The sequence below is a fragment of the Ruminococcus sp. AF37-20 genome (genome assembly GCF_003460465.1).
GTDB classification, from domain to species: domain Bacteria; phylum Bacillota; class Clostridia; order Oscillospirales; family Ruminococcaceae; genus Hominimerdicola; species Hominimerdicola aceti.
Map to the genome: position 1 here is coordinate 1 of NZ_QTVE01000002.1, position 206,941 is coordinate 206,941.

Here is a 206,941-nt window from a genome sequence, read left to right on the forward strand (position 1 = left end):
GTATATTTCTATTATACCACATTGTCTAACAAAAGGGGAGCATTTCATTCGCTTTAATTGATATGATTAATTTACATCTCCGAGCTTGTGTCTGCACTGTCGACCGCACTCTCAGAAACCTCAGAACTATCCGCACTGCCTGCAAAAGCATTGCTGTTTTTATTTTCTCCGTAGGTAGACATATACACCTTTGTGAATTGTATGTCCTCCCTAGGCTTCAGCGTCTCAGAGTCAGCCACATCAGTACCGCATATCTCGTCATAAATATCCAAGCCATCATATACCTGACCGAAAACAGTATACTGCTGAGAGAAATTCAGCACACCGCCATATTTCTCAAAAGCATCGGTGATATCCTCAGGGATATTGTTGCTGTCTGCAAGCTTGCTGTCAAGCTCCGCCTGCTCCTCCTCGGTAAGGTCATAGTTATCAACAAAAAGAAGATAGCTGTTTGAAACCTTCTTCTTGCTGAACAAGTGACCTTGCTCCTGCGTGTATGCACAAAGCGCACCTTTCAAAGGCCACAGGTTTTTTGAATACTCCGCCTCGATGGTGGTGGTGTCAGTGTCAGAAGTTGTCTGACCGTCAGCCTGCTTCGTTCCGCCTATGAAATACACACCGTCCTGCACCATGCTCACATAAGTGCCGTCATAATAGCCATTTTCCACAAGTCCAGTGAAAAACTTGCAATAGTTAGGTGCTTCATCAGGGAAAAGCACAGCCTTGAAAGTTCCCTTGTTTGTTTCAAAAACCACCACAGGGCTGTCATCGGCAGGTTCGTCCATCTGTATCACCTTTGCATCAGTATAGTCTATATCGTTCTTGCTGCTGCCGGTGCAGGCATAAAAGAGAACAAAGATTATAACAAAGCAAATTGCTATAAGTGAAAACTGAAAATACGTCTGAAACTGTTTTCTGCGGTATGGACCCAGATCCTGTTTATTTTTGCTCATTTAAAGCTCCTTTACTTTTTCTTTATCTTTGTGCCCTGTCTTGTTTCCTCAACGATATAGCCAAGCTCGCCTATCTTATCTCTCAGCTCGTCAGCCTTAGCAAAGTCTTTTGCCTTTCTTGCAGCCTTACGCTCCTCAACAAGCACCTTGACCTCCTCAGGGATATCCTCTTCACCGTCAGCACTGAGCTTCTTTGCAGCTTCTGTCAGACCAAGTGAAAGCACCTTGTCAAAATCCTCGATAAGGGCAAGCTTTGTTTCATTGTTAGTGTCAGCTTTAAGAACGTCATACAGAACAGTGATAGCATTTGAAGTGTTTATATCGTCATCAAGCGCCGCCTTGAAGCTACCCTTGAACTTCTCAAAATCCTCAAGCTCCACCACCTCGTCAGGCTTCTTGTCAGCCATAAGCTGTGCTATCCTTGCAGTGAGCTTGTTGTATGCTGTCTTTGCATTGTCAAGGTTTTCGTATGTGAAAACAAGTGACTTTCTGTAGTGTGACTGCAAGCAGAAAAATCTGTATACCAGTGGGTCATAGCCCTTTGACTCCAGCAGCGAAACAGTAAGGAACTCGCCCTTAGACTTTGACATCTTTCCGCTGTTTGTGTTAAGGTGCAGGATATGGAACCAGTAGTTGCACCACTTGTGACCAAGATAAGCCTCAGACTGTGCTATCTCGTTTGTGTGGTGTGGGAAAGCGTTGTCGATACCACCGCAGTGAATGTCAAGTCTTTCACCAAGGTGCTTCATAGAGATACATGAACACTCGATATGCCAGCCGGGGTAGCCCACACCCCAAGGGGAATCCCACTTAAGCTCCTGATCGTCGAACTTAGACTTTGTGAACCACAGCACAAAGTCAGCCTTGTTGCGCTTGTTTGTGTCCTCCTCAACGCCCTCACGAACGCCGACTTCAAGATCTTCCTCATTAAAGTTGTGGAAAACATAATACTCTTTCAGCTTTGAAGTATCAAAATAGATGTTTCCGCCTGCCTCATAAGCATAGCCCTTGTCCATAAGAGCAGATATCACCTTGATAAAATCACCAATACAGCCCGTTGCAGGCTCAACAACGTCAGGTCTTTTGATATTTAGCTTCTTGCAGTCCTCAAAGAAAGCGTCAGTGTAGAATTTTGCGATCTCCATAACAGTCTTATGCTCACGCTTTGCGCCCTTGAGCATTTTATCATCGCCTGTATCGCCGTCAGAAGTAAGATGACCAACGTCAGTGATGTTCATTACTCTCTTTACGTCATAACCGTCATAACGGAGATACTTTTCCAAAACGTCCTCCATTATATAGCTTCTCAGATTGCCGATATGGGCATAGTGATAAACTGTAGGACCGCAGGTATACATTGACACCTTGCCCGGCTCGTTTGGTACAAATTTTTCGATCTTGTGAGTAAGCGTGTTATAAATGTTCATTTTTCTTTACCTCTTTCCTTATATTTTACTGCTCTTTCTTTCCGATCTTTTCAAGCTCAGCCACTCTCTTTTCCAGCTTAGCTATCTGTATTCTTGTCTGGCAAAGCTCCTGAGCCACAGGATCAGGGATATGCACCTGATCGAGGTCGCAGGTACGTTTGCCGTTCTGCTTAACTATCCTTGCAGGCACGCCCACAGCCGTTGAATTTGCAGGCACAGGCTCAAGAACTACCGCATTTGCGGCTATCTTTGCATTGTCCCCCACAGTGAATGGTCCAAGCACCTTTGCACCGCACCCTACCATAACATTGTTTCCAAGAGTCGGGTGTCTTTTACCGTGGTCTTTACCTGTTCCGCCAAGGGTACAACCCTGATACAGCAGGCAGTAATCGCCAATCTCAGCGGTCTCGCCTATAACAACACCCGAGCCGTGGTCGATAAGCAGACCCTTGCCTATCTTAGCGCCTGGGTGTATCTCGATACCTGTCAACATTCTTGCAAACTGCGAAATACATCTTGCGATGACCTTGTGCTTGTGAACATAGAACCAGTGCGACACCCTGTAAAAAGCCACAGCGTGAAGTCCCGAATATGTGAGGATCTCCAGCGTGCTGGTTGCCGCAGGATCTCTGTCCTTTATAGTCTGAATATCATGCTTTATATTTTCCAAAATCGTCATATCTATCTCTCCCTTTCTAAGAAAAAACCTCCGGAATGGCTTTTCACCACTCCGGAGGCAGATTATGATCTACGGTCCCACTCCGATTTTCTGTACAAAATTTTGTACAGCTCAATATCTTTAACGCAGACCCTACGGAGAGGAATACTAAGCTTTCGCCGTTGTTCGCTCCCTGCTGTCAGCCGCACTTCACTGAAAGTCCTTGAAGCCTTGCACCAAACGGCTCCTCTCTGAAAATTACCTCACAGCTACTCTTGCTGATACGCATTTATATATTAAGTTATCATATGCCGCAACACGTCGGCAGGCCACATTATTTGCCCGAATCTATATACTTCCAGTATCCCTTGAGATAAACCGCACCGGAAATAACGGTAAGCACAACCGCTATCCAAATGAGTATCTCGTTTACAAGGAATATCGGTGTACCCCAAGTGAAATCAGGGCTTCCCTTTGGTGCAGGAAAAATTATCTGAAGCACCATTATAGCGATAAGTGCCACCATAGTGAAAGCCGTTTTCAGCTTGCCCCATATTCCTGCAGCGACCACAACGCCCTCGCTTGCCACAACAAGTCTAAGACCTGTTACCATAAACTCTCTTGCAAGTATCAGTACAACTGCAACAGGGTCTATCCAACGTTCAAATGTGAAGCAGATAAGTGCTGTCATAACAAGAAGCTTGTCTGCAAGCGGGTCAAGAAACTTTCCGAATGTTGTAACAAGATTGTGCTTTCTTGCTATCTTACCGTCAAACCAGTCTGTGATAGACGCAGCCGCGAACACGATAAGCGCAAACACCATGTGATGCGGTATCTTGAAAAGCAGCACGAACAGCAGGAAAAACGGTATCAATATTACTCTAAGAACTGTAAGTTTATTTGGCAGGTTCATATCAAGTTCCTTTCATCTACATTTTTGAGCCGATAAGGTCATAATCCATAGTATCGTCAATTTTTACCTTGACATACTCGCCGACCCTAACTTTATCCTCGCTCAGGAAGAATATCTTTCCGTCTATCTCAGGTGCGTCCGCCTGACTTCTGCCGTAGTAACACTCGGCATATCTGTCAAAGCCCTCGCAAACCACCTCGACTTCGCTGTCGAGAGCAGCCTCATTAAGGCTGTCGGAAATGATCATCTGTTCTTCCATTATTATCTCCGCTCTGCGCTCTCTGTCCTTTAAAGGCACCTGATCTTCAAACTTCTCCGCAGGCGTACCCTCCTCAGGCGAGTAAGCAAAACAGCCGAGCCTTTCAAAGCGAATTTCCTTTACAAACTCGCAAAGCTCTTCAAACTGCTCTTCCGTTTCACCTGGGAAACCTGTAATAAGAGTTGTCCTCAGCGTAACGTTCGGTATCTTTTCTCTTATCTTCTTTATAAGCGCCGTAAGGGTCTCTCTGTCCCCATGGCGGTTCATTCTTTTAAGTATGGTCTTGTTGCAGTGCTGTATAGGCATATCAAGATACTTTACAAGCTTGTCCTCTTTAGCAATAACGTCCAGCAATTCGTCAGTTATCCTCTCAGGATAGCAATAAAGCGTTCTTATCCACTTGAAGCCGTCTATCTCACAAAGTGCCGTGAGCAATTCAGGGAGCATAGACTTGCCATATATATCCTCGCCATAGCGTGTTGTATCCTGCGCCACAACTACAAGCTCCGTCACGCCGTTCTCAGCCAGCCATCTGGCTTCCTTGACGATATCCTCCATGCGTCTGCTTCTGTATTTTCCTCTTATAGACGGGATAGCGCAGTAAGTGCAGTTGTTGCTGCAGCCCTCGGCTATCTTTATATAAGCATAGAAAGGCTCGGTAGAAATAATTCTTCCGCCCTCCATGGAAAGCTCAGTTTTTGCGCCATAAGAACAGACCGCCTGCTTATCCAGCAGTATCTCTCTTATGATATCGCAAATTTTTCCGTTAGAGCCTATTCCCACAACAGCGTCAAGCTCAGGAATCTCCTTTTTCATTTCGTCACGGTATCTTTCAGCAAGACAGCCCGTAGCTATTACCGCCTTTATCCTGCCCTCCTGCTTGAGAGTACAGAACTCAAGTATAGTGTCTATAGCCTCCTGTTTAGCCGACTCGATAAATCCACAGGTATTGATAATGACCACATCAGAAAGGGCTGCGTCAGAAACTATCTGAAAGCCCTCTTTGCGCAGATCATAGAGCATATGCTCAGCGTCCACCTGATTTTTAGGACATCCGAGAGAAACCATTCCCACTCTAGTTGCCATGAAAAAATCTCCAATCCCACACTGCAAAACAGCAGTGTAAAAGTATCACAATAATCTATCTTATTATCTCACTTTTACACAGTTTTGTCAAGCCCTTTTAGTCACTATTGTATGACAAAAATCAAAATATTTATGAAATTTCCACAAAGTCCGCAGCCTACAGTCAACCCGTCCTGATTTAGTAAAAATATGTTGAAGTCAGGCAGAATATGTGATATAATATGCTTGTCGGTCTTCTCCGTCAGGGAGGAGGTGGAAACTGTGATATACATAATCGATCTCGTGCTTTCTGTCGTGGGTAGTGTGGTTGGTAACCTAATTACCAAGTGGTTTGGCAGAAAGAAATAGTACCGACAAGCCCGAAGAGAAACCCCCGAAAGCTGCAACTTTCGGGGGTTTCATTTGTGTGTCACTGTGAACACAATCAATCTCGTGGTTACCTATATTATACACCACGCAATTTATTTTGTCAAGCACTTTTGCGCCGTCAGTTTTTCTTCTCAGGGTAAGTAACAGTTATCTCAGACCCTGCTTCCTGCGACCAAACAACATAATCAAGCTTTCCTTCATCAATAAAAACAGTGAAATATGTGTCTTTAAGCTCCTCAGGAAGCTGTTCTTTTATCTTTTCTATGAACTTATCCGTCTCTGTGGAAATGTAGTTCATGTACTCAAACTTGTAGCTCTTGTCTTTTGAAAGCTCCGTGACCGCCTTTTCTGCCGCCTCATATACCGCCTGAGCGTTAGCCTCTGCCTTTTCCGAGTTTTCGTCAGTTATAATTCCGTCTGCATACGCCTGCGCCTTTGAGCCTGCAAAGCAAACTTTCCAATCATTGTCATTGTCAAGCACCATAAGAATATACTGCGATGACGTGACCTCTCCCTCAGAGCTGTCATAAGCTATGGTCACATAAAGCTCCGCCGCTTTTGAATACTCCTCCGAGATGTTCACCTTGTCGATAAAGCCGCACTTATCCTTGTCAAAGCTATATCTTACTCCGCTTATCTGCTCGTCCTCACCGTATTCATTGTCGCCGCCCATGTTCTTTTTCATATATTCATAGTCAGCGGCATAATCGTCTGTCATAAGCTTTACCATTGATTGGTCAAACTCAGCGTTTGCGGCTTTAAGATACATTGCCGCAACGTCCTTTGCTTCTTCAAGCGGGTCAGCGGTTTCTTCACTTTCCGTATCAGTTCCCTGCGTCGTCACAGCGTTCTCACTGCCCTGAACATTTTCCGCAGGCTGAGAGCTGTCTGTGCCGTCAAAGCTCAGCGAACAGCCTGTCATGACCGCCGCACTCAGTATAGCCGCCGCAAAAATGATCTTTTTCATTCTTTGCTCCTTTATTCGTCGCCGTACTCCTGTTTTATGTCAGCAAGCACCTCTTTTATTATGTCGTATGAATACCCCAAACGCACAAGGGCGTTTTTTACCTTTATGTCACCCTTTTCTCCGTCAAGATATCTGAGATACTTTCGCTCCACAAGCTCATACAGCCGTTCATATGTGCCCTCGCTGTATTCCTCCAGAGCCTCCTCTATTATAGGCTTCGTAAGCCCTTTCTGTCTCATCTGCTGATAAGCACGGTAATATCCGTATTTACGCACTTCCACATAAGTCCTCGCAAGCCCCTGAGCATACCGCCTGTCATTGACCGTCCCAAGCTCCAGCATCTTATCCATTACAGCGTCGCATATCTCCTCGCTGTAATTCTTTTCAAGCTTCTTGTAAAGATCCACATAGGAATAGTCCCTGTAATCAAGAAGATACAAAGCCCTTTCCTTAGCCTTTCTGAACTCGTTGTCAAAAACTATCTTCTCCCAAGCAGACTCAGGCATATCAAGCCCTGCTCTCAGACCATAAGCAGACACTATCTCGCAGTTGAGAAAAGCCGTTTCGCCCTCCTCGAACTCTATCATGTATGTGCTGCCCTTGTATTTTGAAACGCCTGTTATTTTAAGCATTTATCAGTCACCAAGCTCGCTTATGTCAACAGGAGCGAACTCCTCGAAGTCCTCCTCAGGCTTTGCCACAACAGACTTGTCGCTTGCCGCCTTGCGTATCTTCTTCTCAGGCTTGTCAGCAGCCATATCCTCATTTGCACTCTGAGCCGCCGCACCTGCGTTAGCCTTTTCTTCAAGCTTCTTGGCCTTTTTATCTTTCTGCGCCGCAAGCACAAGCTCCGCCTGATGTTCCTTTATCTTGGCTTCTATCTCGCCCATGATGTCAGGATTGTTCAGCAGGAACTCCTTAGCGTTGTCACGTCCCTGACCAAGCTTCATATCGTTGTAGCTGAACCAAGCTCCGCCCTTCTTCACCACATCAAGATCGACCGCCATGTCAAGCACCTCGCCCACACGGGAGATACCCTTGCCGTACATTATATCGAACTCGCACTCCTTGAACGGCGGTGCTACCTTGTTCTTTACCACCTTGCACTTTGTTCTGTTACCAATGACCTCGGAGCCGTTCTTTATCTGCTCTCCACGTCTGACCTCTATTCTTACAGAAGCGTAGAACTTCAAAGCACGTCCGCCCGGAGTAGTTTCAGGGTTTCCGTACATAACGCCTATCTTCTCACGGACCTGATTGATAAATATAGCCGTTGTATTGGACTTTGCGATAACAGATGTGAGCTTTCTCATAGCCTGAGACATAAGTCTTGCAAGCTGACCAACGTGAGTGTCGCCCATTTCGCCGTCTATCTCAGATTTTGTTACCATAGCCGCAACCGAGTCGATAACGATACAGTCGATAGCACCTGAACGAGCCAGAGCCTCGGCTATCTCCAAAGCCTGCTCACCACTGTCAGGCTGTGATACCAGCATATTGTCGATATCAACGCCAAGCTGACCTGCATAAACAGGGTCAAGAGCATGCTCAACGTCGATAAAAGCTACCTCTCCGCCCATCTTCTGCGTTTCTGCGATAACATGAAGTGCGACCGTTGTCTTACCTGATGACTCAGGTCCGTATATCTCAATAATTCTTCCTCTCGGCACTCCTCCAATACCAAGCGCCATATCAAGGGTCATAGAGCCAGTCGGTATAGCCTCGATATCCATAGCCTTAGCCTCGCCAAGCTTCATGATCGCACCCTTGCCGAACTGCTTTTCAATATATGCTATCGCTGTGTCAAGAGCCTTTTTCTTTTCCTCTGCGTCTGTTATTTTTACTACCGTCTTAACGGCTTCTTTTTTCTTCTTGTCTATCGCCATTTTATATGACCTCCCTATCTTATCGGTGTTTTATCCGTATCTATATCATATCACACTAACTGTCCGTTTGTCTGTACAGTAACCGTAATTTATCTATCTGTACAAATTTTCGTACTATTTCTCATAAATGCCCGAAACACAGCGGTAAACACCGCACAAGTCTTTTCTGCATCTCACGTTCTTAAAGCCGTGCTGTATCATCAGCCGCATTACTTCGTCCTCCTGACCGATACCGATCTCAAAGAGCATAACGCCGCCGCTTTTAAGCTTTTTCTTCCACTTGCGAACTATCTCACGATAGAAGTCCAAGCCGTCCTCACCGCCGAAAAGAGCTTCCGCAGGCTCAAAAGTGACCTCACGCTGTAAAGCGTCCATGTCATCTGTTGTGAGATAAGGGGGATTGCACACTATAAGGTCAGCCTCAGGCATATCCTCCACAAGCTTTTCGTCTGTAACGTCACCCATGACTATCTCAGCCCCCGAGCCGTTCAGACTTATATTCTCACGGAGATACTCTGCCGCCTTTTCAGACTTCTCCACACACACTGCCCGACCGCAGTCAAGCTTCCTTTCAAGGGTGATACCAATGCACCCCGAGCCTGAGCAAAGGTCTATAACAGTGATATCCTTCTTGCCTGCAAACATCTTCAAGGCCGTGTCAACAATAGTTTCCGTGTCCTGACGTGGTATCAGCACGCCCTCGCCCACCTTGAAAGGCAGACCATAAAACTCCCACTGTCCAAGAAGATACTGCAAAGGATAGCCCTCACAGCGACGTGTGACAATGTCGCTTATACGCTTTTCCTGCTCAGGAGAGATATCCTCCCCCTCAGCCACATCTTCAAACACCCATGTGACCTCGCAAGCAGCGTTCTCACCAAGACCGCTTTCTTCAAGCAGTCCCACACATTTATCAAACAGTTCTTTCCTTACCATTTGTCATCTTCCTTATTTTCAGGTATGCAAGCCTTTAGTGCTGCGATCGCACACTCTATCTGACTTTCATCAGGCTCGCTTGTAGTTATCCTCTGTATCCACAGACCCGGTGCAGAGATTATCTTAGTGAAAATATTGTCATATCTTCCCGCTAGCCTTATAAGCTCGTAAGCAATACCCGTAACGATAGGCAGAAGCGCTATCTTTATAACAACTCTCAGCAAAATGCTTGCCCATGATACTCTGAATATTGTGTTTACAAAAATGCTTATGAACAGCACAAGGAAAATAAAGCTCGTTCCACAGCGAGGGTGAAAACGTGTGTATTTCTTCACATTCTCAACCGTCAGCTCTTCTTCATGCTCATAGCAAGCGATAGTCTTGTGTTCAGCGCCGTGATATTCATATGTCCGCCTTATATCCTTAGTAAGAGCAGTCAAAGCCGTGTAGCCTATGAATATAGCTATCTTCAAAATTCCCTCGATAAGATTCTTTCCAAATGCCGACAGGTCAATGAACTTGCTTATGAATTTAGACACCAGCGACGGCAGATACATAAACAGCAATATCGCCAGACCCACACCCAGCACCATAGATATCGCCGTGATGATAGGGCCGAGCTTGTCCCCCAGCTTATCGTCCAGCCACTGTTCAAACTTGGTCTGCTCCTCCTCATCGTCCTCCGTCATCTGCTTCTCAGCCGACCTTGTAAGGCACTTGTAGCCATCTATAAGAGAAGTAAGGAAGCTGAAAATGCCCCTCACAAAAGGCGTTTTCCTGTACCAAGGCGTATCTTTTCCGCCTTTTATCGCCCACTCCTCCAGGTCTATGGTGCCGTCAGGCAGGCGACAAGCCATAGCCGCCTTGTTGATGCCACGCATCATAACGCCCTCGATAACAGCCTGTCCACCGATCTTTGACTTGAATTTTTCCTTGCTTTGTGCTTTACTGCTCATTTTCTTTCCTTTCAAGGCGGTGTGTGCGTCTACTGCACGTTGTCGTTGTTTTCGATAGGCTCAGAAGAAATAAGCTCCACGTCTACAGTTGCCTGATTGTCAGGCTTTTTCTTCTGCTCGATACAAGGGAGCGTTATCATCACTGTTGTACCTACTCCCTGCTCACTGTTTATCTCCAGCGTACCGCCATGCCGCTGAATGATCTCGTCTGCCACCGCAAGACCTATTCCCGAACCACGTCTTGTGTGGTTTGCCTTAAAGAATTTCGTCTTGACCTTTGGCAGGTCATCCTTTGATATTCCCATACCCGTGTCGGAAATGGAAATACATACCTCATTGTCCTCCTCATAAGCCTCCACCGATACAGTGTCGCCCTTGTTGGAGTATTTGATAGCGTTGTCCACAATATTTATGAATACCTGACGAAGCCTGTTCTTGTCGCCGTAAACAAACGGCAGCATTTTCGGCTCGTAGTAATTGAGTGTTATACCAAGCGCCTTTGCCCTCTCCTGATAGATAAGCACAGTTTCCCCAAGCTCCGCAAGAATATCTATAGTATCCATAATAAGCGTGAGTCTGTTGTCCTGTATCCTCGAAAAGTCAAGAAGCTCCTCGACCATTTGCGAAAGCCTTTCCGTCTCACTTGTGATGACCCTCATACCCTTCTTGAAGGTTTCCTTGTCCTCATACATACTGGTAACAGTTTCCGTCCAGCCCCTTATAGCGGTGAGCGGAGTTCTAAGCTCATGAGATACAGAAGATATGAACTCATTCTTCATCTGTTCTGTATTAGAAAGCTCCTGCGCCATGTAGTTGATAGAGTCGCAAAGCTCGCCAAGCTCGTCATTTCGTTTCTTTTCAAGACGTTCGCTAAAATCTCCCGTAGCATACCGCCTTGTTATGCTGTTTATGCTTCTTATAGGCAAAACAATAGATTTGATAAAAAACATTCCCGAGAAAAACATGAGCATTATGACAGCCACAACGATAGCCGTGATTATCATAGACATAATAAAGATCTGATGGTCGATATTTTTCATGGAAGACAACATTCTCAGTGCTTCATATTCGCTTCCCTTTGGAGATATGACCGACGTTATCGCCATGACCTTTTCCCCTGTTGACAGCTCATATATCTGTGTGCCTATTCCCGTGTCGGACTTCTTTGCGTCCTCATAATCGGTCATGTTGTCATTCTCCGATGGAGAGAAGCCTGATGATGTAACATCGACCTCGCCGTCGGTCTTGATAGCCATAAGCTCTATCTTGTCTTTCTCGTCATAGCTTTCCACAAGGGAGCGTATCTGAGAATTATAGTTAGTCTGCTCGTCACCTGAAGCGTTCACTACCGCCGTGGTGACTATCTTCATTTTAGATGTAAGATACTGCCTTGTGGAGCTGTAGTAATAATTCCTCACCACCACGATAAGCAGTATTTCAAGCACCACAAGTATTCCCACGACCACCCCGAGATTGTTTCTCAGCCAGTGCTGTGTGATACTGAGTCTGCCGCTTTTTCTTTTTTTTCCGCTCAACTGATAAAAACTCCGTTCATCATGTTTTCACAGCTCAGTTAGAGCCGCCTGCCCACTTGTAGCCAAAGCCCCATATAGTAAGGATATACTTAGGATTAGAAGGCTCGTCCTCTATCTTCATTCTTATTCTTCTGATATTCACGTCCACTATCTTATCGTCGCCGTAATAGCTCTCGCCCCATATGTGGTTGAGTATACTTGAACGGTCAAGTGCAGTATTCTGATTTTTGAAGAAATACTCCATTATCTGATACTCCACCTGTGTAAGGTCTATCTGCTCACCGTTCTTGAAAACAGTTCTGCTCTTAAGATTAAGCGTAAATGGACCTGAAACTATCTGTGAAGCCTCCTCAGGCTTAGAGCCTGAGCGATTTACACGCCTGCAAACAGCGTCAACTCTTGCAATAAGCTCAGAAATAGAGAACGGCTTTGTGATATAATCGTCAGCACCGCTCATAAGGCATGATATCTTATCCATTTCCTGTGATTTCGCCGAAAGCATGATAATGCCGATAGTGTTGCTTTTCTCTCTTATCTTCTTGCACACCTGCATTCCGTCGATGCCGGGCATCATAATATCAAGCAGAGCAACGTCAAAACCGCCGTCCTTTTCGTCATAGGCTTTGAGAGCGTCCTCACCGCAGTTTACGTCAACTACCTCGTAACCGCTTCTTACAAGGTTTATGACCACAAATTCTCTAATTGAATCTTCGTCCTCGCAAACCAAAACTCTTTTCATTACATTTACTCCTCTCCAAGATTAGTTTATTATGTAAAAATTATTCTGAATTTCGTCAATAGTCGGTATGAGCTTTTCACGCCTGTCAAGAGGAAGCTTCACAAAATAATCAAGCTGACCCTTGCTGTCGATAAGCTCATATCCGTCAGAGATATAATCCTCCGAATCATTCTTTGAAGACACAGCGATACGCATTATCTCCTCGTTGCTCTCGTTTATATCTCCCGTGTATTTATAGAAAACAAGCTCGTTTGTGTCGCTGTCCTTTTTCACCGTAACAGAACTGTTCCAGCGTTTTGGGAACGTTACAAAATATCCGTCAGATATGGCATAATAGCCTGTGTATTTTGTTTTCAAATCATAAAAATCCTCGTAAACGCTCCATGTAGTCATATAGAGCATTTCGTCTGCCACAGCGTTTTCATAACCCACCATAGGCGAAGTTGACGGTATCTCCACATCACCGTCGCCGTCCATGTCCTCACTGTAGTAGCCCGCTGGTCTTGTGCATAAAGGCAGCAGCTTTTCGCTTCTAAGCTGCATAGGATTTTGAAGTCCCGAATATCTGTAGTATATTATCTCCGTCTGCAATTTTCCGTCAGCAGTCAGTCCGTCAATAAAAATAGCACGCCTGCCGCTGTCAAGCATTCCCGTCTTTGATGACACATAAGAAGTCACATTATCGCACATATCAACGCTCTCGCCACGGGTTATCTCATTGTTTTTCATGTTGAGCATAGAAGCCTTTGCCGTCACCGCACCTGTATCATTATTGGTGCTTCTCTGAATGGTGATAAGCTCTATATAACCATCATTGTTTATATCCAAAGGCTCCAGCACCGAATAAGTATCAAGCGCCACACGCTTGAAATCTCCGTCGGTATAGCTGTATATCTCCATAGTCTTTTCATCATTAGTAAGATTTTGATATCCCACAAAAACGTCCGTCTGGTTATTGCTTCCCATAGGCGAGATAATGACCTGATCTATGTCAGTGCCTGCGCCTGCAAGCTCTTTCACAGAATACCACTTGCCGTTATCGTCCTTGTCGAGAATGTTCACCCTCAAGCCGTCCTCCTCAGATCCGTTTGAAGTGTACTCATAGAAGACCATAGCCTCGTCCGTAGGCTCATCGTCGATATTTGCGATAACATAAGCCGAGCGGTATTCACCGTTTTTAGGATATTTCAGAGTTATATTACTGCCCACGCTCTCGATAAGCGCCTGATGTATCTCGCTTTGTTCAGAGGTAAGCTTCGGGGCGTTTATAAGTCCCTCAACAGAAAAATTCAGTGCCGAACAGCCTGTCATAGTAAGACAAGAAAGACAAACAGCAGCCAATTTAAGATTTTTCAAGCGATCCCTCCTGATACACCAAACAAAAAATAGAACCGGGCATATACCCGATTCTATTATATCATATACACAAAAATATTTCAAGCCTTTTTCCGCCCAATAGGGACAGGTAAAAATTATTTTGCTTATCTTTCGTCCAATGGGATATACTTCTTCTCACCTGAGATAGCCTTGTATGCAGGACGGATTATCCTCTTGCCTGTTACAAGCTCTTCAAATCTGTGTGCGCACCAGCCTGCCATTCTTGAAACGGCAAACATAGGCGTGTAAAGATCCTCAGGAATACCCAGCATACTGTAAACAAAGCCCGAGTACATATCAACGTTAGCACACATCGCCTTGTCACTGCCCTTGACCTTCTTGAACAGCTCAGGAGTAAGTCTTTCCACCGCTTCAAGAAGCTTGTATTCTCTCTCAAACTCAGTGTTCTCAGCCATTTTCTTGGCATTCTCTCTGAGTATTACAGCTCTAGGGTCAGACAATGTGTAAACAGCGTGACCCATGCCATAAACAAGACCAGTGTGGTCAAAAGCTTCCTTGTTGAGTATCTTTGTAAGGAAATCAGCGATCTCGCCCTCGTCCTCCCAGTTCTGAACGTTGTCCTTTATGCACTGGTGCATTGCCGCCACCTTAAGGTTAGCGCCACCATGACGTGGACCTTTCAGTGAACCGATAGCCGCAGAGTATGCAGAATAAGGATCCGTTCCGGAAGATGTAAGCACACGGCAGGCAAAAGTCGAGTTATTTCCTCCGCCATGCTCAGCGTGGAGCATAAGTAACAGATCAAGTATCTTAGCCTCTTCCTCCGTGAACTGTCTGTCAGGACGCAGTGCCGACAGTATCATCTCCGCAGTAGAATGTGTAGGTATCAGAGGGTGCATGAACAAGCTTTCACCGTCATAACAGCGTTTCTTTACCTGATAAGCCGAAACCATGATGTTAGGCAATTTAGAGATTATAGAGATAGCCGTAGCCATTTCATACTCAGGCGAGCGATTCTCAGGGTTATCGTCATAAGAGTACAGAGCCAGAATTGCTCTCGCCATTTTATTCATGATGTTCTTTGACGGAGCTTTAAGTATCATGTCCTCAAAGAAGTTGTCAGGGAGAGGTCTGTTTTCAGCCATCATTCCCTTGAACGCAGTAAGCTCCTCCCTGTTAGGCAGATCGCCCATGAGCAGCAGATACACTATCTCCTCATAGCCGAAACGTCCCTCTTTCTGAGCGTTAGTGACCAGATCATTGATGTTGTATCCACGGAAGATAAGCTGACCTTGAATAGGAGATTTTTCACCCTCGTTTACCACATATCCGTGTACGTTACAGATATTAGTAAGACCAGCCATAACGCCTGTACCGTCAGAGTTTCTCAAGCCTCTTTTTACCACATATCTGTCATAAAGCTTAGGGTCAATAGTATTGTTTGCTATAAACTGTTCGCATAAAAGCGACCTTGCTGCATTATTTATCATTGAATAGATCATCTCGCTTTCAAGTAGATTATAAATATAAGTTATATTATACACCTTTTTCAGATTTTTGTCAAGTATTAAGATAACTTATCAAATTAAAGCCGCATATCTCCGCCATTTAAAAATTTGCAGTACAAAAATTCGCCCTGTATGAATATTTGCTCCACTGCATGAATATAATATAGTACCCCAAAAAGAAAGGACAAACCATATGAAAGACCTGATACAGATAATGGCAGTATTTGCTGTTATCCTTACAATAATACCGACCATAGTATTTCTTCGCCCAAACGAGTCCGCATCGAAACCTGCATTTTCAGAAAAAGAAAAAATAGCCGTATATTTCACCGAAAGCGGTAAGACCGAAGACTTCACCCTTGAAGAATATATGATAGGTTCAGTGCTTGCACAAATGCCTGCGGACTTTGACGAAGAAGCCCTGAAAGCGCAAGCCGTCCTCGCCCATACCTACATATGCCGCCGACAGCTCTCCGAAGCCCAGTCGCCTACTCCCGCCTTAAAAGGCGCACTCATCAGCGATGACAGCACCCTCTACCAAAGCTATTTCACCGAAAAGGCAGCCAAAGAATATTACGGCAACGACTATGAAAAAGCATACAAAAAAGTGAAGTCTGCTGTCAACGCCGTCAAGGACGATATCCTCACCTATAATGGAGAGCCGATAATCGTCGCCTTTCACGCCGCCTCAAGCGGTCATACCCAATCCGCCAAAAACGCATGGGGAGAGGATATCCCATATCTTCTGTCAGTAGACAGCTCCGCTGACAAAGACCTTGCCGCCACAGAATGTACCCGGACACTCACCGCCAAGGAATTTCAAGACAAGCTTCTTGACCGCTTCCCCGATATTAGTTTTACTCCCCTCGCCAATGCTGATAGTTGGCTCAAAACAAAAACAGACGGCATAGGCTATGTAACGAACCTGACCGTCTGCGGCTATGAGATACAGCCAAACACCTTCTGCAATATCCTTGATATCTCCTCGCCATGTTTTGAGTTCACCTTTGCCAATACAAAATTCACTTTCACCTCTCACGGCTTCGGACATCTCGTAGGAATGAGCCAGTACGGTGCAAACGCCATGGCAGAAAAAGGCTCAGACTACAGAGCCATTTTGACCCACTATTTCACAGATACAAAACTGCAAAAATCTACTGAGCTGGCACAACTGCAATAAACACAAGGTCGCTGTCGCCGTCATTGATAAAGCTATGCTCATGACCGTCGGGGCAGTAATGGAAATCTCCTGCCGACAGTCTTTCCTCACCGCCGTCATAAAGCATTTTGCCACTGCCCTCAAGAACATATATCATCTCGCAGTTGCCCTCGTGTCTGTGCAGACCGATAGAAGCCCTCGGCACAAGCCTGCCTTTCATCATCTTGTTCTTTCCGTCAGAAAAAGCCCTGCTTGCAAAGCTTTTCTCGCCGCCTTTGAAATTCGGTGCAAGGCTCTCTTTAATATCATCAAAAACTATACGCATAAAAAACACCTCCGCAGTTTATAGATCAATTATACCACCACTTCGATAAAAAAGCAACAAAAAAAGACCCGTCCCGAAAGACAGGTCTTTAATTATTCTAAGTAAGAATTATCTGAATTACAGATTACTTTCTCTTCTTAGTAGCAACTACAGCAGCACCAGCAAGTGCAACACCTACAGCAGCAAGAGCAGCAGCACCTGTGCTTGGGTTTGTGTTAGATGCGTTGTTAGCAGCCTTAGAAGATGTAGCAGCAGAGTTAGTCTTAGAGTCTGAAGAATCTACGAGAACACCCTTTGACTCGTCAGAATCTGTTGAATCAGCTGTTGACTCAGAAGGATCTGTTGGCTCAGCATCACTCTTGTTGAGAACTACAACCTTCTTAACAGCCATCTTAACAGCAGGATCTTCGCCGTCTGTACCAGCGAGGTCTGTAGCAATGTCAAAGAACATATTATTTGCGTCCATTTCAAGAGCTGAAGGGAACTTAACGATAAATGTGTATGTGCCGTCAGCGTTTACTGTAACAGCAGGGTTGTTATCAGAAGCTTCCCAATAACCAATACCGTTCTCAATACCATTTGTGAAGCATGGATAAGCTGTGAAAGCGTCAGTTACATTTGAGATATCAACTGTAACAGCAATAGCGTCAGCACCTGCAAATACGCTCCAATCATCAACAAGGTTGAAAGCAGCCTTGTGAGCATCGTCACACCATGGGTGCTTGATGTTGATTCTTACCTTACCGTTGTCAGTTGTAGACTTACCCTCACCGTTAAGTGTAACCTCTGTCTGCTTCTTGTATTCGCTAAGGTCAACAGTGTTTCCGCCCTGTGCCTTGTCAGACTCTACAACAAGGATAGGATTGCCGTCCTTGTCAAGAAGTGTGAACGCATTGAATGTGAAGTCCTTTGTAGACCAGTTCTGGAGCCATACCTGAGCAAATGTATCTGTATCAGCAAATACAGGATCTGTTCCCTTCAGAACAAAATCATAAGAACCGTCAGCAGCCTTAACGCCTGTTACGTCCTTAACACCATCCTGGAATGACCACTCTTTTGAAGCCCAACCAGTTGACTCAGAGTTGTAACCAAGTCCACCGCCTATCCAGTCTCCAGCCTCGATCTTTGCAGCTGAGTCTGCACCAACTGTTACATTAACATCAATACCGCAAACATCTGAAAGCTTAACGTTTGTTCCTGTAAGAACACCTGTCTTTGTAACAACACCGTCATCGTCCTTCTCATCAATGAGAGAAACAGTACCTCCAGTGAGGTCTGCCTTAACAGTAGCTGTTTCATCAGCAAATGCTGCGAGTGACATCATTGATGCAGCAAGAGCAGCAGCTGACATACCAGCGAGAATCTTAGAGATTTTCATTTGTTTTTCCTCCATCTTTGTTAATAATTTTTAGATACATATTGAGCGATATCTCCTCAACATACATCTTGCCTTTATTGTAACACACATTTACAAGTATTTCAATAAACGTTTTTCACAAATTAACCACATATCTTTAGCCATTTTTCACAAATCTGTATATTATTTTTGCTATATATAGCCAAATATGTTATCGCAATATGTACAAGTATTCTATGCAATGTTAATATTTTTATATTTATTCAGATTTTGTTGTAATCGTATTCAGCCTTTCACGCTCTCTTTTTGAGAAGATACAGCCGCAGTAATCCTGCCTGTAAAGCCCGTATTCTGACGAAAGCTGAATGGAACGCTTGTAGCCCTCACGCTTCTTAAAGTCCGCTGGGAGCGCCTTTACATCATATATCTCCCCAAGCTCCTCCGATATCTCGTTGAGCTTCGGAGCATTCTTGTATGGTGAAATAGAAAGCGTTGTGGTAAAATAATCCGCACCAAGTTCCTTGGCAAGCTGAGCCGTCCGTTCAAGCCTGAGCCTGTAACATCGAAAGCATCTCTCCCCGCCCTCAGGTATATCCTCAAAGCCCTTAACAGCCTGAAAAAACTCACCCTCGTCATACCCACGCTCCACGAACGTAACAGGATTTTTCATAGGCATTTGTGCAATAAGCCTTTGAAGCTCCGCCACACGCTTATCGTACTCCTCACGGGGATAAATGTTCGGATTGTAGTAAAACACAGTTATCTTAAAATACTGTGACAGATATTCAAGCACATAAGAAGAACACGGCGCACAACAGCTATGCAAAAGCAAAGTCGGCACTTCGCCCTTTTCCTCATGTTTTTTTATAATGCCCTCCAGCATTTTCTGATAATTTACTTTCTGCATTCCTGCCGCTCCCTTTTCGCAAAAAAATCGTACCTGACACACTCCCGTAGGCTGGCGTCCTCGACAGCCCATTGTCATTGCACCCCTACAGTATCATACTATATTATATAGTATAGCACATTTCCGCAAATTCCGCAACAGGTCAGATCTTCACCTTGAACTTATTTGCACAGTTAGGGCATTTCACAGTATGTTCACCCTTTACCTTTGGAAGCCTTAACGTCTTTTTGCATACACCGCACTTTATATAAACATGGGTCTTTCTGTCAGCGAACTTTCTCTTCCAGAATGAAAATTTCCTGCCAATTCCCCCGAAAGCCCTCTCAAACTTCATGTTCTCCTCGTATCGCTTCTGGCAGTTTCTTGACATTGCCCTCACCACCGCCAGCACCAGCACAGCATATACCATAAGCTGTAAAACAAGCGACCTTACAAACAAGTTTGCCGCACTAAGCACCACAGCCACACCGCAAATGCCGTAAAAAAGCTTGTCTATACCATATCTGCCCTGAAAAAATCTCGCTACCTTATACATAAATCCGTTCATAAGCTTTTACCTCTTTTCTTTTTTATATTATAAATAGTACACCCGAAATTTAAACTGACTATTAACTTTTATCAAATTTCACCTACCTTTCACAAAACTTTCAGCGTTCACCCTCAAACAGTGAACGGCATATACTGAAGTGTATTCGTAAAATCGTATACGGACAAGTACAGCATAAAGGAGCAACAAAATGAAAAAGAGTCTTATAGCCATGACTTCCATAACCTATGCAATGAAAGCAAAAAACTTGCTGAACAGTTTAAAATACTACTGCGAAATACAGCGCACCCCGAAGGACCTTGGCACAGGCTGTGGCTACTCCATAGCCGTCACCGCACCCACAGAAGAAATAACAGCCATACTTGAAAAAGAGCGCATACCATTCAGAAACGTGATATTCGAGCAAAAGAGGTGAGAAAAATAAACACCCGAAGCATAATAAACTTTGACAATTCCGCCACCACCTACCCCAAGCCCCCTGCCGTGGCAAAAGCCGTCGCTCAGGCAGTGGAACGCTATGGCGGCAACCCGGGCAGAAGCGGTCACAAGCTTTCCATGCGAGCAGCTGAAAAAATATTCGCTGTCAGACAGCAGGCGGCAGAAATGTTTGGAGCACAGACCGAAAACGTGGCTTTCACCGCCAACTGTACCTATGCCCTTAACATGGCGATAAAAGGTGTCATGCAGTACGGTGGTCATATGATAATCTCAGACCACGAGCATAACGCAGTAGCGAGACCCGTCTATGCCCTTTCAAAAACAAGAGGCGTGAAATATTCTATTGCCCGAACAGGGGAAACAGACGGCGAAACAGTAGAAAACTTCCGCCGCCTTATAACCCCCGAAACTAAGTGTATCTGCTGTACAGTGGCTTCAAACGTCACAGGCAGGCTCATGCCATACCGTGAATTAGCCGCCCTCTGCAAAGCCCACGGCATATGCTTTATAGCCGACGGCGCACAAGCCTGCGGGCTTTTGGAGCTTTCTCTCTCAGACGGCTTCAACTTTCTCTGCACCGCAGGTCACAAAGCCCTCTACGGACCAACAGGCACAGGGCTTCTTATCTCAGACGGCGAGTATTCTCTGTCTACCATAATCGAGGGCGGAACAGGTGCGACCTCCGCCCTGCTTGAACAGACTCCTTTCCTACCCGAAAAGCTTGAAAGCGGCACAATCAACACAGTGGGCATTATCGGTCTTGGCGAGGGACTAACGTTCGTCCGCCAAAAGACCCCTGCCGTAATGAAAGCCCACGAAGAAAAACTCTGCAGACAGCTCTACGAACAAATTTCAGACATAGACAAAATAAAGTTCTATGAAGCAGACCAAAAGAAAGTCCCCATACTTTCATTTAACATCGGTGATATCCCTTCCGCTGAGATCGCCTCCTATCTCAGCGATAAAGGCTTTGCCCTCCGTGGAGGACTTCAGTGTGCCGCCGTCACCCATACCACCCTCGGCACAATAGAGCAAGGCACAGTACGTTTCTCACCCTCTGCATTCAGTACCCCTCAGCAGGTAACAGCACTTTCACGAACAATAAAAATATTTGCCGCAAATAACTAAGCATAAGTGGCAGGTCTGATGTAAAATATCACGCCCTGCCGCTCATTCTATTGCAAAAAGCACCTTTAGGTGCTATAATAAAGCATGAGCAAACAATTTTTTCACGAAAGAAAGTGGTATTATGTGGTTCGTGTTTGCGCTTCTCTCCGCTGTTTTCGCAGCGCTCACCTCTGTCCTTGCAAAGGTCGGCATTGAAGGAGTAAACTCAAATCTTGCCACCGCACTGCGTACCTGCGTTGTGCTTGCTATGGCATGGCTCATGGTGTTCATCACCCACGCACAAAGCGGTATAGGCTCTATAGGCAGAAAAAGCTGGGTATTCCTTATCCTTTCAGGACTTGCAACAGGTGCTTCGTGGCTATGCTATTATAAGGCTATCCAAATGGGCAGCGTTTCAAAGGTCGCCCCCATAGACAAGCTCAGCGTTGTCATCACCCTTATCCTTGCAGTGATATTTCTCCACGAGGACTTCACAGTAAAATCAGCCATAGGTGCGGTGCTTATCACTGCAGGCACAGTATTAATGGTACTATAAGGAGAACGCCATGATAATAAGACCAGTTACCGAGAAGGACGCTCACGAGCTTCTTGAAATATACCGTCCCTACGTTGAGGACACCGCCATAACATTCGAGTATGACGTCCCCTCTGTGGAGGAGTTTTCCGACCGGATCCGCCGCATATCCGCAAATTATCCCTACATAGCCGCAGTAGAAAACGGCAAAATAGCAGGCTACGCCTATGCAGGCGTTTTCAAAAACAGAGCCGCCTATGATTGGTCGGTTGAAGTCACAGTCTATGTAAAAAAAGGACTTCACCGCAAAGGCATAGGTGCAAAACTCTACGCCGCCCTTGAAAAGCTCCTTGCGGCACAGCATATAACGAACCTCTATGCCTGCGTCGCCTATCCCGAAAAAGAAGACGAGTATCTCACCTTTGACAGCGTAAAGTTCCATGAAAAAATGGGCTATGCCATAGTGGGCACTTTCCATAGATGTGCCTTTAAGTTCAACAAGTGCTATCATATGGTTTGGCTCGAAAAAATACTCACCCAGACCGATACCACCCCTCTGCCCGTTATCCCATTTTCCAAACTCGATAAAGCCTTAATTAACAAAATAGTTCTTGAATAAAGGCAGAAAATATGATAAAATAATACCATTCTGTCTGTTAGGGAGCGTAAAAATGGATCTTCAGGAATTAAGAAATGAAATAAACGATATAGACAGCCAGCTTCAGGAGCTTTTCAATAAGCGAATGCAGATAAGCTTCAAGGTGGCTGAGTATAAGATAGCAAACAATATGCCTGTTTTTCAGAGCAAGCGTGAAAACGAGATACTTGACCATGTAACAGAAAGCTCACCAAAGGGCTTGGAAAGTGCGTCAAGAGTGTTCTTCCAAAACATCATGGATATTTCAAAGTGCCGTCAGTACCAGGAGTTTTTTGCAGACTCAGATAAGATAGAGTACAAAAAGTTGGACTTGACAGGCCATAAAAAAGTCGCTGTACCGGGTACCACAGGCTCATATTCACATATAGCCTGCAAGCAGATATTCAGCGACTTTGAGCCAATGTTCTTTGAAGATTTTGAGGACGTTTTTTCATCAGTTGAAAACGGCTCAGCGGATTTCGGCATACTTCCCATAGCAAATTCCACCGCAGGCTCAGTTGGTCAGACCTACGAGCTTATGAAAAAGCATGACTTCAAGATATGCGCAGCAACTAAGGTAAAGATCTCCCACTGCCTTGCCGTAAAAAAAGGCACACGCTTTGAGGATATCAAAATAGTCTATTCCCATGAGCAGGCACTCAGTCAGTGTTCTGAGTTTCTTTCTCAGAACGGACTTAAAAGCCATAAATACGCAAATACTGCACTTGCGGCGTGCTACATAAAAGAAAGCAATGAACCATATGCCGCTATCTGCTCAGAAGCCTGCGCACAGCAGAACGACCTTGAGATACTCAGGCATAATATAGCCAACGCCGCCGAGAATTACACTAAATTCATTCTCATCTCGAAGGAAACTCTCTGCTCGGAAAATGCTGACATCGTGTCAGTGTCCTTGGCTCTGCCACATACCTCATCTGCACTTTACAGACTTCTCACCAAATTCTCCGTGGCAGGTCTTAACCTTTCCATGATAGAGAGCCGCCCTATCGCAAACACCGATTTTGACGTTGTTTTCTATCTCGATTTTGAGGGAGCAATAACCTCTCCGGACGTGGCAAAGCTTATGAGCGAGCTTAATTCAGAGCTTTCATATTTCAAATTTTTAGGCAACTACGAGGAAATTTAACAGTACGATTTTTAGGACAGGAGGAACAAAAATGCGTATAGGACACGGCTATGACGTCCACAGACTGACCGAGGGCAGAAAGCTCATTCTCGGCGGCGTGGATATACCATATGAAAAGGGACTTTTAGGACATTCCGATGCAGACGTCCTTGCCCACGCCATAATGGATTCCATACTTGGTGCATTGGCACTGGGCGATATCGGCAAGCTTTTCCCCGATAATGACCCCGACTATGAGGGTGCAGACAGTATGAAGCTCATGGAAAAAGTCATAAGCGTTATGACCGAAAAAGGCTGGAAAATAGGCAATATAGACTCCACCATCTGCGCACAGAAGCCGAAGCTTGCCCCCTATATCACCTCCATGCGAGAGCGTATAGCAGAAGCCTGCGGCTGCGATATTTCACAAATATCAGTTAAAGCCACCACAGAAGAAAAACTAGGCTTCACAGGCGAGGAACTAGGCATATCCGCCACAGCGGTCTGCCTGCTTGAAAAAATTTGATACAAAACCAAAAGGACTGCTGTCTTAAACCACAGCAGTCCTTTTTTATTGCTACTTTGCCTTATGCGCAACTCCGTCATTGTTAATGTTATATCCGTCAACAGTAGTGTTTATGAGCATCATGCCATAATCATTGAAATAATATCGCTTTCCGCCTATCTTCTTCCAACCTGTCACAACAGTGCCGTTCTTGTTGTTGTAGAACTTCTGCCCACGCCAGCTTACCCAGCCTGACTTCAGATAGCCGTCCTCACCGAAGTTGTAATACTTGTCGTCAATATACACAGGACCTCTCAACGCAACACCATTCTGCAGAAAATATTTCTTTCCGTCAATAGTCGTCCATTCATTCTGCAAAACATGATCGCTGTCAAAATAAAACTCCGTTCCGTCTATTTCTCTCCAGCCTGAAACTGCCTTGCCATCGCCGTCAAAATAATAGGTCTTGTCACCGGCTGTTACCCACTTGTCTTTCTGAGCGCCGTTCTTGTCAATGTAGTAAAGCCCTGAATCATCACTGAACAGCCCCTTTGAAAGCTTGCCGTCATTGTCAAAATGATACAGCTTGTCTTCAATAGTGTGCCAACCTGTAAGTGCAGCCTCGTCCTCACCAATGTAGTAAATTTTTCCCTTTGAAGTAACAAACTCCGACTTAGCCCAAGAGCCGTCCTCTTTCTTGAACTTCCATTCAGCGTCTATCTTAACGATCCCGTCTGCAAGCACGCCCTCGTTTGAGAAGGTGTATTTCTTGTCCTCGTCCTCCTCAAATTCGCCAACAGCCGCCGCACCTGTCAGACCAAAATAATATCTCTTTCCGTCAATGGTCTTCCAGCCCGTAGCCTTCTTGCCGGTTTCCTCATCAAAGTAGAAGTAATAGCCGTTTATTTTATGAAATCCAGTGCAAAGAGTGTGATCAGAGTAGAAATAATACTGATAGAACACCGCCCCACCGAATTTTTCATAAACCTTTCTGTCATAAGCATTGAATGTCTTTTCGCCGAATTTGTCCGCAAGCTCCTCAAGCTTTTGGGTCTCTTTTTCGTCAGGCTTCTCGTCCTTTTTGTAATCGTCCTTCTCAAACTTCACAAGCTTTGAAACATTGGATTTGAACTCTTTTATTTTCTTTTTCTCATCATCAGTGTACTGATCCGTATTCGTCCAGCCTGTCGCCGCCACATGGGTCTTTTTATCAAAATAGTAAGTATCTTCGTCAATATCCTCCCAGCCGTCAGCCACAACGCCGCCTCTGCCGAAGTAATAAACATTTCCGCCTATCTCGTTCCAGCCGGAGAGGAGGCGATTTTTCTTATCAAAGTAATAATACTTGTCCTTGATCTTGGTAAAGCCCTTGCCTGCCGAGCCGTCGCCCTTGAAATAATACTTCTCAGGCGGTTCTTCATACCAGCCCTTAGTCATTTTACCGTCATCAGCAAAATGATATCTGTTCTTGTCAATTGTTATCCAGCCCTTGACCATTTCACAGCTGTCATTGAAATAATAGCTCTCACCGTCTATCTCCGCAAAGCCCTGAGCGCAAGCCCCTGTAGCTTCATCAGAATAGTAATACTTCTTTTCAAGCTCCATCCAGCCCTTGTGAACAGCACCGCTCTCAGAAAAATAATACTTCTTTCCGTCAATGTCCTGCCAGCCTGTGGCCATGTGACCGTCGTCATCATCAAAATAGTATATCTTGCCCTCTATCTCAACAAAGCCCTTGGCCATCTCACCGCTCTTGAGAAAATAATACTGAACATTGTTTATCTTTGCCCAGCCTGTCACACGCTTGCCGCTCTCGTCATAGTAATAACCGCCGTCGCTGTCAAAACCCGTGTCAGGGAAGCCGTGATCGTCAAAGTAGTATTCACCGCCGTTTATCTCGCAAAGACCAGTCCTGAAAATACCCGACTCCTCAGAGAAATAATATTCCTCTCCCTTTATTTTCATTTTTCCACGCTGAACAACGCCGTCTTTGACATAGTAAGTGTCCCCACGATACTTGTGCCAGCCGTCAGCCATAGCGTTGCCCTTGTCGTCAAAAAGATAGCAGGTGTTGTCTATTATCTGATAGCCAAGCGCCCTTTCGCCCGTCTCCTTGACAATATAATAAGTCGAGCCGTCATGGGTGTGCCAGCCCGAAGCATAATAAGCGCCGTAATATAAATATCCGCCAAAGCCTGCTCCCATAACGATAGTGCAAGCTGCAGCCACAGCGATCATTTTTTTCTTATCGCTTTTCAGCACCTCATTATATCTGTTGCAAAAATCATTGCCCTCATTGCTGTTTATACTCATAAAGATCCTTCCTGAATTTACACAGTTCTAGTTAGTACAATTATATCACAACAAAATAATAATTTCAATACCGCCGCCCCAATTTTCACACCCCTCACACATAAAAAGCTGCACAGTCCAAATAACTGTATAGCTCATAAAACAAATACCCAAGATAAATGGGCTGTCAAGGACTCCAGCCCCTACAATTTCTCGTGACCGCAATTTATCTGTAGTGGCGAACAACGTTCGCCCGTCCACCCCACAACATCTCAGCTACGCCACGACCCCCACGCCACAAGCTTTCTCGCCCTCCCCTTTGTCTATTCTGACAGATAAATTACTCATTTCTTACATCACAATACTTGCGTTCATACAGATAATATGTTATAATATATTATGTATATTTATAAATCTAAAGGAGGCTTATTTATGGATCAGCTTATAAAATTACTGAAAAACAACGCCCGTATCACAAACAGTGAGCTTGCCGTTCTTCTTGATAAAACAGAAGAGCAGGTTGCAGCGGATATCGCCAAGCTTGAAGCAGACGGCGTAATAAAGGGCTATTCCGCGATCGTTGACGAAAGTGCCTATGACCCTAATTCAGTTTTCGCTCTTATAGAACTTAAAGTCACCCCACAGTCACAGTCAGGCTTTGACGAGATAGCAAACCAGATCGCAAGCTATGAGCAGGTGGAGTCCGTCCGCCTTATGTCAGGTGCTTATGATATAATCGTTGCCGTGAACGGTGCAAACATCAGGGATATCTCACAGTTTGTTTCCCAAAGACTTGCCACTATCGACGCTGTCCAGTCCACCGCCACACACTTCGTGCTAAAGGTCTATAAAGACAACGGCATCATGATAAGCACAGATGATAAAGACGAAAGAGGTTTGATCTCCCCATGATAGATTATAATAAAGTGCTTTGCCCTGCCATAAAGGAAATGAAGCCCTCAGGTATCAGAAAATTTTTCGATATCGCACAGCAGCTGGAGGGCGTTATCTCCCTTGGCGTTGGCGAGCCTGACTTCAAAACTCCGTGGCTAATACGTCAGGAAGCTATCTCAACTTTGGAAAAAGGCAAGACCTGCTATACTGCAAACGCAGGTCTGATCGCTCTCCGTGAAGAAATAGCCAAGTATTTTCAGCGTACTATCCACACAAGCTATGACCCTAATAAGGAAATAATCGTCACTGTTGGCGGTTCTGAAGCTATCGACCTTACCATAAGATGCCTTATCCAACCCGGCGATGAAGTCCTTATAGTCGAACCGTCCTTTGTCTGTTATCGTCCTATCGTTTCCCTATGCGGCGGCGTTCCCGTGGTCATAGAAACAAAGGAAGAAAACGAGTTCCGACTTACAGCAGACGAGCTTCGTGAAAAAATAACCGACAAAACCAAGCTCCTTGTCCTGCCCTATCCTAATAACCCAACAGGTGCGATAATGCGCCGTGAGGATCTCGAAGCTATCGCAAAGGTGCTTAAAGATACCAATATCATGATAGCCTCAGACGAGATATATTCCGAGCTTACATATTCAGGCAAGCATTGCTCTATCGCAGAAATAGAGGGTATGCGTGAGCGTACTATCGTCATAAACGGCTTTTCCAAAAGCTTTGCAATGACAGGCTGGCGGCTTGGCTTCCTTGGCGGACCAAAAGAGATAGTGTCCCAAATGCTCAAGCTTCATCAGTATGCTATCATGTCCTCCCCTACTGTCAGCCAGTATGCCGCTATCGTTGCCATGCACAGTTGTCAGAAGGATATAGATGCCATGCGTAACGAGTATAATATCCGCCGTCGCTTTGTGGTGGATTCTTTCAATAAGCTTGGTCTTAAATGCTTTGCACCACAAGGCGCATTCTATGTTTTCCCTTGTATCAAAAGCACAGGCATGACAAGCACCGACTTCTGCGAAAAACTTGTTTACACCAAAAAGGTAGCCGTCGTGCCGGGAGATGCTTTCGGCGAGTGCGGAGAGGGCTATGTGCGTGTCTCCTACGCCTATTCCCTTAACCACCTGAGAGAGGCTATCAAACGTATCGGAGAATTTTTAGAGGATATCAAAAATGGTAACGTGCAGTAATTTAAAAATAAAAGCCTACGGAAAAATAAATCTTGCATTGGACATCGTTGGTAAACGTGATGACGGCTACCATATGCTAAATACTGTCATGCAGTCAGTGTCCTGCTTCGACCTCTTGGACTTCACACTCTCTGAGGGCGAGGGCATAGAGCTTACCTGCAAACTTGACAGCTTTCCAAAGGGCGATGATAATATCATCACAAAAGCCTACCATGCCTTTGCCGACTTCACCCATATCGACTTCGGCTGTAAAATAACAGTGAATGTGGATAAAAACCTCCCCTCACAAGCCGGCATGGGCGGAGGAAGTGCAGACGCCGCCGCTACCCTTAGAGCCTTGGACTTCATGTTTGATACAAGGCTCACCGATGAACAGCTCTGCTCCATAGGCGTGGCTCTGGGTGCAGACGTGCCTTTCTGTATTACAGGCGGCACAAGGCTCTGTCAGGGCGTTGGCGAAATAATGAGCAACCTGCCCTCACCCGACTGCGCTTTTGTCATAATAAAGCCCGATGTGGGTATCTCCACCCCAGAAGCTTTCAAAAAGTATGACAGCATTTCAAACCCAAAACGCTGTAATATGGACGTCCTGCTGAGATATATCGGCGGCGGAAAGCTTTTCGGCATATGCTCAAACCTTTTCAATGTGCTGGAATATGCCGCCGACCGTGAGGAGATAGCTCATGCAGTGCAGGAGCTTAAAAACAGCGGAGCGCTCTCCGCCCTTATGACAGGAAGCGGCTCAGCCGTTTTTGGAGTTTTCCCCGACATCGCTTCCGCACAAACAGCCGCAGAAAAGCTGTCAGGCTGGAGCTATAAGTGCGTTTGTCAGCCTGTAAAGCAGGGCTGGGAATTTGTATATTAATGAGGTGAAATAAGTGAGCAGAAATAAATGCAGAATTTGCGGATACAGATTTAAAAGCGACGATGAGATAATTTGTCCTGAGTGCTTCACAGCCCGTGACGAGGATATAAGCTGTAACAGCTTTTCAGGTGACCTGCACTCTCATGATCTCCGTGCCGATAACGAGCAGGACGGCTGGTTCGGTCAGTCTGAAAATGACACCTTCAAAGAAGAAAAGAACGATTTCGTGTCCGAGGAACGTAAAGAGGAATCAAGGGACGAGAATTTCCAAAGCACCTATACCCCACCTAAAAACCCGACCCCTCCACCAAGCTATTCAGCTTCAAGAGCCGAAAAGCTTGCCGCCCTCAATAACTACAGCCAACAGCGTGCAAGCTATAACCGCCCAAACAACAGCTCCTATAGCTTCAACGCCACGAACATAAATCACTCTAACAAAAAGAATGGCGGCAAAGGCTGCGTCACCGCCGTTGTTATAATCATTATCCTCATGTCCGTTATCCCCACACTTTTTAGCTTTTTTTCAAGCAAGCTCATCTCCGACAGATATGACGACTATGACTATGACTACGATTATGACGATACCTATAGTGAAGCCGAAGATGACTACACCGACCATTCCAACCTCTATGTAGCGCAAGACGCTGAGGACGGTACCTACAGCGTTCAGTATCAAGGCTATACTCTCACCGAACGTAAAGTAAGCGACCTGACCGATGAGGAAAGAAACTCCCTTTCAGGCGGTATTATAAGCGGTGACACAGTATGGGAAATAGATCTCGACCTTGATGTTAATGTCAGTGATAGCGACAGACAGGTTAAATTTACCTTTGCCTACAACACCGCCTATGACGAAAACGATAATTCATTTTTCTCAAACAACTTCTTCCCCGGTGAAAGCGACTACGACGACGATATGACCTATACGATCAAGTTCCTCGTCCCAGCCGATTCAAAGCGCACCACGTTCACTGCCTGCTTCCAGAATGACGATTGGATAACAGATTCATTCCAGTTTGAGATCCCGCTTGACAAAAACGCAGACTCATCAGGCGACCTATCCTCTGACTCCTACACCAAAATAGGCGGAGTTGACACAGCAGCATGAACGATATCCTTAAAAGCTGTACCCTCTGCCCAAGAGAGTGCAAAGTGAACCGATACGAGCATAAAGGCTTCTGCGGTGAAACTGCCAAAGTAAGGATAGCCCGAGCCGAGCTTCATATGTGGGAAGAACCTTGTATCAGCGGCACAAAAGGCTCAGGCACAGTATTTTTCTCAGGCTGCTGTCTGAAATGCTGTTTCTGCCAGAACTACGAAATATCCGCTCAGAGCAAAGGCTTTGAGCTTACCGAGCAAGAACTTGCAGACACTTTTCTGCGGCTTCAATCAATGGGCGCAAACAATATAAACCTCGTCAATCCCACTCATTTCGTTCCGCAAATAATCAAAGTGCTCGACCTCTGTAAAGGTAAGCTCACTATCCCCGTGGTCTATAACAGCGGCGGTTATGAAAAGCCCCAAACGCTGGAGCTTCTTCGTGGCTATGTGCAGATATTTCTACCCGACCTTAAATATTTTGACCCTACAATTTCGGATAAATATTCCCAAGCCGCAGACTATTTTGAAAACGCCGCTGCTTCAATACATAAAATGGCGGAGCTTTCAGGCAAGCCAACCTTTGACGAAAAGGGCATAATGCAGAGCGGCACAATAGTCCGACACCTTGTCCTCCCTACCCACCGTAAAGACTCCATAAAGCTTATGGAGTGGCTGGGCAAAAATTTTGCCAAAAACGAGATAATGATAAGTCTTATGAGCCAGTTCACCCCCGTGTATAAAGCCTTTGACTACAAAGAGCTTTGCCGTAAGACATCAACTTTCGAGTATAACACCGTCATTGACGCCGTGAACAAATACGGTTTCGAGGGTTTTGTCCAAAGCCGCACCTCCGCCGCCAAAGATTTTATCCCCAAATTTTATGACGAAAAATACTACTGATATGCAATTTTTTATCGGACTGTCATGCTAACATAGACAGCCCGATATTTTTTGTAATAAAATTGTTATACATTCCCTATTGACATTTTGAACAAAAAAGTTTATAATGTTAATGTAAGTTTGGTAAAACAAACTTGAATGGGGTAACTTATGGGGTAAACATTAGTCACCAACCGTAAAAAGGGCAGCAAAATTGCCGCCTGCATATAAGTTATCGAAAAGAGGTCATGCAAATGTCAAAGGCTTTCGGTTCAAGATATTCCATTGAAAATTCCGAGGAAGCAAAGGAGTATTTTGAGTTTGTAAAGGACCTGCTTGACAGCGATGTTGTAAACGAAATGAAAAATTTTCGTCATCACTATAGTACGACTTGCTATCAGCATTGCATCAATGTATCCTACTATAACTATCTCGTTTGCAGAAAATTGGGACTAAATTCAAGATCCGCAGCAAGAGCAGGTCTTCTTCACGATCTGTTTCTTTATGATTGGCGGGATCGTGAGAAGAAAAAAGGCGAAATGCCTCACGGAATGACCCACCCAAAGGTCGCACTCAACAATGCGAAACAGCATTTTGAGATAGGCAAGCGTGAGGAGGATATGATAGTCAAGCATATGTGGCCGCTGACCCTGAAATTCCCTAAATACGCTGAATCTTACGTTATCGTGTGTATCGACAAATACACCGCAATGTTGGAAATAGGCTCTTATTTGGGTCAGAAAATGAAAGAAAAAGCGAAAGCAATGCGAACAAAACAGCATTAAACCAAAGCGGACAGGCACACACCTGTCCGCTTTTTTGTACCTTTATATATACGATCATCTGTACAATTTCTCGTACTCTTGTTTAAACGTAAAAAAGACCGCCCCTAAGATAAGGGACGGTCTTTCCCGTTTATCAGGCAAAATAAACGGATATTGGTGTTTAGTGAATGTCGTTGTAAAGTGCAATGTAATCCTTGGCGGACTTTGTCCAACTGAAATTCTGCTTGAGCGCAGTGTTCACAAGTCTGCCCCACTTCATCTTGTCATCATAGTATGCCCTGGCTCTAACAACAGCGTCAAGCATATCATGTGCATTGTAAGACTTGAAAGTAAAGCCGTTTCCATTCTTGTCGCCTGCGTCATGGATACTGTCTCTCAAACCGCCTGTCTCTCTTACGATAGGTATAGTACCATATCTCAGAGCGATCATCTGAGCCAAACCGCAAGGCTCGCTCTGCGACGGCATAAGGAACATATCCGCACCAGCGTATATCTTCTTGGACAGCTCAGGCACAAAACCAATGGTCAGACCCACTCTGTCAGGATAACGATAATGCATTTCGCTGAAAAAGTCCTCGTATATCTTCTCGCCCGAACCAAGAATAGCAAACTTGCAGCCAAGCCTGATGATGTCCTCAAACACATACTTGATAAGGTCAAGACCCTTGTGTGAAACAAATCTCGTTACGATACCGATAACAGGCTCTTTTCCATGTGCCATGCCAAGCTCGCTGAGCAAAGCGTGCTTGCAAACAGCCTTGCCCGTCTTGTCATTCAAACTATAATTCTTAGCAATAACAGGATCAGTTGCAGGATCATAGATCTTCTGATCTATTCCGTTGAGTATTCCGCAAAGCTTGTATTGCTTGTTCACAAGCTCCCTGTCAAGACCATGTGAATACCAAGGATCAAGTATCTCCCAAGCATAGCTTGGCGAAACTGTCGTCACCTTGTCAGCCGTTTCAATGGCAGCCTTCATGAAGTTCACATCACCGTCATATGAAAGCAGATCCGTATGATAAAGCGGAATGCCCATTATGTCGTTGATAAGTTCTAAGCCATATTGTCCCTGATACTGAATATTGTGTATGGTAAATACCGTCTTGATATCCTCATAACCCTGCTGATAGCGGTAGAAAATATCATAATAAACAGGAACAAGCGCCGTCTGCCAGTCGTTGGCGTTTATAACATTTGGCTTAAAATCGATGTATCTCAGCAGCTCGAGAACTGCCCTTGAGAAGAATATAAATCTCTCAGCATCATCATAAAAGCCATACAGACCGTTTCTCTGGAAGTAATACTCATTATCCAAAAGATAATAAGTCACTCCGTTCACAACGCCTGTAAAAACGCCGCAGTATTGATTTCTCCATGCCACCGGCACAGTGAAATTCGTAACATATGTCAGCTTGTCCTTTAGCTCCTGCCTGATGGAGCTGTAATAAGGTATCACGACTCTGCAATCGTGACCCTCGGCATTGATCGCCGCAGGCAGTGAGCCTGCAACATCAGCCAATCCACCTGAAGCAATAAAAGGCAAAGCCTCACTTGCAGTATAAAGTATGTTCATATCCGAACCCTCTTTCCTAAGTCATTGCGACCTTTTTATACAGAAGCTCCCTTTCCTACATACATAGGATACTGCGGCGAGCTTGTAAGGATATGGTTTTCACAGATAGAAACGTTCTTGTCTGTGATAAGATAGTTAAGCTCAGCATTGTCACCAACAACAGTGCCCTGCATAAGGATACAGTTCTTGACCTTTGCACCCTTGCCTACCTTAACGCCTCTGAACAGTACAGAGTTCTCTACCTCGCCCTCTATGATACAGCCGTCAGCAATAAGAGAATTTGATACCTTGCTGTCCAGATCGTACTTAACAGGAGCGTTGTCGCTTACCTTTGTGTAGATAGAACGCTTTGGAACAAACAGCTTGCGTGCATTCTCAGGTTCAAGCAGAGCCATGTTTGACTTAAAGTAGCTTTCAGGGCTGTTGAGCTTGCTGAAATAGTTATCATACTCGTAGATCTTTATCTTAAGCTCTCTGCACTTCTCCTGAAGAATATTTCTCTCAAAGCTTACATTTCCTCTAGCCATTGCGTCATTAACAGTTTCAATAAGGAAATCCATTGACATAACGAACACATTAAGGCTCGTTGTGCAAGTTCCGCTGATGTCAGGATTGATAAGAACAGAGGTCACGTTCTTGTCAGCGTCAACGTTGAATACAGTTGAAGTCTTTATCTCATCAGAGCTGTAAACGCCGGTGTGTGCAACAGCAGTGATGTCAGCACCGCTTTCAATGTGAGCCGCAACGATAGGCTTGTAGTCAATGTTTGTAACAACGTCGCAGTCTGAAAGGATAACATATTTAGCTCTTGAGTGCTTGATAAAGCTCATTGCACCATAAAGAGCCTCTATCCTGCCTCTGTAAAGAGTGCTTTCAACGTTGCCGAATGGAGGCAGAATATAAAGTCCGCCCTTCTTTCTTGCCAGATCCCACTCTCTTGCAGAGCCGAGGTGATCCAGAAGTGACTGATAGTTAGATTTTGTTATAACACCGACCTCGCTTATGCCGCTGTTTACCATGTTAGACAGTGGGAAGTCGATAAGGCGGTATCTTCCGCCGAACATTACAGAACCCATAGTTCTGTTCTTTGTCATGTCGCCAAGAGTCGTGTCGTGCATATTAGCGAAAACAAGACCCAGTACGTTACCCATATTTACATCCATGTTTACTCGGTCCTTTCTTAGATATTCTCGTAAATTATTGCCTTAGGTGCAACAACACTGCCGTCAGAAACGGTCAGATTATTGCCCACTACAGCAACGCCCCATGAGTCCTTGTCCTCGATAGTTTCAGGTCTTGCACCGATCTGAGCGTTCTCACCGATAACAGTGTTCTCGCCAACGATAGCATACTCGACCTTTGCACCCTTCTTGACAACTGCGCCAGGCATAAGGATAGAATCCAGTATCTCAGCGCCCTCCTCAACAGTAACGCCGTCAGAGATCATTGAGAACTCTACAGAGCCGTCGATAACGCAGCCCTCTGTTACCATAGAGTTCTGTACCTGAGCGTTCTTTCCTATGCTCTGAGGTGGCATAACAGGGTTTCTTGAGTATATCTTCCAACTTGTGTCATAAAGATCGATAGGAATGTTAGGATTGATAAGGTCCATATTTGCTTCCCAAAGAGAGTCGATAGTTCCAACGTCCTTCCAGTAGCCGTCAAAACGATAAGCCACAAGCTTCTCGCCTGCTTCTCTCATGTCAGGGATAATGTTCTTGCCGAAGTCCTTTGAAGCTTCCTTGTCGTTCTCATTAGCGATAAGATAAGCTTTCAGCTTCTTCCAAGTGAATATGTAGATACCCATTGAAGCAAGGGTTGAACGAGGGTTCTTTGGCTTTTCCTCGAAGTCTATGATGTTGTCGTCCTCGTCTGTTATCATGATGCCGAAACGTGAAGCCTCTTCCTTTGGAACGTCCAGAACAGCGATAGTAGCGTCAGCGTTCTTAGCCTTGTGATATTCAAGCATCTTGTTGTAATCCATTTTGTAGATATGGTCGCCTGAAAGAACAACAACATACTCAGGGTCATATCTGTCTACAAAAGCGATATTCTGATAAATAGCGTTTGCAGTACCTGAATACCAATCAGCTCCTGAAGCTGTCTGATAAGGAGGAAGCACATGAACGCCTCCATGTATTCTGTCAAGATCCCAAGGCTGACCGTTTCCAATGTACTCATTGAGTACCAATGGCTGATACTGTGTCAGCACGCCCACTGTGTCGATACCTGAATTGATACAGTTCGAGAGAGGGAAATCAATGATACGATACTTAGCACCGAAAGGTACTGCCGGTTTTGCAACGCTCTGTGTCAGGGCATACAATCTGCTTCCCTGACCGCCTGCCAGCAGCATTGCAACACATTCTTTTTTGTTGAACATAATTAATTCACCCACCAATTTTTATTAAGTCTTATATTACTCAGCCTTTTTGGCTGTGGACTTCTTAGTTGTTTTCGCCTTAGCGGCTTTCTTGACAGCAGTTTTCTTAGCCGCAGTCTTTGTCTTTTTCTTATTCTCTGCCTTTTTCTCAGGCACAGGTTTTTCCTCTTTCTTCACCGTGAAATACATACAGGAGAACGCAGGAATGTCGATACAAACAGACTGATCGAAGCCGTGCATCTTCTCATCAACAGCCTTTACAGTTCCGTTAGTGTAAGGGGATCCGTCAACAGAAGACGAGTTGAACACCTCTGTATAGCTGCCCCAGTAAGGAACGCCAAAGCAGTATGACTTTCTTTCCACAGGAACGAAGTTGCACACAACGATGACCTCTCCGCCGTTTTTGTCAAAACGTCTGAAGATGATGATACTCTGCTTGAAGTCGTCATTTGATATCCAGCTAAAGCCCTCCCAAGAGAAATCTCTCTCCCAGAACTGAGGGTGGTCAAGATAGAAATGATTGAGGTTCTTGGAGTAGTTCAGATAATTGCGGTGGTTCTCATATTCGTCCACCATGAACCATTCCAGACCATTCTCGTAATCCCACTCTCTGAACTGTGCAAAATCAGCACCCATGAACAGAAGCTTCTTACCCGGGTGAGCCATCATATAAGCCATGAACAGCTTGCACTGCTTGAACTTATTGTCGATATCTCCGCCGTACATTTTATTTACCAATGAAGCCTTACCATGCACCACCTCGTCATGAGAGATAGGCAGAATAAAGTTTTCAGAGAAAGCATAGAAGAATGAGAACGTGAGCATATCATGATGAAAAGCTCTGTCAATAGGGTCAAGAGCCATATATTTGAGCATATCGTTCATCCAGCCCATGTTCCACTTGAAGTTGAAACCAAGACCGCCGTCGCTCGCAGGCTTTGTTACCATAGGCCATGAAGTTGACTCCTCGGCTATCATAAGGGTATTAGGGTTTCTTCCGAACACAGCGGTATTGAGATCCTTGAAGAACTGAACAGCTTCAAGATTTTCCTTTCCACCGAACTTGTTAGGCGTCCACTCTCCGTCACGTCTGTCATAGTCAAGATAAAGCATAGACGCAACAGCGTCAACTCTCAGACCGTCAACGTGATATTTTTCTATCCAGTAAAGAGCGTTTGAAATAAGGAACGACTTTACCTCGCCCTTTGAATAATCGAAAACTCTCGTTCCCCAAGTGAGGTGATCTGCCTTTTTCGGGTCAGAGTATTCATATGACGGACCGCCGTCAAACTCGAACAGACCTGCTTCATCTCTGGGGAAATGTGCAGGCACCCAATCAAGGATAACGCCTATTCCCGCCAAATGGAAAAGGTCTATCATTTTCATGAAGTCATAAGGCGTGCCGAAACGTGAAGTCGGCGCAAAATAGCCGATACCCTGATAGCCCCAAGAGCCGTCAAAAGGATATTCCGCCAACGGCATAAGCTCGATATGAGTATAGCCCATTTCCTTTATATAAGGAATTATAGTATCTGCAAATCTAACATATGAGAAATATTTTCCGTCAGGACAAGCCTTCCATGAATTGAGATGTACCTCATAGATGTTCATAGGGCAGTTGTAAATGTCCTTAGACTTCTTCTCGGTCATCCACTTTTTATCGCTCCAAAGATAATCGTCTATATCGAAAACCTTTGAGCCGGTGTTCGGAGCGACCTCCATGTGTGTACCGTACGGATCAGCCTTATAATGGGTCTTGCCGTCACAGCCGTGGATACAGTATTTATATGTATCATAAGTCTTAAGCCCTGTAACAAAAGCCTCCCACACCTCTGAGTCGTCTATCTTCTCCATTGGAGTGGCATTTTCGTCCCAGTCATTGAAATCTCCCACAACAGAAATGCCCTCAGCGTGTGCTGCCCAGACTCTGAAATAATAACCTTCTATGCCGTCTTTCTCTCCCTTATGGCAGCCAAGAAACTTATATGTTTCGCAGTTTGTGCCATTGTGGAAAAGATAGAGCGGCAGTTCATAATCCTTTGGAATAATATCTATCACAATTCAGCCTCCCTTGTCTTTTTGTGAAAACCGCTGAATAATTTCGGCGTTTCATATTTATATTTTAATCTTTTTTGAACAAATTTGCAATAGTTTTAGTAGTTATTCTCGTATTCGCACATATTTCAACAGACGATTTTATATATTTTGCACAATAGATTTTATATAATAACATAGGAAAAGTAAAGTCAAAGTATACAAAAGTAAAAAATTGCAGGCAAAAGTCGGCAAAGTCATTTACATTCATTTTTCATTCTCGTCACGAAGGGAAATTTTTGCGGCAATAATAGTTATATCGTCACGCCTGCCTCCTGTTCGCTGAGCAAGCGCCTTTGCGCCAAGCGCCGTGACTATCTCCTGAGCGTTCATTCCGTTACAGCGGAGTATCTCTCGTGCTGTAGCGTCCTCGACACCGTCTGAGGTCATAAGCAGAACGTCCCCGTCAAAGAGCTTAAGCTCGCTCACATCAGGAGTACACTCCGCAAGTATCCCAGCAGGAAAAGCCTGTCCGCCGATAGCTTTAAGACCGCCGTCACGGAAAAGAAAGCTTTGCGCCGCACCCGATTTCAGAAACTGCACCGTTCCGCCATTAAGCTCCAGCCGCATTATATCAAGGGTCGCAAAAGATTCCTCCCAGCCCTTAACTCTTAGCATAGAATTTATAAGCCTATGGGCTGTCTGCATAGACATTCCCGATCGTATAAGCCTTGTAACAAGACTTACGGAAAACAATGAATCCAGTCTTGCTCTTTTTCCTGTTCCCATGCCGTCTGAAAGGACGATATACTTTTCGTTGACGCTTGAATCGAAGACTTCAAAGCTGTCCCCCGAATATTCTCCGCTTGACGAAGCTGAAAAGCTTTTTATATCAACTGTGAATTTCGGTATTTCCGCAAAGGACATTCTGGTTATATTATCCACCTTGACTATCACAGGCATATCAAGGTCATAATCTATCATTTCTGAAAGCGTTGCTGTGAGCCTTACAAGATCACCCCTGAACTGAGCCGTTATAAAAACGTCCACACGCTGACAAAGGTTTTCGTCTATGTAAACGCAGGCTTTCACATTTGGATAGCCAAGGTTTGAGAAATGCTCCCTTACTCTTGCTGAAAGCTGAGGATCAACGCTTCTCACCTGACCTGCCCTGAAAGAAAGGTCGGATAAGATATCCTCCATGGAGGAAAGCTGTTCGCTTAAAAACTCACGCATTTCACGAACTCTCATGCTGTCGGCACGTTCTGCCACAAAGTCGGTATACAATTCATTGAAGCTTTTGCAAAGAAGCGACTTTCTCACACAGCCACCCAAATGCTTTTCAACATCGTCAAGGCTGAGGTTATTATATGTACAAACTATGCTTTCAAGCTTTGAAAAGCTGTCATCAAGCTGTACACAACGCTTACTGCACACTGAGTACATATCGCAATCGGTACAAACAACAGATCGTACACGCTTTGACAGTGTAGCTTCCTTTGAGCGTTTATCTATCGCCGCAGTGACCATTGTAAGCTGACCTCTGATACCGCCCAGAGTTCTCGAAGCCATGTTGAGCTTTGAAGAAGTGGTCTGCCCTACAAGGTCAACGGAATTTTTCACTCCCACCACTTTTTTTGCCACCCTTTTTATCACAGGAACAGGCAGGGCGATAAAAAGCACAGAGCCTATAAGCAAATCAGCAAACATTGAAAATGTATCACCGTTCACGCCCATTGCCACAAGGCTCACAAGTGAAACTGCAAGGAAAACAAGCACTATCACAAGAGAGCCGAATTGCAGAAAAGCTCCGCAGATAAGTCCTGACGTGGCAAGCAAAAGTGTATTTCTAGCAAGTGACGGAGTACAAAGGAGTACACCGCAGGTTGTCAATGCGCCAACAACTGCACCGCCTATATTTCTATACTTTCTCACTGCCATAAGCATACACAAAGTGCCTGCTATCCTGCCCAGGTTCACCACATGAAGCGGTGCAGCAGTGATGGTCGAGATAAACATAATATAAAGTATAGCTGTGAAAACTCCGTTTATTCCTGTGAGGTCAAAAACACCGCTTCGGTTTCTTTGACGTTTTACGGTCAGTGCGATAAAAACCACACAGCCACACATGAGCGAGCTTATCATTCGCAGTGAAGCCGTATATGTATCCGACGGCATTGCCACCGACATTACACAGCTGAAAAGAAGCATTGCTCCTGTTGTGAGGAGCGACACGAAAATAGGGTCGTCCTTATGGTCAGCAGAGGGCATCACAAGCCTTACCGCCCCTATAACAAGTATCGCACAAAGCTGAACGATACCCTCTGAGAATGTTCCGCTTACAAAATATGCAAGTGCAGAGCTTAAAAAAGCAGGTATCACATTAGTTCCCGAAAGCACTGCCACCGCCACGTTCATCGACGAGGGGAAGCCCAAGATCTTTCCGAAGCTTGCCGCAAACGCTGCTACCGCCGATAAAACAGCCATAAGTACATTCGTTTTGCCTGAGGTGTGAAATTTTGCCGTATGCCGAATTTTTTCCATTGCTTATCACGTCCTATGTTTCCAAAATGTAATAATTACATTTTAGCAGGACTATCAAGCGAAAGGTGTCGCAATATGGGCTTGAAATTGAAATACTGACCAAATTTACGGACAGATTTCAAAGCCACTCCCATACATCTTTTGAAAAAAGCACGATCAATGTTTGCGTAATAATTTTTAATTTGAGATATCCGAAGAACGGGACGTCGGATTTCTGCAAAGCAGAAATTGCGCCGCTCCCCTACATTTAATGTGCGGATAACGCAAGCAGATGTAAATGCAGGTTTTAGTTGTACGAAAATATGTACAATTAGATAAGCTTTCTAAGGGCTTCGGAAAATGTTATGAATTGTTCCATGGAAAGAGCTTCAGGACGGACGGAGGCAGGCAGGCCGCTTTGCTCTATCGCCTGATTTACTATAGATTTATCTATGCCCATTGATGATGATACGGAATTTGAGAGGGTCTTTCTTCGCTGTGAAAATGCTCCCCTAGCGACTTTAAAAAAGAACTTTTCGTCCGTCACGCCCTCGGGAGTCTTATCACGGATATCAAACCTCACCACGCAGCTGTCAACGTTAGGCGAGGGCATGAAGCTGCCACGGGAAACGTTGAAAAGCAGTTTCGGTACAGAAAAATAATTTATTGCCACTGTGACTGCTCCCATATCTCTTGTACCCATAGGGGCACAAAGACGTGTGCCTGCTTCCTTCTGCACCATGACGGTAACAGACTTTATGGGCAGACGTTCTTCAAGGAGCATCATCAATATGGGCGAGGTTATATAATAAGGCAGATTTGCACAAACGGCAACGTCCATGCCCTGAAATTCCTCAGCAATAAGCTTATGGAGGTCAGTTTCCATAACGTCGGCGTTTATTATCTTCACATTGTCATATTCTGCGAGAGTTTCTGCAAGAACCGGCATAAGCCTGTCGTCAATTTCGATAGCCACCACCTTGTCGGCACGCTTGGCAAGCTCGTTTGTGAGAACGCCTATGCCTGTGCCTATCTCGATTATGCCGAAGCCTTTTTTTGCATTGCCCATTTCGGCTATCTTGGGGCAAACGGAGGGATTCACTAAGAAATTCTGACCGAGAGCCTTGGAGAAAGTGAAATTGTGTCTTGCGAGAACATCTTTTATCACACTTATATTAGAAAGATTATCCATTTATTAATACACCTCAGATTAACTGATAAATCGACAAAAAATTAACAAAATAATTATATCATATTAACAAAAGATTGTCAACTGATTTGGAAAAGAATAATATTCCAATGAAGTAAAGAAAAACCCAGCGAAGCGATTTTGTGGTTTTGTACGATTTTTATTCAATTTTCAAGCTTCAAACAAGGTGCAGGAAGTGCTTTTCTGTGCGATCAGAACCTCTCATCGTGTTCACCTAACTCACGTTGACAAAATGTTTCCTCATACACTGCTACCTTGGAGGATATTCGATTTGGGATAATATCCTTATACTTATCCCGAAAAAGGAGTGCTTTGTTGCATAAAAAATGCAACAATTGCAGAAATGTTGCCAAATTAAAATATAAATCATTTATTTGCACAAATTACAATGTGATAAATTGTGCAGTATCACATATAAGATCGTAAGGGTTTATTTTTTATTGCCCGGGAAATAATATATGCGGAGGTGATAAAAATGAAAAATAACTCTTTTGCTCACGGGCAGGAATTGCCGCTGGGGCTGTCTATGGCTCTTGCTCAGGTGCCTGCGGCATATGCTTACTTCGCTAAGCTGGATCCGCTTCAAAGACAGCAGATAATCGACTCGGCACACTGTATACGCTCCAAAGAGGAAATGCGTGATCTTGTCAACAGCTTATCAAACGGTCAGATCACTGATACAAGTATTTTCTGAACAAAAAGTTAATGTAGACAAATTTCACAATAAATCAAAGATTAATTGATATAAATTTTATATAAATATGTGTTGAAATTTATCTATAAATATTGTACAATATTATTGTAAGGCTTTGTATGCTGTTATGGAGAAAATCAGTAAAAAAAGCTTTCGCAGACAGTTTTGCTCCGCTTTGCTGTCTGGTAATATTGTGCAGTATTTTTTGTATGTATTCAGGAGAGATGTATGACTGAAATGTGCTGTTTTTCATCAATTACATATTCTTTTATGGGTAGGTCTTTAAGTATAATTGCGTCCTGCCTTGATTTTTTGCACTCTAACAATCTAATTATGCACTGACTAAAACTGCAACGCCATTGTTGCAGTTTTTTATTTGTAATTTTTTGTTTTACTTGGAGGTATAAATTTATGAAAAAAGTTGCGGTAATAATGGGTTCTGACAGCGATTTCCCTGTTGTCAGCAAGGCTGTTGCTGAACTTAAGGCTTACGGTGTTCCTTACGAATGTCACGTTATGTCTGCTCACAGAACGCCTGCGCTTGCAAGCGATTTTGCTGACAAGGCTAAGGAAAACGGCTTCGGAGTTATAATCTGCGCTGCCGGAATGGCGGCTCATCTGGCAGGAGTTATTGCAGGTCACACAACGCTTCCTGTTATCGGTATCCCTTGCAAGGGTGCTAACTTCGACGGCATGGACGCTCTGCTTGCTACCGTTCAGATGCCTAGCGGTATCCCTGTTGCCACTGTCGCAGTTGACGGCGCTAAGAACGCTGCTATACTTGCTATTCAGATGCTTGCTCTTTCTGACGAGGGTCTGGCTGAGAAGCTTGAAAAGGCTAAGCAGGATATGATAGACGGCGTTGTGGCTAAGGACAAGGCTTTACAGGACAAGCTTGCTGCGCTTTGATTTTTTGATACAGACATATAGCTCGGCTGTATGTTATATTTGATATATCGGGGAAGTTCTGCTGTCGGCGGGCGAACGATGTTCGCCCCTACATATTAAAACGGCAGTGGATATGTTTTCGGTGTATCATATAAATAATGTAAATTAATTTATGGAGGAATAAATCTATGGAAAACATTGTAAAGACAGAACAGCTCTATGAGGGCAAGGCTAAGAAAGTATTCGCTACTAACGACCCTGATCTTGTTATCGTTGATTACAAGGACGACGCTACTGCTTTCAACGGCGAGAAGAAAGGTACTATCGTTGGCAAGGGTGCTATCAATAACAAAATGACAAACTATATGTTCAAGCTTCTTGAAAAAGAGGGTATCCCTACTCATCTTGTTGAGGAGATCTCTGACAGAGAGACTATCGTTAAGAAGGTCGAGATCGTTCCGCTGGAAGTTATCGTAAGAAACGTTGCAGCAGGAAGCTTCTCAAAGAAGCTCGGTATCGAAGAAGGCACAAAGCTCAAGCAGCCTACACTTGAGTTCAGCTACAAGTGCGACGAGCTTGGCGACCCATTCATCAACAAGTATTATGCTCTTGGTCTTGGTCTTGCTACTGAGGAAGAGATCGAGGATATCACAAAGTATGCTTTCAAGGTAAATGAGTTCATGCTCGGCTTCTTCAAGAACATCGGCATTGACCTTATCGACTTCAAGATCGAGTTCGGCAGATTCCACGGAAAGATACTTCTTGCTGACGAGATCTCACCTGATACTTGCCGTTTCTGGGATTCTAAGACACATGAGAAGCTCGACAAGGACAGATTCAGAAGAGACATGGGCGGCGTTGAAGAGGCTTACCATGAGATGATAAAGAGAGTAATGGGAGAATAATTTTTATGGGCGGTTTTTTCGGAGCTGTTTCAGCTAATGACTGTATTCAGGACGTTTTCTTCGGGACCGACTATCATTCACACTTAGGCACAAGGCGGGGCGGAATGACTTCATTCTCCCCTGAGCTTGGCTTTCAGAGAAATATTCACAGCATTGAAAACTCACCATTTCGTACTAAATTTGAAAAAGACGTTGATAAAATGAGAGGAAACATCTGTATCGGCTGTATAAGCGACACAGATCCTCAGCCGATAATGGTACGCTCCAAGTTAGGACTTTACGCAGTGTGCTCTATCGGTGTTATACAAAATGCCGCTAAACTGGCTGACGAACTGCTTGAAAAGGGCTGCGCAAACTTTGAAACAATGAGCAGCGGCGCTATCAATTCCGCAGGGCTTATCGGTGCGCTGATCGCACAGAAGGACAGTTTTGTTGACGGCATAAGATACGCACAGGACAAGATAGAAGGCACGATGTCACTTGCTATAATGACAGACAAGTCAATGATCGTTGCCAGAGATAAGGACGGACGGCTTCCTATTATAATAGGACAGCGTTCTGACGGATATTGCTTTTCTTTTGAATCATTTGCATATCAGAAGCTTGGATACTCCACCTGTCACGAGTTAAAGGCGGGAGAGATAACTGAGATAACCAAGGACGGCTACAATATTCTCAGCGAGGGTACAGACAAGAAAAAGATCTGCACTTTCCTTTGGACTTATTACGGCTACCCTACCGCTTGCTATGAGGGCGTGAACGTTGAACTTATGCGAACACGCAACGGCGAGATAATGGCGGAGAACGATATGAAAAACGGCAGGCTCCCTGACGTTGATTTCGTTTGCGGAATACCTGATTCGGGCGTTCCTCACGCTATAGGATATGCAAACAAAAGCGGCATACCTTTTGCAAGACCGTTCATCAAGTACACTCCTACATGGCCTAGAAGCTTTATGCCAACAAGCCAGTCTATGAGAAACAGAGTTGCGAAGATGAAGCTTATACCTGTTCACGAACTTATCGAGGGTAAGAAGCTTCTGTTCGTTGACGACAGTATCGTCAGAGGAACTCAAATGAGGGAAACTGTTGAGTTTCTTTATGAGAACGGTGCAAAGGAAGTCCACATGAGATCAGCCTGTCCTCCTATCATGTATGGCTGCAAGTATCTAAACTTTTCACGCAGCACCTCGGAGCTTGAACTTATCGCAAGACAGATCATTGATGAGAACGAGGGTATCGAGGGAGTTAAATACATTGAAGAATACAGCGATTCAAGCACTGAGCGTGGCAAGCTCCTCAGGGACGAGATATGCAGGAGACTTAAGCTTACCTCTGTTGAATTCCAGTCGCTTGAAGGCACTGTAAAGGCTGTGGGACTGCCAAGCTGTGAGCTTTGCACCTACTGCTGGAACGGAAGGGAATGATCTAATTGGTAACAGGTATCCATGAAGAATGCGGCGTTTTCGGCATTTATACTAACAAGACAAGCGATGTTGCGGCTCAGACTTATGTATCTCTTTATGCATTACAGCACAGAGGTCAGGAGAGCTGCGGTATCGTTGTAAACGACGACGGCGTGTTCAGCTATCACAAGGACGTGGGTCTTGTCAATCAGGTTTTTGACAAAGAAACTCTCGAACGGCTCGGCAAGGGCAATATTGCTATAGGTCATGTGAGATATTCGACCACAGGCAACTGCAATGCTTCAAACGCTCAGCCGCTTGTTGTTCGTCACATAAAGGGTCCTATGGCTATCGCTCACAACGGAAATCTTACTAACGCAAGAGAACTTAGAGAGCAATATGAAAACAAGGGCATGATATTCCACAGCACAAATGATACTGAGGTGATATCATACGCCATAACCGAGGAACGTCTTAGAGCACCGTCTATACAGGCGGCGCTTGAAAAGGCTATGTACAGGATAAAGGGTGCTTATTCGCTGCTCGTTATGTCGCCGACAAAGCTTATTGCGGCGAGAGATCCTGACGGCTTCAGACCCCTTTGCCTCGGAAAGATAGACGACGGCTATGTGGTAGCGTCGGAGACCTGTGCTTTTGACAGCATCGGCGCTGAATACATAAGAGATCTTAAACCGGGTGAGATGATAGTTATTGACAAAAACGGTGTGAACTCTATCACGACTCACTGCGGTAAAAAGGGTACTATATGCGTATTTGAATATGTATATTTTGCCAGACCTGACTCTGTTATCGAGGGGTCGAGCGTTCACATGGCAAGGCTCAGGGCAGGAAAATATCTTTGGAGAGAACACCCTGTTGACGCTGATATCGTCATAGGCGTGCCTGACTCGGGACTTGACGCTGCGCTGGGATTTTCTCAGGAAAGCGGCATTCCATACGGCATTGGATTTATCAAGAACAGATACATAGGCAGGACGTTCATTCAGCCTAGCCAGACAGAGAGGACGAACTCCGTCAAGATAAAGCTCAACGCTATTTCAAGCACTGTTAAGGGCAAGAGGGTCGTTATGATAGACGACAGTATCGTCAGAGGAACGACTTCGGGACGTATCGTCAAGCTGCTGAGGGACGCAGGTGCAAAGGAAGTTCACGTTCGTATCTCCTCCCCTGCATTCATTGCACCATGCTATTTCGGAACGGATATAGACAGCAAGGAAAATCTTATCGCCTGCAAGATGACCAATGAAGAAATATGCGAATATATCGGTGCAGACAGCTTGGGATATCTCAGTGTTGAAAGCGTTAAAAAGCTTGCGGGAAATTCAAAGTGCGATTTCTGCGTAGGCTGCTTTACAGAGAAATACCCTATCGAAGTTCCTAAGGATATGCCTAAGGACAAATTTGAATCGAAGATATCGGAAAAGAAGTAAATAACTGAAAGGATATTTTATCATGAATACAAACAGTTTTTCAAACAGCTACAAGGAAGCAGGCGTTGACGTAACGGCAGGCTACAAGGCAGTTGAGCTTATGAAGCAGCACGTTGCAAGAACCATGACGAGCGGTGTTCTCAGCGGCATCGGCGGCTTCGGCGGTCTGTTTGAGCTTGACATGACAGGTATCACAAAGCCTGTTCTCGTTTCAGGCACAGACGGCGTTGGCACAAAGCTCAAGATAGCTTTTCTTATGGACAAGCATGACACAGTTGGTATCGACTGCGTGGCAATGTGCGTAAACGACATTATCTGCTGCGGTGCAAAGCCACAGTTTTTCCTTGACTACATCGCTGTTGGCAAGAACTATCCTGAGAAGATAGCTCAGATAGTTTCTGGTGTTGCTGAGGGCTGTGTACAGTCAGGCTGTGCGCTTATCGGCGGCGAAACGGCTGAGATGCCCGGTTTCTACCCTGTTGACGAATATGACCTTGCAGGCTTCTCTGTTGGCGTTGTTGACAAGGACAAGATACTTGACCCAAGCACTCAGAAGGCCGGGGACGTTATGATAGCTATTAAGTCAAGCGGTGTTCACTCAAACGGCTTCTCACTGGTAAGAAAGGTATTCAGCGTTGACGAAAAGACTCTTTCTGTTCACTATGACGAGCTTGGCAAGACACTTGGCGAGACACTGCTCACACCTACAAAGATATATGTAAAGGCTGTTATGAGCCTGCTTGATTCTGTTAAGGTAAAGGCTATATCACACATCACAGGCGGCGGATTCTATGAGAACATTCCACGTTCACTTCCAAGCGGTCTTTCTGTTAAGATAGCAAGAAGCGACGTTCAGGTGCTTCCTATTTTCGACGTTATCGCAAAGACAGGAAACATTCCTGAGAGAGATATGTTCAACACATTCAACATGGGCGTTGGTATGACAGTTGTTGTTGACAAGGCTGACGCTGACAAGGCTATCGAAGCTATCAAGGCGGCAGGCGAAGAAGCTTACATTCTGGGCGAGCTTGTTGACTCTGACATGGGCGTTATCATCTGCTAAGGGTAAAGAGATATGAAGAAGATTTGCGTTCTTGTTTCGGGCGGCGGAACAAACCTACAGGCGCTTATTGACGCTGAAAAAAGCGGCATTATAAAAAACGGCAAGATAACCTGCGTTATATCCTCGAAAGAGGGTGCTTACGCTCTTGAGAGGGCGAAAAATGCAGGTATCGGCACTGTTGTTATTCCGAGAAAGGAATATGCTGACAGCAAGAGTTACAGCGAGGCTATTCTGGCGGAGCTTAACAGGCAAGGGGCTGACCTTGTGGTGCTGGCCGGATTTATGATAATTCTTGACGAGTGCGTCACAAAGGCTTATCCTTACAGGATAATAAACGTTCACCCTGCACTGATACCGTCATTCTGCGGCGAGGGTTTTTACGGACTTAAAGTTCATGAAAAGGCTTTGGAATACGGCGTTAAGGTATCGGGTGCGACTATACATTTTGTAAACGAAAAGGCTGACGCAGGTGCTATTATTTTGCAGGGTGCTGTAGATGTTGCAAATGACGAAACGCCTGAGAGTTTACAGAAGAAGATAATGGAAAACGTTGAATGGAAGCTGCTGCCAAAGGCGGTTTCGCTGTTCTGCGAGGACAGGATAAGCATTAAGGACGGCAAGGCTTACGTTGACCTTAAAGACTGAGAAAAATTATGGAGGACAAGATATGAAGACCCTTAATATTTATGACGAGCTTAAAAGCAACTCATATCCGGGCAGAGGTATCGTTATAGGCAAATCTGCTGACGGAAAGAGTGCGGTAACGGCTTATTTTATCATGGGCAGAAGTGTTAATTCAAGAAACAGAGTTTTCACGGAAACTGAGGACGGAATAAAGACAGAAGCTGCTGACCCTAGCAAGCTTTCTGACCCACACCTTATTATATACTCCCCTGTTCGTGTGCTTGGAAACAAGACTATCGTTACAAACGGCGATCAGACGGACACTATTTACGAGCTTATGGACAAGCAGCAGACTTTTGAGCAGTCACTGAGGACGAGAGAGTATGAGGACGACGCTCCAAACTACACTCCTCGTATTTCAGGTATCATGCACGTTGAGAACGGCGCATATAATTATGCTATGAGCATACTCAAGTCCGCTGACGGCAACCCTGACTGCTGCGAGAGATTTACTTACACATACACCAACCCTCTTGACGGTGTGGGTCATTTTATCCACACTTACATGGGTGACGGCAATCCTCTGCCAAGCTTTGAGGGCGAGCCTAAGAAGGTGGAGATACCAAACGATATTGAGGAGTTTACTGCAAAGCTGTGGAACGCACTCAACGAGGACAACAAGGTTTCGCTGTTTGTAAGATACATTGACATTGCAAGCGGAAAGGCTGTTTCTAAGATAGTAAACAAATACAGCAAGTAAGCAAAGGATCATAGACAGGGAGTTTGAAAAATGGAGTTAGTTGCTCTAAGATGTCCCAAATGCAACGGTGAGCTTGAGGTCCACGAGGGACAAAAGCGGACGTTTTGCAAATACTGCGGCTCACAGATACTTCTTGATGACGGCAACAGGATAATCAACGTTATCGACGAGGCAAAACTCAAAGAAATAAAGCTCAACAAAGAGGTCTCAGACTTTGACAGAAAGCTCCAAAACGAAGAGGACAGGGGCAGATACAAGTCTGCATCACAAAGACAGGGCTGGATAATTCTTTCCATTGTTTTGCACGTTGTTTTTACACTGCTGTTCAGCGGTGCTGTTATGTATCAGTCGGTATTCGCCATAATTGCGGCAATATGCGTTTGGATAGGCTTTCCGATACTTTTGGCGGTGGTCAAGCCGAGAAACGCAGGAGGGCTGAGCAGAATAAAGACTGCGGTACTGTTTTACATAACGTTCACGGTGATTTTCTTCGCTGTGGGTAAAATTAACTTGAAGTATTTGAAATAGTCGGGGGGGAAGTAATTTGGAGCTTATCGCACTTAAATGCAAACACTGCGGCGGCGAGATAACCATTGAGGAGGATAAAAAGATCGTCTACTGCCCTTACTGCGGCACTCAGAACTACATTGATGACGGCACGAGAACTGTCAAGATAGTTGACGAGGCAAAGCTTGAAGAGGTAAGGCTGCGGCAGGAGGAGTTTCTTAAAAGAAAAGCCTCGGAGGAGGCACTCAACAGCGTAAGGGACAGAAAGCTAAAGCAGCGGAGAATATGGCGTATATTTATGTCGGTCGCCCACGCTGAACTTGTGATACCTGTTTTTATGCTTATGAAAAATCAAGACGAAACGCCAAGCATAAACCTTATTCTCTTTACACTGGGATATATGCTCATTGTACCGATAATACTGGGCGTTACAAGACCTACTATTCCGTCAAAAAAGTGGGACGTAAAAGAGAAAGGCAAAGGCAGGCTGATACTGCTTTTCTATATGTCATTTATTGCGGTGCTTATTGTGGCGGTCATGGCAGGAGTGGCGTTATTTGCAATGGACTGACGCAAAGGGACTATTCATAAAATATAACGGAGGTAAAAATTATGGCAAATGAAATGCTTTTAAAATACGGCTGCAACCCTAATCAAAAGCCGTCAAGAGTATTTATGGAGGACGGAAAGGATCTTCCTATCGAGGTGCTCAACGGCAAGCCGGGTTACATCAATCTGCTTGACGCATTCAACGGCTGGCAGCTGGTAAGAGAGCTTAAAAAGGCAACTGGTATGTGTGCTGCGACTTCTTTCAAGCACGTTTCACCTGCCGGTGCTGCTATCGGCAAACCTTTGAGCGACATTGAAAAGAAGATATATTTTGTTGACGATCTGGGTGAGCTAACTCCCCTTGCAAGTGCTTACGCAAGGGCAAGAGGTGCTGACAGAATGTCATCATACGGCGATTTTATCGCACTTTCTGACGAGTGCGACGCATGCACGGCTAAGATGATTCAGAGAGAAGTTTCTGACGGTATCATTGCACCGGGCTACACTGACGAGGCTCTTGAGATACTCAAGTCAAAGAGAAAGGGTACATACAACATCATCAAGATAGATGAGAACTATGTTCCTGCACCTATTGAGAGAAAGCAGGTTTTCGGCGTAACTTTTGAACAGGGTCGAAACGAGCTGAAAATAGACAACGATATGCTCACAAATATCGTGACAGACAACAAGGAGATTCCTGAGGACAAGAAAACTGATCTTGTTATCTCACTTATCACACTTAAATACACACAGTCTAACAGCGTTTGCTATGTAAAGGACGGTCAGGCTATCGGTATCGGTGCAGGTCAGCAGTCAAGAATACACTGCACAAGACTTGCAGGAAACAAGGCTGACATATGGTGGCTCAGACAGCACCCAAAGGTTCTGGGACTTCAGTTCGTTGACAACATAAGACGTCCTGACAGAGATAACGCTATCGATGTTTACATTTCTGACGAGCATGATGATGTACTGGCTGAGGGCGTATGGCAGAACACATTCAAGGTAAAGCCAGAGGTGCTCACTGAGGCTGAAAAGAAGGAATGGCTTGCAAAGAACACAGGCGTTTGCCTTGGTTCTGACGCTTTCTTCCCATTCGGTGACAACATCGAGAGAGCTAAAAAGAGCGGCGTGGCTTACATTGCCGAGCCGGGCGGATCTATCAGGGACGATCATGTTATCATGACTTGCAACAAGTACAACATGGCAATGGCATTCACCGGAATAAGATTGTTCCATCACTAATTTTTGTGCATTAATGCAAAACAATAAAGGTCAAGAAGAAAAGGAGAAATTTATTATGAAAAAGTTACTTGCATCACTCATGGCACTGTCAATGGTATTTGCAGTTACAGGCTGCTCAGAGTCAAGCGATTCAAGCAGTGAGTCAAAGGTTGAGGCTGCAAAAACCACAACAACTACGACTGCACCTGCTGTCGAGTCTAAGGCTGACACAACAACTACAACTGCTGCACCTGAGGAGTCAGTTGCTGACACAACAACTTCTGCTAACGACACAACAAGCACCGGTGACGAGGCTAAGGGAACTTATAAGGATAATGTTTACACAAGCGATCTGTATACTTTCAAGATCGACTCAAAGAAGTGGGCAATGCAGGAGTCCGCTGGTGTTGACGTAATGTTCACATACGCTGACGCAGGCGATGATGCTGAGCTTGAGTCTGCTTCTATCAACGTTATCTCAATGTCAAACGATCTGCTCAATGGTCTTACAGCAAGTGATTATGCTGACCAGATCAAGCAAACATATAATTCCATGGACGGCTACACTGTTACAAACGACAAGGAAGATAAGTTTGCAGGCAAGGACGCTTACATTGTTGACGTAACAGGCGAGATCGGCTCACAGAAGGTACTGCTCAATCAGATAATCACTTCTGACAACGGCAACCTTGTTGTTATCACATATGGTGCAAGCGAGAACGCTTACAGCAAGCTTTCTGACGAGTTCAAGACAGTTCTTGACAGCTTTGAGCTTAAGTAATAATATACGAAGTAAATAAATGACGATACCGCACAGCATAGGTGTGCGGTATTGTTATAATTGGAAAAACACACTGAGGAGGTCTGAAAATGGACATATTAGTTGTTGGCGGAGGCGGACGTGAACACGCTATCGTTATGAAGCTTGCGGAGTCCCCTAAGGTAGGAAAGCTTTACTGCACACCTGGAAACGGTGGCATTTCACGCTATGCAGAATGTTTTGATGTTGCGGCAACGGATATCGAGGGCGTTGTGGCTCTGGCAAAGAAGCTTAAAGTAGACATGGTGGCTGTTGCACCTGACGATCCGCTTGTACTTGGAATGGTAGACGCTTTGCAGGCTGAGGGCTTCAAGACCTTTGGTCCTAAGAAAAATGCGGCTATAATCGAGGGTTCAAAGGTCTTTTCTAAGGATCTTATGAAGAAATACAATATTCCTACAGCCAAATACGAGGTGTTCACAAACAGTGAGGACGCTATAAAATATGTCAAGGAACAGAACACATACCCTGCTGTTATAAAGGCTGACGGACTTGCACTTGGCAAGGGCGTTATTCTGGCGGAGAGTGAGAAAGAGGCTGTGGAGGCTATACACTCAATGATAGATGACAAGCAGTTCGGTGAGAGCAGTTCCACTATCGTTGTGGAGGAATATCTCACAGGTCCTGAGGTTTCTGTGCTTTCATTCACTGACGGCAAGACTGTTGTTCCTATGATCTCTTCAATGGATCACAAGAGAGCGTTGGACGGCGACAAGGGTCTGAACACAGGCGGAATGGGTACTGTTGCACCTAACCCTTACTACACTGAGGACATTGCCAAGGAGTGCATGGAGAAGATCTTCCTGCCGACTATCAATGCAATGAATGCTGAGGGCAGGACTTTTGAGGGCTGTTTGTATTTCGGACTTATGCTCACCCCTAATGGTCCAAAGGTAATTGAATACAACTGCCGTTTCGGCGACCCTGAAACGCAGGTCGTTCTTCCTATGCTGGAGGGCGATCTGTGCGAGATATTTGAGGCTATTTATGAACACAGGCTGGCTGATGTCAAGATCGGCTGGAAGTCGGGTTACTGCACTTGTGTTGTTATGGCGAGCGGAGGATATCCTGTTAAGTACAAAAAGGGTATCGAGATGTTCGGTATGGACGACAAGGGTCAGGTAGACGGAGCATTCATTTATCACGCAGGCACTAAGTACGAGGACGGCAAATTCTACACAAACGGCGGACGTGTTCTGGGTGTTACTTGCAATGCTTACACGCTTCAGGGCGCACTGGACAAGTCCTATGAGGCTGTTTCCAAGATAAAGTTCGAGGGAGAGCATTTCAGAAAAGACATTGGTCAGAAAGCACTCAAGGCACTGCCAAAAGATTCTCTTGATCTTGAATACAAGCAGGACATGGAGGACTACATCGAAGAAAACGGCGTTTATCTAAGACAGTAGGATATATAAAACGGGCGGAGAGATCCCGTCCGTTTTTTTGTACAGATAATACGTTTATAAATACAAAGACCCCCTCGGACATTTCTGTCCAAGGGGGTCTTTGCTATGTGTGGGAAGTAAAAATTACTCGTCTGCTTTTTCAATAGCCGCAGTTTCGTAAATATACTTAACTGAGCTTTCAACACCATCGGCTGCGCCTGAGAATGTTGTTGAATCCTCGGCTGCTTTCTTGAGAGCGTTAAGTCTGTCGATAAGTCCCTTGAGGTCGTTGTTGTAGATGTCAAGGAGCTTGCCGATGCCCTCGTCCTTATACTTAGCCATGCCGTCTTTAAGGGTCTTTGCACCGCTTTCAAGCTTCTTAACACCTGATGAAAGCTGTGAGCTGCCGTCTTTGAGCTGACCGATACCGCTGAACAGCTCTGCACTGCCGCTTGAAAGTGTTGTTGTACCCTGTGCAAGCTCTACAAGTGATGAATAGAGTGTTGCAGTACCGTCTTTTAGCTGCTTGCTGCCGTTGTCAAGCTGACCAAGACCGCTGTCAAGAGTTTTTGCACCGTTTGAAAGCTTTGATACGCCTGAGTTCAGGCTGTCAACGCCCTTATCAAGCTTGCTTGCGCCTGCCTGTGCTGAGCTTACTCCTGCGGAGAGGTTCTTTGTGCCTGCGGAGAGTGTAGCTGCACCGCTGTTAAGCTCCTTGCTGGACTTAGCAAGTGTGCCGATACCGGTTTTAAGTGCAGAAGCACCCTCGTTTACTGTTTTAAGTCCTGTATTCAAATTATCAACGCCTGCGACAAGACCTTTCTTCTTATCGTTAAGACCATTGTATATCTGAGTTACGCCGTCAACAAGCTGTTTGCCCTCGGTTGCCATTGTGCCGACACCTATTGAAACATCGCCAAGGCCGCTCTGTGCGCCCTGCTGATACTGGATAGAGCCATTTACGGCTGCTATCATATTGCTTATGCTCGTATACTCTGCTGAGCCTTCTTCGTAATTGCCGAGAAGCTGCTCAAGTCCTGCGAGTACCTGCTGGTCGTATGCGATAGACTGTGTAAGTGCGTTATCTACCTTTGTTATGCCATTTGAAAGAAGTTCAACGCTTGCAGGGAGTGACTGCACCTTTTCATAGAGTGTGGAAACGCCTGCATTAAGTGTTGCAACGCCTTTTTTCAGTGCAGTTGAACCGTCATAGGTCTGCTTTGTGCCTGCGGCAAGGTTTTTAGAGCCTGTCTGGAGGTCGCCTACGCCTGTAACAAGCTTATTTGTGCCTGCGGCAAGGCTTGCAGCACCGTTATTTACCTGCTGTGCGCCTGAGGATACTTGTGAAAGTCCGCTTGAAAGTGATGATGAGCCGTTCTTCAAAGTTGACATACCGCTGTTTACCTGATCGAAACCACCGAGGAGGGCTGTTGAACCGCTGTGAGCTGTGGAGATACCTCTCATAAGCTCGCCTGTGGAAGAATCAAGGGTCTTTGCTCCGTCACGAAGCTTTGTTGCACCGCTGTTAAGTGTCTTTGCACCATCGTCAAGTGACTTAGAGCCTGAATAAAGCTTGTCGATACCTGTGATAAGTGTTCCTGAGGAATCGGACAGCTTCTTGATGCCTGCGTAAAGCTCTGCTGTGCCGTCTACAAGCTCATCTGTAGCATCAGAAAGCTCATCAAGCTTATCCTGAAGATCGTCAGCATCACCGATATCGCTAAGGTCAAGCTTTGAGAAGATGTCAGATGTTGCGACTGTGAGAGAGGTCGTTGACTCGAAGTCCTTTACGTCTGCTGTGAACTCAACGTACTCCGGTATCTCGATATCTTCGTTATCCTGAAGATCAAGGCTCTTTGTAAGGCCAGGCATTGCAACGCCTATAAGTATCTGTCTGCTTCCGTCTGAAATGAGCTTGCCATTTGTTACTTCAACGTTTGAATAAACGTTAGTATCAAGGATAGCTGTTGTTGCCATAAGGTATGGAACATAGATATCTGTTTTCTTGCCGTTTATCTTGACAGTTTTCTTATCGTTGTTCGTATAGTCATATCTTACTGTAAGCTTACCGCTCTTGCCTGCGAGGTCCTCAGGCTTTATCTCCTTGCCGTCAAGGGTATATGTTACCTTTACATCAACCGGGAGTGCCTTATCGGTATAGCCCTTATAGTAAATATCTCCGCCCTCGGTATCCCATGTGAGCTTATCACCATTGGCTGTAAAGCCCTCGTCTGTTTTAACATTCTCGATATCTGTCAGGTTGGAAACGTCCTCCAGCTTCTTTACGCCCTGTGGGTTTTTCAGCCAGTTGGAAACGACTGTTTTTGTCTTGTTGCCGGAAGCGTCAGTGATAACATAAACTGTTTCTTCCTTAGCCTGCTTTTCTGTATCGCTGTCAGACTTATCAGCTTTCTTTGTATCTTTTGTATCTTTTTTATCTGATTCGCTCTTTGTTGTTGAGGCAGTGCTGTCGGCAGCGGAAGAGCTGTCTGACTGAGCTGCTGCATAAAGGCCTGTGCAGCCTGCGGAAAGAAGTACAGCAAGTATGCCTGCAAGAACTCTTGAATACTTTTTCATAACTATATCTCCTTTACGTATTAGTGAATTTCAGGAAGCTTATAAAGCTTATTTTCTTTTTTCTTCATGCCCATTGTTGTATTGATTATTACCTTATCGAACAGCATAAGCATTGAAGGAAGTATGCAGATAACAGTTATCATACTGATTATTGCACCTCTTGACATAAGCGTACAAAGCTGTGAGATCATATCTACGCTTGAATATACGCCAACGCCGAATGTTGAAGCGAAGAAGCCAAGTGCGCTGACCATGATAGACTTCATTGAAGTGGTGAGTGCGATAGTGACAGCTTCATGCTTATCTTTGCCTGCGTTACGCTCGGTCTTATATCTTGTTGTCATAAGGATAGCATAGTCAACTGTTGCACCAAGCTGGATAGTACCGATTACTACCGACGCTATGAACGGTATGGTGGTATTCGTAAAGCACGGAACACCCATGTTTACTGTGATAGCAAATTCGATAACGGCTACCAGAATGATAGGCAGTGAAACTGAACGGAGCGCAATAAGAATGATGATAAAGATAGCGGCGATAGAAACTACGTTTACTACCTTGAAGTCATGATCTGTTATGTCGATAAGGTCTTTTGTAGCAGCCGCCTCACCGATAAGCATTCCGTCCTTATCGTAGGATTTAAGTATCTTGCTAAGCTCATCTATCTGGGCATTCTCTTCATCAGAAGCTACCTTATATTCAGAGCCGACCAGCATGAGCTGCCATTTGTCGCTCTTGAGTATTTTTGTTACTGAATCAGGAACCATCTCACGAGGAATAGACGGACCGATAAGAGTATCAAGTGACATTGAGAAGCTTACTCCGTCAACCTTGCCCATTTCGTCGAGCATAGAGTTTACTTCCTTTGGCTTCATATCAGCGTCAACCAGGAGCATATGGGTCGTTGCCATGTTGTATTCCTCATCTAGCTTTGTGTTTGCGATAACACTGTTGAGATCCTTTGGAAGAGTATCTGTCAGGTTATAGTAGACATTGGTGTTTATCTGACCATATACGGCAGGGATAAGTACAACTATAAAGAGTACAATAAATGCTGCATGGTGCTTGATAATGAACTTTGAAGGCTTTTCAAGGCTTGGAACAAGGTCTTTGTGCATTGTTTTTTCAAGTGCCTTATCGAAGACAAGTATCATTGACGGGAGAACTGTTATGCAGCAGATAACGCCAATAACAACGCCCTTTGCCATTACGATACCCATGTCCATGCCAAGCTCGTAGCTCATGAAGCAAAGTGCAAGGAAGCCTGCAACTGTTGTTATGGAGCTTGAAACGACTGAGGTGATAGTTTTGCCGATGGCGACTGCCATAGCCTCTTTGTTGTCACCAGGGTGCTTTTCTTTCTCCTCTTTGTAGCTGTGCCACAGGAAGATCGAGTAGTCTATCGTTACCGCAAGCTGAAGCACGGCTGCCAGAGCTTCGGTGATGAACGATATTTCGCCTTGTATGAAGTTCGTTCCCATGTTGTAGATTATCGCCATGCCCACGCTGAGCATAAAGAACAGTGGGATAAGGAACGAATCCATTGTAAGTGCAAGTATGATACTTGTAAGTATTACTGCGATAACAACATACATCGGAGCTTCCTGCATTGTCAGATCCTTGATATCCTCAACGACTGACGACATACCGCTTACGAAACACTGTTCACCGGCGATGCTTCTTATCTCCTTGACAGCTTCAAGTGAGCCGTCAGCGGAGGTCGCCTCGTCAAAAAAGACAGCCATCATTGTGGAGTTATCTGTATTGAAGAAATCGTAAATATCATCAGGAAGAACTTCCTTTGGAAGTGAAACGTCTGCCAAGGTGTCATACCAGAGAACATCGCAAACGTGGTCTACCTTTTCGATCTTCTCCTTGACCTTTTCAACGTCCTTATCGTCCATGCCGTCAAGCATTACCAGCGAAAAGCCACCCTTGCCGAACTCGTCAAGCATTATATCCTGACCTTTCATGGTTTCAATGTCTGACGGGAGGTATGAAAGAATATCATAGTTTATTCTTGTGCTGAGAAAACCGAATATTGACGGTATCAGCAGCAGAACGCTGACTATGAGTATCGGTACTCGGAGCTTTACAACTCCTCTGCCAAATTTCTGCATCAAATGTCATTCCCTTCACATAGTTTTGACCTTTCGGTCTTTTAACAATTCATAGTATACATCAAAAATGACCAACAGTCAATAGTAAAATGACCATTAGTCATTCTTTTTGTAGAGTTGCACAAAATGACCAACGGTCACAAGTGACTATTGGTCATTTTGCTCCGTTGACTTTAACAAGAATTTGTATTATAATAAATATAGGGTCAGCCATAGTAAACCTGTGTATATGTGGCATACAAATTGTATATTATAATAAGGAAGGACGTGTTAAAATGGGCAAGCTTGATACCAATAAAAAGGTTAAGGAGGACTCTCTGCTTAACACGGCTTTTAGTCTTTTTACCACCAAGGGAGTGAGCAAGACCTCTATTTCAGACATCGTGAACAACGCCGGTGTGGCGAAAGGAACGTTTTATCTTTATTTCAAGGACAAATATGACATAAGAAACAAGCTTGTTTCTCACAAGTCGTCACAGCTTTTCAGAAACGCTATAGAGGCATTAAATGCGAGCGGCAAGAAGCTTAACTTTAATGAACGAATTATTTTTATTGTTGACAACATCATCAATCAGCTAAACGAGAACAAGTCGCTTTTGACTTTTATTGCAAAGAATCTTAGCTGGGGCGTTTTCAAGCATGCTCTTACATCGCCTATAAAGGACGATGACATCGACTTCCGCAACATTTATGATGCTATGCTTGCTGACGCTCCATATAATATTGTTCAGCCTGAGGTCATGATATTCATGATAGTTGAGCTTGTAAGCTCAACCTGCTACTCGTCCATACTTTACAACGAACCTGTGGACATTGGCGAGCTTAAGCCTTATCTTTACAAATGCATCAACAACATTATCGACACTCATGCAGGCACTGCGAAAGCATAAGAAAAGACACGTTTACGAGATCGTAAGCGTGTCTTTTTTGTGTACAAAAAAACGGACGGAAAATATCCGTCCGTTTGGTGCTTTTATTACTTTGCTTTAACAGCATCTCTTGCCTTTGCAACGATATTGTCTGCGCAAAGACCATACTCTTTAAGAAGATCAACTGCCGGGCCTGAATGACCGAACTCATCGTTCACGCCAATCTTAACAAGCTTTGCAGGGTGTCTTGCTGCAAGAACGTCTGCAACGGCTGAGCCAAGTCCGCCGATAACGCTATGCTCCTCAACTGTAAGAAGAAGTCCTGTGTTCTTTGCGGCTTCAACGATGATATCCTCGTCGATTGGCTTGATAGTGTGGATATTGATAACTGTTGCTTCGATACCCTCGGCTGCCAGTGTTTTTGCAGCCTCGATAGCCTCATAAACCATAAGACCTGTTGCAACGATAGCTATATCCTTGCCGTCACGGAGCTTAACGCCCTTGCCAAGTTCGAACTTATATGTTTCAGGGTCGTTGAAAACAGGTGTGGCAAGTCTGCCAAAACGCAGATAAACCGGACCTTCATGGAGGATAGCGGCTTCAACGGCAGCCTTTGCTTCAACGTCGTCGGCAGGGTTTATTACCACCATGCCAGGGATAGTTCTCATAAGAGCGATATCCTCGTTGCACTGATGTGTTGCACCGTCTTCGCCAACAGATATACCTGCGTGTGTTGCGCCTATCTTAACGTTGAGGTGAGGATAACCGATAGAGTTTCTTACCTGCTCGAATGCTCTGCCTGCGGCGAACATTGCGAATGTAGAAGCAAATGGTATCTTGCCTGTTGCAGCCATACCTGCTGCAACGCCCATCATATTTGACTCGGCGATACCGCAGTCAAAAAATCTGTCAGGGAATTTCTTCTTGAATATACCTGTTTTTGTTGCAGCAGCAAGGTCTGCGTCAAAAACATAGAGGTTCTCGTACTTATCGCCAAGCTCTGCAAGAGCCTCGCCGTAGCTTTCTCTTGTAGCTTTCTTCTTCAATTCTGCCATTGCTTAACCCTCCAGACTTTTAAGCTGTTCGTTTATTTCTGCCACAGCCTGCTCATACTGCTCCTTGTTAGGTGCTGAGCCATGCCATGAAACGTTGTTTTCCATAAATGAAACGCCCTTGCCCTTGATACTCTTCATTACGATAACGCAAGGCTGACCGCATACTGTTTCTGCCTCGTTGAATGCCTTTTCGAGAGAGTCAAAATCGTGAGCGTCGGCTGTGATAACGTGCCAGCCAAATGCTGCAAACTTGTCAACGATAGGATATGGCGACATTACGTCCTCTATCTTTCCGTCGATCTGAAGTCCGTTATTATCCACAACAGCAACGAGGTTATCAAGCTTATAATGAGCGGCGAACATTGCAGCCTCCCATACCTGACCCTCTTCGATCTCACCGTCCCCAAGGATAGTATACACCTTATAGGTATCGCTTGTGAGCTTTCCTGAAAGCGCCATACCGCAGGCTACAGAAATGCCCTGTCCAAGAGATCCAGAGGACATATCTACGCCAGGGATAGAGATACAAGGGTGACCCTGAAGCATTGCACCGATATGTCTGAGGGACTTCAGCTCCTCCTTTGGAAAAAAGCCTTTTTCTGCAAGAGTTGCATAGAGTGCAGGTGCTGTGTGACCCTTTGAAAGCACGAGTCTATCTCTCTCAGGCTCTTCCGGCTTATCAGGATATACGTTCATCTTGGCAAAATAGAGATATGTGAGCAGATCTGCTATAGAGAGCGATCCGCCCGGATGACCCGATTTTGCGTTGAATACTCCCTCGAGTATTCCAAGACGAACCTTGCAGGCTGTGATCTCAAGCTGTTTCTTTAATGTTTCGTCCATACTTTTGACCTCCAAAAATATTATTTCTTCAGTTTTCCAAAAATTTCATCTATGACTGCGGCAATAAAATCCTCCTCGCAGGACTGCTCAAAGACCTTATCCGCAACCTTTTTGACCTCCTCTGCCGCATTTGACGGGCAATATGCCACGTCAGCCGCTTGAAGAAGTTCAATATCATTATTATAGTCGCCTGCAGCCACAAAAGTAAAATCCTCCATGCCACAAGCTTTTCTCAGCTCCTCAAGAGCCGTACCTTTTGATATATTCTGTGGAAGTATCTCGTAATACTCGATACTTGAACGCACAAAATCTACACCTTTGTAGCCTTTTTTTGCCACATAGTTTATAAGCTCGTCCATACGCTCAGGCTCAACTGCAAAAAGCACCTTATACCAGTTCTTGTCAGGTATCTCGTCAACGGCACACTGAACGGGAATGAGCTTACAGATCTCGTTATGGCGCTTTTCCATAGGGGTCATGCTCGGCACATAGACCTCGTTGACAGTAAGCACTTCACAGCCAACATAAGGATTATCGGCAAGTATCTCCTTGACGATATCCGCCGCAAAGCTTGGCAGAAAGACGTTATATATCTGCTCTTTCGTATGGATATCGTAGACCATTCCGCCGTTTGACATTATGATAGGACAATTCACATTCACCATGTCAAAATACTGTTTAGCCGCCTGAATGGCTCTGCCTGTAGCTATAGAGAATCTGCCCCCAGCCTCTTCAAAACGCTTGACAGCGGCGAGAGTTTTCGGGGTAGGTATCTTGCTTGCGGGGAGAAAAGTTCCGTCCATATCCGTTATAAGCAGGACTTTTGATATATCTTCAAACATAAAATCACTTCCGTGGGTCAATTCCCTGCTCTGAGTTTTTTCAGCACCGCCTGAAAATAATCGGGCAATTCGCTGTCAAACTCCATATATTCCTTGGTCGCAGGGTGTATAAAACCAATTTTCTTTGCGTGGAGGCACTGCCCCTCGATTCCCTTTACAGCTTTGCCGTAAACATCGTCGCCGTAGACAGGGTGACCGATATAGGCGGAATGTACTCTTATTTGGTGGGTTCGACCTGTTTCAAGGCGGAATTTCACCAGCGAATACTGACCTAATTCCTCCAGCACCTCATAATGGGTAACTGCGTGCTTGGAGTTTTGCTCTGTCACGCACATTTTCTTTCTGTCATATTTGCTTCTGCCGATAGGTGCGTCAACTGTGCCGGTAGTAGTCTTTAGGCGACCGCCTGTGAGTACAGCTTCATACTCTCTTGTAAAGCTATGCTCTTTTATCTGAGCCGCAAGAAAGTTATGTGCGCTGTCGGTCTTGGCAACGATCAGCAGACCGCTTGTATTTTTGTCTATCCTATGGATTATCCCTGGACGAATGACGCCGTTTATCGAAGAAAGCCTGCCCTGACAATGATAAAGCAATGCGTTCACCAAAGTGCCATCGGGATTGCCTGCGGCAGGATGCACCACCATGCCTTTAGGTTTATTCACCACAAGCAGCTCGCTGTCCTCATAGACTATTTCCACGGGGATATCCTGTGGCTTGACGTCAAGCTCCACAGGGTCGGGAATAATTATTTCAACGCTGTCACCATTATGCAACTTATAATTTTTCGATACTTTTTTGCCTTCAACTGTGACGCCACCATCCTCGATAAACTTCTGCACAGCGGAACGTGTAAGACCTGTATCCTGCGCTGACAAAAATCTGTCGATACGCTCGCCTGTATGCTCGGCAGTGGCAATAAAATCAAGCTTTGTCATTTTCGTCTTTGACCTTTATATCGTCACGAATGGGCTTTTTCTTTTCGTCCAAAAAGCAGAAGCAGATGACGAACAAGATTCCGCCGATGACGATACAGATATCCGCAAAGTTGAAGATAGGGAAATTGATAGGCTCGAACTTGATATAGTCCACAACTTCTTTTACCCTTATTCTGTCGATAAGGTTGCCGATACCGCCTGCAAGCACCATAGCCAGCGACACAAGCTCCAGCTTTGAGCCTTTGCGTATCTTATACATATAGATCACCGCCACGATCAGTACGACAACAGGCAGACCGATAAGAAACCAGGTCTTTCCTGACATCATGCTCCATGCTGCTCCTGAGTTTCTTATATGGGTCAGGCTGAACACCTTAAAGCTGCCGAACTTTATGACCTCGACAGGCTGACCGTTCAACGGCAGGTTATTTGTCACAGCAAGCTTTATGAGCTGGTCGGCGGCAACGAGGACTGCCATGATAACAAGCGAAATTACAAACATCTATTCCCTACTCCATTTATGAACAGTAAGGCTCTGCGGAAAACAGAGCCTTTGAATTAATTATTTTTACCAAATTTAAGCTCGGCAGGAGCTGTCTTTGGTATAACAGGGTCGAAAGAACCAGTATTAAGTATCTTCTCAACGTGCTCGCTGTCAGTAACAGGTGCAGATTCAGCCTCAACAGTTTCCTCCGGCTCAGCTGTTTCCTCTGCCTGCTCCTCTACAGCTTCCTGAGTTTCCTCGACTGTTTCTTCTTTCTCATACTCCTCTGCTGTATCCTCGGCAGGCTCAAATGCAGGAATTTCCATGATAAGTCTTATCTGCTTATTATAAAGCTGAGTAAGGTCAGCCTTGAACTGAGTTACCTCAGCCTTGAGGTTCTCAAACTTTGCAAGCTCCTCGTCATAAGCGGCTCTTACTTCATTTATCTTCTTTTCTGTTATCTCGGTATTAGTTCTGATAAGCTCAGCACACTTTTCCTTATGCTCCTTAACTATTCTTTCGCACTCAGAAGCACTCTGCTCTGCAAGTCTTACCTGCTCTGTTTTGGCAGACTCGATCATATCGTGAGCCTGAGTTTTGGCCTCAGTAAGTATCTTATTTGACTCTTTCTGAGCCACGACAAGAGCCTGCTGGATAGCTTCCTCGTCCTCTCTGTACTCGTTTATCTTCTCAACGAGCTTGATTATCTTAGCTTCGGTATCCTGATTTGCCTTTACAACTTCGGCATAATCCTCGGCTACCTGTCCGAGAAATTCTTTTACGTCTTCTTTTGAATAACCGTTTTTCTCGGTATCAAAAGTTTTTCCTTTAATATTATTTGGATTTAACATACTAGGACCTCCGTGATCTTTACACAAATTTATTTAAAGTTATATGTATTCTGTCTTTTTTAGTTGTGCCGTCAACTGAAAGCAGCTTGAATTTTCCGTATCCTCTCACTGAAAATGTACAGCCCTCTTCAAGAGGTATTTTCGGTGAATTTTTCGGCATATGGTCTATTTCGATGCCCACGTTTTTTATAAGCTGTGCTGACTTTTCTCGTGATATCCTTGCGGCAAGACTTAAGATACAATCTGCACGCATGGAAGCCACAGTGCCGCTTATTTCCTGAGTTTTCTGCTCAATATGTATACTGCCGTCATAGCCTTCACTAAGCTTCACTCCTGCTCTGCCGACCTTCGTCAGGACGCTTGTCACCTCGCCTGCCACAGAAGAACGCAGGAACACCGCTGACTTTCCCTCTCCCACAAGAATGTCGCCAACGCTGTCTCTTGTTATTCTTAGTCCCATAAGCGAGCCTAGGATATCTCTGTGAGTTATTTTATCCTCTTTGCGATACAGCAGTGTAATTGCGGTGATAGGAAAATCCTCACATTCCGCCTCGCCATACTCAGGATAGACGCACAGCATACGCCTTGCGGCGTTTTCATATCCGCCCCAAAGCCTATAATTCTCATATTTCACAGACGCCATGAGTTTTTCACACAGCAGACACTGCCTTTCATCGAGAAAAGCAGAAAACTTTGTTATATACCTTTCATCAGCCGCCATTATCCAATCGGACACTCTGTCTAACAGACGGATATCGTCCTCAGACAGGTCGGGCAAAAACTGATATTTAGCACGAGCCATTTTTAGAAGCTATAGCCGTTATTTTCAAGCTCGCTCATAAGGTCAACTCCTGAGAAGCCAACGTTTCTAGGCATGATAGCGAAAGTTTTCTGAGCCATCATCTTGATGTCTGCACCATTTGCATATGCAACGCCTGAGATAAAGTCAAGTATTCTCTTTGCGTCCTCGCTCTTGACAGTTTCCAGGTTGAGAAGAACTGTCTTTCCCTCATTTATATCGCCGCCGATAGACTTGACCTCTGAAAAATCGTTTGGTCTTGCAAGAACTATCTGCAAAGTCGTGGTTTGCTCCATTCTTACCGGACGTGCGTTATTGCCATATGCACCTGTGTTCTTTGGTGCTTCGTTGTATTCTGTTTTATTCTCATACATCGGCTGCTGATACATTGCGTCCTCCTGCTCAAGTTCATCTTCGCCTACAAAGAGATTTTTTAATTTCTGCATTGCACCCATTTTTAATCCTCCAAATATTTTCTAGCTCCGAAAAGCTTTGTTCCGATCCTCACCAAATTTGAGCCATGCTTTATGGCAAGCTCATAGTCCCCAGACATTCCCATTGAGAGAATATCCATAGACACGTTCGGTATATCCTGCTCTTTCACCCTCAGGAAAATACCGTGCATTTTTTCAAAAACGTCCTCCCCTGAGCCAACAGGAGGGATAGCCATAAGACCCTTAACGGAAACGTTAGGCAGCTGCGCGGTCTGTCTTACAAGCTCCTCAGCCATTTCAGCGGAAACGCCGCTTTTAGTAGCCTCGTCGCCTATATTTATTTCCACAAGGACGTTCATAGTTTTATTATTCTTCACTGCAAGCCTGCTTATCTCATGAGCAAGCTTCAGGTTATCGACAGACTGTATCAGAGTAACGTCATTGATTATATATTTCACCTTATTGGTCTGCAAATGTCCGATAAACTGCACTTCTGCACTTTTATCGTAAGCTTCTTTCTTGGAAAGAAACTCCTGCACCCTGTTTTCGCCCAGCAGCTTAAAGCCCTGAGCCACAGCGAAATTCACCTTTTCAGGCGGCACTGTCTTTGTGACAGCCATTATCCTGACTTCTTCGTCAGGCTTACGCCATTTTGCTTTGGCGTTCTCTACATTATAACATATTTCCTTACAGTTTTCAAGAACCTCCGGAAAATAATTATCCTGAGGTGACAGCGTTGCTGTCTGATCTACTTTGCTGCACATCTTCATCTGATACCACCTCTAACAAAATTTGATCGTAAAGCAGCAGATAATCCTCGTTTGAGGTATTTTCAGAGAGCACATAATCATCGCCCTCGTAAATAACATTGATCTTCTTAAAGGTAACGTCCTTGCCGAGTATCACATAAACGCCCTTCTGATCGCCCTGAAAACGTATCGCACTTCTTGGAACCTTAAGGCCCTGATACTCGTCGAAGATAAGCTCCGCAGACTGCACTCTTGACTCAACAAGAGCTTCGTCAAGTCTGTCACAGGAAAGCACGACGACCACTTTGTTCTCATCGTCCTCACAAGGCTTAACAGACTCCACCTTAACGTCATAGATGTTTTTTGTGGTACTGAGCGTCATTCTGAGCCATGCGCCCTCTGTTATCCTTTTATCGTTTTCCATGATCCCTGCTATCCTGCATGAATAGTCTGAAAACATTTTGCCAATGGCGTTTGGTGCATCCTTACTAGGCTGGTCGATGACCTTTTGGATATCCTTGTCAGTGAGCTGGGAAGCGTTCTCCATAGTAAGCTCGCTCTCATAGCCGTCTGCATAGGAAACAAAATAGCCTGTTTCGTCAGCAGTGATCGTTTTTCCTGAACCTGAGGTCTGTTTCTCCAGCTCCTTGACTTTCGCCTGAAGCCGGCTTATCCTCTCGTCATAGCTCTTCTCGGTCTTTGTGACGATATTATAAATATTCATCACAAGGGACATATCCTCTCTTGTTTTTGCAAACTCAGAGAAATTATCCTGAGAAGAATATGAGAGAAGCTCCTTATATTCCTTATCTATCTTGCTTTTGAGCGTTTCAGGCTGAACATAATTCGTTGTACCCGGATTTTGTGCTCTTTCAAGGGCGGCTATCTCGCTTTCAAGTATCTTTATCTTGTTTTTCGCTGTAACAGCGTCCTCAGAAGAATAAACTGACGCTATGGTATTGCCAACAGATATTTTACTGCCGTCGGAATAGGTATAATCCAAAACTCCGCCGCCGTCATAGGTGACCACCTTTTCATCTCTGATTACAACGCCCTTAAAAGCAATATCCTCATTGATAGTAACAAGCACAGCTTCCTCGGTGTCATGACGCTCTGTAAGTGCACTGTATATCTGACTGCCGATAGTTGTGATTATCAGCACAGAAAGCAGACCGGTAAGTATTTTAACGGTCAGAGAATTCATTTTTTACTGCCCTCTTAAATATCTGAATTGCCTGCGGCGTCAAGAACGTTGATATATCTTGACGGAACGATAGTTGAGATAGCATGCTTATAAACTATGTTCTGCTTGCCCTCGCAATCGAGAACTACAACATAGCTGTCAAAGCCCTTTACAACGCCTTTGAACTGGTAGCCGTTCATAAGGATAAAAGTAGACGCTATCTTGTCTTTTCTGATCTGGTTGAGTATAACGTCCTGAAGATTAAGATTCTTATTCATAAATAACACTCCTAAAAATTTTTACAGCAATGTATTGCTTTTTTTACTATAAAATCTTTCAAACTATATTATATCACATAATTTCCGATTTGGCTATAATATTTTTGATATTTTCTATAATTTTTTGAAAACTATCAAATTTATCTGTTTCAACCCACTTAATTCCGTCAACTCGTCTAAACCAAGTAAGCTGTCTTTTGGCATAATGACGGCTTTCCTGTTTGATTTTGTCGAGGCATTCACAAAGCTCAGCTTTGCCTTCAAAATAAGGCACAAGCTCCTTATAGCCTATCGCCTGATAAGCTGTGGCAGGGGTAAAGCTGTCATAAAAAGCTCTGCACTCCTCTATAAGCCCGTTTTCCACCATTACATCAACACGGCGGTTTATACGGTCATAGAGATACTGTCTGTCGGAAGCTGTAAGACCGATAATGCAGGCGTTATATGGCGACTTCTCACGACGGCTGTTCACCTTATGCTGTGAAAGCGGTATACCTGTAGTTTCAAAGACTTCAAGTCCTCGTATGACCCTTGGCAGGTTGTTCTCATGGACTTTCTCCGCAGTTTCGGGATCGACCTCTCTGAGCCTTTCCCACAAAGCGTGACCGCCCAGCGTCTTGGCTTCCTCCTCAAGACGTTTTCTGACTGAGCCGTCCGTTTCGGTATCGTCAAAGATCACGTTGTTCACAAGTGAGCTTATATATAGTCCTGTTCCCCCGCAGAGAATAGGAACTTTGCCACGGCTGTGTATCTCTCTGATACGCTCACCTGCGAGCTTCACATAATCTGCCACGGAAAAAGCCTGCTCAGGCTCGAGAAAATCTATAAGATAATGTGGCACGCCCTGCATTTCCTCTTTGGTAGGCTTGGCAGTGGCGATACTCAAACCCTTATATATCTGCATAGAGTCTGCGGAAACTATCTCACCGTCATATATCTTTGCAAGCTCCACTGCGCAGGCGGTCTTTCCACTGGCGGTAGGCCCTGCAATGACAAGGAGAGGTATTTTATTTTCCATAGCTTTCGCCTCCTGCATTTTTTATAGAACTCGTCTGAACTGCTTTTCGATATCTCTTTTGGTGAGGGTTATCATAACAGGTCTGCCATGAGGGCAATATCTGATATTTTCCTGACCATAAACGGCGTTCACGAGCGCCTGCAATTCTATTCCGCTGTTGGTATCGTTCGCCTTTATTGCCGCTTTGCAGGCGATAGAATGGTAGAGGTCGTCAAAAAGCTCTATTTGCGGATTGAGTTTATTCTCGATAAAATTCTTTGCAAGGTCGCTGATTATATCCGCAGGGTTATCGTCACCAAGAATGATAGGCACGCCCTTTACTGCAACAGTTGGCGCAACGTCAGGCTCTATCTCAAAGCCAAGCTGTGACACCTTATCGAGGTTTGCGGTGAGAGCGTCATACTCGTCATAGGAAAGCAACACCATGATAGGCTCTAGGAACATTTGCGTTTCAAGCTGTTCGGCATCGCTTTTTATCCTCTCGAAAATATATCTCTCATGGGCGGCATGCTTATCCATAAGTATCATTTCGTCCCCCACCTGTGCCACCACATAGGTTTTGAAAAGCTCGCCCACCACAACAGGCTTTGGCTTTTCAGGCTCTTTCTCCTCCACGATAACGGAAACAGGCTTTTTCTTTGTGAAGCTTTGAGCGTCGATAAACTTGAAAGCTTCTCCGCTCTGCTCCTCCGGCTCTTCGGGGAGAGGCATCTCACTTATCGCCTTGTTTATCTCCTCCACTGTCACTTTATGGGGTCTTGGCTCAGGGCCTGAAAGGACTGTTGCTGCTGTTTCTTTCTTTGCAGGCTGTTCAAGGCTTGCAAGAAACATATCGTCACTGCCGCTGAGCTTTTCTTTCTCTTCCTCAGTTATGCTCCTGCTCTCGACTGTTCTAAGCGTTGGTGCGGGCTTTTGATAGCTGTACGAATTTTCGTACTTTTTCTCTGCCTGTGGTATCGGTGCAGGCGTTTCAGTCTTTTGAACGGCAGGCTTTTGACTATTATCCTCCATGGCGAATTTAAGCTGAACGCTGTTATCTTTTTTAGGTATATCAAAAAGCTCTCTGTCGGTGAAATTCCGTTTATTTTCAAGGTGCATCTCATTAGGTCTGTCATTCTTCATAAGGGAATTTTTCACCGCAAAGAACACAGCCTCGTGCATAAGCTTTTCATCTGAAAAACGCACTTCTATTTTAGTAGGGTGGACGTTCACATCTATGGTGTTCGGCGGGATATCTATATAAAGCACGCAAGCCGGGAATTTTCCCGTCATAAGAAGATTTCTGTAGGCTTCTTCAAGTGCCGCCGCACAAGCCCTTGATTTCACATATCTTTTGTTCACAAAGAAATTCTGAAAACGTCTGTTAGGCTTTGCAGACAGAGGCTTCACAGTGAAGCCTGTTATGTGCATACCCTGCCATGTATAGTCAACTTCAAGCATGGAGTTTGCAAAATCTCTGCCATAAACTGAATAAACTGCGGAATATATCTTGCCGTCCCCTGCTGTCAATATCTCAACTTTATTATCCCTGATGAACTTGAATGATATCTCAGGGTGTGAAAGGGTAAGCTTTGTAACAAGGTCTGCGGCAAAATTGCCCTCTGAAACGTCCTTTTTCAGAAACTTCAGTCTTGCAGGAACATTATAGAAAATATCCCTGACAACGAAAGTTGTGCCGTCAGGACAGCCGCACTCCTCACAGGTCTTTTCCACTGCGCCCTCGATAACATAATGCGTGCCATAATCCTCCTCAGGACGTTTCGTAAGCACGTCCACTTTTGATACAGCGCAGATAGAAGCCAGTGCTTCACCTCTGAAGCCAAGGGTCATAATGCTGTCAAGGTCATTTTTTACTGATATCTTACTTGTTGCATGACGAAGAAAGGCTATAGGCAGATCTTCTTTTGAGATACCCTTGCCGTTATCCGTCACTCTTATATAGGTGCGGCCACCGTTTTTTATCTCAACTGTTATGACGTTCGCACCTGCGTCTATTGCGTTTTCAAGAAGCTCCTTTATTATTGAAGCAGGTCTGTCTATTACCTCGCCTGCCGCAATAAGCTCGGAAACTTCCTTGCTCAGAACTTTTATTTCTGACATTTTTCTATCCTTTTCTATGGCTCTTTCCAAAAGCCGCCTGTATGAAAATTATCCTTATTGAACAGTTTTTTACAGCTGTCGCCTACACATATCTCAGCAAGTCTTTCACAAAATCTCTAAGCTCGCTGTCGGTCATTTCGTCTATGTTGGTTTTTCTAAGCCTGTCGGTAACGATGCTGTCGCTTATTTTGTCAAAGGATATCTGGTCGCTTTCTATCTGCTGAGCGGCAAGTCTTGCCTTTTTGTTTTCCGCTTCAAGCTGTTCGAGAAGCTCTTTGGCTCTGTTTATTATTTTGTTTGGCAGACCCGCAAGCTTTGCAACTTCTATGCCGTAGCTTTCGTCAACTCCGCCCGGAACTATCTTTCTAAGGAACTTGATACTATCCCCCTGACGCTTTACTGCAACAGAGAAATTTCTCACGCCCTCAAGCTCTTTTTCAAGGCTTATAAGCTCGTGATAATGTGTTGCAAACAGGGTCTTGCAGCCCATTGATCTGTTGGTGGAGATATACTCCGATACTGCCCTTGCAATGGAGATTCCGTCAAAGGTTGAAGTACCTCTGCCCACCTCGTCGAGGATGACAAGGCTGTTCTTGGTGGCGTGCTTTACGATATCTGCAACCTCGCTCATTTCCACCATGAAGGTAGACTGACCTGCGGTGAGGTCATCAGAAGCGCCTATTCTTGTGAAAATCTGGTCAACTACTGATATCTTTGCATAGTCAGCAGGTACAAAACAGCCTATCTGCGCCATAAGGGTGATAAGAGCAACCTGACGCATATAAGTTGATTTACCTGACATATTCGGACCTGTTATGACAGCCATTCTGTTGCTTGTAAGGTCAAGATAGGTGTCGTTAGGCACGAACACCTCGTCCTTCTGCATAAGCTCAACAACGGGGTGTCTGCCGTTTTTGATATCAATAATGCCGTCAATGGCTATCTCAGGCTTTGTATAGTTATTGTTCACCGCCGCAGTTGCAAACGAGCAAAGCACGTCTATCTGCGCCACTGCTGTGGCAGTTTCCTGCACAAGTCTAAGCTGTGTGGCTGCAAAATCTCTTATCTCCGCAAATATTTCCTGCTCAAGAGTTGCTATCTTATCGCTTGCACCGAGGATAGTGTTCTCTGCGACTTTAAGCTCGTCCGTGATAAAACGCTCGCAGTTGGCAAGGGTCTGTTTTCTTATATAGTTGTCAGGCACAAGGTCATAATAAGACTTTGTTACCTCAATATAATATCCGAAAACTCGGTTATAGCCTATTTTCAGATTTTTTATGCCTGTTTTTTCTCTTTCACGCTCTGCGATATCCTCGATTATGCCCTTGCCTCCTGAGATTATATTTCTCAGTCCGTCAAGCTGTTCGTTGAAGCCGTCTTTGATAACGTTGCCATCCTTGACATTAACAGGCGGTTCGTCAACAATGGCGTTCTCAACAAGGTTTGAGATAGCTTCAAGGGTGGATATTTTATTGTTGCAGTTTGCAAGAAGCTTTGAATCAAAACCTTTGAGAAGCTCCTTTATCTCAGGGAGTTTAAGTGCTGTCAGTGACAGTGATTTAAGATCTCTAGGAGTAGCGGTCTTATACATTACCCTTGTCATGAGTCTTTCAAGGTCATATACTCCTCCCAGTATCTCTTTTAGCTCTCCAAGTTCAACAGGCTTCATTGTGAGCTGTTCAACAGCGTCAAGTCTGTCGATTATCTTTGCAGGATTGACAAGGGGCTGTTCAAGAAACGATTTGAGCATACGCTTGCCCATTGAAGTTTTGGTATGGTCAAGCACCCACAGGAGCGAGCCTTTTTTCTCTTTATTTCTGAGAGTTTCTGTAAGCTCCAGATTTCTTCTTGCAGTGAAGCCGATAGTCATGATAGGGTCGGCGTCATGCTTTATTATCTCGGAAAATCTGCCCACCAATGCTTTCTGTGTATCATGTATGTATGCAAAAAGTCCGCACACTGCAAATGCTGCAACTGTGTCAGGCTTAACGCCTATAGATTCAAGGCTGTTTGTGGAAAACTGTTTCAGCACCTCTTCTGTATGTATCTCAGGGGAAAAATCGTTCTCCTCCAAGAGCTGAATGCTGGTCTTGAGCTTTTCTCTTATGAAGCTTGAAAGCTCTTTATTTGAAAGAAAAGCGTCATTTATAAGGATCTCCGCAGGGGAAAATCTCGACAGCTCATTTATAGCAGAGCTTGTCATTTCCTTGCCCTCAAACTCAAACAGATGCACCTCGCCTGTGGAAATATCCGCAAGGCACAATGCGCTTTCCTTGGCTCTCATATAAAATGCACAGATATAGTTGTTGGACGTTTCATCAAGCATACTGCTTTCGATAAGCGTACCTGGGGTGACTACTCTTATGACCTCTCTCGGCACTATGCCCTTGCACATGGCAGGATCCATGGTCTGCTCGCAGATAGCCACGTTGTAGCCTTTTTCAATAAGCTTTTTCAGATAAACGTCACAGGCATGGTGAGGCACACCGCACATAGGCGCTCTTTCTTCAAGTCCGCAGTCACGGCCTGTCAAAGTAAGTTCAAGTTCTCTTGACGCAATGATAGCGTCATCAAAGAACATTTCATAAAAATCTCCCAGTCTGTAGAACAGTATATGGTTTTTATATTTGTTCTTTACTTCAAAATACTGCTTCATCATTGGTGACAGCTTTGAAAAATCTATATCTTTGGTTTCCACTCAAACTCACTCCGTTTCATATATTTATCCACTCACATATCCCTATAGAAATTATCCGCCCCAGTCTGAAGTGGTCTTCAGATTCGGGCAGACGGGGGATAAGCTCCCCCTGACTGTTATTCGTTTTTGGATACCGTCTTAGTGACAGCCGCCGCATGATGCGCAGCTTCCTGAACAGCTATGAGGAGCTTCCTCCGGGCAAGTCATTGGGTCTTCGCCGTTTGCAGCCATTGAGATGATATAGTTTACTGAGCCGAGAAGCTTGTCCATAACTTCTTTAGCTTCGTTAAATGCGATCATCTTAGGCATAGCCATGATCTCGTCATAAAGCTCTCTGATCTGAGTGTCAAGTGCTGTCATCTTCTCGCCGTCCTTATCAGGCTTCTGCATCTCAACGCTGAGCTGTGAACGGAGCTGATTGAACTCGCCTATTTTGTTCTGTATCTCGACATCTGTATCATTGATAGAACAAGCCTCCATATAAGCCTTGTATCTCTCGTCTTCCTGAATAGCCTGTCCAAGCTTTCTTGTCATTTCAATTACATCCATGGTAATTCTCCTTTAAATATTATTCAGCTTTCGCTGTTATTTATCTTCAACAAGCTCGCCTCTCAAAGCCCAGTTCATTGCTTTTGTTATGCGAACCTGAATGAATTTACCGATATATTTTTTATCTGCTTTCACCTCGACGATCATATCCTCGTCGCTCTTGCCTGTGAGATAATCAGCGCCAGTTCTGCCCTCGCCTGTTGGCAGCACGGTGACAGTTCTTCCCACAAATCTTGAAAGCCACGCTGTTGACACCTCTCTCTGCTCCAAAAGCAGTTCTCTCAGCCACAGACCCTTCTGCTTATCTGAGATGTGATCCTCCATTTCGGCAGCCTTTGTGCCGCTTCGTCTTGAATACACAAAAGAATAGATATTATCGTACTTTACCTTTTTGATAAGCTCCTTAGTTTCGCAGAACTCCTCGTATGTTTCACTTGGGAAGCCAACGATAAGGTCTGTTGTGAATGAAAACTCAGGGTCTTTGCTTCTGGCATAGTCGATTATTTTCAGATAATCCGCCGTGGTATAGCGGCGATTCATAAGCTTTAGTATCCTGTCTGAGCCTGCCTGCACAGGAAGATGCAAATGCTTGCACACCTTTTTGCACTCAAGTATAGCGTCAATAAGCTCATGGCTTGCGTCCTTTGGGTGGCTTGACATAAATCTTATGCGGAAGTCCCCCTCTATCTTGTCAAGCTCTCTCAAAAGCTCAGGAAAACCATAACTGTATGAATTAACGTTCTGACCAAGCAGGGTTATCTCTTTGTAGCCGTTTTTCACAAGCGCTTTTACCTCTGCGATAACGGACTCAGGCTTTCTGCTGCGCTCTCTGCCCCTGACATAAGGCACTATGCAATAGGTGCAGAAATTGTTGCAGCCATACATGATAGGCACGAACGCTCTTATCTTATCGTCACGGAGTTGTAAGAAATCCTCGTTTATGTCAACATGATTTTCTGACAGATTGAAAATCCTGTCATGCTTTGATATTATCTCCCACAGCATATTATACATATCGTTGTAGGCAAATGTTCCGAAAACAAGATCCACCTGACGGTATGTCTTTTTTATCTTCTCGGCAACGTGTTTTTGCTGAGCCATACAGCCGCAGATACCTATAATAAGCTCGGAATTGTTTTCTTTGAGATGTTTAAGGTCGCCAAGCTTGCCGAACACCTTGTCCTCGGCATTTTCTCTTACAGCGCAGGTGTTATACAATATAAGCTGAGCCTCGTTCACATCGGACGTGAACTCATAGCCCACCTTTGAGAGCATACCTTTTATCTTCTCGCCGTCGCTGACGTTCTGCTGACAGCCGTATGAATGGATAAGGGCAAGCGGCTTGTGACCGCAAGTTCTTTCGTATTCACCAGACCATTGGAGCAGCTTCTGCGGAGCGGTTTCCTCATTTATTATTTCCGAAAAATTCTCAGTCATTGATATCCTCATTTCATTTCGTACATTCCCTTTAATTATAAATCTTTTCAGGCTTCTTGTCAAGCGTTTTGGGAGCGAAGAGCCAAACAGGTCGCTTTGCAAACAAAAAGGGGCAGAAAACTCCGCCCCCATAGATCACATATTATCCCTGAGCTTCGCCCTGACCCTCTGTATCATTTTCTTCCTTGCAGTGGGGTTCTTCAAGTCCTCTTGGGAAAAATTCTACTGTCGGGAATGCTATCTTTTCAAACATTTCGCATGGGCTGTCACTGTTTGTGGAACACTCCTTGCCAGGTACGCAGTAATCATATACAGGCACCATTATAGGCACAGGTCTTGACAACTGAATGATAGCGAAAAGTCCGATAGTGATAAGAACGTTCTTTTCCTCGCTTGGTGCAGGTTCTGCGACAAGCTTTGCGTCAAGACACATTGGCGCTGCTACGCTCACAGAAGCGCAAGGCATTGCCGCTGTGCAGCAGCAGCATGAGCAGCCGCTTGTAGGCGAGGTGGTGACGATCTGATCGGCTTCGCAGGTGGAAAATCTCTGTGTGCCGCCGTCGCTGCCGAAAAGAATAACTTTTTTTGTGAATGATGAGGTACCGTAAACTACTGTCGGAGCTGCGCCTGCCGCTGCATATGCTTCTATCTGCGCCCTGAATGTGTAAGTAACGTCAACTGCGTAAAAGCCGTGGTTGAATGCCACCGGAGATATTGCAAAGCTTACGTCTGTCACGTCGATACAAGTGCTTTTGATATACGCCGCAGCGTTTATCACGGTCTGGTCTGCCTGGCTGAATGTAAACGCAAGATCTTCCAGACAATCCTGTGACGAGCATGAATCAAACACACGCATTGCCTCGATACACATTGCTTCCTTGAAAGGTTTGCCGTTAAAATCGCTCATAGTAAGTCCTCCTATAAATCAAATCATGGAAGTTTTTTTACTTCGCTATATTCTATTCGGCAAAAGGCTTTTGTGTGCTTAAATTTCTGAAAATCCTCTCATAAAGCAAAAAAAAGCCCTGCGCATGAACGCAGAGCCTTTGGATACACATAATCAGGTGTTCTTGTCTACCTGATGAAATTTCTTAAGATTTCCTATTTTTTCGTTTCTCTCGTCAAGGACCTTTTCCACGTCAGACCACTCAAGTCCCTGATTTGCCGCAAGCACCATAACGTGATAGAGAAGATCGTTTATTTCGTTTTTCAGCTCGTCATTGTCACCGTTTTTAGCAGCGATAACTGTTTCTGTAGCCTCTTCGCCCACCTTTTTGCAAATCTTGTCTACGCCCTTGTCAAAAAGATAAGCTGTATAGCTGTTCTCCTGAGCCTTGCCTGCTTCATAGTCAGCTTTACGCTGTTTTATTACCTCGAAAATTTCCTGATAAACTGTCATTTTATTCTTCCTCCGTATTATATATCTCATTGAAAAAGCAGCTATATGAGCCTGTATGGCAGGCTGCACCTGTTTGCTTTACGTTAAGGAGCAGGGTATCGTTATCGCAGTCCGCATAGATAGAAACTACCTTTTGCAGATGACCGCTTGTTGCACCCTTGTTCCAATATTCCTGTCTTGATCTGCTCCAATACCATGTATAGCCTGTTTCAAGTGTTTTTTTCAGGCTCTCCTTATTCATATAAGCAAGCATAAGCACAGTTTTTGTATCCACATCAAATGCGATAGCAGGTGTAAGCTCGCTTTTTACAAAGTATTTATCCAGATCGTTTATATCAACTTTTATTGGGTTCATTTTTTGTCCTTTCTGTTGCCGTCTTGGTCGAAATTATCTTTGAGTGCTCGTTCTGTTGGTACTATCGTCCAGCACAAAACTACCACCTGTATCACTTCAGCTATGCACATTATCACAGTCGCCTTGCCGCTGCTCATAAAGAAATATGGAACACAGACCAATGCCGAAATTATCGTCATGACCGCTCCGACCTTTACCCACAGACGTCCGCAATAATTGTGGGCAAAATCCCACGTTTCCTGATTTTTCATTGACATAGCAGTACGATAGCCTACCAAGCCGTTGATATCTTTCGGTGTATGCTTATACATCAGATAGCCGCACAATATCATAAGCACCGGTATAAACAACGTAAATACGATATTGAAAACAAGCATTATGCTCACCTCACGATAATTCCCTTGCTCCTGCAATCGTCCTTTACCTGTCCAACTGTCAGCTCTTTGAAGTGGAAAAGGCTTGCCGCAAGAGCCGCCGAGCAGTCAGTTTCAAGAAAAGCTTCCGCAAAGTCAGAAAGCTTTCCTGCTCCGCCGCTTGCGATAACAGGTATCTTTACTGCACTGCACACAGCTTTCAGCATAGGCAGGTCAAAGCCGCCTCTTACGCCGTCTGTGTCGATAGAATTAAGACATATCTCACCTGCGCCGAGCTGTTCGCACTTTTTCACCCAGTCGATAAGATCCATTCGCATATCCACTCTGCCGCCGTTGATGTAGACCGTCCACTTGTTGTCGCCGACCTTCTTTGCGTCAACGCCAACGCAGATGCACTGACAGCCGAAAATATCTGCGCCGTCTTTTATAAGCTGAGGATTCTGCACTGCCTGAGAGTTCACAGACACCTTGTCTGCGCCTGCACGGAGAGTATCTCTTATATCGTCAACAGTTTTGATACCGCCTCCGACAGTGAGCGGTACAAATACCTTTTTTGCTGTTTCACGAACAACGTCCAGCATAACTCCTCTGCCCTCGTGGGAGGCTGTTATGTCATAGAAAACTATCTCGTCTGCACCCTGCAAATTGTATTCATATGCACACTCAACAGGGTCGCCGACCTCTTTTATGCCCTCGAAATTTACGCCCTTTACTACCTTTCCGTCACGCACATCAAGGCATGGTATAATTCTTTTTGCAAGCATATTATTTTACCTCCTGTGACATTTTCGCAAAGTTTTCAAGTATTTTAAGACCGGTTTTTCCGCTCTTCTCAGGGTGGAACTGACAGCCGAAGATATATCTTCCGTCCGATACCACCGCAGGAACTTTTGAGCCGTATTCGCAGTAGGCATACAGATTTTTATTATCGCAGAAAGCCTTGTATGAGTGTACGAAATAAACATACTCGTCATCACCCAGACCGTCAAAAAGCGAGCAGTCATGATTATACACAAGCTTGTTCCAGCCCATGTGTGGGATAACAAGGTCAGGCTCGTTTATCTTGTCAACATAGCCGCCGATAAGGCCAAGACCTTTGCATTCCTCAAACTCATAGCTTTTCTCGAAAAGAAGCTGCATTCCAAGGCATATGCCAAGGAAAGGCTTTATTTTAGCCTGCTCCTTGATAGTGTCGATAAGACCGCTAAGACCGAGCATATTCATTGCCCATGGGAACGCTCCCACGCCGGGGAGTATAATTGCGTCGGCTTTTTCGATATCTTCTTTTTTGTCTGTGAGCTTGTTCTCAAAGCCAAGATAGTCCAGAGCGTTTTTTACAGAGAATATATTGCCTGCACCGTAGTCGATTATTGCTATCATTTAAAGCACTCCTTTGGTGGATAAAACTCCTGTTCCTGTTATTTTTACAGCGTCCTTCAAAGCGTGAGCCACTGCTTTGTACATTGCTTCTGCAATATGGTGGTCGTTCTTGCCGTACTCCTCACGGATATGCAGTGTTATACCTGAATTGAATGCAAAGGCTCTGAAAAATTCTTCTGTCAGGCAGGTGTCATACTGACCTATCCTGTCGTCATGGAACTCAGCATTGAACGCAAGAAAAGGTCTGCCGCTTATATCCAAAGAGCAAAATGCCAGCGCTTCGTCCATTGGCACAAAAGCCGAGCCATATCTTGCAATGCCTGCTTTGTCGCCCAATGCTTCCGCAAAGGCTTTGCCCAAGCATATGCCAACGTCCTCAACTGTGTGGTGTCCGTCAACATAAAGGTCGCCTGTGCACTCAACGTCCATGTCTATTCCGCTGTGAACGCCAAGGGCTGTAAGCATATGGTCAAAGAAGCCTATGCCTGTGTTTACACTTACCTTGCCCTCACCGTCAAGCTTCACGAACACCTCTATATCAGTTTCCTTAGTTTTTCTTTTTATCTCCGCTGTACGCATTTTCATCACCTTTACCGCTTAAAATCTTACCTTTATTGCATTTGCGTGAGCCGTCAGACCCTCTTTTTCTGCAATAAGGACGATATCGTCCTTTGCTTCTCTGAGAGCGTCCTCAGTATAGTATGTAAAGCTTGAACGCTTCTCAAAACTGTTTACTGACAGCGGCGAGAAGAATCTAGCTGTGCCGCTTGTTGGAAGAACGTGGTTAGGGCCTGCATAGTAGTCGCCAAGTGGCTCTGAAGCATACTGACCAAGGAATATTGAACCTGCATTATCAAGTCTGCCAAGATACTCCATAGGGTTTTCAAAAAGCACTTCAAGGTGCTCAGGAGCAAATCTGTTTGCAAGGTCGCAAGCTTCGTCCTTTGTATTGCAGATAAGGATAGCACCGTAATTTTCAAGAGAGCTTTCGATTATCTCTTTTCTTGAAAGGCTCTGCACCTGTCTGTTTATCTCTTCGATAGTTCTGTCTGCAATGCTCTCGCTTGTTGTAACAAGGATAGCGGAAGCAAGCTTGTCATGCTCAGCCTGTGACATAAGGTCAGCGGCAATGAACTTAGGGTTAGCCTTTTCGTCAGCCATAACAAGTATCTCGCTCGGACCTGCCACCATGTCGATATCAACAACACCATAAAGAAGCTTCTTTGCTGTTGCAACATAGATGTTTCCAGGGCCTACTATCTTATCGACCTTTGGTATCTCCTCTGTGCCGTAGGCAAGGGCAGCGATAGCCTGTGCGCCGCCGCTCATGAACACTCTGTCAACTCCGCAAAGAGCAGCTGCCACAAGGATATCCTTGTTAGGTGTGCCGTCTTTAAGAGGTGGGGTCACCATGATTATTTCATTAACGCCTGCTATCTTTGCAGGAACTGCATTCATAAGTACGCTTGACGGATAAGCTGCTGTGCCGCCCGGAACATAAAGACCAACTCTGTTAAGTCCTCTTACCTTCTGACCGAGAATACAGCCGTTATCCTTAGCGCTTATAAAGCTCTGTGACTTCTGTCTTTGGTGAAAATCTGTGATGTTCGCAACTGCGTTGAGCATTGCGTCAACAAAGTCCTGATCTGCCTCTGTGAGAGCGTCATTTATAACATCTCTTGGAACTTCATAATACTCCGGGAGCTTGCCGTCAAACTTTTCTGTATAAGCCTTTACAGCGTTGTCGCCACCCTCTCTGACAGTTTCGATTATTTCATTAACAACGGCTGTGACCTTCTTATTTGTTTCGCCACTTCTCTTTTCAAGCTGCTTAAAAAACTCTACCTCGTCTTTGCCGTTGACAAAAATCTTCTTTATTTCAGCCATTTCAATACTGTCCTTTCCGTTTATATAAACTACTTGTCGATATTTTCTTCAACAAGCTTTACAAAATTCTCGATCTCCTGCTGGCGCATTTTCATGCTTACCATATTTACGATAAGCCTTGCAGAGATAGGGCAAACGTCCTCGATGACTTCAAGACCGTTTTCTTTAAGTGTCGTGCCTGTTTCAACGATATCAACGATACCGTCTGCAAGCTCAAGGAGCGGTGCAAGCTCCACTGAGCCTTCTATCTTGATGATGTCAACGTCCATTCCCTTTGATTCAAAAAATCTTCTTGTGATGTTAGGGTATTTTGTTGCAACTGTCTTGACATCAAATCCGCCGTAGAACTTTGAGCCTTTCTTTGTGGCAAGTGCAAATTTACATCTGCCGAAGCCGATATCAACAAGCTCAAAGAACTTGCCCTGCATTTCCATGATAGTGTCCTTGCCAACAACGCCCATATCGCACACGCCATGCTCAACGTATGTGATAACGTCGTTTGCCTTTGCAAGCACGACTTCAAGGTTTCCGTCAGGTACAGGAAGAATAAGCTTTCTTCCCTTTTCTCTTATTGCGGTACAGTCATAGCCTATCTTCTCTAAAAGACCGACTGTATCCTTTTCAAGTCTGCCCTTTGTAAGAGCTATCCTAAGGGGTCTGTTCATTTTAACTTATCCTCCAAACTTATATATCAAGCTCTGTTATCTCGCTGCCAACGACCACAAGCTTCTTTATTCCCTTTGACTTTGCGTAAGCCTTTGTTTCATCGAGGGTGTTGAAAAGCGAGTTTTCAACTGTCAGACCCTCTCTTACGAGCGTCTGAGCATATTCCATGGCTTCCACCACGTAGCCCTTTTCGCCAAACACAACTGCGTCAGGAGTTCTGAGCTTTGGTGCTCCGCCTAGCTTTTCGATATGTCTTGCAACAGAGTCAACGCTTATGCCGAAGCCCACCGCCGGGCAATCGTTGCCGAACTCTGCAAGCAGTCTGTCATATCTTCCGCCTTTAAGCACCGACTGACCGACCTCTGAAAGATAGCCCTTGAACACAATGCCTGTGTAGTAGTCTGCATGGCTCACGATGCCAAGGTCAACAGATATCTTGCCCTCATAGCCAAGGCTTGAAAGTCTGGTGTAGACCTCTTTAAGGTTATAAAGTATGCCTGTTATCTTATCGTCAGTATAAATATCAGCAGCCTTGTCAAACACCTCAACTCCACCAAAAAGTCTTGGGAGCTGTCTGAGCGCGTTAGTCACCTGATTGTCGCCCACCTCGTCAAGTATATCGTTAAGTGCAGGATAGTTCTTTGCAGAGATAAGAAGTCTTATCTCCTCTCTTACTGCGTCGTCAACGTCAAGCTGAGCCACAAGCTCCTTGAAATATCCGATATGACCTATCTCAAGTCTGAAATTCTCCTTATCAAAGCTTGAAAGGGCTTCAACAGCAGTGCATAGCACCTCGTAATCAGCTCTCTTGGAATTTTCTCCGCCGATAAGCTCGATACCTGCCTGAACTACCTCGTCTGAACGTCCTTTGAGCAGGGAGTTATTTTCAAAAATGCTCTGATTGTAGTATAGTCTAAGGGGAAGCTTTGCTCCCTTTAGTCTTGTGGAAGCAAGTCTTGCTATTGGTATCGTGGAATCAGGACGCATAACAATAAGTCTGCCCTTTGAGTCTGTAAGCTTATAAAGGCTCTCCTGCTGGAAGTTTCTCGAGCTTCCCATAAACAGATCATAAAACTCTATTCCCGGTGTTACCACCTCGCTGTAGCCAAAGCCCTCAAACAGCTTTGACAGCCTGTCCTCCACCATTCTTCGTGCCAGACAGCCCTCAAACAGCAGATCTCTCGTACCCTCAGGGGTTATAAGATCATATCTTTTCATACACTTTCCCTTCCTGTATATAAATTATAGATTGTACTTTTTAAGTTGACGTTTGAATAAATATCCGCATAAACACACATTTAAGTGAATTGTAGTGGGACGGCGTCCTCCACGTCCCGCTTTCTATGTTGTTATGTAACGCCTTCGCTTACTTTATCGTAGTAAAGTGATAGCATAGTATCAACACAAATAATTTTATCACACCCGCCCTTGTTTGTCAATAGTGTTACAAGGGCAAAGTATGAAATTGTGCATAGTAACTATCAGAACAACGATATCTGGTTAGATTTAGGCATATCGCCGAAAGCTCCGTTTTTCTCCAGAGTTTCGATAACAGATTTGGACACTCCGCTCTGCTGCTGGAACTCCTCTATAGAGATAAACTCACCGTTCTGCGCCTTTTCGTAAATACTTATCGCCGCAGACTCGCCCACTCCGTTAAGTGAACAGAACGGAAGCCTTATCTTGTCGTCCTCTATCTGATAGATAGTTGCGTGAGATTTTTTGATGTTTACAGGCAAAAAGTCATATCCACGGCTGAGCATTTCATTCACAAGCATGAGAATTTCAAGCACACCGCTGTCCTTGCCCGACACCTCGTCTTTTGGTTTATTCTTTATTTCTTCTATCTTGCTTCTGACGATATATTTTCCCTTGAGAGCGATCTCTGCATCAAAATCCTCGCCCTTGACCGTAAAATAAGTTGCATAGAATGCAAGCGGCTCATGAACCTTAAACCAACAAAGTCTTATAGCAGCCGTAACATACGCCGCCGCATGGGCTTTCGGGAACATATATTTTATCTTCAAACAGCTGTCGATATACCACTCAGGAACATCATGCTGACGCATATTCTCTTTCATTTCCTCTGTGAGCAGTTTCGGAGCTTTTCCCTTACGGGTTATCTCCATTATCTTAAATGACAGCTTTGGCTCAACGCCATGATAAAGCAGATATGTCATGATACTGTCACGAGTACCAATAACATTTGAAATATCGCAAGTGCCGTTTTTGATAAGCTCCTGTGCGTTGCCGAGCCATACGTCAGTGCCGTGTGAAAGTCCTGATATCTGCAAAAGGTCAGAGAAGTTTTTCGGCTGACAGTCAAGAAGCATTTGTCTTACGAACGGCGTACCCATTTCAGGTATACCGAGCGTTCCCGTCTGACACATTATATCCTCCTCCGTCACTCCAAGTGACTCAGGGGAAGTGAACAGCGAATATACCGCAGGGTCAGACATGGGGCAATCGAGGATATCTCGTCCGGTGAACATTTCCAGATACTTATACATTGTCGGGTTATCGTGACCAAGCTCGTCAAGCTTCAGGATAGTATCGTGGAGAGAATGGAAGTCGAAGTGGGTAGTTACCATGTCAGAGTCCACTTTTTCCGCAGGGTGCTGAACAGGTGTGAAGTCATAGACCTCATAGTCGCTTGGAATAACGACCATTCCACCCGGGTGCTGAGAGGTCGTTCTCTTTATGCCGCAGCAGCCAAGCTTAAGACGCTCTATCTCAGCCTTTGGAACTGTTTTTCCACGCTCGTCAAGATATTTCATAACATAGCCGAAAGCGGTCTTTTCCTGAATCATGCCGATAGTACCGGCTTTGAACACATGGTCCTCACCGAAAAGAACCTCCGTATATTTATGCGCCTTTGCCTGATAGTCACCTGAGAAGTTAAGGTCGATATCAGGGGCTTTATCGCCGTCAAAGCCAAGGAACGTTTCAAATGGGATATCGTGTCCGTCACGGTGCATATTCTCTCCGCACACAGGACAGTTTTTCGGTGGCAGGTCAAAGCCTGAGCCTACCGAGCCGTCTGTAATGAACTCGCTGTGGTGGCAGTTAAGACAGACATAGTGTGGCACAAGAGGATTTACCTCAGAGATACCCGACATAGAGGCAACGAAAGACGAACCTACCGAGCCTCTCGAACCTACCTGATAGCCATTCTCGTTAGAGTTGGCAACAAGCTTCTGAGATATCATGTAAAGCACTGCAAATCCGTGCTTGATAATGGAGTCAAGCTCTCTTTTAAGTCTTTTGAAAACAAGGTCTGGGATGTGTCCCTCAAAATATTTTGATACGTCAACGTCCTCGCCCTCAGGGACTTCTATGGTCTCAGGGTCACAGTCGCCGTAAATGGAGCAGCATTTCTTCCAGCATATATACTGAAGCTGATAAACCGAGCCTTCGATAAAAGGCGTATAAGTACCGTTCGGAAACGCTTTCAGGTCAGGGTCTACCATATCAGCCACGTTGTTTGTATTCGTTACAACGACCTCAAATGCCTTTTCCTCGCCAAGATAGCTCAGCTCGTCAAGCATTTGGTTTGTGGTCTTAAGGTACAAAGGAGGCTGAGTATCGGCGTCAGGGAAGCCCATTGAAGCCTGTATCACCGACCTGAACTGTGCGTCGGTCTTGTCCATAAAATGCACGTCGCCTGTTGCGCAGACGGGTATGCCCAAGTCCTCCCCAAGTTTTACAATAAAGCGGTTTATATCCTTTATATCCTCCGCTGTGTGTATCCTGTCATAAGGAGGCTTTTCGGTGGTGAGCATAAATTTGTTGTTTCCGTCAGGCTGTATCTCCAGATAGTCATAAAAGCTTGCTATCTGCTTGATCTCATCATAGTTTCTGCCCTCGAGATAAGCCTGAATGACCTCGCCACGCTCGCAGGCACTACCGAGGATAAGACCCTCACGATGTCTTACAAGCTCAGATTTTGGTATTCTCGGACGTCTTTTGAAATATTTAAGATTGGAGTCTGATATAAGCCTATACAGATTTTTCAGACCCGTGTTATTTCTTACGATAATAATTTGGTGATAAGTCGGCTTTGCAAGCACCTGATTTTCATTTGCAAGCAAGCTGTTGAGCATATCCACTGTTATAAGAATCAGAGGATACTGCTCCATGAGCATTTTCGACAGCCTTATGAATATCCCTGCAAGCACCTCTGCGTCATCACAGCCACGGTGGTGCTGAAAATCCCCAAGTCCGAAATGCTCCGCCACATAGTTGAGTTTATGCTTTTCAAGCTCCGGAAGCATTATCTGCGACATTGGCACAGTGTCTATAGAAGAATATTTTATCTCAATGCCCTGTCTTTTTGCACAGGCGGATATAAAGCCCGTATCGAACTGAGAATTGTGCGCCACAAGAACAGGGTCGTTGCCGATAAACTCCTTGAATTTAAGGAGAGCTTCCCTTTCGCTTGCACCGTCCTTTACCATATCGTCAGTGATGTGGGTGAGGTTTGAGATAAACTCAGGGATAGGTCTTTCAGGGTTTACGAAAATATCGAGCTTGTCCACAACTTCAAGATCTCTCAGCTTGACAGCGCCTATCTCGATGATCCTATCTTCATTAGGATTTGTACCCGTAGTTTCAAGGTCAAAGCAGATTATCTCGTCTGTAAGCTCACGCTTGTCCGTTCCACGGAATATCTTTTCGTCATTATTGACCTCATATGACTCTATGCCGTAAAGCACCTTGAAGTCACCGCCGCCCTTGCGTATGCCGATACAGGTATTTCCGGCGTCAGGATAGCCCTGAACAACACCATGGTCTGTTATGGCAAGTGCTTTGTGTCCCCACGAATAGGCTCTTTCCACAAGCTTGCCCGCAGGAGTGAGAGCGTCCATCATAGACATATTGGTATGGCAATGAAGCTCCACACGCTTATGCTCGCAGGTATCCTTTTCCTTTTCACGCTTTACCACCATAATGCTGTCAGGCTTGATGTTTATAGAGTGGTCGAAATCGTCCTCCTCTATCTCACCTGCCACAAGTATGGTCTTGCCTGCCTTAAGGTGTTCCAGCATTGCCTCAAGCACTGCCCTTTTCAAGCCTTTCATGTTTCTGAAATTCTTGTTTGAGCCTATGAACTTTATAGAGTTTGAGGAAGTATAGTCGGTAAAAATCAGGTGTGCTATAAGCATACCCGACTTTGTTTCCTTTGTTTCCACAGGTCCGAAAATATCGCCCCAGACCACCACACGTCCACGGTAATCCGCAGGGATATCTTTCATCTGCATCACCTGCTCGTTTCCTGATATTGGCGCACCCATAAGCACAAGAGCGTCATCGCACAGAAGCGAGAACCTTGTGAAGTCCACATTTGCAGTTCGGAAATCCACAGAAGCACCGCTTGCAGTATTAGTGGTAACAGCCGCCTTTTTCTCAGGCTGTGCAGGATCTATTTTCGGCACAGGGAGTGAGTTCAAAAACTCCTCCTGCTCACGCTGATGCTCTTCCATATCTGTTTCAAGCACGCCCGTGAGCTTTATATCCGCCCTTACGGAAAAAAGCTCCATGGTGAGCGCAGGAAAAGCCGTTTCTATGCCCGCCTTTTTCAGCAACGCTTCGCCTCCGTGTTTTATATCAACGGTAAAAATGCCGTTTTCATAAACAGCCTCAGCGTTGTCAAAAAAGCCGTTCACAAGAGGAAATCTGCTTTTAAGAAACTTGCAAAGCTCAGGAAAATACTCCGCACAAAGCATATCAGGGGTATATTTGAGCTGCAAAACAAACTTTCCTGCTCCGAGAGCCGCCCTCATTTTCATTTCAAATTCCACTGTGCTGTCAAAAGGCACCAGCTTGTCAAAAGCCGCCTGACAGGTAAAATTGCCGTTTTCTTCGTTATAGCCCAGCCTTAATATCCTGCCCTTTTCTATCACAGAGGGTATAAGCTCCTTATAGTTTTCAAAGAAGCTTTCAATGGTGTATGTATTCATTTATGGTATATCCTTTTAAAGTTTTTCTATTTCCGCCAGAAGCGCAGGCAAAGCCTCCTCCTCTGATACCTTTCTGAGCTTTTCACCGTGGCTGAATATCACCGCACAGCCGTCACCGCCTGCAATGCCTATATCAGCGTTGCCCGACTCGCCTATGCCGTTCACAACACAGCCCATAACGGCTATCTTGATATCCTTGTCTATATCCTTGGTGGCTTCCTCAACCTTTTTTGCAAGACCTATAAGGTCTATCCTAGTTCTTCCGCAGGTAGGGCAGGAAACTATCCTTACTCCGCCACTTTTGCCGATAGCCTTTAAAATATCCTTTGCGGCATATATCTCTTTTACAGGCTCGTCGGTAAGTGAAACTCTTATAGTTTCGCCTATGCCGTCGCACAGAAGCGAACCTATACCGATAGATGATTTTATAAGACCCATTCTCTCGGTGCCAGCTTCAGTTACTCCAAGGTGCAGAGGATAGTTACAGGTCTGTGCACACAGTCTGTATGCCTTTATCATGGTCGGCACGTCTGATGACTTTATAGAGATAACTATATCCTCAAAGTCGCACTGCTCCAAAATTCTCACATGACCCATTGCGCTTTCCACAAGGGCTTCAGCAGTTGGCGAACCGTATTTCGCAAGCAACTCCTTTTCCAGAGAGCCGCCGTTCACGCCTATCCTGATAGGGATATTTCTTTCACGGCAGGCTTTAACCACCGCTTTCACCCTATCCATAGAGCCGATATTGCCAGGGTTAATCCTTATCTTATCGATACCAGCTTCCGCCGCCGCAATGGCAAGACGATAGTCAAAGTGGATATCCGCCACAAGAGGGATAGAGATCTTCTCTTTGATAGCTGGGATAAGCTTAACGGCTTCCATGTTTGGTATAGCCGCTCTTACTATTTCACAGCCAGCCTTTTCAAGCTCCACAGCCTGCTTAACAGAGCCTTCTATGTCCGTAGACGGCACATTGAGCATGGATTGGATATATATCTTTTTGCCGTCAAGGACAAGTCCTCCCACCTTGACAGGTCTTACGTTTCTCTTATTTTCACCTGACATAAACAGTTCCTCCTTTAAACAAGCTTGATGATATCGCTCACTGTCACCACTACCATAAGAAGCAACAGAGCCGCCATACCGATAGCGTGTACCATTCCCTCATGCTCAGGCTTGACAGGCTTACGGCGTACCGCTTCGATAATGAGGAACAGCAGTCTTCCGCCGTCAAGTGCAGGCAATGGCAAGAGATTGAAAATGCCGATATTTATGGTCATGAACGCACCTAGCGACAACATTGTGTCAATAAGTGACGACCAATCTATCTTGCCTGACTGGCTGTCCCTTTCGCTGTCGATAACATTGTCGATAGTGTCAACGATACCCACAGGACCGCTGAGGTCTTTTATGGAATACTTTCCCCTTATAAGGTCGGCAAAGGAGATATAGATAAGTCTGCCGTCAGTACAGCCCTGCTTAAAAGACTGAGTAATCACAGAGCCGACGGTCACAGCTTTTGGTGCGACCTTGAAATCGATGTGCATGGTATTATCGTCCGTTGCAAAGGTGACATCTTTAAGCTCCACCTTTTTTCCGTCACGCTTCACCACCATATCGAACTTGCCGTCCTCATCGTTGCCAAACTGATAGGACATATCCATAGTAGTGAAAATTCTCATGCCGTTGACCTCGATTATCTCGTCACCCACCTGCAAGCCGGTCGATTGGGACATAGCGTTATCCTCAAACCACGATATAGTGGTGGTTGCGATGCCGTCAGACCTTGCGGTGCTGATACAAAGGATAATATATCCAAGCACAAGATTCATTATAACGCCTGCCACCACGATAAGCATTCTTTTTGGCAGGCTTTTATTACAAAACGCACCGCCGTCCTCGCTTCCGTTATCCTCGCCCTCCATGGCACAATAGCCGCCTATGGGAAACACACGCCAAGCGTAAAGGGTATCGCCCTTTTTCTTTTTGAGAATGGCAGGCCCCATGCCGATAGCGAACTCGTTGACCTTTACTCCGCTGGCTTTCGCCGCAATAAAGTGACCAAGCTCGTGTATTATTATGATAGCTTCAAAGATCAATATTGCAAATAGTATACTCATTTTTTTACCTCGCATGAACACTCTGTGCGTTTGGTTTACTGATGTTGTGGTAATTTATCTCCTGTAGGGGAGCGGCGCAATTTCTGCTTTGCATAAATCCGACGTCCCGACCCGTCCAACATTTCGTCTACAATCTCATTTGTGTTATCCACATAATGTTTTCTACATAAGCTCTGGATAATTCAAACCTCGCTCCTCCGAGCGGGCTGTCGCATTTCTGTGAGCTTGCGAACAGAAATTTCGCCAAGCCCCTACAAATATTCGGGATAGTTTATCTTGCCGCAAAATCGCTTTGCTCGATGCTTTATTTTACTTTTTTCTGGTGATTTGCTTGGTCGGCTGTGCCATTCCTCACTCCTCACTCCTCACTTAAAAGCCGCTCCTCACTAAGCTCCGATAAGCTCCTTCGCTCTCTCCCTAGCCTTTCTATCCGCTTCCAGCACATCTTCCACACACTTTATCTCTTTTCGTGGTGTATTCTCGCAGACATTCATTACTATTCTGCCAATGTCAAGAAAATCTAATTTCCCGTCAAGAAAAGCCGCAACGGCTTCCTCATTCGCTCCATTCACTGCCGCAGGAAGATTTCCGCCGATAGTGACAGCCTTTATACAAGCCCTAAGACAATCGAACGTATCATAGTCAGGCTTCTCGAAAGTGAGCTTTCCATAGTCTGTAAGGGACAGCTTTTTCACATCGCATTCCACTCTTTCAGGATAAAGCAGAGCATACTGTATGGGTATTTTCATATCAGGCACGCCAAGCTGTGCGATAACAGAATTATCCTCATACTCCACCGCTGAATGTACAACGCTCTGTCTATGGACAACTATCTCGATCTGCTCAGGTCTGAGCTTGAAAAGCCACATTGCTTCGATAAATTCAAGACCCTTGTTCATAAGCGTAGCAGAGTCAATGGTTATCTTTCTGCCCATTGACCAGTTAGGGTGATTAAGAGCCTGCTCAACTGTCACGCCCTCCAGGTCAGACTTTGTTTTGCCGAAGAATGGTCCGCCCGAAGCAGTAAGGATTATCCCTTTGAGCCTGTTGCCCTCGTTTCCCTGCAGGCACTGAAAGATAGCCGAATGTTCGCTGTCAACAGGATATATCTTCACTCCCTTTTCAGCAGCCGCCTTTATAACAAGCTCACCGCCTGCCACAAGTGTTTCCTTATTGGCAAGGGCAATGTCAGTGCCTTTTTCGATAGCCGTAAGGGTTGGCACAAGACCCACCATGCCAACGACTGAGTTGAGCATGATATCGACCCCGTCCATTCTTGCTATCTCTTTAAGTCCCTCCATGCCTGTGGATATTTTTATGCCAGTGCCACTGAGAAGCTTTTCAAGCTCTGACTTTTTGTCCTCTCGGTAGATACACACACGCTCAGGCATAAGCTCTTTTGACTGAGCCGCAAGCTTTTTAACGTCAGAATTTGCCGCAAGCGCCTTTACTTTAATATTATGCTTTGCAGCCACTTCTAATGCCTGCGTGCCTATAGAACCCGTTGAACCGAGTATGGTCATTGTTTTCATTTATTGTCCCTCGTCATATAAAATAAATTCAGGCAATTCCGCATAAAGATGGTTTGCAAGCGGTGTTGCCTTAATAACGCTTAAAAGGGGTAAGCCTAAGCCTGCCCCTAAAAGTCATAATTTTCTATTTAAGTATAAGCCCCTGTGTGAACATATAGTACATAAAAGGTGCAACGAGCAGAACGCTGTCAAAGCGATCCATTATTCCACCATGACCCGGCATTATGTTGCCATAGTCCTTTATACCAGTCTGTCTTTTTATCACCGAAGCTGTAAGGTCGCCCACAAGTCCGATAAGAGCCGCAAGCATACCTGCGATTAGAACGCCTAGATAGTGGATAGGCTCGCCTTTAAGTACGAACTGATAGAACAGGCTTATTATAAGCATAAGAATACCATTTGAGATAACGCCGCCTATAAGACCCTCCACAGTTTTCTTAGGGCTTATCTCAGGGCAAAGCTTTGTTTTGCCGAAGAAAGTTCCTGCAAAATAAGCACCGCTGTCAGCCAGCCAAGCCGCTGCAAGAGTAAGAACTATCATAAACACGCCCTTGCCGCCCAAGCCTGCCATTGTGACCAAAATTGAGAATGAATACGGCAGAAGTATGCCCACGCCCAGCATGAAGAAAAACTCTGTATACTGGAATTTTGTATGCTCTTTAAGATAAAGCAGACACATTGCTATAACGAAAAGCCCCATATAAAGCTTGTAGCTGAAAAAGTACAGCCAGCCGTGTCTGTAGAACACAGGCATGAAAGCATCCACAAAGGCAAACGCACAGCAGGCAATGGTCTGATACTTATGCTCTGTCATTTTTGTCGCCCTGAATATCTCATATATTGCAAGTGCAGAAATTGCGCCCACCGCAATGTTGAACAGGAACGTTCCGTGTGCGATAAGCAGTATCACTGCGATAACAATGGCAACTGCCGCAGATTTAATACGGGTAGACATTTTTACACCCCTCCAAATCTTCTGTTTCTTTCGCTGTATGCGATAACAGCCTTGTCAAGGTCGCTGCCCTTGAAATCAGGCCACAGGATATTTGTGTAATAAAACTCAGCATAAGCCGCCTGCCATATCATAAAGTTTGACAATCTTTGCTCTCCGCTAGGTCTTATAACAAGGTCAACAGGAGGTATCTCCTCAGTGTAGAGATTTCTCTCTATCATATCCATTGTAATATCCTCAGGCTCCAGCTTGCCTTCTTTCACCTGCTGAGCCAATGTCTTAGCCGCATGGCAAATCTCGTCCCTGCCGCCGTAGTTGATAGCAAGCACAAGAGTCATAGAGTCAAAGTCCTTTGAGTCCTCCTCAACGGAAGCCATTTTCCTTTGCAGATTTTCGCTGAGCCTTGTTCTGTCGCCTATAAAGCGCACCCTGATATTCTCCTCGATAAAGTCCCTGACCTCGTCAAGATACTTTTCAAAAAGATCCATAATTGCGTCTACCTCGTCCTTAGGTCTTTTCCAGTTCTCGGTAGAAAACGCATAGTAAGTTATATACTGTATTCCAAGCGCCTTGGCGTGTCTTGTTATGGCTCGAAAGGTCTTTGCGCCCTCTCTGTGTCCGAACTTTCGGGGCAAGCCCCTCTTTTTCGCCCATCTGCCGTTACCGTCCATGATAACGCCCACATGAACAGGCACAGACACGTTCTCTCCAAGGCTTATCTTCTCATTATTCGCCATGGCTTAGATAGAGAGTATCTCTTTTTCCTTTTCGGCAACGTGACCGTCAACTTCCTTAACGAACTTGTCAGTAAGCTTCTGGATCTCGTCCTCGCAGTCCTTAAGATCGTCCTCTGTGATCTCGTTGTTCTTCTTCATTGCCTTGAACTTTTCCATAGCGTCACGTCTGATAGAACGGATAGCGACCTTGCACTCCTCGCCCATTTTCTTGATGTCCTTAACAAGCTCCTTACGTCTGTCCTCAGTGAGCTGTGGGAAAGTAAGTCTTATAACAGTGCCGTCATTCTGTGGATTGATGCCGATATCAGAAGCCTGAATAGCCTTTTCGATAGGCTTGAGAGTTGACTTATCCCATGGCTGTATAACAAGCACTCTTGCCTCAGCAACGGAAACTGCCGCCATCTGTGTAACAGGTGTCATTGCACCGTAATATTCTACCTGGACTTTGTTGAGTACGGACGGATTAGCTCTGCCTGCTCTGATGCCTGCAAAGTCCGAAAGCATAACGTTTATGGATTTCTCCATTTTTGTCTTAGCATTTTCCTTGATCTGTTTCATATTCAAACGATCCTTTCTTGATTATCTTTATTATTTTACGAGAGTGCCTATATTTTCGCCCATGCAAGCATCATAGATATTGTCTGGTCTTGCAAGATCGAAAACGAGTATCGGGATATTGTTGTCCTTACACATTGCCGCAGCGGTCGAGTCCATTACCTGCAGACCCTTTGCAAGAATATCAGCAAATGTAAGTGTGTCATACTTGACAGCGTCTGGATACTTGTGAGGATCCTTGTCATAAACACCGTCTACCATGGTAGCCTTAAAGAATATATCAGCCTCGATCTCAGCCGCTCTCAGTGCAGCAGCCGTATCAGTTGAGAAGAATGGGTTACCGGTGCCGCAGCCGAAGATAACCACTCTGCCCTTTTCAAAATGACGCATAGCCTTGTTTCTGATGTAAGGCTCAGCCACCTGCGGCATGGATATAGCCGTCTGTACTCTCACTTCAAGACCGCAGTTCTCAAGGCCGTCCGCAACAGCAAGTGCGTTCATAGCAGTTGCCAGCATACCGATATGGTCGGCTCTTGTTCTGTCCATTGCACCGCTCGATCTGCCTCTCCAGAAATTGCCGCCGCCTACAACGATACCTACCTCAACGCCGGCGTCAACACATTTTTTTATGCTCTTACCGAATGAGGTGATAACGTCATAATCAAGACCTATCTTCTTATCGCCTGCGAGAGCCTCACCGCTTAATTTGAGCAATATTCTCTTATATTTAGGTTCCATATTTCAAAGCACTCCTTAACACATATTTCGTTGGAATTATCCATATTAATTATACAATATTTTCAGCAGATTGTAAAGAGGAAAAACGCCAAAATCAGCCCTTTATTATCTTCACAAAAAAGTTTCTTGTTCTCGGTCCGTCAAACTCAGCGAAATAGATACCCTGCCAGGTGCCGAGAAGAAGTTCGTTATCGTCGATGATAACAGTTTCCGAAGCACCAACACAGCTTGACTTCATATGAGCGTCAGAGTTTCCTTCAGCGTGACGGAACTGAGGTCTGTTCGGAAATGTTTCCTCCAAAGCGTAAAGAAGATCAGTTTTTACGTCGGGGTCGGCATTTTCATTTATGGTTATCGCCGCCGTGGTGTGGGGACAGAATACCACCGCAATGCCGCTTTGCACTCCTGATTCTGTGACAGCCTGCCTTACATAGCTTGTGATATTGTAAAGTCCTCTGCGTTCTGTCTTGATAGTGTATCTTTTAAGCATATGTATCCGTCCTTTCAACGGTCGCTTTCCTAGCTCAGAAAAGTTGACTCAGTTTCATTTCTGTTTGGTCTGCCCATAAGATTTTTGATAGCGTTAGCCGCAGGCTCACCCTCAAAAAGCACCTTTGCAAGCTGTTCTGTGATAGGCATTTCAATGCCCATTCTCTTTGAAAGCTCCCATGCGTTTTTGGTGCATACATAGCCCTCAACAGTGCCGACCTGTCTTACAGCTTCCTCAGGGGTAACTCCCTTGCCTATGAGGATACCAGCACGGCGGTTTCTGCTGTGCATTGAACAGCAGGTAACGATAAGGTCTCCTATGCCGCTAAGTCCGCCAAAGGTTTCAAGCTTTGCGCCCATTGCAACTCCAAGACGTGATATCTCTCTGATACCCCTTGTCATAAGTGCAGCCTTTGTGTTGTCACCAAGTCCAAGGCCGTCGCAAACGCCTGCCGCCAAAGCGATGACGTTTTTCAGCGAACCGCCTATCTCGCAGCCCATAACGTCATCATTAACATACACTCTGAACGTATCGTTAGAAAGAGTGTTCTGTATATAATATGAAACCTCCCTGTCGTCAGAAGCAGTAACAACAGTAGTGGGAACTTTTCTTGCCACTTCCTCTGCGTGTGACGGACCAGTAAGCACCGCAACATGATTGTTCGGAAAACACTCTCTCGCCACACAGCACATAGTTTTAAGGCTTCCGCCCTCAAGACCCTTTGCCGTGTTCACAACTATCGTTCTGCTTTCAAGATAAGGCACAACGCTTTCGCAGACCTCTCTGAGAAAAGGCGAAGGTATGCCAAGTATCACCATGTCTTTATCCTTAACACAGCTTATATCCGTTGTAAGCTCGATAGTCTTGTTCACCTGAACGCCGGGGAGCTTTGCTTTAAGCTCGCCTGTTCTCTTGATAGCATCTATCTCGTCCTGAAACTTTGACCATACTGTTACTTTATGCCCTGCATTGTCGCACATTATTGCCAGTGCAAGACCAAATCCGCCTGAACCGAGTATAGTAATATCTGCCATAATAAAAACCTCCCTTACGCCTTTTTCTTGCTTCCGAATTTGTTTTCGGTGCCGTTCATAAGGCGTTTGATATTAGGTCTGTGCATATAAATGATAAGCAGACCGATAGCCGTTGCCATAAGAGTATTTGCAAGAACGCCGTCGCCCTTGATTATAAAAAGCTGAACGATAGGCGTAAAAACAGGATATGCGACAGCAGCGCATATAGAACCTACAGACACATATTTTGTTGCCGCAAGCACGATAGCGAAAACAGCCACCGAGAAAGCACAGGTCAGCGGGTCGATAGCGATAAGAGTCGTTGCCGCAATAAGAACGCCCTTTCCACCGTGAAAACCATAGAATACCGGGAAAATATGTCCAAGCATTACAAAAAAGCCCGCAAGATACCCGATAAATTTATCGTCATGAAAAAATGTCACGCCGAAACCGTTTGTCACCACAAGGCGGCAGATAACTACCGCAAGCACGCCCTTTGCAAGGTCACACAACAGCGTTGCCGCCGCAGGCCCTTTTCCGAATACTCTCAGAACATTGGTCAAACCTGCGTTGTTGCTTCCGTAATCACGGATATCCTTATGCTTTAAAACTCTGCACACAATTATGGCAGAATTAAGACTTCCGAAAAGATAGGAAAAAATTATAGTGAATGCCAGACTTAAAAATATGTCCACAAAATAACCTCCAGAATTTTATTTAACGTCGTCCTTGTCACGCTCTCTTATCTTGAAAACGATAGGCGTGCCTTCAAGTCCGAAGGTCTCTCTTATCTGATTTTCAATATAACGCTGATAGGAAAAATGATACAGATCGGCTCTGTTTACAAAAAACACGAATGTAGGCGGTTTGGTAGAAACCTGCGTCATGTAGTATATCTTCAGCCTTCTGCCCTTGTCAGACGGTGGCTGTACCCTCTGGGTAGCATATGCAAGAACATCGTTAAGTCTGCCTGTCGGTATTCTGATAGAGTTCTGCTCTGCAACGAACTTGATAGTATCAAAAAGCTTGTCCATTCTCAGACCTGTTTTTGCAGAGATGAATACAAAAGGCACATAGCTCATGAAGCTGAAATCGTCCTGAAGCTTTTTCTGGAAGTCGTTCATGGTGTTAGTTTCTTTCTCGATAGCGTCCCACTTGTTCACCGCAACAACGCAAGCCTTGCCCTTTTCGTGAGCATAGCCTGCCACCTTTGAATCCTGCTCAGTAAAGCCCACAGTTGCGTCAATAACGATAACCGCAACATCGGCTCTGTCAACAGCCATATAAGCCCTCAACACAGAGAATTTCTCAATAGTCTCCAGCACCTTTGACTTACGTCTGATACCAGCCGTATCTATGAAAACGAACTTGCCCTTTTCATTTTCCACAACCGAATCAGTAGCGTCACGGGTAGTGCCTGCAATATTTGAAACGATAACACGTTCCTCACCGCATATCTTGTTTATTATAGAGGACTTTCCAACGTTAGGCTTGCCGATAACAGCGACCTTTATCGAATCATCGTCATCGTCCTCTTCATTTTCCTCCGGAAGATATTTCAGCACCTCGTCAAGGAGATCGCCCGTTCCGTGACCATGAACAGAAGAAACAGGGAACGGTTCGCCCAAACCGAGATTATAGAACTCATACAGCTCCATAGGCGGTTCGCCCACATTATCCACCTTGTTCACGCAAAGCACGATAGGCTTGCCCGATTTCAAAAGCATCTGTGCCACCTCATAATCAGTGGCAGTAACTCCGCATTTAAGGTCTGTCACAAGAATGGTGACATCGGCTTTCAGTATAGCAAGCTCCGCCTGTCTGCGCATCTGAGCTAGGATAATATCATCAGACTCAGGCTCGATTCCGCCCGTGTCCACCAGCATGAACTCGTGTCCGAGCCATTCGCACTTTGCATATATCCTATCTCTTGTGACGCCAGGAGTATCTTCAACTATAGAAAGTCTTTGACCGATAAGCTTATTAAAAAGAGTAGACTTACCAACATTAGGTCTGCCCACTATCGCAACGATCGGCAATGACATATATATCGACCTCATTTCATATAAATTTGCACATTGATACATCGTATAGTATAACACAATTTCTCACGTTTTGTCAACCATACGAGAAATACAGCACCCACATTCCATAGATTTTTAATACAAATATGTAGAAGCAAACAGCGTTTGCCCGCCTTTTTCACTGCTACAACAAAAAAGAGCAGAACGGCCTAAGCCATTCTGCTCTATGTGCTTATCAAAAATTATGCTTCCTTCTTGATAACCTCTACGCCCTTATAATAACCGCAATTCTTGCAAACCTTGTGTGGTGAAGTAAGCTCACCGCAGTTAGAACATTTACAAAGTGCAGGTGCGTCAAGCTTCCAAACTGCTGAACGTCTCTTGTCACGTCTAGCCTTGGATACTTTTCTCTTTGGTACTGCCATTCTGGCACCTCCTCGTCAGTAAAATCATTATAGTCTGTTCAGCTATTTCCCGTCAAGAGCAGTTACATTTGCCCTCATTCAAATCCTGTCCGCAAACGTAACACAAACCCTTGCAGTCATCCCTGCAAAGAATTTTTGTAGGCAGCTGTAACAACAAATCTGAAATAGCTAATTCGTCCAGATCAAGAGTATTGTTCTCGCAGACCACATAATCGTCCCTGTCGCTTTGAACACTTCTCACCAGAGTGTGTTCAAAGTCATAAATATACTCCCTGCTGAACTCCTTTAGACATCTGTCACAGGTGTGATCCATAGTAAAAACAGTCTTGAACCTGAGCGTTACCACCCCTGCCCTGTTCTCTATCTCACCTGTTACCGCAACGGGCGATGCAAAAGAATATCCGCCATACTCCGACAGCTTGTCTGCTGTTATGGAATAATCGATCGTTTTTCGCTCTCCGATTATATCGAAAAGTTCCTTCAACTGTACATTCATACTTGCACCTCAAACATCACAAATTCCATTATAACCTGAGAAACGTGATTTGTCAATACTTTTTTTCAATTTTTTCGTTTTTGCTATCAAAATACCAATAAACGAAGCGCAAAGCCTTACTTGATGAAAGCCTTTACCTTTGCAGGCAGCTCGTCAACGTCAGCAGATACTGTGAAAGTAACGTTTACGTCCTTTGTGAGAACTGCTACCTTTTCAAGCATATTGCCAAGAGCGTCATAATCTCTGCCGCCGATCTTCAGGATACCGTCAACGAAAACTTCCTGAATGTCATAGTTGCCAGCCATCAGACCTGCAACAAAGCCATAGAAGCTGTCAAAGCTGTTGATACCGTATTCTTCAGCGTCAGCCAATCTTACATTATGAGGAAGGTCATAGGTAAGCTGCATACCTCTTTCGATGCAAACAACGTTGCCTGTAGCATTTTCAGCAGCCTTCTTGATAGAATCAACAAGTATCTTAGTCTTGCCTGTGCCCTTTTTACCTGGAATCAAATTAATCATATAAACTCTCCGTTCCGCTTATTAAAGCATTTATTTTAAGAGCAGACCCCCGAAGGGGAAACGCTCAAAATTTCCTTTTGTTCTGCCTTTAGGATATTAACCCAGCTTAGCCTCGAGTTCAGCCTTCTGTGACTCATAACCCGGCTTGCCGAGAAGAGCGAACATATTCTTCTTGTAGCTCTCAACGCCCGGCTGATTGAATGGGTTTACGCCAAGCATATAACCTGAGATAGCACAAGCCTTCTCAAAGAAGTAGATCATCTCGCCAAGGTTTTCCTCATCGAGCTTATCAACATCTATAACGATATTAGGAACGCCTCCCTCAGTGTGAGCAAGGATAGTACCCTGATATGCCTTTTCATTTACAACTGACATATTCTGATTTGTGAGGAAGTTAAGTCCGTCAAGATTATCCTTGTCAGGCTCCAAGAACAGGTCGCTCTTTGGTGTCTTGATGTGCATAACTGTCTCAAACATAAGCTTTGAGCCGTCCTGAATGAACTGACCAAGTGAGTGCAGGTCTGTTGAGAATGTAGCGGCAGATGGGAATATACCCTTATCGTCCTTGCCCTCGCTCTCGCCGAACAGCTGCTTGAACCACTCGCCCATCATTGTGAATGAAGGGTCATATGAAACGAGCATCTCAACGCTCTTGCCTTTTCTATAGAGAATGTTTCTGAGAGCTGCATACTTATAGCAATCGTTGTTATCATCAGCAGAATACTTCTTCATGCCCTCTCTTGCGCCAGCCATGAGCTTGTCGATATCACAGCCTGCTGCTGCGATAGGGAGAAGACCAACTGCTGTGAGAACTGAAAATCTTCCGCCAACGTCATCAGGAACAACGAATGTCTCATAGCCCTCTTCGTCAGAAAGCTGCTTAAGAGTACCCTTAGCCTTGTCTGTTGTAGCGAAAATTCTTGTCTTAGCCTCTTCCTTGCCATACTTATCTTCAAGAAGCTTCTTGAAAATTCTGAAAGCAAGTGCAGGCTCAGTTGTTGTGCCCGACTTTGAAATTACGTTTACGCAAATATCTCTGCCCTCGCAAATTGAAAGCACCTCATTAAGGTAAGCCGAGCTGATATTGTTTCCGACAAAATAAATGTCAGGAGTATCCTTCTTAAGATTGTTGTAGAATGGCGACTTGAGCAGCTCGATAGCAGCTCTTGCACCAAGATAAGATCCGCCGATACCGATAACGATGAGAACATCGCACTTTTCCTTGATCCTTGCGGCAGCAGCCTTGATCCTTGCAAATTCTTCCTTATCATAATCCTCAGGGAGTGTTACCCAGCCGAGAAAATCATTTCCCAGACCGTTTCTGTTCACCAGAGTATTATGAGCGGCAGTTACCTGTGCAGCCATACCCTCGTATTCATGTTCACTTACAAAACCCTCAAGATACTTTGTGTTAAGCTTTAATGACATTATCCTTCATTTCCTTTCCTTACCTGACGGAGACGTACTACCATAAAACACGTTTCTCCGTTAATACTAGATAAATTATACTATATTTTTGTGAACATTTCAAGAGTTTTATAAAGCGAAATCATCTTTTGTGCATTTTAAACAAATCTCTTATTACATACTTAGCAGATTGTACACAAGCTTTTTTATGCCGCAGATAAAATTCATCTCCTTCACCTCTTTGCAGGCGACTATCTTTCCCTCTAATATCACCTCGCCGCCCATGGTGTATCTTATTTCTCCCGCAGTTTCGCCATTTTTCACAGGTGCGTCAAGCTTTTCCTCCACCTTGAAACCGCACTCCACCATACGATATGTTCCCCTCGGTATAACTATAGGATAAAGCCCCTTGGGAGCAAGCTCCACAGAAAGCTCCTCTCCTCCGCACACCACAGTTTCCTTTACCATATCATCAGGAAGTTCGGGAGTATATATCTCATATGTATCGAACGCCAAGTTCAGAAGTTTCTTCGCCTCAGCATTCATATTCTCCTGCGAATCACAGCCGTTAAGCACTACGCATACTGACATATCCCCTTTTTCAGCCGTTGCCGCAATACAGCTCCCAGCCTTTTCACTTCCCCACGCTTTCATGCCTGTTACGCCCTTGTAAGTACGCACAAGCCTATTAAGATTTACAAGCTCCGCCTTGCCGTCTCTCACAGTGTCAAGCCAGCAGGTAAGGTAAGGAGTGAGATTTTTGTATTTTGCAAGTTCCGAACAAAGCAAAGCTGTGTCCTTTGCTGTTGTAACATTGCCCTCTCCCATGCCAGTACAATCAGTGTAAACAGTGTCATTCATGCCAAGCATTTTCGCACGGCTGTTCATAAGCTCCACCGCCTTGTCTGCCGAGCCTGCCACCTTTTCCGCAAGCGCCGCACAACCGTCGTTTGCATTGCCTGCCGACACCGACTTTATAAGCTCCTCCACAGATATCTTCTCTCCCTTGTCAAGCCATATCTGGCTTCCCTGCTGAGAGTTGGCATATTCCGACACTACTGACGTGTCGCTCATGGAAAGTTCACCGCTGTCTATCTTTTCTGCTGTGAGCAAAAGCACCATGAGCTTCGCATAGTGACCGCACTCACACTGCTCCTGCGGCTCTTTCTCAAAAAGCACCCTGCCTGTGGTCATCTCCGTCACCACTGCAGACCTAGCCGTAAGCCCCTCTATAATATCACTCACCGCCACAGTGTCCGCAGACACAAAGTCCTCCGCTGACAACGCACCTGCTTTTTCTTTCCCCTCCGCCAGCGAACACACCATAAACACTGCCACAGCCGCACATAACACTGCCGAGCATATTTTCCTTAATATTTTCACATTTTCCACCTCTTACATATACTATTTTTATATTTATATTCACCCTGTCCCGAAATTAGCATTATGCCCCGAAAAGTTTCCGAAAACTCATTTGTAAACAGTTGCAGGAATTTGTTAAATAACTGTTACAACTCTTGAAATAAATATGGGAGTGTGCTATAATGTATTCTATAGAAATGTGTATTTTATAAGCGAAATATTTATATGAGGTGATTTAACAATGACAGAAATGGAACTTTACAAGCTTTGGTGTGAAAAGGCTGTTGACGATCCTGATCTCCAGACAGAGCTCAAATCTATCGAGGGCGACGAGGCTGCAATCCAGGACAGATTTTACAGAGATCTTGAATTTGGCACAGGCGGACTCAGAGGAGTTATCGGCGCAGGCGCATACAGACTTAATGTTTACACTATCAGACGTGCAACACAGGGTCTTGCAGACTATGTAAACGGCGCATTTGAAAACGGCAGCGTAGCTATCGCATATGACAGCCGTATCAAGTCTGACAAGTTCGCAAAGGAAGCTGCTGCGGTTCTGGCTGCAAACGGCATAAAGGTATACATCTATTCAGAGCTTATGCCGACTCCAATGCTTTCATGGGCTGTAAGAGAGCTTAAATGTCAGGCAGGTATCGTTATAACTGCATCACACAATCCTGCAAAGTACAATGGTTACAAGGTTTACGGCGAGGACGGCTGTCAGATCACACTTGATGTTGCAAACACAGTTATCGGCAAGATCAACGCAGTTGAGATGTTCGGCGGTGCAAAGGTGATCGACTTTGAGGACGGTATCAAGTCAGGCAAGATCGAATACATCAAGCAGGAAGTTATCGACAAGTATCTTGACAAGGTAGCACAGCAGGGCGTACATACTGACCTCGTAGCAGACAGCGGTCTGAAGGTAGTATACACTCCTCTTAACGGCACAGGAAACAAGCCTGTAAGAGCTATCCTTAAGAAGATAGGCATAAAGGAAGTAACAGTAGTACCTGAGCAGGAAAATCCTGACGGAAACTTCCCTACCTGCCCATTCCCTAACCCTGAGATCAAAGAGGCACTTGCAAAGGGACTTGAGCTTTGCAAGACAGTAAAGCCTGACCTTCTTCTTGCAACAGACCCAGACTGTGACAGAGTTGGTATCGCAGTACCTGACCCTGACGGAAACTATGTTTTGTTCAGCGGAAATGAAGTAGGCGCAATGCTTCTCAAATATATTTGTCAGGAAAGAACAGCCCTTGGCACAATGCCAAAGAACCCTGTAGCTGTTAAGACTATCGTAACAACAGACATATGCAAGAAGATAGCAGCAGAGTACAATGTAGAGCTTAGAGAAGTTCTCACAGGCTTCAAGTTTATCGGCGAGCAGATCGGATTCCTTGAGAAAGAGGGACAGGACGACAGATATATCTTCGGATTTGAAGAGAGCTATGGTTATCTTGCAGGCTCATATGTAAGAGATAAGGACGCAGTAGTAGGCTCAATGCTCATTTGTGAAATGGCAGCATTCTACAGAACAAAGGGCATCTCACTGCTTCAGGCAAGAGAAGATATGTACAAGAAGTACGGCAACTATCTCCACAGCCAGAAGTCATTCCAGTGCGAGGGTGCAAGCGGAATGGAGAGAATGAAGGAGATCATGACTGATTTAAGAGCTAATCCACCTAAGGCTATTGGCGGACTCAAGGTAGTAGACATAGCAGATTATCTTGCATCTGAGGAAACAAACCTTGAAACAGGCGCAAAGACAGTTCTCACGCTTCCAAAGTCAGATGTTATCGCATTCAAGCTTGAGCAGGGTGCAAGTGTAATAATCAGACCTTCCGGCACAGAGCCAAAGATCAAGGCATACTACACAACTATCGGCGACACAAGAGCTGATGCAGAAGCACAGGAAGAAAAGCTTATTGAAGATTTCAAGGGCATTCTTGGTTTCTAATAATTACTGTATATAGCGAAAGCAGGCGGTTTATCCGTCTGCTTTTTTTGTTTGCCCAACTTACTTTCTGCTTACATACAATTTATTTTACAACACAAACCATGTGTAGGGTACGGCGCCCTCGACGTCCCATTTCTCGTTTGCCTGTCCAATTCTACGTTATCCGCACAACGTTCGGCATATTTTTTCAAAACACTGTATGGCACAACATTTCCGCACACAGCACGTCTACACAAATTCATGAATAATCAAACCTTACCGCTTTGAGCGGGCTGTCGAGGGCGCCAGCCCCTACAGAGTTTCAGGCAAATTCGCTGTGCCGCAAAATCGCTACGCTCTTTGCGGATTTTACGTTGTGCTATGGGATAGAAAAAGCGGTGCAGAGTTTTGTGCTCCGACACCGCTTTGTTTTAATCACTACTTTATATTTCTTCTTTACTTTTTCTGCACCGCTTGATAGGCTTACGCCTATTGAGGCTCTGCCTCAAGCTCCGCAAGGGACTCTGTCCCTTGACCCTGCAAGCCCTCTAACGCCGGGCTTGTGCCTGCGTTTTATCTCTCGCTACGCTCGGTGTTGACTTTTACTTTATGCTTGTGATTTGTTCGATTGGCTATGCCATTCCTCACTCCTCACTCCTCACTTTAACCGAGAAGTTTATCCGCAATGGAATCCAGCCAGCCACCCTCGACTTCCTCTATTTTACCGCTGTCACAGGCTTTCGCAAACTTCGGGTCTATAGGCATTTTCGCCACAGCGTCGATACCAAACTTCACTGCCGCTTCGTCCACATGGCTTTCACCATAGATATTATGCTTCTTTCCACAATCAGGACACTCAAAATATGACATATTCTCCACTATTCCAAGCACCGGTACTTTCATCACATCCGCCATATGCACCGCTTTCTCGACTATCATGGAAACAAGCTCCTGCGGCGAAGTGACGATAACTATGCCGTCAACCTTAATGGATTGAAAAACTGTCAGCGGCACGTCGCCTGTTCCTGGTGGCATATCTATAAACATCACGTCAACGTCGTTCCATGCCACATCTGTCCAAAACTGCTTCACTGCGCCTGCGATAACAGGGCCACGCCATACAACAGGGTCAGTTTCATTTTCAAGAAGCAGATTAAGGCTCATTATCTCGATACCGGTCTTGCTCACCGCAGGGATAATGCCATACATATTGGTATTAGCTCTCTCGTGGATATTAAACGCTGTCGGTATAGACGGACCTGTTATGTCAGCGTCTAGCACAGCGGTCTTAAAACCACGTCTTTGTGCCGTTACTGCAAGCATACTTGTCACCAAAGACTTGCCTACGCCACCCTTTCCACTCATTACTGCATATACCTTTTTCACAGAGCTCGCAGCATTAAGCTCCTCTTTCAAGCTCTTTTTATCAGAGCATTTTGAAGCACAGTTTTCGCAATCATGTGTGCAGCCTTCGCTCATAGAATCATTCCTTTCAAGGCATTTACGCCTTTATTTACTATGTTAAGTATATCACTTTGACCGCGAAAAGTCAACCAATACTGACTTTTCACCCAAAGCACTGCTGCCGCATAAAATAAAACAGCCCTGCACCTTGTAACAAAATAGATACTTTGGTATAATACCCCGATAATAAGGCAATAATAGGAACAAGCAGGAGCAAAAGCCTGCAAATCAAGGCGAAAGCCCATAGAATAGGAGTGTTTACAAGTGACTGTACACAGGGGCGATATATATTATGCAGATCTCAGCCCAGTGGTAGGCTCAGAGCAAGGCGGTATGCGACCGGTGCTGATAGTACAAAATGACATAGGCAATAAGCATTCACCCACAGTGATAGCAGCGGCAATAACGAGCCGCCTTGATAAAGCGAAACTGCCGACACATATAGAAGTTGGCGGCGGCACCTGCGGACTAGCGAAAGATTCCGTGGTATTGTTGGAACAGATCCGTACATTGGACAAGAAAAGGCTAAAGGAGAAAATGGGAACACTTGACGTAAGCTCCATGTCCGCAGTAAATTCGGCATTATCAATAAGCTTTGGATTAAAGCTCTAGTTTAATGAGGAATGACAACGCCTAACCGAACAAATCACAAACACCAAATAAAGAACAAAACAAAGCGGTGTCGGAGTGAAAACTCTGCACCGCTTTTCTATCCCAAAAAAATCCGTAGGGGCGGTCAAAAACCGCCCTTATAATAGTCACATCAAACCTATCCGAGAATATCAGAGTGTAGCAATAATAATTCCTCACTCCTCACTCCTAGCTCCTCACTAATCACAACCCTGTGAAAAGGCAGATTGTAAGCCGCATAATCAGTTATGCCCTTGCCCTGATTAGGATTAGCCTTTGAGTAAACAGCGTCACAACAGAATAATACAACAAGTATCACGCACGCCGCAAACCTTGCCTTGAATGGTATCTTCTTCAAAAGATCATCAAAAAACGGTGCCATGATGTATATTCCTGCACAGCCTGCAAAGCCAAATATCAACGCTCCCTCAAGACATATCCTGCCATTGATGTTGCAGAAATATCCCGTATAATCCCAATATTTCATGTGCTTGAACGTTTCAAGATACCAGCTCGTTGCGTATTCGACCACTGAGCATAACCCCACAACAAGGAAAAAAGTCGCCACATGGTGGTCTATGAACCGCTTCAGCAGTATGATACCGCACACACCGCCAAATCCATATATAGGAAGCCATGGACCAAACATGGTTCCTCGATTGACGAAAACTCCGTCCTCAACGATGTGTATGCCCACTTCCCATATCCAGCCTATAAATGCGAATATGAAAAACAGCAGTATATACGTCATGAGTGTATAGTTTCTGTGATAGTCACGGTGAACTATAGTCTTGTTGGCAAATCGGCTGAAATGCGCCTTTCTGTCTACCGCAAGACCGGGGTATTGCTCAAATTCCCGCAGATCGTCAAGCGTCAGCGTTCTCTCCATTATTCACCGCCCCCATTCTCATTATTTTCAGGCACTTTTATCGTGCATATCGGTATGCTTCTAACAATGTCAGGATTTTCGCCCTTTTGTGCAGCTTCCTCAGCCATAAGCTCTTCCAGAAGGTCAAGGTCAAGCAGCTTATCATTAAGCTCCTCATAGCCCTCTATCTTGTTCTTGATAGCCTCACGCCTTAGCTGTAAATACACCTCTGCGTCTATCGCCGTTGTATATGGGTTAGACCAGAATACTCCCACCGCACCGAACGATATGCTCGAAAGCAGTGTCCAGCCTATCATAGAAAGATCCACCTTGAAAAGCTGCCACTTGTATCCCCTAGTCATGGCGATAGAAAGCTTTATTGCCTTTCTCGTCTTGATATTAGGGTTTTCCGCACATATGAACGGCACCATTGAATAGGCATAATGTTTTATAGGATATCCCACGATAGTAAACGCCCATAAGGTCTGATATATGCTGGTTACAAACATAGTCCTTGCGGGGTGAAGCGTTCTCTCGCGGAAAAGAAAGCCTAGTCTGCCTATCTTCGTTTTCTTGTATGTGTGATTTTCAAGGAAAAATCTTCTCTCACATACCCAAAGCACATTCACTATGAATATGGTGAACATCAACTGGAAAATAAAATACACGAATGAAACTATAGTATCCCATGTGGATTTTTTTCCTAAAACATTCATTATGGCAGTAAGCAACGAAAACTGATAGGAATTAGAGCTTGTTGCACTGTCAAAATAAACCGAAGCAGAGGCTGTAAAATTATTGAGCCTGTCATTAAGATAGGTCTGTGCCTTTTCCTTTGCATTTCGGCTAAAAGAAAAAGCGTCTGCCAGTGCTTCCAAGTTAGAAGTGTCGTTTGATGAACCAAAGAACGTGACTTCCTTTGAATTTAACCCGTCAACTCCGTATTTTTTATAAGCATCCAGCCACTTTTTTACAGCGTCAGGATTGTCTATCTGCCACTTGTCACTGACCTGCTCTGCTGTAAGCTCATTTTTAACCATGTCCTCAATGATCTCATCCTTATCTTCGGCGTCATATTTAAGATCAGCAACGTGAGAATTATCATAGCTTGACACATTCTGCGTTGTCGAGCCATATTCTCCTGCAATAAATACCATTATGAAGCACACTGCTATGCAGGCGATATAATTTCGCTTCACCCTGCCTTTAGCCGACTGCTTTATTTTTTTTCGGTCAAGCTTTATGACCACCGGCTTATCTTCATTTTTCTTCATCTAAAACTATGCCCCCGACGGGACATATCCTCCCTTCACACATACCACTTAACAAAACACTACATAATCAACAATAAATCGACTATTTAATTATATCTTTTTTTTGTGAATATGTCAACGTTTTTGAGATCAAAACAAGCTTATTTTAAGATAACTTTAAGTTTACGTTTAAAACGCCAAACTTTTTTTGCATATTTTCATCTGCAATGTAGAAAATAACATCAAATGACGATATTCATTAATAGGAGTGATATAATGAAAGCCACTAAGCTTATGAAAACCTCACCCTCTGTCATCTCTTTCGCAGCCATAGGCGGCAAGAAAGAAAACGAAGGACCTTTGGGCGACTATTTTGACAAAATAAATGACGATCCCTATTTATCCACAGATAGCTTTGAAAAGGGCGAAAGTCAGCTTCAAAAGCAGGCAGTGCTTCACGCTTTGAATAAAGCCGCCCTCTCCCCCGAGGATATAGACGTGCTTTTCGGCGGTGATCTGCTAAATCAGTGTGTCGGCACTACCTATGGCGTAAGAGCCTTTGAAATGCCCTTCCTCGGCATTTACGGAGCCTGCTCCACCATGGCGGAGGGACTTCTCCTCGCCTCTCTTTTCGTTGACAACGACCTGGCAAAAAAAGCAATGGCGGTCACATCTTCCCACTTCTGCACCGCTGAAAGACAGTACCGTTTTCCCCTCAACTACGGTGGACAGCGTACTCCCACATCTCAGTGGACAGCCACAGCCTCAGGCTCATTGGTGGTTGCCCCCTCGGACAAGCCTCCCTACATCAGGGGCTGTACTATCGGAAAAATAGTTGACTTGGGCGTAAGCGACGCCAACAACATGGGTGCAGCCATGGCTCCTGCAGCCTTTTCCACTATAAGCACCTTTTTCACCGACACAGGCATGACCCCCTCCGACTTTGATTACATCGTCACAGGCGACCTTGGCAAAGTCGGAAGCCGTATTCTCTGTGAGCTTTTCGAGCGTGAAAATATAAATATCCGTGACAATCATAAAGATTGCGGCATGATGCTCTACGACTTTGACGAGCAGGATATCCACGCAGGTGGAAGCGGCTGCGGGTGTGCAGGAAGCGTTCTGTGCGGCTATTTTCTCCCGAAACTCCGTGCAGGTGAAATAAAAAATATCCTCTTTGCTGCCACAGGTGCGCTAATGTCACCAACAGTAAATCAGCAAGGGGAATCTATTCCATCTATATCACATCTCGTATGGCTGTCAGGGAGAAAAGATACGAAAGGAGCAAACTAATGGACTATCTAATGGCTTTTCTTATAGGAGGTCTTTTTTGTGCCATAGGACAGGTGCTTATGGACTTCACAAAACTGACCCCCGCACGAATACTGGTGGCATACGTCACAGGCGGCGTGCTTCTGGGTGCGCTGGGACTTTATAAGCCACTTATAGACCTCGCAGGCTGTGGCGCAACTGTCCCTCTCACGGGCTTCGGCTATCTTCTCTATAACGGTGTCCGTGAACAAATAGATAAAATAGGCTTCCTAGGCATTTTCACAGGGGGACTTACCGCCTCCGCCGCAGGCATAACTGCAGCCATGACATTCGCCTTTATCTTTTCGCTTTTCTTTAAAAGCTCAGCAAAAGAATAGTTTTATCTTGACAAACCCCAACCCCAGTGGTATTATAAAGATATGTAAATTGGGGGTGCAAAATAATGTACAAACAGATATATCCCGTCATAGGCGACGAAAAAAACCTGCCATTTTATGTGGTAGGTCTGGGACTTGAAAGCTGGCAGTTTCCAATAAAACGTGCAGATGGTTACGAGTACCCACAAATATTTTTGTCACGTTCAGGGGAGGGCGAGGTCATAATAAACGGAGAAACCACAAAAATACCGCCCGATACTGTTTTCTATATCCCCCCATTCTGTCCACATGAGTATCATGCGCTAAGCGATGCGTGGTATCTGGATTGGATAGTCTTTTCCGGCTCACAGGTCATTCCCCTCTTGGAGCAGTGGAAGCTTAATAAGTTCACCGCCATTCAAGGGGTAGATATGGACAGATTACGCCGTATCATAACACGCATCTATTATACTCTGAAAAGTGATAAGCTTTATGGAAATCATTACGCTTCAGCACAACTTTACGACTTTCTTATAGAATATCGTAAAATAGCTGATAACAGGCTCTCGTCATTTTATACCGCACAATCTGTTGCCTTGGCAGACGTATTGCAGTATATTGAAGAGCATTATCCGGAGCAAATAAAGCTTAACGAGCTTGCAAAGATCGCAGGAGTATCCGAGCAGCACTTATGCAGACTTTTTAAGAAAAATTTTCAGCTCAGACCTATGGAGTATCTTGCGCAAGTAAGAGTACAGCACGCAAAGGATCTGCTTGTGTATTCCAACAAGACCATAGGCGAGATATCAGATGAAACGGGCTTTCAGGACGGATCTTATTTCTCTGTGGTATTCAAACGGTATGAAAATATGACTCCGGGAGAGTATCGGAGAATAAAGGTGTAGGCTAAGTGAGGAGTGAGGAATGGCATAGCCAAACCTAGCAAAGAGCCACTACCAAGTAGAAGAAACACAAACTAAAGCAAATAACAAAGCGGTGTCGGAGTAAAAAACTCTGCACCGCTTTTACTATCTCATTTAACAACCCCCCGCAAAAAGCGAGGCGATCTTGCGGCGGTAGAATTTGCGAACAAAAAAAGAGCGGTCAAAACCGCCCTTTTAAAATCATATAAAACCTATCCGAGAATATCAGAGTAAAAGCAAGAATAATTCCTCACTCCTAACTCCTCATTACTTAGAAAGCAGCTTCTTTATTCTCTCCATAGCCTCAACAGTTCTGTCCTTATCACCAAAAGCAGTAAGTCTGAACCAGCCCTCACCGTTCTTGCCAAAACCTGCGCCAGGTGTGCCAACAACATTTGCATTCTCAAGAAGATAATCAAAAAACTCCCATGAACCCATGTTGTTAGGGCACTTGAGCCAAATGTATGGCGAGTTCTTGCCGCCTGTGTACTTGATACCAAGCTCGTCAAGTGTGGAAGCCATTACCTTTGCGTTGTTCTGATAGTATTCAATGTTTGCTCTTGTCTGTTTCTGACCCTCCTCAGTGAATACAGCCGCAGCAGCACACTGAACAGGATATGATACACCATTGAACTTTGAGCCTTCACGTCTGCCCCAAAGCTGAGCGATAGATACTTCACTACCGTCAGACGCCTTAACAACAAGCTCGTGTGGGATAACTGTATATCCGCATCTCATTCCTGTGAAGCCTGCTGTCTTTGAAAGTGAGCACATCTCGATAGCACATTCCTTTGCACCCTCAACAGCAAAAATACTTCTTGGTACGTCCTTTTCTGTAATGAATGCCTCGTATGCAGAATCGTAAATGATGATAGCGTTGTTCTTCTTTGCATAGTCTATCCAAACTTTAAGCTGCTCCTTAGTGTAAACAGAACCCGTTGGATTGTTAGGTGAGCAAAGATAAATAATGTCGCACTTTACGTTCTCGTCAGGCATAGCCGCAAAGTTGTTCTCCTCGTTTGAATCAGCATAAATTACCTTTCTGCCGTTCATAAGATTCGTGTCAACATAAACAGGATATGCAGGGTCTGTGATAAGCACTACATTGTCGTCACCGAAAATGTCAACAATGTTTCCGCAGTCAGACTTTGCACCGTCGTTTATCCTGATGTCGTCAGCAGGAATGTCAACACCGAAACTCTTGTAGTAGCCTGCAACAGCCTCTTTCAGAAAGTCATATCCTGCACCGCTGTCCTCATAGCCCTTGAATGTTTCCTTGACGCCCATTTCGTCAGCGCCCTTTTTCATTGCCTCAACAACGCACTTTGCGATAGGCTGAGTAACGTCGCCGATACCCATTCTGATGATGTCAGCCTCAGGGTGTGCCTCAGTGAAGGCCTTTACCTTCTTGGCAATGTTTATAAAAAGATAATTCTTTTCCAGCTTAAGAAAATTTTCGTTGATACTTGGCATAATTCCAACTCCTTTTCATTTTTGCGACCCGAAGTTTCACGGGTCAAACTTATAAAACGCACACAGCCGCAAAGCACATTCAAAACGCTCTGCGGCTGCCGCTTTTTTAACGCAGTGTCCGCTGCGAAATTTACATTACGATGTGACCTGAGAATACTGTTACAGCGTCGCCTGTAAGATATACAGCCTCGTCTGTGTATCTTATCTTAAGAGTGCCTCCCTTAAGTATAACAGATATTTCCTCGTCCTTTTTGCAGAATCCGTTAAGAACAGCCGCAACTGCTGCTGCACAAGCACCGGTGCCGCAAGCCCAAGTCTCGCCGGAGCCTCTCTCCCATACTCTCATCTTGAGTGTGTGGTCGTCGATCACCTTGATGAACTCAGCGTTCACTCTCTCAGGGAATATCTTGTCATGCTCGAACTCAGGACCTACCTTGTCAATGTCAAGGCTGTCAACATTGTTCATGAATACAACAGCGTGAGGGTTGCCCATTGAAACGCAGGTGATGTTGTAGTCATTTCCTGCAATGTTCACCTTTCTGTCAACTACCCTGCCGTTCTCGTCAGGCTCAAGTTCAACAGGAACAAGGTGAGGAGCAAGAATAGCCTTGCCCATGTTTACAGTAGCACCGCTTACCTCACCGTAGTGACGGATAAGTGAAACTGTCATGATACCCGAAAGTGTTTCGATAGTCATTTCGTCCTTGTCAACAATGCCGTTATCTCTCATGAACTTAGCAACGCATCTGATACCGTTTCCGCACATCTTGCCCTCAGAACCGTCAAGATTGAACATTCTCATCTTAGCGTCTGCGACCTTTGAACGGCAGATAAGGATAACGCCGTCGCCGCCGATACCGAAGTGTCTGTCAGACAGGTTGAGTGCCAGACCCTCAGGATTGTCTATTCTCTGGTCAAAGCAGTTGAAGTAGATGTAGTCATTGCCGCAGCCCTGCATCTTTGTGAACTCAAATGTCTGCTTTTCCGTTCTCATGTTGTTGATATCAACTATCTCAGTAGTTGACTCAGTGTATTTACTTCTGATAGATGCCGCAATAGCGTTTGCAGTGTCGATAGAAGTCAGACAAGGAATATTCCACTCAACTGTCTTTCTTCTTATCTTAACAGAATCTCTTGTAGGTATTCTGCCCTTTGAAGAAGTTGAGATAACATAAGCTATCTTTCCGCTCTCGATAAGCGTGAGAGTGTTATTGTCCTCGTTCTCGTGTATCTTTGCCACTACCTCAGCGTCGATGCCATGCTCGTGAAGCACCTTAGCAGTGCCGTTTGTAGCGTATATCTTAAATCCAAGGTCAGCAAACATCTTAGCTGTCTGTGGTATCTCGCCCTTGTCAGAATCTCTGACAGTGATGAATACTCCGCCCTTCTTGCCAAGCTTGTAGCCCGCAGCTGTAAGGCCCTTATACAGTGACTCTTCAAGAGAATTAGAAACTGCAAGTACCTCTCCTGTTGACTTCATCTCAGGTCCAAGGTGGTTGTCAACGCCGATAAGCTTCTCGAATGAGAATACAGGAACTTTGACCGCAACATATGGTGAATTTCTGTAAAGACCGGTGCCGTAGCCCATGTCCTTGAGCTTCTCGCCAAGCATACACTTAGTTGCAAGGTCTACCATAGGAACGCCCGTTACCTTAGAGATATAAGGGATAGTTCTTGAAGAACGTGGGTTTACCTCGATAACATATATCTCGTCATGGTAAGCGATATACTGAATGTTTACAAGACCCTTTGTGTTAAGTGCGATAGCAAGCTTCTTTGAGCACTCGATAATTCTGTTTATCAGGCTGTCAGAAACGTTCCATGCAGGATAAACCGCAATAGAGTCGCCTGAGTGGATACCTGTTCTCTCGATATGCTCCATGATACCAGGGATAAGAATATCCTCACCGTCACAGATAGCGTCTATTTCAAGCTCAGTACCCATAAGATACTTGTCTATAAGTACAGGGTTCTCTATTCCCTGGTCGAGAATGATAGCCATGTATTCCTTGATATCGTCATCGTTGAATGCGATTATCATGTTCTGTCCGCCGAGAACGTAAGAAGGTCTCATAAGAACAGGATAGTGTATCTTATTTGCGACCTCAAGAGCCTCATCGCAAGTCATAACAGTGAAGCCCTGCGGTCTTTTTATCTTAAGCTGTTCAAGCAGCTCGTCAAATCTCTCTCTGTCCTCAGCAGCGTCGATAGCGTCAGGAGGAGTACCCAGAATGTTTACACCATGCTCAGCCATGTGCTTTGTTAGCTTGATAGCAGTCTGTCCGCCGAATGCCACAACAACTCCAACAGGCTTTTCAACTCTGATGATGTTCATAACGTCCTCGTCAGTAAGAGGCTCGAAATAAAGTCTGTCAGCAGTGTCAAAGTCAGTTGAAACTGTCTCAGGGTTGTTGTTTACGATAACAACGTCATAGCCCTTTTCTTTCAAAGCCCATACGCAGTGAACTGACGCATAGTCGAACTCGATACCCTGACCTATTCTGATAGGACCTGAACCGAATACTATAACAGTCTTTCTGTCATGACCCCTGTTTGCAATGAACTCGCTTGCCTCGTCCTCGTTGTCATATGTTGAGTAGAAGTAAGGTGTCATAGCCGCAAACTCAGCCGCACAGGTATCAACCATTTTAAATACAGCATGAACAGGCTTTTCTATCTTCTTGCCTGTTATCTTCTCGATGACCTTATCAGTATAGCCTATCTTCTTAGCTTCAAGATAAGTGTCCTCATTGAAGTCATTCTTGAGCGTCTTTTCCATGTCGATAAGCTTGCAAAGCTTGTAGAGGAACCATTCGTCTATCTTAGTGATGCTGTGTATCTCATCAACAGAAACTCCACGTCTGAGAGCCTCGTATACAACGAAAAGTCTTTCGTCTGTGCAGTCAGAAAGTCTGTCACGGATAGTCTTGTCATCAAGATCAAGCATCTTAGGTGAGATAAGGCAGTCATGACCTATCTCAGCACCCCTTACAGCCTTCATTATAGCCTGCTCAAAAGTTGAGCCGATTGCCATGACTTCACCTGTAGCCTTCATCTGTGTACCAAGCTCACGCTTAGCATAAACGAACTTGTCGAAAGGCCACTTAGGGAGCTTAACAACAACATAGTCAAGGGCAGGCTCAAAGCAAGCATAAGTCTTGCCTGTTACAGCATTCTTTATCTCGTCAAGAGTATATCCGATAGCTATCTGAGCTGCAACCTTAGCGATAGGATAACCGGTCGCCTTAGATGCAAGTGCAGAAGAACGTGAAACTCTAGGGTTTACCTCGATAACAGCATACTCGAAGCTATCAGGGTTAAGAGCGAACTGACAGTTACAGCCACCCTCTACTTTAAGAGTATCGATTATCTTCAAAGCCGCAGAACGGAGCATCTGATATTCCTTATCAGCCAGCGTAACAGCAGGAGCGATAACGATAGAGTCGCCTGTGTGAACACCAACAGGGTCAAAGTTCTCCATAGAGCAAACCGTGATAACGTTGCCCTTAGCGTCTCTAATTACCTCGAACTCTATCTCTTTCCAGCCTGCGATACATTTCTCAACAAGCACCTGAGTGATAGGTGAAAGATAAAGACCATTTCTTGTGATCTCTTTCAGTTCTTCTTCATCATTAACGATTCCTCCGCCTGTACCGCCAAGTGTAAAGGCTGGTCTGATGATAAGAGGATAACCGATACCGGGCTGATTAGCGAAGTCTACAGCGTCCTCAACAGTATTAACGACCTTTGAAGGGATACATGGCTGACCGATAGACTCCATAGTGTCCTTGAACATCTGTCTGTCCTCAGCCTTGTCGATAGTTTCAGGGTTAGCACCAAGAAGCTTAACATTATACTTGTCAAGGAATCCCTCCTTAGCAAGCTGCATAGAAAGCGTAAGACCCGTCTGACCGCCAAGGGTAGAAAGCAGGCTGTCAGGGCGTTCTTTTTTGATAACTCTCTTAACAGTTTCAAGAGTAAGCGGCTCAATGTATATCTTGTCAGCCATAGCATTGTCCGTCATGATAGTAGCAGGGTTAGAGTTTATAAGAATAACCTCCAGACCCTCCTGCTTGAGCGCACGGCAAGCCTGTGTACCTGCATAGTCAAACTCAGCAGCCTGACCTATAACGATAGGACCTGAGCCGATAACGAGAACTCGCTTTATATCTTTATTTAAAGGCACTTAAATTCAATCCTTTCTGAAAAGTTTAGGGAAACGCTGAAAGTGAGGAGTGATGAGTGAGGAGTTATCCCTTCTCACACTCTCGAAAACCGCACCCAGCAGCCCTCTGTGTTAAAGCTTAACGACCTCAGTAAAACATAATGTAGGGGCGAACAGCGTTCGCCCGTTCACTATCACGACCGCCCCATATAAAAGCCGCTCGAATAATGAACACTACAATAGTCATATCAAACACATTCCGTCAGCCACGGGCGAACACTGTTCGCCCCTACTGTTGCAGAAACTGAGATCAATAATTTCTATACTTCAAAAAATCAGAGCTTATTTCTTGTTAGTGTCAATTAGCTCAATAAACTCATCAAACAAGAAGTCAGTATCATGCGGACCACCACAAGCCTCTGGGTGGAACTGTACAGAAAATGCAGGCTCGTTGAGATATCTGATACCCTCACAAGTGCCGTCATTGGCATTTACATAAAGCACCTTTGCTTCACCCTCAGGGAGCGAATCGTTCTCTACTGCATATCCATGGTTCTGTGATGTTATGTAAACTCTGCCTGTTTCAGTGTTCTCAGCAGGCTGGTTTGCACCTCTGTGACCATACTTCAGCTTGTGTGTCATCGCACCATGTGCAAGCGCCAAAAGCTGATGGCCCAAACAAATTCCAAAAGTAGGTATCTTCATCTCGGAAAGCTTTTTAAGCTCCTCGATTATCTCCACATTCTCCGCAGGATCTCCAGGTCCGTTTGAAAGCATTATGCCGTCAGGTGCAAGCTCCTTTATCCTCTCTGCCTTTGTGTATGCAGGAACAACAGTTACTTCGCAGCCTCTCTTAACAAGCTCTCTTCCAATGTTGTGCTTTGCACCAAAATCGTAAAGCACTACCTTTCTCTTGACCTCTCCCTCAGGCTCGAATGTTTTCTCCTCCGAGCAGGTAGTGTTCTTTACAGCCTCAACTATCGTGTAGTTCTTAAGATCTGTCAGTCCGAAACTTGATCCCTCAGGAACGATCTTTCCGTTCATAACACCCGACTCACGAACTATTTTTGTGAGCTGACGAGTGTCGATACCGTAAAGACCTACGATGTTATGCTGCTTTAAAAAAGTGTCAAGATCACCCTCACAACGGAAGTTGCTAGGCTCTTGACACCAATCTCTAACAATATAAGCTTTAACATGAGGACATTCACTTTCAAAATCCTCAGGAATAACGCCATAGTTACCAATTAACGGAAATGTCTGAACAACTATCTGTCCGTAGTAACTAGGGTCAGTAAGTGTTTCGAGATAGCCTGTCATAGCCGTAGTAAAAACAATTTCGCCAATAGCTTCGCCAGCTGCGCCGAAACTTTTACCCTCGAAAATAGTACCGTTCTCCAAAATCAGATACGCCTTCTGCACTATAAGCTCCTCCTTTTTCACGCAAATTTTTACGATTACTATTATAACACAACCGCCTGCCTTTGTAAAGGCTTTTAACACTTTTTTTAGTTTTTATTTTTCAGTGTAAAATAAAAAACGAGCAGACCGAAGTCCACTCGTCTAAAATACTATTTTCTCTTTTTCAACGCCGCTTTAAGCCCTCTCATGATAACATCTCTCGCCATAACAGCGTCCTCCTTGTCAAGAGGCGGCGTGTCACCAAGAGGATAATCTATACCTAGCTGCTCATACTTTACCTTGCCCATAGTGTGATAAGGCAGAACGTCAAGAGCCTTCAAAGTCTTGAGCTGTGAGATAAACTCACCCAGCCTGAAAAGATATTCTTCCTTGTCCGTGATACCCGGCACAACAACATGACGTATCCATATAGGCACACCATGCTCCGACAAAAACTTCGCAAACGCAAGAATGTTGTCATTGTAATGCCCCGTAAGCTTCTTGTGTTCCTCACGGTCAATATGCTTGATATCCAGCATAACAAGGTCAGTGCATTTGCAAAGCCTTTCAAACTTTTCCGTGCTGTCAGGCGTAAAAGTGATGCCCGAGCTGTCAAGACAAGTGTGTATCCCCTTTTCCTTAGCCTTTTCAAAAAGCTCCGTCACAAAGTCTATCTGCACCAAAGGCTCGCCGCCCGTGCAGGTAATTCCGCCGTTTTTCATGAACTCTTTTACCGAGTCATATTCCGCCAGCAGACTTTCCACTGTCCTCTTTGTACCTGTGCCTATCTTCCAAGTATCAGGATTGTGGCAGTAAAGACACCGCATAGGACAGCCCTGAAAGAAAATAACAAACCTTATCCCCGGTCCGTCCACCGTACCAAAGCTTTCCGTAGAATGTATAAATCCCTCCATGGGATATCCCTCCTTTTTTATTTCGCATGAACGCACGACCGTTCAACCTGCACAAACCATTCTGTATTGGTTGACACCCTCGACGTCCCGTTTCTGCTCGCTCACAAATTTATATCACCGCATACCTATCCGCAAAAAGCAACAAACGAGCGGCAGCTCTCATCCACATAAAACAAGATGTTCCATGTAAGACGACGCCGACCGCCCGTGTGCATATTATCCGCAAAGAAACTCATTCTATGCGGCAAAGCTCAAATTAAAGGCTCTTGTGGAACGTTCTTGAAATAACGTCGTCCTGCTGCTCCTTAGTAAGCTTTACGAAGTTTACAGCGTAGCCTGAAACTCTGATAGTGAGCTGTGGATACTTCTCAGGGTGAGCCTGAGCGTCCAGAAGAGTTTCTCTGTTAAGTACATTTACATTAAGGTGATGACCGCCTTTTTCAGCATATCCGTCAAGAAGTCCGATAAGGTTGTCTACCTGTGCCTCTGTTGGTTCAAAGTTTGCCATAGTATTACATTCCTTTCTTAGTATTTATGGAAAACAAGCGGAGAACGAACCTCCGCCGTTTTCTAAAATAGGGAGTTAATCTTCATCTCTGTCAACAGCGTCCTCTTCTGTAGGCTGACAGCAAGCCGTCTTGCCGTCACCGCCACAATCGGAAGTGCTGTAAGTTTTAACGTTCAGACCTTCTTCGGTTTCGTCAACGTCTATCGTAAGATGACCTTGACCGCCCATCATAAGTCTGTCAATGACGTCAACAAGCTCGTTTACCTGAGACTCGTCCTCGTCCTTTTTAACATTAAACCCCATCTTCGTTAAGCTCCTTAGCTATGCTTTCGATATCAAGGTCGCCCATGAATACCTTGTCATCCTTGCCAAGAGCGTCAGGAATGATAGAGAATGTGTTTGAGATACCGTCCTGAGCGTGTCTGAATGGCAGCTTAGCAACTGAAGAAAGTGATGCAGATGCGCCGTGAGTATCTCTACCGTGCATTGGGTTAGCACCAGGAGCAAGAGGCACACCGATCTTTCTTCCGTCAGGTGTAGAACCGGTCTTCTTACCATAAACAACGTTAGATGTGATAGTAAGGATAGACATTGTAGGAACACCATCTCTGTATGTGTGGTGCTTTCTAATCTTGTCCATAAATGTTCTAACGAGGTCAACTGCGATCTTGTCAACTCTCTCGTCGTTGTTGCCATACTTAGGGAAATCGCCCTCAACTTCGTAGTCAGTTACGATTCCGTCCTCATCTCTGATGCACTTTACCTTAGCGTACTTGATAGCAGAAAGTGAGTCAGCAACAACTGACAGACCTGCGATACCTGTAGCGAAGTATCTCTTAACATCTCTGTCATGAAGAGCCATCTGAACTCTCTCATAAGAATACTTATCGTGCATATAGTGGATAACGTTCAGTGTATTTACATAAAGACCAGCCAGCCACTCCATCATATCGTCATACTTAGCCATTACATCATCATAATCGAGGTAATCGCCTGTAACTGGACGATACTTAGGACCTACCTGTATCTTAAGTCTTTCGTCAACACCGCCGTTGATAGCATAAAGCAAGCACTTAGCAAGGTTAGCTCTTGCACCGAAGAACTGCATTTCCTTACCGATCCTCATTGAAGATACACAGCAAGCGATAGCGTAGTCGTCGCCGTGTGTAACTCTCATAAGGTCGTCGTTCTCGTACTGGATAGCAGAAGTCTTGATAGAAGTCTTAGCACAGAACTTCTTGAAGTTCGAAGGAAGCTTAGTGCTCCACAGAACTGTCATGTTTGGCTCTGGTGCAGGACCAAGGTTCTCAAGTGTGTGGAGATATCTGAATGAAGTCTTTGTTACCATTGGAACGCCGTCGATAGAAACGCCGCCGATAGACTCTGTTACCCAAGTTGGGTCGCCTGAGAACAGTGAGTTGTACTCAGGTGTTCTTGCAAACTTAACCAGTCTGAGCTTCATGATGAAGTGGTCAACAAGCTCCTGAGCCTCCTGCTCTGTGAGGATACCTCTGTCCATATCTCTCTTGATATAGATATCAATAAATGTAGAAGTTCTGCCAAGTGACATTGCAGCACCGTTCTGCTCCTTAACAGCAGCAAGGTAGCCGAAGTACAGCCACTGGATAGCTTCCTTAGCGTTCTTAGCAGGACGTGAAATATCGTATCCGTAGATCTCGCCAAGCTTCTTGAGTTCGCCAAGGGCTCTGATCTGCTCAGAAAGCTCTTCTCTAAGTCTGATGTTCTTAGAAGTCATTCTTACCAGTGATGTAGCAAGCTGATCCTTCTTGTCCTCAACGAGATAGTCTATACCATAAAGAGCAACTCTTCTGTAGTCGCCTATGATTCTTCCTCTGCCGTAAGCGTCTGGAAGACCTGTGATGATAGCAGCGTGTCTGGCAAGCTTCATTTCAGGTGTGTAAGCGTCAAAAACGCCCTGATTGTGAGTTTTTCTATATTCAGTAAAGATCTTTACAACTTCAGGATCAACTGTGTAGCCGTTCTGCTCGCAAGCATTCATAGCCATTCTGATACCGCCGAAAGGCTGAAGAGAACGCTTGAAAGGCTTGTCAGTCTGGAAACCAACGATCTTTTCAAGATCCTTGTTAAGGTAACCAGGGCCGTGTGAGGTGATAGTAGAAACGATCTTAGTGTCCATATCGAGAACACCGCCGGCTTCTCTCTCTTTTTTTGAAAGCTCCATTACCTGTTCCCAGAGCTTAGTAGTTGCTTCTGTAGGGCCTGTAAGGAAGCTGTCGTCACCGTCATATGGTGTGAAGTTCTTCTGGATAAAATCACGAAGATTGATAGAAGTGTTTGACCATCTGCCGGGCTTAAAGCCTTCCCATTCGTCATAAAACTGTCTTTCCATTTTATACTCTCCTGACATAAGATTTCGGGCAGCACATATTACCTCAATATTCAGTATTGCATACCTATTAATAATACTACCGCTCGTATGTTAAAATAATAACATACTTCAAAATCAAAGTCAAGTCACATTCAGAAATATTACTCTTACGCCATACTTCTTTCATATGTTAGAATCGGTTACCCAATTCACGGAAAATTATTTGAATAAAAAAAAGTGATCGCCTACAAAAAGCTCAAACATTTTTTGCAATAAAAGCGGTGCAGAGCATTCCGCTCCGACACCGCTTTGTAATTGATTTTTTTGCAATTCTTCTATTGCTTTTCTGCACCGCTTGCAGGCTTACACCTATCAAGGCTCTCTCCGCAGACCTTTCATCAGCTTAGTTTGTGGGTGCTTTTACTTTGCAAAGGAAATTACGCTCTCTCGACTTTGAGCAGATTTGTCGTTCCGCTCATTCCAAGCGGTACTCCTGCTGTAATAACGACAAGGTCGCCCTTCTTCAGATAGCCAAGCTCCACAGAACGCTCCAGAGCGTGTCTGATGAGTTCGTCAGTGTTTGTTTTCTCTTCGATAACGCCTGCTCTGATACCCCATGAAAGGCTGAGCTGATGATATGTTGTATCGTCAGTTGTAAGTGCGATTATAGGACAGTTCGGACGGAATTTTGAAAGCGTTCTTGCTGTTGTTCCGCCCTTTGTTACTGTCAGGATCGCTACAGCATTAAGGTCATGGGCAGTTGTAACAGTAGCGTGTGAGATAGCGTCAGTGATAGATGAATTTCTCTCGTCTGCTCTTTTCTTGAAACGTGAGATATAGTCGATATCCTTTTCGGTCGTTTCTGCGATAAGGCTCATGGTCTTGACAGCCTCAACAGGATATTTACCTGCGGCAGTTTCCCCTGAAAGCATTATAGCAGACGAGCCGTCATAAATAGCGTTTGCAACGTCGGTTATCTCGGCTCTTGTAGGACGTGCATTTGTTATCATAGACTCCAGCATCTGAGTAGCTGTGATAACGTTCTTGCCTGCGTTGTAGGCTTTTCTGATAAGCTCTTTCTGGATAGCAGGTATCTGCTCGAAAGGTATCTCAACGCCCATATCTCCTCTTGCTACCATTATTCCGTCAGCAGCGTCAAGGATCTCGTCGATATTGGCAACACCCTGAGCGTTTTCTATCTTAGCGATAATTCTAGGATTGAACCATCCAAGGCTCTGGGTAAATTTTCTAAGATAAATAACGTCAGCGCCTGTTCTTACGAATGAAGCTGCGATATAGTCAAATCCCATTTTTGCGCCAAATTCAAGGTCAGCCATATCAGCGTCAGAGATATAAGGCATAGAAAGGTTTACGTCAGGTACGTTGATACCCTTGTGGTCGGAAACAACTCCGCCGTGGATAACTTCGCAGACGATGTCAGTGCTGTCAACTCTGGTAGCTTTCAGCTCGATATTTCCGTCATTGATAAGTATTCTAGTGCCTACAGAAACGTCCTTTGGAAGCTGTGGGAATGTGATAGAGCAGATAGTTTCGTCGCCCTCCACTTCTCTTGTGGTAAGTGTGAATGTATCGCCGTCCTTGATAGTAACAGGCTTGTGATCCTTAAAGTTTTTAAGTCTTACCTCTGGTCCTTTTGTATCAAGAAGAGTTGCAATATTAACGCCAAGTTCTTCCCTTAGCTTGCATACAGTTTCAAAACGAGCCTTATGAACACTGTGGTCAGAGTGTGAGAAATTGAATCTCGCAACGTCCATGCCGTTTTTCATAAGCTCACGCATAATGTTTTCGTCATCTGTGGAAGGTCCGATAGTGCATACGATCTTAGTTTTTTTCATTTTTACTCTCCTAACATACATTACTATTTCAACGCATTAGCGTTTTAATCTAAAAAACAAAGCTTTTTCATTTATTATAACCGATTTTAACTTAATCGTCAATAGCGCAATGTATAATTTGTGTAAAATTGAAAGACAAAATCATACATTTGTTTTAAAACAAAAAACGGGCGGTCTCAATAACCGCCCGTTCAACATCTTATCTTCCGAAGCAATCCTCGCAAAGCTCACGAAGATCCTTTGCCGCCTTTTCAATATCAGGCTGAGAAACCACCGCAGAAACTACCGCAGCACCATCAATACCCATACCCTTAAAGTTCGGCACAGTTTTTTGATTAACTCCGCCTATTATTACGATAGGGATATCCACAGCGGCTCTTATTTCTGCAAGTTGTTCCTTTGTGACAGCTCTTGCGTCTGTCTTTGTGTTGGTGGCATACATTGCGCCAACGCCAAGGTAATCTGCACCGTCTGCCTGTGCTTTTTTAGCTTCTTCAAGAGTTGCCGCAGAAATACCTATTATCTTGTCCTCACCGAGGATTTTTCTTGCAACTGCACATGGCATATCGCTCTGTCCCAGATGAACGCCTGCACAGTCAACAGCCTGTGCAATATCAAGTCTGTCGTTGATGATAAGCGGCACATTGTATTTGTCCGTTATCTTTTTTACTCTGACTGCAAGCTCATAGAATTCTCTTGAAGTGCAGTCCTTTTCTCTTAGCTGGATAACTGTACAGCCGCCTTTTACGCCCTCCTCTACCGACTGCTCGATAGTTTCGCAGGACATAAGTCCACGGTCAGTGCAGAGATAAAGCGTGTAGTCAATTTTCGATTTGTCCATTTTTTTACCCTCTTATCTTTTATCATAAAATAACTTCCATACCTGTCTTGTATGGCTTCAACCCTGCTTTTTCGTAAAATTTTCTTGCCGATGGATTACACTCCCACACGTTGAGAGTAACATTATAACAACCCTGCTCCTTAGCGAATTTCTTCACTGCCTCGTAAAGCACCGAGCCGATATGCCGACCTCTGCAATTTTCATCAACGCACAGATCGTCGATATACAAAGTCTTTATATCCGTGAGAACATTGTCGCCCTTATGCTCCTGAAACACACAAAAAGCGTAGCCCTTCATCACATCATTTTCATCAACTGCGGCAAATATAGGCTTAGTTTTATCCTTGAACATAGCTTTAAGCTCGTTATCAGTATACTTTTTCGCACCCTCTTTAAAAAGATCAGGTCTGCCCTGCTGATGAACTCTCTCTACCTGATAGAGCAGGCTGTTCATTTGCGGTATATCCTTTTCACAAGCAAATCTTACGGTCATTTTTCATTCTCCTTTGTATGAAAAAGTATAATATGCAATGCAAACGGACGAACACTGTTCGCCCCCGCAAGCAACATCACCACATAAAATTTAGTGGCATCACATTGATATGATACCACTAGATCTGAAATATTGCAATACTAAACTTCTTCTATCTTAGCCTTAGCCGCAAATACCTGACTATTCATTTTGCTGATTGCGTCAATGATAGAAATATGGAAGCTTCCAGAGCCTATCTCTCCAGCATTTTCATATGCGAACTCGCCTGCTATGCCCATGCTTGCAATGCCTGTTACAGCGGCGGTATACATATCGTCGCAAGCACCTGCGAATGAGCCTACAAGTCCTGTTGTCATACAGCCTGTGCCTGTTACCTTTGAAAGATATGGGTGACCGTTTGATATCCTTGCGACTCTTTTTCCGTCTGTTATTGTATCCACCGCACCTGTGATAGCTGCAACGCAGTTATACTTTGCGGCTGTTTTTTTTGCAACGGAAACAGGGTCGTTTTTCTCGTCAGCTTCCGAGGTGTCAACACCCTTTGTGGAAACTTCTAGTCCTGCAAGATATGACATTTCAGAAAGATTTCCTCTGAGTATGCTTATTTTCACATTTTCAAGTATACGCTTTGCAGTTTCATTTCTGAAATTTGATGCGCCTGCTCCAACCGGGTCAAAAACTACAGGAACGCCAAGCTCGTTGGCTTTCTTTCCAGCAACTACCATTGACTCGACCGTTCTTGCATTGAGAGTACCCATGTTTATAACGAGAGCCTTTGAGATAGAAGTTATATCTGCTGCTTCTGCGATATCGTCTGCCATGATAGGTGAAGCGCCAATGGCGAGAATGCAGTTTGCAACGTCATTTACAGTAACATAATTTGTGATACAATGCACCAAAGGGCATATATCTCGTACCTTGTCTGCTGCTTTCGCACAGCTTTCAATTATAGTGCCCATTATGCTCTTACCTCCTTTGAGAAGCCAAGGAAATTATCAAATACTTTTGCCTTTTTAAGAGCTGTAACGATAACGATAGCAAGAACTGTACCGCCTGCACAGCTTACAAAGAAAGGCAGAATATAAACTGTTATTGCTGCGGCTGGTGCGCCAACAAGAAATCTGGCAACAGGATATGCAAGAAGTCCACCGAGGACTGATGTGCCGAAAAGCTCGCCGACATAAGCGGCAGGGAGCTTCTTTATGTACTTATAGAGCATACCTGCAACGAATGCGCCAACCATTGAGCCCGGGAACGCAAGGAGAGAGCCAAGTCCCAGAAGATTTCTGAGAAGTGCGGCTGTGAAGCCAACGCCCACTGCCCATGCAGGTCCAAGGAAAACTGCACCGATTATGTTTACAAGGTGCTGAACAGGTGCGCACTTTGAAGCGCCGATAGGGAACGAAACAAGCGAGCCTACCACTGCAAGGGCTACCAATACTGCTGCGAATACCAATTTGTGAATGTTTGTCTTTTTCATTTTTATTCCTCCATATCGTATCGCACCGCCGAACGAAAAAGAGCAAGATATCCAGCGGCGCACAGACCGTGGCTATGCTATCCGCTCACGATCTGACGTAAATTATTTTCGGTCGGTGCTACATTGCACCCTCTCACCCCGAAACACGGGTTCCCTCGCTGAATACTTTTTATGAAAAAGTTCGCAAGACGCTCCTCTTGCACATTACATTCTTTTTATATCTGCTCTCATGTAATTGTCCGATTTTTCGTACAATTGTCGAGCTGACATTCAATTTTTATATCATGCGGGCGAACGCTGCTCGCCCCTACATCGAGTTTTCTACTTCTCTGAGCAGAATTTCACCTCTTTGCCCTCGAGTATCATGTTTGTTGTTCTAACGGCACACATCTTGCCGCACATTGAGCAGGTATGTCTGTCGGCAGGTGGGGTCTGCTCAAAGAATCTTCTTGCCTTTTCACCGTCAAGTGCTATCTCGAACATTTCGTCCCAATCCATTTTGTGACGTGCTGCTGCCATTTTATCGTCGATATCTCTTGCACCCTTTACGCCCTTTGCGATATCTGCGGCATGGGCTGCTATCTTGCTGGCGATAATGCCTTCCTTAACGTCGTCAACGTCAGGAAGTCTGAGATGCTCGGCAGGGGTAACATAGCAGAGGAAGTCTGCACCGCTTGCTGCGGCGATAGCTCCGCCGATAGCTGATGTGATATGGTCATAGCCAGGGGCGATATCTGTTACCAGAGGTCCAAGCACATAGAAAGGTGCGCCGTGGCATATCTTCTTTTCCATTATCATATTTGCGGCGATCTCGTTCATTGCCATATGGCCAGGACCCTCTACCATTACCTGAACGTCCTTTTCCCACGCTCTCTTTGTGAGGTTGCCAAGCTCGATAAGCTCGGAGATCTGAGCGGCGTCGGAAGCGTCTGCAAGACATCCCGGACGGAGTGCGTCGCCAAGTGAGATAGTAACGTCATACTCTCTGAGTATTTCGAGAACTTCGTCATAATACTCGAAGAATGGGTTCTCGTTGCCTGTCATCATCATCCATGCGAAGAGCAGTGAACCGCCACGGGAAACGATATTCATTTTTCTTCCCTCACGTCTGAAAGCTTCGATTGCACGTCTGTTGATACCTGCGTGGATAGTCATAAAGTCAACGCCCTCTTCTGCATGGGCTTTTACTACTTTAAGAAAGTCCTGAGCTGATATGTCAAGGAGGTCTTTATCGAGGTAGCCGATAGCGTCATACATAGGAACAGTGCCTATCATGGCAGGCGACTTTGCTACTAGCTCTTTTCTGAAAGTATTGGTCTTGCCGTAGTTTGACAGATCCATGATAGCTTCAGCGCCGAACTTGATAGCCATATCCACTTTCTGCATCTCAATGTCATAATTCTTAGCGTCCCCTGAGATACCGAGATTTACGTTTATCTTAGTTTTAAGACCTTTACCGATACCCTCGGCAGAGAGAGCAGTATGGTTTACGTTGGCAGGGATAGCAACCTGACCTGCTGCAACAAGAGCCATAAGCTCGTTTACGTCTATATTTTCTTTCTTAGCCACTGTTTCCATTTCAGGGGTAACGATACCCTTTTTAGCGGCTTCCATTTGAGTTTTATAATTTCTCATAGAACAGTTCCTTTCAAATCGTAATAATCATAAAAGTGATTAACGGGGCTATGTCCTTTGCCCACTGTGAATGATTTTTCTATTGCCTCGGTGATATAGTTTTTCGCCTTTGTTACAGCGGAGAGCATATCCATACCGTGGGCAAGGTTTGCAGTTATGGCAGATGACAAAGTACAGCCGGTGCCATGGGTATTAGGCGAATCAACACGCTTGCAGGCAAGCTTATGAACACCCTCTGGGGTACAGAGATAATCCACAGCGTCGCCGGTGAGATGACCGCCTTTGACGAGGACGTTTTTTACGCCCATATCCATTATTATCCTTGCGGCTTTTTCCATATGGTTTTCATTCTTTATCTCCAAGCCTGAGATAGCTTCGGCTTCGGGGATATTCGGTGTAAGGAGCGTAACTATAGGAAAGAGCTTTTCCCTCATGGTGGAAACAGTTCCGCCCTCAGAGAGAGCGTCGCCGCTTGTAGCGACCATGACGGGATCGCAGACGATAATACTTGGTTTATACTCATTAAGCTTATCCGCAACTGCTGAAATAATTTCGGCAGTTGGGAGCATACCGAGTTTTACGGCATCGACGTGGATATCCTCAAACACAGCGTCTATTTGTTTTTGTATCTCCTCAACGGGTACGTTGAAAACAGACAGCACACGGGTAGTATTTTCAGCGACGACAGAGGTAATAACGCTCATGCCGAAAGTTTCATTAGCGCTGAAGGCTTTAAGGTCGGCTTGTACACCTGCGCCACCGGAGCAATCCGAGCCTGCCACTGACAAACATTTTAACATACTTTATTCCTTTCTTATGGAAAAGGGGAAACAAAAAAACCTCCTGACCATGCAGGAGGTAAATTTACACAAATTGCTTCCTACACTGGTCTTGACCAACAGGTTCAAAGGGTCAGGTTTTACCTTCTCAACCCAGCTTTTTTGCTTGGGTCCCCCTGCAAACTTTATTCGATTTTTCGCAGTTTTTCTGCTTTTTTATTATAACACTGGTCAGCGAGATTGTCAAGGAAAAATTGTGCAGATATCGCAAGTATTATCGAGCAAACAAAATCGGGCTGTCGAGGGCGCCAGCCCCTACATTTACATTTGAAAATTTGCCGATACAATGCTATGAAACCAAGCGGGCGACCAAAGGCCGCCCCTACAGTTATTCGACAGTTTGTTATGCCGCAAGATCGCTTTGCTTTACAGTATTCTCCTGATAGTGTTTATTTTACCGCAATACTTGATATTCGCAAGAGGCTGTATTCTGATCCCATAATATGTACTCATGGCATGGACTATTTTTCCGCCGCCTATATACATTGCTACATGGCCATAGTTATTACAGATTATCAGGTCGCCTGCTTCTATATTCTTCAAAGACACTGCTTTTCCCATTTTCGCCTGCGAATATACGCTGTTATACATATTCACACCGGCTTTTCTATAGGCTTGCATAGTCAATCCACAGCAGTCCGTTGCCTTATACTTTGTTCCGCCCCAGACATATCTTCCGCCGTTCATGCTTGCGGCATAATCAACGGCTGTTTTTATTCTTGCTTTTCTCTCAGGTGTACGCTTCACACCTTTTCCTACCTTGACGTACTTACCCTTATGATCGCCTTCATTGATAAGGACATAATTTGCTCCGCCGACATTCTTGCTCTGACCTGCCACACGCTTATTTTTATCGGTAGTGAGAGTACCTGACACAGCCACAGAGGCTTTTGTTTTTGAAGATTTCTTGAACATACCGTTTTTAAAGCTATAAAGCTGAACGTTTTTATCTATATGATAGTATGTTTTTGCTGCTGTCTTTACGTTGAGAATCGACGACTCTGACTTGGCACTGCCATTTACTGCTTTGACAGTGACTTTATATTTTGTGGAAGCTTTAAGATAAAGCTTGCCGTCATCGGTTATATTTATATAGTTATCCTTTTTCAACGCCTGCCATGTATATTTTCTTACATAGCGTCCGTTTACATAGACCTCAAATGTAGTCTTCGATGAAAAGCTTGTGAGATTTTTTACTCCTGCTTCTATTTTGTTTGAATACGCTTGTCTTTTTATCAAAACAGGTTTTGTCATCGAGTCAGCAGCAGAAGCTGTTATAACATTCACATAAGTCTTAGCGGATCCCTGCGGTGCAAATGCCACAAAGCTTATCATTATAACTGATGAAATTATCACTGCTGTTATTTTTCTTATTATGTTGATAACGGATCAGTCCTTTCCAGTTTTTGTATTCATGTACTTATACGATTTCATGTATATTATTATACATCGTTAATTATTACAATCTGTAATAATTAAGTTTCTATTTTGTAAATACTTATGGCAGTATTATACGTTTCTGTTTATTGTTAGTATACAAATCTCCTATTTTAATTCAGTTATTAGCGTTTTCTTACATTATTATGAACATCATATCATTTTTTATTAATATTATATAAATATAATTTATGACAATCTTACAAATATAAGAAAAACATCATCTTATGGTTTGGTAGATTTAATCAAGCAAATTCTATAAATTGGTATTAGTCGTTTGCACCATTTGCGAAAACGTTTGCTACTATAAAATTACAGCGTTCTCAAAGATTGAGAACGATATGTGAAAACTAAAATTATTTTGCGTAAATTAATTGTGAAAAGTGACAAAAAAGCCGTTCACAATCAGTGAAAAAGTTCTGAAAATTAATTTTTTATAAATAAAATATTGCGAATACCATTGACAAACATAGTTTACTGTAGTATAATTTCATTAGAAAATACAGAAAACGTTTAAGTTCAGTTACGAGGTATATATTTATAGTGGGTATAATGGAGGTCACGCTGATGAAAAGCATTAATTTTATGGGCGACAATGGTTTCAAAGAAGCACTTGAGAGCGTTGGTGTAACTGCAAGCAGCAGTATCAGCAGCGAGAAGATCTCGGGCTGTTTTAAATATGTTACGGCTGACGATATGTGTATTATTACTGGATACTGCGGTGACAGCCATATCGAAGTGCTGGAGCTTCCTTTTGAGCTTCGCGGCAAAAAGGTCATAGCTGTTGCAGGCGGTGCTTTCGCACATCTTTACGACCTTAAATGTGCTGTTATCTCAAAGGACGTTGTTATCATCGGAAGAAAGGCATTTTACAAATGCTGTTCACTGGTGAATGTGACTATACCTGAGAGCGTAAGGTTTATTGGTGAGATGGCATTCTGCGGTTGTGAATCTCTGAGATTTGCGACTATACCTGATGGAGTGGAAAGGATACTGCCATTCACATTCTACAATTGCGACAGTTTGGAGAGAGCTGACCTGCCTGAGAGCGTAAGAGAGATCGGCGAGTCTGCATTCGGTTTCTGCTCTTCAATGAAAGAAATTTGTCTTAATGAAAATATAGTTTCCATAGGAAACGGAGCTTTCCAGAACTGCATTTCTCTGAGAGAGCTTGAGATACCTGCAGCTATGATCGAGATCGCAGAGAATGCTTTCACATTCTGCTCAGGTCTGGAAGCGATCTCTATACCATTTGGAATCGAGGCTGTTGGCGACTACGCATTCTTCGGCTGCTCTGCTCTGAAAAAGGTTGAGTTCGCAGGATCTGTAAGAAAGATAGGCGAGTGTGCATTTGCACTTTGTGAGAAGCTCGAGAGCGTTTATCTTCCTGATTCCGTTAGCAGGATAGGCAAGAGAGCGTTTGCTCAGAATACTGTAGTTAAGACAGTGAGGATATCAGGCAAGATCGCTTATGTTGGAAGCGAGGCTTTCCGTGGCTGTAAGGCTTTGAGAGAAGTTGTTATCCCATCATCTGTAAAGAAGCTTGGTGCAAAGGCTTTCGTGGATTGCTCTGAGTTAAGAAGCGTTGTTATTCAGCATGGTGCCGATGGCATTGCGGAGGACGCTTTTGAGAGAGGTGCAGCCTTGATCACTGCTGACGCTGTTCCTGCACTTGATGACGAAACATTCAGGATAGCCGAGGCTGTTTACAACAAAAATTTCGCTTTATAAAATATATAACCTCTGGATCGGGGCGGCAGCTTTTAAGTTGCCGTCCTTTTTCTGTCTATTTGCAGGTGGGATATAATAATTCAAGTCGGTAGGATATAGGTCAATGTCAGTGGTACATAAAAAAAACGAGCAACCAAAGGTCGCCCTACGATATGTAAACAAAAAAAAATACGCTCTGCTTAACGCAGAACGTATTCAGTGGGGTGGGTAGTGAGATTCGAACTCACGGTCTTCAGTGCCACAAACTGACGCGTTAGGCCAGCTACGCTATACCCACCATACATATTAGAAGAAAATACTCGCAGCAGATTTTCATCTGGAACGAGTTTAATGGTACGCCATACTGGATTCGAACCAGTGACCTACCGCTTAGAAGGCGGTTGCTCTATCCAACTGAGCTAATGACGCATACTGTACTCATTAATATCTCAAACTCGGATAAAAGTTTAAGATATATTGGAGCGGGTGATGGGAATCGAACCCACATGACCAGCTTGGAAGGCTGGAGTTCTACCACTGAACTACACCCGCATACTGCCTGACCAGGCTTTTTTGGTGGTCTTTCAAGCTTACCGCTCAATCAACGATATTTATTATACCACTACAAGAGCCTTTTGTCAAGCACTTTTTTATATTTTTTTCATCTAAGCTCAACTTTGTGCAACTTTACTTATTTGCTCTTCTTATGTTGTTTCATTTTATTCACTATAACATCTTTGAACAAAAAGCCAACGATACCTGCTACGAGAGCTACTCCAAGCACCACAAGTGCAACTGTGAAGTTGCCGCTTTTTACATTGCTCCCCAAAATCGTTGAGAGCATTATTGCCGGAAGTCTGCAAGGCATGACATAATAGAAAAAATCCTTCTTGCTTATGGGAGTCAGGGGGACGATATATGAGATAACGTCCTTGGGTATTCCCGGTATGAGATAGAGGATTATAAGGATAACGGTTAGCTTTTTCTCATTTTGCAGGAATTTGAATTTTTTTAGCTGTTTCTCGTCAACAAAGGCTTCCACTATCGGTCTGCCAAATTTTTTCACAAGCACGAATATTGCCATTGTGCCAAGGAGCGTACCTAAGAATGATAGCAACCCGCCCCAGAACCAGCCGAACAGCACTCCACCCACAACTTGTATAGGCGGTATGACCGCTATGACCACTTGAAGAGCTTGTATGAAAGTAAAGATAAGCACTCCCACAATGCCACTGTAGTTATCAAGCTTACGCTCCAAGGCTGCAATGCCTGCCTTGCTGTGAAGCGCTTTTATAAGAGGTATACACGCCACTATAGCCATTGCTATGACCGCTATTATTGCAACAAGGCTTATTATCTGTATTTTTTTCTTGTGCCTTGCAGTTTGTATTTTCGCCTCGTTTAATATTTCTTTCTCTTGTTCTTCGTTCATAAAAACGTCACCGTCATTTTCTTCTGAGTATTTTTTTCCTAAACCAATTTATGTACATATCTGTCAGCTGTGTGAGGGCATAGTCATAAATAAAGAAAAACAGGTTTGCCGCCGCCCACAGAACAAGCACGGCATACTTGCCGAACATCTCCATGCCCTCGAGCATATCCACCGAAGTAAAGATATACTGAAATGCCAAAAAGAAGATGACTATCGCCACATTGAACAAAGCGAGCTTTATTGCCCACACCAACAGGCGGTTTTTCTTTTGGTCGAGATAATATTTAAGTATTGGATAATACCCCATGAACAATATAAAAAGCAGGGTTGCTTCGTAATTTGGGGTCACGAAAATGCTCAGCAGGCTCACTGCGCAATAGGTGGCTATCGCCCAGTTTTTATCCACCTCCACTATCATCACAACCATCATAAAGCCTGCGAAGGTAGGGATAGTATAATCGAGCATGGGCAAAAAGCTGCTTGAAAACATCAAAAGCAGGCAGACAGCAGAGCATATGCCGCCAAGTGCCACTCGAAAAGCTATTTTATTTCTCATGGGTCTTTAGCAGCACGGTATAAGGTCGCCGCCCATCATTTCACAGCAACAGTCTGCACAGCAAAGGGAGGAACAGCAGTCAGGACCGCTCATGCCGCCTGCTCGGTAGCCTTGGGTTGGGTTGCCGCTCATATAGCCGCTTCGCTGTCTGTTCATTTGTGCCAGCACGCTTTGGTACTCCATGTTATTTGGGTCGAGCTGGACGGCTCTTGTGAAGTTGTTATAAGCCTCATTGAGCCAGCCTCTGCGGTGGCAGATAGTGCCTTTGAGGAAATACCACTCGGCATTTCTTTCGGAGGATGACACGTTATCAAGTATCTGATCTGCCTGTGTGTAGCTTCCGCTTTGGATAAGGCTTCTGATATAGCCTGAGTCAAAGCCCTGTGAGGAGGCATAGCCGTCATAGCCGCTTTCTGCGGACTGGTATCCTCCCCCACGTCTTGAAGTCATGATCTGATCGTAGGCAGCGTTTATCTCGGACATTTTCTCCTCAGCTACGTCAGCTAGGGGGTTATCCTGATACTGGTCGGGGTGATATTTTTTCACAAGCTCTTTATAAGCTGATTTTATTTCAGCGTCTGAAGCTGTTGGGGATACACCTAAAATTTTGTAAGGGTCTTTGGAGATCATTGATCGTTATTTCCTTTCCTGTTATTGCGGAATTTTCCGCTCTTTATTTGAGTATAGACATTTTTAAGTCCAAGATACACGATATTATCAAGTATATCACGATATCTTTTAAGATCGAGCTTCACATAGATATCTGCCATTTCACCCAGGGTGAAGTTTATGCTGTCATCACAAAAGGCGTGAACTTTTTTGAGATATTCCGCATTTATGCCCTCGGCAGGTGGAAATTTTCCAAGGAGCGGATTGTAGCTTTCACTCTCGTGGTCGTCGGGCAGGTCGTCAAGAGCGTCGCAGATATAGATAAATCTGCCGAGGAGGTAGCCGAAACGTTCAAGGAGAGGTCGGCGCTCGTCCTGCCCGGTGCAAAGATTCCCTGCAACGGCTTGCATCATAAGTGCGGTAGGCTCGCAGGCAAGGTCTATGCCTGCTGTTTTTTCACGCTCTATTTTATTTTGCAATTCCATTGCGTTTTCAACGGCAGGGGCAAGATTTGGATAAAGGCGAGCCGCTTTCTTATAGGGCTTTTTGAAAAAAGGCAAAAGTGCAAATGCGGCAAGCTTGCCTTTTAGCCCTTTATCGGCTATATCGTCACGGAGCTTATGATATGTGAGTATCACGGCGGCTGAGGACGTATATTTAAGATTACAGGTACACTTTGCGCACATGGTCTTTTTAAGAGGGTGTGCGATACAGCGTTGCTTTTCTGCGTCAAGCTTCACTCCCCTCACAGAGAAATCCATAAGGGAGAGAAATGCGAAATCGTAACTAAGGGTAAAGCGTGTCACAAAGCCATAGCGTCTGCCCATATCCTTACAGAGTCCGCAGTAGACAGCTTTATAGATATCATATTCAAACATTCGCATATAGGGTTTGAAAGGGCGGACATATCCGAACATAGGCACTCCTTAGGTTTTCGTTACTATACATTATAAAACACGATTGTGTATATCCCGTGAAATATATAACATTATACAACAATTTTAAGATAAAAGTCAATAATTTTTATGATAAAAATAAGGGTGGGGTAATGGAGGAATCGAAAAGACGGACGGGATAAAAAAATAGGGCAAAATACAAAAGGGCGACCAAAGGCCGCCCCATATATCAGGTTTTTATAAACAAACGCCGGGATCAGGTCACAGCAAACTGTGAGTTATAGAGATCGGCATAGAAGCCGTTCTTTGCCATAAGCTCATCATGACTTCCCTGCTCTACTATGTGTCCCGAATCCATTACTATGATAGTATCTGCATTCTTGATAGTAGAAAGTCTATGGGCGATTATAAAGCTCGTTCTGCCCTGCATCATTTTCTCAAAGGCACGCTGTACCAATATCTCCGTACGTGTATCTATAGACGATGTAGCTTCGTCCAGAATGAGCATTGGCGGCAGAGAGAGCATTACTCGTGCGATACAGAGAAGCTGTTTCTGTCCTGCGGAGATAGTGCTGTAGCTGTCTGAGATAACGGTATCATAGCCCTTTGGCAGACGCTTTATAAAGCCGTGACAATGGGCTGACTTGGCGGCGGCTATCATTTCTTCCTCGGTGGCGTCAGGCTTTCCGTAGCAGAGGTTCTCTCTTATGGTGCCTGTTTTCAGCCACGTTTCCTGCAAGACCATGCCGTACATACTTCTCATGGAGTCACGGGTACAATCCTTTATAGGCTCGCCGCTTATGCGTATCTCGCCGCTGTCGGTATCGTAAAATCTCATAAGGAGGTTTATCATGGTGGTCTTGCCGCAGCCTGTTGGTCCTACGATAGCTGTACGCTGACCGCTCTTTACATGAAGGTTAAAATTCTCGATAAGCTTCACATCAGGCACATAGCTAAAGGACACGTTGTCAACGTCTAATGTGCCGTCAACGGAGGTAAGAACAGTAGCGTTAGAGCTGTCAGGTATCTCCTCTGTTTCGTCTATGACCTCAAAGACACGCTTTGCAGAAGCGAATGCACTTTGAAGCTCGGTGATAACGCCTGATATTTCATTGAAAGGCTTTGTATACTGATTTGCATAGGTGAGAAAACAGCTAAGGTTACCAACTGTGAAGCCCACGCCTTTTATTACAGAGAGTGCGCCCACGATACCGACAGCCATGTAGACGAGGTTGTTTACAAAACGTGTACAAGGGTTGGTGAGTGAGGAGAAGAATGTGGCGTTAAGTCCAACTTTCTGGAGTTTCAGGTTCACTTCTTCAAACTGCTCCTCGGCTTCTTCCTGATAGCCGAATGCTGTTACTACCTTCTGATTGCCTGTCATTTCCTCAACAAGGCTGGTCATGTCGCCTCTTGCAACTGATTGCTGGTGGAAAAGCTTGAATGTGTTCTTGGCGATAAATCTTGCGACAAAGAGAGACAGCGGAGTGAGGATAACCACGATAAGGGTTATTTTCACGTTGATAGAGAGCATGAAACCAAGTGTACCGAAAATTGTACATACACCTGTAAAGAGCTGTGAAAAGCCCATGAGAAGTCCGTCTGACACCTGCTCCAAGTCGGAGATTATACGGCTGATTATATCACCGTGAGGGTGGGAGTCGATATATGACAGCGGTAGCTTTTGGAGCTTAGCGAAAGCATCGTTTCGGATATCTCTTACCACACAATAGGTTATCTTATTTGTGCAGAGGGACATGAGCCACTGGGCAATGCCTGTGACGGTGACTGTTACGCCAAGCTTTATTATTATATTAATGATGCCGTCAAAATCAACCAAGCCCATTTCTACGATAAGGTCAACAGCGTTGCCCACGAGGATAGGTGCATAAAGGGTGGTGGCAACTGCTATGACCGCAAAGACCATGGACAGTATGAACAGCCACATATGCGGTTTTGCGTATTTGAGAAGTGGTCTGAGAGCTGAGGTATCAAGCTTGTTTTTTGTGCTTTGTTTAGCCATTTGCCTGCGCCTCCTTTTCTGAAAGCTGTGAAAGGCATATTTCTTTATATACCTCGCAGCCGTTATAAAGCTCTGAATGAGTGCCGATACCTGCTATTTTGCCATCGTCAAGAACGATTATCTTATCGGCGCTTTTTATAGATGAGATTCTCTGTGAAACTATAAAAACGGTCATACCGCTTGTTTTTTCGTGGATAGCTTTTCTTAGTCTTGCATCTGTGGCAAGGTCAAGGGCGGAGGCTGAGTCATCAAGAATGAGTATCTCAGGATCACCAACCAATGCTCTTGCAATGGTAAGTCTTTGACGCTGACCGCCTGAGAGGTTTTTGCCCTCCTGAAGTATCATCTCGTCAAGCTTATCAGGCTTTTTCTCAACAAAGTCCTTAGCCTGAGCGATATCAAGAGCGTTCCAGATATCCTCATCAGTGGCGTTTTTATCACGCCACTGCATATTGTGTCTTATAGTACCCTTAAAGAGAACGGCTTTCTGAGGGACGATGCCTATCATGCCTCTGAGCTGTGAGAATGGATACTCCTTTACGTCAACGCCGTCAACAAGGACTTCGCCCTGACGGACGTCATAAAATCTTGGGATAAGGTTGATAAGCGATGTTTTACCTGAACCTGTACCGCCGATTATACCGATAGTTTCGCCTTTCATGGCTTTGAAGCTTATATCCGAAAGGGAGTCGGCTTCGGCTGATGCGTACGAGAAGAAACAGTTTCTGAACTCAACGCATGGAGCGTTACCGTCAGTTGCGACAGGCTTATTATCCTTATCGGATACACTTGGCTCCACAGCGAAAACGTCATTTATTCTGATAGCGGAAGCCTGCATTTTGGTGATATTTGTAACGAGTATCGCCATAGCAAGGAGTGCTAAGAGTATCTGGTTCATATAGTTTACAAGGGCTATCACTTCGCCCTGTGAGATAAAGCCTGTATAAACCGTTTTGCCACCAAACCATATGATAGCGATGATAGCGAAGTTTACAATGACATATGTGGCAGGGTTCATAAGGGCGGAAATTCTTCCTGCGATAATCTGCTGACGTTTAAGCTCCTCGGTATTATCGGCGAACTCTTTCTCCTCGTCTTTCTGACGGGAAAATGCTCTGATAACTCTTGCGCCTGTGAGAGTTTCGCTTGTCATAAGGTTAGTTTTATCAAGCTTTTTCTGAATATTCTTATACTGCGGTATGGTGATGTGCATTATAAGGTAGATAACATAGGCAAGGCAAGGTGCGATTATCAGGAAGATAAGAGTAAGCTTCACTGAGATAGAGAATGCCATTATGATTGAGCCTAAAACGATAAAAGGCGAACGAAGAAACAGACGAAGAAGGATATTCACGCCCTGCTGAGCGGTATTGATATCCGCTGTCATTCTTGTGACGAGGGTATGGCTTCCAACGCTGTCTATTTCCGCATAGGACAGTGAATTGATATGCTTGAAGAGGTCACGTCTGAGGGCTGTTCCAAAGCCTAGGGACGCTTTTGCGGCGAAATACTGTGCGGTCAGTGAACACGCAAGTCCGCAGAATGCAAGCAATATCAGCACGCCACCCATTTTATAGATGTAGGGCTTATCTTGATTTTTTATGCCCACGTCAATGATATTAGCCATAACGAGTGGCACTGCAAGCTCGAAGCAGGCTTCGATAAGCTTAAACAGCGGACCGATTATGCTTTCTTTTTTATAGTTTTTCAGATACCTAAAAAGCTTCAGCATTTTTCTATCTCCCAACTAAATAAAATCATATAAATTTTATTATATCATATGTTTTTGTACATTTGTAGACGAATAAGTTAATTCTTTAAAAAAGTGGGGGGATAACGCAGGGGCAAAAAGTTCGCCCGTCTTTGTACACCGGCATGGTTTGTGATAATTCAAGCCTCGCACCTCAGAGCGGGACGCCGAGGGCGTCGTCCCCTACAATAATCATCGCCGCAGGCGATACCTTCATTCCTCACTCCTCATTCCTCACTTCTCACTTCTAAAAAAAGGGGTTGACAAAAGGGTGAAAGTGTGCTATAGTCATATCAATAGGTTTAAATGCTAAGACGGAAATAAGTAGCCTTTTGCGAAATTTCAGAGAGCTTTCGGTGGGTGTGAGAAAGCATTTCTACAAAGTGTGAATACATTCCTGAGCTGTTCGCTGAGAAAGCTTTTGCGTAAGGCGAAACGGTTTGCACACGTTACAGTGCTATGGCTTCGCTTTCTGCTGAGCCTGTAAGGTCGGGAGTTTCCCGATAAACTGAGGTGGTACCACGATAATTCGTCCTCTGACAGATATTCTGTCAGAGGGTTTTTTATTTATGTACCGCAAAAAAATAATACGGAGGTATGAAAAATGACAGTATTTGAAGAACTGAAAAGAAGAGGTCTTCTCGCTCAGCTTACTGATGAGGAGGAGATAAAGGAGCTTATCAACGCCGGCAAGGCGACTTTCTACATCGGCTTTGACCCGACCGCTGATTCGCTCCACGTTGGTCACTTTATGGCACTTTGCCTTATGAAACGTTTGCAAATGGCAGGCAACAAGCCTATCGCTCTGCTGGGCGGCGGAACAGGCATGATAGGCGACCCTTCGGGCAAGTCTGACATGAGAAAGATGCTCACAAAGGAAACTATCGAGCACAACGTTGCTTGCTTTAAAAAGCAGATGAGCCGTTTCATTGATTTCTCTGACGGCAAGGCTCTTGTGGTAAACAACGCTGACTGGCTCATGGACCTTAACTACATCGACGTACTTCGTGATGTTGGTGCTTGCTTCTCTGTAAACAAGATGCTTACATTTGAGTGCTACAAGCAGAGAATGGAAAGGGGTCTTACCTTCCTTGAGTTCAACTACATGATAATGCAGTCCTACGATTTCTACAGACTTTTCCAGGATTACGGCTGTAATATGCAGTTCGGCGGTGACGATCAGTGGGCTAATATGCTGGGAGGTACTGAGCTTATCAGAAAGAAGCTTGGCAAGGACGCTTATGCAATGACTATCACTCTCCTGCTCAACTCCGAGGGCAAGAAAATGGGCAAGACAGAAAAGGGTGCGGTATGGCTCGACCCTGAAAAGACTTCTCCATACGAGTTCTATCAGTATTGGAGAAACGTTGGTGACGCTGACGTCATCAAATGCCTGAAGATGCTCACATTCGTTCCTATCGAGGAGATAGAAGAAATGGAGAAGCACATGGAGGGTGCTGAATACAACAAGGCTAAGGAGCTTTTGGCTTACGAGCTGACAAAGCTTGTTCACGGCAAGGAGGAGGCTGACAAGGCTGACGCTGCGGCAAAGGCTATTTTTGCAGGCGGCGGAAACAGCGACGACATGCCTAGCACGACTATTGCGGCGGCTGACCTGACTGACGGCAAGATAGGTATTCTTACGCTTCTTGTTAAATGCGGACTTTGCCCTTCAAACGGCGAGGCTAGACGTCTTGTTACTCAGAACGGCATTGCGGTGAATGGCGAGAAATTCACTGACCCTAAGGGTCTTGTTGATCTCTCTGAGCCTGTTGTTATCAAAAAGGGTAAGAAGATCTTCCACAAGGCTATTGCGGAATAATATAGTGCAAAATAATTTCCACGGGTGGACAGAAGTTCACCCGTTTTTTGTACATAAATATATGGTATTTTGCAATATTCATAAACATTCACACAAAATACATATAAGGTTTAGCTATATTTAAAGTTATTCATATATACTTTTAATCAAAGGAAAGTTTACACGAAGCATACGAAAAAATCACGAAAAGAGGCGTGGATATGAATGGCAATCAGGAAGTGTTCAGACGGATAGAGAAAAAATATATCGTTGATGAACCGACTTATGAAATGCTTATAAAAAAACTCGAAGGGCATTTTGTCAGAGATAGATATTACAAAAGCACTATCTGCAACATATATTATGACACACCAAGTCATCAGCTTGTAAGAAGCTCCATTGAAAAGCCTGTTTACAAGGAAAAGTTGAGAGTGAGGAGCTACGGTGTACCTAATGATGAAGACATGGTCTTTGTGGAGCTTAAAAAGAAATACAAGGGTGTGGTCTACAAGAGGCGTATCGAGATGACCCTTGCACAGTCCCGTGACTTCTTTGCAGGCAGAGATATACCTCACAGAAATCCGCAGATAGAGAACGAGCTGAAATATTTTCTCAAATTCTATGAGGGCATTGCTCCTGCAATGTATCTAAGTTATGACAGGCTTGCTTACTGCGGTGCAGAAGACACGTCCCTTAGGCTGACCTTTGACACGCACATTCTTTACCGTGAGGAGCAAAAGGAGCTTGACAAGGGCATTTGGGGAAAAGAGCTTCTGCCTGCTGGCGTGAGGGTAATGGAGATAAAGATACCGAACGCTATGCCTCTTTGGCTATCGGCTATACTTGACGAACTGGAGATATACCCTGTGTCATTCTCAAAATACGGAACTGCGTATCTTAATGAATTTTCTGAAAAAATACATAAAGGTAAGGTGATAAGCTGTGCTTAATTCAACTACTCTTGCGGCTACTACTGTGACCACCACTGAAACGACCGTGGCGGCGATAACTACAAACGAATTTATTTTCTGCACTGCGGCTTCGTTGGTGCTTGGTCTTATAATAGCGTTTGCATTCAACTTCAGGCAGAAAAAAACAAAGAGCTTTATGATGACGCTTGCTTTGCTGCCTGTGATAGTACAGGTAGTGATAATGCTTGTAAACGGAAACATCGGTACCGGTGTGGCTGTTATGGGTGCATTCAGCTTGGTAAGATTCCGTTCTGTACCGGGAAGTGCCATGGACATATGCGCTATATTCCTTTCAATGGCGGTGGGTCTTGCAACAGGAACGAACCACCTTGCGTTGGCTCTTATGCTTGCTGTGTGCGTGAGCCTGCTGAACATTATTTACACGCTTCTGCCTATTGGCAAAAAGAAGTCGGGTCACAAGGAGCTTAGTATCACTATCCCTGAAAGCCTTGATTACACTGAGGTATTTGACGATATATTTGAAAAGTATCTTTCAGAATGTGAGCTTGTTTCGGTAAAGACCACAAATATGGGAAGCCTTTTCAAGCTGAGATACCGCATAGAGCTAAAGGGTGACGCTAACGAAAAGCAGCTTATTGACGAACTTAGATGCAGAAACGGCAACCTTGAGATAATGTGTGCAGTGGCAGCAGACATTGATGAACAATCATTCTGACAAAATAACAAAAGTATCCATAAGCAAAACCGCACAAGGCTAAAGCGGTCTTGTGCGGTTTTTTTCAACCTTTTTTACCATACAAGGGGGTATTTTTCATGAAAATTTCGGACACTAAAAAGATGGCAGCTATCACGGCGGCGTTTTTTATCACGGTAACTGCTTTTTCAGGCTGTTCAGAGAGTGCAAATTCTTCACAGACCGCAAGCAGCGCTTCGCAGGCGGCAAAGTCTGACATTGACGCAAGCATTGCGGCAGAGGACATTGACGTTGGATATGACGAGGAAAGCTCAGTAGGGATTACATTTGCTGATGGCAGTGCGGCTATAGACGGTGAGGGTGCGACCGCTGAGGGGGAAACTGTTACCATTTCGCAGGCAGGAACTTACATTCTTTCAGGCACGGCGACCAACGGCAGGATAATCGTTTCAGCAGACAAGACGGCTGAAATAAAGCTTATTTTCAATGGAGTTGACATAACTTGTGCTGACAACGCTCCCCTGCTCGTGAGCAAAGCTAAAAAAGTTTATATCGTGCTGGAGGACGGCACAGAGAACGTTTTGACGGACAGTGCAAGCTACTCTTTAGGAGAAGATGACAGCAACACAGACGGTGCTATTTTCTCCAAAGCCGACCTTACTATAAACGGCAGCGGTACACTTACTGTGAATGCAAACTACAAGCACGGCATAGTTTCAAAAGACGATCTTGTTATCACTGACGGAAATATCAATGTGACCTCGGCTTCAACCGCTATGGAGGGCAAGGACAGCATTAAGATATCTGGCGGAACATTCAACATTTCCGCAGGCACGAACGGCATAAAATCCACTAACACAGAGGCTTCTGACAAAGGCTTTATAAGCGTGACAGGGGGAAGCTTCACAGTAGTCGCAAACAATGACGCATTCGAGGCGGAAACCGTGCTTTCTATCGAGGACGGAAGCTTTGACATCACCACAGGCGGTGGAAGTGCAAACGCTTCTATGAAGTCTGACGGCACACCAAACAGCGATTGGCATAACAACATGGGAAACGGCGGCGGTGGTCCGAACGGCGGAATGGGCAGACCTGACGATAACAGAAACGGCATGGGCGATGACCCTCCTACAATGCCTACGGCTGACAACACAGGGCTGACTATCGAGGCTGCGGCTAACACTACTACAGACAGCGACAGCACAGATACAACGGACAGCACATCAACATCTGCAAAGGCGTTAAAAGCAGGCAGCGAGGTAAACATAAGCGGCGGCGAGTTCAAGATAGACTCGGCAGATGATTCTGTACACAGCAATGGAAACATTGTGGTAACAGGAGGAAATATTTCTGCGGCGTCAGGTGATGACGGTATGCACGCTAGCGGAAACCTGACCATATCCGATGGCACTGTAGACATCCCAAAGAGCTACGAGGGTATCGAGGGATCTATCGTGACAATAGACGGCGGCACCATATCAGTAACAGCGAGCGATGACGGAATAAACTGCGCAGGCGGAAGCGATACTGGATCAACAGACAGAATGGGGGCTGACCAATTCTCGGCACAAGAAGGTGTTGAACTTAACATCAACGGAGGAACTGTAACCATTGACGCTGACGGCGACGGACTTGACTCAAATGGCAATTTCACAATGGCAGGCGGTACAGTTTGCGTTTGCGGACCTACTAACGGTGGAAACGGCGCACTTGACTACAACGGCACTGCAACTGTAACAGGGGGAACGCTCATCGCCTGTGGTGCAGTTGGAATGGAAGAAGGCTTCGGTGACAACTCCACACAATACAGTGTTCTGCACGATCTTGGTTCGACAGTTTCAGCAAACGAAAAACTGACTATCACTGACAGTGACGGCAAGGAGATCTTAAGCTTTACCCCTACAAAGACTTGGCAGAGCGTTGTATTCACAAGCACTGACCTGAAGGAAGGCGAAACCTACACCATTACGGCAGGGTCGCAGTCGGAAACCGTGACTATTGACGGCATTGTTACTTCTAACTCCTCGGGAAAGAGCTTTGGCAAAGGTCATGGCGGAGGACGTGGTTTCTGATATAAACGAAAAAAGGACGAGCTTGGGGTTCGTCCTTTTTTATTTGGCTGATTTATCGTTCATAGTATGCGGGACGTCGTATTTTTGCAAAGCAAAAATTGCGCTGCTCCCCTACATTTGTGTAATATAAATCGTATGGACGAACAGTGTTCGCCAGTTTTTGCTCACCTTTGTTGTATCCATACGCAAAAAAGACCGCCTCATGATGAAGCGGTCTTTAGTAAGCAATTTAGTTTTGGTTGTGCAGATTATGCAAGCTCAGCAAAGTACTTGATTGTTCTTACCATCTGTGATGTGTAAGAGTTCTCGTTGTCGTACCAAGAAACTACCTGTACCTCATAGAGGTCATCAGCGATCTTAGATACCATTGTCTGAGTAGCATCGAAGAGTGAACCAAATCTCATGCCGATAACGTCAGAAGAAACGATTGGATCCTCGTTGTAGCCAAATGACTCAGAAGATGCAGCCTTCATAGCAGCGTTGATGCCTTCAACTGTTACGTCAGCACCCTTTACAACTGCTGTAAGGATTGTTGTTGAACCTGTTGGAACTGGAACTCTCTGTGCAGAACCGATGAGCTTGCCGTTAAGCTCTGGGATTACAAGACCGATAGCCTTTGCAGCACCTGTTGAGTTAGGAACGATGTTTGCAGCACCAGCTCTTGCTCTTCTCAGGTCACCCTTTCTGTGAGGACCGTCGAGGATCATCTGGTCGCCTGTGTAAGCATGGATAGTGCTCATGATACCGCTCTGGATAGGAGCATACTTGTTAAGAGCATTAGCCATAGGAGCAAGACAGTTTGTTGTGCAAGATGCAGCTGAAATGATTGTATCGTCAGCTGTAAGTGTCTTCTCGTTTACTGAGAATACGATCGTCTTAAGATCGCTGCCTGCAGGAGCTGAGATAACTACCTTCTTAGCGCCAGCGTCGATATGAGCCTGGCTCTTTGCCTTTGAGCAGTAGAAACCTGTGCACTCGAGAACTACGTCTACACCGATCTCACCCCAAGGGAGCTTAGAAGCGTCTGCTTCCTTATAAATTGTAAGAGTCTTGCCGTCAACAGTGATAGTATTAGCCTCATCATCAGCTGATACTGTGTGAAGGTTCTCACCGATCTTACCACAGTAACCGCCCTGAGCTGTATCATACTTAAGAAGATCAGCGAGCATTGAAGGCTTTGTCAGGTCGTTGATTGCAACTACCTCGTAGCCCTCTGCGCCAAACATCTGTCTGAATGCAAGACGTCCAATACGTCCAAAACCATTAATTGCGACTTTAACTGCCATAATTAATTTACCTCCTAAAAATTTTTCTGTATTTATTATACTACATTTTTCTATACATTGCAAGTGTTTTTACAAAAAACTTAGAACTTTTTTTCTTTAAGGCAATACCGCAAAGCCACCTGCGTCCTGATCCGTCAAAGCACTGCTAAATTCTTTAAAATGTGATCAAATATTGATGATTTTTTATTGACTACCCCGACAGTTTAGGTTATAATATTTACATGAGATCTTTATGAAAGGCAGGCTAACAAAGTGGAACTGACATCTTCTGTGAAAGAGATATACGCTCAGTCTGAGGAAAACATTATCCTCACTGACGCTGAACTTAATGTCATTTGGAAAAATCATGGCGATCTGCCTGATGTTATAGATATTTCTGCTTTATGCGATACTCCGGAAAACGCTTTCATTCTGCCTGTTGAAAAGACAGCTACCTTTGAATATAAGGGCAGGTTTGCTGACTCGGCGGCAATGCGGTTTGAACCGCTGAGAGATAATGGCATTATAACGAATTATCTCATACACTATTACTCCTGCATGGACATAGAACGTCTTTCGGACAAGTCTGGATATTTACGCTTCAAATCGAATTTTCTCGGCAACATAAGGATGGAGCTTTCTAAAATGTTAGCGATGCTTGACAGCCAAAAGAAATCCTTTTCTTCAAAAGCCGGCACTGAATATGAGCATTTTGACCATGAGGCAAGGCTTCGTATACTAAAGACATTTTCCGCAACGGTGAACATGACAGAACTTGCAAAATATTTCAGCGGCAATTTCACAACTGAATATCAGAGCCTGTCAGACATATGCGGTGAGGTGTGCGACGAAGAAGGCAATTTGCTTGAGGAGGACGGCTGTATTTTCAGATACTCCATTGACCCGTGCATTTATTTTGAAACAAACAAAAGCCTTATTAAAAATGTGCTTGTAAATCTGCTTGTGAACGCATATATGTACAATGACAAGGAACAACGGCAGGTGGAGCTTATCCTAAAAACTGAGGACGACAGGATAATACTGTCAGTAAATGATAACGGCAACGGCATGACAGACGATGTATGGCAGGCGGCTATCACGCCATTTGGTACATTCCAGAAATACAGTAGCAGCGAGGCGTTGGGGCTTGCACTGGCAAAATGCTTTTGCGACCGTTTTGACGGTGAACTAAGTTATCGCAGCGAGATCGGCAAAGGCACTTGTGTGACCATGAGTTTCCCATGTGACAGCCGTGGTTTGCCGAAAGAGTTCCATGTGAGCAGAATGCCACCCATACCGAACCCATACGGCAGTACCTACTGCATAATGGCTAAGGGGCTTGACCCGCTGAAATAGGGTTTGGGCAATATACAGAGCAAGTGAATAGATGGGATACAAAAAAGGCAGTGCCGATTTTCTCGGTACTGCCTTGATTATTTTATGGAAATTAGTCCTTGATGATAGACTTACCTGTCATTTCCTTTGGCTGCTCAAGACCCATGAGTTTGAGCATTGTTGGTGAAAGGTCAGCAAGCACGCCGCCCTCTCTGATAAGAACATTGCCTGCGCCTGCGATAATAAGAGGTACAAGGTTGGTTGTGTGGGCTGTGAATGGAGAGCCGTCGTCTTCCATCATCTTATCTGCGTTGCCGTGGTCTGCTGTGATAAGTGCTATACCGCCTTTTGCAAGAACTGCGTCAACCGTTTTGCCTACGCACTCGTCAACTGCTTCTACTGCTGCTACGGCTGCGTCGAACACGCCTGTGTGACCTACCATGTCGCAGTTTGCATAGTTGAGGATAATTGCGTCATACTTGTCAGACTCTATTCTCTTGAGAACTTCGTCGCAAACAAGATATGCGCTCATTTCAGGCTGGAGGTCATATGTTGCTACCTTTGGTGAATTGATGAGGGCTCTGTCCTCGTTCTCAAAAGGAGCTTCTACACCGCCGTTGAAGAAGAATGTAACGTGTGCATACTTCTCTGTTTCAGCGATTCTAAGCTGTGAAAGACCCTTCTTTGCGATATACTCGCCGAAAGTATTTTCAAGGCTTGCTGGTTTGAATGCAACGTCAACGTTTGGCATTGTTGCGTCATACTGTGTCATGCAGACATAGTAAAGTGGGAATCTGCCATTTCTTCTCTCAAAGCCTGTGAAGTCGTCGTCAACGAGAGTTCTTGTTATCTCTCTTGCTCTGTCAGGACGGAAGTTGAAGAAGATAACGCTGTCGTTTGCGGATATCTTGCCGTTCTCATCGATAACTGTAGGAACAACGAACTCGTCTGTAACGTCAGCGGCATAGGAAGCCTTGATAGCGTCAACTGCGTTATCAGCCTTATTGCCCTCGCCGTATACCATTGCGTCATAAGCCTTGCCTACACGCTCCCAACGGTTATCTCTGTCCATTGCATAGTAACGTCCCATTACTGTTGCTATCTTGCCGACACCAATTTCCTTGAGCTTTTCTTCAAGCTCAGCTACGAAGTCAACTCCGCTTGTAGGAGGAACATCTCTGCCGTCCATGAAGCAATGAACGTATACCTTTGTAAGACCTGCTTTCTTAGCAAGCTCCAAAAGACCATAGAGGTGTGAATTATGTGAGTGAACGCCGCCGTTTGAAAGAAGTCCGAACAGGTGGAGTGCGCTGTCATTCTTCTTGCAGTTCTCAACGGCTGCTGTGAAAGCTTCGTTTGAGAAGAATTCGCCGTCCTTAATAGACTTTGTGATTCTTGTAAGCTCCTGATAAACTATTCTTCCTGCGCCGATATTTGTATGGCCTACCTCTGAGTTACCCATCTGTCCCTCAGGAAGTCCAACGTCCATGCCGCTTGCACCGATAAGAGTGTGCGGATAGTTGGCAAGAAGTCTGTCGATATTAGGTGTTTTGGCAGCTCTGATAGCGTTGCCGTAATCCTTGTGATTATAGCCGAAGCCGTCCATAATTATAAGTGCTATGGGTTTCTTTGACATATTTCTTAGTCCTTTCAACATCATTTATATTCGTATTATCCCCAATAACCGCCCTTTTCAAGAAAGCTCAGGACATATTCCTTAAATTCCTTAGCGGTATCGTCGCTTGTGTAATAGGTCTTTGCGCCGATACGGACATAATTACTCTCTCCTGACTCATAGTAGATAGCTGGACCTTCTGAACATTTTATATCCAGCCAATCGCCGCCAACAACGTACTCCTTTGAATCCGGATCTTTTTCCTCTGCGTTCTCAGTTACCTTTTTGGTGAACTCTGCGGTTTTGTCGAGAAGCTCGCTGTCTGTGAACTCAACGCCGCTAAGAAGCTTACTAGAGTCCATTTTGATAGTTACATTTTCAAGCTTAGCCTCAGATGTTGTCTGAGAGCTTTCTGCCGTTGGTGCGCTGCTTTCGTCAACGCTTCCGCAGGCTGCAAATGACATACACATGGATAATACTAATGCTGCAAATATTAATTTTTTCATATTTGCGTCCCCCTGTTCAAAAAAAGCAGAGGACAGCCGCAGCCGTCCCCTGCGGAACTTTTTATTTGTTTGTTCTTGTGACGAATGATATTTTGCCCCTAGATATCCGTCTGTTAATTAGCCCTCAACAGCAGCCTGAACGATAGTATTGAAGTCAGCAGCCTTCAGTGAAGCACCGCCGATAAGACCGCCGTCTACGTTCTCCTTAGAAAGAAGCTCTGCGCAGTTCTTAGCGTTCATTGAGCCGCCGTACTGAATTGTAACTGCCTCTGCTGTAGCCTCGTCATAGATCTTAGCAAGTGTTGCTCTGATGAATGCGCAAACTTCCTCAGCCTGATCTGCTGTAGCTGTCTTGCCTGTACCGATAGCCCAAACTGGCTCGTAAGCGATAACGGACTTCTTAACGTCCTCTGCTGATACGCCGAAGAAATCAAGCTTTACCTGTCTTGCGATAACTTCCTCTGTGATGTTGCACTCACGCTCCCAAAGAAGCTCGCCAACGCAAACGATAGGCTTCAGACCGGCTGCAAGAGCTGCCTTTGTTCTCTTGTTTACTGTTTCGTCTGTTTCACCGAAATACTGTCTTCTCTCAGAGTGACCGATAACAACGTACTCAACGCCAAGCTCAACGAGCATATCTGCTGAGATCTCGCCTGTGAAAGCACCGCTCTTCTCAAAGTGAACGTTCTCTGCGCCGATCTTTACGTTTGAGCCTGCTGTTGCGTTGATAGCAGTTTCAAGGTTTGTGAAAGGTACGCAAGCGATAACTTCTACCTTGCCCTCAGCGTTTGCAACAAGTGGCTTGATAGCTTCGAGAAGCTCCTTAGCCTCAGGTCTTGTCTTGTTCATTTTCCAGTTTCCTGCAATAATTGCTTTTCTTACAGCTTTTTTCATGATAAAAAACTCCTTTATTTTTTATAGGGAACAGAAAAACTGCTCCTGCTAGTTTTCCAAGTCTATTATACAACATTCACTCGTATTTGTCAACTAATTAACAAAGAACCTCCGCTGTTTTTTACCTTATTTTTTCTTTGATCTTGACGGTGGGAGCTGTTCATACATTGCTTCCACAAGTCCTTTGAGATGATCCTTATCATCGGTATTATCCACAAGGTACATTGGCTTTGCACCTTCATAGGGCATCTCTAACGTTATGTCTTTAAGATGATCTTCTGCAGCTTTCACGGACTTCACAAGAAGTCTGTTATCATAAATGCCACCGAATATTCTGTCCTTATAATATAATATATACTCACCAAACATTTTTCTTGCTCGGATATCTTCAAGCTCGCTGAGCTGTTCGAGTATGTATTCAAAATAACTCTCATCAGTTGGCATATTTTCTCCTTAAAGCTTGTCGATAAGCATAACAGCGCCGAAAATCCCCAGCAGCACGCCGATAGCTATCGCCGCATAACCGAACGGTGTCTTTTCCTCTTTCTGCTCTGCTTCCTTTTCTTCCTCGGTGACTTCCACCTTTGATTTTTCGTCGTCAAGATAAAACTCCTGCGGATTCTCAGGATTATACTTTATATCGATCATATCCCCTTTATTATAACCGTTGTCTGTAACTATCTGGGTATACTTTTCTCCGTTCACAGTATAACCTATTTTCCATTCAACAAAGACCTGATCTTCACCGCCGCTAAAAGACGGCATTGTTGTTTTTACCTTCTGCAAAGCCTTTGCCTGCATTGGCTCATAATGGTCTTCTTCGGGAATATTCTGTTCTTGATCCGGGAAAAACCGATAGCCTTTAAGCGCCTTGATACCGAAATATATCAGCCCTATTCCTGTAAGGAACAGAATTATCCCTCCGATTCCCTGCCAGCCAAGGTTAACGCCTGCCAAAACACTGACCTTGAAATTTTCAGCTAAAAGCATTAATTCGTTCATTCCGTCACCTCGTTTCTTTCAGAGGAATCGGGCGAGATAATGACAATATGTCCGCTTTCCGACCCGCTGTCCTCGAAGGTTTTCATATTAAAAGTATGTATGAAAGTCATTATAGAGATTACAGCAAACACCGCTGCAAAAGCTCCGAAAAAAATTCTCATGCTTATCCCGTAAACAAATTCGCCGCGGCATTCATTTTCAATTTCGGCGATACCGTCTGCATAATCCGAAAGGTAAAAATCGTCGGGATCATTCTCACCATAACATATATTTACATAGCCGTCGTTAAGAATGTTTTCGATAAATTTGCGGTAAACTATGCCGCTTTGATCTGTATATTCGATTTCAAGCTGGTTTACATAGGAAGTATACGCTCCCCTGCTTTCGGAAAAATCCTCATATTCGGATCTGCTTTCCCCTACTACCTTAGCAAACGTTTTAACATATTTACTGCAATCATCGGAACTTTCTGAATTTCCGTAACGCTTACAGCCGATCTTTACAAATCCAACTGCCGCCAGTGCCGACGCAACAGCCAATATACAGGCAAAAACAAATGCCGCAGTAATACTGCTTTGTGAATAGTATACTGTCAAAACCAAAGGTTCACGGTAAATCATTGATACCCCCATAATTAAAAAGGGGCAGGCAAATGACTGCCTGCCCCAGCTTTTAAGTCGAGCAAATATATAAATTACTTGTCGGCAATAACGTCGATACCCGGAAGAACCTTGCCCTCGAGGTATTCAAGTGAAGCTCCGCCGCCTGTTGAGATGTGTGACATCTTGTCAGCGAAACCGAGCTGGATAACTGCTGCTGCTGAGTCGCCGCCGCCGATGATAGTTGTAGCGTCTGTTTCAGCAAGTGCCTTTGCAACTGCGATAGTACCTGCTGCAAGTGTTGGGTTCTCAAACACGCCCATAGGACCGTTCCAAACAACTGTCTTTGCAGACTTAACAGCCTCGCCGAAGAGAGCCTGTGTCTTTGTGCCGATATCAAGGCCTTCCTTGTCAGCTGGGATCTTATCAGAATCAACAACTTCTACGTCGATAGGAGCGTCGATAGGATCAGGGAAACCTGCTGCAACTGTTGTGTCGATAGGGAGAAGAAGCTTCTTGCCGAGCTTTTCAGCCTTTGCCATCATTTCCTTGCAGTAGTCGATCTTTGTATCGTCAACGAGGGAAAGACCAACTTCCTTGCCCTGTGCCTTGAGGAATGTGTATGCCATACCGCCGCCGATGATAAGTGTATCGCACTTTTCGAGGAGGTTTGAGATAACGTTGAGCTTATCAGCAACCTTTGCGCCGCCGAGGATAGCAACGAATGGTCTAACAGGAGTTTCAACTGCATTACCGAGGTAGTTGATCTCTTTCTGCATGAGGTAACCAACTGCTGTTTCCTTAACGAACTTTGTAACGCCTGCTGTAGAAGCATGAGCTCTGTGAGCTGAACCGAAAGCGTCCATTACGAATACTTCGTCGTCAACGAGGTCAGCAAGTTCCTTAGCGAAAGCTTCGCCGTTCTTTGTTTCCTCTGCGCCTCTGAATCTTGTGTTCTCAAGAACAACGATATCACCGTCAGCCATTTCAGCAACTGCCTTCTTAGCGTTGTCGCCAACAACTGTATCGTCAGCAGCAAATGTTACCTTTGTTTCAGGAAGAAGCTCTGCAAGTCTTGCAGCAGCAGGAGCAAGTGAGAACTTAGCCTCTGGGCCGTTCTTTGGCTTGCCGAGATGTGAACACAGAACTACCTTGCCGCCGTCAGCTACCAGCTTCTTGATAGTTGGGAGAGCAGCTGTTATTCTGTTATCGTTTGTAATAACGCCGTCCTTAAGAGGAACGTTGAAGTCAACTCTTACGAGTACCTTTTTGCCCTTTACATTAATGTCATCAACAGTAACTTTGTTTAAACCTGCCATTTTAAAGACACCTCTCAATTTAATTTTTTAATTCACGTTGTTAAAAAACTAACAACCTTACCTTTATTATATAACATACCGTCATAAAAATCAAGTATTTTTTTATAATTTTTACCCTGATTTTATAACTTTAGGCTTTTAAAGTGCGTCCACCTTTATCTCTCCGTTGTCAGCGGATATTGCCACGGCGGACACCACACCCTCGCCCTTGTCTATAAGCAGTTCGGCTATCTTATCCTCCACCTCGTTTCTTATGACACGGCGGATATCTCTTGCACCAAGCTTCTGACCGTATGCCTTATGTGCGATAGCTTTCAAAGCTTCATCTGTATATCTCAGGCTGATATGTTTCTCCTCCAGCGGCGACTTCATCTCGTCCAGCATAAGACCTGCTATGCCTGCGAAATTCTCCTCTGTGAGCGGATTGAACACAACTATCTCGTCTATTCTTCCAAGAAACTCAGGTCTCAGGAAATCTCTCAGTGCTTTCATTGCCTTATCCTTGGCAATATCGCTGTCTGTCTTATTGAAGCCCACACCTGTATCTCTATCAGTCGAGCCTGCGTTTGATGTCATGACGATAACTGTGTTCTCAAATGAAACGCTTCTGCCCTGTGAATCGTTGATACGTCCCTCGTCAAGTATCTGGAGAAGTATGTTCATAACGTCAGGGTGAGCCTTTTCTATCTCGTCAAAAAGTACCACTGAATATGGTCTGCGGCGCACCTTTTCGGTAAGCTGGCCTGCTTCGTCAAAGCCTACATATCCCGGAGGTGAGCCGATAAGCTTTGATACTGAGTGCTTCTCCATATACTCGGTCATATCAACTCTGATAAGCGGCTCGGTGGCGTCAAAAAGCTCTTCTCCAAGAACTTTCACAAGCTCTGTTTTTCCAACGCCTGTTGGGCCGACGAAAATAAACGAAGCCGGTCTGCGGCGTTTTGAAAGCTGAACCCTTGTACGCTTTATTGCCTTTGCGACCTTATCAACAGCTTCGTCCTGGCCGATAACACGCTTTGAAAGGGCTTCTTTAAGATGCTTTATCTTGTCATACTCGGTCTGAGCTATCTTATTGGCAGGGATACCTGTCCAAAGCTCTATTACCTTTGATATATCTTCCTCTGTGACCTGAACGTTTTTAAGAGTTTCTTCCACCTCTTTGAGTCTGTTCTGGATCCTGAGTATCTCGCCCTTTTCCTTTGCGATTATCTCATAGTCAGGGTCTGACTTCTGTTCGTAATCCTCAACGAGCTTTTCATGCTTTTTAAGCTCCTCGTTAAGTGCGTCGAACTCCTCTATTTCAGGTGTTCTGATACTTGTGCAGGCGCAGGCTTCGTCAAGAAGATCTATCGCCTTGTCAGGGAGAAATCTATCGTTGATATATCTTTCAGAAAGCACTGCACACTCTCTAAGCATATCGTCTGATATCTTTACTCTATGGAAATTCTCGTAATACTGCTTTATGCCTTTGAGGACTGTGATTGTGTCCTCAACTGTCGGCTCGGAAACTGTTACAGGCTGGAAACGTCTTTCAAGTGCAGAGTCCTTTTCGATATACTTTCTGTACTCCTTGAAAGTCGTTGCGCCTATTACCTGTATCTCGCCTCTTGAAAGGGACGGTTTCAGGATATTAGCCGCGTTCATCGTTCCCTCATTGTCGCCTGTGCCAACAAGGGTATGCACCTCGTCTATAAAGAGGATAACATTGCCCTGCTCTTTTACTTCCTCTACAAGTCCTTTACAACGGCTCTCGAACTGTCCTCTGAACTGGGTGCCTGCAACAAGTGCGGTAAGGTCGAGGAGGTAAAGCTCCTTATCCTTGATATGGAAAGGCACATCTCCGCCAACTATCCTCTGTGCGATACCCTCGGCAATGGCTGTTTTACCAACGCCAGGTTCGCCTATAAGGCATGGATTGTTCTTCTGACGCCTTGACAGAATGTGGATAACTCTTGATATTTCCTTATCTCTGCCCACAACGTTATCAAGCTTGCCCTCTCTTGCTTTCTGAGTAAGATTTGTGCAATAGTTGTTGAGAAATTTAAGCTTTTTCTTTTTGTCCTTTGGCTTGTTCTCTCCGCCCTCATCGGTGGCTTTAGGCATACCTCCTGCGAGGTTGCTGAAAAGATTGGCTGCGTCACCGCCGAAAAGATTGCTCAGGAAGTTCGTTCCGCCTGGCTCAAAATCGTCCCCGTCGGAAGCCTCCATAAGCTGATTTGACATTGCTTCAAGGTCATCGTCTGAGATGCCCATTGCCTTCATATAATCGTCCACCTGCGAAATGCCAAGCTCCTTAGCACAAACAAGGCAAAGTCCCTCGTTCTTCTTGTGCTGAGGGTCCTTGGCGTTCATCTGTGAGATGAACACCACAGCAGGACGCTTTTTACATCTTGAACACATTAACATTTTTATTTGCTCCTTTCCTTACTGATACACCTTACGGTAATCATTTATACAGAATATCAAAGAAGTAACTGAACAGATAGGTATTTTCAAAAACTGCGCTGTTGAACTTGGGAAGCTTGTTCTCGGTGGCGTTTATCACAGTGCAGACCATAAAGGCTATCAACACCAGATACAGACCGCCTTTGCAAAGACCAAGCGCCATGCCTGCAAAACGGTTTGCCGCTGTCAGACCTGCCATTCGGGTAAAAACTCCCGACAGACGCAGGATAAGCCTTATGACTATCTCCATAAGCACATACACCGTCATGAACACGCAAAGCCTTATAAAAGTCAGGGCGATCGGTCGGAAAATGTTCTTTTCCAGATACTCAGCACCAGTTCTGCCACCCTCAGAGAGAGCCTTGACGGCTTCGTCTATCTGATCGGCAGTGAACTTCACCGCCTTAGACAGACTTTTTCCAAGCTTATTGCCCTCCAGCTTTTCGCTGAGCTTTTGGGGCATAACGCTGTGGATATACTCTGAAAGCTCCTCGCCCTTTTGCTGAGCGGTATCAAGGTCTGTTCCCTTTGAAACAAGCAGCTTTTCGGTATTCTCCGCAAGAGTGCCAGCCCCGGACAGGACGTTTTTTATCTCCTCGTCTGAAAGGTCGATATCAACGCCCTCGTTTTTCAGTTCATTGCTAACAAGCTTTGAAAGATCCGTCTGTTCAGCGGCGTTTTCAAGACTCGTTATAAGCTGTGTTTTGAAATATTTGTTATATACATTTTCAGCCGACATATTGGCTATAAGAAAAGCCACAAGAACGGCTGCCACTGTTCCGAGCATTGTGATGACATATCTCACAAAGCCCTTACAGTATCCTGTCAGAGCGGTCACGATAAGGATCATTATAACTGCTCCGTCAAAAAAATATGCCATATTTTCCTGCCTTTCGTCAGGTCTCGAAAGCTATTTTGTTTATCTCATGCAGACCTAGGAAATAAACGCTGTCGTTGAGGTAAACAAAGTCAAGATACTCAGAGGACACTGCCGCTGTTGCAAGTAGATTTCCCGCACTGTCATAGGCTTCTATATTATCCTCGCCGAGAAGGATCACCTTCTTGTTCTCTGCGGTCATTTTCTTAGGCTTGCCGCTTTGAGTATAAACAACGCTGTCAGGCTTATCCCCGTCAGAGTCCGAACGGAACACCGCAAGAGTTCCTGTTTTACGCTGTATGCCATCAAATGCTACTGCGGCGGTGGTATCTGTCAGGGCATAGTCTGAAAGCTCCTCAGGATATTCATACTGCATAAGTATTTTACCATTGCTGTCAAGCTTGTAGAAGCAGGTATCGCCCACTACCCAATAATCGCCGTTATCGTTTCGCTGAACGGCAACTGCGAGAGTTTCAAGCTGTTCGCTCTTCATCTTCTCCTCTGTGCTGTCAAAGGTCACATAATAGATGACCGAGCGTAACGCTCCGCCGCTGCTGGAAAATGTTGAGATACAGCAGCCGCTTCCGTCTTTATCAAAGCTTATATCAAGTATTCTTCGTGAGCTTGACCACTGATATATCTCTGCTCCCGAGGAGTCATAAACTGTCAGCACTGCGGCATATTTCTCAGTCTGGGTGACCACTGCAACTGTGCTGTCAGGGGCTATCTCCGCCAAAAGTATAGACTGGTCTATATCCTTTGAAAGCAGCTCGCCCTTTTTATTCAGCACTCTGAAAGAATTTCCGCCGTTATCGTAAACGAGCACACGCTTTCCGGATGTTCTTACAACAGGGTTTGCAAAGTTGTGAGAATTATCCGATATCTTATTGCCAGACTCGTCATAAAAAGCAATGTTCCTGTCGTCAACTCGAACTATACCGTCGGAAAGCTGTTTTATAACATTTACTGAGCTTTCATCAAAGGTCAGCGGGAAATTTCCACTTTGCTTTTTGCCGTCGTTTACTATAGTGGCATGAGGTCTGTCCAAAATGCCCTCAAGCTTCGGCACCCACACTCCTCTTGAAGCATAAACGCCCACACCAAAAGCGACCACAACTGCTATGGCGGCTATCTTTTTATAGAGCTTTTTGTTTTTCTCTTTCTTTCTTGCCGCTCTTATATCGGTGACGTTGGATATTTCCTCGTCAGACCTCTCTGCTTTCTCGGCTTTCTCAGCCTTTTTCTCTTTTCTGCTTTTATGCTCGGATTTTTCCTCTTTGCTTTCTGAAGCCTGCTCTTTATTTTCACCGCCTGATACTGTTATCTTGCTTTCATCAGCTTTTTCAGGCTTTTCCTCCTCGGCTTTATCCTCGGTGTTCGTCAGCTCTATTCTGCTTCGTGACTCCTCGGCTTCTTCCGCTTCTTTTCGGAGCTGTTCTTCCTGCTCACGTTCCGCCGCTTTCTGAGCCGCCTTTTTCTGACGCTTTATCTCTCTGAAAGTAACGTTCGGCATAGGCTCTTCTGCACCGTGAAACTCGTCACGCTGAACAAAATCCGTCTGCTTGGTTATTCTTATTGTTTTTTCTTCTTTGGTAGGCGGATTTTTCTTTCTCCGCCTGCTCTTTGATCTTTTATCATTCACCTTGTTCAGATCCTTTATCTTTATCATAATACACTTCGTTAAGATACAATCCCTGCGGCGGAACGGTCTTTCCGCCTCTTGTTCTGTCCTTTGACGCAAGTATATCGGGTATTTGAGTTTCTCCTATCTTGCCCTCATTTATAAAAATAAGCGTGCCTACCATTATCCTTACCATATTGTACAGAAAGCCGTCTCCCGAAACTGTAAATATCACAAGCTCGCCCTCACGTCTTACATGGAAAGAGAATATAGTCCTAACTGTATTCTCTTTTGTGCAATCGGTGGAACACATGGCTTTGAAATCGTGCGTTCCCACAAAATCCTGTGCTGCTTTATTGAGCTTTTTTTCGTCTATTGGAAACCAACTGCGGTAGGCTGTATCTTTATAAAATGGATTTTTTATCTCGCTGTTATGTATAATATACTCATACTCCTTGCCGCTGCACATATATCTTGCGTGGAAATCAAGGGGAGCTTTTTCGCACTCCAGCACTGAAATATCGTCCGGCAGCTTTGAATTAAGTCCGAAAACTATCCCACGGCAGGTTATTGTGGACTCTATAAGAAAGCTTGCACAAAATCTTCTTGCGTGTACTCCTGCGTCTGTTCGTGAACAGCCGTTCACTGTGACGGTCTGTCCCGTCAGCGAGAGGATAGCTTCTTCAAGCACCTGCTGGACGGCAAGGGCGTTGTTCTGCCTTTGCCACCCATGATATGCTGTGCCGTTATAGGCAAGTATTATCCTGAAATTTGTCATGAGTATATCCCGTTTCTTTAGTCGAGTGTTATGGAATCTATATTGTCGATCCTTATTATTTTTGTCAAGTCCTTTTTCTTCTCGTGTACGATGAGCTTTACCCATTCGTCATCGACATCAAGAATGGTGCATCTTGTACTGAAAAAACCGTCGCCGTCAATGGTACATTCTCTGCCGATAAGTTCTTTTATAATGCCTGACATTTTACTTCCCCCATTTACATTTCTCTCAAGTTTCTTGACTTTTCTTTCCAAAGTGTCAAGTCTGTCGTCCTGATCCATATCTTTAAAAACACTGCTCATAATACCCCTCCTAAACGACTATATTTATGACGATAACGCCTGCAAGGAACAGCACGCAGAATATAGAGCCGTAGAGATCGACTATGCTCATATGGAGCTGTTTCATTCTTGTTCTGCCCTCTCCGCCGTGATAACAGCGGCACTCCATAGCGAGAGCCAACTCCTCGGCGTGTCTGAACGATGCCACAAAAAGCGGTATCAGCACTGGGATAAGGGCTTTGGCTTTCTGAATGAGCGAGCCTGTTTCCATATCCGCTCCTCTTGCTTTCTGTGCTGACATTATCTTGTCTGTTTCCTCGATAAGGGTAGGGATAAATCTCAGGGCAATAGTCATCATCATTGCAAGCTCATGGACAGGCACTTTTATCTTTTTCAGCGGTGAAAGCAATCTTTCGATAGCGTCTGTCAGGTCGATAGGCGAGGTGGTATAGGTAAGAAGCGAAGTGCCGACAATAAGGCAGATTATCCTTATCATCATGAACACTGCCGTGTCAACGCCTTCATCGGTTATCTTGAGAAATTTCCACTCAAAATAAGCTTTGCCCGTTCTGATAAAAAGCAGATTGAGTATCGCCGTAAATATTATTATCGGCACGATAGGCTTCAAGCTTTTTAGCATGAGTTTGCCGGGTATTTTCGATATGATAAAAGTGAGGATAGTAAAAGCTATGCCCACAAGAAGTCCCCACACGCTGTTTGCGGCGAAAAGCATTACTATGAAAACCGCCGTCATTATTATCTTTATTCGTGCGTCCATTCGGTGAATGACAGAATTTCCGGGAAAATACTGTCCTATAGTAATATCCTTTATCAAGGTATATTCCTCCAATTTTCTATCTCAACTTACACAGTCCTGCTCTCTGCTCATATGGGTCAAAGGCAGTCCGCTGCTTACTTATTCTTTTTCTGCTCCAGCATTTCAAGGATGACCTTTTTCGCATAGCCAACTGTATACACATCGTCCTTAATATCTATGCCCATGGCTTTGAGCCTGTTTATAACTCTTGTTATCTGCGGCACTGCAAGTCCCATTGACACAAGCTCCTCAGAGCGGTGGAACACCTTCACGGTATCGTCATAACAGAAAAGCTTCGATTCGTTCATGACGAGTATCTTTGAAACGTTCTTTGCGATATCCTCCATAGAATGGGATACCAGCAAAACAGTGTTTTTCATCTGCTCATGATACTCTCTTATAAGACCAAGTATCTGCTCTCTGCCCTTTGGGTCAAGACCCGAAGCAGGTTCGTCAAGGATAAGCACCTTTGGGTTCATTGCCATAACGCCTGCTATAGCCACACGCCTTTTCTGTCCGCCCGAAAGCTCGAAAGGCGATTTGTCAAGTATCTCAGGGCTTAGCCCCACCATTCTTGCGGCTTCTTTCACATACTTGTCTATCTGATCTTCCTTGATACCCATATTCTTAGGTCCAAATGCGATATCCTTATAACAGGTCTCCTCAAAGAGCTGATACTCAGGATACTGAAACACAAGACCCACCTTAAATCTTATAGGGCGAAGCCTTGATTTATCGTCCCACAGCCTTTCTCCGTCTATATAGACGCTTCCGCTCGTGGGCTTCAAAAGACCGTTGAAATGCTGGATAAGGGTAGATTTGCCTGAGCCTGTATGTCCTATTATACCCACCATTTCGCCGTCATTTATCTCTATATTAACATTGTCTACGGCTGTTTTGCGAAAGGGTGTGCCCTCGCCGTAAACATAAGTCAAGTTTTCCGTTTTAATTACTGCCATTGTTACTCCCTATCACTTAAGCATTTCATAAAGCTTCTGAACGCACTCGTCCTCGTGGATTATCTCGGTGGAGATGTCATAACCTGCCTTTTTAAGCTCCCAGCAAAGCTCTGTCACCTGCGGCACGTCAAGTCCCAGATTTTTCATGGTTTCCACATTTGAGAATATCTTCTTCGGAACGTTATCCATTATGACCTCGCCGCCGTCTATTACAACAACACGCTGTGCCTGTGCGGCTTCCTCCATATAATGGGTGATAAGCACGATAGTAACGCCCTGCTCGTTGAGCATTTTGACAGTTTTCATTACCTCGTCCCTGCCGTGAGGATCGAGCATGGCGGTAGGCTCGTCAAGAAGTATACAATCAGGCTTCATTGCGATTATGCCAGCGATAGCCACACGCTGTTTCTGTCCGCCCGAAAGCTTATGGGGTGCATGAAGTCTGTATTCATACATACCGACGGTTTTAAGAGCCTCGTCAACACGCCTGCGTATCTCATTCGGCTCAACGCCCATATTTTCAAGGGCGAAAGCCACGTCCTCCTCCACGATAGTTGCAACTATCTGGTTATCAGGGTTTTGGAATACCATGCCCACCTTTTCTCTTATGGGCAGGAGGTTATTTTCGTCCAAAGTGTCCATGCCGTTCACATAGACAGCCCCCGACTCAGGGAGATTTATAGCGTTTATGCACTTTGCAAGTGTAGATTTGCCTGAGCCGTTATGACCAAGCACTGCCACAAACTCGCCTTTTTCTATGTTCAGATTTATGCCCTTGAGCACCTCTGTTTTCACAGGCGGCTCTTCAAGGTCGTTCACATAGGAAAAGTGCAAATCCTTTATTTCAATAAAACTGCTCATTTTACTTTCCTTACTAAATTCTGTTTATTCCTTACTATCAGGCTGTTCTTTCTGTTCAGCCTTTCTTTCCTTATGCTTTTCGTAAACATTTTCGGCTTTGTCTATTCCTTTATCAAGGAGCTTTTCAGCCTTGTTTTTTACCTTTTTGCCCGTTTCGCTCTCGGCGAACTCGTGGGCTTTTTCCTTTCCCTTTTCAAACAGCTCTCCTGCTTTGCTCTTTATCTTCTGCCCCTTTTCACTTTCGGCGGCTTCATGGGCTTTTTCCTTACCCTTTTCAAGCATATTTCCTGCCTTGTGTTTAAGTTCATCAAAATCAAAAGACATAATGTTTCCTCCTGTCTGAAATTTTGGTCTATACCTTATTATAGTATATGGGTATGCGAACGCTGTTCGCCCCTACATATTGCCCATAAGCTTTTCAATATCTTTTACTGTTGGCGGATAAAGTGCGATAGGGAACTTTTCCACCGCCGCACCTGCCACAGCACAAGCTGTTTTCACCAATGTATCGTCATCAAGACCTTTATAAAGCCCATATACAGCGCCTGCCTTAAAGCTGTCCCCTGCGCCAAGTGTTGACACTACGTCAACTTTAAATGCAGGGCACATCTTTGGCACAGCACCCTTTCTGCCATACATCGCACCCTTTTCACCAAGGGTAAATATCACAAGCCCGTCTGTATTATCTGTATAAAGCCTGAAAAGCTCATCATAGCTTTTATCTGGATAATATTCATCAAGGTGCTGATGAGATATGCAATTTACTGCACAATGCTCATGGATATAACTGTCATAGGCACAATCTATGGTGACGTATTTCTTGCCATATTTTACGCAATACTCAGCTATCTTATCACCAAAATAAGGGTCAGCCGCAACACAGGCTGAATTTTTCACTGACTCCTCCGAAGGCTGTTCATAAAAAGGCTCCGAACGTGAATAAAGCTTATCCCACTCGCCAAAACAGGTGCGTGTATTTTTATCTATGATAACATAGTCGGTCACGCCCTCGAAACCCTCTGTAACAAGCTCCGAAAGGTCAGCGGTCTTGTCTGCAAAATAATCCTTTATAAGCTTTTCATTGCCGCTTCCAAGGTGAGTGCCGCCAAGCTTTACAGGCACATTCAGACTACAAAGAACAGCCGCCGCTGTTCCGGTCTCACCACCGACAAGGTGATATTTTTCCTTTATCTCTGCCGTGCCGTCTGCCTTTGGAAAATCACCGTCAAGAAGGAACGAACAGGTGGAGATCATTTGACCGTACATATAAACATAATTCTCAGCATATTTCATGTGAACACTATTCCTTACTATAGCAAAGCTATTTCTGCCAAATTGCCGTTGAACCGCATGGAAGCACACCGCCTGTTGCCTCAACAGGCAATCCTATCTCATCAGCCGTGACGTTTCCTCCGAACTTTGTGCCGAGGACATCTCTCAGGATATATGCCATAACTGAGGGTGAAAGTCCTGTGGTATAGCTGTTGAGCAGGAAGAAAAGCGGCTCGTCGCTCAAAACGCCTGAGCAGGTCTTTACAAGGTCATAGATACAATCTTCAAGCTTCCATATCTCTCCGCCGGGTCCTCTGCCGTAGGACGGAGGATCCATAACGATAGCGTCATATGTCTTTCCACGGCGTATCTCACGCTGAACGAACTTTTCGCAATCGTCCACAAGCCAGCGAATAGGCTTATCGGAAAGCCCTGACACAGCGGCGTTCTCTCTTGCCCACTGCACCATGCCCTTTGATGCGTCAACGTGTGAAACGCTTGCACCTGCTTCGGCACAGGCAAGGGTAGCTCCGCCTGTGTATGCAAAGAGGTTTAACACCTTTATCTCTCTGCCTGCGTTTCTTATTTTGTCAGCCATGAAGTCCCAGTTCACAGCCTGTTCAGGAAAAAGACCTGTGTGCTTGAAGCCCGTTGGTCTGATTATAAACTTCAAATTCTTATAGCCTATGTTCCAGCTTTCAGGCAGGCGCTTTCTGTATTCCCATTCGCCGCCTCCCTTTGAGGAGCGGTGATAAATGCCGTCTGCCTTTGTCCAAAGGTCAGAACGCTTCGGTGACTTCCAGATTATCTGAGGGTCAGGTCTTACAAGCACCTTTCCACCCCAGCTTTCAAGCTTATCTCCGCTTGAAGTATCTATTATCTTATAGTCTTTCCAGTTTTCTGCAATTCTCATATTTTTTATCCTTATATAAAATTTACTTTTTCCACGGCCTTTTATTTTCCGTCCAGCCCTTTGCCTGCCAATATGCACTGTCAGCAGGATTCCAGCCCTTTTTGTTTGCAAAGTGGAAAATAGTGAAATACATTCTGCCCTTAGCACTGACCTTTGGCTCAAAGCTGTCGCTTTTAAGCTTTGCAGCAATGCGATCAGTCTTTTTCTCTATCTTCGCAAGCATTTTGTCGGAAACCTTGCTCCAGCTCGTTGCGTGTATGCCGAAGCCTATCTTATATATCTTAGGCACTCCCCAGAATGACAAGCTATCCGCCATATCTTTGTTAGTGCTTTTCATACCTGCACCTGCGGCTGTAGATATAACCACAGCACGCTTTGAGAACATTTTCTCCTCTGGACGGTGGACTATCCAGCGCCAACCGTAATGGTCGAGCCATGCTTTCATCGAGCCTGTGCAGTGGTAGACATACACAGGGGAAGTAAGTATCAGCACGTCTGCTTCGTCCACCGCTTTGGTGATAGGGTCGAGCTTTTCAAAGTGAGGACACTTTTCTTCGCCTTTCATAAAGCAATTGGTACAGCCGCAGCAGAACTCGCCGAAATCTCTCGGCAGGAAGAACTCTGTCACCTCGCCGCCAAGTTTATCGGCTAACATTCTGCCTATATGATATGTAGAGCCTTTATGGTTTTGACCATTTATCAAAGCTATTTTCAAAATATCACCTTACATTTTTTCGATAAGCTCCGCTATCTTGTGTGCATATTCTGTGATTATGCCTGTTCTCTTGCCCTCTATCATAACACGAACAAGTGGCTCTGTGCCTGACTCACGGACAAGTATCCTGCCCTCGTCCCCAAGCTTTTCGGAATACATCTTGATAGCGTCTGTTATCTCAGGGACTTTATCCCACATACCCTTTTTGTCTGCTGTTATCTTAACGTTCACAAGTACCTGCGGATAGCACTCCATGCAGGAAGCAAGCTCGCTTGCCTTTTCGCCTGTGCATTTGAGGACTGTCAGAAGCTTTGTTCCTGTCAGCTCACCGTCGCCTGTGTTTGCATAGTCAAGAAGAATGATATGACCTGACTGCTCGCCGCCGATATTATATCCGCCTTTGAGCATTTCTTCAAGGACGTATCTGTCGCCCACCTTTGTGGTAGCTGCAACGATACCGTTTGCTTTTGCATACTTAAAGAAACCGAGGTTCGTCATAACGGTAACAACGCAGGTATTATTTTTGAGGATACCCATGTTCTTCATATATTTTGAGAAGATAGCAAGTATCTTGTCACCGTCGATAAGCTCGCCCTTTTCGTCAACTGCAAGACATCTGTCAGCGTCGCCGTCAAAGGCAAGACCTATATCGCAATGGTTATCAACAACTGCCTTTTGCAGACCCTCGATATGTGTTGAGCCGCAATCCTTATTTATATTCGTTCCGTCAGGCTTATCGTTGAGCATTATGCACTTTGCACCAAGTCCCTCAAAAATTCTCTGTGCGCACACGGAAGCTGAGCCGTTTGCACAATCAAGCGCCACACGGATACCATTGAAATCTGTCTGAACTGTTTTCATAACGTAGCGGATATAATCCCAAGCTGCGTCCTTTTCGTAATAAACGTGACCTATATCGCAGCCGTCTTTCAGCTCTATCTTCTCAGGTGTGTCAAGGATAAGTGCTTCTATCTCGTTTTCTATCTCGTCAGAAAGCTTGAAGCCTGTGCCTGAGAAAAGCTTTATGCCGTTAAACTCAACAGAATTGTGTGAAGCGGATATCATAACGCCTGCGTCTGCGTTGTATTTCTTTACAAGCATTGCAACGGCAGGGGTAGGAACAACACCGAGTATATGAGCGTCTGCACCAACTGAGCAAATACCAGCCACCAGTGCTGACTCCAGAATGTCGCCTGAGATACGGGTATCCTTGCCTATGATTATCTTAGCCTTGTGGTTTGTTTCCTTCGTGAGCACCATTGCGGCAGCTCTGCCTATCTGCATAGCAAGCTCACAGGTAAGCTCTGTAATAGCTACTCCTCTTGCGCCGTCAGTTCCAAATAATCTTCCCATAATAATTAGCTCCTTTTCGAGGTCATACCTCTATATTATTTTTTATTTATGTAAACTCTATATTAACACACATATTAAATTTATCCGATACAATTTTTATCAAAGACAGAAAAGTGCGGTAAAGGCGACCAAAAATCGCCAATACAGAACAAGAAATTCATCGCCGCAGGCGATACCATAATTCCTCACTCCTCATTCCTCATTCCTCATTCCTCATTAAGCTCACAGGTGCGTTTGTCCGTCCTTGAGAAATCCCAGATGATCGTAAGCAAGCTGTGTCGCCACACGTCCCCTAGGGGTCTTTGAGAGGAAACCTAACTGCATAAGATACGGCTCGCAAACGTCCTCAATGGTGACTGACTCCTCGCCGATAGCCGCCGCAAGGGTTTCAAGTCCCACTGGGCCGCCGTCATAGCCTTTTATTATCATTGTCAGCAGACGTTTGTCGAGAGAGTCAAGTCCCAGCTTGTCAACGTCCATTCTGTTGAGGGCTATCTTTGCAATGTCTGCGGTTATCCTGCCGTCGCCCATAACTTCGGCAAAATCCCTTACTCTTCTGAGAAAGCGGTTTGCTATTCTTGGAGTTCCTCTTGAACGCTTCGCTATCTCCTCTGCACCGTCATCATCACAAGCCACGCCAAGCAAAACTGCGGAACGCTTTACGATATCGGAAAGCTGTTCTGTATTGTAAAGCTCCAAACGCTGGATAACGCCAAAACGATCTCTCAGCGGTGCAGAAAGCGAGCCTGCTCTTGTGGTCGCACCTATAAGAGTGAACTTGTTAAGCTCGATCCTTATAGACCTTGCCGCAGGACCTTTGCCCATGATTATATCCAGGGCATAATCTTCAAGAGCGGGATAAAGAACTTCCTCCACCTGTCTTGAAAGGCGGTGAATCTCGTCTATAAAAAGCACATCGCCTTTTTCTAGGTTTGTGAGAAGTGCTGCAAGGTCGCCCGGCTTTTCAATGGCAGGTCCTGAGGTTATCCTGATATTCACTCCCATTTCGTGAGCGATTATGGCAGAAAGAGTGGTCTTGCCTAGTCCCGGTGGGCCGTAAAGCAGAACATGGTCAAGGCTGTCGCCCCTGTTTTTTGCCGCTTGTATATATATTTTCAGGTTCTCCTTGACCTTTTCCTGACCGATATACTCGTCAAGTGTTTTAGGTCTAAGGCTCACCTCGAAATCGTCAGTTGTTTCCGCCTGAGTTTCTTTCGGGGTGACTATCCTGTCTATATCAAAATCTCCTTTTTCGATCATTTATGGAGTTCTCCTCTCAAAATTTCGCAAGTCCGATAAGGGCTTTCTTTATAAGCTCTTCAACGCTCAAATTCGGGTCAAGCTTTGATATCACTGACATTGCTTCGCCCTCGGTATATCCAAGCACCACAAGGGCTGTGACAGCTTCTTCGACAGCTCCGCTTGGAACAGCCGCAAAGCCCTGAGCCGCATTTCCTCTGACGGATATGGTATTCTCTTTTGCCACCTTATCTTTAAGCTCGAGGACTATCCTTTGTGCTATCTTTGTACCGATACCCTTTATCTTTGTGAAAGCCTTTGAATCCCCCGTTGCAACCGCAAGCGCAAACTGTGACGGAGTGCAGGCTGAAAGTATGGCAAGACCTGCCTTCGGACCTACTCCGCTGACAGATATGAGCATACGGAAGCTTTTAAGCTCCTCCTTAGTTGCAAAGCCGAAAAGCTCCACCGCGTCCTCCCTTACGGAGAGGTGAGTGTAAAGCTTGACCTCGCTTTTTCCTGCAATCTGCTGCAAGGTGGAAAAAGTAGTTTTGCAGGCATAGCCCACGCCTGCACATTCTATTACGGCAAGGTCGCTCTCGGTATGAACGAGCTTTCCGCTAAGTGAATATATCATATTATTTCTCCTCAAAATTTTTCATAACACGCCTTGTGTTCACCGAAAGCCCGTGAGTTATAGCGATAGCCACTGCGTCCGCTGTATCGTCAGGCTTTGGGATAGCTTTAAGATGAAGCATGGTCTTTGTCATTTCCTGCACCTGCTTTTTCTCGGCACGTCCATAGCCGACTATGGAGCATTTCACCTGCAAAGGCGTATATTCATAGATTGGAATATTTCTTATTATGGCAGGAAGCAGGGTCACTCCCCTTGCCTGTGCAACGTCAATGGCGGTCTTTTCATTGGTATTGAAAAAAAGCTTTTCTATTCCCATTTCGTCAGGCATATAGGTAGTTATTATCTCGGTCATATCATCATAGATGACTTTCAGCCGTCTGTTGAAATCCATATCCGAAGAAGTGGTTATTGCACCGTAGTCAACAACAGTGAATTTTCCGCTGTTGTATTCAAGCACTCCGAATCCCACAATGGCGTAGCCCGGGTCGATACCAAGTATTCTCAAATCCACTCCTCCGTTCAATTTCAACGCTATCCTATAATGACCCTATTATAACAACTAATTATACCATATTTTTCGGTCAAATGCAAGCAAAACGCTGAGTTTTCACCTATTTCTCACAAGGCAAAAATGTAGAAATGCCACTTTGTGAAAAGTCTGTTTTTGGCTAAACTGACTATAGAACAAAACAGCGGTCATCAGGTATGCCCCTGACGCCGCTGTTATCTTTTTATGCTGTATTTTCTAAGCGGCGACTTCCACAATCTTTGGAGGATAAGACCATTGAGTGTGCCTGTGAGAATGCCGCTTATTATGAGATAAGGCAAAAGGCTGAACACCGCCCATGTGCCTGATATCACTGCCGCCGCACAGAGCTGTCCTATGTTATGAAAAAAGCCGCCGAAAACCGAAGTCACCCAAAGCTGGTTTTCACCAACTCTCGAAACCGCAATGCACATGGCGATATACGCTAAAATTCCGCCTGTGAGTGAGAACGCAAAGCTCACCACAGTTCCGTAAAGCCCTGCCGCAAGGACTATCCTCAAAAGCAGCACCAAGCCTGCTTCTTTTCTACCGACAAAAAGCATTGCTGCCATTGTGACGATATTTGCAAGCCCAAGCTTCATGCCGCCTATGGGCATAACAGGGAATTGTGCCTCCACCATGAAAATGATAAGTGACAAGGCGGTAAAAATTCCTATAAGGGTGATTTTTTGTACTGATATCTTCATGCTTCCACCCCTATATCACAGCGTCAGCAGAGGTCTCACCGACTATTTTTATCACAAGCTTGTGCGGTGCACAAATGACGGTCTGTCCTGCGTGGGATATCTTTCCTGCATGAACACAGGTCTGATTCGAGCAATCTGCGACTGACACCCAAATGCTTCCCTCGCCAACGGTTATGGTATTAGTGCCATTTTCTGTTTTTATCTCAAAGGAATACTCCTTATCGGGGGAAAGGTCAGAAACAGTCTTTATGAGCTTGCCGTTTTCATATATCTCGGCAGAATTTTCTCCGTTCTTTCCACCTGTGAGGAAAATAAACATCAGGCACGCAGCGATAACAGCCGCAAAAACTGCCGCCCATATGAGATTCTTTCTTCTTACCACTGCCGCACTCCCCTTTTTACAGTATATCTGTTGTTATGAGTATACCACAGCCGTTCTTTTTCGTCAAGACAAACGGCAAGTGTCTGATTTTTTGTACTTAAATATTACAGCAAGGTTACAATAAGGTACAAGATTTCGTACAGTTGTAACATTGCTGTAATTTTCATCGAAAAAGCCGAAAAAATTGTCGAAAATTTATCAAAATATCCTTATTCACTATTGATTTTTTGAATGGGGTGTGTTAAAATATAAGAGTTGGATATTCTATTGTTAAGAGTATGTGAACATTTGTTCTTTTTATAGACCGCCATAGCCTGCATTATATGGGCAGATTTAACGATTGCTTGGATGTATGTTAAATGATTTTAACCAAATCGTTGAAATTCTTGCTTTTTGCTTTTATTTTGCCTGTGGCTGTGGTATAATAATCTGAGCGTCGGCAGAGAGAAGCCGACAATCTCGTTAAGGAGTGTGTAAACTTGGAGAAGTTTGTTATACATGGAGGTAAGCCGCTGCATGGTACTGTGCAGATAAGCGGTGCAAAAAACGCTGCTGTTGCATTGGTTGCGGCAACTATCCTGTGCGACGAGCCGTGCGTTCTTGAGAACGTGCCTGAGATAAGCGATATAACTAAGTGCATGAAGATCCTGCGTGAAATGGGCGCAGAGGTCAGACTTTTAGATAAGAATACTATATATTTTGACACAAAGGGCATTGAAAAGCCTGAAGTGCCATATGAGCTTGCAAGAACCATGAGAGCGTCATGCTATTTTCTTGGCACGCTGCTTGGAAGATTTCACGAGGCTTTTGTTCCGATGCCGGGCGGCTGTGACCTTGGCGACAGACCTATAGATCAGCATTTGAAAGCATTCAAGGCGCTTGGTGCGTCTGACGAGATAGTGAACGGAGCTAATCATGTCACAGCAGACGAGCTTGTGGGCAATCAGATATACTTTGACTTTGTTACAGTTGGCGCAACTATGAATGCAATATTTGCCTCTGTAAAGGCAAAGGGGCTTACTATAATCGAAAATGCGGCGAAAGAGCCTCATATCGTTGACCTTGCGAACTTCCTTAACTCAATGGGTGCTGATATTAGAGGCGCAGGTACAGACGTTATCAAGATAAGAGGCGTTGATTACCTCAAAGGCGTTACCTATGCGACTATCCCTGACCAGATAGAGGCAGGCACTTATATGGTAGCGGCGGCTGCCACAAAGGGCGACGTTGTTATCGCAAATGTTATCCCTAAACACCTTGAGTCTATCACGGCAAAGCTCCGCAAGGTAGGCGTAAACGTTGAGGAAAGCGACGAGAGCGTTCATGTTTGGGTGGACGGTCCGCTCGTGAAAACTTCTATAAAAACTATGCCGCACCCTGGCTTCCCTACTGATATGCAGCCGCAGTTCTCAACACTGCTGACGCTTGCAGAGGGTACGAGCATCGTTACAGACGATATTTTTGACAACAGATTCAGATATGTGGCTGAGCTTAGAAGAATGGGCGCTGACATTTCTGTTGACGGCAAGGTGGCTGTTATTCAGGGCGTTGGCAAGCTCAAAGGCGCTCCTGTTGTGGCAACTGACCTGAGAGCAGGCGCTGCCATGGTGATAGCAGGACTTGCCGCAGAGGGCACTACTGAGATAGACAATATTTTCTACATCGAAAGAGGATATGAAAAGATAGATGAGAAGCTCAGAGGGCTTGGAGCTGACATTCAGCGTGTTTACAAGCCTGACGCTAACGAAATGGAGCTTAGCGGCTGATAAATATTGATAACACTGCGGCGGCATATTATTTGCCGCCGTTTTTTACAGCATTTGAGAGGACATGATATGGAGCTTTTTATTTCCGACCTTGACGGAACGCTGCTTAACGGCAATGCAGAGGTGACGGAGTTCACAAGAGACACTTTGAACAGGCTCATGGCAAAGGGGCTTAACTTCACTGCCGCCACTGCAAGGACGCTTGCTTCCGCAGGAAAAATACTTTCGGGGCTTGACCTGAAGCTTCCCGTTATACTTATGAACGGCGTGCTTATTTATGATATGGCGGAGAAAAAATACGTCAAGATAAACAGCCTTTCCAGGGAGCTTTGCGGTCTTATCATAGGTCTTTCAAAAGGGCTTGGTTTAGAGCCTTTTATGTACTCGGTTTCAGATAACCAGCTTTCCACAAGATATGAGAGGCTTATTTCACCTGCAATGGAGAGCTTTTACAACGAACGCAGAGAGAAATATTACAAGTCTTTCACGCAGGTCAGTGACCTTTCTCAGTACATCGACAATGTGATATACTTCACATTTATTGCAGAAAAAGAAAAACTTGTACCGCTGTATGACGCTCTTAAAGAAAATGAAAAGCTGAACATCACATACTATTATGATGTTTATGACCCCAAGCTTTGGTATCTTGAAGTGTTCTCTTCGGTGGCATCTAAGGAGCAGGGCGTGAGGTATCTTCGTGAGAATTACGGCTTTGACTTTGTAACGGCTTTTGGCGACAACACCAACGATCTGCCTATGTTCAAGGCTGCTGATAAAAGCGTGGCGGTAAAAAACGCCTGCAAAGAGGTGCTTGAAGGCTGTGACGAGGTGACAGGCTCAAATGAAGAAAACGGCGTTGCAGAGTATCTTCTGAAAACTTTTGAAAGGAATTAGTTATGGCAAGGATATATCCACTTTTTTCATCAAGCAAGGGCAACAGCTCTTTTATCGGCAACAGTGACGGCGGGATACTTGTTGACGCAGGAGTATCCTGCAAACGTCTTTGTGAGGCTTTGAAAGCTAACGAGATCGACCCTGCTGTGATACAGGGAATTTTTATCACACACACACATTCCGACCATGTTTCTGGGCTTAAAGTTCTCACTAAGAAATATCATATCCCTGTATTTGCCCAAAAGACCAATCTTGAGATACTTGTATCTGGCGGTAAAATAGACCCTGCCTGTGATGTCAACGAGGTGGACGGCAATGAAGTGTGCATAGGAGATTATGCCGTAAAAGGTTTTGCCACATTTCATGACACCCCTGCAAGCTGTGGATATCAGATAAAGACCCCCGACGGCAAGCAGGTGTGCGTATGCACCGACCTTGGCACTGTTACAAATGAGGTGGATATGCACCTGAGCGGTTCTGACCTTGTTTTGCTGGAGTCAAATTATGATGAGTCAATGTTGAAAAATGGACCTTATCCATACGAGCTGAAAAGGCGCATCGCTTCAGACCACGGCCACCTTTCAAACTCTGCCTGCGGAGAACAGCTAAAAAAGCTTATGACAGCAGGTACATATAAATTTATTTTAGGGCATTTAAGTCAGGAAAACAACACACCTTTGCAGGCTGAAAACTCGGCTGTGGGAGCACTTGGGGATTACGAGCGCAACAGCGACTATATTTTACATATAGCAAAGCCTGAGGGCAGCGGAATGGCGGTGGCATTTTGATAAGGATAAATCTTATTACAGTTGGAAAGCTGAAAGAAAAATACTGGCGTGACGCTGCGGCGGAATACTCAAAGCGGCTGGGGGCGTTCTGCAAGCTTGAAATAGTTGAGCTGAACGAGTCGAGGTTATCTGACAACCCCTCCGAAAAGGAGATAGCGGCGGCGCTTGAAAACGAGGCGAAAGCCATGAAAAGCTACACTGACATCAAAGGGGCTTTCAACATTGCCATGTGCATTGAGGGCAAGCAGCTTTCAAGTGAAAAGCTGTCCAAAAAGCTCAGCGAATGCGGTCTGAACGGATTCAGCACAGTGAATTTCATAATAGGCTCGTCATTCGGCATTGCCCCTGAGATAAAGGCGAAAGCTGACCTACGCTTATCAATGTCAGAAATGACATTTCCGCACCAGCTTGCAAGGATAATGCTTTTGGAGCAGATTTACAGGGCGTTTCAGATAAGTGCTAATACTAGGTATCATAAGTGAATTTCGGATATGACAAAGCCGCCGCAACCAAACTCGGTTGCGGCGGTAATTTTATCTGCTATGAATTTTTGTTCTTGCTGTAATACTCTGTCTGCTTATCGTAGACAACTTTCGGAGTGTAACGCTTTATCGCCTTATTGTTCACCTTGATGTCAAGCTTTTCTACCCAGCTTGTTAATTTCTTCTGAAATTCATCGCTCTTCATTTCTTTTAGAATATCTTCATGTTTGTCCTTGGCATATTCTGTATCTCTGCCCTTTATATCGCCCTTGATAAGAATGTAATATGCGTTATCGTCCTCATAAGCTGTTGCAACGTCTGTGCTCATACCGCTTACTTCTTTGAGTATTTTGCCGTTTACAGTGTCTTTCTGTGAATCGTCCATTGCACCGTAGTTCATCATTTTCTCATTTGCATATGGGTCAGGCTCTGATGATGAGCTGTCCGTTGACGAGTCGCTGTCTAAAGCGGAGCTTGAATCTGCTGTGCTGTCAGAAACTGAAGATGTGTCATCGCTTGCTGTGGAGCTTGTGTCGATGTCTGATACGGAAGATGTGTCGTCTGACGCTGTTGAACTGTCTGAGGCTGATGAATCGCTGTCAGCGGCGGAACTGGAATCTTTGGCTTTCTTTGAAGCAACGTAGTCGTTGTACTCGTCTATAATGCTATCGAAATCGTCAAACGAAACGCCCTGAGCCTTTTCAAGGAACTCATCTCTTTTTGCCTTGGCTTCCTCATTTGCAGCGGCTGCCGAATCTGTAGAGGAGTCAGTGGCTGATGATGAAGAATCAGTTGATGCTTTAGTTTTTGCAAAGGAAATGGACTTATATCTCAGGTAGTTATCATCAAGATACTTCACCATTTCATCGTCTGAAACGGCTTCCTCGCCGCCCTCTGCATAGTAGTGATCAAAAAGCTCTTCCCTCATTTTCGAGCCTTTGAGTGCAAGCTTTACAGATTCCTTTGAGATACCCTCTGACTCGTAAAACTCGCCCTGAGAATCCCATGTGCTGCTTATGCTGTTATTAATGGACTTTATATCCTCATCTGAAAGAGTAAGTCCAAGCTCGTTGAACTTGTCAACTACAGCCGCATACTCCTTAGTTGCAGTGAGAGCATAGTCTGAAAGATACTCGTCAAATGCCTTTCCGTCTATCTTCTGATCGAAATAGTCTTTTTTGATGCCTTTCTGATAATACATCATCGTCATTTGATATGACATTTCTGTAAGCTCATTATAAATGTAGATACCTGCGTTTATCTTGCTGTCACCTACTGTCATCACATAGCTTGTGTCCGAGCAAGAGGTAAGGCTCGCAGTACAAAGCAATGCGGCAGTAAGAGCAGCCGTTATTTTTTTAGCTTTAGCCATTTTATTATCCATTCCCTTTCCGAAAAAATCGTCTTACTAACAGGCAGAAAACCGCCTTAACTTTTACATTATACTACATTTGAGCCTATAAGTCAAGTGGATATGTGTCTCTCACACGCAAAAACGGACGATCACTGACCGTCCGTTGTAATGCACTGATATTTTATCTATTGCTATTTCCTGTTTTTATGTCTTTCCAATTTACTTGCGTACATTATCTTATCCGCCTGTGTAAACATATCTTCAAGCTCGTGGATATCTGTTATATGTTTACAAATACCGCCTATACTGACGCTGACCTCAAACTCGTTACCTGCAAACCTGTTATATACCCTAAGCCGGTCGTTGACCCTTGCAGAAAATCGTTCAGGATAGTTGTTGTTATAGTCATTACAGCCTATCACCACAAACTCATCGCCGCCTACCCTTGCACATATCTCATGATTTTTTGTCGATGCCAAAACTGCGTCTGCGATCGCTTTTATTGCAATATCACCGCAGTTATGGCCAAAATTATCATTTATCTTTTTAAGGCAGTCCAGATCGCAGACAGCAATAAAAGCCTTATTTTTCGGATCTGACATTCTGTCAATAACAAACTGGATATTTTTCTCAATGCCTATTCTCGAATAAACACCTGTCATAGCGTCACGGACTGCAAGATTAGCTATGGAATTTTGTATCCGCATTGATTCCAGAGCATTGCTTACATGATTTGTCCAATTACGATAAGTGATATCTATCGTTTTTATTTCGTCACCGTAAGACAACACAGCATAGCCATAGCACCGATCTATAAAATGTACTGGGGTGATAAAGAATGCACAATGGCTTTCACGCTCTTCATCCAGATCAGGAAATATCTCTTTGAGTTCAAAAGGATCATGGAGAGTTCTGCTTTTGCCGTCAACGTTTCTTATATAAAGCACCATATTTTCTGTATATTTTTTTTGAACAGCGGAGAGCTCACCTACTATCTCATGCTCTCCAAGGCAATCCTCATTAAGGCAGAGATAATATCTCTTCTGATCAATGATAAGATAGAGAAAATATTGTATCCTGGCCATCAGATCATCGGGATCTTTAGAGCAAGCCATTATATCGGTCATACTGCTGTCCAAAAAGTCATGATAATTCATCTTGTTCTGAGGAGATAGCAAATCATGTTTTGTATAGCTGTAATCCTCATGACAGCCACAGGAAGCACCTATCTCCACCTTGCCGCCGTCCTCCAAAAGGCCCTGCGGTTCAATGCCTTTGATCCTTGCTTCAATGGTCATTACTGCGTTCACACCGGTTTCAAAGATCGGCGGTGAGCACGAGGTTATAGCTGGCACGCAATGGATAGCCTCGTCTATTGCGTCATAACCTGCAACTATCATATCCTCAGGCACGCTCAAACCGTTTTTCTGATATTCATGTACAACGCCTATAGCCATATAATCTCCACAGCAAACGATAGCGTCAGGCTTTTTACGTCTGCCATAGATGATATTATTTGCCACCTCTGCCGCTTTATCATACCAGAAGCCTCCGTCAAAGCAGACAAAGTCCGGATCATACTCTATGCCATGCTTTTCAAGGGCACGCTTATATCCCGCAAGCCGTTCACGAGTGGTGGCAGTCTCCAGCGGACCGCTCAAAAAAAGTATCTTCCTGCATCCATGGACCTCGATAAGATGTTCTGTGAGTTGCATAAAAGGTATTTCGTCACGGGTATAAATACTTTCATAGTCCTTATAGCTTCCATCTATAAAAACCACAGGAACATGACATTTCTCATCTATATCCCTGCATATTTTGTCAAAAAGCCCAGGCATTTTTAATGTATCTGCCAAAACGATAACGCCATCGAGCTTATCATAATTTATAGCGTCATATATCTGCATTTCTCCAACAGACACTGCTTTTAAGAATGACTCTTTGACAAAGCTTGTGAAGATAAGCACATCATAGTCAAGCTGAAAAGCCTTTGTCATTATGCCTTTCAGCAATCTTTCCTGATAATAGCTTTCTGCTTCAGACAATATCACTCCAATGCGTTTTCTTCCCAAAATGTCTCACCTTCCCTATAATGTCGCATTTAGACGCACTGCACCCTACAGTTATTCAAATATTATATCACATTTGCCTTGAGTTGTCAAAGGCATTTTGTGAATTTTCGTAAACATTTTAACGGCTATTTTATTTTTGCGGTAAAATTATTAAGCTGTTTTCAATATTACCAATGCATATATTTGATTAAATTTGTTACAAATAAACTAAATAATTCACTTAATCGCTTTCTGAATTGCGAAAATTTTCGGTAACATGGAATATTGTTAATAAAGCATCGCAGAGACAACTTTTTTTTACACAGTACTTCTGAATAAGAAAAGAACAAAAAAGTTTCAAAAATGTCTTGACAAGTAAAAGATCATATGGTATAATATTAAAGTCGCTTAGGTAATGTGACATATATGAAAATAATAAACTGGAGAAGTCGCCTAGCCCGGTTTATGGCGCACGACTGGAACTCGTGTATGGGTTAATAGCTCATCGAGGGTTCGAATCCCTCCTTCTCCGCCAAAAGTCCACCGTAATTTTGATAGAATTGCGGTGAATTTTTATGCTATAATGAGTTAGACAAATCGGAATTTATGGAGAAAAATGAAGTATGGAACTGTGGGACGCTTATGATAGAGATTTCAAAAAGATTCAAGGTGTAACTCTGGTTCGAGGAGAGGCAATTCCGGAAGGTTTTTTTCATTTGGTCTGTGAAATAATCGTTAGACATATAGATGGAAGTTATCTCATCATGCAAAGGGATAAAAGAAAGCATTTGGGCGGAATGTGGGAGGCTACAGCGGGTGGTTCTGCTTTACAAGGTGAAGCCCCTGTAACCTGTGCCGCTAGAGAACTTCATGAAGAAACGGGAATTACCTCCGATAATTTAGTGGAAATAGGAAGGGTGCTCCACCACAACCATAAATCGTTTTATGTGGAGTATCTTTGCATTACGGATATAGATAAGGATAGTATCGTTTTGCAAGAAGGAGAAACATCTAATTATAAATGGATTACGGCTGATAGATTGCTAAAACTGTCCAGGGATGAGTTGGCAACGCAGCGTATTCTAAATTTCATTGAAGAACTTAATTTATAAATTCTGGTTTGACGTGGAGTGGCAGTGGAGTTGTCAAAAACAATGCACCCCCTCAAATCGAGAACTGCACCCCCCTCTGAACCGAAGTTGCACCCCCTTTGATGGTTTCTATCAAAATTACGGTTCTTTGCCAAAAAGTCTCGTAAACACGTTGTTTGCGAGACTTTTTATTTTCTAAAGATATGACACGCAGAAAAACTTAATAAAGCAAAAAAATCGGACAGCCCGAAGACTGTCCGATTGAATGTTTTTGTGATTATTCTATGGTCGTGATGTCGCTTCCGAACCAAGTTGTTGATATCTCAGCAAGCTTGCCGTCCTGCTTCATTTCGTGAAGGATCTCCTCGATCTTGTCGCAAAGTGCCTGATCACCAAGTCTGAAGCCGATAGCGTACTCCTCTGGGTCAAGGCCGTCAGGAAGCACCTTGTAATCCTTGCCTGATGTGGATATCTCGTAGTTTGCAACTACTGAGTCAAGGAACGCTGCGTCTACCATGTTAAGCTCCAACTGCTGGAGGGCTTCAACATTTGTTGCAAGCTCTGTTGTTGTCGCACCATTTGCTACAACGTCAGATGCAAGAAGTGTTTCCTGTGCTGTTGAGCCGTTCTGTACGGCAATGTTCTTGCCTGCAAGATCAGCCTGTGAAGCAACATCGCTTGAGCCGTTTACAACGAACACCATTTCATTCTTCATGTAAGGCTCACTCATGAGCATTACTTTCTTTCTCTCATCGCTGACAGAAAGGCCGTTCCAGATACAATCTATTGTGCCTGCATTAAGGTCCTGTTCCTTTGTATCCCAGTTTACAGAGTAAGTTTCAAGCTCTACACCAAGTCTTGAGCAAACTTCCTTTGCAACGTCGATATCAAAGCCTACGATGTTGTCGTTCTCGTCTGTGTAGCCCATTGGCTTGAATGTTGGGTCAAGACCAAGCACAAGCTTGCCTGAATCAAGAACCTTCTGAAGTGAATTATCCTCGCCTGTTGCAGCGGCTGTGCTGTTTGTGCCTACTGCTGATGAAGAATCAGATGTGCTTCCGCAGCCTACAGCCAAAAGCATCATGGCAGCAGCGGAAAGTGATGCGATAGTCTTAAAAATAGATCTTTTCATTATTAACTTCCTTTCGGGTATCGTCAAAATACCATTTCATACGTTTTAACACTTTAATATAATAACATATTATAACGTCACTGTCAATTATCATTATTGCCCAAACCTTTGCAGGCTGTGGGTGCTTTTTCATAGAAAATGACCGCAGATAGGCAAAAATCAGCACTTACCAAGCTTTTTCGCTCTTTCCATAAATCTTGCATACTTGCCTATTACCGCTTCTCCCTGTGTGATACCTGCATTTTTCAGTATCTCCAAAGGCTTTTCGGGATAGTCAGCTGTGTATTCAAGCTCCAACTCATAGTCTGTCAAGCCGAGATATTCGCTTTTGTCAAGGCATATCTCAACATGGTCGAAATCGGTGCAGAGCTTGCGCTGAGTATACAAAGAACCTGCAAGGTCAGCGGCAGGGAAATCTCTCCCCACAAGCTGTGAAAGCTCCTGTGCGGTGAGCTTTTCTGGCAGGCTGTCAAGCTGTTGTTCATACTCTTTTTTCACATGAAGTGCACCGTTTTCGGAGATAGGTGCTTTAAGCTGCAAAAAATATTTTTCGCCTATCTGCCTGACACGTATACTTGTCATGCCTGAATCTCTTTGCGGGATATAATAAAAATTGGTCTGCTCTATTATTTTGCCCCACTGAAAAAGCTTTTCGGCGGTGTTATATTGTTCTTTTGTGAGAGAAATTTTTATCTCACGCTCTATATTTTCGCTCATGATATCCTCCTGCTTTAATACTTTATTTTATTATAACAATATCACAATACAATGTCAACATGAATATGGTTGACAAAATCCCATAAAAATAGTAGAATTTAATTAGTAATTTGATTATTTTAAGGAGAGTTTGAGATGTCAAGAATATTGACGCCACAGCAGAAGATAGAGCGGAGCATCGTTACTGATTTTCGCAGAGATATATGGAACAAATTCGTTATGGGATATGAGCGTTACGATATGATAAAGTCGGGGGACAAAATAGCGGTGTGCATATCAGGCGGCAAGGACTCAATGCTTCTTGCTAAGTGTATGCAGCATTTGCAGAAATATCAGGGCATGGACATAGGGCTAGAATTTATTGTAATGAACCCAGGCTACAGCGACGCAAACAGGCAGAGGATAATCGACAATGCAAAGCTTATGGGCATACCCATAAAGATGTTTGAAACAAAGGTCTTTGACATTGCATACAACACAAAACGCAACCCATGCTATCTTTGTGCAAGAATGAGGCGTGGCTGGCTTTACAAATTTGCGCAGGATCTTGGGTGCAACAAGATAGCTTTGGGACATCATTTTGATGATGTTATAGAAACCATACTCATGAGCATGGTATACGGAGGACAGATTCAGACTATGATGCCGAAGCTACACTCGAGGAACTACGCAGGCATGGAGCTTATCAGACCCCTGTACATGGTGAAAGAGGCGGACATTATCCGCTGGGTGGAGCAGAACGATCTGCATTTTATCCGATGTGCCTGCCGTTTCACTGAGAGCTACGAGGGGTTAAAGAAAAAGGGTGAGGTATCAAAGCGGCAAGAAATGAAGGAGCTTATAGCAAAGTTTCGTGCCACCAATCCCAACATCGAAAACAATATTTTCAAGAGCGTTTATAACGTCAATCTGCGCACTGTGATACAATACGAATACAAGGGCAAGAAGTACAATTTTATGGACACATATGATGATTACAACCCAAGCGTTCAGGCAGATGACGATGATGATGAGGGAATAGAGTAAAAAAGTTGTGAAAAGGGCTTGACAAAGCGGCAGAGATAGTGTATAATATATTACTGTAATTGGTTTGCTGCTATGGCTCAGTAGGTAGAGCACGTCCTTGGTAAGGACGAGGTCACCGGTTCAAGCCCGGTTAGCAGCTCCAGCAGGTGCTTGCACCTGCACCCAGATCCGCTATCATTTATGGTAGCGGATTTTTTTGTCGCCGCCCATGGGTACGATACCCTACACACAAAAAAACACCGCCCGAACTCCTCGGACGGTGTTATATTTTTATCTCGTATTACAGATTTGTATACTCCATAAGGCTCTTATCCACCTCACGGGCAACATCTCTGCCCTCTCTGATAGCCCATACTACAAGTGACTGTCCTCTGCGCACGTCACCTGCCGCAAAGACGTTCTTCACGTTCGTCTGATGTGTGCCGTCGGCTGTTGCGATATTCGTTCTGCCGTCTACCTCAACGCCAAAAGCCTTTGTGAGATAGCTTTCAGATCCCAGAAAGCCTGCCGCAATAAGAACAAGCTCGGTTTCTACCTTGTATTCGCTGCCCTCAACAGGCTTCATTATCGTTCTGCCTGACTTAGGGTCTTTCTCCGGGGAGAGCTTTACAAGCACTGCGCCCTTAAGATTGCCCTTTTTGTCTTTGAGAAACTCCTTGACAGTTGTCTGATAAACTCTCGGGTCATGACCGAACACACCGATAGCTTCCTCCTGACCGTAATCTGTCTTGCAGACCATTGGCCACTGCGGCCATGGGTTGTTCTCGGCTCTCGTGTCAGGAAGCTTTGGCATCATTTCAAGCTGCAAAACGCTCTTTGCGCCATGTCTTACGCTTGTACCAACGCAGTCATTTCCCGTATCTCCGCCACCTATTACCATGACGTTCTTGCCCTTTGCGGAAATGTGGTTTTTATCCGTCAGACCGCCGTTCAGCAGCGCCTTAGTTGTGGATTTCAGAAAATCCACTGCAAAATAGATACCCTTTGCATCTCTGCCCTCGGCTTTTATATCTCTAGGGTTTGAAGCACCACAACAAAGTATTACTCTGTCGAAGTCCTTGAGAAGCTCAGCCGCTGTGATATCCTTGCCCACATTAACGCCTGTGCGGAACTCGATGCCCTCTTCTTTCATTATGTTTATCTTGCGCTCGATTATCTGCTTTTCAAGCTTCATGTTCGGTATGCCGTACATAAGCAGACCGCCCACTCTGTCCTCACGCTCGAAAACTGTTACACTGTGACCTCTCTGATTGAGCTGGTCAGCGGCAGCAAGACCTGACGGGCCTGAGCCTATAACAGCGATAGTCTTTCCTGTTCTTACCTTTGGCACTCTTGCTGAAGCATATCCGCAGGCATAAGCATTTTCGATAATGCCGTATTCGTTAGCCTTTGTGGTAACAGCGTCGCCATTAGCTCCGCAGGTGCAGGCTTTTTCGCAAAGTGCAGGACAAACTCTTGATGTGAACTCAGGAAAATTGTTCGTCATATGAAGTCTGTAATATGCCTGCTCCCAGTTGCCCTTGTATATAAGGTCGTTCCATTCAGGGATAAGATTGTTAAGCGGACAGCCTGAAAATGCGTTGCCTATCTTCATTCCTGCCTGACAGAACGGCACACCGCAGTCCATACATCTTGCACCCTGCTTCTGCTGCTCCTCCTTTGAAAGAGGAGTGTGAAATTCATTAAAATTCTTTATACGTTCCTCAACGGAGAACGCTGCTGCGTCCTCACGCTTATAGTCCATAAAACCAGTTGGCTTTCCCATATCTCAACTATACTTGCTTTCACGGCAAGTATATCCTCCTTTCGATTTTAAAAGTACAATATCTCATGTGCGCAGGCTTACTGCTTGCCGTTGATGATCTGATAGAATGCTTCTATCTGCGCCTGATCGCTGCTCATACCCTTTTCTTCCATTGAAGCTATAGCAGACATCATCTTCTTGTAATCGTGAGGGATTATCTTCTTGAACTTAGGCAGATATTCCTCAAAGTTATCAAGAATACGCTTGCCCTTTTCAGAGCCTGTTGCGTCAACGTGCTGCTGGATAAGGTCTTTGAGCTGAATTATATCGTACTTCTCCTTGACCTCAGAGAAAAGTACCATTTCCTTGTTGAGTCTTGTGTAAAGGTGTCTGTCCTCGTCAAGAACGTAAGCTACACCGCCCGACATACCTGCCGCAAAGTTTTTGCCCGTCTTGCCGATAACTACCACACAGCCGCCTGTCATATACTCACAGCCGTGGTCGCCAACGCCCTCGACAACTGCCACTGCGCCTGAGTTTCTTACGCAGAAACGCTCGCCTGCAACACCGTCGATGAATGCCTTACCGCTTGTTGCGCCGTAAAGTGCAACATTACCGATAATGATATTGTCCTCGGCTTTGAAAGTGGAATCCTTCGGAGGATAAACAACGAGCTTACCGCCTGAAAGTCCCTTGCCGAAATAATCGTTAGAGTCGCCCACAAGCTCGAGGGTCAAGCCGTTCGGGATAAATGCGCCGAAGCTCTGTCCGCCTGAGCCGTTGCAGACTATCTTGTATGTATCGTCAGCAAGTGTGTTATAATACTTTCTTGTTATCTCTGAGCCGAAGATAGTACCGAATGAACGGTCTGTGTTCTTGACATTTACTGTGATAGACTTCTTCTCACCACTCTTAAGATTTTTCTCAAACTCCTTCATGAGTACCTTTTCATCAAGAGTGTTTTCAAGCTTGAAGTCATACTTGGATTTCTTGTTGTATTCTACCTTTTCTGAAACGTAATCAGAGTTGATGATATTAGAAAGGTCAACTTGTGCCGCAGTGCCAGTGATACCAGCCTTTGGCTTGATAAGGTCAATTCTTCCCACAAGCTCGTCAACTGTTCTTACGCCAAGCTTTGACATATATTCTCTAAGCTCAGAAGCCACGAATATCATAAAGTTCATTACATATTCAGGCTTGCCGGGGAACTTCTTTCTAAGCTCTGGGTTCTGTGTTGCAACACCAAATGGGCAAGTATCAAGATTACATACTCTCATCATTGCACAGCCAAGCGTTATCAGCGGAGCTGTTGCAAAGCCGAACTCCTCTGCGCCAAGGATCGCTGCGACAACAACGTCACGGCCTGTCATGAGCTTTCCGTCTGTTTCGATAACGACCTTGTTTCTAAGACCGTTCTTGATAAGGGTCTGATGTGCTTCTGCAAGTCCAAGCTCCCATGGAAGTCCTGCATTGTAGATAGAGTTTCTCGGAGCCGCACCTGTACCGCCGTCATAGCCTGAGATAAGGATAACACCTGCGCCTGCCTTTGCAACGCCTGCCGCAACTGTACCAACACCGCACTCAGAAACGAGCTTTACAGAAATTCTTGCGTTCTTGTTTGCGTTTTTCAGGTCATAGATAAGCTGAGCCAAGTCCTCGATAGAGTAGATATCGTGGTGTGGCGGAGGTGAGATAAGCGACACGCCAGGTGTGGAGTGTCTTGTTTTAGCTATCCATGGATAAACCTTTTTGCCGGGGAGATGACCGCCCTCGCCAGGCTTTGCTCCCTGTGCCATTTTTATCTGTATCTCATCAGCAGATGTGAGGTATCTTGAAGTTACACCGAAACGTCCCGAAGCCACCTGCTTGATAGCTGAACATCTGTCCTCAGAAGTACCCTTTGTGAGCAGTCTGTCAAGGCTCTCACCGCCCTCGCCTGAGTTTGACTTGCCGTGAAGTCTGTTCATTGCGACAGCAAGTGCTTCATGAGCTTCCTGCGAGATAGAGCCGTAGGACATAGCGCCCGTCTTAAATCTTCTTACAATAGAGTCAACGCTCTCAACTTCCTCCAGCGGAACAGGATTTTCAGCAAAGTTGAAATCCATAAGACCTCTGATGTTCACAGGGTCCATTTCCTCAGAGATAAGCTTTGAATACTTCTTGTATGTTTCATAGTCGCCGGTCCTTGCAGCCTGCTGGAGCAGATAGATAGACTGAGGATTGTAGAGATGCTCCTCCTTGCCGCTTCTGAACTTGTGGCTTCCTCTTGATTCAAGCTCTGTGTCTGTGCCAAGTCCAAGAGGGTCAAAGGCTGATGTATGAAGTCTGTCAACGTTTTTCTCGATGTCAGATATTGTGATACCGCCTATCCTGCTGACAGTACCTGTGAAATACTTGTTTATAACGTCCTGACCGATACCGATAGCCTCGAATATCTGTGAGCCTTGATATGACTGTATAGTAGAGATACCCATTTTTGAAGCTATTTTTACGATACCATGGAGAACAGCCGCATTATAATCGTCAACAGCGGCATAGTAATCCTTATCGAGAAGGTCGTCAGCAATAAGCTCGTGGATAGTTTCCTGAGCAAGATAAGGGTTGATAGCGGAAGCACCGTAGCCAAGCAGTGTTGCAAAGTGATGAACCTCTCTAGGCTCGCCGCTTTCGAGGATAATAGCAAGAGATGTTCTCTTCTTTGTAACAACAAGGTGCTGATGAAGCGCTGATACTGCAAGCAGTGACGGGATAGCAAGGTGGTTCTCGTCAACTCCCCTGTCTGAAAGGATAAGGATATTTGCGCCCTCGCTGAACGCCTTGTCTGCTTCTATATAAAGTCTGTTTATAGCCTTTTCAAGTCTTGTGTTCTTATAATAAAGTATAGGGATAACAGCTACCTTAAAGCCGGGAATGTGCATATTCTTTATTTTAAGGATATCTGTTGAGGTAAGGATAGGGTCGTGTATCTTCATTACCTTGCAATTTTCAGGCTTTTCTTCAAGAATGTTACCGTCCTCGCCGATATAGACAGTTGTGGAAGTAACTATTTCCTCTCTGATAGCGTCTATAGGCGGATTTGTTACCTGTGCAAAGAGCTGTTTGAAGTAATTGAACAGCGGCTGAGGCTCTTTTGAAAGCACTGCAAGTGGGCTGTCTGTACCCATAGCGGCAATAGACTCAGAGCCGTTCTTTGCCATTGGCAGGATAGAGGTCATAACGTCCTCATAGGTATAGCCAAAAGCTTTCTGAAGTCTTTGTCTTTCCTCGTAGCCGTGTTCCTCTACCTTGATGTTTGGTATCTTAAGGTCTTTAAGTCTGACAAGGTTGCTGTCAAGCCACTCGCCGTAAGGCTGCTTTGAAGCATAGTATTCCTTAAGCTCGTCATCGTCGATAACTCTGCCCTGAACAGTATCAACAAGAAGCATTTTGCCTGGGCGAAGTCTTTCCTTTTCAACGATATTGTCTGACGGGATAGGGAGTGCTCCAACCTCAGATGAAAGGATAAGATTGCCGTCCTTTGTGATATAATATCTTGACGGACGCAGACCGTTTCTGTCAAGCACTGCACCCATGATATCTCCGTCAGAGAAAAGGATAGAAGCAGGTCCGTCCCATGGCTCCATCATAGTTGCGTAATACTGATAGAAGTCTTTCTTAGCCTGACTCATCGTGCCGTTGTTATCCCATGGCTCAGGGATCGTTATCATGACAGCCAGTGGCAGATCCATTCCACTCATGACCAAAAATTCAAGTGTATTGTCGAGCATTGCAGAGTCAGAGCCTTCTGTGTTTACAACAGGTGTGACCTTATCAAGGTCGCCCTTTAAATGCTCGGACTTCATCGTTTCCTCACGAGCGAGCATTTTATCAGCATTGCCTCTGATAGTGTTTATCTCACCGTTGTGAACGATCATTCTGTTAGGATGCGCCCTCTGCCAGCTTGGATTTGTGTTGGTAGAAAATCTTGAATGTACCATAGCGATAGCAGACTCGTAGTCCTTATCCTGAAGGTCAGGGAAGAACTTTCTGAGATCCTGCACAAGGAACATTCCTTTATATACTATAGTTCTGCTTGAAAGTGATACAACGTAGGTGTCCTCATTCGACTGCTCGAACACACGTCTTGCAACATACAGCTTACGGTCAAAGTCAAGGCCCTTTTTAACGCCCTTTGGACGCTTGATGAAGCACTGCATTATGGCAGGCATACACTCTACAGCTCTCTTGCCAAGCACCTCAGGCTTTGCAGGAACGACTCTCCAGCCAAGGATCTCCAGACCCTCTTTTTCGGCGATTATCTCAAACATCTTCTTTGCCTGATTTCTCGCAAGCTCGTTCTGTGGGAAGAAGAACATACCAACAGCATAATCTCTCTCCTCGCCAAGCGTGATGCCAAGCTCAGCGGCAGCGATCTTCTTGAAGAATTTATGTGAGATCTGAAGCAGGATACCTACTCCGTCACCTGTTTTGCCCTCTGCGTCCTTACCTGCACGATGCTCAAGCGTTTCAACGATAGTCAGTGCATTTGCAACAGTATCGTGGGTCTTTTTGCCCTTAATGTTCACAACAGCACCTATTCCGCAGTTATCATGCTCGAATTTCGGTGAATACAGGCTTTTTACATTAGTCATATCCTCCATGCGTTCCATTTTTATCACCCTTTCCTGCCAAACTGTAAAAAAATTATAGCTTATCGTTCAGCAACGTATGTTATTTCACGGCTCATAGCCGATTTTTAGCTGTTTTTAACAAAAAATTTGCAGGAAGAAATTAAAATCCTGCAATCCTGCATAAGTGCAAACAAACTCAAAGCGTGGTTTTTCGCACAAATGCAAGAAAATAGCCTTTTGCCGTCTTTTTTGACAGCTTAATCATTATAACACACATTACAGCAAAATGCAAGAGCGAATGATAAAACTTGCATAAAATCATTATTAATTTTTAGTTAATCGGTATATATATATAACTTATGATTTCATATTGCTTTCCTAGGTAAACCTCGCAAACTAACGTAACAACGCTCTTTTCAGCTTCTTTATAGCCATTTTCAGCGGTGAATCATACTCTTTGTAAAAATGCTGATAATCCTTAGAATTGTTCCAGTTGCCGCCCCATTTCCAGCCGTGACGCTTAAAAATGCAATAGCAAAGGTCTGTTCTGTCAATCTTGTGATCAAAAGCCTTGTCACGGTCTGCATACTCTGCAGCATTGGCAGGCATGACCTTATCCCCCACTATATAAGGATTTATAAGAGGGTTTATGTCTATCGCCCTGCCGTAGCTGTGAGCCGAAATAGTGTTGGTATCAGCCACCACCCTATAGTTGAAGGCAGAGGAGTTGTTATCCGCCATTGACCTTTCATCATCAGCGTCATACTCGTCCACGAGCCTGATTTTTTCTATCTCATAACCGCCCTCGAAAAGCTCATAGAAAATATCAAGAACCTCCAGCGCAAGCTTCCTCGCCACGATAAGCTCCCCCGACTGCACCTTATGCTCAAAGTCATAATACCTCACACGCAGATAGGCAAGGTCGCCCGGCTTCACATAGGGATTTTCCTTATAGGAAACGCCTTTGATACGCTCTATCACCTCGTTTGGAAGCTCCTCAGCCGTAAAGCCCTCTCTGTATAATATCTTTTCCATAAAAACACTCCTTACAAAAAGCGGTCAAGGCATGATACCTTGACCGTCCTTATTATTTATCCGCAGACTTGTAGTACATAACAACAGGCGTACCGTAAGGCACGTTGTCATAAACATATTTGGCGTCGTCATAGCTCATATTTATACAGCCGTGAGAGCCGTTGTATTTGTATATCTCACCGCCGAAATATCCGCCTCGCCACGTTGAATCGTGAAGACCTATTCCGCAGAGAGAAACGTTGTTCCAGAAGTTGCACTTTGTATCCCACTCGTCACCGTCGGCATTTGTGTCTTTCATACGCTTGTTGGTCTCTTTTGACCAAAGCTTATAAACACCGGGGAGAGTTGTTCTCGCCTTAGATGTGGTCTGACCTGAAACTATATAGGTATCAAGCTTTTTCTTGCCCTTTTCATAATACCACAAGTGCTGGTCGGTAAGGTCTATCTCAATATAAGTGTCGCCTATATCATCGTCTTTGCTTCTCGCAGACTCAACGCCTGTAAAGTCATAATAACCGGTACTGTAATAGATAGGGTCTACCTTGTCAACGCTCTCGCCCTTTTCAAGCATATCCACAAGATCGTCACAAGTCTTTTCCTGATCTATCCACCAGCCGTATTTAGCATCAGAGCTTGTCGGCACGATTATGTCGCCCTGCAAAGTGGCGTGGAATTTTCTCTTAGTATTATATGTATCATACTTCTTTGCGAGCTTTTCCACATACTCCATGGCTTTCTTTCTGTCCACAGTGTAGCTTCCGTCATCTTTGAGCTTTATCATCTTCATAAGCTCCTCTCCCGTGAGAGTTTCTGTGGTGTAGTCAAAATCGTATGTGACAGAAAGCTGGAAAACATCATTTCGTTTCTTGCAATCGTCCTCAAGGTCTGCGCTCTTCACCTTTGGAAGGGAATAACAACCTGTGTCCTTGTCAAGCTCAACGCTAAGCTCACCTGACGCCACGCTTTGCGTAACATAAGCTTCAAGCTTTTTCATATCGGTTATCTTGTTTCCCTGCACCTCAGGGGTGATAACATAAGCCGTCTTATCCTCGTTAAGACCAAGCTTTGCATCAGCAGTTTCAACATCGCCCCAGTTTGCTTTCTCCACAAGCTTTTGTAGCTTCTCAACATCAAATGTGATGTCCTCATTAAAGCTATAGGTGGAGTTCTGTATAAATCCAGAGAACCATGTTTTTCTGTTCACGCTGTCATAGACCTTCTGAAGCTCGTCCTTGCCGCTTAGTCTGTAATCAAAATCAGCCGTCTTGAAAACAACAGGCGTGCCGTCGATAGTTTTGACCGTAAGCTCATAAGGCATATCATTCACCCCGAGCAGGTCGCAAGCCTGTTCAAATGTCCTTCCGCCCACGTCAACGCCATTCACTGTTGTGCCGCTCAGAAATCTGTTGCTATAGTAAGCTCTTCCAATGAAATATCCTCCGCCCACAACTATCACGATAGCCGCTGCCGCAGTGCCGCAGATAATGCCGATATTGTTGCGTTTTTTCTTTCTTTTCTTGTTCTTTGACGAACCTTTGGCAGAGCTGTTTTTCTTCACAGATGCCGCAGTCTTTTTCTTTATTTTTGTGGAATTTTCCGTCATCAATTATCCTCCTGTACAAAATGACGTTCGGCATTTGCCGACAATGTATCAAGAATAATTATATCATGCTTTTTTCCTTTTGTCTATAGGATAGACTGAAAAATTTGTCACAAAAAGAGTGCCGGATATTCTTATTTAATGTACAAATAAACGTACTGCAAACAAACTACACGCAAACACAGTAAAAAAAATATCGGGCAGATAACTCCACCCGATACAATATCAGTCTTTTATATACTTGTCCTTGACCTCGCTGTAGGTCTTGCAGAAGCGGTCATGGGAGATATACGCTCCCCAGCTCATGTTATCGTCCACCTGAGGATCCATAACATATACTTGACCGTTTATCGTTACCTCCACCCACATATGATAGCCGTAACCGCCTGCCGCCATAGCGGTCTTGCCGTCAACGGTCTTTGCGTCAAAGCCTATGTAGTTAAGCATTGCGGCGTAAACGTAAGAATATTCTGTGCAAGTGCCGTAACCGTCCTCCAGAACAGCCTTGACAGGATTTGCCCAGCCGCCGTAATCGTAGACCGTGTTCTTTATAATATAATCGTAGCAAGCCACAGCCTTTTCGTAGTTTGTCATATCATCTGATATTATCTTATCGAGATATTTCAGAAGTATCTTTTCTTCCTTTGCACTGAGCGTTGCCTTTGGGGTAAGCACTGCAGAATTAAGTCGCTGTGCAGGTGTCTTGCCGTTGTCGATAACAGGCGCAGTGGTTGTAGTTGTAACAGGCTTTTTAGTTGTTGTCACCTTAGCGGTGGTAGTCTTTTTCTTGGTAGTAGTCACCGCAGGCGTTGTGGTCGTAACAGGGGCAGTTGTTGTCTTTGCAGTGGTAGTAGTTTTTGCAGTAGTAGTTTTCGCTGTTGTAGTCTTTTTTGTAGCCTTTGAGGCAACAGTATCGCTGTCAGTAGTGCTGACAGGTGCGGAAGTAACAGCAGAAACCTTTGTTTCAGGCTTTGAAGCCTGCTGAGTTTTCTTTGTCAAAAGGCTTACTGATATGCTAGGCTTTGTGTCAGCGGAAGTCACGCTCTGCACTGCGGTCACTGACGCCGGCTTCTGTGCTGTAATAGAAGTTGTAACGCTGTCTGACATCAAAGTTGTTTTGCCAGTTGACTTAGTTGTTTCACTTTTGGCAGTTTTTACAGCCTTTACAGCCTCGGTCTGAGAATTTTTCGCAGTTTCCTTGACGGCTGATGTTGTAAGAACAGTTGTGATATTCCCGATCTGCTCAGATGTTTCCTTGTCAGAAACAGCAGAAATGACCTTTGCATTTTCAGGTGGCATGACTGCACATGGCTGGATAACGTTTTTATCAAGTGTCGCAAAAGTCACAGCAGATACTGTCACAACTCCGCAGGCAGAAAGCACAGCCACACAGCGGGATATCCCCGACTTCAAATAACCCAATTCAGAACGCTCCTTTCAAATGTGATAAACTACACCATATTATAATGAATAAGGTTACAAAAGTCAAGGGGCATTGTAATCAAATTGTAATTTTCAAGCCGTTTTTTCGCTCGTTTATGAAGTTTATATGAACGTCGAGTTACAACCATTGTACATTTTATATCCCAGGAACGACAATAAGGGTTCTATTTTTATCACTTTTAACAAATTTCGCAAAACTTTTATTAATAATACCGAAAAACGGACACCTGCGTTACAAAAGCCCATATTTTCCACGATATTTTACATATCTATCCACAAAATCACCCACGCAAAAAAAGAACGCTGACACAAGCCAACGTTCCCTTTTTGAAGTATATGAAGTATATATGGAGAAAAAAGTATATGTGTAAATTTCATCTTTTTGTCTTTCTCTTATTGTATTTACATCATACTCCGCCAATGTGACAGTTTTATGATAATGTGCTGAAAACTAATACACAAAAAATAAGTGCAAAAAAACGCCTGCCATATGACAGACGTTTTCTCTTAGTTTAAGTAAATTACTCAGCCTGAGGTGCTCCTACAGGGCAAGTACCTGCACAAGAACCGCAGTCGATGCACTCGTCAGCGTTAATAGCACACTTACCGTCAGCCTCGGAGATAGCTCCTACTGGACAGGCGTCCATGCAAGCGCCGCAGCCGATGCACTCATCACTAATCTTATAAGCCATTTTCACAGACCTCCTTGCATAAATTCTACAAGTATCATATCAAATACTATACTTATATAATAACACATTTTCTGAAAAAATCAAGAGGTTTTCGGCATTTCATAAAAATTTCACATAGATTTTAAGTGATTTTTCAGTTAGTATTTACTAATCGGCTAGATGCTTGCCAATTCCTGCTGTGAGATAAGTGCGAATCCTGCTTCACTCAAAGCTTCCAGAGCGGCTGTAACGTTCTCCACTCTAAGGATAAGATAAGCCGTGTTTTCCTTAGTGTTTATAAATGCAGAATACATATACTCAACGCTGATGTTGTCATTGTAGAGAGCTTTCATTGCTTCTGAAAGTCCGCCCGGGCGGTCATTTATCTCCACTGCAAGCACCTGAGTGGTGGTAACGGAAAAGCCCTCTGTTTTCAAGGCTGAAACTGCTTTTTCAAAATCGTCAACGATAAGTCTGAGAATACCGAAATCCTTTGTGTCAGCAAGGGACATTGCACGGATATTCACATCATTATCCCCAAGTATTTTTGTAACGGCAGACAATCTGCCAGGTCTGTTTTCAATAAAAACCGAAAGCTGTTTTACTGTCATAAAATTACCCCCTGTCTTTTAGACAAGCTTTCTCTTGTCGATAACTCTTACTGCCTTGCCCTCAGAACGTGGAATGCTCTTTGGCTCAACAAGTCTTATCTTCGCCTTGATGCCAAGGATATTATGGATATCGCTGGATATCTTCTTTTCAAGATCCTCGATAGACTTGACAGTATCAGAGAACATATCGTCATTAAGCTCGACTCTTATCTCGAAAGTATCAGAATTGTTCACCCTGTCAACGACTATCTGATAGTTAGGGCTTGCCTTTGATATCTTAAGAAGCACTGACTCTATCTGCGACGGGAACACGTTTACACCCTTAATGATGAGCATATCGTCGCTTCTGCCCATTGGCTTGCACATTTTGACGAGAGTTCTGCCACATGAGCATTTCTCTCTTGTAAGAATACAAATATCTCTTGTTCTGTATCTCAGCAGAGGGAAAGCTCCCTTTGTGATACTTGTGAATACAAGCTCGCCCTTTGAGCCTTCAGGAAGCACCTCTCCTGTGTCAGGGTCGATTATCTCTGCGATAAAGTTGTCCTCATTGATGTGCATACCGGACTGTGCTTCGCACTCGAAAGCTACGCCGGGACCGCTTGTTTCTGTCAGACCATAGATATCGTAAGCCTTGATACCAAGAAGATCCTCTATTTCGTGACGCATTTCATCCGTCCAAGGCTCAGCACCGAAGATACCAGCTTTGAGTGTAAGCTCCTCTGGCTTTATGCCCATTTCCTTTACAGTTTCACCAATATATGCGGCATATGACGGAGTACAGCACAGGATAGTAGAACCGAGATCCTGCATGAACTGTATCTGTCTTTCTGTGTTTCCCGATGACATTGGCAGAGTAAGACAGCCCACCTTATGAGAACCGCCGTTAAGACCTGCTCCCCCTGTAAAAAGTCCATAGCCATATGCAATGTGGCAAACATCGTCTTTTGTTCCGCCTGCGGCAACTATAGCTCTTGCACAGCAATTTTCCCAAATGTCTATATCATGCTGAGTGTAGAAAGCCACAACTCTCTTGCCTGTGGTTCCGCTTGTGGAATGTATTCTGACGCACTCTGAAAGCGGCTTTGCAAGCAGACCGTAAGGATAAGCCTCACGCAGATCAGCCTTTGAAATGAACGGCAGCTTGTGCAGGTCCTCAATGCCGTGGATATCATCAGGCGTTACGCCCTTTTCTTCCATAAGCTTCTTGTAGTATGGCACATTGTCCCAGACGTGCTTGACCTGCTTGACAAGTCTTTCGCTCTGGAGCTTTTTCATGTCCTCGTGCGCCATGCACTCGATCTCTTCGTTCCAATATTTTCCCATTGGAACACACCTCCTGTTAAAATGGTTTCGGTCATATTACTCGGGTATCAACTTTGCACAAGTATCATACGCCGTACATTTCTTCAAGCATCTTAATGCCTGTTTTCGTTTTGAACACCTTGTCACGGAAGCTTTTTATGCTCTCTTTGGAAAGGCTGTCCTCGAAAGCGTTCACAAGGAAATCTGCTTCCAAGAGTATCTGCCAGTCAAGCCCCTGGGCGCCCTCATAGGTGTGATGATGTGCGATAAGAAAGCACACCCTGTCTATGATATCCTCGTCAAAGTCAAGCTCTGTGAGCATTTTCCGTGCAGGCTCAGGACCTAACTGTTCCTGAAGCTTTCCGCCGCAGTGACCCTTGCCATATCTCTCCTCCGCAGGCTTTATGCCTATATCATGCACCACCGACGCAACGTCAAGACAGTACATAGTGCGGATATCAAGCCCCTCTGTCCTGCCGATAACACGGGCAAAGGTATGCACCTTTATAAAGTGCTGTATACGCTTAGGGTCGCCGCCGAAAAACTCGGTCATTTTTATGATAAGACCGCTTATCTCGTCCATTATTTTACCTCTCTGCCGAGAGCGAACGCCTTTTTATTCAATTCAAGAAACTTTGCAGGAACACAGTTTTCAAGAGCCTTCTGCCAAACGTCCTCGTCAAAAGCCATTTTAGTTGACACAACGCCCATGAGAACAACGTTTGAAGCCTTTGCAGTACCAGCCTGCTCTGCAAGTGCCAGTGCGTCAACAGCGATAACGTCAACGCCCTCTGCTTTAAGCTTGCCTATGATATCCTCAGGATAAACAGCCGCACCTGTGATAACAGGCATTGGGTCTATCTGCTGAGTTGAAGTGATGATATGTCCGCCCTTCTTGAGATATGAAACATATCTTGCGGCTTCAAGCTGTTCAAAGCTGATGATGATATCAGCTTCGCCTTTTTCAACTACAGGCGAGCATACCTCGCTGCCGTACTTAACGTATGTAACAACAGAGCCGCCACGCTGGCTCATTCCGTGTACCTCGCTGACCTTAACATCAAAGCCCTGTGAGAGAAGCACGTTTCCTATTATTCTTGACGCAAGCAGAGAGCCCTGTCCGCCTACGCCCACTATCATAATTGATCTTGTTTTCATTATTTACACCTCGAAATATATGTTATCATTAATCGCATATCGCACCCAGCTTACACATTTCCTTGCATATGCCGCAGCCTACGCACTGTGTATGGTCGATAACGCACTTGCCGTCATGGATAGATATAGCAGGACAGCCTATCTTCAGGCACTGCTTACAGCCAACGCACTTATCATTGTTTACCTTGAGCGGTGGATTGTGCTTTACATATTTAAGAAGTGCGCATGGACGTCTTGAAATAATAACGCTTGGTTCTTCCTTGGCAAGCTCTTCCTTGATAACAGCTTCTGTTTCAGCCATGTGATATGGGTCAACGACTCTTACGCTCTTGATACCAAGTGAATGGCAGAGCATTTCAAGGTCAACGGCATAAGCAGGGTCGCCCTTAAGGTTTTTACCGGTTGTAGGGTTCTGCTGATGACCCGTCATACCTGTGATAGAGTTATCGAGAATGATAACAGTTGAATTTGTGGAGTTATATGCAACGTTCACAAGACCTGTCATACCGCTGTGCATGAATGTAGAGTCGCCGATAACGGCAACAGACTTCTTCTCTGCCTCTGCGCCTATTGCTTTGTTGAAGCCGTGAAGTCCGCTGATAGAAGCACCCATGCAGATAGTTGAATCCATAGCACAAAGCGGAGCTGTTGCGCCGAGAGTGTAACAGCCGATATCGCCTGATACCATAACGCCTAGCTTATGCAGGCAATAGAACAGACCTCTGTGAGGACATCCCGGACACATAACAGGAGGTCTTACAGGCACGTTATCCTCAAATGTGATATACTCTGGCTTCTCGCCAAGTATCTTTTCGGCAACGATAGTCTGTGATATCTCGCCCATAAGGCTGAAAAGCTCCTTGCCGATAACGTTCACGCCGTTCTTTTTGCAGTGTGTTTCGATAACATCGTCAAGCTCCTCGATAACATAGACCTTTTCGCACTTTGCAGCAAAGTCCTTTATTATCTGAATTGGCATTGGGTTTACGATACCGAGCTTAAGATATGAAGCCTTGTCGCCCAGAGCCTCTTTAGCATACTGATATGAGATACCGCTTGTGATAACGCCTATCTTTGTATCGTTCATCTCTACCTTGTTGAGCGGTGAATTTTCAGCATAATCAGCAATAGCTTTCATTCTTGCTTCAACAACAGGGTGACGGCGGATAGCGTTACCAGGCATCATAACATACTTCTGGATATTCTTTTCATATGGGATATTCTCCCTTTCCTCTCTCTCGCAAAGCTCAACGGCTGACTGAGAGTGAGAAACTCTTGTGGAAAGTCTTACGATAACAGGAACATCGAACTTTTCAGAAAGCTCGAAAGCAGCCTTAGCAAACTCCTTGCATTCCCCTGAATCGGAAGGCTCTATCATCATTGTCTTAGAAGCGATAGCGTGGTGACGTGAATCCTGCTCGTTCTGTGACGAGTGCATACCAGGGTCATCGGCGACAGCTATTACCATACCTGCCGTTACGCCTGTGTAGCCTGCTGTGTAAAGAGGGTCAGCGGCAACGTTAAGACCAACGTGCTTCATTCCGCAGAAGCTTCTTGCACCGCCTATAGAAGCGCCAAGAGCCACTTCCATTGCCACCTTTTCATTAGGCGCCCACTCAGCATATACCTCGTCATATTTTGCAACAGCTTCTGTTATCTCAGTTGACGGAGTGCCGGGGTAAGATGATACCACCTTACAGCCTGCCTCATACAGACCTCTTGCAAACGCCTCGTTTCCAAGCATTAGTTTTTTCATACAATAAATCTTTCCTTTCACTGCACCGACCATTTTTTCGTGGTCGGTAAAAATAAACAATAATTAAAATAGACACAAATAATTATACCACAAATTTCACCAAAATGCAACAGCTTTTTTGATTTAAAGCACCAATAGAGTGTTATAAAAAGTTTGCTTACGGCAATTTTGTCAGTTTGCATAAAATATCAAGGGAGCTTCTGTGCAAAAATTTATGCCAGCTTACACGTTTTGAGCAACAAAAAATAAATTGCCGCCATGCGATACCATAATTTCTCATTTTTCACTCCTCACTCCTCATTCCTCATTCCTCATTCTCACCTCCTCACTTGTTAAAAAAATTGTACTTGAAAAAAGAGCATAAATGTTGTATAATAACAAAGTATACTTATATTTACGTTCGGAGGATATACATAATGAAAAAATACACACTTGACGAGGTCTACACTGCCGATATGACAGCGTTTCAGAGAGAAAGATATAACAGAGTTGCAGATGAATTTGAAAAGCTTTTCGGTGAAAAGCCAACTGCTTTCTTCTCAGCTCCGGGCAGAACTGAGGTAGGCGGCAACCACACCGACCACAACTTCGGCTGTGTCCTTGCGGCAGGCGTTTCACTTGACGTTATTGCTGCTGTCGCTCCTGACACCGAAGAGAACGTTATTACCATACAGTCTGAGGGCTTCCCAATGGACACTGTAAACGTTGATGATGACACTATCTACGAGGAGCAGAAAAACACATCTGCGGCACTTATAAGAGGTATGTCCGCAGGCTTTAAGAAGAATGGTCACAATGTCGGGGGCTTCAAGGCTTATGCTACTTCAAACGTGCTAAAAGGCTCTGGACTTTCTTCATCTGCGGCTTATGAAGTGCTTATCGGCACTATCCTCAATGGTCTTTACAACGAGGGCGAGGTATCTGCTGTGGAAATAGCTCAGATAGCTCAGTTTGCGGAAAATGTATATTTTGGCAAGCCGTCAGGTCTTATGGACCAAATGGCTTCATCAGTAGGCGGATTTATCACTATCGACTTTGCTGACGAAAAGCACCCTGTTATCGACTCTGTAAAGTTCGATTTCACAAAAAGCGGTCACGCACTGTGTATCGTTGACACAAAGGGCAACCATGCCGACCTCACCCCTGAGTATGCGGCTATCCCTGCGGAAATGAAGTCTGTTGCGGCTTTCTTCGGCAAAAAGGTGCTGAGAGAGATCACAAAGGAACAGCTTCTTGAAAACATCTGTGCTGTTAGAGAAAAGTGCAGTGACAGAGCTGTGCTTAGAGCGCTCCACTTCTTTGACGATAACGAGAGAGTTGGCAAGGAAGCTTCCGCACTTTCAGAGGGCGACTTTGACGCTTTCCTGAGCCTTATCAATGAATCAGGCGATTCATCATTCAAATATCTTCAGAACATCTATGCTTCTTCTGCCCCAAACGAGCAGGGTCTTTCACTTGCTCTGTATCTTGCAAAGCAGGCTCTTGGCGGTGAGGGTGCTTGCAGAGTTCACGGCGGTGGCTTTGCAGGAACTATCCAAGCGTTCGTACCTGAAAAGAAGCTTGAAGCTTTCAAGGCTGAAATGGAGAGAGTATTCGGTGAAGGCTCATGCTATGTGCTGTCCATAAGACCTGTTGGCGGCGTGCAGATCGACCTTTAATATAGGAGTTGTCATGAAAAATCCATTTGCAGGCTTGAAGAAAAAGCAGGTGAAGTTGCAGTTTTCCACCTGCGGAGAGATAATGATAGACGGACTTCCCTTTGCTTTCGGAGTGGAGAGTGCAGGGAAAGCGTCAGACAAAGGGCTTTGCGTTTCGATATCCGGTGAAGCTGTCAATGACGGACGTGTTACCTTTTCAAACCTTGAATACTACGAAAAACATGGCGGAAGGATAACCCTTGTGAAGCATGGCTTTTCACTTGTCACCAAAAAGGACGGCAAGAAAATTTATCAGGCGAAGTTTACCAAAATACCTATCACCGAAAAGGACACCTCAGTGCTTTTCAGAAAGCTCACCGAGGAAGAGGTCGTCCAACGGCTCAACTGTGAGATAGCTTTTAAGGTGACCCCTCATTTCAGCGGTGAGGACACACCCGAAGTCATGCTCACAGTTTATCCTTATGAAAATATGCTTACAGGGTCGGCTGTGCAGTGGCTAAAGGTCACGTCTGACAAGGACTATTTTCTGCACAAATATTCTAATAAATAACAGGAGAGTTTATCCCATATGAGAATGAGAAGAAAGAAAAATCTTGAGGCACGTCTTGAAGCCTGCGGAGATTATATTTTATATCTTGACCGTGACGAGAAGAATTTTCAGGACAAATCAAACAAACAGCTTATTGACTTTGAGAAGATCTTCGGAAACAGCAATCCCCTTGTGCTGGAGATAGGCTGTGGAAAGGGTCAGTTTGCAAGAGAGATAGCAAAGAGAAATCCTGACAAGAATTTCCTTGCAGTAGAAAAAAGCAGTAACGTTATAGTTGACGCCGCACAAATGGCTATAGACGAGGGCATACCGAACCTGAGATTTGCAAGGGGCGAGGCTGAATATCTGGATTGCTTTATCCCTGAAAAGTCAGTGGAGTGTATCTACCTTAACTTTAGCTGTCCGTATCCTAAAAATACATATGCACGTCATAGGCTCACATACCGAGCTTTTCTTGAAATATACAGACGTATTCTTGTGGACAAAGGCGAGATATACCAAAAGACCGACAATATGCACTTCTTTGAGTTCTCCTTGGAGGAGTTCTCTGCGGCAAATTACGGACTTAAAAACATTTCTCTCGACCTTCACAACAGCGGCTTCGAGGGCAATATCGTAACGGAATATGAGAAGAAATTCTCAGACATGGGTATGCCTATCTACAGATTGGAGGCGTTCGTAAAATAATGAGCGAGCATATAAATCCAATTGTCAGCGAGGAAGATATGGGTGCTGACGGCAAGCTTCGCAAATGGTCAACAGGTAGAAAAGCCAAGTGGATAATTTGGATAGTCATAATCTTAGCAGCAGCACTCGGCTTCTGGCATCAGCACTATATGCGCTCCGACAGCCAGATAAAAGCCGTTTTCAATGACAATAAGGCTAACTTTCAGACCACTGCGGAGTTTATGATAGAAAGCATTTCATGCGAAAAGCCGACACTACCAAAGGGCAAATGCTCCATTAAATCGCTCACTGAAAACAATGCCTGCAAGTCTGTGAAGAAAAAGCTTGAGGAGCTGGAGCGCAGAAATATCACATATATCGACTGTGACGGCTTGACAGTGAAATTCTATACCATTTACGATCACTACTATATTTACCGCTCACCCCTAAGTTCATCAGGGGGCGAGGATAACCTCGGTGACGGGTGGTCTTATGTAAAAACAAGTAAAAGTTAACAACAAAGAAACAACCCTAGTCCAATAACGAGTAGAGAGATAAAAAGAACGACCTGCATTGCAAGTCGTTCTCTTTTTATGCAATAATATTTATCTGCAAATTAGTTGTTGATGAGCTTCTCGTCATCATTGTTCCAGCTGTAGAGCTTTCTGATCTCCTTACCAACCTTCTCAGAAGGATGCTCAGCATGGAGCTTTCTCATAGCCTTGAAGTGTACCTGTGAACCAGCGTCGCTCATATCAAGGAGGAAGTCCTTAGCGAATGTACCGTCCTGAATGTCAGAAAGAACCTTCTTCATAGCCTTCTTAGTGTCCTCAGTAACGATCTTTGGACCTGTGATGTAGTCGCCGTACTCAGCTGTGTTAGAGATAGAATATCTCATGCCCTCAAAACCTGACTGATAGATAAGGTCAACGATGAGCTTCATCTCATGGATACACTCAAAGTATGCGTTTCTTGGGTCATAACCGGCTTCGCAAAGTGTTTCAAAACCAGCCTGCATAAGTGCGCAAACACCACCGCAGAGAACAGCCTGCTCACCGAAGAGGTCTGTCTCTGTTTCTGTTCTGAATGTTGTTTCAAGAACACCTGCTCTTGCTCCGCCGATACCAAGTGCATATGCAAGTCCGATATCCTGTGCGTTGCCTGTTGCGTCCTGCTCAACTGCGATAAGGCAAGGTGTACCCTTACCAGCCTGATACTCAGAACGTACTGTGTGACCAGGAGCCTTAGGTGCGATCATGATAACATTGACATTCTTTGGTGGTACGATGCAGCCAAAGTGAATGTTAAAGCCGTGTGCGAATGCAAGAGTCTTACCCTCTGTGAGGTATGGCTCGATAGATTTCTTATAAAGTGCAGCCTGCTTCTCATCAGGAATAAGGATCATGATGATGTCAGATGTCTTTGCAGCTTCCTCAGTTGTCATAACTGTAAGACCCTGCTGCTCAGCCTTTGCCCAGCTCTTAGAACCTTCGTAAAGACCTACTACTACGTCAACGCCGCTCTCCTTAAGGTTGAGTGCATGAGCGTGACCCTGTGAACCGTAACCGATAATGGCAACTCTCTTACCCTTGAGTACGTTAATGTCGCAATCCTGCTGATAGAATATTCTTGCCTGTGCCATTGTTAATTCCTCCAAATTCAGAAATTTAAGATTTATTTTATGTAGCCTTTCGGCTATATAATCAAAGTTTATTTGCCTGCGTTGAATGTATCAGAGCCTTTCTCTATTGCAATAGTGCCTGTTCTTACCATTTCGATTATTCCGTAAGGTGCTATGACCTCCTCAAATCTGCAAAGGTGAGCGTAAGTGTCGCAAAGTTCCAACGTCATCGTCGTAAGCGTTATATCCATGACCTTAGCCCCTGTGATATCCGCAATAGTCATTATCTCACTGCGTCTGTTTGCGACCGCAGACACCTTGACTATCATAAGCTCTCTTGCGAGATACTCATTAGCCTCAAAAGTCTTTACCTTGATGACCTCTATAAGCTTATTGAGCTGTTTCTCGATCTGCTCAACTGTATGCTCGTCACCGTCAGCAACTATCGTTATTCTTGAAACGTCAGGGTCATGAGTCGGACCTACTGCAAGGCTCTCGATATTGAACCCACGTCTTGAAAACAGTCCGGAAATTCTTGATAGAACACCGCTGTGGTTTTCTACAAGAACTGAGATCGTATGTTTCATAAATCAACCTCCATAAGGAAACCTTTCCTTAATATTTTATTATATCAGTTTATTATTAAGATTTCTTGAACGCAAACGCTATATACTGTAAACGCTACAGATAGTTAAAATATTGGCCTTATAATGTTGGCATATCCTTATCCACAACGACTTCAACAAGGCATATACCCTTATGTTCAGCAAGCATTTCGACGCCCTTTTCCATAGTATCATCGTCATAAACTCTCATTGCAGGTATGCCATAAGCTTCTGCAAGCTTGATAAAGTCAGGAGAGCCGTCAAGAAAAACTGCTGTCTGTCTGTCATGATAGCCGTTTGTCTGAAGCTCTCTTACCATGCCAAGGCGGTTGTTTGTCATTACTACCACCTTTATATCAACGCCGAACTGAACGGCTGTTGCAAGCTCCATGAACGACATCTGAAAAGCTCCGTCACCGCATATAGCAACTGTTGCCCTGCTGTTGTCAGCCATTTTTGCACCTATTGCCGCAGGCACAGAATAGCCCATCGTACCCATGCCGCCTGAGGTAAGAAGTCTGCCCTCTTTGCAGAATTTATACTCAGTGCAGGTCCATATCTGATTTTGTCCAACGTCTGCCACTACAGTAACGTTGGCAGGCATTTTCTTTGCCAGCCTGTCGATAAACACCCTCGGATTGACAGTACCCTTTGCAGGCTCAACATACTTTCTTTCGCCCCCAAGGGTCTTGATGTGAGCTATCCACTCATCGTGCTTCATAGGCTTTGCAAGCTCCGTCATTTGCTGTAAAACAAGCTTTGCGTCGCCAACGAGAGGCAGGTCCGCACCGATATTCTTGCCTATCTCCGCAGGGTCGATATCTATATGTATTATCTTAGTAGTTTTCTCCAGAGCCAAAGGTGTTTTAACGGCTCTGTCGCCAACTCTTGCGCCCACAAGGAACAGCACGTCGCACTCGTTCACAGCGGCGTTTGCCATTTTAACACCGTGAGTTCCTATCATGCCGCAGAAAAGCTGGTCGTCATCAGGGAAAACAGAAATGCCCATCATAGTTGTGATAACAGGTATCTGCATAAGGTCGGCAAGCTCTCTTATCTCATTCTCAGCGTGAGCGGCAAAAACACCTCCGCCAATACAGATAAGTGGCTTCTCAGCCTCTTCCAACGCCGCCATTACACGCCTTACCTGAACGTAGTTGCCCTTTGTGGTAGGCTTATAGCTTCTTATCTCGCACTTTTCAGGATACTCAAAGTCGATAACAGACTTCTGAACGTCCATAGGAATATCTATAAGCACAGGACCCGGTCTGCCGGTGCCTGCAATATAGAAAGCTTCCTTGAAAACTCTTGCAGTGTCCTCAGGGTCTTTGAGAAGATAGCTGTGCTTAACGAACGGCTCAGCAGAGCCTGTAATGTCAGCCTCCTGAAAAACGTCAGAGCCTATCTGGTCGGTATTCACCTGACCTGTTATGCACACGATAGGTATAGAATCCGCATAAGCGGTAGCAATAGCAGTAATAAGATTAGTTGCACCCGGACCTGATGTAGCGATACAGACCGCAGGCTTACCTGAAATTCGTGCATAGCCGTTAGCCGCATGACCGCCGTTAGCTTCCTGTCTCACAAGCACCTGCCTGATGTCGTTTTCAGCATCCAGCAAAGCGTCATAGAAAGGACAGATAGCAGCTCCGGGATAGCCAAAGACGACTTTTACGTTCTCAGCTTTCAAACATTCAACCATAGCCTGACTTACAGTCATCTTCATAATAAAGTCGCCTCCATAAAAAATTTTATGTATAAATTATCATATAAAGTGATAAAACATACAAAGCTGTGATTTATTATACCATATTTATAAGATTTCGTCAAGTATCGTTAGCATACGAAGGAATATTTATGCTTAAAAAAATTTCGCAAAAAAATTTGAAAAAGGGGTTGACAAGACAGATGAACTGTGCTATAATAATTAAGTCGCTGAGAGAGAACGACACAAAAACAAATAACTAATGTGGACAGGTGTCCGAGTGGTTTAAGGAGCTGGTCTTGAAAACCAGTGATACGGCAACGTACCGTGGGTTCGAATCCCACCCTGTCCGCCACATTTTTTATATATACAGGTTTGCGGATTTACCCAAGTGGTGAAGGGGCTCCCCTGCTAAGGGAGTAGGTCTGGAAACGGGCGCGAGAGTTCAAATCTCTCAATCCGCGCCAGCAAAAGTATATGCTTTTGCTTGTATCCGCTTTACATTATGTAGAGCGGATTTTTTATTGCATAAATACTAAAATGCTGCAGAGAAGCTTTTGTCCTCTGTGGTATTTTTTTGCACAAAAAAGCTGCCGTACCAAAAGGCACAGCAGCTTTTATACTATATAATAGTATCAGAGTTATTGATTATTCCTTTGGACCTGCAGATACAAGAGCCTTACCTGCTGGGTTGCCCTCATACTTAGCAAAGTTCTTAACAAATCTGCTTGCAAGATCCTTAGCCTTTGTCTCCCACTCGGAAGCGTCAGCATATGTGTCACGAGGATCGAGAATTGCAGGATCAACGCCTGGAAGCTCTGTTGGAACTTCAAAGTCAAAGTGTGGTATCTTCTTTGTAGGTGCGTTGAGAATATCGCCGTTAAGGATAGCGTCGATAATTCCACGAGTATCCTTGATAGAGATTCTCTTGCCTGTGCCGTTCCAACCTGTGTTTACCAGGTATGCCTTAGCACCGCTCTTCTCCATCTTCTTAACAAGCTCTTCAGCATACTTTGTTGGGTGAAGCTCAAGGAAAGCCTGACCGAAGCAAGCTGAGAATGTTGGTGTAGGCTCAGTGATTCCACGCTCTGTACCTGCAAGCTTTGCAGTAAAGCCAGAGAGGAAGTAATACTGTGTCTGCTCTGGTGTGAGGATAGATACTGGAGGCAGTACGCCAAATGCGTCTGCTGAAAGGAAGATAACGTTCTTTGCAGCAGGTGCAGAAGAAATAGGTCTTACAATGTTCTTGATGTGGTCGATAGGATAAGATACACGAGTGTTCTCTGTAACGCTCTTATCAGCAAAGTCGATCTTGCCGTTCTCGTCAAGAGTTACGTTCTCAAGAAGAGCATCTCTTCTGATAGCGTTGTAGATATCAGGCTCAGATTCCTTATCAAGGTTGATTACCTTAGCATAGCAGCCGCCCTCGAAGTTGAATACTCCGTTGTCGTCCCAGCCGTGCTCGTCGTCACCGATAAGAAGTCTCTTAGGGTCTGTAGAAAGTGTTGTCTTACCTGTACCGGACAGACCAAAGAAGATAGCTGTGTTCTCACCGTTCTTATCTGTGTTAGCTGAGCAGTGCATTGAAGCCATGCCCTTGAGTGGAAGGAAGTAGTTCATCATTGAGAACATACCCTTCTTCATCTCTCCGCCGTACCAAGTGTTGATGATTACCTGCTCACGGCTTGTGATGTTGAACATAACTGCTGTCTCAGAGTTAAGACCAAGCTCCTTATAGTTCTCTACCTTAGCCTTTGAAGCGTTGTATACAACGAAGTCAGGCTCAAAGTTCTCAAGCTCCTCAGCAGTTGGCTTGATGAACATATTTGTTACAAAGTGAGCCTGCCAAGCAACCTCAACGATGAAACGGATAGCCATTCTTGTATCCTTGTTAGCGCCGCAGAATGCGTCAACTACGAAAAGTCTCTTATTTGAAAGTTCCTTGATAGCGAGTTCCTTAACAGACTTCCAAGCCTCCTGAGAAGCTGGGTGGTTGTCGTTCTTGTACTCGTCAGAAGTCCACCAAACAGTGTCCTTAGAATTTTCGTCCATAACGATGAACTTATCTTTAGGTGAACGGCCTGTATAAACGCCTGTCATAACGTTTACTGCGCCAAGCTCACTTTCCTGACCCTTTTCATAGCCTTCGAGTGTTGGCTTTGTTTCTTCCTCGAACAGCTGCTCGTAAGAAGGGTTGTAAACAACTTCTGTAGTTCCGGTGATACCGTACTTGCTCAAATCGATCTTTGACATGTTGCAATAACTCCTTTTCAAAAAAATATCGTTAATAGGCGCTATAATGAAACAGCACACGCTGAAGCATTCATTTTCTTTCCTTATTATAAAGCATAAGCTATACAGAAATTCATCTGACAATTGAAAACACACTGTCAGCATTTCATGCTGTGCTCCTATTACAGCAATATAATTATACCACATATTTTTCTGAATTGCAAGGGTAAACGCAGATTTTGTGAGCTGATTTTTTACATTTCGTTTAAATCTATGATGATTTTTTATGAATAAATGTAATTTCATGGTATAAAATAGATAATAAAAGATATTGACTATTGTCAAGGGTTAGCTCAGGCTTATGCAGACCGTTTTGCATTATCGATATAAAATAATTGCATTTTTATACTTCTTTGCAAAAAAACGCCCCAAATTATGCAGGCAAATCCCGCTTCCCTGCAAACAGAAAAAAGGCAGTCCACAAGGAACTGCCCTTCTCCGAAATATCAACAATAGGGGAGATCTTATTTACTTTTTCTTCTTAGCCATGACCACAGCCGCACCGCTCAGAAGTGCAAGAGCAAATGCTCCGCCTGCAACGCCGGTCGATGGGTTTGTGTTTGAAGCGTTTGAAGCTGCCTTTGAGCTGCTGTCTGACTTGCTGTCAGTTGCCTTGCTGTCAGTTGCCTTGTTGTCAGAAGATGAGCTGTCGGAAGCAGAACTGCTCGTATCTGACGAAGCATCAGAACTGCTTACGCTGTCAGGCTGTGAAGAAG

At 44.6% G+C, this 206,941-nt stretch carries 189 protein-coding genes, 7 tRNA genes, 1 riboswitch and 1 other annotated feature; of the genes, 52 read left to right on the top strand and 144 right to left on the bottom strand.

Annotation, left to right across the window (positions count from 1 at the left end; genetic code table 11):
- Positions 1-71: 71 nt before the first annotated feature.
- The 14 genes from DW015_RS01175 to DW015_RS01240 all read right to left on the bottom strand — a co-directional run bounded on the left by DW015_RS01175 (position 72) and on the right by DW015_RS01240 (position 15,512).
- Positions 72-953, bottom strand: a complete 882-nt coding sequence (locus tag DW015_RS01175; RefSeq protein ID WP_117903622.1) for a peptidylprolyl isomerase — start codon at positions 951-953, stop codon at positions 72-74.
- Between the two features lie 11 nt (positions 954-964).
- The gene (cysS, locus tag DW015_RS01180) at positions 965-2,380 is read right to left on the bottom strand and encodes a cysteine--tRNA ligase (protein ID WP_117903624.1); all 1,416 of its coding nucleotides are present in this window, start codon (positions 2,378-2,380) and stop codon (positions 965-967) included.
- Positions 2,381-2,405: 25 nt separating this feature from the next.
- A complete protein-coding gene (cysE, locus tag DW015_RS01185) occupies positions 2,406-3,122 on the bottom strand; it encodes a serine O-acetyltransferase (protein ID WP_333633471.1) in 717 nt (238 codons plus the stop codon).
- Positions 3,123-3,372: 250 nt separating this feature from the next.
- A complete protein-coding gene (gene pgsA / locus DW015_RS01190; protein WP_117876469.1) occupies positions 3,373-3,951 on the bottom strand; it encodes a CDP-diacylglycerol--glycerol-3-phosphate 3-phosphatidyltransferase in 579 nt (192 codons plus the stop codon).
- A 16-nt stretch (positions 3,952-3,967) separates the two neighbouring features.
- The gene (rimO, locus tag DW015_RS01195) at positions 3,968-5,296 is read right to left on the bottom strand and encodes a 30S ribosomal protein S12 methylthiotransferase RimO (RefSeq protein ID WP_117903626.1); all 1,329 of its coding nucleotides are present in this window, start codon (positions 5,294-5,296) and stop codon (positions 3,968-3,970) included.
- A 487-nt stretch (positions 5,297-5,783) separates the two neighbouring features.
- Entirely contained in the window at positions 5,784-6,632 is an 849-nt protein-coding gene (locus DW015_RS01200; protein WP_117903628.1) for a hypothetical protein, read from the bottom strand.
- Between the two features lie 11 nt (positions 6,633-6,643).
- Positions 6,644-7,264, bottom strand: a complete 621-nt coding sequence (locus DW015_RS01205; protein ID WP_117903629.1) for a regulatory protein RecX — start codon at positions 7,262-7,264, stop codon at positions 6,644-6,646.
- A gap of 3 nt (positions 7,265-7,267) precedes the next feature.
- Positions 7,268-8,518, bottom strand: a complete 1,251-nt coding sequence (recA, locus tag DW015_RS01210) for a recombinase RecA (RefSeq protein WP_117903631.1) — start codon at positions 8,516-8,518, stop codon at positions 7,268-7,270.
- Between the two features lie 114 nt (positions 8,519-8,632).
- Complete coding sequence (gene prmC / locus DW015_RS01215) at positions 8,633-9,454, bottom strand: peptide chain release factor N(5)-glutamine methyltransferase (protein ID WP_117903634.1); 822 nt, start codon at positions 9,452-9,454, stop codon at positions 8,633-8,635.
- The gene (locus DW015_RS01220) at positions 9,448-10,410 is read right to left on the bottom strand and encodes a DUF1385 domain-containing protein (RefSeq protein ID WP_117903636.1); all 963 of its coding nucleotides are present in this window, start codon (positions 10,408-10,410) and stop codon (positions 9,448-9,450) included. The genes prmC and DW015_RS01220 overlap by 7 nt, the downstream gene beginning before the upstream one ends.
- A gap of 29 nt (positions 10,411-10,439) precedes the next feature.
- Positions 10,440-11,945: a HAMP domain-containing sensor histidine kinase gene (locus tag DW015_RS01225; protein WP_022287062.1), complete on the bottom strand. Its 1,506-nt coding sequence runs from the start codon at positions 11,943-11,945 to the stop codon at positions 10,440-10,442.
- Between the two features lie 34 nt (positions 11,946-11,979).
- A complete protein-coding gene (locus DW015_RS01230; protein ID WP_022287063.1) occupies positions 11,980-12,684 on the bottom strand; it encodes a response regulator transcription factor in 705 nt (234 codons plus the stop codon).
- A gap of 21 nt (positions 12,685-12,705) precedes the next feature.
- Positions 12,706-14,040: a hypothetical protein gene (locus DW015_RS01235; protein ID WP_242993195.1), complete on the bottom strand. Its 1,335-nt coding sequence runs from the start codon at positions 14,038-14,040 to the stop codon at positions 12,706-12,708.
- Between the two features lie 125 nt (positions 14,041-14,165).
- A complete protein-coding gene (locus DW015_RS01240; protein WP_117903638.1) occupies positions 14,166-15,512 on the bottom strand; it encodes a citrate/2-methylcitrate synthase in 1,347 nt (448 codons plus the stop codon).
- Positions 15,513-15,723: 211 nt separating this feature from the next.
- Between DW015_RS01240 and spoIID the strand changes: the two genes are divergently transcribed.
- Entirely contained in the window at positions 15,724-16,710 is a 987-nt protein-coding gene (gene spoIID, locus DW015_RS01245; RefSeq protein ID WP_117903640.1) for a stage II sporulation protein D, read from the top strand.
- Here spoIID and DW015_RS01250 read toward each other — a convergent pair.
- The 4 genes from DW015_RS01250 to DW015_RS01265 all read right to left on the bottom strand — a co-directional run bounded on the left by DW015_RS01250 (position 16,685) and on the right by DW015_RS01265 (position 19,825).
- On the bottom strand, positions 16,685-17,014 hold the full coding sequence (locus DW015_RS01250) for a cupin domain-containing protein (protein ID WP_117903642.1): 330 nt from the start codon (positions 17,012-17,014) through the stop codon (positions 16,685-16,687). The two genes, spoIID and DW015_RS01250, sit on opposite strands and share 26 nt — an antisense overlap.
- Before the next feature lie 124 nt (positions 17,015-17,138).
- Positions 17,139-18,392 carry an NPXTG-anchored protein gene (locus tag DW015_RS01255; protein WP_117903644.1) on the bottom strand — a complete coding sequence of 418 codons (1,254 nt, stop codon included), beginning with the start codon at positions 18,390-18,392 and terminating at the stop codon, positions 17,139-17,141.
- A 238-nt stretch (positions 18,393-18,630) separates the two neighbouring features.
- Positions 18,631-19,278 carry an epoxyqueuosine reductase QueH gene (locus tag DW015_RS01260; RefSeq protein ID WP_117903646.1) on the bottom strand — a complete coding sequence of 216 codons (648 nt, stop codon included), beginning with the start codon at positions 19,276-19,278 and terminating at the stop codon, positions 18,631-18,633.
- A 142-nt stretch (positions 19,279-19,420) separates the two neighbouring features.
- On the bottom strand, positions 19,421-19,825 hold the full coding sequence (locus DW015_RS01265) for a hypothetical protein (RefSeq protein ID WP_117903648.1): 405 nt from the start codon (positions 19,823-19,825) through the stop codon (positions 19,421-19,423).
- Positions 19,826-20,015: 190 nt separating this feature from the next.
- Here DW015_RS01265 and DW015_RS01270 point away from each other — a divergent pair, with 190 nt between their 5' ends.
- From DW015_RS01270 to ispF, 6 genes are all read left to right on the top strand, one after another.
- Entirely contained in the window at positions 20,016-20,240 is a 225-nt protein-coding gene (locus DW015_RS01270) for a DUF3343 domain-containing protein (RefSeq protein WP_117903650.1), read from the top strand.
- Complete coding sequence (locus DW015_RS01275) at positions 20,237-21,391, top strand: aminotransferase class V-fold PLP-dependent enzyme (protein ID WP_242993196.1); 1,155 nt, start codon at positions 20,237-20,239, stop codon at positions 21,389-21,391. The genes DW015_RS01270 and DW015_RS01275 overlap by 4 nt, the downstream gene beginning before the upstream one ends.
- Positions 21,392-21,512: 121 nt before the next feature.
- Positions 21,513-21,926 (top strand): EamA family transporter, encoded by a 414-nt coding sequence (locus tag DW015_RS01280; protein ID WP_181979810.1) that lies wholly within the window; start codon positions 21,513-21,515, stop codon positions 21,924-21,926.
- A gap of 10 nt (positions 21,927-21,936) precedes the next feature.
- On the top strand, positions 21,937-22,524 hold the full coding sequence (locus DW015_RS01285; RefSeq protein WP_117903653.1) for a GNAT family N-acetyltransferase: 588 nt from the start codon (positions 21,937-21,939) through the stop codon (positions 22,522-22,524).
- Between the two features lie 52 nt (positions 22,525-22,576).
- The gene (locus tag DW015_RS01290; protein WP_022287075.1) at positions 22,577-23,689 is read left to right on the top strand and encodes a bifunctional chorismate mutase/prephenate dehydratase; all 1,113 of its coding nucleotides are present in this window, start codon (positions 22,577-22,579) and stop codon (positions 23,687-23,689) included.
- Between the two features lie 31 nt (positions 23,690-23,720).
- Positions 23,721-24,194, top strand: coding sequence for a 2-C-methyl-D-erythritol 2,4-cyclodiphosphate synthase (gene ispF, locus DW015_RS01295; RefSeq protein WP_117903655.1), 474 nt, complete (start codon positions 23,721-23,723; stop codon positions 24,192-24,194).
- A 51-nt stretch (positions 24,195-24,245) separates the two neighbouring features.
- Here ispF and DW015_RS01300 read toward each other — a convergent pair whose 3' ends face one another.
- The gene (locus DW015_RS01300) at positions 24,246-26,486 is read right to left on the bottom strand and encodes a cell wall-binding protein (protein WP_117903657.1); all 2,241 of its coding nucleotides are present in this window, start codon (positions 26,484-26,486) and stop codon (positions 24,246-24,248) included.
- A gap of 411 nt (positions 26,487-26,897) precedes the next feature.
- Between DW015_RS01300 and DW015_RS01305 the strand changes: the two genes are divergently transcribed.
- From DW015_RS01305 to DW015_RS01330, 6 genes are all read left to right on the top strand, one after another.
- A complete protein-coding gene (locus DW015_RS01305; protein WP_022287945.1) occupies positions 26,898-27,377 on the top strand; it encodes an Lrp/AsnC family transcriptional regulator in 480 nt (159 codons plus the stop codon).
- Entirely contained in the window at positions 27,374-28,558 is a 1,185-nt protein-coding gene (locus tag DW015_RS01310) for an aminotransferase class I/II-fold pyridoxal phosphate-dependent enzyme (RefSeq protein ID WP_022287946.1), read from the top strand. Before DW015_RS01305 ends, DW015_RS01310 begins: the two co-directional genes overlap by 4 nt.
- Positions 28,542-29,423 (top strand): 4-(cytidine 5'-diphospho)-2-C-methyl-D-erythritol kinase, encoded by an 882-nt coding sequence (ispE, locus tag DW015_RS01315; RefSeq protein ID WP_117903659.1) that lies wholly within the window; start codon positions 28,542-28,544, stop codon positions 29,421-29,423. Before DW015_RS01310 ends, ispE begins: the two co-directional genes overlap by 17 nt.
- A 13-nt stretch (positions 29,424-29,436) precedes the next feature.
- Positions 29,437-30,531 carry a hypothetical protein gene (locus DW015_RS01320; protein WP_117903661.1) on the top strand — a complete coding sequence of 365 codons (1,095 nt, stop codon included), beginning with the start codon at positions 29,437-29,439 and terminating at the stop codon, positions 30,529-30,531.
- Positions 30,528-31,424 (top strand): radical SAM protein, encoded by an 897-nt coding sequence (locus DW015_RS01325; RefSeq protein WP_117903663.1) that lies wholly within the window; start codon positions 30,528-30,530, stop codon positions 31,422-31,424. Before DW015_RS01320 ends, DW015_RS01325 begins: the two co-directional genes overlap by 4 nt.
- A 233-nt stretch (positions 31,425-31,657) precedes the next feature.
- A complete protein-coding gene (locus DW015_RS01330; protein WP_022287950.1) occupies positions 31,658-32,188 on the top strand; it encodes an HDIG domain-containing metalloprotein in 531 nt (176 codons plus the stop codon).
- A 160-nt stretch (positions 32,189-32,348) separates the two neighbouring features.
- Here DW015_RS01330 and DW015_RS01335 read toward each other — a convergent pair whose 3' ends face one another.
- From DW015_RS01335 to rsmA, 6 genes are all read right to left on the bottom strand, one after another.
- The gene (locus tag DW015_RS01335; RefSeq protein WP_022287951.1) at positions 32,349-33,761 is read right to left on the bottom strand and encodes a glycogen/starch synthase; all 1,413 of its coding nucleotides are present in this window, start codon (positions 33,759-33,761) and stop codon (positions 32,349-32,351) included.
- 35 nt (positions 33,762-33,796) lie between these two features.
- Positions 33,797-34,924: a glucose-1-phosphate adenylyltransferase subunit GlgD gene (gene glgD, locus DW015_RS01340; protein WP_117903665.1), complete on the bottom strand. Its 1,128-nt coding sequence runs from the start codon at positions 34,922-34,924 to the stop codon at positions 33,797-33,799.
- 17 nt (positions 34,925-34,941) lie between these two features.
- The gene (locus tag DW015_RS01345; RefSeq protein ID WP_022287953.1) at positions 34,942-36,144 is read right to left on the bottom strand and encodes a glucose-1-phosphate adenylyltransferase; all 1,203 of its coding nucleotides are present in this window, start codon (positions 36,142-36,144) and stop codon (positions 34,942-34,944) included.
- A gap of 36 nt (positions 36,145-36,180) precedes the next feature.
- Positions 36,181-38,199 carry a 1,4-alpha-glucan branching protein GlgB gene (gene glgB, locus DW015_RS01350; RefSeq protein WP_181979815.1) on the bottom strand — a complete coding sequence of 673 codons (2,019 nt, stop codon included), beginning with the start codon at positions 38,197-38,199 and terminating at the stop codon, positions 36,181-36,183.
- A 246-nt stretch (positions 38,200-38,445) separates the two neighbouring features.
- Positions 38,446-40,665 carry a SpoIIE family protein phosphatase gene (locus DW015_RS01360; protein WP_207659343.1) on the bottom strand — a complete coding sequence of 740 codons (2,220 nt, stop codon included), beginning with the start codon at positions 40,663-40,665 and terminating at the stop codon, positions 38,446-38,448.
- Positions 40,666-41,032: 367 nt separating this feature from the next.
- Positions 41,033-41,893: a 16S rRNA (adenine(1518)-N(6)/adenine(1519)-N(6))-dimethyltransferase RsmA gene (gene rsmA / locus DW015_RS01365; protein ID WP_041337202.1), complete on the bottom strand. Its 861-nt coding sequence runs from the start codon at positions 41,891-41,893 to the stop codon at positions 41,033-41,035.
- Positions 41,894-42,386: 493 nt separating this feature from the next.
- Here rsmA and DW015_RS01370 point away from each other — a divergent pair, with 493 nt between their 5' ends.
- From DW015_RS01370 to purD, 13 genes are all read left to right on the top strand, one after another.
- Positions 42,387-42,605 (top strand): hypothetical protein, encoded by a 219-nt coding sequence (locus DW015_RS01370; RefSeq protein ID WP_181979657.1) that lies wholly within the window; start codon positions 42,387-42,389, stop codon positions 42,603-42,605.
- 411 nt (positions 42,606-43,016) lie between these two features.
- A complete protein-coding gene (purE, locus tag DW015_RS01375) occupies positions 43,017-43,514 on the top strand; it encodes a 5-(carboxyamino)imidazole ribonucleotide mutase (protein ID WP_041337200.1) in 498 nt (165 codons plus the stop codon).
- A gap of 167 nt (positions 43,515-43,681) precedes the next feature.
- Positions 43,682-44,398: a phosphoribosylaminoimidazolesuccinocarboxamide synthase gene (gene purC, locus DW015_RS01380; RefSeq protein ID WP_022287346.1), complete on the top strand. Its 717-nt coding sequence runs from the start codon at positions 43,682-43,684 to the stop codon at positions 44,396-44,398.
- 5 nt (positions 44,399-44,403) lie between these two features.
- Positions 44,404-45,825 carry an amidophosphoribosyltransferase gene (locus tag DW015_RS01385; protein ID WP_041337198.1) on the top strand — a complete coding sequence of 474 codons (1,422 nt, stop codon included), beginning with the start codon at positions 44,404-44,406 and terminating at the stop codon, positions 45,823-45,825.
- A 5-nt stretch (positions 45,826-45,830) separates the two neighbouring features.
- Positions 45,831-47,255, top strand: a complete 1,425-nt coding sequence (gene purF, locus DW015_RS01390; RefSeq protein ID WP_022287348.1) for an amidophosphoribosyltransferase — start codon at positions 45,831-45,833, stop codon at positions 47,253-47,255.
- A gap of 22 nt (positions 47,256-47,277) precedes the next feature.
- Positions 47,278-48,318, top strand: coding sequence for a phosphoribosylformylglycinamidine cyclo-ligase (purM, locus tag DW015_RS01395; protein WP_117903673.1), 1,041 nt, complete (start codon positions 47,278-47,280; stop codon positions 48,316-48,318).
- Between the two features lie 12 nt (positions 48,319-48,330).
- Positions 48,331-48,963 (top strand): phosphoribosylglycinamide formyltransferase, encoded by a 633-nt coding sequence (gene purN / locus DW015_RS01400; protein WP_046440842.1) that lies wholly within the window; start codon positions 48,331-48,333, stop codon positions 48,961-48,963.
- A 22-nt stretch (positions 48,964-48,985) separates the two neighbouring features.
- Positions 48,986-49,702 carry an IMP cyclohydrolase gene (locus DW015_RS01405; RefSeq protein WP_117903675.1) on the top strand — a complete coding sequence of 239 codons (717 nt, stop codon included), beginning with the start codon at positions 48,986-48,988 and terminating at the stop codon, positions 49,700-49,702.
- Positions 49,703-49,732: 30 nt separating this feature from the next.
- Entirely contained in the window at positions 49,733-50,230 is a 498-nt protein-coding gene (locus DW015_RS01410; protein ID WP_117903677.1) for a hypothetical protein, read from the top strand.
- Between the two features lie 16 nt (positions 50,231-50,246).
- Positions 50,247-50,780 (top strand): hypothetical protein, encoded by a 534-nt coding sequence (locus tag DW015_RS01415; protein ID WP_117876437.1) that lies wholly within the window; start codon positions 50,247-50,249, stop codon positions 50,778-50,780.
- Between the two features lie 41 nt (positions 50,781-50,821).
- On the top strand, positions 50,822-52,003 hold the full coding sequence (locus DW015_RS01420) for a phosphoribosylaminoimidazolecarboxamide formyltransferase (RefSeq protein ID WP_117903679.1): 1,182 nt from the start codon (positions 50,822-50,824) through the stop codon (positions 52,001-52,003).
- Positions 52,004-52,058: 55 nt separating this feature from the next.
- Positions 52,059-52,763: a PsbP-related protein gene (locus tag DW015_RS01425; protein WP_181979811.1), complete on the top strand. Its 705-nt coding sequence runs from the start codon at positions 52,059-52,061 to the stop codon at positions 52,761-52,763.
- An 89-nt stretch (positions 52,764-52,852) separates the two neighbouring features.
- A complete protein-coding gene (gene purD, locus DW015_RS01430) occupies positions 52,853-54,208 on the top strand; it encodes a phosphoribosylamine--glycine ligase (protein ID WP_117863237.1) in 1,356 nt (451 codons plus the stop codon).
- A gap of 123 nt (positions 54,209-54,331) precedes the next feature.
- Here the strand turns inward: purD and DW015_RS01435 are convergent, their stop codons facing one another.
- Together DW015_RS01435 and DW015_RS01440 are read right to left on the bottom strand one after the other, a co-directional pair.
- Entirely contained in the window at positions 54,332-56,764 is a 2,433-nt protein-coding gene (locus tag DW015_RS01435) for a hypothetical protein (protein ID WP_117903683.1), read from the bottom strand.
- Between the two features lie 20 nt (positions 56,765-56,784).
- Positions 56,785-58,884, bottom strand: coding sequence for an MMPL family transporter (locus DW015_RS01440; RefSeq protein ID WP_117903685.1), 2,100 nt, complete (start codon positions 58,882-58,884; stop codon positions 56,785-56,787).
- A gap of 275 nt (positions 58,885-59,159) precedes the next feature.
- Between DW015_RS01440 and DW015_RS01445 the strand changes: the two genes are divergently transcribed.
- A complete protein-coding gene (locus tag DW015_RS01445; RefSeq protein WP_117903687.1) occupies positions 59,160-59,774 on the top strand; it encodes a TetR/AcrR family transcriptional regulator in 615 nt (204 codons plus the stop codon).
- 86 nt (positions 59,775-59,860) lie between these two features.
- On the opposite strand, the gene DW015_RS01450 is transcribed toward DW015_RS01445, so the two are convergent.
- The 43 genes from DW015_RS01450 to DW015_RS01660 form a co-directional block, all read right to left on the bottom strand.
- On the bottom strand, positions 59,861-60,808 hold the full coding sequence (locus DW015_RS01450) for a transketolase family protein (protein ID WP_117896659.1): 948 nt from the start codon (positions 60,806-60,808) through the stop codon (positions 59,861-59,863).
- A gap of 3 nt (positions 60,809-60,811) precedes the next feature.
- Positions 60,812-61,651, bottom strand: a complete 840-nt coding sequence (locus DW015_RS01455) for a transketolase (protein ID WP_022287361.1) — start codon at positions 61,649-61,651, stop codon at positions 60,812-60,814.
- 20 nt (positions 61,652-61,671) lie between these two features.
- Positions 61,672-62,493 (bottom strand): Cof-type HAD-IIB family hydrolase, encoded by an 822-nt coding sequence (locus DW015_RS01460; protein ID WP_117903689.1) that lies wholly within the window; start codon positions 62,491-62,493, stop codon positions 61,672-61,674.
- A 17-nt stretch (positions 62,494-62,510) separates the two neighbouring features.
- Positions 62,511-63,428: an RluA family pseudouridine synthase gene (locus tag DW015_RS01465; protein WP_117903691.1), complete on the bottom strand. Its 918-nt coding sequence runs from the start codon at positions 63,426-63,428 to the stop codon at positions 62,511-62,513.
- A complete protein-coding gene (gene lspA / locus DW015_RS01470; RefSeq protein WP_046440859.1) occupies positions 63,415-63,930 on the bottom strand; it encodes a signal peptidase II in 516 nt (171 codons plus the stop codon). The genes DW015_RS01465 and lspA overlap by 14 nt, the downstream gene beginning before the upstream one ends.
- A gap of 56 nt (positions 63,931-63,986) precedes the next feature.
- Positions 63,987-64,763, bottom strand: a complete 777-nt coding sequence (locus DW015_RS01475) for a DivIVA domain-containing protein (RefSeq protein WP_117903693.1) — start codon at positions 64,761-64,763, stop codon at positions 63,987-63,989.
- Between the two features lie 19 nt (positions 64,764-64,782).
- Positions 64,783-65,565, bottom strand: a complete 783-nt coding sequence (locus tag DW015_RS01480; RefSeq protein ID WP_117903695.1) for a YlmH/Sll1252 family protein — start codon at positions 65,563-65,565, stop codon at positions 64,783-64,785.
- Positions 65,566-65,567: 2 nt separating this feature from the next.
- Entirely contained in the window at positions 65,568-66,017 is a 450-nt protein-coding gene (locus tag DW015_RS13685) for a cell division protein SepF (RefSeq protein ID WP_242989556.1), read from the bottom strand.
- 2 nt (positions 66,018-66,019) lie between these two features.
- Positions 66,020-66,766 (bottom strand): YggS family pyridoxal phosphate-dependent enzyme, encoded by a 747-nt coding sequence (locus DW015_RS01490; RefSeq protein WP_242992020.1) that lies wholly within the window; start codon positions 66,764-66,766, stop codon positions 66,020-66,022.
- On the bottom strand, positions 66,714-67,949 hold the full coding sequence (locus DW015_RS01495; RefSeq protein ID WP_117903697.1) for an HlyD family efflux transporter periplasmic adaptor subunit: 1,236 nt from the start codon (positions 67,947-67,949) through the stop codon (positions 66,714-66,716). The genes DW015_RS01490 and DW015_RS01495 overlap by 53 nt, the downstream gene beginning before the upstream one ends.
- A gap of 14 nt (positions 67,950-67,963) precedes the next feature.
- Positions 67,964-68,206, bottom strand: coding sequence for an RNA chaperone Hfq (gene hfq, locus DW015_RS01500; protein ID WP_022287370.1), 243 nt, complete (start codon positions 68,204-68,206; stop codon positions 67,964-67,966).
- A gap of 73 nt (positions 68,207-68,279) precedes the next feature.
- Positions 68,280-69,224, bottom strand: coding sequence for a tRNA (adenosine(37)-N6)-dimethylallyltransferase MiaA (gene miaA, locus DW015_RS01505; RefSeq protein ID WP_117903699.1), 945 nt, complete (start codon positions 69,222-69,224; stop codon positions 68,280-68,282).
- A gap of 21 nt (positions 69,225-69,245) precedes the next feature.
- Positions 69,246-71,324, bottom strand: a complete 2,079-nt coding sequence (mutL, locus tag DW015_RS01510) for a DNA mismatch repair endonuclease MutL (protein ID WP_117903897.1) — start codon at positions 71,322-71,324, stop codon at positions 69,246-69,248.
- An 82-nt stretch (positions 71,325-71,406) separates the two neighbouring features.
- Positions 71,407-74,022 carry a DNA mismatch repair protein MutS gene (gene mutS, locus DW015_RS01515; protein WP_117903701.1) on the bottom strand — a complete coding sequence of 872 codons (2,616 nt, stop codon included), beginning with the start codon at positions 74,020-74,022 and terminating at the stop codon, positions 71,407-71,409.
- A gap of 138 nt (positions 74,023-74,160) precedes the next feature.
- Positions 74,161-74,571, bottom strand: a complete 411-nt coding sequence (locus tag DW015_RS01520; RefSeq protein WP_022287374.1) for a YlbF family regulator — start codon at positions 74,569-74,571, stop codon at positions 74,161-74,163.
- A 36-nt stretch (positions 74,572-74,607) separates the two neighbouring features.
- A complete protein-coding gene (gene miaB, locus DW015_RS01525) occupies positions 74,608-76,008 on the bottom strand; it encodes a tRNA (N6-isopentenyl adenosine(37)-C2)-methylthiotransferase MiaB (RefSeq protein WP_117903703.1) in 1,401 nt (466 codons plus the stop codon).
- Positions 76,009-76,150: 142 nt separating this feature from the next.
- Entirely contained in the window at positions 76,151-76,915 is a 765-nt protein-coding gene (locus tag DW015_RS01530) for a hypothetical protein (protein WP_117903705.1), read from the bottom strand.
- A 153-nt stretch (positions 76,916-77,068) separates the two neighbouring features.
- A complete protein-coding gene (gene hisE / locus DW015_RS01535; protein WP_022287377.1) occupies positions 77,069-77,407 on the bottom strand; it encodes a phosphoribosyl-ATP diphosphatase in 339 nt (112 codons plus the stop codon).
- 1 nt (position 77,408) lies between these two features.
- Positions 77,409-77,762 carry a phosphoribosyl-AMP cyclohydrolase gene (gene hisI, locus DW015_RS01540; protein ID WP_117863226.1) on the bottom strand — a complete coding sequence of 118 codons (354 nt, stop codon included), beginning with the start codon at positions 77,760-77,762 and terminating at the stop codon, positions 77,409-77,411.
- Positions 77,759-78,139, bottom strand: a complete 381-nt coding sequence (locus DW015_RS01545; RefSeq protein WP_117903707.1) for an SdpI family protein — start codon at positions 78,137-78,139, stop codon at positions 77,759-77,761. The genes hisI and DW015_RS01545 overlap by 4 nt, the downstream gene beginning before the upstream one ends.
- Before the next feature lie 5 nt (positions 78,140-78,144).
- A complete protein-coding gene (hisF, locus tag DW015_RS01550) occupies positions 78,145-78,900 on the bottom strand; it encodes an imidazole glycerol phosphate synthase subunit HisF (RefSeq protein WP_117903709.1) in 756 nt (251 codons plus the stop codon).
- Between the two features lies 1 nt (position 78,901).
- Positions 78,902-79,516, bottom strand: a complete 615-nt coding sequence (gene hisH, locus DW015_RS01555) for an imidazole glycerol phosphate synthase subunit HisH (RefSeq protein ID WP_117856589.1) — start codon at positions 79,514-79,516, stop codon at positions 78,902-78,904.
- A complete protein-coding gene (gene hisB / locus DW015_RS01560; protein ID WP_022287382.1) occupies positions 79,517-80,095 on the bottom strand; it encodes an imidazoleglycerol-phosphate dehydratase HisB in 579 nt (192 codons plus the stop codon).
- Between the two features lie 18 nt (positions 80,096-80,113).
- A complete protein-coding gene (gene hisD, locus DW015_RS01565) occupies positions 80,114-81,403 on the bottom strand; it encodes a histidinol dehydrogenase (protein WP_117903711.1) in 1,290 nt (429 codons plus the stop codon).
- Between the two features lie 29 nt (positions 81,404-81,432).
- Positions 81,433-82,068, bottom strand: a complete 636-nt coding sequence (gene hisG, locus DW015_RS01570) for an ATP phosphoribosyltransferase (protein ID WP_117856590.1) — start codon at positions 82,066-82,068, stop codon at positions 81,433-81,435.
- Positions 82,069-82,087: 19 nt separating this feature from the next.
- Complete coding sequence (gene hisZ / locus DW015_RS01575) at positions 82,088-83,287, bottom strand: ATP phosphoribosyltransferase regulatory subunit (protein ID WP_041337170.1); 1,200 nt, start codon at positions 83,285-83,287, stop codon at positions 82,088-82,090.
- A gap of 263 nt (positions 83,288-83,550) precedes the next feature.
- Positions 83,551-88,029, bottom strand: coding sequence for a PolC-type DNA polymerase III (locus tag DW015_RS01580; RefSeq protein ID WP_117903713.1), 4,479 nt, complete (start codon positions 88,027-88,029; stop codon positions 83,551-83,553).
- A 15-nt stretch (positions 88,030-88,044) separates the two neighbouring features.
- A complete protein-coding gene (gene ispG / locus DW015_RS01585; RefSeq protein WP_022287387.1) occupies positions 88,045-89,097 on the bottom strand; it encodes a flavodoxin-dependent (E)-4-hydroxy-3-methylbut-2-enyl-diphosphate synthase in 1,053 nt (350 codons plus the stop codon).
- Positions 89,098-89,111: 14 nt separating this feature from the next.
- Complete coding sequence (locus tag DW015_RS01590; RefSeq protein ID WP_117876415.1) at positions 89,112-90,152, bottom strand: M50 family metallopeptidase; 1,041 nt, start codon at positions 90,150-90,152, stop codon at positions 89,112-89,114.
- A gap of 386 nt (positions 90,153-90,538) precedes the next feature.
- Positions 90,539-91,684 carry a 1-deoxy-D-xylulose-5-phosphate reductoisomerase gene (locus DW015_RS01595; RefSeq protein ID WP_117903714.1) on the bottom strand — a complete coding sequence of 382 codons (1,146 nt, stop codon included), beginning with the start codon at positions 91,682-91,684 and terminating at the stop codon, positions 90,539-90,541.
- Positions 91,685-91,808: 124 nt separating this feature from the next.
- Positions 91,809-92,639, bottom strand: a complete 831-nt coding sequence (locus DW015_RS01600) for a phosphatidate cytidylyltransferase (RefSeq protein ID WP_117903716.1) — start codon at positions 92,637-92,639, stop codon at positions 91,809-91,811.
- A 2-nt stretch (positions 92,640-92,641) separates the two neighbouring features.
- Positions 92,642-93,373 (bottom strand): isoprenyl transferase, encoded by a 732-nt coding sequence (locus DW015_RS01605; RefSeq protein WP_081856045.1) that lies wholly within the window; start codon positions 93,371-93,373, stop codon positions 92,642-92,644.
- Positions 93,374-93,376: 3 nt separating this feature from the next.
- The gene (gene frr, locus DW015_RS01610; RefSeq protein WP_117896684.1) at positions 93,377-93,931 is read right to left on the bottom strand and encodes a ribosome recycling factor; all 555 of its coding nucleotides are present in this window, start codon (positions 93,929-93,931) and stop codon (positions 93,377-93,379) included.
- A gap of 30 nt (positions 93,932-93,961) precedes the next feature.
- Positions 93,962-94,666, bottom strand: coding sequence for a UMP kinase (gene pyrH, locus DW015_RS01615; RefSeq protein WP_022287393.1), 705 nt, complete (start codon positions 94,664-94,666; stop codon positions 93,962-93,964).
- A 94-nt stretch (positions 94,667-94,760) separates the two neighbouring features.
- Entirely contained in the window at positions 94,761-95,156 is a 396-nt protein-coding gene (locus tag DW015_RS01620; RefSeq protein ID WP_041337162.1) for a secondary thiamine-phosphate synthase enzyme YjbQ, read from the bottom strand.
- Between the two features lie 29 nt (positions 95,157-95,185).
- Positions 95,186-96,190, bottom strand: coding sequence for an NAD(P)H-dependent glycerol-3-phosphate dehydrogenase (locus DW015_RS01625; RefSeq protein WP_046439996.1), 1,005 nt, complete (start codon positions 96,188-96,190; stop codon positions 95,186-95,188).
- A gap of 14 nt (positions 96,191-96,204) precedes the next feature.
- Positions 96,205-96,864, bottom strand: coding sequence for a glycerol-3-phosphate 1-O-acyltransferase PlsY (plsY, locus tag DW015_RS01630; RefSeq protein ID WP_117903718.1), 660 nt, complete (start codon positions 96,862-96,864; stop codon positions 96,205-96,207).
- 18 nt (positions 96,865-96,882) lie between these two features.
- Entirely contained in the window at positions 96,883-98,214 is a 1,332-nt protein-coding gene (gene der, locus DW015_RS01635; protein ID WP_117903719.1) for a ribosome biogenesis GTPase Der, read from the bottom strand.
- Positions 98,215-98,435: 221 nt separating this feature from the next.
- Entirely contained in the window at positions 98,436-98,618 is a 183-nt protein-coding gene (gene rpmF / locus DW015_RS01640; RefSeq protein ID WP_022287398.1) for a 50S ribosomal protein L32, read from the bottom strand.
- Positions 98,619-98,670: 52 nt separating this feature from the next.
- Positions 98,671-99,114 carry a DUF177 domain-containing protein gene (locus tag DW015_RS01645; protein ID WP_117903721.1) on the bottom strand — a complete coding sequence of 148 codons (444 nt, stop codon included), beginning with the start codon at positions 99,112-99,114 and terminating at the stop codon, positions 98,671-98,673.
- A 116-nt stretch (positions 99,115-99,230) separates the two neighbouring features.
- Positions 99,231-99,635: a hypothetical protein gene (locus DW015_RS01650; RefSeq protein WP_022287400.1), complete on the bottom strand. Its 405-nt coding sequence runs from the start codon at positions 99,633-99,635 to the stop codon at positions 99,231-99,233.
- Between the two features lie 96 nt (positions 99,636-99,731).
- A complete protein-coding gene (locus DW015_RS01655; protein ID WP_041337158.1) occupies positions 99,732-101,063 on the bottom strand; it encodes a glucose-6-phosphate isomerase in 1,332 nt (443 codons plus the stop codon).
- A 153-nt stretch (positions 101,064-101,216) separates the two neighbouring features.
- Positions 101,217-102,425: a D-alanyl-D-alanine carboxypeptidase family protein gene (locus tag DW015_RS01660; protein ID WP_117903723.1), complete on the bottom strand. Its 1,209-nt coding sequence runs from the start codon at positions 102,423-102,425 to the stop codon at positions 101,217-101,219.
- A 220-nt stretch (positions 102,426-102,645) separates the two neighbouring features.
- Between DW015_RS01660 and DW015_RS01665 the strand changes: the two genes are divergently transcribed.
- Positions 102,646-104,364 (top strand): phospho-sugar mutase, encoded by a 1,719-nt coding sequence (locus DW015_RS01665; RefSeq protein WP_117903725.1) that lies wholly within the window; start codon positions 102,646-102,648, stop codon positions 104,362-104,364.
- A gap of 642 nt (positions 104,365-105,006) precedes the next feature.
- Here DW015_RS01665 and DW015_RS01670 read toward each other — a convergent pair.
- Positions 105,007-105,822, bottom strand: coding sequence for an Mrp/NBP35 family ATP-binding protein (locus DW015_RS01670; protein WP_117903727.1), 816 nt, complete (start codon positions 105,820-105,822; stop codon positions 105,007-105,009).
- A gap of 249 nt (positions 105,823-106,071) precedes the next feature.
- On the opposite strand from DW015_RS01670, the gene DW015_RS01675 reads away from it, so the two are divergent.
- Positions 106,072-106,419 carry a type II toxin-antitoxin system PemK/MazF family toxin gene (locus tag DW015_RS01675; RefSeq protein ID WP_022287405.1) on the top strand — a complete coding sequence of 116 codons (348 nt, stop codon included), beginning with the start codon at positions 106,072-106,074 and terminating at the stop codon, positions 106,417-106,419.
- A 157-nt stretch (positions 106,420-106,576) separates the two neighbouring features.
- Here the strand turns inward: DW015_RS01675 and DW015_RS01680 are convergent, their stop codons facing one another.
- Together DW015_RS01680 and DW015_RS01685 are read right to left on the bottom strand one after the other, a co-directional pair.
- Positions 106,577-107,326 (bottom strand): putative ABC transporter permease, encoded by a 750-nt coding sequence (locus tag DW015_RS01680; RefSeq protein ID WP_117896689.1) that lies wholly within the window; start codon positions 107,324-107,326, stop codon positions 106,577-106,579.
- Positions 107,326-108,579 (bottom strand): DUF975 family protein, encoded by a 1,254-nt coding sequence (locus DW015_RS01685; protein ID WP_117903729.1) that lies wholly within the window; start codon positions 108,577-108,579, stop codon positions 107,326-107,328. The genes DW015_RS01680 and DW015_RS01685 overlap by 1 nt, the downstream gene beginning before the upstream one ends.
- A gap of 255 nt (positions 108,580-108,834) precedes the next feature.
- Between DW015_RS01685 and DW015_RS01690 the strand changes: the two genes are divergently transcribed.
- From DW015_RS01690 to DW015_RS01700, 3 genes are all read left to right on the top strand, one after another.
- Positions 108,835-109,851 (top strand): stage V sporulation protein AD, encoded by a 1,017-nt coding sequence (locus tag DW015_RS01690; protein ID WP_117903731.1) that lies wholly within the window; start codon positions 108,835-108,837, stop codon positions 109,849-109,851.
- Positions 109,851-110,207: a stage V sporulation protein AE gene (spoVAE, locus tag DW015_RS01695; RefSeq protein WP_117903734.1), complete on the top strand. Its 357-nt coding sequence runs from the start codon at positions 109,851-109,853 to the stop codon at positions 110,205-110,207. Before DW015_RS01690 ends, spoVAE begins: the two co-directional genes overlap by 1 nt.
- A 65-nt stretch (positions 110,208-110,272) precedes the next feature.
- Positions 110,273-111,091 carry an AraC family transcriptional regulator gene (locus DW015_RS01700; protein ID WP_117903736.1) on the top strand — a complete coding sequence of 273 codons (819 nt, stop codon included), beginning with the start codon at positions 110,273-110,275 and terminating at the stop codon, positions 111,089-111,091.
- A 285-nt stretch (positions 111,092-111,376) separates the two neighbouring features.
- Here the strand turns inward: DW015_RS01700 and DW015_RS01705 are convergent, their stop codons facing one another.
- The 15 genes from DW015_RS01705 to DW015_RS01775 form a co-directional block, all read right to left on the bottom strand.
- Entirely contained in the window at positions 111,377-112,582 is a 1,206-nt protein-coding gene (locus tag DW015_RS01705; protein WP_041337153.1) for an LL-diaminopimelate aminotransferase, read from the bottom strand.
- 130 nt (positions 112,583-112,712) lie between these two features.
- Positions 112,713-116,768, bottom strand: coding sequence for a carbamoyl-phosphate synthase large subunit (carB, locus tag DW015_RS01710; protein ID WP_117903738.1), 4,056 nt, complete (start codon positions 116,766-116,768; stop codon positions 112,713-112,715).
- Positions 116,769-117,089: 321 nt separating this feature from the next.
- A complete protein-coding gene (locus DW015_RS01715; protein ID WP_041337647.1) occupies positions 117,090-118,172 on the bottom strand; it encodes a carbamoyl phosphate synthase small subunit in 1,083 nt (360 codons plus the stop codon).
- A gap of 146 nt (positions 118,173-118,318) precedes the next feature.
- Positions 118,319-119,062: a pyruvate formate-lyase-activating protein gene (gene pflA, locus DW015_RS01720; RefSeq protein WP_117903740.1), complete on the bottom strand. Its 744-nt coding sequence runs from the start codon at positions 119,060-119,062 to the stop codon at positions 118,319-118,321.
- 256 nt (positions 119,063-119,318) lie between these two features.
- On the bottom strand, positions 119,319-119,570 hold the full coding sequence (gene grcA3 / locus DW015_RS01725) for an autonomous glycyl radical cofactor GrcA3 (RefSeq protein WP_022287416.1): 252 nt from the start codon (positions 119,568-119,570) through the stop codon (positions 119,319-119,321).
- Between the two features lie 75 nt (positions 119,571-119,645).
- Positions 119,646-119,873, bottom strand: a complete 228-nt coding sequence (locus tag DW015_RS01730) for a hypothetical protein (RefSeq protein WP_117903742.1) — start codon at positions 119,871-119,873, stop codon at positions 119,646-119,648.
- On the bottom strand, positions 119,863-121,941 hold the full coding sequence (pflB, locus tag DW015_RS01735; RefSeq protein ID WP_117863209.1) for a formate C-acetyltransferase: 2,079 nt from the start codon (positions 121,939-121,941) through the stop codon (positions 119,863-119,865). Before pflB ends, DW015_RS01730 begins: the two co-directional genes overlap by 11 nt.
- A 416-nt stretch (positions 121,942-122,357) precedes the next feature.
- Complete coding sequence (gene pyk, locus DW015_RS01740) at positions 122,358-123,776, bottom strand: pyruvate kinase (RefSeq protein ID WP_117903744.1); 1,419 nt, start codon at positions 123,774-123,776, stop codon at positions 122,358-122,360.
- A gap of 199 nt (positions 123,777-123,975) precedes the next feature.
- Positions 123,976-124,617, bottom strand: a complete 642-nt coding sequence (gene thiE / locus DW015_RS01745; RefSeq protein ID WP_117903746.1) for a thiamine phosphate synthase — start codon at positions 124,615-124,617, stop codon at positions 123,976-123,978.
- A gap of 22 nt (positions 124,618-124,639) precedes the next feature.
- Positions 124,640-125,110, bottom strand: a complete 471-nt coding sequence (locus tag DW015_RS01750) for a GNAT family N-acetyltransferase (RefSeq protein WP_117903748.1) — start codon at positions 125,108-125,110, stop codon at positions 124,640-124,642.
- Positions 125,111-125,250: 140 nt separating this feature from the next.
- On the bottom strand, positions 125,251-126,069 hold the full coding sequence (thiM, locus tag DW015_RS01755; RefSeq protein ID WP_117903750.1) for a hydroxyethylthiazole kinase: 819 nt from the start codon (positions 126,067-126,069) through the stop codon (positions 125,251-125,253).
- A complete protein-coding gene (gene thiW, locus DW015_RS01760; protein ID WP_046439968.1) occupies positions 126,069-126,590 on the bottom strand; it encodes an energy coupling factor transporter S component ThiW in 522 nt (173 codons plus the stop codon). The genes thiM and thiW overlap by 1 nt, the downstream gene beginning before the upstream one ends.
- A 321-nt stretch (positions 126,591-126,911) precedes the next feature.
- A complete protein-coding gene (gene thiC / locus DW015_RS01765) occupies positions 126,912-128,225 on the bottom strand; it encodes a phosphomethylpyrimidine synthase ThiC (RefSeq protein ID WP_117903753.1) in 1,314 nt (437 codons plus the stop codon).
- Complete coding sequence (gene thiD, locus DW015_RS01770; protein WP_117903755.1) at positions 128,222-129,025, bottom strand: bifunctional hydroxymethylpyrimidine kinase/phosphomethylpyrimidine kinase; 804 nt, start codon at positions 129,023-129,025, stop codon at positions 128,222-128,224. Before thiD ends, thiC begins: the two co-directional genes overlap by 4 nt.
- A 60-nt stretch (positions 129,026-129,085) precedes the next feature.
- A riboswitch (TPP riboswitch) is annotated at positions 129,086-129,192 on the bottom strand.
- 238 nt (positions 129,193-129,430) lie between these two features.
- A complete protein-coding gene (locus DW015_RS01775; protein ID WP_117903756.1) occupies positions 129,431-130,420 on the bottom strand; it encodes a C40 family peptidase in 990 nt (329 codons plus the stop codon).
- 648 nt (positions 130,421-131,068) lie between these two features.
- On the opposite strand from DW015_RS01775, the gene DW015_RS01780 reads away from it, so the two are divergent.
- The gene (locus DW015_RS01780) at positions 131,069-132,232 is read left to right on the top strand and encodes a leucine-rich repeat domain-containing protein (protein ID WP_181979812.1); all 1,164 of its coding nucleotides are present in this window, start codon (positions 131,069-131,071) and stop codon (positions 132,230-132,232) included.
- Between the two features lie 199 nt (positions 132,233-132,431).
- Here the strand turns inward: DW015_RS01780 and DW015_RS01785 are convergent.
- The 9 genes from DW015_RS01785 to DW015_RS01825 all read right to left on the bottom strand — a co-directional run bounded on the left by DW015_RS01785 (position 132,432) and on the right by DW015_RS01825 (position 139,459).
- Positions 132,432-132,509: transfer RNA gene (locus tag DW015_RS01785), tRNA-His, on the bottom strand.
- Between the two features lie 54 nt (positions 132,510-132,563).
- A tRNA-Arg gene (locus DW015_RS01790) sits at positions 132,564-132,640 on the bottom strand.
- Between the two features lie 49 nt (positions 132,641-132,689).
- Positions 132,690-132,763, bottom strand: a tRNA-Gly gene (locus tag DW015_RS01795).
- 139 nt (positions 132,764-132,902) lie between these two features.
- Positions 132,903-133,643 (bottom strand): VTT domain-containing protein, encoded by a 741-nt coding sequence (locus DW015_RS01800; RefSeq protein WP_117903760.1) that lies wholly within the window; start codon positions 133,641-133,643, stop codon positions 132,903-132,905.
- A gap of 13 nt (positions 133,644-133,656) precedes the next feature.
- Entirely contained in the window at positions 133,657-134,199 is a 543-nt protein-coding gene (locus DW015_RS01805; RefSeq protein ID WP_117903762.1) for a hypothetical protein, read from the bottom strand.
- 6 nt (positions 134,200-134,205) lie between these two features.
- Positions 134,206-134,829 carry a DnaJ domain-containing protein gene (locus DW015_RS01810; protein WP_117877998.1) on the bottom strand — a complete coding sequence of 208 codons (624 nt, stop codon included), beginning with the start codon at positions 134,827-134,829 and terminating at the stop codon, positions 134,206-134,208.
- Complete coding sequence (locus DW015_RS01815) at positions 134,826-135,725, bottom strand: DUF5685 family protein (protein ID WP_117903764.1); 900 nt, start codon at positions 135,723-135,725, stop codon at positions 134,826-134,828. The genes DW015_RS01810 and DW015_RS01815 overlap by 4 nt, the downstream gene beginning before the upstream one ends.
- 235 nt (positions 135,726-135,960) lie before the next feature.
- Complete coding sequence (locus DW015_RS01820) at positions 135,961-137,727, bottom strand: ABC transporter ATP-binding protein (RefSeq protein ID WP_117903766.1); 1,767 nt, start codon at positions 137,725-137,727, stop codon at positions 135,961-135,963.
- Entirely contained in the window at positions 137,720-139,459 is a 1,740-nt protein-coding gene (locus DW015_RS01825) for an ABC transporter ATP-binding protein (protein WP_117903768.1), read from the bottom strand. Before DW015_RS01825 ends, DW015_RS01820 begins: the two co-directional genes overlap by 8 nt.
- 320 nt (positions 139,460-139,779) lie before the next feature.
- Positions 139,780-140,017 (top strand) — a binding site (T-box leader).
- Positions 140,018-140,081: 64 nt separating this feature from the next.
- Between DW015_RS01825 and tyrS the strand changes: the two genes are divergently transcribed.
- The 4 genes from tyrS to DW015_RS01845 all read left to right on the top strand — a co-directional run bounded on the left by tyrS (position 140,082) and on the right by DW015_RS01845 (position 144,976).
- Positions 140,082-141,299: a tyrosine--tRNA ligase gene (gene tyrS / locus DW015_RS01830; RefSeq protein ID WP_117878221.1), complete on the top strand. Its 1,218-nt coding sequence runs from the start codon at positions 140,082-140,084 to the stop codon at positions 141,297-141,299.
- 200 nt (positions 141,300-141,499) lie between these two features.
- Positions 141,500-142,228, top strand: coding sequence for a polyphosphate polymerase domain-containing protein (locus tag DW015_RS01835; RefSeq protein WP_117903770.1), 729 nt, complete (start codon positions 141,500-141,502; stop codon positions 142,226-142,228).
- Complete coding sequence (locus tag DW015_RS01840; RefSeq protein ID WP_347500996.1) at positions 142,221-142,925, top strand: DUF4956 domain-containing protein; 705 nt, start codon at positions 142,221-142,223, stop codon at positions 142,923-142,925. Before DW015_RS01835 ends, DW015_RS01840 begins: the two co-directional genes overlap by 8 nt.
- Before the next feature lie 98 nt (positions 142,926-143,023).
- Positions 143,024-144,976 carry a carbohydrate-binding domain-containing protein gene (locus DW015_RS01845; protein ID WP_117903772.1) on the top strand — a complete coding sequence of 651 codons (1,953 nt, stop codon included), beginning with the start codon at positions 143,024-143,026 and terminating at the stop codon, positions 144,974-144,976.
- Positions 144,977-145,224: 248 nt separating this feature from the next.
- On the opposite strand, the gene gap is transcribed toward DW015_RS01845, so the two are convergent.
- On the bottom strand, positions 145,225-146,262 hold the full coding sequence (gene gap / locus DW015_RS01850; RefSeq protein ID WP_117903774.1) for a type I glyceraldehyde-3-phosphate dehydrogenase: 1,038 nt from the start codon (positions 146,260-146,262) through the stop codon (positions 145,225-145,227).
- A gap of 252 nt (positions 146,263-146,514) precedes the next feature.
- On the opposite strand from gap, the gene DW015_RS01855 reads away from it, so the two are divergent.
- On the top strand, positions 146,515-147,597 hold the full coding sequence (locus DW015_RS01855; protein ID WP_117903777.1) for a HAMP domain-containing sensor histidine kinase: 1,083 nt from the start codon (positions 146,515-146,517) through the stop codon (positions 147,595-147,597).
- Positions 147,598-147,688: 91 nt separating this feature from the next.
- Here DW015_RS01855 and gpmI read toward each other — a convergent pair whose 3' ends face one another.
- The 25 genes from gpmI to DW015_RS01980 all read right to left on the bottom strand — a co-directional run bounded on the left by gpmI (position 147,689) and on the right by DW015_RS01980 (position 169,894).
- On the bottom strand, positions 147,689-149,212 hold the full coding sequence (gene gpmI, locus DW015_RS01860; protein ID WP_046441635.1) for a 2,3-bisphosphoglycerate-independent phosphoglycerate mutase: 1,524 nt from the start codon (positions 149,210-149,212) through the stop codon (positions 147,689-147,691).
- Positions 149,213-149,247: 35 nt separating this feature from the next.
- Complete coding sequence (locus DW015_RS01865) at positions 149,248-149,697, bottom strand: hypothetical protein (RefSeq protein WP_117903779.1); 450 nt, start codon at positions 149,695-149,697, stop codon at positions 149,248-149,250.
- 117 nt (positions 149,698-149,814) lie between these two features.
- Positions 149,815-150,591, bottom strand: a complete 777-nt coding sequence (gene tpiA, locus DW015_RS01870; RefSeq protein WP_022287442.1) for a triose-phosphate isomerase — start codon at positions 150,589-150,591, stop codon at positions 149,815-149,817.
- Between the two features lie 126 nt (positions 150,592-150,717).
- Positions 150,718-151,035 (bottom strand): TfoX/Sxy family protein, encoded by a 318-nt coding sequence (locus tag DW015_RS01875; protein ID WP_117903781.1) that lies wholly within the window; start codon positions 151,033-151,035, stop codon positions 150,718-150,720.
- A 9-nt stretch (positions 151,036-151,044) separates the two neighbouring features.
- Entirely contained in the window at positions 151,045-151,593 is a 549-nt protein-coding gene (locus DW015_RS01880; RefSeq protein ID WP_117903783.1) for a hypothetical protein, read from the bottom strand.
- The gene (locus DW015_RS01885) at positions 151,590-152,213 is read right to left on the bottom strand and encodes a hypothetical protein (protein WP_117878208.1); all 624 of its coding nucleotides are present in this window, start codon (positions 152,211-152,213) and stop codon (positions 151,590-151,592) included. The genes DW015_RS01880 and DW015_RS01885 overlap by 4 nt, the downstream gene beginning before the upstream one ends.
- Before the next feature lie 74 nt (positions 152,214-152,287).
- Positions 152,288-153,511 (bottom strand): phosphoglycerate kinase, encoded by a 1,224-nt coding sequence (locus DW015_RS01890; protein WP_117903784.1) that lies wholly within the window; start codon positions 153,509-153,511, stop codon positions 152,288-152,290.
- Between the two features lie 138 nt (positions 153,512-153,649).
- Positions 153,650-155,917 carry an ATP-dependent Clp protease ATP-binding subunit gene (locus DW015_RS01895; protein WP_117903786.1) on the bottom strand — a complete coding sequence of 756 codons (2,268 nt, stop codon included), beginning with the start codon at positions 155,915-155,917 and terminating at the stop codon, positions 153,650-153,652.
- Positions 155,918-155,957: 40 nt separating this feature from the next.
- Positions 155,958-156,836, bottom strand: coding sequence for a CvpA family protein (locus DW015_RS01900; protein ID WP_117903788.1), 879 nt, complete (start codon positions 156,834-156,836; stop codon positions 155,958-155,960).
- A gap of 16 nt (positions 156,837-156,852) precedes the next feature.
- Positions 156,853-158,502 carry a DUF5711 family protein gene (locus DW015_RS01905; RefSeq protein ID WP_117903790.1) on the bottom strand — a complete coding sequence of 550 codons (1,650 nt, stop codon included), beginning with the start codon at positions 158,500-158,502 and terminating at the stop codon, positions 156,853-156,855.
- A complete protein-coding gene (gene truA, locus DW015_RS01910) occupies positions 158,468-159,232 on the bottom strand; it encodes a tRNA pseudouridine(38-40) synthase TruA (protein WP_117903792.1) in 765 nt (254 codons plus the stop codon). The genes DW015_RS01905 and truA overlap by 35 nt, the downstream gene beginning before the upstream one ends.
- A 17-nt stretch (positions 159,233-159,249) precedes the next feature.
- Positions 159,250-159,534, bottom strand: coding sequence for a hypothetical protein (locus tag DW015_RS01915; RefSeq protein WP_117903794.1), 285 nt, complete (start codon positions 159,532-159,534; stop codon positions 159,250-159,252).
- 10 nt (positions 159,535-159,544) lie between these two features.
- Positions 159,545-160,348 (bottom strand): energy-coupling factor transporter transmembrane component T, encoded by an 804-nt coding sequence (locus tag DW015_RS01920; RefSeq protein WP_041337616.1) that lies wholly within the window; start codon positions 160,346-160,348, stop codon positions 159,545-159,547.
- Between the two features lie 77 nt (positions 160,349-160,425).
- On the bottom strand, positions 160,426-161,289 hold the full coding sequence (locus DW015_RS01925; protein ID WP_022287451.1) for an energy-coupling factor transporter ATPase: 864 nt from the start codon (positions 161,287-161,289) through the stop codon (positions 160,426-160,428).
- Between the two features lie 12 nt (positions 161,290-161,301).
- Positions 161,302-162,150 (bottom strand): energy-coupling factor transporter ATPase, encoded by an 849-nt coding sequence (locus DW015_RS01930; protein WP_022287452.1) that lies wholly within the window; start codon positions 162,148-162,150, stop codon positions 161,302-161,304.
- 24 nt (positions 162,151-162,174) lie between these two features.
- Complete coding sequence (locus DW015_RS01935; RefSeq protein ID WP_117903796.1) at positions 162,175-162,474, bottom strand: hypothetical protein; 300 nt, start codon at positions 162,472-162,474, stop codon at positions 162,175-162,177.
- Between the two features lie 72 nt (positions 162,475-162,546).
- On the bottom strand, positions 162,547-163,443 hold the full coding sequence (locus DW015_RS01940; protein WP_117903798.1) for a PfkB family carbohydrate kinase: 897 nt from the start codon (positions 163,441-163,443) through the stop codon (positions 162,547-162,549).
- 28 nt (positions 163,444-163,471) lie between these two features.
- Positions 163,472-164,335, bottom strand: a complete 864-nt coding sequence (locus DW015_RS01945) for a class I SAM-dependent methyltransferase (RefSeq protein ID WP_117903800.1) — start codon at positions 164,333-164,335, stop codon at positions 163,472-163,474.
- A gap of 22 nt (positions 164,336-164,357) precedes the next feature.
- On the bottom strand, positions 164,358-165,038 hold the full coding sequence (locus tag DW015_RS01950) for an NAD(P)H-dependent oxidoreductase (RefSeq protein WP_347500997.1): 681 nt from the start codon (positions 165,036-165,038) through the stop codon (positions 164,358-164,360).
- Between the two features lie 21 nt (positions 165,039-165,059).
- Entirely contained in the window at positions 165,060-166,403 is a 1,344-nt protein-coding gene (gene glmM, locus DW015_RS01955; protein WP_117903804.1) for a phosphoglucosamine mutase, read from the bottom strand.
- Positions 166,404-166,625: 222 nt separating this feature from the next.
- Positions 166,626-167,663 (bottom strand): Holliday junction branch migration DNA helicase RuvB, encoded by a 1,038-nt coding sequence (gene ruvB, locus DW015_RS01960; protein WP_117856641.1) that lies wholly within the window; start codon positions 167,661-167,663, stop codon positions 166,626-166,628.
- Positions 167,664-167,679: 16 nt separating this feature from the next.
- Positions 167,680-168,279, bottom strand: coding sequence for a Holliday junction branch migration protein RuvA (gene ruvA, locus DW015_RS01965; protein ID WP_117903806.1), 600 nt, complete (start codon positions 168,277-168,279; stop codon positions 167,680-167,682).
- 1 nt (position 168,280) lies between these two features.
- Positions 168,281-168,784 carry a crossover junction endodeoxyribonuclease RuvC gene (ruvC, locus tag DW015_RS01970; RefSeq protein WP_117903808.1) on the bottom strand — a complete coding sequence of 168 codons (504 nt, stop codon included), beginning with the start codon at positions 168,782-168,784 and terminating at the stop codon, positions 168,281-168,283.
- Between the two features lie 218 nt (positions 168,785-169,002).
- Positions 169,003-169,512: a Gx transporter family protein gene (locus DW015_RS01975; RefSeq protein WP_117903810.1), complete on the bottom strand. Its 510-nt coding sequence runs from the start codon at positions 169,510-169,512 to the stop codon at positions 169,003-169,005.
- Between the two features lie 10 nt (positions 169,513-169,522).
- Positions 169,523-169,894 carry a NusG domain II-containing protein gene (locus tag DW015_RS01980; RefSeq protein WP_117903812.1) on the bottom strand — a complete coding sequence of 124 codons (372 nt, stop codon included), beginning with the start codon at positions 169,892-169,894 and terminating at the stop codon, positions 169,523-169,525.
- A 479-nt stretch (positions 169,895-170,373) separates the two neighbouring features.
- On the opposite strand from DW015_RS01980, the gene DW015_RS01985 reads away from it, so the two are divergent.
- The 4 genes from DW015_RS01985 to rlmH all read left to right on the top strand — a co-directional run bounded on the left by DW015_RS01985 (position 170,374) and on the right by rlmH (position 173,824).
- Positions 170,374-171,660 (top strand): UDP-N-acetylglucosamine 1-carboxyvinyltransferase, encoded by a 1,287-nt coding sequence (locus tag DW015_RS01985; protein WP_046441649.1) that lies wholly within the window; start codon positions 170,374-170,376, stop codon positions 171,658-171,660.
- A gap of 69 nt (positions 171,661-171,729) precedes the next feature.
- Entirely contained in the window at positions 171,730-172,554 is an 825-nt protein-coding gene (locus DW015_RS01990; RefSeq protein WP_117903814.1) for an HAD family hydrolase, read from the top strand.
- A 2-nt stretch (positions 172,555-172,556) separates the two neighbouring features.
- Positions 172,557-173,342 (top strand): MBL fold metallo-hydrolase, encoded by a 786-nt coding sequence (locus DW015_RS01995; protein ID WP_117903815.1) that lies wholly within the window; start codon positions 172,557-172,559, stop codon positions 173,340-173,342.
- Complete coding sequence (rlmH, locus tag DW015_RS02000) at positions 173,339-173,824, top strand: 23S rRNA (pseudouridine(1915)-N(3))-methyltransferase RlmH (RefSeq protein ID WP_117903817.1); 486 nt, start codon at positions 173,339-173,341, stop codon at positions 173,822-173,824. The genes DW015_RS01995 and rlmH overlap by 4 nt, the downstream gene beginning before the upstream one ends.
- Positions 173,825-173,882: 58 nt before the next feature.
- On the opposite strand, the gene DW015_RS02005 is transcribed toward rlmH, so the two are convergent.
- The gene (locus DW015_RS02005; protein WP_147338126.1) at positions 173,883-175,196 is read right to left on the bottom strand and encodes a hypothetical protein; all 1,314 of its coding nucleotides are present in this window, start codon (positions 175,194-175,196) and stop codon (positions 173,883-173,885) included.
- Positions 175,197-175,369: 173 nt separating this feature from the next.
- Complete coding sequence (locus DW015_RS02010; RefSeq protein ID WP_207659345.1) at positions 175,370-177,229, bottom strand: GGDEF domain-containing protein; 1,860 nt, start codon at positions 177,227-177,229, stop codon at positions 175,370-175,372.
- A gap of 442 nt (positions 177,230-177,671) precedes the next feature.
- Here DW015_RS02010 and DW015_RS02015 point away from each other — a divergent pair.
- Both DW015_RS02015 and DW015_RS02020 read left to right on the top strand, forming a co-directional pair.
- Positions 177,672-177,764, top strand: a tRNA-Ser gene (locus tag DW015_RS02015).
- Between the two features lie 88 nt (positions 177,765-177,852).
- A complete protein-coding gene (locus tag DW015_RS02020; RefSeq protein WP_117856663.1) occupies positions 177,853-178,341 on the top strand; it encodes an NUDIX domain-containing protein in 489 nt (162 codons plus the stop codon).
- Positions 178,342-178,597: 256 nt separating this feature from the next.
- Here DW015_RS02020 and DW015_RS02025 read toward each other — a convergent pair whose 3' ends face one another.
- From DW015_RS02025 to DW015_RS02030, 3 genes are read right to left on the bottom strand one after another with little or no spacing between them, the layout of a single operon-like run.
- On the bottom strand, positions 178,598-179,452 hold the full coding sequence (locus tag DW015_RS02025; RefSeq protein ID WP_117903823.1) for an amino acid ABC transporter substrate-binding protein: 855 nt from the start codon (positions 179,450-179,452) through the stop codon (positions 178,598-178,600).
- Positions 179,433-179,585, bottom strand: a complete 153-nt coding sequence (locus DW015_RS13560; RefSeq protein WP_181979662.1) for a hypothetical protein — start codon at positions 179,583-179,585, stop codon at positions 179,433-179,435. Before DW015_RS13560 ends, DW015_RS02025 begins: the two co-directional genes overlap by 20 nt.
- Before the next feature lie 26 nt (positions 179,586-179,611).
- Positions 179,612-180,169 (bottom strand): CYTH domain-containing protein, encoded by a 558-nt coding sequence (locus DW015_RS02030; RefSeq protein WP_117903825.1) that lies wholly within the window; start codon positions 180,167-180,169, stop codon positions 179,612-179,614.
- A 135-nt stretch (positions 180,170-180,304) separates the two neighbouring features.
- Here DW015_RS02030 and DW015_RS02035 point away from each other — a divergent pair, with 135 nt between their 5' ends.
- Together DW015_RS02035 and DW015_RS02040 are read left to right on the top strand one after the other, a co-directional pair.
- Positions 180,305-181,195, top strand: a complete 891-nt coding sequence (locus tag DW015_RS02035; RefSeq protein ID WP_117903827.1) for an ATP-binding protein — start codon at positions 180,305-180,307, stop codon at positions 181,193-181,195.
- Positions 181,196-181,261: 66 nt separating this feature from the next.
- Positions 181,262-181,337 (top strand) — tRNA-Thr (locus DW015_RS02040).
- 138 nt (positions 181,338-181,475) lie between these two features.
- On the opposite strand, the gene DW015_RS02045 is transcribed toward DW015_RS02040, so the two are convergent.
- The 11 genes from DW015_RS02045 to iorA form a co-directional block, all read right to left on the bottom strand.
- Positions 181,476-182,960 carry a glutamate synthase subunit beta gene (locus DW015_RS02045; protein ID WP_117903829.1) on the bottom strand — a complete coding sequence of 495 codons (1,485 nt, stop codon included), beginning with the start codon at positions 182,958-182,960 and terminating at the stop codon, positions 181,476-181,478.
- Positions 182,961-183,037: 77 nt separating this feature from the next.
- Complete coding sequence (gene gltB / locus DW015_RS02050) at positions 183,038-187,588, bottom strand: glutamate synthase large subunit (RefSeq protein ID WP_117903831.1); 4,551 nt, start codon at positions 187,586-187,588, stop codon at positions 183,038-183,040.
- 357 nt (positions 187,589-187,945) lie between these two features.
- On the bottom strand, positions 187,946-188,584 hold the full coding sequence (locus tag DW015_RS02055) for a M15 family metallopeptidase (protein ID WP_117903833.1): 639 nt from the start codon (positions 188,582-188,584) through the stop codon (positions 187,946-187,948).
- Positions 188,585-188,636: 52 nt separating this feature from the next.
- Positions 188,637-190,187 (bottom strand): L,D-transpeptidase family protein, encoded by a 1,551-nt coding sequence (locus DW015_RS02060; RefSeq protein ID WP_117903835.1) that lies wholly within the window; start codon positions 190,185-190,187, stop codon positions 188,637-188,639.
- 222 nt (positions 190,188-190,409) lie between these two features.
- On the bottom strand, positions 190,410-191,606 hold the full coding sequence (locus DW015_RS02065) for a transglutaminase-like domain-containing protein (RefSeq protein WP_117903837.1): 1,197 nt from the start codon (positions 191,604-191,606) through the stop codon (positions 190,410-190,412).
- Positions 191,607-192,148: 542 nt separating this feature from the next.
- Entirely contained in the window at positions 192,149-192,319 is a 171-nt protein-coding gene (locus DW015_RS02070; RefSeq protein ID WP_022287477.1) for a 4Fe-4S binding protein, read from the bottom strand.
- 155 nt (positions 192,320-192,474) lie between these two features.
- Positions 192,475-192,909, bottom strand: coding sequence for an ACT domain-containing protein (locus tag DW015_RS02075; protein ID WP_022287478.1), 435 nt, complete (start codon positions 192,907-192,909; stop codon positions 192,475-192,477).
- Between the two features lie 18 nt (positions 192,910-192,927).
- Positions 192,928-194,235, bottom strand: coding sequence for a phenylacetate--CoA ligase (locus tag DW015_RS02080; RefSeq protein WP_117903839.1), 1,308 nt, complete (start codon positions 194,233-194,235; stop codon positions 192,928-192,930).
- 64 nt (positions 194,236-194,299) lie between these two features.
- The gene (locus DW015_RS02085) at positions 194,300-194,797 is read right to left on the bottom strand and encodes an HD domain-containing protein (protein ID WP_117903841.1); all 498 of its coding nucleotides are present in this window, start codon (positions 194,795-194,797) and stop codon (positions 194,300-194,302) included.
- Entirely contained in the window at positions 194,797-195,372 is a 576-nt protein-coding gene (locus DW015_RS02090; protein ID WP_022287481.1) for an indolepyruvate oxidoreductase subunit beta, read from the bottom strand. Before DW015_RS02090 ends, DW015_RS02085 begins: the two co-directional genes overlap by 1 nt.
- 28 nt (positions 195,373-195,400) lie before the next feature.
- Positions 195,401-197,128, bottom strand: a complete 1,728-nt coding sequence (gene iorA / locus DW015_RS02095; RefSeq protein ID WP_117903843.1) for an indolepyruvate ferredoxin oxidoreductase subunit alpha — start codon at positions 197,126-197,128, stop codon at positions 195,401-195,403.
- Positions 197,129-197,544: 416 nt separating this feature from the next.
- On the opposite strand from iorA, the gene DW015_RS02100 reads away from it, so the two are divergent.
- The 4 genes from DW015_RS02100 to DW015_RS02115 are packed head-to-tail and all read left to right on the top strand — an operon-like array spanning position 197,545 to position 200,517.
- Entirely contained in the window at positions 197,545-198,786 is a 1,242-nt protein-coding gene (locus tag DW015_RS02100; protein ID WP_181979813.1) for a galactokinase family protein, read from the top strand.
- A 13-nt stretch (positions 198,787-198,799) separates the two neighbouring features.
- Positions 198,800-199,336 carry a hypothetical protein gene (locus tag DW015_RS02105; RefSeq protein ID WP_117903844.1) on the top strand — a complete coding sequence of 179 codons (537 nt, stop codon included), beginning with the start codon at positions 198,800-198,802 and terminating at the stop codon, positions 199,334-199,336.
- 18 nt (positions 199,337-199,354) lie between these two features.
- Positions 199,355-200,023, top strand: coding sequence for a tRNA (guanosine(46)-N7)-methyltransferase TrmB (trmB, locus tag DW015_RS02110; RefSeq protein WP_041337508.1), 669 nt, complete (start codon positions 199,355-199,357; stop codon positions 200,021-200,023).
- A complete protein-coding gene (locus tag DW015_RS02115) occupies positions 200,023-200,517 on the top strand; it encodes a hypothetical protein (RefSeq protein WP_117903846.1) in 495 nt (164 codons plus the stop codon). Before trmB ends, DW015_RS02115 begins: the two co-directional genes overlap by 1 nt.
- A gap of 101 nt (positions 200,518-200,618) precedes the next feature.
- Here DW015_RS02115 and ilvC read toward each other — a convergent pair whose 3' ends face one another.
- From ilvC to ilvB, 3 genes are all read right to left on the bottom strand, one after another.
- Positions 200,619-201,644: a ketol-acid reductoisomerase gene (gene ilvC, locus DW015_RS02120; RefSeq protein WP_041337504.1), complete on the bottom strand. Its 1,026-nt coding sequence runs from the start codon at positions 201,642-201,644 to the stop codon at positions 200,619-200,621.
- A 68-nt stretch (positions 201,645-201,712) separates the two neighbouring features.
- A complete protein-coding gene (ilvN, locus tag DW015_RS02125; RefSeq protein WP_022287490.1) occupies positions 201,713-202,210 on the bottom strand; it encodes an acetolactate synthase small subunit in 498 nt (165 codons plus the stop codon).
- Between the two features lie 118 nt (positions 202,211-202,328).
- Entirely contained in the window at positions 202,329-203,954 is a 1,626-nt protein-coding gene (ilvB, locus tag DW015_RS02130) for a biosynthetic-type acetolactate synthase large subunit (RefSeq protein ID WP_117903848.1), read from the bottom strand.
- 245 nt (positions 203,955-204,199) lie between these two features.
- On the opposite strand from ilvB, the gene DW015_RS02135 reads away from it, so the two are divergent.
- Positions 204,200-204,288 (top strand) — tRNA-Ser (locus tag DW015_RS02135).
- A gap of 22 nt (positions 204,289-204,310) precedes the next feature.
- A tRNA-Ser gene (locus tag DW015_RS02140) sits at positions 204,311-204,400 on the top strand.
- Between the two features lie 181 nt (positions 204,401-204,581).
- On the opposite strand, the gene pckA is transcribed toward DW015_RS02140, so the two are convergent.
- Both pckA and DW015_RS13280 read right to left on the bottom strand, forming a co-directional pair.
- Positions 204,582-206,186: a phosphoenolpyruvate carboxykinase (ATP) gene (gene pckA / locus DW015_RS02145; protein ID WP_117903849.1), complete on the bottom strand. Its 1,605-nt coding sequence runs from the start codon at positions 206,184-206,186 to the stop codon at positions 204,582-204,584.
- Positions 206,187-206,693: 507 nt separating this feature from the next.
- The coding region (locus DW015_RS13280; protein WP_147338129.1) for an NPXTG-anchored protein at positions 206,694-206,941 on the bottom strand (248 nt) is incomplete at its 5' end.

What these genes read in the sequence shown, in the direction of transcription:
- DW015_RS01175 (WP_117903622.1), bottom strand. Translation starts at nt 953, where the DNA reads ATGAGCAAAAATAAACAGGATCTGGGTCCATACCGCAGAAAACAGTTT.
- cysS (WP_117903624.1), bottom strand. Translation starts at nt 2,380, where the DNA reads ATGAACATTTATAACACGCTTACTCACAAGATCGAAAAATTTGTACCA.
- pgsA (WP_117876469.1), bottom strand. Translation starts at nt 3,951, where the DNA reads ATGAACCTGCCAAATAAACTTACAGTTCTTAGAGTAATATTGATACCG.
- rimO (WP_117903626.1), bottom strand. Translation starts at nt 5,296, where the DNA reads ATGGCAACTAGAGTGGGAATGGTTTCTCTCGGATGTCCTAAAAATCAG.
- DW015_RS01200 (WP_117903628.1), bottom strand. Translation starts at nt 6,632, where the DNA reads ATGAAAAAGATCATTTTTGCGGCGGCTATACTGAGTGCGGCGGTCATG.
- DW015_RS01205 (WP_117903629.1), bottom strand. Translation starts at nt 7,264, where the DNA reads ATGCTTAAAATAACAGGCGTTTCAAAATACAAGGGCAGCACATACATG.
- recA (WP_117903631.1), bottom strand. Translation starts at nt 8,518, where the DNA reads ATGGCGATAGACAAGAAGAAAAAAGAAGCCGTTAAGACGGTAGTAAAA.
- prmC (WP_117903634.1), bottom strand. Translation starts at nt 9,454, where the DNA reads ATGGTAAGGAAAGAACTGTTTGATAAATGTGTGGGACTGCTTGAAGAA.
- DW015_RS01220 (WP_117903636.1), bottom strand. Translation starts at nt 10,410, where the DNA reads ATGAGCAGTAAAGCACAAAGCAAGGAAAAATTCAAGTCAAAGATCGGT.
- DW015_RS01230 (WP_022287063.1), bottom strand. Translation starts at nt 12,684, where the DNA reads ATGAAAAGAGTTTTGGTTTGCGAGGACGAAGATTCAATTAGAGAATTT.
- DW015_RS01240 (WP_117903638.1), bottom strand. Translation starts at nt 15,512, where the DNA reads ATGATAAATAATGCAGCAAGGTCGCTTTTATGCGAACAGTTTATAGCA.
- spoIID (WP_117903640.1), top strand. Translation starts at nt 15,724, where the DNA reads ATGAAAGACCTGATACAGATAATGGCAGTATTTGCTGTTATCCTTACA.
- DW015_RS01250 (WP_117903642.1), bottom strand. Translation starts at nt 17,014, where the DNA reads ATGCGTATAGTTTTTGATGATATTAAAGAGAGCCTTGCACCGAATTTC.
- DW015_RS01255 (WP_117903644.1), bottom strand. Translation starts at nt 18,392, where the DNA reads ATGAAAATCTCTAAGATTCTCGCTGGTATGTCAGCTGCTGCTCTTGCT.
- DW015_RS01260 (WP_117903646.1), bottom strand. Translation starts at nt 19,278, where the DNA reads ATGCAGAAAGTAAATTATCAGAAAATGCTGGAGGGCATTATAAAAAAA.
- DW015_RS01265 (WP_117903648.1), bottom strand. Translation starts at nt 19,825, where the DNA reads ATGAACGGATTTATGTATAAGGTAGCGAGATTTTTTCAGGGCAGATAT.
- DW015_RS01270 (WP_117903650.1), top strand. Translation starts at nt 20,016, where the DNA reads ATGAAAAAGAGTCTTATAGCCATGACTTCCATAACCTATGCAATGAAA.
- DW015_RS01280 (WP_181979810.1), top strand. Translation starts at nt 21,513, where the DNA reads ATGTGGTTCGTGTTTGCGCTTCTCTCCGCTGTTTTCGCAGCGCTCACC.
- DW015_RS01285 (WP_117903653.1), top strand. Translation starts at nt 21,937, where the DNA reads ATGATAATAAGACCAGTTACCGAGAAGGACGCTCACGAGCTTCTTGAA.
- DW015_RS01290 (WP_022287075.1), top strand. Translation starts at nt 22,577, where the DNA reads ATGGATCTTCAGGAATTAAGAAATGAAATAAACGATATAGACAGCCAG.
- ispF (WP_117903655.1), top strand. Translation starts at nt 23,721, where the DNA reads ATGCGTATAGGACACGGCTATGACGTCCACAGACTGACCGAGGGCAGA.
- DW015_RS01300 (WP_117903657.1), bottom strand. Translation starts at nt 26,486, where the DNA reads ATGAGTATAAACAGCAATGAGGGCAATGATTTTTGCAACAGATATAAT.
- DW015_RS01305 (WP_022287945.1), top strand. Translation starts at nt 26,898, where the DNA reads ATGGATCAGCTTATAAAATTACTGAAAAACAACGCCCGTATCACAAAC.
- DW015_RS01310 (WP_022287946.1), top strand. Translation starts at nt 27,374, where the DNA reads ATGATAGATTATAATAAAGTGCTTTGCCCTGCCATAAAGGAAATGAAG.
- ispE (WP_117903659.1), top strand. Translation starts at nt 28,542, where the DNA reads ATGGTAACGTGCAGTAATTTAAAAATAAAAGCCTACGGAAAAATAAAT.
- DW015_RS01325 (WP_117903663.1), top strand. Translation starts at nt 30,528, where the DNA reads ATGAACGATATCCTTAAAAGCTGTACCCTCTGCCCAAGAGAGTGCAAA.
- DW015_RS01330 (WP_022287950.1), top strand. Translation starts at nt 31,658, where the DNA reads ATGTCAAAGGCTTTCGGTTCAAGATATTCCATTGAAAATTCCGAGGAA.
- DW015_RS01335 (WP_022287951.1), bottom strand. Translation starts at nt 33,761, where the DNA reads ATGAACATACTTTATACTGCAAGTGAGGCTTTGCCTTTTATTGCTTCA.
- glgD (WP_117903665.1), bottom strand. Translation starts at nt 34,924, where the DNA reads ATGGATGTAAATATGGGTAACGTACTGGGTCTTGTTTTCGCTAATATG.
- DW015_RS01345 (WP_022287953.1), bottom strand. Translation starts at nt 36,144, where the DNA reads ATGTTCAACAAAAAAGAATGTGTTGCAATGCTGCTGGCAGGCGGTCAG.
- DW015_RS01360 (WP_207659343.1), bottom strand. Translation starts at nt 40,665, where the DNA reads ATGGCTGTTTTATCGGCGGTAGCAGCGTTTGCGGCAAGCTTCGGAAAG.
- rsmA (WP_041337202.1), bottom strand. Translation starts at nt 41,893, where the DNA reads ATGGATAATCTTTCTAATATAAGTGTGATAAAAGATGTTCTCGCAAGA.
- DW015_RS01370 (WP_181979657.1), top strand. Translation starts at nt 42,387, where the DNA reads ATGAAAAATAACTCTTTTGCTCACGGGCAGGAATTGCCGCTGGGGCTG.
- purE (WP_041337200.1), top strand. Translation starts at nt 43,017, where the DNA reads ATGAAAAAAGTTGCGGTAATAATGGGTTCTGACAGCGATTTCCCTGTT.
- purC (WP_022287346.1), top strand. Translation starts at nt 43,682, where the DNA reads ATGGAAAACATTGTAAAGACAGAACAGCTCTATGAGGGCAAGGCTAAG.
- DW015_RS01385 (WP_041337198.1), top strand. Translation starts at nt 44,404, where the DNA reads ATGGGCGGTTTTTTCGGAGCTGTTTCAGCTAATGACTGTATTCAGGAC.
- purM (WP_117903673.1), top strand. Translation starts at nt 47,278, where the DNA reads ATGAATACAAACAGTTTTTCAAACAGCTACAAGGAAGCAGGCGTTGAC.
- purN (WP_046440842.1), top strand. Translation starts at nt 48,331, where the DNA reads ATGAAGAAGATTTGCGTTCTTGTTTCGGGCGGCGGAACAAACCTACAG.
- DW015_RS01405 (WP_117903675.1), top strand. Translation starts at nt 48,986, where the DNA reads ATGAAGACCCTTAATATTTATGACGAGCTTAAAAGCAACTCATATCCG.
- DW015_RS01410 (WP_117903677.1), top strand. Translation starts at nt 49,733, where the DNA reads ATGGAGTTAGTTGCTCTAAGATGTCCCAAATGCAACGGTGAGCTTGAG.
- DW015_RS01420 (WP_117903679.1), top strand. Translation starts at nt 50,822, where the DNA reads ATGGCAAATGAAATGCTTTTAAAATACGGCTGCAACCCTAATCAAAAG.
- DW015_RS01425 (WP_181979811.1), top strand. Translation starts at nt 52,059, where the DNA reads ATGAAAAAGTTACTTGCATCACTCATGGCACTGTCAATGGTATTTGCA.
- purD (WP_117863237.1), top strand. Translation starts at nt 52,853, where the DNA reads ATGGACATATTAGTTGTTGGCGGAGGCGGACGTGAACACGCTATCGTT.
- DW015_RS01435 (WP_117903683.1), bottom strand. Translation starts at nt 56,764, where the DNA reads ATGAAAAAGTATTCAAGAGTTCTTGCAGGCATACTTGCTGTACTTCTT.
- DW015_RS01440 (WP_117903685.1), bottom strand. Translation starts at nt 58,884, where the DNA reads ATGCAGAAATTTGGCAGAGGAGTTGTAAAGCTCCGAGTACCGATACTC.
- DW015_RS01445 (WP_117903687.1), top strand. Translation starts at nt 59,160, where the DNA reads ATGGGCAAGCTTGATACCAATAAAAAGGTTAAGGAGGACTCTCTGCTT.
- DW015_RS01450 (WP_117896659.1), bottom strand. Translation starts at nt 60,808, where the DNA reads ATGGCAGAATTGAAGAAGAAAGCTACAAGAGAAAGCTACGGCGAGGCT.
- DW015_RS01455 (WP_022287361.1), bottom strand. Translation starts at nt 61,651, where the DNA reads ATGGACGAAACATTAAAGAAACAGCTTGAGATCACAGCCTGCAAGGTT.
- DW015_RS01460 (WP_117903689.1), bottom strand. Translation starts at nt 62,493, where the DNA reads ATGTTTGAAGATATATCAAAAGTCCTGCTTATAACGGATATGGACGGA.
- DW015_RS01465 (WP_117903691.1), bottom strand. Translation starts at nt 63,428, where the DNA reads ATGACAAAGCTTGATTTTATTGCCACTGCCGAGCATACAGGCGAGCGT.
- lspA (WP_046440859.1), bottom strand. Translation starts at nt 63,930, where the DNA reads ATGTTTGTAATTTCGCTTGTTATCATGGCAGTCCTCGTTGCCGCCGAC.
- DW015_RS01475 (WP_117903693.1), bottom strand. Translation starts at nt 64,763, where the DNA reads ATGTTAAATCCAAATAATATTAAAGGAAAAACTTTTGATACCGAGAAA.
- DW015_RS01480 (WP_117903695.1), bottom strand. Translation starts at nt 65,565, where the DNA reads ATGGCTCGTGCTAAATATCAGTTTTTGCCCGACCTGTCTGAGGACGAT.
- DW015_RS13685 (WP_242989556.1), bottom strand. Translation starts at nt 66,017, where the DNA reads ATGGGTGCAATGCAGAAATTAAAAAATCTCTTTGTAGGCGAAGATGAA.
- DW015_RS01490 (WP_242992020.1), bottom strand. Translation starts at nt 66,766, where the DNA reads ATGAAGATGTGCAGCAAAGTAGATCAGACAGCAACGCTGTCACCTCAG.
- DW015_RS01495 (WP_117903697.1), bottom strand. Translation starts at nt 67,949, where the DNA reads ATGAATTCTCTGACCGTTAAAATACTTACCGGTCTGCTTTCTGTGCTG.
- hfq (WP_022287370.1), bottom strand. Translation starts at nt 68,206, where the DNA reads ATGAATAAGAATCTTAATCTTCAGGACGTTATACTCAACCAGATCAGA.
- miaA (WP_117903699.1), bottom strand. Translation starts at nt 69,224, where the DNA reads ATGGAAAATAAAATACCTCTCCTTGTCATTGCAGGGCCTACCGCCAGT.
- mutL (WP_117903897.1), bottom strand. Translation starts at nt 71,324, where the DNA reads ATGTCAGAAATAAAAGTTCTGAGCAAGGAAGTTTCCGAGCTTATTGCG.
- DW015_RS01520 (WP_022287374.1), bottom strand. Translation starts at nt 74,571, where the DNA reads ATGGATGTAATTGAAATGACAAGAAAGCTTGGACAGGCTATTCAGGAA.
- miaB (WP_117903703.1), bottom strand. Translation starts at nt 76,008, where the DNA reads ATGACTGAGAATTTTTCGGAAATAATAAATGAGGAAACCGCTCCGCAG.
- DW015_RS01530 (WP_117903705.1), bottom strand. Translation starts at nt 76,915, where the DNA reads ATGAGCGATTTTAACGGCAAACCTTTCAAGGAAGCAATGTGTATCGAG.
- hisE (WP_022287377.1), bottom strand. Translation starts at nt 77,407, where the DNA reads ATGACAGTTTATCAGGAAATTTTCGAGGTAATAAAACAGCGTAAAGCT.
- hisI (WP_117863226.1), bottom strand. Translation starts at nt 77,762, where the DNA reads ATGAACCCAATAAAAGTTGATATAAACGATCTGGATAAATACTTTGTA.
- DW015_RS01545 (WP_117903707.1), bottom strand. Translation starts at nt 78,139, where the DNA reads ATGCTTGTTTTCAATATCGTATTTACGTTGTTTATACCGGTGCTTATG.
- hisF (WP_117903709.1), bottom strand. Translation starts at nt 78,900, where the DNA reads ATGCTTGCAAAAAGAATTATACCATGCCTTGATGTGCGTGACGGAAAG.
- hisH (WP_117856589.1), bottom strand. Translation starts at nt 79,516, where the DNA reads ATGATAGCAATAATCGACTACGGTGCAGGCAATATATTCTCTGTAAAA.
- hisB (WP_022287382.1), bottom strand. Translation starts at nt 80,095, where the DNA reads ATGCGTACAGCGGAGATAAAAAGAAAAACTAAGGAAACTGATATAGAG.
- hisD (WP_117903711.1), bottom strand. Translation starts at nt 81,403, where the DNA reads ATGGCTGAAATAAAGAAGATTTTTGTCAACGGCAAAGACGAGGTAGAG.
- hisG (WP_117856590.1), bottom strand. Translation starts at nt 82,068, where the DNA reads ATGAACAGACCCCTTAGGATAGCTCTTACAAAGGGCAGACTTGAAAAG.
- hisZ (WP_041337170.1), bottom strand. Translation starts at nt 83,287, where the DNA reads ATGAAAAGATATGATCTTATAACCCCTGAGGGTACGAGAGATCTGCTG.
- DW015_RS01580 (WP_117903713.1), bottom strand. Translation starts at nt 88,029, where the DNA reads ATGAATACATACACCATTGAAAGCTTCTTTGAAAACTATAAGGAGCTT.
- ispG (WP_022287387.1), bottom strand. Translation starts at nt 89,097, where the DNA reads ATGTCAGGTGAAAATAAGAGAAACGTAAGACCTGTCAAGGTGGGAGGA.
- DW015_RS01590 (WP_117876415.1), bottom strand. Translation starts at nt 90,152, where the DNA reads ATGAGTATACTATTTGCAATATTGATCTTTGAAGCTATCATAATAATA.
- DW015_RS01595 (WP_117903714.1), bottom strand. Translation starts at nt 91,684, where the DNA reads ATGAAAACAATGACCATACTCGGTTCAACGGGTTCTATAGGCACGCAG.
- DW015_RS01600 (WP_117903716.1), bottom strand. Translation starts at nt 92,639, where the DNA reads ATGTCTACCCGTATTAAATCTGCGGCAGTTGCCATTGTTATCGCAGTG.
- DW015_RS01605 (WP_081856045.1), bottom strand. Translation starts at nt 93,373, where the DNA reads ATGGCGAATAATGAGAAGATAAGCCTTGGAGAGAACGTGTCTGTGCCT.
- frr (WP_117896684.1), bottom strand. Translation starts at nt 93,931, where the DNA reads ATGAAACAGATCAAGGAAAATGCTAAGACAAAAATGGAGAAATCCATA.
- pyrH (WP_022287393.1), bottom strand. Translation starts at nt 94,666, where the DNA reads ATGGAACCTAAATATAAGAGAATATTGCTCAAATTAAGCGGTGAGGCT.
- DW015_RS01620 (WP_041337162.1), bottom strand. Translation starts at nt 95,156, where the DNA reads ATGCTTAAAAGATACACTATCAAGACAGAACGCAGAGGACTTTACAAT.
- DW015_RS01625 (WP_046439996.1), bottom strand. Translation starts at nt 96,190, where the DNA reads ATGGCAGATATTACTATACTCGGTTCAGGCGGATTTGGTCTTGCACTG.
- der (WP_117903719.1), bottom strand. Translation starts at nt 98,214, where the DNA reads ATGTCATTGCCGATCGTTGCGATAGTGGGCAGACCTAATGTTGGTAAG.
- rpmF (WP_022287398.1), bottom strand. Translation starts at nt 98,618, where the DNA reads ATGGCAGTACCAAAGAGAAAAGTATCCAAGGCTAGACGTGACAAGAGA.
- DW015_RS01645 (WP_117903721.1), bottom strand. Translation starts at nt 99,114, where the DNA reads ATGAATGTACAGTTGAAGGAACTTTTCGATATAATCGGAGAGCGAAAA.
- DW015_RS01650 (WP_022287400.1), bottom strand. Translation starts at nt 99,635, where the DNA reads ATGATTAATTTGATTCCAGGTAAAAAGGGCACAGGCAAGACTAAGATA.
- DW015_RS01655 (WP_041337158.1), bottom strand. Translation starts at nt 101,063, where the DNA reads ATGTCATTAAAGCTTAACACAAAGTATCTTGAGGGTTTTGTAAGTGAA.
- DW015_RS01665 (WP_117903725.1), top strand. Translation starts at nt 102,646, where the DNA reads ATGACAGAAATGGAACTTTACAAGCTTTGGTGTGAAAAGGCTGTTGAC.
- DW015_RS01670 (WP_117903727.1), bottom strand. Translation starts at nt 105,822, where the DNA reads ATGAGCGAAGGCTGCACACATGATTGCGAAAACTGTGCTTCAAAATGC.
- DW015_RS01680 (WP_117896689.1), bottom strand. Translation starts at nt 107,326, where the DNA reads ATGGAGAGAACGCTGACGCTTGACGATCTGCGGGAATTTGAGCAATAC.
- DW015_RS01685 (WP_117903729.1), bottom strand. Translation starts at nt 108,579, where the DNA reads ATGAAGAAAAATGAAGATAAGCCGGTGGTCATAAAGCTTGACCGAAAA.
- DW015_RS01690 (WP_117903731.1), top strand. Translation starts at nt 108,835, where the DNA reads ATGAAAGCCACTAAGCTTATGAAAACCTCACCCTCTGTCATCTCTTTC.
- spoVAE (WP_117903734.1), top strand. Translation starts at nt 109,851, where the DNA reads ATGGACTATCTAATGGCTTTTCTTATAGGAGGTCTTTTTTGTGCCATA.
- DW015_RS01700 (WP_117903736.1), top strand. Translation starts at nt 110,273, where the DNA reads ATGTACAAACAGATATATCCCGTCATAGGCGACGAAAAAAACCTGCCA.
- DW015_RS01705 (WP_041337153.1), bottom strand. Translation starts at nt 112,582, where the DNA reads ATGCCAAGTATCAACGAAAATTTTCTTAAGCTGGAAAAGAATTATCTT.
- pflA (WP_117903740.1), bottom strand. Translation starts at nt 119,062, where the DNA reads ATGGAGGGATTTATACATTCTACGGAAAGCTTTGGTACGGTGGACGGA.
- grcA3 (WP_022287416.1), bottom strand. Translation starts at nt 119,570, where the DNA reads ATGGCAAACTTTGAACCAACAGAGGCACAGGTAGACAACCTTATCGGA.
- DW015_RS01730 (WP_117903742.1), bottom strand. Translation starts at nt 119,873, where the DNA reads ATGGGGTTTAATGTTAAAAAGGACGAGGACGAGTCTCAGGTAAACGAG.
- pflB (WP_117863209.1), bottom strand. Translation starts at nt 121,941, where the DNA reads ATGGAAAGACAGTTTTATGACGAATGGGAAGGCTTTAAGCCCGGCAGA.
- pyk (WP_117903744.1), bottom strand. Translation starts at nt 123,776, where the DNA reads ATGAAAAAAACTAAGATCGTATGCACTATCGGACCTTCCACAGATGAC.
- thiE (WP_117903746.1), bottom strand. Translation starts at nt 124,617, where the DNA reads ATGGACAAATCGAAAATTGACTACACGCTTTATCTCTGCACTGACCGT.
- DW015_RS01750 (WP_117903748.1), bottom strand. Translation starts at nt 125,110, where the DNA reads ATGACCGTAAGATTTGCTTGTGAAAAGGATATACCGCAAATGAACAGC.
- thiM (WP_117903750.1), bottom strand. Translation starts at nt 126,069, where the DNA reads ATGGGCACTATAATTGAAAGCTGTGCGAAAGCAGCAGACAAGGTACGA.
- thiW (WP_046439968.1), bottom strand. Translation starts at nt 126,590, where the DNA reads ATGAAAAAGACAAACATTCACAAATTGGTATTCGCAGCAGTATTGGTA.
- thiC (WP_117903753.1), bottom strand. Translation starts at nt 128,225, where the DNA reads ATGAGAAATTATAAAACTCAAATGGAAGCCGCTAAAAAGGGTATCGTT.
- thiD (WP_117903755.1), bottom strand. Translation starts at nt 129,025, where the DNA reads ATGTTAAAATGTTTGTCAGTGGCAGGCTCGGATTGCTCCGGTGGCGCA.
- DW015_RS01780 (WP_181979812.1), top strand. Translation starts at nt 131,069, where the DNA reads ATGAAAAGCATTAATTTTATGGGCGACAATGGTTTCAAAGAAGCACTT.
- DW015_RS01800 (WP_117903760.1), bottom strand. Translation starts at nt 133,643, where the DNA reads ATGAACGAAGAACAAGAGAAAGAAATATTAAACGAGGCGAAAATACAA.
- DW015_RS01805 (WP_117903762.1), bottom strand. Translation starts at nt 134,199, where the DNA reads ATGAGAAATAAAATAGCTTTTCGAGTGGCACTTGGCGGCATATGCTCT.
- DW015_RS01810 (WP_117877998.1), bottom strand. Translation starts at nt 134,829, where the DNA reads ATGATCTCCAAAGACCCTTACAAAATTTTAGGTGTATCCCCAACAGCT.
- DW015_RS01815 (WP_117903764.1), bottom strand. Translation starts at nt 135,725, where the DNA reads ATGTTCGGATATGTCCGCCCTTTCAAACCCTATATGCGAATGTTTGAA.
- DW015_RS01820 (WP_117903766.1), bottom strand. Translation starts at nt 137,727, where the DNA reads ATGGCTAAACAAAGCACAAAAAACAAGCTTGATACCTCAGCTCTCAGA.
- DW015_RS01825 (WP_117903768.1), bottom strand. Translation starts at nt 139,459, where the DNA reads ATGCTGAAGCTTTTTAGGTATCTGAAAAACTATAAAAAAGAAAGCATA.
- tyrS (WP_117878221.1), top strand. Translation starts at nt 140,082, where the DNA reads ATGACAGTATTTGAAGAACTGAAAAGAAGAGGTCTTCTCGCTCAGCTT.
- DW015_RS01835 (WP_117903770.1), top strand. Translation starts at nt 141,500, where the DNA reads ATGAATGGCAATCAGGAAGTGTTCAGACGGATAGAGAAAAAATATATC.
- DW015_RS01845 (WP_117903772.1), top strand. Translation starts at nt 143,024, where the DNA reads ATGAAAATTTCGGACACTAAAAAGATGGCAGCTATCACGGCGGCGTTT.
- gap (WP_117903774.1), bottom strand. Translation starts at nt 146,262, where the DNA reads ATGGCAGTTAAAGTCGCAATTAATGGTTTTGGACGTATTGGACGTCTT.
- gpmI (WP_046441635.1), bottom strand. Translation starts at nt 149,212, where the DNA reads ATGTCAAAGAAACCCATAGCACTTATAATTATGGACGGCTTCGGCTAT.
- DW015_RS01865 (WP_117903779.1), bottom strand. Translation starts at nt 149,697, where the DNA reads ATGAAAAAATTAATATTTGCAGCATTAGTATTATCCATGTGTATGTCA.
- tpiA (WP_022287442.1), bottom strand. Translation starts at nt 150,591, where the DNA reads ATGAAAAAAGCTGTAAGAAAAGCAATTATTGCAGGAAACTGGAAAATG.
- DW015_RS01875 (WP_117903781.1), bottom strand. Translation starts at nt 151,035, where the DNA reads ATGCCAACTGATGAGAGTTATTTTGAATACATACTCGAACAGCTCAGC.
- DW015_RS01880 (WP_117903783.1), bottom strand. Translation starts at nt 151,593, where the DNA reads ATGAACGAATTAATGCTTTTAGCTGAAAATTTCAAGGTCAGTGTTTTG.
- DW015_RS01885 (WP_117878208.1), bottom strand. Translation starts at nt 152,213, where the DNA reads ATGATTTACCGTGAACCTTTGGTTTTGACAGTATACTATTCACAAAGC.
- DW015_RS01890 (WP_117903784.1), bottom strand. Translation starts at nt 153,511, where the DNA reads ATGGCAGGTTTAAACAAAGTTACTGTTGATGACATTAATGTAAAGGGC.
- DW015_RS01895 (WP_117903786.1), bottom strand. Translation starts at nt 155,917, where the DNA reads ATGTTAATGTGTTCAAGATGTAAAAAGCGTCCTGCTGTGGTGTTCATC.
- DW015_RS01900 (WP_117903788.1), bottom strand. Translation starts at nt 156,836, where the DNA reads ATGGCATATTTTTTTGACGGAGCAGTTATAATGATCCTTATCGTGACC.
- DW015_RS01905 (WP_117903790.1), bottom strand. Translation starts at nt 158,502, where the DNA reads ATGATAAAGATAAAGGATCTGAACAAGGTGAATGATAAAAGATCAAAG.
- truA (WP_117903792.1), bottom strand. Translation starts at nt 159,232, where the DNA reads ATGACAAATTTCAGGATAATACTTGCCTATAACGGCACAGCATATCAT.
- DW015_RS01915 (WP_117903794.1), bottom strand. Translation starts at nt 159,534, where the DNA reads ATGAGCAGTGTTTTTAAAGATATGGATCAGGACGACAGACTTGACACT.
- DW015_RS01925 (WP_022287451.1), bottom strand. Translation starts at nt 161,289, where the DNA reads ATGGCAGTAATTAAAACGGAAAACTTGACTTATGTTTACGGCGAGGGC.
- DW015_RS01930 (WP_022287452.1), bottom strand. Translation starts at nt 162,150, where the DNA reads ATGAGCAGTTTTATTGAAATAAAGGATTTGCACTTTTCCTATGTGAAC.
- DW015_RS01935 (WP_117903796.1), bottom strand. Translation starts at nt 162,474, where the DNA reads ATGTCTTTTGATTTTGATGAACTTAAACACAAGGCAGGAAATATGCTT.
- DW015_RS01940 (WP_117903798.1), bottom strand. Translation starts at nt 163,443, where the DNA reads ATGAAATATGCTGAGAATTATGTTTATATGTACGGTCAAATGATCTCC.
- DW015_RS01945 (WP_117903800.1), bottom strand. Translation starts at nt 164,335, where the DNA reads ATGAGAATTGCAGAAAACTGGAAAGACTATAAGATAATAGATACTTCA.
- glmM (WP_117903804.1), bottom strand. Translation starts at nt 166,403, where the DNA reads ATGGGAAGATTATTTGGAACTGACGGCGCAAGAGGAGTAGCTATTACA.
- ruvB (WP_117856641.1), bottom strand. Translation starts at nt 167,663, where the DNA reads ATGATCGAAAAAGGAGATTTTGATATAGACAGGATAGTCACCCCGAAA.
- ruvA (WP_117903806.1), bottom strand. Translation starts at nt 168,279, where the DNA reads ATGATATATTCACTTAGCGGAAAGCTCGTTCATACCGAGAGCGACCTT.
- DW015_RS01975 (WP_117903810.1), bottom strand. Translation starts at nt 169,512, where the DNA reads ATGAAGATATCAGTACAAAAAATCACCCTTATAGGAATTTTTACCGCC.
- DW015_RS01990 (WP_117903814.1), top strand. Translation starts at nt 171,730, where the DNA reads ATGGAGCTTTTTATTTCCGACCTTGACGGAACGCTGCTTAACGGCAAT.
- DW015_RS01995 (WP_117903815.1), top strand. Translation starts at nt 172,557, where the DNA reads ATGGCAAGGATATATCCACTTTTTTCATCAAGCAAGGGCAACAGCTCT.
- DW015_RS02005 (WP_147338126.1), bottom strand. Translation starts at nt 175,196, where the DNA reads ATGGCTAAAGCTAAAAAAATAACGGCTGCTCTTACTGCCGCATTGCTT.
- DW015_RS02020 (WP_117856663.1), top strand. Translation starts at nt 177,853, where the DNA reads ATGGAACTGTGGGACGCTTATGATAGAGATTTCAAAAAGATTCAAGGT.
- DW015_RS02025 (WP_117903823.1), bottom strand. Translation starts at nt 179,452, where the DNA reads ATGAAAAGATCTATTTTTAAGACTATCGCATCACTTTCCGCTGCTGCC.
- DW015_RS13560 (WP_181979662.1), bottom strand. Translation starts at nt 179,585, where the DNA reads ATGAAAAAGCACCCACAGCCTGCAAAGGTTTGGGCAATAATGATAATT.
- DW015_RS02030 (WP_117903825.1), bottom strand. Translation starts at nt 180,169, where the DNA reads ATGAGCGAAAATATAGAGCGTGAGATAAAAATTTCTCTCACAAAAGAA.
- DW015_RS02035 (WP_117903827.1), top strand. Translation starts at nt 180,305, where the DNA reads ATGTCAAGAATATTGACGCCACAGCAGAAGATAGAGCGGAGCATCGTT.
- DW015_RS02045 (WP_117903829.1), bottom strand. Translation starts at nt 182,960, where the DNA reads ATGGGAAAGCCAACTGGTTTTATGGACTATAAGCGTGAGGACGCAGCA.
- gltB (WP_117903831.1), bottom strand. Translation starts at nt 187,588, where the DNA reads ATGGAACGCATGGAGGATATGACTAATGTAAAAAGCCTGTATTCACCG.
- DW015_RS02055 (WP_117903833.1), bottom strand. Translation starts at nt 188,584, where the DNA reads ATGGAAAAGATATTATACAGAGAGGGCTTTACGGCTGAGGAGCTTCCA.
- DW015_RS02060 (WP_117903835.1), bottom strand. Translation starts at nt 190,187, where the DNA reads ATGACGGAAAATTCCACAAAAATAAAGAAAAAGACTGCGGCATCTGTG.
- DW015_RS02070 (WP_022287477.1), bottom strand. Translation starts at nt 192,319, where the DNA reads ATGGCTTATAAGATTAGTGATGAGTGCATCGGCTGCGGCGCTTGCATG.
- DW015_RS02075 (WP_022287478.1), bottom strand. Translation starts at nt 192,909, where the DNA reads ATGACAGTAAAACAGCTTTCGGTTTTTATTGAAAACAGACCTGGCAGA.
- DW015_RS02080 (WP_117903839.1), bottom strand. Translation starts at nt 194,235, where the DNA reads ATGGGAAAATATTGGAACGAAGAGATCGAGTGCATGGCGCACGAGGAC.
- DW015_RS02085 (WP_117903841.1), bottom strand. Translation starts at nt 194,797, where the DNA reads ATGGACGAGATAAGCGGTCTTATCATAAAAATGACCGAGTTTTTCGGC.
- DW015_RS02090 (WP_022287481.1), bottom strand. Translation starts at nt 195,372, where the DNA reads ATGAAAACAAGATCAATTATGATAGTGGGCGTAGGCGGACAGGGCTCT.
- iorA (WP_117903843.1), bottom strand. Translation starts at nt 197,128, where the DNA reads ATGAAAAAACTAATGCTTGGAAACGAGGCGTTTGCAAGAGGTCTGTAT.
- DW015_RS02100 (WP_181979813.1), top strand. Translation starts at nt 197,545, where the DNA reads ATGAAAAAATACACACTTGACGAGGTCTACACTGCCGATATGACAGCG.
- DW015_RS02105 (WP_117903844.1), top strand. Translation starts at nt 198,800, where the DNA reads ATGAAAAATCCATTTGCAGGCTTGAAGAAAAAGCAGGTGAAGTTGCAG.
- trmB (WP_041337508.1), top strand. Translation starts at nt 199,355, where the DNA reads ATGAGAATGAGAAGAAAGAAAAATCTTGAGGCACGTCTTGAAGCCTGC.
- DW015_RS02115 (WP_117903846.1), top strand. Translation starts at nt 200,023, where the DNA reads ATGAGCGAGCATATAAATCCAATTGTCAGCGAGGAAGATATGGGTGCT.
- ilvC (WP_041337504.1), bottom strand. Translation starts at nt 201,644, where the DNA reads ATGGCACAGGCAAGAATATTCTATCAGCAGGATTGCGACATTAACGTA.
- ilvN (WP_022287490.1), bottom strand. Translation starts at nt 202,210, where the DNA reads ATGAAACATACGATCTCAGTTCTTGTAGAAAACCACAGCGGTGTTCTA.
- ilvB (WP_117903848.1), bottom strand. Translation starts at nt 203,954, where the DNA reads ATGAAGATGACTGTAAGTCAGGCTATGGTTGAATGTTTGAAAGCTGAG.
- pckA (WP_117903849.1), bottom strand. Translation starts at nt 206,186, where the DNA reads ATGTCAAAGATCGATTTGAGCAAGTACGGTATCACCGGAACTACAGAA.